Annotated in this window: 209 protein-coding genes, 1 pseudogene and 1 riboswitch (2 of these 211 only partly in view); of the genes and pseudogenes, 131 read left to right on the top strand and 79 right to left on the bottom strand. The window is 73.1% G+C overall.

Going from position 1 to position 227,032, the window contains the following annotated elements; translation table 11 throughout:
* From PUR71_RS40665 to PUR71_RS40655, 3 genes are all read left to right on the top strand, one after another.
* Positions 1-429, top strand: the 3' end of a protein-coding gene (locus PUR71_RS40665) for an SCO6880 family protein (protein WP_329932337.1). It extends 1,146 nt beyond the left edge of the window; the window shows 429 of its 1,575 coding nt (coding positions 1,147-1,575); its start codon lies beyond the left edge, outside the window; its stop codon occupies positions 427-429.
* 71 nt (positions 430-500) lie between these two features.
* A complete protein-coding gene (locus PUR71_RS40660) occupies positions 501-1,850 on the top strand; it encodes an ATP-binding protein (protein WP_329932336.1) in 1,350 nt (449 codons plus the stop codon).
* Between the two features lie 187 nt (positions 1,851-2,037).
* Positions 2,038-3,837 carry a bifunctional metallophosphatase/5'-nucleotidase gene (locus tag PUR71_RS40655; RefSeq protein ID WP_329932335.1) on the top strand — a complete coding sequence of 600 codons (1,800 nt, stop codon included), beginning with the start codon at positions 2,038-2,040 and terminating at the stop codon, positions 3,835-3,837.
* 68 nt (positions 3,838-3,905) lie between these two features.
* Here the strand turns inward: PUR71_RS40655 and PUR71_RS40650 are convergent, their stop codons facing one another.
* From PUR71_RS40650 to PUR71_RS40630, 5 genes are all read right to left on the bottom strand, one after another.
* A complete protein-coding gene (locus PUR71_RS40650) occupies positions 3,906-5,333 on the bottom strand; it encodes a sensor histidine kinase (RefSeq protein WP_329932334.1) in 1,428 nt (475 codons plus the stop codon).
* A gap of 56 nt (positions 5,334-5,389) precedes the next feature.
* The gene (locus PUR71_RS40645; RefSeq protein ID WP_329932333.1) at positions 5,390-6,160 is read right to left on the bottom strand and encodes a response regulator transcription factor; all 771 of its coding nucleotides are present in this window, start codon (positions 6,158-6,160) and stop codon (positions 5,390-5,392) included.
* A 54-nt stretch (positions 6,161-6,214) separates the two neighbouring features.
* Entirely contained in the window at positions 6,215-7,438 is a 1,224-nt protein-coding gene (locus PUR71_RS40640) for a S1C family serine protease (protein ID WP_329932332.1), read from the bottom strand.
* A gap of 125 nt (positions 7,439-7,563) precedes the next feature.
* Complete coding sequence (locus PUR71_RS40635) at positions 7,564-8,643, bottom strand: LacI family DNA-binding transcriptional regulator (RefSeq protein WP_329932331.1); 1,080 nt, start codon at positions 8,641-8,643, stop codon at positions 7,564-7,566.
* Positions 8,644-8,766: 123 nt separating this feature from the next.
* Complete coding sequence (locus tag PUR71_RS40630; RefSeq protein ID WP_329932330.1) at positions 8,767-9,498, bottom strand: response regulator transcription factor; 732 nt, start codon at positions 9,496-9,498, stop codon at positions 8,767-8,769.
* Positions 9,499-10,181: 683 nt separating this feature from the next.
* On the opposite strand from PUR71_RS40630, the gene PUR71_RS40625 reads away from it, so the two are divergent.
* The 7 genes from PUR71_RS40625 (at position 10,182) to PUR71_RS40600 (ending at position 14,714) form a co-directional block, all read left to right on the top strand.
* On the top strand, positions 10,182-10,475 hold the full coding sequence (locus PUR71_RS40625) for a MoaD/ThiS family protein (protein WP_329932329.1): 294 nt from the start codon (positions 10,182-10,184) through the stop codon (positions 10,473-10,475).
* Between the two features lie 5 nt (positions 10,476-10,480).
* Positions 10,481-11,782, top strand: a complete 1,302-nt coding sequence (locus PUR71_RS40620; protein WP_329932328.1) for a hypothetical protein — start codon at positions 10,481-10,483, stop codon at positions 11,780-11,782.
* A 138-nt stretch (positions 11,783-11,920) separates the two neighbouring features.
* On the top strand, positions 11,921-12,646 hold the full coding sequence (locus PUR71_RS40615) for an LmeA family phospholipid-binding protein (protein WP_329932327.1): 726 nt from the start codon (positions 11,921-11,923) through the stop codon (positions 12,644-12,646).
* Between the two features lie 228 nt (positions 12,647-12,874).
* The gene (locus tag PUR71_RS41440) at positions 12,875-12,955 is read left to right on the top strand and encodes an Ms5788A family Cys-rich leader peptide (RefSeq protein WP_350517234.1); all 81 of its coding nucleotides are present in this window, start codon (positions 12,875-12,877) and stop codon (positions 12,953-12,955) included.
* 233 nt (positions 12,956-13,188) lie between these two features.
* The gene (locus PUR71_RS40610) at positions 13,189-14,025 is read left to right on the top strand and encodes a sulfurtransferase (protein WP_329932326.1); all 837 of its coding nucleotides are present in this window, start codon (positions 13,189-13,191) and stop codon (positions 14,023-14,025) included.
* Between the two features lie 37 nt (positions 14,026-14,062).
* Positions 14,063-14,353, top strand: a complete 291-nt coding sequence (locus PUR71_RS40605; RefSeq protein ID WP_329932325.1) for a DUF1416 domain-containing protein — start codon at positions 14,063-14,065, stop codon at positions 14,351-14,353.
* 82 nt (positions 14,354-14,435) lie between these two features.
* Complete coding sequence (locus PUR71_RS40600) at positions 14,436-14,714, top strand: DUF3099 domain-containing protein (protein ID WP_329932324.1); 279 nt, start codon at positions 14,436-14,438, stop codon at positions 14,712-14,714.
* 46 nt (positions 14,715-14,760) lie between these two features.
* Here PUR71_RS40600 and PUR71_RS40595 read toward each other — a convergent pair whose 3' ends face one another.
* A complete protein-coding gene (locus tag PUR71_RS40595) occupies positions 14,761-15,123 on the bottom strand; it encodes a DsrE family protein (protein WP_329932323.1) in 363 nt (120 codons plus the stop codon).
* 336 nt (positions 15,124-15,459) lie between these two features.
* Here PUR71_RS40595 and PUR71_RS40590 point away from each other — a divergent pair, with 336 nt between their 5' ends.
* The 3 genes from PUR71_RS40590 to ygfZ all read left to right on the top strand — a co-directional run bounded on the left by PUR71_RS40590 (position 15,460) and on the right by ygfZ (position 17,631).
* The gene (locus PUR71_RS40590; protein WP_329932322.1) at positions 15,460-16,044 is read left to right on the top strand and encodes an FABP family protein; all 585 of its coding nucleotides are present in this window, start codon (positions 15,460-15,462) and stop codon (positions 16,042-16,044) included.
* A gap of 140 nt (positions 16,045-16,184) precedes the next feature.
* Positions 16,185-16,649 carry a Fur family transcriptional regulator gene (locus PUR71_RS40585; RefSeq protein WP_329932321.1) on the top strand — a complete coding sequence of 155 codons (465 nt, stop codon included), beginning with the start codon at positions 16,185-16,187 and terminating at the stop codon, positions 16,647-16,649.
* 19 nt (positions 16,650-16,668) lie between these two features.
* Positions 16,669-17,631, top strand: a complete 963-nt coding sequence (gene ygfZ / locus PUR71_RS40580) for a CAF17-like 4Fe-4S cluster assembly/insertion protein YgfZ (protein WP_443077763.1) — start codon at positions 16,669-16,671, stop codon at positions 17,629-17,631.
* 15 nt (positions 17,632-17,646) lie between these two features.
* Here ygfZ and dtd read toward each other — a convergent pair whose 3' ends face one another.
* A complete protein-coding gene (gene dtd, locus PUR71_RS40575) occupies positions 17,647-18,087 on the bottom strand; it encodes a D-aminoacyl-tRNA deacylase (RefSeq protein WP_329932319.1) in 441 nt (146 codons plus the stop codon).
* Positions 18,088-18,566: 479 nt separating this feature from the next.
* Between dtd and PUR71_RS40570 the strand changes: the two genes are divergently transcribed.
* The 3 genes from PUR71_RS40570 (at position 18,567) to PUR71_RS40560 (ending at position 20,503) form a co-directional block, all read left to right on the top strand.
* A complete protein-coding gene (locus tag PUR71_RS40570) occupies positions 18,567-19,151 on the top strand; it encodes an RsiG family protein (protein WP_329932318.1) in 585 nt (194 codons plus the stop codon).
* A gap of 71 nt (positions 19,152-19,222) precedes the next feature.
* On the top strand, positions 19,223-20,182 hold the full coding sequence (locus tag PUR71_RS40565; protein ID WP_329932317.1) for an asparaginase: 960 nt from the start codon (positions 19,223-19,225) through the stop codon (positions 20,180-20,182).
* A 111-nt stretch (positions 20,183-20,293) separates the two neighbouring features.
* Positions 20,294-20,503 (top strand): dodecin, encoded by a 210-nt coding sequence (locus PUR71_RS40560; RefSeq protein ID WP_329932316.1) that lies wholly within the window; start codon positions 20,294-20,296, stop codon positions 20,501-20,503.
* 3 nt (positions 20,504-20,506) lie between these two features.
* Here the strand turns inward: PUR71_RS40560 and PUR71_RS40555 are convergent, their stop codons facing one another.
* Genes PUR71_RS40555 through PUR71_RS40545 form a run of 3 tightly spaced genes read right to left on the bottom strand, consistent with a single transcriptional unit; the run spans position 20,507 to position 23,420 of the window.
* Entirely contained in the window at positions 20,507-21,322 is an 816-nt protein-coding gene (locus tag PUR71_RS40555; protein WP_329932315.1) for a heme ABC transporter ATP-binding protein, read from the bottom strand.
* Positions 21,319-22,404 carry a FecCD family ABC transporter permease gene (locus tag PUR71_RS40550; RefSeq protein WP_329932314.1) on the bottom strand — a complete coding sequence of 362 codons (1,086 nt, stop codon included), beginning with the start codon at positions 22,402-22,404 and terminating at the stop codon, positions 21,319-21,321. The genes PUR71_RS40555 and PUR71_RS40550 overlap by 4 nt, the downstream gene beginning before the upstream one ends.
* A complete protein-coding gene (locus PUR71_RS40545) occupies positions 22,401-23,420 on the bottom strand; it encodes a heme/hemin ABC transporter substrate-binding protein (RefSeq protein WP_443077756.1) in 1,020 nt (339 codons plus the stop codon). The genes PUR71_RS40550 and PUR71_RS40545 overlap by 4 nt, the downstream gene beginning before the upstream one ends.
* A 181-nt stretch (positions 23,421-23,601) precedes the next feature.
* On the opposite strand from PUR71_RS40545, the gene PUR71_RS40540 reads away from it, so the two are divergent.
* On the top strand, positions 23,602-25,056 hold the full coding sequence (locus tag PUR71_RS40540) for an HtaA domain-containing protein (RefSeq protein WP_329932313.1): 1,455 nt from the start codon (positions 23,602-23,604) through the stop codon (positions 25,054-25,056).
* 56 nt (positions 25,057-25,112) lie between these two features.
* Positions 25,113-26,729 carry an HtaA domain-containing protein gene (locus tag PUR71_RS40535; RefSeq protein WP_329932312.1) on the top strand — a complete coding sequence of 539 codons (1,617 nt, stop codon included), beginning with the start codon at positions 25,113-25,115 and terminating at the stop codon, positions 26,727-26,729.
* Positions 26,730-26,801: 72 nt separating this feature from the next.
* Here PUR71_RS40535 and PUR71_RS40530 read toward each other — a convergent pair whose 3' ends face one another.
* Together PUR71_RS40530 and PUR71_RS40525 are read right to left on the bottom strand one after the other, a co-directional pair.
* Positions 26,802-27,470: a biliverdin-producing heme oxygenase gene (locus tag PUR71_RS40530; RefSeq protein WP_329932311.1), complete on the bottom strand. Its 669-nt coding sequence runs from the start codon at positions 27,468-27,470 to the stop codon at positions 26,802-26,804.
* A gap of 226 nt (positions 27,471-27,696) precedes the next feature.
* Positions 27,697-28,188 carry an inorganic diphosphatase gene (locus PUR71_RS40525; protein ID WP_329932372.1) on the bottom strand — a complete coding sequence of 164 codons (492 nt, stop codon included), beginning with the start codon at positions 28,186-28,188 and terminating at the stop codon, positions 27,697-27,699.
* A 136-nt stretch (positions 28,189-28,324) separates the two neighbouring features.
* Here PUR71_RS40525 and dacB point away from each other — a divergent pair, with 136 nt between their 5' ends.
* The 6 genes from dacB (at position 28,325) to folE (ending at position 36,600) form a co-directional block, all read left to right on the top strand.
* Positions 28,325-29,917 (top strand): D-alanyl-D-alanine carboxypeptidase/D-alanyl-D-alanine endopeptidase, encoded by a 1,593-nt coding sequence (dacB, locus tag PUR71_RS40520; RefSeq protein WP_329932310.1) that lies wholly within the window; start codon positions 28,325-28,327, stop codon positions 29,915-29,917.
* A gap of 474 nt (positions 29,918-30,391) precedes the next feature.
* Positions 30,392-31,570, top strand: a complete 1,179-nt coding sequence (locus PUR71_RS40515) for a zinc-dependent metalloprotease (protein ID WP_329932309.1) — start codon at positions 30,392-30,394, stop codon at positions 31,568-31,570.
* Positions 31,571-31,838: 268 nt separating this feature from the next.
* Complete coding sequence (gene tilS, locus PUR71_RS40510) at positions 31,839-32,966, top strand: tRNA lysidine(34) synthetase TilS (RefSeq protein WP_329932308.1); 1,128 nt, start codon at positions 31,839-31,841, stop codon at positions 32,964-32,966.
* A gap of 70 nt (positions 32,967-33,036) precedes the next feature.
* On the top strand, positions 33,037-33,591 hold the full coding sequence (gene hpt / locus PUR71_RS40505) for a hypoxanthine phosphoribosyltransferase (RefSeq protein WP_030059589.1): 555 nt from the start codon (positions 33,037-33,039) through the stop codon (positions 33,589-33,591).
* A gap of 227 nt (positions 33,592-33,818) precedes the next feature.
* Positions 33,819-35,876 carry an ATP-dependent zinc metalloprotease FtsH gene (ftsH, locus tag PUR71_RS40500; protein ID WP_329932307.1) on the top strand — a complete coding sequence of 686 codons (2,058 nt, stop codon included), beginning with the start codon at positions 33,819-33,821 and terminating at the stop codon, positions 35,874-35,876.
* A 118-nt stretch (positions 35,877-35,994) separates the two neighbouring features.
* Positions 35,995-36,600, top strand: coding sequence for a GTP cyclohydrolase I FolE (gene folE, locus PUR71_RS40495; protein ID WP_329932306.1), 606 nt, complete (start codon positions 35,995-35,997; stop codon positions 36,598-36,600).
* Between the two features lie 46 nt (positions 36,601-36,646).
* Here folE and PUR71_RS40490 read toward each other — a convergent pair whose 3' ends face one another.
* Positions 36,647-37,435, bottom strand: a complete 789-nt coding sequence (locus PUR71_RS40490; protein ID WP_329932305.1) for a ferritin-like domain-containing protein — start codon at positions 37,433-37,435, stop codon at positions 36,647-36,649.
* 115 nt (positions 37,436-37,550) lie between these two features.
* Positions 37,551-38,705, bottom strand: a complete 1,155-nt coding sequence (locus PUR71_RS40485; RefSeq protein ID WP_329932304.1) for an alpha/beta hydrolase — start codon at positions 38,703-38,705, stop codon at positions 37,551-37,553.
* A 375-nt stretch (positions 38,706-39,080) separates the two neighbouring features.
* Here PUR71_RS40485 and PUR71_RS40480 point away from each other — a divergent pair, with 375 nt between their 5' ends.
* The 7 genes from PUR71_RS40480 (at position 39,081) to PUR71_RS40450 (ending at position 45,642) form a co-directional block, all read left to right on the top strand.
* Positions 39,081-40,919 carry a phosphatidylglycerol lysyltransferase domain-containing protein gene (locus tag PUR71_RS40480; RefSeq protein WP_329932303.1) on the top strand — a complete coding sequence of 613 codons (1,839 nt, stop codon included), beginning with the start codon at positions 39,081-39,083 and terminating at the stop codon, positions 40,917-40,919.
* 68 nt (positions 40,920-40,987) lie between these two features.
* On the top strand, positions 40,988-41,860 hold the full coding sequence (folP, locus tag PUR71_RS40475) for a dihydropteroate synthase (protein WP_329932302.1): 873 nt from the start codon (positions 40,988-40,990) through the stop codon (positions 41,858-41,860).
* 70 nt (positions 41,861-41,930) lie between these two features.
* Positions 41,931-42,371 (top strand): nuclear transport factor 2 family protein, encoded by a 441-nt coding sequence (locus PUR71_RS40470; RefSeq protein WP_329932301.1) that lies wholly within the window; start codon positions 41,931-41,933, stop codon positions 42,369-42,371.
* A 248-nt stretch (positions 42,372-42,619) separates the two neighbouring features.
* On the top strand, positions 42,620-42,979 hold the full coding sequence (gene folB, locus PUR71_RS40465; RefSeq protein ID WP_329932371.1) for a dihydroneopterin aldolase: 360 nt from the start codon (positions 42,620-42,622) through the stop codon (positions 42,977-42,979).
* A gap of 118 nt (positions 42,980-43,097) precedes the next feature.
* Positions 43,098-43,697 (top strand): 2-amino-4-hydroxy-6-hydroxymethyldihydropteridine diphosphokinase, encoded by a 600-nt coding sequence (gene folK / locus PUR71_RS40460; RefSeq protein ID WP_329932300.1) that lies wholly within the window; start codon positions 43,098-43,100, stop codon positions 43,695-43,697.
* Positions 43,698-43,867: 170 nt separating this feature from the next.
* Entirely contained in the window at positions 43,868-44,356 is a 489-nt protein-coding gene (locus PUR71_RS40455; RefSeq protein WP_329932299.1) for a DUF3180 domain-containing protein, read from the top strand.
* Between the two features lie 122 nt (positions 44,357-44,478).
* Positions 44,479-45,642: a hypothetical protein gene (locus tag PUR71_RS40450; protein WP_329932298.1), complete on the top strand. Its 1,164-nt coding sequence runs from the start codon at positions 44,479-44,481 to the stop codon at positions 45,640-45,642.
* A 96-nt stretch (positions 45,643-45,738) separates the two neighbouring features.
* Here PUR71_RS40450 and PUR71_RS40445 read toward each other — a convergent pair whose 3' ends face one another.
* Both PUR71_RS40445 and PUR71_RS40440 read right to left on the bottom strand, forming a co-directional pair.
* Positions 45,739-46,314, bottom strand: coding sequence for a TerD family protein (locus tag PUR71_RS40445; RefSeq protein WP_329932297.1), 576 nt, complete (start codon positions 46,312-46,314; stop codon positions 45,739-45,741).
* A 123-nt stretch (positions 46,315-46,437) separates the two neighbouring features.
* Complete coding sequence (locus tag PUR71_RS40440) at positions 46,438-46,926, bottom strand: hypothetical protein (protein WP_329932296.1); 489 nt, start codon at positions 46,924-46,926, stop codon at positions 46,438-46,440.
* A 76-nt stretch (positions 46,927-47,002) separates the two neighbouring features.
* Here PUR71_RS40440 and arfB point away from each other — a divergent pair, with 76 nt between their 5' ends.
* Positions 47,003-47,434 (top strand): alternative ribosome rescue aminoacyl-tRNA hydrolase ArfB, encoded by a 432-nt coding sequence (arfB, locus tag PUR71_RS40435; RefSeq protein WP_329932295.1) that lies wholly within the window; start codon positions 47,003-47,005, stop codon positions 47,432-47,434.
* Between the two features lie 46 nt (positions 47,435-47,480).
* Here arfB and PUR71_RS40430 read toward each other — a convergent pair whose 3' ends face one another.
* The gene (locus PUR71_RS40430) at positions 47,481-48,017 is read right to left on the bottom strand and encodes a flavin reductase family protein (RefSeq protein ID WP_443077753.1); all 537 of its coding nucleotides are present in this window, start codon (positions 48,015-48,017) and stop codon (positions 47,481-47,483) included.
* 363 nt (positions 48,018-48,380) lie between these two features.
* On the opposite strand from PUR71_RS40430, the gene PUR71_RS40425 reads away from it, so the two are divergent.
* Both PUR71_RS40425 and PUR71_RS40420 read left to right on the top strand, forming a co-directional pair.
* Entirely contained in the window at positions 48,381-50,363 is a 1,983-nt protein-coding gene (locus PUR71_RS40425; protein WP_329932293.1) for a diguanylate cyclase domain-containing protein, read from the top strand.
* A gap of 148 nt (positions 50,364-50,511) precedes the next feature.
* Positions 50,512-51,522 (top strand): hypothetical protein, encoded by a 1,011-nt coding sequence (locus PUR71_RS40420; RefSeq protein WP_329932292.1) that lies wholly within the window; start codon positions 50,512-50,514, stop codon positions 51,520-51,522.
* A 97-nt stretch (positions 51,523-51,619) separates the two neighbouring features.
* On the opposite strand, the gene nagA is transcribed toward PUR71_RS40420, so the two are convergent.
* Together nagA and PUR71_RS40410 are read right to left on the bottom strand one after the other, a co-directional pair.
* A complete protein-coding gene (gene nagA, locus PUR71_RS40415; RefSeq protein WP_329932291.1) occupies positions 51,620-52,816 on the bottom strand; it encodes an N-acetylglucosamine-6-phosphate deacetylase in 1,197 nt (398 codons plus the stop codon).
* 211 nt (positions 52,817-53,027) lie between these two features.
* Entirely contained in the window at positions 53,028-54,023 is a 996-nt protein-coding gene (locus PUR71_RS40410; RefSeq protein WP_329932290.1) for an ROK family protein, read from the bottom strand.
* Between the two features lie 314 nt (positions 54,024-54,337).
* Between PUR71_RS40410 and PUR71_RS40405 the strand changes: the two genes are divergently transcribed.
* Positions 54,338-55,618 (top strand): extracellular solute-binding protein, encoded by a 1,281-nt coding sequence (locus tag PUR71_RS40405; protein WP_329932289.1) that lies wholly within the window; start codon positions 54,338-54,340, stop codon positions 55,616-55,618.
* A 19-nt stretch (positions 55,619-55,637) separates the two neighbouring features.
* On the opposite strand, the gene PUR71_RS40400 is transcribed toward PUR71_RS40405, so the two are convergent.
* Entirely contained in the window at positions 55,638-55,988 is a 351-nt protein-coding gene (locus PUR71_RS40400; protein WP_329932288.1) for a cupin domain-containing protein, read from the bottom strand.
* A 99-nt stretch (positions 55,989-56,087) separates the two neighbouring features.
* Between PUR71_RS40400 and PUR71_RS40395 the strand changes: the two genes are divergently transcribed.
* Positions 56,088-56,315, top strand: coding sequence for a DUF3263 domain-containing protein (locus PUR71_RS40395; protein WP_329932287.1), 228 nt, complete (start codon positions 56,088-56,090; stop codon positions 56,313-56,315).
* A 52-nt stretch (positions 56,316-56,367) separates the two neighbouring features.
* Positions 56,368-57,207 carry a trehalose-phosphatase gene (gene otsB, locus PUR71_RS40390; RefSeq protein ID WP_329932286.1) on the top strand — a complete coding sequence of 280 codons (840 nt, stop codon included), beginning with the start codon at positions 56,368-56,370 and terminating at the stop codon, positions 57,205-57,207.
* Here the strand turns inward: otsB and PUR71_RS40385 are convergent.
* Positions 57,194-58,675, bottom strand: coding sequence for an alpha,alpha-trehalose-phosphate synthase (UDP-forming) (locus PUR71_RS40385; protein ID WP_329932285.1), 1,482 nt, complete (start codon positions 58,673-58,675; stop codon positions 57,194-57,196). The two genes, otsB and PUR71_RS40385, sit on opposite strands and share 14 nt — an antisense overlap.
* 38 nt (positions 58,676-58,713) lie before the next feature.
* Positions 58,714-59,733: a glucosyl-3-phosphoglycerate synthase gene (locus PUR71_RS40380; protein ID WP_329932284.1), complete on the bottom strand. Its 1,020-nt coding sequence runs from the start codon at positions 59,731-59,733 to the stop codon at positions 58,714-58,716.
* Positions 59,734-59,875: 142 nt separating this feature from the next.
* A riboswitch (SAM riboswitch) is annotated at positions 59,876-60,009 on the top strand.
* A gap of 17 nt (positions 60,010-60,026) precedes the next feature.
* Here PUR71_RS40380 and thrC point away from each other — a divergent pair.
* The 5 genes from thrC to PUR71_RS40355 all read left to right on the top strand — a co-directional run bounded on the left by thrC (position 60,027) and on the right by PUR71_RS40355 (position 64,741).
* Positions 60,027-61,322, top strand: a complete 1,296-nt coding sequence (gene thrC, locus PUR71_RS40375) for a threonine synthase (RefSeq protein WP_329932283.1) — start codon at positions 60,027-60,029, stop codon at positions 61,320-61,322.
* A gap of 24 nt (positions 61,323-61,346) precedes the next feature.
* Positions 61,347-61,625: a ubiquitin-like small modifier protein 1 gene (locus PUR71_RS40370; protein ID WP_329932282.1), complete on the top strand. Its 279-nt coding sequence runs from the start codon at positions 61,347-61,349 to the stop codon at positions 61,623-61,625.
* Positions 61,626-62,168: 543 nt separating this feature from the next.
* Positions 62,169-62,369, top strand: coding sequence for a cold-shock protein (locus PUR71_RS40365; RefSeq protein ID WP_153461112.1), 201 nt, complete (start codon positions 62,169-62,171; stop codon positions 62,367-62,369).
* 310 nt (positions 62,370-62,679) lie between these two features.
* Positions 62,680-64,299 (top strand): chaperonin GroEL, encoded by a 1,620-nt coding sequence (gene groL, locus PUR71_RS40360; protein WP_329932281.1) that lies wholly within the window; start codon positions 62,680-62,682, stop codon positions 64,297-64,299.
* 91 nt (positions 64,300-64,390) lie between these two features.
* A complete protein-coding gene (locus tag PUR71_RS40355) occupies positions 64,391-64,741 on the top strand; it encodes a hypothetical protein (RefSeq protein WP_329932280.1) in 351 nt (116 codons plus the stop codon).
* Here the strand turns inward: PUR71_RS40355 and PUR71_RS40350 are convergent.
* Positions 64,738-65,373, bottom strand: a complete 636-nt coding sequence (locus tag PUR71_RS40350) for an HD domain-containing protein (RefSeq protein ID WP_329932279.1) — start codon at positions 65,371-65,373, stop codon at positions 64,738-64,740. The genes PUR71_RS40355 and PUR71_RS40350 overlap by 4 nt on opposite strands.
* Before the next feature lie 88 nt (positions 65,374-65,461).
* On the opposite strand from PUR71_RS40350, the gene PUR71_RS40345 reads away from it, so the two are divergent.
* The 3 genes from PUR71_RS40345 to PUR71_RS40335 all read left to right on the top strand — a co-directional run bounded on the left by PUR71_RS40345 (position 65,462) and on the right by PUR71_RS40335 (position 67,580).
* Positions 65,462-65,845, top strand: a complete 384-nt coding sequence (locus tag PUR71_RS40345; protein WP_329932278.1) for a PadR family transcriptional regulator — start codon at positions 65,462-65,464, stop codon at positions 65,843-65,845.
* Positions 65,842-66,816 (top strand): hypothetical protein, encoded by a 975-nt coding sequence (locus tag PUR71_RS40340; RefSeq protein WP_329932277.1) that lies wholly within the window; start codon positions 65,842-65,844, stop codon positions 66,814-66,816. The genes PUR71_RS40345 and PUR71_RS40340 overlap by 4 nt, the downstream gene beginning before the upstream one ends.
* Before the next feature lie 77 nt (positions 66,817-66,893).
* Entirely contained in the window at positions 66,894-67,580 is a 687-nt protein-coding gene (locus tag PUR71_RS40335) for a copper homeostasis protein CutC (RefSeq protein ID WP_329932276.1), read from the top strand.
* Between the two features lie 80 nt (positions 67,581-67,660).
* Here PUR71_RS40335 and PUR71_RS40330 read toward each other — a convergent pair whose 3' ends face one another.
* On the bottom strand, positions 67,661-69,799 hold the full coding sequence (locus PUR71_RS40330) for a HelD family protein (RefSeq protein ID WP_443077762.1): 2,139 nt from the start codon (positions 69,797-69,799) through the stop codon (positions 67,661-67,663).
* Between the two features lie 254 nt (positions 69,800-70,053).
* On the opposite strand from PUR71_RS40330, the gene PUR71_RS40325 reads away from it, so the two are divergent.
* Positions 70,054-70,209: a hypothetical protein gene (locus PUR71_RS40325; protein WP_329932275.1), complete on the top strand. Its 156-nt coding sequence runs from the start codon at positions 70,054-70,056 to the stop codon at positions 70,207-70,209.
* Positions 70,210-70,233: 24 nt separating this feature from the next.
* Here PUR71_RS40325 and PUR71_RS40320 read toward each other — a convergent pair whose 3' ends face one another.
* Positions 70,234-71,871, bottom strand: a complete 1,638-nt coding sequence (locus PUR71_RS40320) for a DNA repair helicase XPB (protein ID WP_329932274.1) — start codon at positions 71,869-71,871, stop codon at positions 70,234-70,236.
* Positions 71,872-71,989: 118 nt separating this feature from the next.
* Positions 71,990-72,391, bottom strand: coding sequence for a hypothetical protein (locus tag PUR71_RS40315; RefSeq protein ID WP_329932273.1), 402 nt, complete (start codon positions 72,389-72,391; stop codon positions 71,990-71,992).
* 118 nt (positions 72,392-72,509) lie between these two features.
* Here PUR71_RS40315 and PUR71_RS40310 point away from each other — a divergent pair, with 118 nt between their 5' ends.
* The gene (locus PUR71_RS40310) at positions 72,510-72,761 is read left to right on the top strand and encodes a hypothetical protein (RefSeq protein WP_329932272.1); all 252 of its coding nucleotides are present in this window, start codon (positions 72,510-72,512) and stop codon (positions 72,759-72,761) included.
* Between the two features lie 9 nt (positions 72,762-72,770).
* Here the strand turns inward: PUR71_RS40310 and PUR71_RS40305 are convergent, their stop codons facing one another.
* Positions 72,771-75,272 (bottom strand): helicase C-terminal domain-containing protein, encoded by a 2,502-nt coding sequence (locus tag PUR71_RS40305; protein WP_329932271.1) that lies wholly within the window; start codon positions 75,270-75,272, stop codon positions 72,771-72,773.
* 162 nt (positions 75,273-75,434) lie between these two features.
* On the opposite strand from PUR71_RS40305, the gene PUR71_RS40300 reads away from it, so the two are divergent.
* Positions 75,435-76,250 carry a hypothetical protein gene (locus PUR71_RS40300; RefSeq protein ID WP_329932270.1) on the top strand — a complete coding sequence of 272 codons (816 nt, stop codon included), beginning with the start codon at positions 75,435-75,437 and terminating at the stop codon, positions 76,248-76,250.
* A gap of 61 nt (positions 76,251-76,311) precedes the next feature.
* Here the strand turns inward: PUR71_RS40300 and PUR71_RS40295 are convergent, their stop codons facing one another.
* Positions 76,312-78,747, bottom strand: a complete 2,436-nt coding sequence (locus PUR71_RS40295) for a PKD domain-containing protein (protein WP_329932269.1) — start codon at positions 78,745-78,747, stop codon at positions 76,312-76,314.
* 334 nt (positions 78,748-79,081) lie between these two features.
* Here PUR71_RS40295 and PUR71_RS40290 point away from each other — a divergent pair, with 334 nt between their 5' ends.
* The 5 genes from PUR71_RS40290 (at position 79,082) to PUR71_RS40270 (ending at position 82,700) form a co-directional block, all read left to right on the top strand.
* Positions 79,082-79,909 carry a hypothetical protein gene (locus PUR71_RS40290; RefSeq protein WP_329932268.1) on the top strand — a complete coding sequence of 276 codons (828 nt, stop codon included), beginning with the start codon at positions 79,082-79,084 and terminating at the stop codon, positions 79,907-79,909.
* On the top strand, positions 79,906-80,133 hold the full coding sequence (locus PUR71_RS40285; protein ID WP_329932267.1) for a hypothetical protein: 228 nt from the start codon (positions 79,906-79,908) through the stop codon (positions 80,131-80,133). Before PUR71_RS40290 ends, PUR71_RS40285 begins: the two co-directional genes overlap by 4 nt.
* A gap of 94 nt (positions 80,134-80,227) precedes the next feature.
* Entirely contained in the window at positions 80,228-81,286 is a 1,059-nt protein-coding gene (locus tag PUR71_RS40280; RefSeq protein WP_443077750.1) for a fatty acid desaturase family protein, read from the top strand.
* 70 nt (positions 81,287-81,356) lie between these two features.
* The gene (locus PUR71_RS40275; RefSeq protein WP_329932266.1) at positions 81,357-81,827 is read left to right on the top strand and encodes a hypothetical protein; all 471 of its coding nucleotides are present in this window, start codon (positions 81,357-81,359) and stop codon (positions 81,825-81,827) included.
* 261 nt (positions 81,828-82,088) lie between these two features.
* Positions 82,089-82,700 carry a TetR/AcrR family transcriptional regulator gene (locus tag PUR71_RS40270; RefSeq protein WP_329932265.1) on the top strand — a complete coding sequence of 204 codons (612 nt, stop codon included), beginning with the start codon at positions 82,089-82,091 and terminating at the stop codon, positions 82,698-82,700.
* A 39-nt stretch (positions 82,701-82,739) separates the two neighbouring features.
* Here PUR71_RS40270 and PUR71_RS40265 read toward each other — a convergent pair whose 3' ends face one another.
* On the bottom strand, positions 82,740-83,102 hold the full coding sequence (locus PUR71_RS40265; RefSeq protein ID WP_329932264.1) for a nuclear transport factor 2 family protein: 363 nt from the start codon (positions 83,100-83,102) through the stop codon (positions 82,740-82,742).
* Positions 83,103-83,173: 71 nt separating this feature from the next.
* Between PUR71_RS40265 and PUR71_RS40260 the strand changes: the two genes are divergently transcribed.
* The gene (locus PUR71_RS40260; RefSeq protein ID WP_329932263.1) at positions 83,174-84,067 is read left to right on the top strand and encodes a LysR family transcriptional regulator; all 894 of its coding nucleotides are present in this window, start codon (positions 83,174-83,176) and stop codon (positions 84,065-84,067) included.
* A gap of 3 nt (positions 84,068-84,070) precedes the next feature.
* Here PUR71_RS40260 and PUR71_RS40255 read toward each other — a convergent pair whose 3' ends face one another.
* The 4 genes from PUR71_RS40255 to PUR71_RS40240 all read right to left on the bottom strand — a co-directional run bounded on the left by PUR71_RS40255 (position 84,071) and on the right by PUR71_RS40240 (position 88,033).
* Positions 84,071-85,042, bottom strand: coding sequence for an iron-siderophore ABC transporter substrate-binding protein (locus tag PUR71_RS40255; protein WP_329932262.1), 972 nt, complete (start codon positions 85,040-85,042; stop codon positions 84,071-84,073).
* 122 nt (positions 85,043-85,164) lie between these two features.
* Positions 85,165-85,956 (bottom strand): ABC transporter ATP-binding protein, encoded by a 792-nt coding sequence (locus tag PUR71_RS40250; RefSeq protein ID WP_329932261.1) that lies wholly within the window; start codon positions 85,954-85,956, stop codon positions 85,165-85,167.
* Positions 85,956-87,005, bottom strand: coding sequence for a FecCD family ABC transporter permease (locus PUR71_RS40245; RefSeq protein WP_329932260.1), 1,050 nt, complete (start codon positions 87,003-87,005; stop codon positions 85,956-85,958). Before PUR71_RS40245 ends, PUR71_RS40250 begins: the two co-directional genes overlap by 1 nt.
* Positions 87,002-88,033, bottom strand: coding sequence for a FecCD family ABC transporter permease (locus PUR71_RS40240; protein WP_329932259.1), 1,032 nt, complete (start codon positions 88,031-88,033; stop codon positions 87,002-87,004). The genes PUR71_RS40245 and PUR71_RS40240 overlap by 4 nt, the downstream gene beginning before the upstream one ends.
* Before the next feature lie 99 nt (positions 88,034-88,132).
* On the opposite strand from PUR71_RS40240, the gene PUR71_RS40235 reads away from it, so the two are divergent.
* Complete coding sequence (locus PUR71_RS40235) at positions 88,133-88,759, top strand: HAD family hydrolase (protein WP_329932258.1); 627 nt, start codon at positions 88,133-88,135, stop codon at positions 88,757-88,759.
* Positions 88,760-88,780: 21 nt separating this feature from the next.
* Here the strand turns inward: PUR71_RS40235 and PUR71_RS40230 are convergent, their stop codons facing one another.
* On the bottom strand, positions 88,781-89,017 hold the full coding sequence (locus PUR71_RS40230; protein WP_329932257.1) for a hypothetical protein: 237 nt from the start codon (positions 89,015-89,017) through the stop codon (positions 88,781-88,783).
* 568 nt (positions 89,018-89,585) lie between these two features.
* Here PUR71_RS40230 and PUR71_RS40225 point away from each other — a divergent pair.
* Positions 89,586-89,969, top strand: a complete 384-nt coding sequence (locus PUR71_RS40225; protein ID WP_329932256.1) for a cold-shock protein — start codon at positions 89,586-89,588, stop codon at positions 89,967-89,969.
* An 18-nt stretch (positions 89,970-89,987) separates the two neighbouring features.
* Here the strand turns inward: PUR71_RS40225 and PUR71_RS40220 are convergent, their stop codons facing one another.
* From PUR71_RS40220 to PUR71_RS40205, 4 genes are all read right to left on the bottom strand, one after another.
* Positions 89,988-90,839: a 1,4-dihydroxy-6-naphthoate synthase gene (locus tag PUR71_RS40220; RefSeq protein ID WP_329932255.1), complete on the bottom strand. Its 852-nt coding sequence runs from the start codon at positions 90,837-90,839 to the stop codon at positions 89,988-89,990.
* A complete protein-coding gene (locus PUR71_RS40215) occupies positions 90,832-91,593 on the bottom strand; it encodes a futalosine hydrolase (protein ID WP_329932254.1) in 762 nt (253 codons plus the stop codon). The genes PUR71_RS40220 and PUR71_RS40215 overlap by 8 nt, the downstream gene beginning before the upstream one ends.
* A gap of 10 nt (positions 91,594-91,603) precedes the next feature.
* A complete protein-coding gene (locus PUR71_RS40210) occupies positions 91,604-92,134 on the bottom strand; it encodes a hypothetical protein (RefSeq protein ID WP_329932253.1) in 531 nt (176 codons plus the stop codon).
* Between the two features lie 72 nt (positions 92,135-92,206).
* Positions 92,207-93,799 carry an MFS transporter gene (locus PUR71_RS40205; RefSeq protein ID WP_443077747.1) on the bottom strand — a complete coding sequence of 531 codons (1,593 nt, stop codon included), beginning with the start codon at positions 93,797-93,799 and terminating at the stop codon, positions 92,207-92,209.
* Between the two features lie 296 nt (positions 93,800-94,095).
* Here PUR71_RS40205 and PUR71_RS40200 point away from each other — a divergent pair, with 296 nt between their 5' ends.
* On the top strand, positions 94,096-94,977 hold the full coding sequence (locus PUR71_RS40200; protein ID WP_329932252.1) for a DUF3027 domain-containing protein: 882 nt from the start codon (positions 94,096-94,098) through the stop codon (positions 94,975-94,977).
* Positions 94,978-95,214: 237 nt separating this feature from the next.
* The gene (locus tag PUR71_RS40195; protein ID WP_329932251.1) at positions 95,215-98,517 is read left to right on the top strand and encodes a sacsin N-terminal ATP-binding-like domain-containing protein; all 3,303 of its coding nucleotides are present in this window, start codon (positions 95,215-95,217) and stop codon (positions 98,515-98,517) included.
* Between the two features lie 54 nt (positions 98,518-98,571).
* Here the strand turns inward: PUR71_RS40195 and PUR71_RS40190 are convergent, their stop codons facing one another.
* From PUR71_RS40190 to PUR71_RS40180, 3 genes are all read right to left on the bottom strand, one after another.
* Entirely contained in the window at positions 98,572-98,796 is a 225-nt protein-coding gene (locus tag PUR71_RS40190) for a hypothetical protein (RefSeq protein WP_329932250.1), read from the bottom strand.
* A gap of 208 nt (positions 98,797-99,004) precedes the next feature.
* Positions 99,005-101,473: an HAD-IC family P-type ATPase gene (locus tag PUR71_RS40185; protein WP_329932249.1), complete on the bottom strand. Its 2,469-nt coding sequence runs from the start codon at positions 101,471-101,473 to the stop codon at positions 99,005-99,007.
* A gap of 76 nt (positions 101,474-101,549) precedes the next feature.
* Positions 101,550-101,852 carry a DUF2530 domain-containing protein gene (locus PUR71_RS40180; RefSeq protein WP_329932248.1) on the bottom strand — a complete coding sequence of 101 codons (303 nt, stop codon included), beginning with the start codon at positions 101,850-101,852 and terminating at the stop codon, positions 101,550-101,552.
* Between the two features lie 184 nt (positions 101,853-102,036).
* On the opposite strand from PUR71_RS40180, the gene PUR71_RS40175 reads away from it, so the two are divergent.
* Positions 102,037-103,497, top strand: coding sequence for an NCS2 family permease (locus tag PUR71_RS40175; RefSeq protein WP_329932247.1), 1,461 nt, complete (start codon positions 102,037-102,039; stop codon positions 103,495-103,497).
* A 67-nt stretch (positions 103,498-103,564) separates the two neighbouring features.
* Here PUR71_RS40175 and PUR71_RS40170 read toward each other — a convergent pair whose 3' ends face one another.
* A complete protein-coding gene (locus PUR71_RS40170) occupies positions 103,565-104,014 on the bottom strand; it encodes a VOC family protein (protein ID WP_329932246.1) in 450 nt (149 codons plus the stop codon).
* Positions 104,015-104,147: 133 nt separating this feature from the next.
* Here PUR71_RS40170 and PUR71_RS40165 point away from each other — a divergent pair, with 133 nt between their 5' ends.
* Both PUR71_RS40165 and PUR71_RS40160 read left to right on the top strand, forming a co-directional pair.
* On the top strand, positions 104,148-105,071 hold the full coding sequence (locus tag PUR71_RS40165; protein WP_329932245.1) for a DUF4231 domain-containing protein: 924 nt from the start codon (positions 104,148-104,150) through the stop codon (positions 105,069-105,071).
* A gap of 195 nt (positions 105,072-105,266) precedes the next feature.
* Complete coding sequence (locus tag PUR71_RS40160; protein ID WP_329932244.1) at positions 105,267-106,979, top strand: hydrogenase maturation protein; 1,713 nt, start codon at positions 105,267-105,269, stop codon at positions 106,977-106,979.
* A gap of 79 nt (positions 106,980-107,058) precedes the next feature.
* Here the strand turns inward: PUR71_RS40160 and PUR71_RS40155 are convergent, their stop codons facing one another.
* Together PUR71_RS40155 and PUR71_RS40150 are read right to left on the bottom strand one after the other, a co-directional pair.
* Positions 107,059-107,835 (bottom strand): MHYT domain-containing protein, encoded by a 777-nt coding sequence (locus tag PUR71_RS40155; protein ID WP_329932243.1) that lies wholly within the window; start codon positions 107,833-107,835, stop codon positions 107,059-107,061.
* 311 nt (positions 107,836-108,146) lie between these two features.
* The gene (locus PUR71_RS40150; protein ID WP_329932242.1) at positions 108,147-108,551 is read right to left on the bottom strand and encodes a VOC family protein; all 405 of its coding nucleotides are present in this window, start codon (positions 108,549-108,551) and stop codon (positions 108,147-108,149) included.
* A 206-nt stretch (positions 108,552-108,757) separates the two neighbouring features.
* On the opposite strand from PUR71_RS40150, the gene PUR71_RS40145 reads away from it, so the two are divergent.
* Both PUR71_RS40145 and PUR71_RS40140 read left to right on the top strand, forming a co-directional pair.
* Positions 108,758-109,192, top strand: coding sequence for a MarR family winged helix-turn-helix transcriptional regulator (locus PUR71_RS40145; protein ID WP_329932241.1), 435 nt, complete (start codon positions 108,758-108,760; stop codon positions 109,190-109,192).
* A gap of 122 nt (positions 109,193-109,314) precedes the next feature.
* Entirely contained in the window at positions 109,315-110,832 is a 1,518-nt protein-coding gene (locus PUR71_RS40140) for an MFS transporter (RefSeq protein ID WP_443077745.1), read from the top strand.
* A 62-nt stretch (positions 110,833-110,894) separates the two neighbouring features.
* On the opposite strand, the gene PUR71_RS40135 is transcribed toward PUR71_RS40140, so the two are convergent.
* Positions 110,895-111,413 (bottom strand): GNAT family N-acetyltransferase, encoded by a 519-nt coding sequence (locus PUR71_RS40135; protein ID WP_329932240.1) that lies wholly within the window; start codon positions 111,411-111,413, stop codon positions 110,895-110,897.
* Between the two features lie 76 nt (positions 111,414-111,489).
* Between PUR71_RS40135 and thpR the strand changes: the two genes are divergently transcribed.
* Positions 111,490-112,083, top strand: coding sequence for an RNA 2',3'-cyclic phosphodiesterase (gene thpR, locus PUR71_RS40130; RefSeq protein ID WP_329932239.1), 594 nt, complete (start codon positions 111,490-111,492; stop codon positions 112,081-112,083).
* Between the two features lie 356 nt (positions 112,084-112,439).
* Here the strand turns inward: thpR and serC are convergent, their stop codons facing one another.
* The gene (gene serC, locus PUR71_RS40125) at positions 112,440-113,558 is read right to left on the bottom strand and encodes a phosphoserine transaminase (RefSeq protein WP_329932238.1); all 1,119 of its coding nucleotides are present in this window, start codon (positions 113,556-113,558) and stop codon (positions 112,440-112,442) included.
* A 162-nt stretch (positions 113,559-113,720) separates the two neighbouring features.
* A complete protein-coding gene (locus tag PUR71_RS40120; protein WP_329932237.1) occupies positions 113,721-114,821 on the bottom strand; it encodes a citrate synthase 2 in 1,101 nt (366 codons plus the stop codon).
* Positions 114,822-115,237: 416 nt separating this feature from the next.
* Here PUR71_RS40120 and pdxH point away from each other — a divergent pair, with 416 nt between their 5' ends.
* The 9 genes from pdxH to PUR71_RS40075 all read left to right on the top strand — a co-directional run bounded on the left by pdxH (position 115,238) and on the right by PUR71_RS40075 (position 128,185).
* Entirely contained in the window at positions 115,238-115,870 is a 633-nt protein-coding gene (pdxH, locus tag PUR71_RS40115; RefSeq protein WP_329932366.1) for a pyridoxamine 5'-phosphate oxidase, read from the top strand.
* 144 nt (positions 115,871-116,014) lie between these two features.
* Entirely contained in the window at positions 116,015-116,206 is a 192-nt protein-coding gene (fxsA, locus tag PUR71_RS40110) for an FxSxx-COOH cyclophane-containing RiPP peptide (protein WP_329932236.1), read from the top strand.
* A 160-nt stretch (positions 116,207-116,366) separates the two neighbouring features.
* Positions 116,367-117,749: a TIR-like protein FxsC gene (locus PUR71_RS40105; protein WP_329932235.1), complete on the top strand. Its 1,383-nt coding sequence runs from the start codon at positions 116,367-116,369 to the stop codon at positions 117,747-117,749.
* Positions 117,739-121,752: an FxSxx-COOH system tetratricopeptide repeat protein gene (gene fxsT, locus PUR71_RS40100; RefSeq protein ID WP_329932234.1), complete on the top strand. Its 4,014-nt coding sequence runs from the start codon at positions 117,739-117,741 to the stop codon at positions 121,750-121,752. The genes PUR71_RS40105 and fxsT (PUR71_RS40100) overlap by 11 nt, the downstream gene beginning before the upstream one ends.
* Positions 121,753-121,795: 43 nt before the next feature.
* Complete coding sequence (locus tag PUR71_RS40095) at positions 121,796-123,097, top strand: FxsB family cyclophane-forming radical SAM/SPASM peptide maturase (protein WP_329932233.1); 1,302 nt, start codon at positions 121,796-121,798, stop codon at positions 123,095-123,097.
* A gap of 490 nt (positions 123,098-123,587) precedes the next feature.
* A complete protein-coding gene (locus tag PUR71_RS40090; RefSeq protein ID WP_329932232.1) occupies positions 123,588-124,493 on the top strand; it encodes an aKG-HExxH-type peptide beta-hydroxylase in 906 nt (301 codons plus the stop codon).
* Positions 124,494-124,719: 226 nt separating this feature from the next.
* On the top strand, positions 124,720-124,905 hold the full coding sequence (gene fxsA, locus PUR71_RS40085) for an FxSxx-COOH cyclophane-containing RiPP peptide (protein ID WP_329932231.1): 186 nt from the start codon (positions 124,720-124,722) through the stop codon (positions 124,903-124,905).
* Positions 124,906-124,939: 34 nt separating this feature from the next.
* On the top strand, positions 124,940-127,318 hold the full coding sequence (locus PUR71_RS40080) for an FxsB family cyclophane-forming radical SAM/SPASM peptide maturase (RefSeq protein WP_329932230.1): 2,379 nt from the start codon (positions 124,940-124,942) through the stop codon (positions 127,316-127,318).
* A 150-nt stretch (positions 127,319-127,468) separates the two neighbouring features.
* Entirely contained in the window at positions 127,469-128,185 is a 717-nt protein-coding gene (locus tag PUR71_RS40075) for an aminoglycoside N(3)-acetyltransferase (protein ID WP_329932229.1), read from the top strand.
* An 84-nt stretch (positions 128,186-128,269) separates the two neighbouring features.
* Here PUR71_RS40075 and PUR71_RS40070 read toward each other — a convergent pair whose 3' ends face one another.
* Together PUR71_RS40070 and PUR71_RS40065 are read right to left on the bottom strand one after the other, a co-directional pair.
* Positions 128,270-128,464 (bottom strand): DUF397 domain-containing protein, encoded by a 195-nt coding sequence (locus tag PUR71_RS40070; protein WP_329932228.1) that lies wholly within the window; start codon positions 128,462-128,464, stop codon positions 128,270-128,272.
* Positions 128,465-128,466: 2 nt separating this feature from the next.
* Positions 128,467-129,336, bottom strand: coding sequence for a helix-turn-helix domain-containing protein (locus PUR71_RS40065; RefSeq protein ID WP_329932227.1), 870 nt, complete (start codon positions 129,334-129,336; stop codon positions 128,467-128,469).
* Between the two features lie 251 nt (positions 129,337-129,587).
* Between PUR71_RS40065 and PUR71_RS40060 the strand changes: the two genes are divergently transcribed.
* From PUR71_RS40060 to PUR71_RS40035, 6 genes are all read left to right on the top strand, one after another.
* A complete protein-coding gene (locus tag PUR71_RS40060; protein ID WP_329932226.1) occupies positions 129,588-129,956 on the top strand; it encodes an ATP-binding protein in 369 nt (122 codons plus the stop codon).
* Entirely contained in the window at positions 129,953-130,198 is a 246-nt protein-coding gene (locus tag PUR71_RS40055; protein WP_329932225.1) for a hypothetical protein, read from the top strand. Before PUR71_RS40060 ends, PUR71_RS40055 begins: the two co-directional genes overlap by 4 nt.
* A 90-nt stretch (positions 130,199-130,288) precedes the next feature.
* Positions 130,289-131,047 (top strand): hypothetical protein, encoded by a 759-nt coding sequence (locus PUR71_RS40050; RefSeq protein WP_329932224.1) that lies wholly within the window; start codon positions 130,289-130,291, stop codon positions 131,045-131,047.
* Positions 131,048-131,185: 138 nt separating this feature from the next.
* A complete protein-coding gene (locus tag PUR71_RS40045; protein WP_329932223.1) occupies positions 131,186-132,526 on the top strand; it encodes a TIR-like protein FxsC in 1,341 nt (446 codons plus the stop codon).
* Positions 132,523-136,530 carry an FxSxx-COOH system tetratricopeptide repeat protein gene (fxsT, locus tag PUR71_RS40040; RefSeq protein WP_443077744.1) on the top strand — a complete coding sequence of 1,336 codons (4,008 nt, stop codon included), beginning with the start codon at positions 132,523-132,525 and terminating at the stop codon, positions 136,528-136,530. The genes PUR71_RS40045 and fxsT (PUR71_RS40040) overlap by 4 nt, the downstream gene beginning before the upstream one ends.
* Before the next feature lie 67 nt (positions 136,531-136,597).
* Complete coding sequence (locus PUR71_RS40035; RefSeq protein ID WP_329932222.1) at positions 136,598-137,563, top strand: 2-hydroxyacid dehydrogenase; 966 nt, start codon at positions 136,598-136,600, stop codon at positions 137,561-137,563.
* Positions 137,564-137,567: 4 nt separating this feature from the next.
* Here the strand turns inward: PUR71_RS40035 and PUR71_RS40030 are convergent, their stop codons facing one another.
* From PUR71_RS40030 to PUR71_RS40020, 3 genes are all read right to left on the bottom strand, one after another.
* On the bottom strand, positions 137,568-138,422 hold the full coding sequence (locus PUR71_RS40030) for an alpha/beta fold hydrolase (protein WP_329932364.1): 855 nt from the start codon (positions 138,420-138,422) through the stop codon (positions 137,568-137,570).
* 44 nt (positions 138,423-138,466) lie between these two features.
* Entirely contained in the window at positions 138,467-139,411 is a 945-nt protein-coding gene (locus tag PUR71_RS40025) for a DUF4231 domain-containing protein (RefSeq protein WP_329932221.1), read from the bottom strand.
* A 132-nt stretch (positions 139,412-139,543) separates the two neighbouring features.
* A complete protein-coding gene (locus PUR71_RS40020; protein WP_329932220.1) occupies positions 139,544-140,308 on the bottom strand; it encodes a sugar isomerase domain-containing protein in 765 nt (254 codons plus the stop codon).
* Between the two features lie 222 nt (positions 140,309-140,530).
* Here PUR71_RS40020 and PUR71_RS40015 point away from each other — a divergent pair, with 222 nt between their 5' ends.
* Positions 140,531-141,223, top strand: coding sequence for a metal-dependent transcriptional regulator (locus PUR71_RS40015; protein WP_329932219.1), 693 nt, complete (start codon positions 140,531-140,533; stop codon positions 141,221-141,223).
* Between the two features lie 566 nt (positions 141,224-141,789).
* Here the strand turns inward: PUR71_RS40015 and PUR71_RS40010 are convergent.
* The gene (locus PUR71_RS40010; RefSeq protein ID WP_443077743.1) at positions 141,790-142,497 is read right to left on the bottom strand and encodes a bifunctional DNA primase/polymerase; all 708 of its coding nucleotides are present in this window, start codon (positions 142,495-142,497) and stop codon (positions 141,790-141,792) included.
* A 306-nt stretch (positions 142,498-142,803) separates the two neighbouring features.
* On the opposite strand from PUR71_RS40010, the gene PUR71_RS40005 reads away from it, so the two are divergent.
* Entirely contained in the window at positions 142,804-144,180 is a 1,377-nt protein-coding gene (locus PUR71_RS40005) for a transcriptional regulator (protein ID WP_329932218.1), read from the top strand.
* A 168-nt stretch (positions 144,181-144,348) separates the two neighbouring features.
* Positions 144,349-145,494, top strand: coding sequence for a hypothetical protein (locus PUR71_RS40000; protein WP_329932217.1), 1,146 nt, complete (start codon positions 144,349-144,351; stop codon positions 145,492-145,494).
* A gap of 54 nt (positions 145,495-145,548) precedes the next feature.
* Here the strand turns inward: PUR71_RS40000 and PUR71_RS39995 are convergent, their stop codons facing one another.
* On the bottom strand, positions 145,549-146,838 hold the full coding sequence (locus PUR71_RS39995) for an ABC transporter substrate-binding protein (protein ID WP_329932216.1): 1,290 nt from the start codon (positions 146,836-146,838) through the stop codon (positions 145,549-145,551).
* Positions 146,839-147,095: 257 nt separating this feature from the next.
* Between PUR71_RS39995 and PUR71_RS39990 the strand changes: the two genes are divergently transcribed.
* Together PUR71_RS39990 and purU are read left to right on the top strand one after the other, a co-directional pair.
* Positions 147,096-147,530 (top strand): SCO4402 family protein, encoded by a 435-nt coding sequence (locus PUR71_RS39990; protein WP_443077742.1) that lies wholly within the window; start codon positions 147,096-147,098, stop codon positions 147,528-147,530.
* A 137-nt stretch (positions 147,531-147,667) separates the two neighbouring features.
* Entirely contained in the window at positions 147,668-148,534 is an 867-nt protein-coding gene (purU, locus tag PUR71_RS39985) for a formyltetrahydrofolate deformylase (protein WP_329932214.1), read from the top strand.
* Positions 148,535-148,546: 12 nt separating this feature from the next.
* Here purU and PUR71_RS39980 read toward each other — a convergent pair whose 3' ends face one another.
* Complete coding sequence (locus PUR71_RS39980) at positions 148,547-149,752, bottom strand: zf-HC2 domain-containing protein (protein ID WP_329932213.1); 1,206 nt, start codon at positions 149,750-149,752, stop codon at positions 148,547-148,549.
* Positions 149,749-150,399: a sigma-70 family RNA polymerase sigma factor gene (locus tag PUR71_RS39975; protein WP_329932212.1), complete on the bottom strand. Its 651-nt coding sequence runs from the start codon at positions 150,397-150,399 to the stop codon at positions 149,749-149,751. The genes PUR71_RS39980 and PUR71_RS39975 overlap by 4 nt, the downstream gene beginning before the upstream one ends.
* Before the next feature lie 497 nt (positions 150,400-150,896).
* Here PUR71_RS39975 and PUR71_RS39970 point away from each other — a divergent pair, with 497 nt between their 5' ends.
* Positions 150,897-151,376 carry an ATP-binding protein gene (locus PUR71_RS39970; RefSeq protein ID WP_329932211.1) on the top strand — a complete coding sequence of 160 codons (480 nt, stop codon included), beginning with the start codon at positions 150,897-150,899 and terminating at the stop codon, positions 151,374-151,376.
* Positions 151,377-151,763: 387 nt separating this feature from the next.
* Here the strand turns inward: PUR71_RS39970 and PUR71_RS39965 are convergent, their stop codons facing one another.
* A complete protein-coding gene (locus PUR71_RS39965) occupies positions 151,764-152,732 on the bottom strand; it encodes a GlxA family transcriptional regulator (RefSeq protein ID WP_329932210.1) in 969 nt (322 codons plus the stop codon).
* Between the two features lie 153 nt (positions 152,733-152,885).
* On the opposite strand from PUR71_RS39965, the gene PUR71_RS39960 reads away from it, so the two are divergent.
* From PUR71_RS39960 to PUR71_RS39945, 4 genes are all read left to right on the top strand, one after another.
* The gene (locus PUR71_RS39960) at positions 152,886-154,211 is read left to right on the top strand and encodes an MFS transporter (protein ID WP_329932209.1); all 1,326 of its coding nucleotides are present in this window, start codon (positions 152,886-152,888) and stop codon (positions 154,209-154,211) included.
* Positions 154,212-154,230: 19 nt separating this feature from the next.
* Positions 154,231-154,758, top strand: coding sequence for a GNAT family N-acetyltransferase (locus PUR71_RS39955; RefSeq protein ID WP_329932208.1), 528 nt, complete (start codon positions 154,231-154,233; stop codon positions 154,756-154,758).
* A 129-nt stretch (positions 154,759-154,887) separates the two neighbouring features.
* Positions 154,888-155,229 (top strand): DUF4229 domain-containing protein, encoded by a 342-nt coding sequence (locus tag PUR71_RS39950; RefSeq protein ID WP_329932207.1) that lies wholly within the window; start codon positions 154,888-154,890, stop codon positions 155,227-155,229.
* A gap of 31 nt (positions 155,230-155,260) precedes the next feature.
* On the top strand, positions 155,261-156,328 hold the full coding sequence (locus PUR71_RS39945; protein WP_329932206.1) for a LacI family DNA-binding transcriptional regulator: 1,068 nt from the start codon (positions 155,261-155,263) through the stop codon (positions 156,326-156,328).
* Positions 156,329-156,457: 129 nt separating this feature from the next.
* Here the strand turns inward: PUR71_RS39945 and PUR71_RS39940 are convergent, their stop codons facing one another.
* Positions 156,458-157,666, bottom strand: a complete 1,209-nt coding sequence (locus PUR71_RS39940) for an MFS transporter (RefSeq protein ID WP_329932205.1) — start codon at positions 157,664-157,666, stop codon at positions 156,458-156,460.
* Between the two features lie 448 nt (positions 157,667-158,114).
* Between PUR71_RS39940 and PUR71_RS39935 the strand changes: the two genes are divergently transcribed.
* Positions 158,115-159,443 carry a dicarboxylate/amino acid:cation symporter gene (locus tag PUR71_RS39935; protein ID WP_329932204.1) on the top strand — a complete coding sequence of 443 codons (1,329 nt, stop codon included), beginning with the start codon at positions 158,115-158,117 and terminating at the stop codon, positions 159,441-159,443.
* Between the two features lie 228 nt (positions 159,444-159,671).
* Here PUR71_RS39935 and PUR71_RS39930 read toward each other — a convergent pair whose 3' ends face one another.
* Positions 159,672-159,875 (bottom strand): cold-shock protein, encoded by a 204-nt coding sequence (locus tag PUR71_RS39930; RefSeq protein WP_030060085.1) that lies wholly within the window; start codon positions 159,873-159,875, stop codon positions 159,672-159,674.
* Between the two features lie 321 nt (positions 159,876-160,196).
* On the opposite strand from PUR71_RS39930, the gene PUR71_RS39925 reads away from it, so the two are divergent.
* The 9 genes from PUR71_RS39925 (at position 160,197) to PUR71_RS39885 (ending at position 169,766) form a co-directional block, all read left to right on the top strand.
* On the top strand, positions 160,197-161,093 hold the full coding sequence (locus tag PUR71_RS39925) for a menaquinone biosynthetic enzyme MqnA/MqnD family protein (RefSeq protein ID WP_329932203.1): 897 nt from the start codon (positions 160,197-160,199) through the stop codon (positions 161,091-161,093).
* 134 nt (positions 161,094-161,227) lie between these two features.
* On the top strand, positions 161,228-162,949 hold the full coding sequence (locus PUR71_RS39920) for a serine/threonine-protein kinase (RefSeq protein ID WP_329932202.1): 1,722 nt from the start codon (positions 161,228-161,230) through the stop codon (positions 162,947-162,949).
* Positions 162,950-163,154: 205 nt separating this feature from the next.
* Positions 163,155-164,375 carry a cyclic dehypoxanthinyl futalosine synthase gene (gene mqnC, locus PUR71_RS39915; RefSeq protein WP_329932201.1) on the top strand — a complete coding sequence of 407 codons (1,221 nt, stop codon included), beginning with the start codon at positions 163,155-163,157 and terminating at the stop codon, positions 164,373-164,375.
* A 58-nt stretch (positions 164,376-164,433) separates the two neighbouring features.
* Positions 164,434-165,066, top strand: a complete 633-nt coding sequence (locus PUR71_RS39910; protein ID WP_329932200.1) for an imidazolonepropionase-like domain-containing protein — start codon at positions 164,434-164,436, stop codon at positions 165,064-165,066.
* Between the two features lie 259 nt (positions 165,067-165,325).
* Positions 165,326-165,913, top strand: a complete 588-nt coding sequence (locus PUR71_RS39905; RefSeq protein ID WP_329932199.1) for a hypothetical protein — start codon at positions 165,326-165,328, stop codon at positions 165,911-165,913.
* Positions 165,914-166,100: 187 nt separating this feature from the next.
* On the top strand, positions 166,101-166,802 hold the full coding sequence (locus PUR71_RS39900) for a demethylmenaquinone methyltransferase (protein WP_329932198.1): 702 nt from the start codon (positions 166,101-166,103) through the stop codon (positions 166,800-166,802).
* Positions 166,803-166,907: 105 nt separating this feature from the next.
* Positions 166,908-168,218, top strand: a complete 1,311-nt coding sequence (locus PUR71_RS39895; protein WP_329932197.1) for a geranylgeranyl reductase family protein — start codon at positions 166,908-166,910, stop codon at positions 168,216-168,218.
* A gap of 111 nt (positions 168,219-168,329) precedes the next feature.
* Complete coding sequence (locus PUR71_RS39890; RefSeq protein WP_329932196.1) at positions 168,330-169,166, top strand: LLM class flavin-dependent oxidoreductase; 837 nt, start codon at positions 168,330-168,332, stop codon at positions 169,164-169,166.
* 54 nt (positions 169,167-169,220) lie between these two features.
* The gene (locus PUR71_RS39885; RefSeq protein ID WP_443077738.1) at positions 169,221-169,766 is read left to right on the top strand and encodes a nucleoside deaminase; all 546 of its coding nucleotides are present in this window, start codon (positions 169,221-169,223) and stop codon (positions 169,764-169,766) included.
* Positions 169,767-169,908: 142 nt separating this feature from the next.
* Here the strand turns inward: PUR71_RS39885 and PUR71_RS39880 are convergent, their stop codons facing one another.
* From PUR71_RS39880 to PUR71_RS39830, 11 genes and pseudogenes are all read right to left on the bottom strand, one after another.
* Positions 169,909-170,364 carry a cupin domain-containing protein gene (locus tag PUR71_RS39880; RefSeq protein WP_329932195.1) on the bottom strand — a complete coding sequence of 152 codons (456 nt, stop codon included), beginning with the start codon at positions 170,362-170,364 and terminating at the stop codon, positions 169,909-169,911.
* Positions 170,365-170,455: 91 nt separating this feature from the next.
* Positions 170,456-171,724 carry an MFS transporter gene (locus tag PUR71_RS39875; RefSeq protein WP_329932194.1) on the bottom strand — a complete coding sequence of 423 codons (1,269 nt, stop codon included), beginning with the start codon at positions 171,722-171,724 and terminating at the stop codon, positions 170,456-170,458.
* Positions 171,725-171,732: 8 nt separating this feature from the next.
* A complete protein-coding gene (locus PUR71_RS39870; protein ID WP_329932193.1) occupies positions 171,733-172,989 on the bottom strand; it encodes an ATP-grasp domain-containing protein in 1,257 nt (418 codons plus the stop codon).
* A gap of 64 nt (positions 172,990-173,053) precedes the next feature.
* Complete coding sequence (locus tag PUR71_RS39865; RefSeq protein ID WP_329932192.1) at positions 173,054-174,361, bottom strand: ATP-grasp domain-containing protein; 1,308 nt, start codon at positions 174,359-174,361, stop codon at positions 173,054-173,056.
* Positions 174,362-174,366: 5 nt separating this feature from the next.
* Positions 174,367-175,374 (bottom strand): PLP-dependent cysteine synthase family protein, encoded by a 1,008-nt coding sequence (locus PUR71_RS39860; RefSeq protein ID WP_329932361.1) that lies wholly within the window; start codon positions 175,372-175,374, stop codon positions 174,367-174,369.
* Positions 175,372-176,250, bottom strand: a pseudogene (locus tag PUR71_RS39855) (ATP-grasp domain-containing protein); the annotation flags it as partial. The pseudogene PUR71_RS39855 and the gene PUR71_RS39860, both read right to left, overlap by 3 nt.
* Positions 176,251-176,776: 526 nt before the next feature.
* Positions 176,777-177,376: a serine O-acetyltransferase EpsC gene (epsC, locus tag PUR71_RS39850; protein ID WP_329932191.1), complete on the bottom strand. Its 600-nt coding sequence runs from the start codon at positions 177,374-177,376 to the stop codon at positions 176,777-176,779.
* Positions 177,377-177,435: 59 nt separating this feature from the next.
* Complete coding sequence (locus tag PUR71_RS39845; RefSeq protein ID WP_329932190.1) at positions 177,436-181,470, bottom strand: amino acid adenylation domain-containing protein; 4,035 nt, start codon at positions 181,468-181,470, stop codon at positions 177,436-177,438.
* A gap of 2,034 nt (positions 181,471-183,504) precedes the next feature.
* Positions 183,505-183,843 (bottom strand): MazG-like family protein, encoded by a 339-nt coding sequence (locus PUR71_RS39840; protein ID WP_329932189.1) that lies wholly within the window; start codon positions 183,841-183,843, stop codon positions 183,505-183,507.
* An 86-nt stretch (positions 183,844-183,929) separates the two neighbouring features.
* Positions 183,930-184,634, bottom strand: a complete 705-nt coding sequence (locus tag PUR71_RS39835) for a peptidylprolyl isomerase (protein WP_329932188.1) — start codon at positions 184,632-184,634, stop codon at positions 183,930-183,932.
* 96 nt (positions 184,635-184,730) lie between these two features.
* Positions 184,731-185,513, bottom strand: a complete 783-nt coding sequence (locus PUR71_RS39830) for a TetR/AcrR family transcriptional regulator (protein WP_329932187.1) — start codon at positions 185,511-185,513, stop codon at positions 184,731-184,733.
* Positions 185,514-185,607: 94 nt separating this feature from the next.
* Here PUR71_RS39830 and PUR71_RS39825 point away from each other — a divergent pair, with 94 nt between their 5' ends.
* Entirely contained in the window at positions 185,608-186,273 is a 666-nt protein-coding gene (locus PUR71_RS39825) for a CatB-related O-acetyltransferase (protein ID WP_329932186.1), read from the top strand.
* Positions 186,274-186,458: 185 nt separating this feature from the next.
* Positions 186,459-187,430, top strand: coding sequence for a DMT family transporter (locus tag PUR71_RS39820; protein WP_329932185.1), 972 nt, complete (start codon positions 186,459-186,461; stop codon positions 187,428-187,430).
* 13 nt (positions 187,431-187,443) lie between these two features.
* Here PUR71_RS39820 and PUR71_RS39815 read toward each other — a convergent pair whose 3' ends face one another.
* Entirely contained in the window at positions 187,444-188,043 is a 600-nt protein-coding gene (locus PUR71_RS39815; RefSeq protein WP_329932184.1) for a hypothetical protein, read from the bottom strand.
* 284 nt (positions 188,044-188,327) lie between these two features.
* Here PUR71_RS39815 and PUR71_RS39810 point away from each other — a divergent pair, with 284 nt between their 5' ends.
* The 20 genes from PUR71_RS39810 (at position 188,328) to PUR71_RS39715 (ending at position 212,379) form a co-directional block, all read left to right on the top strand.
* Positions 188,328-189,320, top strand: a complete 993-nt coding sequence (locus PUR71_RS39810) for a sensor histidine kinase (protein ID WP_329932183.1) — start codon at positions 188,328-188,330, stop codon at positions 189,318-189,320.
* A 41-nt stretch (positions 189,321-189,361) separates the two neighbouring features.
* Positions 189,362-190,057, top strand: a complete 696-nt coding sequence (locus PUR71_RS39805) for a response regulator transcription factor (protein WP_329932360.1) — start codon at positions 189,362-189,364, stop codon at positions 190,055-190,057.
* Between the two features lie 685 nt (positions 190,058-190,742).
* Positions 190,743-191,102 (top strand): NADH-quinone oxidoreductase subunit A, encoded by a 360-nt coding sequence (locus tag PUR71_RS39800; RefSeq protein WP_030060100.1) that lies wholly within the window; start codon positions 190,743-190,745, stop codon positions 191,100-191,102.
* A 170-nt stretch (positions 191,103-191,272) separates the two neighbouring features.
* Positions 191,273-191,824 (top strand): NuoB/complex I 20 kDa subunit family protein, encoded by a 552-nt coding sequence (locus tag PUR71_RS39795; RefSeq protein WP_329932182.1) that lies wholly within the window; start codon positions 191,273-191,275, stop codon positions 191,822-191,824.
* A complete protein-coding gene (locus PUR71_RS39790) occupies positions 191,824-192,537 on the top strand; it encodes an NADH-quinone oxidoreductase subunit C (protein ID WP_329932181.1) in 714 nt (237 codons plus the stop codon). Before PUR71_RS39795 ends, PUR71_RS39790 begins: the two co-directional genes overlap by 1 nt.
* Positions 192,537-193,958, top strand: coding sequence for an NADH-quinone oxidoreductase subunit D (locus PUR71_RS39785; RefSeq protein WP_329932180.1), 1,422 nt, complete (start codon positions 192,537-192,539; stop codon positions 193,956-193,958). Before PUR71_RS39790 ends, PUR71_RS39785 begins: the two co-directional genes overlap by 1 nt.
* Positions 193,955-194,815, top strand: a complete 861-nt coding sequence (gene nuoE, locus PUR71_RS39780) for an NADH-quinone oxidoreductase subunit NuoE (protein WP_329932179.1) — start codon at positions 193,955-193,957, stop codon at positions 194,813-194,815. The genes PUR71_RS39785 and nuoE overlap by 4 nt, the downstream gene beginning before the upstream one ends.
* Complete coding sequence (gene nuoF, locus PUR71_RS39775; protein WP_329932178.1) at positions 194,815-196,176, top strand: NADH-quinone oxidoreductase subunit NuoF; 1,362 nt, start codon at positions 194,815-194,817, stop codon at positions 196,174-196,176. Before nuoE ends, nuoF begins: the two co-directional genes overlap by 1 nt.
* Positions 196,173-198,665 (top strand): NADH-quinone oxidoreductase subunit G, encoded by a 2,493-nt coding sequence (locus PUR71_RS39770; protein ID WP_329932177.1) that lies wholly within the window; start codon positions 196,173-196,175, stop codon positions 198,663-198,665. The genes nuoF and PUR71_RS39770 overlap by 4 nt, the downstream gene beginning before the upstream one ends.
* Positions 198,662-199,993 carry an NADH-quinone oxidoreductase subunit NuoH gene (gene nuoH / locus PUR71_RS39765; RefSeq protein ID WP_329932176.1) on the top strand — a complete coding sequence of 444 codons (1,332 nt, stop codon included), beginning with the start codon at positions 198,662-198,664 and terminating at the stop codon, positions 199,991-199,993. Before PUR71_RS39770 ends, nuoH begins: the two co-directional genes overlap by 4 nt.
* A gap of 6 nt (positions 199,994-199,999) precedes the next feature.
* A complete protein-coding gene (gene nuoI, locus PUR71_RS39760; protein WP_329932175.1) occupies positions 200,000-200,602 on the top strand; it encodes an NADH-quinone oxidoreductase subunit NuoI in 603 nt (200 codons plus the stop codon).
* Positions 200,599-201,495 (top strand): NADH-quinone oxidoreductase subunit J, encoded by an 897-nt coding sequence (locus PUR71_RS39755; protein ID WP_329932174.1) that lies wholly within the window; start codon positions 200,599-200,601, stop codon positions 201,493-201,495. Before nuoI ends, PUR71_RS39755 begins: the two co-directional genes overlap by 4 nt.
* Positions 201,492-201,791, top strand: a complete 300-nt coding sequence (gene nuoK / locus PUR71_RS39750) for an NADH-quinone oxidoreductase subunit NuoK (RefSeq protein ID WP_195911268.1) — start codon at positions 201,492-201,494, stop codon at positions 201,789-201,791. Before PUR71_RS39755 ends, nuoK begins: the two co-directional genes overlap by 4 nt.
* A 13-nt stretch (positions 201,792-201,804) precedes the next feature.
* Complete coding sequence (gene nuoL / locus PUR71_RS39745; RefSeq protein ID WP_329932173.1) at positions 201,805-203,724, top strand: NADH-quinone oxidoreductase subunit L; 1,920 nt, start codon at positions 201,805-201,807, stop codon at positions 203,722-203,724.
* 37 nt (positions 203,725-203,761) lie between these two features.
* Complete coding sequence (locus tag PUR71_RS39740; protein WP_329932172.1) at positions 203,762-205,381, top strand: NADH-quinone oxidoreductase subunit M; 1,620 nt, start codon at positions 203,762-203,764, stop codon at positions 205,379-205,381.
* A gap of 11 nt (positions 205,382-205,392) precedes the next feature.
* The gene (nuoN, locus tag PUR71_RS39735) at positions 205,393-207,015 is read left to right on the top strand and encodes an NADH-quinone oxidoreductase subunit NuoN (RefSeq protein ID WP_329932359.1); all 1,623 of its coding nucleotides are present in this window, start codon (positions 205,393-205,395) and stop codon (positions 207,013-207,015) included.
* Between the two features lie 287 nt (positions 207,016-207,302).
* A complete protein-coding gene (locus PUR71_RS39730; RefSeq protein ID WP_329932171.1) occupies positions 207,303-208,313 on the top strand; it encodes a polyprenyl synthetase family protein in 1,011 nt (336 codons plus the stop codon).
* 101 nt (positions 208,314-208,414) lie between these two features.
* Complete coding sequence (locus PUR71_RS39725) at positions 208,415-209,077, top strand: response regulator transcription factor (protein WP_329932170.1); 663 nt, start codon at positions 208,415-208,417, stop codon at positions 209,075-209,077.
* 193 nt (positions 209,078-209,270) lie between these two features.
* Positions 209,271-211,250, top strand: a complete 1,980-nt coding sequence (locus PUR71_RS39720; RefSeq protein WP_329932169.1) for a 2-oxoacid:acceptor oxidoreductase subunit alpha — start codon at positions 209,271-209,273, stop codon at positions 211,248-211,250.
* A 73-nt stretch (positions 211,251-211,323) separates the two neighbouring features.
* Entirely contained in the window at positions 211,324-212,379 is a 1,056-nt protein-coding gene (locus PUR71_RS39715) for a 2-oxoacid:ferredoxin oxidoreductase subunit beta (protein WP_329932168.1), read from the top strand.
* Between the two features lie 77 nt (positions 212,380-212,456).
* Here PUR71_RS39715 and PUR71_RS39710 read toward each other — a convergent pair whose 3' ends face one another.
* The 3 genes from PUR71_RS39710 to PUR71_RS39700 all read right to left on the bottom strand — a co-directional run bounded on the left by PUR71_RS39710 (position 212,457) and on the right by PUR71_RS39700 (position 215,026).
* Complete coding sequence (locus PUR71_RS39710) at positions 212,457-212,837, bottom strand: VOC family protein (protein WP_329932167.1); 381 nt, start codon at positions 212,835-212,837, stop codon at positions 212,457-212,459.
* A gap of 166 nt (positions 212,838-213,003) precedes the next feature.
* Entirely contained in the window at positions 213,004-214,680 is a 1,677-nt protein-coding gene (locus tag PUR71_RS39705) for an LCP family protein (RefSeq protein WP_329932166.1), read from the bottom strand.
* Positions 214,673-215,026 (bottom strand): DUF6542 domain-containing protein, encoded by a 354-nt coding sequence (locus PUR71_RS39700; RefSeq protein ID WP_329932165.1) that lies wholly within the window; start codon positions 215,024-215,026, stop codon positions 214,673-214,675. The genes PUR71_RS39705 and PUR71_RS39700 overlap by 8 nt, the downstream gene beginning before the upstream one ends.
* A gap of 649 nt (positions 215,027-215,675) precedes the next feature.
* Here PUR71_RS39700 and PUR71_RS39695 point away from each other — a divergent pair.
* The 4 genes from PUR71_RS39695 (at position 215,676) to PUR71_RS39680 (ending at position 219,030) form a co-directional block, all read left to right on the top strand.
* Positions 215,676-217,016 carry a ferredoxin reductase family protein gene (locus PUR71_RS39695; RefSeq protein WP_329932164.1) on the top strand — a complete coding sequence of 447 codons (1,341 nt, stop codon included), beginning with the start codon at positions 215,676-215,678 and terminating at the stop codon, positions 217,014-217,016.
* A 49-nt stretch (positions 217,017-217,065) separates the two neighbouring features.
* The gene (locus PUR71_RS39690; protein ID WP_329932163.1) at positions 217,066-217,524 is read left to right on the top strand and encodes an FMN-binding protein; all 459 of its coding nucleotides are present in this window, start codon (positions 217,066-217,068) and stop codon (positions 217,522-217,524) included.
* Complete coding sequence (locus tag PUR71_RS39685) at positions 217,521-218,282, top strand: FAD:protein FMN transferase (RefSeq protein ID WP_329932162.1); 762 nt, start codon at positions 217,521-217,523, stop codon at positions 218,280-218,282. Before PUR71_RS39690 ends, PUR71_RS39685 begins: the two co-directional genes overlap by 4 nt.
* Positions 218,283-218,397: 115 nt before the next feature.
* Positions 218,398-219,030 (top strand): TetR/AcrR family transcriptional regulator, encoded by a 633-nt coding sequence (locus tag PUR71_RS39680; RefSeq protein ID WP_329932161.1) that lies wholly within the window; start codon positions 218,398-218,400, stop codon positions 219,028-219,030.
* 27 nt (positions 219,031-219,057) lie between these two features.
* Here PUR71_RS39680 and PUR71_RS39675 read toward each other — a convergent pair whose 3' ends face one another.
* Complete coding sequence (locus PUR71_RS39675; protein WP_329932160.1) at positions 219,058-219,762, bottom strand: hypothetical protein; 705 nt, start codon at positions 219,760-219,762, stop codon at positions 219,058-219,060.
* Between the two features lie 482 nt (positions 219,763-220,244).
* On the opposite strand from PUR71_RS39675, the gene PUR71_RS39670 reads away from it, so the two are divergent.
* From PUR71_RS39670 to PUR71_RS39660, 3 genes are all read left to right on the top strand, one after another.
* Complete coding sequence (locus PUR71_RS39670; protein ID WP_329932159.1) at positions 220,245-221,015, top strand: GNAT family N-acetyltransferase; 771 nt, start codon at positions 220,245-220,247, stop codon at positions 221,013-221,015.
* 77 nt (positions 221,016-221,092) lie between these two features.
* A complete protein-coding gene (locus PUR71_RS39665) occupies positions 221,093-221,878 on the top strand; it encodes a thioesterase family protein (RefSeq protein ID WP_329932158.1) in 786 nt (261 codons plus the stop codon).
* Positions 221,879-221,925: 47 nt separating this feature from the next.
* Positions 221,926-222,804, top strand: a complete 879-nt coding sequence (locus PUR71_RS39660) for a S41 family peptidase (RefSeq protein WP_329932157.1) — start codon at positions 221,926-221,928, stop codon at positions 222,802-222,804.
* A gap of 13 nt (positions 222,805-222,817) precedes the next feature.
* Here PUR71_RS39660 and PUR71_RS39655 read toward each other — a convergent pair whose 3' ends face one another.
* From PUR71_RS39655 to PUR71_RS39645, 3 genes are all read right to left on the bottom strand, one after another.
* Positions 222,818-223,333, bottom strand: coding sequence for a hypothetical protein (locus PUR71_RS39655; RefSeq protein WP_329932156.1), 516 nt, complete (start codon positions 223,331-223,333; stop codon positions 222,818-222,820).
* A 398-nt stretch (positions 223,334-223,731) separates the two neighbouring features.
* Positions 223,732-224,373 carry a class I SAM-dependent methyltransferase gene (locus PUR71_RS39650; RefSeq protein ID WP_329932155.1) on the bottom strand — a complete coding sequence of 214 codons (642 nt, stop codon included), beginning with the start codon at positions 224,371-224,373 and terminating at the stop codon, positions 223,732-223,734.
* 50 nt (positions 224,374-224,423) lie between these two features.
* Entirely contained in the window at positions 224,424-224,618 is a 195-nt protein-coding gene (locus PUR71_RS39645; RefSeq protein WP_329932154.1) for a DUF6011 domain-containing protein, read from the bottom strand.
* Positions 224,619-224,660: 42 nt separating this feature from the next.
* Here PUR71_RS39645 and PUR71_RS39640 point away from each other — a divergent pair, with 42 nt between their 5' ends.
* Positions 224,661-225,428 carry a TetR/AcrR family transcriptional regulator C-terminal domain-containing protein gene (locus PUR71_RS39640; protein WP_329932153.1) on the top strand — a complete coding sequence of 256 codons (768 nt, stop codon included), beginning with the start codon at positions 224,661-224,663 and terminating at the stop codon, positions 225,426-225,428.
* On the opposite strand, the gene PUR71_RS39635 is transcribed toward PUR71_RS39640, so the two are convergent.
* Positions 225,415-225,756, bottom strand: coding sequence for a winged helix-turn-helix transcriptional regulator (locus PUR71_RS39635; RefSeq protein ID WP_329932358.1), 342 nt, complete (start codon positions 225,754-225,756; stop codon positions 225,415-225,417). The genes PUR71_RS39640 and PUR71_RS39635 overlap by 14 nt on opposite strands.
* Before the next feature lie 141 nt (positions 225,757-225,897).
* Here PUR71_RS39635 and PUR71_RS39630 point away from each other — a divergent pair, with 141 nt between their 5' ends.
* Positions 225,898-226,746 (top strand): SDR family oxidoreductase, encoded by an 849-nt coding sequence (locus tag PUR71_RS39630; protein ID WP_329932152.1) that lies wholly within the window; start codon positions 225,898-225,900, stop codon positions 226,744-226,746.
* A gap of 134 nt (positions 226,747-226,880) precedes the next feature.
* Positions 226,881-227,032, top strand: partial view of an EamA family transporter RarD gene (rarD, locus tag PUR71_RS39625; protein WP_329932151.1) — the start only. Its footprint extends 820 nt past the window's final position; only the first 152 of its 972 coding nucleotides appear in the window; it begins with the start codon at positions 226,881-226,883; its stop codon lies off the right edge, out of view.

Raw genomic sequence — 227,032 nt, 5'->3', positions numbered from 1 at the left:
CTCACCCCGGTGGGCGTCAACTTCCTCGCGCCGCTGCTGGTGCACACCCCGGACGTGATCCGGACGGTCGCCGTGACGATGGACCTGGAGCCGACGGACGTCGCGATCGAGCGGATGCTGACGGAGAAGACCAACGACGAGGCGGAGGCGAGCCGCGCGGCCAAGATGAACCGCACGGTCGACCCGCGCGACCTGGCCCACACCGGCCGGGTGGACCAGCGCGGCGACGACCTGGCCTCCGGCGCGGCCGGGGTCAACCTGGTCGGGTACATCACGGTGTCCTCGCGCAGCCCGGAGGCGCTGGCCCGCGACAAGCGGACCATCCGGGCGTCGGCCGGCAAGAGCTACCTCAAGCTGGAGTGGTGCGACCGCGAGCACCACCGCGCGTTCGTCAACACGCTGCCGTTCGCCACCGGCATCCGCCGCTGAGCCGCCCGCGCCCGTCCGTCCACCGCGGCCCGTCCACCCACTGAGCCGTTCCACCCACCAGGAGGCCGCCCATGGCGCTCGGTAACCTCACCGACGCGTTCACCAGCCTGATGTTCGGCAAGGTGGAGACCACCCGGCTGCCCGTGCGTACCTCGACCGGTCAGGCGCAGGCGGTCTACCTGCCCACCGCGGCGCCGGGGCTGGGCGATTCCGGCGTGATCATCGGGCGGGAGGTGTACAGCGGCAAGGGCTACGTCTACGACCCCTTCCAGCTGTACGGGCAGCAGCTGCCGGCGCCGCACTGGCTGGTGCTGGGGGAGTCGGGCAACGGCAAGTCGGCGCTGGAGAAGACGTACGTCCTGCGGCAGCTGAGGTTCCGTGACCGGCAGATCGTGGTGCTGGACGCGCAGGGCGAGGACGGCGTCGGCGAGTGGAACCTGATCGCCGAGGCGCTCGGCATAAAGTCGATCCGTCTGGACCCGATGGCGGCCCGGGACGGCGGGGTGAAGCTCAACCCGCTGGACCCGGCGATCACCCAGACGGGCCAGCTGTCGCTGCTGCGCACCATCATCGAGGTGGCGATGGGGCGCGGCCTGGAGGAGCGGGCGGGCTTCGCCCTGAAGGCCGCGCACGCCCACGTGGTGGCCTCGGTCAAGGACCGCCAGCCGGTGCTGGACGACATCATCGACACGCTGCGCAGCCCGGAGCTGTCGTCGCTGGAGTCGCTGGGCGTCGCGGTGGACGAGGTGCAGCGCTGGGGCCTGGACGTGGCGCTGGTGCTGGACCGGCTGGTCGACGGTGACCTGCGCGGCATGTTCGACGGCCCGACCACCGACGGCATCGACCTGGACGCGCCGCTGATCGTCTTCGACCTCTCGCACATCGACCGCAACTCGATCGCGATGCCGATCCTGATGGCGATCGTCGGCGTGTGGCTGGAGCACACCTGGATCAGGCCGGACCGGAGGAAGCGCATCTTCCTGGTCGAGGAGGCCTGGCACATCATCAACAGCCCGTTCGTGGCGCAGCTGTTCCAGCGCCTGCTGAAGTTCGGCCGCCGGCTCGGCCTGTCCTTCGTCGCGGTGGTGCACCACCTGTCGGACGTGGTGGACGGCGCGGCGGCGAAGGAGGCCTCGGCGATCCTGAAGATGGCCTCCACCAGGACGATCTACATGCAGAAGGCCGAGGAGGCGCGGGCCACCGGCCGGGTGCTGGGGCTGCCGCGCTGGGCGGTGGAGATCATCCCGACGCTGTCGCCGGGCATCGCGGTCTGGGACGTCAACGGGAACGTCCAGGTGGTCAAGCACATCATCACCGACACAGAGCGGCCGCTGGTCTACACCGACCGCGCGATGACGGAGGACGCGGTGGCCGAACGCGAGCGCGCCGAGCGGCAGTTGGCGGCCGAGCCCGGGGTGTGAGCCGTGGCCCGGGTGGGGCCGGCACGGATCCGTTCACGACGGTTCGTCGACGAGTAACCCGGTCGTTACGTCAGAAAACCTGACAGCTACGCGCGTTGATCATAGGCTGCAGGTCGCGCACACCCACATCCATGCGCGCCCGCGCCGGTTCAGCGGCCGGGCGCTCCTACGCGCAGGGGACCTCCTCATGCTCACCCTCAGATCGCGACGCGCGGCGCTCGCCGTGGTCGCCGCCGCCGGGCTGCTCGGCTCGGTGGCCGTGCCCGCGGCCGCCCAGGCCGCCGACGCCAACTCCCGGCGGCACAAGACCGTCAACCTCCAGCTGCTGGCGATCAACGACTTCCACGGCAATCTGGAGCCTCCGGCGGGCTCGGCCGGCACGATCCGGGAGATGGACCCGGCGACCGGCCAGCAGGTCAGCACCCCGGCCGGCGGCGTCGAGTACCTGGCCACGGCGCTGCGCCAGGCGCGCGAGGCGGCGGACGACTCGATCACGGTCGCGGCCGGCGACATCGTCGGGGCCAGCCCGCTCACCTCGGCGCTGTTCCACGACGAGCCGACCATCGAGGCGATGGACAAGCTCGGCCTGGACGTCACGTCGGTCGGCAACCACGAGTTCGACCACGGCGCGCAGGAGCTGCTGCGGCTGCAGAACGGCGGCTGCCACCCGGTCGACGGCTGCTACGAGAAGGGCCGCAAGTTCCGCGGCGCCAACTTCAACTACCTGTCCGCCAACGTCACCGACGAGAACACCGGCGAGCCGCTGCTGCCGCCGTACTGGGTGACGAAGTCGCAGGGCGTGAAGATCGGGTTCATCGGCGTCACCCTGGAGGGCACGCCGAACATCGTGACGGCGGCGGGCGTCAAGGGCCTGAAGTTCGGCAACGAGGTCACCACGATCAACAAGTACGCCGCCGAGCTCAAGGCCCAGGGCGTCAACTCGATCGTCGCGCTGATCCACGAGGGCGGCTACCCGGCCAGCAGCGTGTACAACTACGACTGCGGCGCGGCCGGGGAGGGCGTCTCCGGCCCGATCGTCGACATCGCGCGGAACATCGACCCCTCGGTCGGCGCCATCGTCACCGGCCACACCCACAACGCGTACGCGTGCATGATCCCGGACCCGAACGGCGTGCCGCGTTCGGTGACCAGCGCCGCCTCGTTCGGCCGGCTCTTCACCGAGATCGACCTGAAGCTCGACAAGACCACCGGCACCATCGTGCGTCCGTCGGTCAAGGCCGAGAACCACGTCGTGCGGCGCACGCTGCCCAAGGCCGAGGACATGAGCGAGCTGATCGCCCGCTACTCCAAGCTGGCCGCGCCGATCGCCAACCGCCCGGTCGGCTACATCGCCTCGGACATCAACGGTCGCGGCAGCGGCGACCTGGAGAAGCCGCTCGGCGACCTGATCGCGGACGCGCAGCTGGAGGGCCTGGCGCCGGCGGACAAGGGCGGGGCGCAGGTGGCGTTCATGAACCCCGGCGGCATCCGCTCCGACCTGGTCTACAAGGCGGCCGGCAGCGAGGGAGACGGCGTGGTGACGTACGGCAAGGCGTTCACCGTCCAGCCGTTCACCAACATGATGCAGGTCAAGACGCTGACGGGGGCCCAGCTGGTGCAGCTGCTCCAGCAGCAGGTCAGCGGGAGCAACGCCGCCGCGCCGAAGATCCTGCAGGTGTCCAAGAGCCTGAGCTACACCCTGGACATGCGCAGGACCGGGGCCGACCGGGTCGTCGTCGACTCCGTCCGGCTCAACGGCGCGCCGATCGACCCGGCCGCCAAGTACCGGGTCGCGGCGAACGAGTTCCTGGCGGCGGGCGGCGACGGCTTCCCGGCACTGGGCGCGGGCACGGACAAGCTCGTCGGCGCCTCGGACCTGGACGTCTTCGTGGCCTACCTGAGCGCCCACAGCTCGGCGTCCGCGCCGCTGAAGGCGCCGGCGCAGGACCGGATCAAGGTCATCGGCCCGGGCGTCGACGTCGACTGACCGTGAGCCGGACGGGGACGGGCGGGGCGCTGTCGGGGCGCCCCGCCCGTCCTCCTTCGTTTCCGGGGCTACTCGGCGGTGGGACCGCCGGGCAGGCGGACGGTGGCCAGCGCGCCCGGCCCGCCGTCCCCGGCCGGGCCGAGCGAGACCTCGCCGCCGGCGTCCCGGACGCTCTGCGCGACGATCGACAGCCCGAGGCCGGAGCCCGGGAGCTGGCGCGAGGAGGGGGAGCGCCAGAAGCGGTCGAAGACGTACTGCAGCTCATCGGCCGGGATGCCGGGGCCGTGGTCGCGGACGGTCAGCACGCCCTGCCGGAGCCGGACCTCGATCGTGCCGCCGGGCGGGCTGTACTTGACCGCGTTGTCCAGCAGGTTGATCACGGCCCGTTCGAGGGCGAAGGCGTCGCCGTGGACGAACCAGGGCTCGGTCGAGGTGTCGAAGACCAGCCCGGGGCCGCGCAACTCGGCCCGCTCGACGGCTCGTCGGGCGATCTCGTGCAGGGCGACCACGGCGAGGTTCGGTCCGGGCTTCGGCGAGTCGGGGCGGGAGAGCTGGAGCAGGTCCTGGATGAGGACGGTCAGCTCCTGCATCTGCGCCTTCAAGTTGCCCAGCAGCTTGCTCTTGGTGGCGGGCGGGAGCGGGCGGCCGGTCTCGTCGCTGCGGATCAGCAGGTCGACGTTGGTGCGCAGCGACGTGAGGGGCGTGCGCAGCTCGTGCCCGGCGTCCGCTATCAGCCGGGTCTGCCGCTCGCGGGAGTTGGCGAGGGCGGTGCTCATGGAGTTGAAGGAGGTGGAGAGGCGGGCGATCTCGTCGTCGCCGTGGACCGGGATGGTGGTTCCGACCTCCTCGGTGCGGGCGATGTGCTCGACGGCGTGGGTGAGTCGGTGGACCGGCTTGAGCGAGGAGCGGGCGACGAGCCGGCCGGCGACGGCGGCGAGGAGGATGCCGCCGACGGAGACGGCGCCGAGCAGGAAGGCGAGGCCCTGGAGGGAGTCCTCGACGGACTGGGTGGGGCTGGCGACCATCAGCAGGGCGGGCTGCGGCCCGAAGTGGGTCAGCGAGACGCGGACGAGCGCGGGGGTGCCGTCGGTGAAGTGGCCGTCCCGGATGACCGACTGGCCGGGCCTCAGCTGGAAGACGGCGGAGTCGCTCGGCCTGAGGAGGATGGCCTTGGTCGCGGCCGGGGGCAGGCAGACCGCCGTCGGGTCCTTGACGACGTACTGGGTGTCCCGGGCGACGGAGGTGCCGTTCTCCGGCGCGATGCTCCGCGGCTGCGCCTGCAGGGCCGCCTGCGGGGTCTCGTAGCAGGGCAGGCTCTGCCCCCGGGGCGGCAGCGGGAGCGGCGCGCTCGCGAGGTCCGCCCGCACCTGGTCGTAGAGCTGCTTCTCGACGATGAACCAGCACGCGAGCGCCGACAGCGCGATGGCCACCGCCACCGCGGCCGCGCTCAGGAAGGTGAGGCGGCTGCGCAGCGAGCGGGAGCGGAACCAGTGCACCAGGCGCTGGATCCGGGACGGGCGCGGTGGCGCCAGGGGCGGGGGAGGAACGGCGCTCACGCGCTGGTGCCGGCCGCGGGGCGCAGGGCGTAGCCGACGCCGCGTACGGTCTGGATGATCCTCGGCATGCCGCCCTGTTCGGTCTTGCGGCGCAGGTACATGACGTAGACGTCCAGGGAGTTGGAGGAGGGCTCGAAGTCGAAGCCCCAGACCGCCTTGAGGATCTGCTCGCGGGTGAGGACCTGCCGGGGGTGGGACAGGAACATCTCCAGGAGCATGAACTCGGTGCGGGTCAGTTCCACGGACCGGCCGGCCCGGGTGACCTCGCGGGTGGCGGTGTTCATCCGCAGGTCGCCGAAGGCCAGCACCTCGCTCTCGTCCTCGGCCGCCGCGCGGGCCGCGGCCTCGGTGGCGAGGGCGTTGCGGCGCAGCAGGGCGCGGACGCGGGCGAGGAGCTCGTCGAGCTCGAAGGGCTTGGCGAGGTAGTCGTCGGCGCCGACGTCCAGGCCGGTGACGCGGTCGCCGACGGCGTCCCTGGCGGTGAGCATCAGCACCGGGACGGTGTCGCCGCGCGAGCGCATCCGGCGGACGGCGGTGAGGCCGTCCATCCGGGGCATCATGATGTCCAGCAGGACGAGGTCGGGCCGGTCGCGTTCGACGGATTCGAGGGCCTCGTAGCCGTCGGTGGCGGTGGCGACCTCGTATCCCTCGAAGGCGAGGCTGCTCTCCAGGGCGTCCCGGAGCGCGGGTTCGTCGTCGACCACGAGGAGCCTGGCCGAGGTGGGGCCGGACTCGGCGGAGGTGCGGTCGTCGGCGGACGGGGTCATGGGCCGTTGCCCTTTCTCGTCGTGTGGGGGACCTGCTCGGAGCAATTGTCCGTCTTACACGTTCTGGCCCGCCTGCAGTTTCGGCAGGACCTGCTTGATGTCGTTGATCGGGATGGCGAAGCCGAGGCCCACGCTGCCGGCCGAGTTGCTGCCGCCGCCCGCGGTGGAGCCGGTGCCACTGGGCGAGTACATGGCCGAGTTGATGCCGATGACCTGGCCGTTCGCGTTGATCAGCGGGCCGCCGGAGTTGCCGGGGTTGAGGGCGGCGTCGGTCTGGAAGGCCTTGTAGGTGGTGGTGCCGCCGCTGGGCTGCTGCTGCTGCGAGCCGCGCAGGCCGGGCAGGAACGGGAAGCCGTAGCCGCCGTTGCCGCCGGTGGAGCCTTCGTCGACCTGGACGGTGACCTCGCGGTTCTCGGCGCTGATGATGCCGGAGGTGACGGTGCCGGTGAGGCCGTCCGGGTTGCCGATGGCGACGACCGGGTCCCCGACGGCGACGGTGGAGGAGTCGCCGAGGGTGGCCGGGGTGAGGTTCCTGACGCCGCTCGCGGTGATCACCGCGACGTCCAGGGACTTGTCGGTGCCGGTGACGGAGGCTTTCGTGGTCGAGCCGTCCTTGAAGGTGACCGTGATCTGGCCGCCGCTGTCCACCGCGCCGGAGATCACGTGGAAGTTGGTGAGGATCTGCCCGCTCTTGTCGAGCACCACGCCGGTGCCGGTGGCGGTGCCGCCCGGCGCCTTGACGGCGATCTGGACGACGCTCGGCGAGACGGCGGCCGCGATGGCGGCGACATCGGCGCTGCCGCCGGAGCGAGCGGAGACCGGGCTGGCGATGGTGGTGCTGCGCGTGTCGGAGGTGCGCTCCTGGGAGGCGATGACCCCGCCGGTGACCCCGCCGAGGACGGCGGCGATCGCGGCGACGGCGGTGACCAGGACCAGCCGGCCGCGCAGCATCCCGCGCCGGGCCCGGCCGCCGTGGCCGTGCGGCCCTTCCGGCCCCTCGAGGCCGGCGGACGGCGGGGTGGGGGGCATGGGCGGCGGCGGGAGCGGGCTGTCGAAGCCGCCGCCGGAGTGGTCCTCGCGGTAGCCGTACCCGGGGACGTCGGTGCCCGTGCCGGCGGTGCCGTCGGTGGTGCTGCCGAGGACGGTGCCCTCGATGACGCGGTGCTCGTGCGGCGCGGTCGGGTGCGCGGACGGCTGCTCGCCGTGCTGCGTGCCGTGCTGCTCGCCGTACTGTCCGGTCCACCCGTACTGCTGCTCGCTGCGCTGCTGATCGCTCATGCCGAACAACGTCCGCCCCGCGGATGAGGATCGGATGAGAGCGGGCTCAGAAGGGGCCGAGAAGCCCGTTGACTTCTCATAAAGCCTGGTCAGGCGATGCCTGGCGGCAGCCGGGGCGGATTCGGCTATTCCGTTTCACCGGGGGCGGTCGGGGCGGTGGAGGCGCCCGGGGCCGCTCCGGCGCAGCCGCAGGAGCGCCGGACGACCAGACGGGACGGGAACTTGCGGACCCGCTCGGTGTCCGAGCCGGGCACCATCAGGGAGTCGTCCAGGACCAGGTCGACGGCGGCGCGCGCCATCGCGTCCCGGTCGGAGGCGACGGTGGTCAGCGGCGGGTCGGCGAGGGCGGCCTCGGGGACGTCGTCGAAGCCGGCCACCGCGAGGTCCTGCGGGACCCTCAGGCCGACCTCGCGGGCGGCCCGCAGGACGCCGATCGCCTGGTCGTCGGTGGAGCAGAAGATCGCCGGTGGACGGTCGGCCGAGCGCAGCACGTCGAGCGCGACCTCGTACGCGCCGTAGCGGTGGAACGGCGCGTCGATCAGGTGCGGCTCGGTGGGCAGGCCGTGCGCGTCCATGGCCCGCTGCCAGCCCTCGACGTGGTCGATGACCGGGTCGCCGGGGGCGGGGGAGTCGACCGGACCGCCGAAGCAGGCCACGTACGGGTGCCCGTGCACCTCCAGCAGGTGGCGCACGACGGCCTCGGCGCCGCCCACGTCGTCGGTGACCACCGCGACGTCGTCGATCGCCTCGGGGCGGCGGTGCAGCAGCACCACCTTCGCGCCCTCCATCGCGGCGAACTCCTCGGCGGCGCGCTGCGACGGGCCCTGGCTGACCAGGATCAGCCCGGAGACGCGCATGCCGAGGAAGGCGCGGACGTAGTGCACCTCGCGGTCGTCCACGTAGTCGGAGTTGCCGATCAGCACGAGCTTGCCGCGCTCGGAGGCAGCCCGTTCCACGGCGTGCGCCATCTCGGCGAAGAACGGCTGGCGGGCGTCCGGGACGACCATGCCGATCAGGTTGGTGCGGCGGGAGGCCATCGCCTGGGCGACGCTGTTCGGCCGGTAGCCGAGCTGCTCGATCGCCGCGAGGACCTTCTCCTTGGTGGCGGGCGCGACCGGGCGCGGCCCGTTGTTGATCACGTAGCTGACGACTGCGGTCGAGGTACCGGCCAGTCGGGCTACATCGTCGCGCGTCACTTTGGCCACGGGTGGAGTCTACGCGTGTGGCGCCGGTGTCGGCAGTGGGACCTGGGCCGTCCGGCAGGTGGACGCGGGGCTGCGCGGGGGCGAACCGGACAAGCCGGGCGGGATCGCCCCGCCCGGCGCGCGTCACGCCTCCAGTGGTGCCGAGGGGCGCTGGGCGAGCTCCGGGCGCTCCCCCTTCTCGGGCTTCTCCGGGACGACGAAGCGGTAGCCGACGTTGCGCACGGTGCCGATCAGCTGCTCGTGCTCGACGCCGAGCTTGGCGCGCAGGCGCCGGACGTGCACGTCCACCGTCCGGGTGCCGCCGAAGTAGTCGTAGCCCCAGACCTCCTGCAGCAGCTGCGCCCGGGTGAAGACCCGGCCGGGGTGCTGGGCGAGGTACTTGAGCAGCTCGAACTCCTTGAAGGTGAGGTCGAGCGCCCGGCCCTTGAGCTTCGCGGAGTAGGTGGCCTCGTCGACCGAGAGGTCGCCGTTGCGGATCTCCATCGGGCTGTCGTCGGCGACCACCTGGAGGCGGCCGAGCGCGAGCCGCAGCCGGGCCTCGACCTCGGCCGGGCCGGCGGTGTCCAGCAGGACGTCGTCGACGCCCCACTCGGCGGTCACGGCGGCCAGGCCGCCCTCGGTGACCACGAGGATCAGCGGACAGCCGATGCCGGTGGAGCGCAACAGCTGGCACAGGCTGCGGATCTGCGGCAGGTCCCGCCGGCCGTCGACCAGGATCACGTCGGCGCTGGGGGTGTCCACCAGGGCGGAGCCCTCGGCGGGCGCCACCCGGACGCTGTGGAGCAGCAGGCCGAGCGCCGGCAGCACCTCCGCGGAGGGCTGTAGTGCGTTGGTGAGGAGGAGGAGAGAACTCATACCCGGTGGTCCCCTTTCCGGGTCGTCGCGGTCGCTTCACGGCTGCCGCCACAGCCGGATGGCGCACGTGCTGAGGGTTGGGGGAAGATCCCGGACGCCCGGAGCGCACCGGAGGACAGGCCGGCGCGCACGGCACGACGGCGCACTGACCGGGGGTCCCGCAACCCCTGGCGCACCGTTTCTGCCCTGCTCATCCCGCGAACCCTCCGGTCGTGGTTCCGGGCCGGGCGGCGGCCCGGAACCGGGGTGGCATCACCCGGCCGGACGGGGCACGTCGTCGTGCCGCGAGAGGCGGGGCGGTTCCCGCGCACCGCCGGGGGTGGATCCGACGATTCGCAAGAACGTCCGTACTGGCGTCCTGAAAGCACAAAAGGACCCGGGGGCGACTCTGCCCGGATCCCTCTTGGACGTCGAGAATAGCCGACCTGCCCGCGCGCCGGGAGGGCTCGAATCCGGCGGTTCGCCCAATCCGGGCGCGCGCCGGGTGAGCCTGGACACAGCTTCGAGTGGTGGTCCGGGTCCGTCCGGCCAGGGCGATTGCCGGTCGCGGCGGCAAACACGCCATCATGGGACGCACATCGGCGGCACCGTGCGCGTCCCCCTTTCGGGTGGTCGGGCGGCCGCCCCGGTGGCGAGCCGGACCGGGGCACCGGGCCGGGCGAGGACGACGAGAAGGGGTTGCCATGGGCGCGACCACCGAGCCCGCTAGCGGCGCCCGGGTGCGCGGGACGATCCGCTACTGGGCGGCCGCGAAGTCCGAGGCCGGACTGGCCGAGGAGCCGTACGAGGCGGAGACCCTGGCCGAGGCGCTGGCGGCCGCCAAGGAGCGGCACACCGACCGGCCGAAGCTCGTGCTGCTCCTCGGGCACTGCTCCTACCTGGTGGACGGCGCCCAGGTGGGCGGCCGGGACCACACGACGGTCGAGCTCACCGAGGGCGGAACGGTCGAGGTCCTGCCGCCGTTCGCGGGAGGCTGAGCGGCGTGACGGATACGAACGACGCGAACGACGGCGGCGGCTACCGGGGCTGGCAGCAGCCCCACCAGCCGCACCAGGGCCACCCGCAGCAGCCGCATCCCCAGCAGCCGCACCCGCAGCACGACTACCGGCAGCAGTACGGGCACCCGGGGTACGGGCAGCCGGTGCCGCCGCCGACGGACGACGCGGCGATGGCACTGCTGCCGCCCGTCCCCGCGATGGATGACGCGGCAACGACGCTGCTGCCCCCGGTACCGCCCCTGGACGACGCCGCGGCCACGACGTTGCTGCCGCCGGTGGTCGTCTCCGGCGCCATGCCCGTCGCGCCGCCGCCGCAGCCCCAGCCCATGGCGCAGCCGTACGGCCAGCCGCAGGCCCGGCCCCGGCACGCTGCGCCCGCCCCGGCTCCCGCACCCCGGGCGCAGGCCCCGGCCTACGCGCCCGGCCTGGACCAGCCGACCATGACGCTCAAGCGGCCCGCGGCCCCCGGCACGGCCCCGTACCCGGCCGTCCCGCCGCAGCCCGGGATGCCCGCGATGCCCGGAATGCCGGCGGCGCCCGCCGTCACGCCGACCGCGCCCGCCGCGCCGAGCGCCCACCGCACCGGCTCGCCGATCATCGAGCCGGGCATCCAGCCCGCGCTGATCACTGCGGCCGTCGCCGCCCTGCTGGCCGGTGGCGCCGCGCTCGGCCAGGTGGCGCTGGCCCTCGTGGTCGCGCTGCTCCAGGTGCTGACGGCGGCCGGCTGGTTCCGCCTGAACGGGATGTGGCCGGCACGGCAGGGCATCGCCCTGGCCGCGCTGGCGGGCTTCACCGCGGACGTGGCGGTGCTGCTGGCGAGCCGGGACGGCGGCATCGCGGCCGTCGTCGGCACCCTCGGCGGCTTCTTCCTGCTGGTCCTGGTGCTGCAGACGTTCCGCCCGTCGGACCCGAAGGAGCGGTTCTACGCCCTGACCGTGCTCGGCTCGGCCACCGTGGTGACGGCGCTCTGCACGGCGCTGCTGGTGGCCGACTGGGTCCCGGCGGGGGTGGGCGCGGTCGCGCTGGCGACCCTGCTGGCCGCGGCGCCGCTGCCCGGGCCGAAGGTGCTGGGCCCGGTGCTGGGTCTGGTGGCCGCGGTGCTGCTGGGCCTCCTGGTGGGCGCGCCGCTCGCGCTCGGCGCCCTGGCGGGCGTGGGGGCGTTGGTGGGCCGCCGGGTCGCGTCGTACGACTGGCCGTCCCGGTTCGTGCACATGACGGCGGGCGTGGCGCTGCCGCTGGCCGTGGCCGCGCCGCTGATCTGGCTGGCGACCGGGCTCCTGGCCTGACCCCGCCCGCTCCCGTACGACGTCCGGCCCCGGAACCGGGTTCCGGGGCCGGACGTCGTACGGTCGTGCGGCGGCCCCGGTGCGGGCCGCCGCCGCGAGGCGGCGAACGACGGCGACCGGCGACGACGGGGGAGTGCGATGCGCGGATGGCTGAAGGCGACGATAGGCCTGGTGGTGCTCTCCGGGCTGCTGCTGGGCGCCGACCGGATCGCGGTCGGCGTGGCCGAGGACGAGGCCGCGGACCGGATGGTGAGCAGCGGCCGGATGAGCCAGCGTCCGGACGTCTCGATCGGGGGCTTCCCGTTCCTCACCCAGGTGCTGTCCAAGGACCTGGACGACGTCAGCATCTCGGCGGACAACCTGATGATCAACGACGGCGGCCACCAGGTGGCGCTGCACGGCTTCAAGGCCCGGCTGTCGGGCGTCCGGGTGAGTGACAGCCTGAACTCCGCGACCGTGGACAGCGGCACCGGCAGCGGCCTGATCACCTATGCGGACCTCGCCCAGCTGCTGCCGCCGGCCGCGCAGCTGATGCCGGGCGGCGGCAAGCTCCCGGTGGGCTCCAACACCCGGCTGAGCCTGTCCTACGGCGGCCCCGGCAAGGTGAAGGCCTCGCTGGGCCCGCTGCCGGTGGGCACCGGCTCGGTGCACAGCGAGGGGAACACCGTCACCGCGGACGGCTTCCAGCTCAGCGGGCTGGCCGGGATGTTCGCCGGGGTGACCGGCCAGAAGATCGATCCGGTGAGCTTCACCCTCGACTCACTGCCGGCCGGGCTGAAGCTGGCCGACAAGGACGGCGTGACGCCGACCGAGGACGGCCTGCAGCTGAACTTCGACGGGAAGGGCGTCAAGCTCCTCGGGTGACCGCTCACTGGATCGGGTGAGCCCGATCGACGTCGTTCCGCTCCGCGAGACGCGCTGTCCAGCGCCGACCGCGGGGCGGTGTCGTTTCCGGCCCCCGGACGGTCGCCGTGGGCCGTAGCTCACGGGCCGGGGAGCTCGAAAGGGTCAAATCTCGCCATCCGGTCGATCCGGTCTCGATATTCGATACGCTGATGACAGCGGGCCGTCGGTGTCCCTAGCATCGTCGACATGAAGCGACAGACGGATCTCACGAAGCGGCGGGCGGTCGACCTGTGCCGCGTGGCCGCCTGTCTGTGTCGAATGCGCTAACTCGGCATCCTGGCAGGGCAGTTGTCGCCCGCCGCCGATCCTCCGGCGATCTCGTCCGGCCGCCTCGGCCGACCTCCGCCGACGCACTACGCGATTCACCGCCCGGCCGTCCCGGACATCCTCCTCCGTCCCATCATCCGGACGGACTTTCGGACCGGAGCAGGCTGAGCGTCCCCGCAGCACCCCGCTGAGCAGCACCTTCCGCCAACCGCCCCCGGATGGAGAACACCACCATGAGCCGCAGCGACGTCCTGGTCGACGCCGACTGGGTCCAGGCCCACCTGGACGACCCGAAGGTCGTCATCGTCGAGGTCGACGAGGACACCTCCGCGTACGACAAGAACCACATCCGCAACGCCGTCCGGATCGACTGGAAGAAGGACCTCCAGGACCCGGTCCGCCGCGACTTCATCGACCGGGCCGGCTTCGAGGCGCTGCTCAGCGCCAAGGGCATCGCCAACGACGACACCGTCGTCCTGTACGGCGGCAACAACAACTGGTTCGCCTCGTACGCCTACTGGTACTTCAAGCTGTACGGCCACGGTGACGTCCGCCTGCTGGACGGCGGCCGCAAGAAGTGGGAGCTGGACTCCCGCGACCTCGTCTCCGAGGTGCCGGCCCGCGCCGCGACCGAGTACACGGCGCAGGCCGCCGACTCGTCGATCCGCGCCTTCCGCGACGACGTGATCGCCGCCATCGGCACCCTGAACCTGGTCGACGTGCGCTCGCCCGACGAGTTCTCCGGCAAGCTGCTCGCCCCGGCCCACCTCCCGCAGGAGCAGTCGCAGCGCCCCGGCCACGTGCCGAGCGCCCGCAACATCCCGTGGGCCAAGAACGCCAACGACGACGGCACCTTCAAGAGCGACGACGAGCTCAAGGCCCTGTACGAGGCCGAGGGCATCGACCTGGCGAAGGACACCATCGCCTACTGCCGCATCGGCGAGCGCTCCGCGCTCACCTGGTTCGTCCTGCACGAGCTGCTCGGCCAGGAGAACGTGAAGAACTACGACGGTTCGTGGACCGAGTACGGCAGCCTCGTCGGCGTGCCGATCGAGCTCGGCAGCAACTGAGCCCCCGGCTCGACCCGTAAGTCAGAAGGAGACAGACATGTGCGGTGCGAAGGCCGGCGGCCCGGACCTGGCAGGAGTTGACGTGGCGAACGAGACGATCATCCAGGGTTCGGTGACCCGCGACGGTGAGCCGGTCAACGGCTACGTCCGGCTGCTGGACGAGGGCGGAGAGTTCACGGCCGAGGTGCCCACCTCGGCGACCGGCCAGTTCCGGTTCTTCGCCCGCCCGGGCACGTGGACCCTGCGCGCGCTGGTGCCGGGGCAGACCGTGGACCGTCAGGTGGTGGCCTCCCAGGGCACCGCCGTCGAGGTCGCGATCGCGGTCTGATCCCCCGCCCTCCGCGCCAGGCGGCGGACGACGGACGACGAGGGCCCTGCCACGGCGGGGCCCTCGGTCGTACCGTGGAGAGGTGCAGGCAAGCCGGCGGCGCCGCTACTACTTCGCCATGATGGGCGGCTGCCTCGGCATGTTCGTCCTCGCCTGGGGCGTGGTGCGGTTCTTCTCGGTGCCCGCCGCGATCGCGCTGTGCGTGGTCGCGATGGTCATCCCGCCGGCCGCGGCGGTGTTCGCCAACAAGCGCGACCCCGACGACGACTGGTGGAACGACCCCCGCTGGGACGACCCGCACTGGGACGAGCCCGGCCACGACCGGGACCACCCCGACCACGAACGGCGGGACACCCCTTGACGGGACACCCCTTGACGGGACACCCCGGAGGGCGCCCCGGGCGCGGCTAGTACACGAGCGCCTGGACGCCGTCGCTCATGATCTCGCTGACGAAGACCTGCGCGCCCGCGATCCGGACGCCGTCGACGGTGTCCTTCTGCTCGATCCCGCGCCGCACCGCGCACTGGGTGCACAGCGTCACCGTGCCGCCCGCCATGATCGACTCCAGCAGGTCGGGCAGCGGCGCCGAGTGCGGCAGCTCGAACTCCGCCGCCCGCCCCGGCAGGGCGAACCAGGAGGACTCCCCGGTCAGCCAGAGCGAGACCTCGATGCCGCTGGCGACGGCCACGGCCGCCACCGTGAACGCCTGCGAGCACCGCTCCGGGGCGTCGGAGCCGGCGGTGACCTTGATGACGAGCTTCTTCGACATGGCGCCACCTTAGAGCGCCCGGAACGTCCGGTTCCCGGAATCCCCGGATCACGCGGGGAAACCTTCGGCGGCTCCCGGAACCCGCGACGTGGTGGGGCTCACCGCGACCGGCCGATGCCCGGCGGATAGAGTGAGCGCCAGCAAAATCCACCACACTGTCGCCGCCTGGGAGCCCCCCGTGTCCGGTCTGGAAATGTTCTTCGACGGTCTGCTGGCCCTCATGGCCGTGCTGATCACCTGGTTCGCCATCTTCTCGGTGATGAAGCTGTACCAGGGCCAGCGCTGAGCCTGCCGTACGGTTGAAGCAGCCCCACACCGACGACAGCGACCAGGAACATGATCGAGATCCCCTCTGACCTCCACAAGGACGTCGTCCCGCTCGCCTTCCTCCTCGGCACCTGGGAGGGCGCGGGCGTGTACGACTTCCCGGGCACGGAGAAGTGCAACTTCGGCCAGGAGATCGTGATCCGGCACGACGGCCGCCCCTTCCTGGAGTTCCGCTCCCGCACCTGGGTGCTGAACGAGGAGGGCGAGAAGGTCCGCCCGCTGGAGAACGAGCACGCGTTCTGGCGCATCACCAGCAACCACGACGGCACCTCCGGTGCGCGCGGGATCGAGATCTCCTCCGTCCGCGACGACGGCACCGTGGAGATCTGGTACGGCGAGCTGGCCGACGGCAAGCCGCAGGTCGACGTCTCGACCGACGCGGTCGCCCGGATCGAGGGCTCCCCGGAGTACTCGGGCGGCAAGCGGCTCTACGGCTTCGTGAACGGTGAGCTGCTCTGGGTCGGCGAGAAGGCAGCCCCGAACGTGCCGCTGCGGCCGTACATGTCCGCGCAGCTCAAGAAGGTGCTCAGCCCGGCTCAGCTGATCAAGGACATCAACGACCTGCCGGACGACGGCATCGCCTTCTTCAAGTAGGCCTCCAGCAAGTAGGCCTCCAGCAGGGTTCTGCGGCAGGCACCGCGCGGATGGTCACCGCCCGCGCTGGACGTAGGGACCGGCCCCCGGCCGGTCCCTACACTTGTTCCAAGGACCCCGACCGTGGCAGGGACAGCATCGTGGCGGACAGCGGCACCACCGACTACCAGCTCTCCGGAGACTGGAAGGCCGACCTGCGGGAACGCGGCTACCGGCTGACGCCCCAGCGCCAGCTCGTCCTGGAGGCCGTCGACTCGCTCGACCACGCCACCCCGGACGAGATCCTGAACCACGTGCGGCAGACTGCCAGCGGCATCAACATCTCCACCATCTACCGCACGCTGGAGCTGCTGGAGGAGCTCGGCCTGGTCTCGCACGCGCACCTGGGCCACGGCGCCCCGACGTACCACCTGGCCGGACGCCACCACCACCTGCACCTGGTCTGCCGGGACTGCGACCAGGTCACCGAGACGGACACCGAGATCGCCGAGCCGCTCATCGAGAGCCTGCGCGCGCGCCACGGGTTCGACACCGACCTCAAGCACTTCGCCATCTTCGGGCGCTGCGCCGACTGCACCGCCAAGCTCGCGGACGCCCAGTCGTAAGCTGACCGGTATGACCGGTGTGAAGAGCCCGCTGCTTGCCCTGCCCGGAGCCGTCCCCGCCGAGGGGGCCGACGAGGGCGTCGCCGCCCACTACGGCGACATCTTCCGGGAGCAACGCCACCTCGCGCGGGGCGACGGCTTCGTGGACCTCTCGCACCGCGGCGTGATCACCGTCACCGGCGCCGACCGGCTGTCCTGGCTGCACCTCCTGCTCACCCAGCACGTCAGCGCGCTGCCGCCGCAGGAGGCCACCGAGGCGCTGGTGCTCTCCCCGAACGGGCACGTCGAGCACGCGCTCTACCTCGTCGACGACGGCACCACCACGTGGGCCCACGTCGAGCCGGGCACCCAGGGCGCGCTGGTCGCCTACCTGGAGAGCATGAAGTTCTTCTACCGGGTCGAGGTCGCCGACGCGACCGCCGACTACGCCGTCGTGCACCTGCCCGCGGGCTCCGCCGGCTCCGTGGAGGGCGTCGCCGCCGTGCGCGAACTGCCTTACGGGCGCGACCTGTTCGTGCCGCGCGCCGAGCTGGAGAAGCTCACCGCCGGGTACGGTCCCGCGGCCGGCGTGTGGGCGTACGAGGCGCTGCGGATCGAGGGCCACCGGCCGCGGCTCGGCTTCGAGACCGACCACCGGACCATCCCGCACGAGGTGGACTGGCTGCGCAGCGCCGTCCACCTGCAGAAGGGCTGCTACCGCGGGCAGGAGACCGTCGCCCGGGTGCACAACCTGGGCCGCCCGCCCCGCCGGCTGGTCTTCCTGCACCTGGACGGCACCGAGGAGACGCTGCCCCCGCACGGCACCGAGGTGCGGCTCGCGTCCGACCCGGACGGGCGGGCGCTCGGCTTCGTCACGTCCTCGGCGCGCCACCACGAACTGGGGCCGATCGCGCTGGCGATCGTCAAGCGGAACGTGCCGGTGGACGCGGTGCTGCTGGCCGGGACGGTGCCGGGCACGCAGGACGTGATCGTCCCGCAGTGACGGCGCCCGGCGGGCTCAGACCTCGACGACGACGGTGAACGGGCCGTCGTTCACCAGCGCCACCCGCATGTCGGCGCCGAACCGGCCCGTCTCGACCTTGGCGCCGAGCGCGCGCAGCCGGGCGACGACCTCGTCCACCAGCGGCTCGGCGACCGGGCCGGGGGCGGCGGCGTTCCAGGTGGGGCGGCGGCCCTTGCGGGCGTCGCCGTAGAGGGTGAACTGGCTGATCACCAGGAGCGGGGCGGCGAGGTCGGAGCAGGACTGCTCGACGCCGTCCGCGTCGGCCGGCAGCAGGCGCAGCGTCCACAGCTTGCGCGCCAGCTGGGCGGCCTTGGCGGGCGTGTCGTCGTGGGTGACGCCCACCAGGACGCAGAGCCCGGGCCCCTCGATCGCGCCGACGGTCTCGCCGGCCACCGTCACCCTGGCTTCGCTCACCCGTTGCACCACTGCTCGCATGCGGCCATTGTGCCGGAGCCCCGGGGTCACCCAGGAGGGGGATCGGCGGGCACCGGCAGGGCGCGTACCTGGGTGGCGCGCGCTGGGTTGCGCACGCCTGCGCTGGGTCGGGCGCCGTTCTCCCTGCGGAAAGGCCTCGTCGTATCAGCCACCCTCGTTCGCCAGGGGGCCGTTCGGGTGCACGGGCGGTGCGCCCGCGCCGGGCGGGGTGGCACGCTGGGGCACCGTACATACGGCCCGGGGCGTCAGGAGGTCCGCCGCACCGGGCCCGGGTTCGGCCGGGCGGTCGAGCCGGTAGGTCAGGCGTTCTGGCGGTGTCGCCCCGGCGGGTGGTGTCCGCCGGGGACCGGAACCCTTCGGGGGTGTCCGGGCGTGCCAACGGACGTGACGCGCACGGTCCGTCGGGGGACGGGCCGGACGGGCGGCAGGGACGGGGTGCCGCGAGCGGGCGGGAACGGACGACGGCAGGTGGTTGGGTGATGGACGCGAGCAGCGCGGCGCAGGACCGGTCCGGGCGGGTGGCCGGGGACGACGAGCCCGACCTGGAGCGGCTGGGCCTGAACCAGCTGCGGATCCTGCGCCGGGAGACCCTGGAACAGGAGGCCGACCTCTCCTACCTGCGGCGGCTGCTGCACGGTCGGATGGACATCCTGCGCGCCGAGCTGGACCGCCGCCCCGGCGGCCGGTCGCGCGCGGCGGGGGCGGGCGCCGCCGCCGACGGGCCGCCGGGCGACTTGCTGGACCGGCTGCCGGCCATCCTCACCGATGCGCCCTCCACGGTGCGGCGCTCGGCCCGGCACGTCACGCTCGGGCCGCCGCGGGGGTACGAGTCGCAGCTGGAGGCGGACGCGCTGATGGGCGACGTCCAGCTCGCCGACCTCGCCGCGCACCCGGCCGAGGACCTGCTCGCGGCGCTGGAGCGGCTGCGGGCGCACGAGCAGGAGGTCTCCGGGCGGCGGCAGCGGCTGCTGCGCACCGCGGACGGTTGCAACGCCGAGATCACCCGCAGGTACCGTGACGGGGAAGCACGGGTCGACGACCTGCTCGCGGGCGGCTCCCTCTGACCGGGTGAGGCACCATGGGCGGGTGGGGCGCGGCTCGCCCCCGGTCCATCCCTGCCCCGGAAGGCTCCGTCATGTCCCAGTCCGCCACCCCGACCGTTCTCGCCGAGGTCATACGCTCGGGCTTCACCGAGGGGCGGCACCACGGCTCGCTGGTGCTGCTCGCCGCCGACGGCTCGGTCGAGTTCGCGCTCGGCGACCCGGGCGCACCGGTGTTCCCCCGGTCGACCGCCAAGCCGTTCCAGGCGGTGGCCACGCTGCGGGCCGGGCTGGGGATCGAGGGCGAACTGCTGGCGCTGGCCGCCTCCAGCCACTCCGCAGAAACGTTTCACCGTGCGGGCGTGCGGACGATCCTGGCCTCCGCCGGACTGGACGAGTCCGCCCTGCGTACCCCGGCCGACCTGCCCCTCGACGAGACCGAGGCCGAGTTGCTGCTGCGCTCCGGCGGCGAGCGCGCCCCGATCCTGATGGACTGCTCCGGCAAGCACGCCGGCTGGCTGGCCGCGTGCGTCGCCAACGGCTGGGACACCGAGGGTTACCTCGACCCGGCCCACCCCATCCAGCTACTGGCCCGCGAGGCCCTGGAGGAGGCCACCGGCGAGGGCGTCGTCCACGCGGGCGTGGACGGCTGCGGGGCGCCCCTGCTGGCCGTCTCGCTGACCGGCCTGGCCCGCGGCTACCGGGCGCTCGTGCTCGCCGCCGAGGGCACCCCGCAGCGCCGCGTCGCCGACGCGATGCGCGCCCACCCCGAGTACGTGGCCGGCACCCGCCGGGCCGACACCTGGCTGATGCGGGCCGTCCCGGGCGCGCTGTCCAAGATGGGCGCCGAATCCGTCCAGGTGGTGGCACTGCCGGACGGGCGGGCCCTCGCCTTCAAGATCGACGACGGCGCCGAGCGGGCCCGCGGGCCGGTCCTGGCGGCGGCGCTGCGCCGGCTGGGGGTGACGGGCGCGGACGAGACCGTCGAGCGCATCGGCGCCGCCCCGCTGCTGGGCGGTGGCGTGCCCGTCGGACAGGTGCGGGCGGCGTTCTAGGGCGTGCCTCAGGAGCGTGCCCTGACGCTCGCGGCGGCGGTCGGCGTGCGGGCCGGGCGGGGGCGGTGCACGGTGGACCGGGGGCCGTCGCACAGCTGAGGGAGCCGAGCCATGAGCGAACACGTGTACCGGGTGACCGAGATCGTCGGGTCCTCGACCGAGAGCGTCGACGCCGCCATCCGCAACGGCGTGGAGCGGGCCTCCCGGACGCTGCGCAACCTCGACTGGTTCGAGGTGACGCAGGTCCGGGGGCACCTGGAGGACGGGCAGGTCAAGCACTTCCAGGTCGGGATGAAGATCGGCTTCCGCCTGGAGGACTGACCGCTACCGCTCGGGCAGCACCAGCGGCACGCCCGTGCGCGGGTGCGCCAGCACCTCGACGGGGTGCCCGTACACCTCGCTGAGCAGCGGGGCGCGCAGCACCTCGCCGACGGGCCCGTCGGCCACCGTCGCGCCGCCGGTCAGCAGCACCACGCGGTCCGCGTAGGCCGCCGCCAGCGAGAGGTCGTGCAGGACGACGACCACGCCGTCCCCGGCGGCGGCGCGGGCCCGGGCGACCCGCAGCACGAGTTCCTGGTGGCGCAGGTCGAGGGCGGCCGTCGGCTCGTCCAGGAGCAGCACCGGCGTGCGCTGGGCGAGCACCCGGGCGAGCGCCACCCGGGCCCGTTCGCCGCCGGAGAGGACGGTGAACGGGCGCTCGGCGAACGCGCTGGACTCGGTGGCCGCCATGGCCTCGGCGACCACCGCCCCGTCCTCGGCGGCGGCCGCCGTCCCGGCCCACGGCGCGCGGCCCATCCGGACCACCTCGCCGGACCGGAACGGGAAGGACAGCGCCGCCGCCTGGGGCAGCAGCGCGCGGTGCCGGGCGAGTTCGGCGGCGCCGTAGCCGCCGAGGGCGCGGCCGTGGAGGAGGACCTCGCCGGCGTCCGGAGCGACGTCCCCGGCGAGGACGGACAGCAGCGTGGACTTGCCGGCGCCGTTCGGGCCGAGCAGCGCGACCACCTCGCCGGCGGCCACCCGGACCGACGCGCCGGCCAGCACCTCGCGCCCGCCGACGGCCAGTCGGACGTCCTCGGCCGCCAGCAGCTCGGTGCCGGGCCGCGGTCGTGCCGGCACTTCGCGGTTCGTCCGCAGCCTCATGCCCAGCCTCCCTGCTTGGTGCGGGTCCGGCGCAGCAGCCAGAAGAAGAACGGACTGCCGATCAGCGCGGTGAGCACGCCGAGCGGCAGTTCGGCCGGCTCGGCGAGGGTGCGCGCCGCGAGGTCGGCGACGACCAGCACCAGCGCGCCGCCGAGTGCGGAGGCGGGCAGCAGGAACCGGTGGCCGGGCCCGGCGACCATCCGCAGCAGGTGCGGGACGACCAGCCCGACGAAGCCGATGATGCCGCTGACCGCGACCGCCGCGGCCGTGAGCAGTGCGACGACGGTGATCAGCACGAGCCGCATCCGTTCGACGTCCACCCCGAGGTGCCGGGCCGGGCGCTCGCCGAGGGCGAGCAGGTCCAGCCGGCGCGCGTACAGCGGGGCGACGGCCAGGCCGACGACGGCGAACGGCAGGACGGCGAGGACCTTGCCCCACGTGGCCTGCGAGAGCGAGCCGAGCTGCCAGAAGGTGACCTGGCTGATCGCGGCGGAGTCGGCGGTGAACAGGAACAGTCCGATCAGCGCGCCGCAGAAGGCGTTCACCGCGACGCCGGTGAGGATCAGCGTGACCACTTCGGTGCGCCCGCCGCTGCGGGCCAGCGCGTACACCGCGAGGACCGTCAGCAGGCCGCTGGCGAAGGCGAACGCGGTGACCGTCCAGGTGCCGAGGACGTCCAGGCCGAGCACGATGCAGGCCACCGCGCCGACCGCGCCGCCGGAGGAGACGCCGATGACGGCGGGCTCGGCGAGCGGGTTGCCGAACACGCCCTGCATCAGCGCGCCCGCGCAGCCCAGCGAGCCGCCGACCAGCAGGGCGAGCACGACGCGGGGCAGCCGGACGTTCCACAGCACCGACTCGGGGACGCGGTCGAGGGCGTGGCCGCCGAGGCCGGTCCGGTGGGCGGCGGAGGCGAGGATGTCGCCCAGCGGGATGCGGTAGGCACCGGTCCCGGCCGCGAGCAGGGCGCACAGCACGAGGGCGGCGGCGAGCGCCGCGGTGACGAGCGCGGTGCGGCTGCGCGGGCGGGGGAGCGCGGCGGGCGTCCCCGGGGCGCCCTTCTCCCGTACGGCGGTGCTCACTCGGCGCCCGCCGGGTAGAGCTGGGCGGCGATCTCGCGCAGCACCTGCGGCGTGCGCGGGCCGTAGCTGAGTAGCTGTCCGTCCTCGACGGAGACGACCCGGCGGTCGAGTCCGGCCGGGGTCTGCGCGACGCCGGGCAGCTTGAGCAGGCCGTCGACGCCGCCGACGGAGTCCAGGCCCTTGCTCATCACCAGGATCGCGTCCGGCGCGGCCTTGACCAGGGCCTCGCTGGTGAGCGGGGTGAAGTCGCCGGTGAGTCCGGCGGCCTTGCCCGCGTCCTCGCCGCCGACCGCCTCGATCAGCGAGGTGGCACCGGAGGCGGGGCCGCCGAGCAGGTAGACGGAGGCGCTGCCGCGCAGGTAGAGGAAGGCGACCCTGGGGTGCCGGTGGGTGGCCGGCAGCGCGGCCCTGGCCTCGCCGGTCCGCTGCTCGGTGCGCTCCTTCAACTGCCGTCCGGCGTCCGGGATCCCGAGCGCGGCGGCGACGGTGTCGATGCGCGGTCCGACGTCGGCGAGCTGCTTGGCGTCGTCCAGGACGACCAGCGGGACGCCGGCCGCGCGGATCTGGGCGACGGCCTCGGCCGGGCCGGTCGAGCGGTCGGCGAGGACGACGGTGGGGTGTAGCGACAGCACGCCCTCGGCGGAGACGTCGTGGGCCTGGGTGATCACCGGCAGCTCGGCGGCCTGCCGGAACGTCGTGGAGACGTCCCGGGCGACGACCCTGGGCCCGAGGCCGAGGCTGAAGACGAGCTCGGCGAGGCTGCCGTTGAGCGGGATGATCCGGTCGGCGCTGGTCACGGTGACCTGGTGGCCGTCGGCGGACGCCACGGTGGCCGGGAGCTGCGGGGCGGGTGCGCCGGGCAGCGGTTCGACGGCGTCGGGGGTGCGGGTGGCGGCGCTGCCGGCCGGGCCCGCGCCGGGGCCGCAGGCGGTGGGCGCGAGCAGCAGGCCGAGGAGGAGCAGCAGGAGGGCGGGCCTCCGGGCGGGCCGGGATCGGATCGTACTGCTGCTCAACATGCTTCCTTCCGCTGGGAGTTGCCGCCCGCGCCGGTCCGGCGGGGAGCGGCGGGCGGCGGGACTCTTGACTCTTATATTAGGTTAGCCTTACCTCAGTTTCGCAAGAGGGTCGGCGCCGTGCCGCACCCTCCGCTCGCCGTGTCCCCGTCCGTTTCCGCTGTCGCGCCAGGAGTGATCCGCCGTGCCTGTCTCCCGCCGGCTCCGTCGTCCGACCGTCGCCCTGTCGGCCGTCCTCGCCGCCCTGGCGGCAGGGGGCCTGTCGCCGGGGTCGGCGGCGGCCGCGGAGGGCCCGGTCTCCGGCGGGCGGCTCGACTGGGGCATCAAACAGTCCTTCCTGGCGTACGTCACCGGGCCCATCGCCAAGGGGAGTTGGGCGCTGACGGGTGGCGCGGCCACGGTCGGCGGCAGCGGCTTCCGGTTCCACTCCGCGAACGGCACGTACGACCCCGCGACCGGCGCGCTGACCGCGGCATTCTCCGGCGGCGTCCGGTTCACCGGGCACCGGGAGAACGGCGCCGACACGCTCGACCTGAGCCTCGGGCGGGTCACCTTCCGGGCCGTCCAGGGCGGCGCGGCCGGGCTCTACGCCGACGTCAGCAGCAAGTCCCGGGAGACCGGCGAGGTGAGCAGCGCCAGCCAGGCCAGGGTCGCCGACCTGTCGCTGGCCGGCGTCGACCTGCGCGGCGCGGCCGGGACCCTGACGCTCGGCAACGTGCCGGCGACCCTGACCGACGCCGGGGCGAAGGCCTTCGCCGGCTTCTACGCCGCCGGGACGGCCCTCGATCCCGTCACCCTGTCGGTCACCCTCCCGGCCGCGCGGGCGACGTCCGCGGCGCCCTCGCCGAGCGGCGCGCCGACGCCGGTGCCGACCGCCGGGCCCACGGCCGCGCCGACAGCCACCGCGCAGGTGCCCGCCCGCACCGAGTTCGCCGACGGCGCCCTCGACTGGGGCGTGCGCCGCACCTTCCGCGACTACGTCACCGGCGCCATCGCCCAGGGCCGTTGGGAGCTCGGTGCCGGCGCCGCCGACGGCGGGGCGTTCTACCGCTGGAGCCCGGCCAAGGGCGCGTACGACCCCGCCACCGGCGCGCTCACCGCCTCCTTCACCGGCACGGTCCGCTTCACCGGCCTGCGGGCGGGCGGGACCGACGGCCTCGACCTCACGCTCGCCAACCCCGGCGTCACCGTGGCCGACGGCCGCGGCCACCTCCTCGCCGACGTGTCCGGCCGCACGCCGGACGGCGCCCGCCAGCAGCTCACCGGCGCCGAACTGGCCGTTTTCGACCCGACCGGCCTCAAGCCCGAGGGCGGTCTGCTGAAGGCCGTCGAACTGCCGCTCAAGCTCACGGAGACGGGCGCCAAGGCCTTCGGCGGCCTCTACCCGGCCGGCACCGAGATGGACCCGCTGAGCTTCGCCGTCGCCCTCGACCCGGCCGCCGCGCTGCCCCCGCTGCCGGATCTCGGCAGTGCCCCGGTCGCTGCACCGAGCGCCTCCGCGACCCCGTCCGCCGCGCCCGTCGCCGCGTCGTCCTCCTCTGACGGCGTGCCGGTGGCCGCGGTGGCCGGCGGTGCGGTGCTGGTGGCCGCGCTCGCGGCGACCGGCGGGGTGCTCCTGCGGCGCCGCCGGGCCGCCTGACACCCCACCCTCCTGGCCTCTCCCGTCCACCGTCCCCCCGAACGGAGTTCACCACCATGTCCTGCAACCGCACCCGGCTGGCGGCCCTGGCCGCCGTCACCACCGGCCTCGGCCTGACCGCCCTCGGCGCCCCCGCGCTCGCCTTCGGCGCGGGCGGCCCCGGCAGCGTCACGTACGACTCCGGCGCGCTGGACTGGGGCGTGAAGAGCAGCTTCCGCGCCTACGTCACCGGCCCGGCCTCCCAGGGCGGCGCGATCGAGCTGACCGGCGGGGCGACCGCCAACGCCGACGGGAGCTTCCACTTCGGCTTCGGCGGCGCCGCGTACGACCTGACGACGCACTCGCTGAGCTCGTCCTTCACCGGTGGCGTGCGCTTCACCGCGCACCACGGCGCGTTGGACGTCGCGCTCAGCGACCTGCGGATCACCACCTCGGGGACGACGGGCACGCTCACCGCCGACACCGCCTCCAAGGAGTCGATGGGCGCCACCGAGATCACCCGGCGGGAGGACGTGCCGCTGGTGACGTTCACCGTCGGGCGGGACACCACCGACGGCTCCCCGGCCGCGGCCAAGCTGACCGAGCAGGGCGCCGAGGCGTTCGCCGGCTTCTACCGGGCGGGGACGGAGATGGACCCGCTGTCGCTGCTGCTGAAGCAGGCCCCGGCCAAGCCGTCCCCGACCGCCACGGGCACGTCCTCCGCGACCGCCCCGCCCACCGGGCAGCCCACCGCCCCGCCGTCGCCCACCGCCCCGCCGACCGCGACTGCCTCCCCGACCGTCACCGGCTCCCCGTCCGCGACGCAGTCGCCCAGCGCCACCGGCTCCCCGGCCCCCACCGCCACGACGGCCCCCACCGCCACGACGGCCGCAACCGCCACGCCGACCGGCACCGCCGCGCCCGCCGGGCGGCTCCCGGTCGTGAACGGGACCCTGGACTGGTCGGTCAAGGACAGCTTCCGCACGTACCTCGCGAGCCCGATGGCGGCCGGCAAGGTCGAGTTCGGCGGCGGCGCCGCGGGCTACCGCTTCGGCGGCGCGACCGGCGGCTACGACACGGCCGACCACACGCTCTCGGCGGGCTTCGCCGGCTCCGTCCGCTTCCTCGCCCACCCCGGCAAGGACGGCTACGCCCTCGACACCACACTGTCCAAGCTCGGCCTGACGATCGACCGCGACGGCGCCTTCCTGACCGCCGACGTGAACGGCAGGTCCCAGGACGGCAAGGCGACTTCGCTGACCGGCGCCCGGATCGCCAGGCTCGACGTGCCCGAGTCCGCCCTGACGCCGGTCAACGGCGTGGTGACGCTCTCCGCCGTGCCGGCGACGCTCACCGCCGAGGGCGTGCCGGTGTTCGGCACCTACCCGGAGGGGACGGCCCTGGACCCGGTCGGCGCCACGCTGGCCTTCGACAAGAACGCCCGGATCCCCGCCGCGACTCCGGCCGGTATGAGCTCCGGCGGCGCCGACTCCGCCGCCGGCGGCCAGGCTTCGGGCTCGGGCGTCGGCGCCTCGCTGACGACCTCCGGCCTCGGCGGCCCGGCCGGCGGCGTGCTCGCCGCGACCGGCTCCGGCGCCCCGGTGGCCCCGCTGCTGGCCACCGCCGCCGGTCTCCTGCTCGTCGGCGGCGGCGCCACCGCCTTCGTCCGCGCCCGGCGGACCGCGCGGTCCTGACGCACCCCGGGATGCGCGACGGCCCCGGTGGGTAACTTCCCACCGAGGCCGTCGGGTTGAGCACGAGTCCGGTTACGAGGCGAGCGGGTAGCGCGCGTCCAGGTCGTGGAAGATCGCGCCGTTGAGGACGAAGGCGCGCTTGCACTCCTCGACCACCCGTCGACGCTCCATCTCGTCCATCGCCAGCCCGGCCGCGTCCAGCTTGGCCCGGTACTCGCGCTTGAAGGCCGCCGGGTTCTCGACCTCCTCGAACACGTAGAACCGGACGCCGTCACCCTTGCGCTCGAAGCCCCAGGTCCTCTCCGCCACGCCGCGGATGATCTGACCGCCCGAGAGGTCGCCCAGATAGCGGGTGTAGTGGTGGGCGAGGTACCCGGCCGGCCACTCGGCGGCCAGCTCGTCCACCCGCGCCACGTACGCGGCGGTGGCCGGCAGCGGCTCCAGCCCGTCCTGCCAGTGCGGTCCGCGCAGGTGCGCCAGGTCGCGCTCGATGGCGGCGGTGCGCAGCAGCGCCCGGTCGATGAACGGCCCGGCCAGCGGGTGCTCCGCGAGTTGCTCCGCGCGGCCCTCCAGCGCCCGGTAGACGAACCAGAGCTGGCCGGTGAGGTCCGCGTAGGCCTCGACCCCGAGCCGCCCGCCGAGCAGGTGGCTCATGAACGAGGACTGCTCCGCGGCCTCGTGCTCCTCGCTGCTGGCGGTGCGGAGCACGGTGGAGAACGGGACGGGCTCGGGCGTGGGCATGCGGCCTCCAGGGATCGGATTCGGGCCCGGCAGTTATGGTTAGCCTAACCTAAGTCGCCATCTTGCCGACAGGCCGTCGGTAAACCACGATGCGTCAGGGCCCCGGACACGGCAAGGGCCGGGGCCCGCGGATGACTCCGCGAACCCCGGCCCCGGGCTGTCCCGACCCACCTCGACCTATCTCGAACTACCTCGAACCGGTCTCGATCGAGATCGGAACGACGGCTCAGTGGCCGCCCTGGTCCGCCAGACGCTTGATCGAAGCGGTGACCTCGGCCTCGGCCTCGGCGCGGCCGACCCAGTTGGCGCCCTCGACGGACTTGCCGGGCTCCAGGTCCTTGTAGACCTCGAAGAAGTGCTGGATCTCCAGGCGGTCGAACTCCGACACGTGGTGGATGTCCCGCAGGTGCTCCCAGCGCGGGTCGGTCGCCGGGACGCACAGCAGCTTGTCGTCGCCGCCGGCCTCGTCGGTCATCTGGAACATGCCGATCGCGCGGCACTTGATCAGGCAGCCGGGGAAGGTCGGCTCGTCCAGGATCACCAGCGCGTCCAGCGGGTCGCCGTCCTCGCCGAGCGTGCCCTCGACGTAGCCGTAGTCGGCCGGGTAGCGGGTCGAGGTGAAGAGCATCCGGTCGAGCCGCAGACGGCCGGTCTCGTGGTCGACCTCGTACTTGTTACGAGAGCCCTTCGGGATTTCGATAAGGACGTCGAACTCCAACGGTTCCTCCAAGGTAGGGACTGACAGAATCCAAGTGTCTCCTACGGGAGAGAGTGCTCGGGAAAGGGGCCGGTCGGTGGGAGCAGGGGTCGGGGCGGGGCGCCGCCGCAGGGGGACGGCCGCGGGACGGTTCGGGGTGGCGCTGCTCGTCACCGGGACGGTGCTGGCGTCGGGCGGGGGCGCGTACGCGCAGCCGTCGCCGACGCCGGGCGGGCACAGTGCCGGGCACGGGGACGGCGGCCGCGGCCAGGGCGGACAAGGGGGCCAGGGCGACCAGGGCGGTCAGGGCAACCAGGGCGACCAGGGGCAGGGCGACCAGGGCAAGAACGGCCACGGCAAGGGCAAGCGCTCCGGCGACCCGGGCAGCCAGGGCACAGCCGAGCCGACCGGCAAGGGCGGCGCCCCCGCTCCCGGTGGCAGCGCGTCCCCGCTCGCCCGCCCGGCCCCGGCGCCGGGCGCCGTCCTGGCCGCCGTCGAGCCCGGCCGGGACAAGACCTCGCCGCCCACCGCGCAGGGCCTCCAGCAGGCGCTCGCCGCCGCCCTCGCGGACCGCGGCCTCGGCACGGTCACCGTCGCCGTCGGGGACGCCGCCGACGGCCGCCTGCTCTACGGCTCCGGCGAGAACACCCCGGCCACACCGGCCTCCACCACCAAGCTCGCCACCACGGTCGCGGCCCTCTCGCTGATCCCCGGCGACACCCGGCTCACCACCCGGGTGGTCAAGGGCGCCGACCCCGGCGCGATCACCCTCGTGGGCGGCGGCGACCCGACGCTCACCGCGCTGCCCGCCGACCAGGTGCAGATCGCCGGCCGGCCCGCGGACGCCGACACCGCCCCCGCCTCGCTCGACGCGCTGGCCCGGCAGACCGCCGCCGCCCTGAAGGAGACCGGCACGACGACGGTCCGGCTGGACTACGACCTGTCGATGTACGCGGGCAGCACGCGGCACGACAACTACGACGCGGAGAACATCCCGCTCGTCGTCCCGCTGATGGTCGACGAGGGCAAGGCCGACCCGAAGAGCCGCGAGGACGCGCCGGCGCGCGTCGCCGACCCGGCCGGCGCGGCCGCCGACGCCTTCGCGGCCCTGCTCAAGGCCCAGGGCATCACCGTCGAGGGCAAGGCCAAGCCCGCCCCCACCCCGGCCGCGGCCACCGCCCCCGTCCTCGGCCGGGTCGACTCGCCGACGATCGCCCGGCTCGTCGAACGGCTCCTCACCACCTCGGACAACACCATCGCCGAGGCGATCGCCCGCCAGGTGGCCATCGCCGCCCACCAGCCCGCCAGCTTCGAGGGCGCCGCGACCGCGGTGAAGCAGGAGCTCGGCCGGCTCGGCGTGACGACGACGAACGTGACCCTCAACGACGGCAGCGGCCTGCACCGCGGCAACGCGATCCCGCCGGCCGTCCTGGTCCAGCTCCTCACCCTGGCCGCCTCCGACCAGCACCCCGGCCTGCGCCCGGTCATCACCGGCCTCCCGATCGCCGGCTTCAGCGGCACCCTCGGCAAGCGCTACGGCTCCGGTTCGGGCGCCGCCGACGCGGCCGGCCTGGTCCACGCCAAGACCGGCACCCTGAGCGGCGTCAACACCCTCGCCGGGACGGTCGTCGACGCGGACGGCCGCCTCCTCGCCTTCGCCGTCATGGCCCGCACCGACGCCGACGCGGACGCCGCCCGCGCCGCCCTGGACCGCGTCGCGGCCCGCCTCGCCACCTGCGGCTGCCACTGACCGCCCCGCGGGCACGGTCCCGCAGGCCGCGCGGGAGGGGGAAACGGGGGGCGGCACCACAGCGTCGACGGTGCCGCGAGCCTGGGTCGGCAGCCGCTGCCTCAAGGCCGCGCGCCCGTCAGCCCGTGCCCGCCCACGGGCACGAGCCCCAGCCGCCCCAAGGCGTCCTCCTGGCCACCGAGTGGGGCCTGCGGTGACGCGACGCTGTTTGCCCTACGGGCCTCGACCGGCTCCCCTGCCGGCCCGAGGGCGCCGTCGTGCCCGCTGACCGGCGGGCGGTCCGCCGTGTCCAGGGCGACTGCGTGCTCTCTCCGCCGGCCCTGCCTCGGCCACGCCCTCCAGCCGTTGTGCGCCCGGCCGTTGGGGTTCTCCGCAGGGGCCGGGGCGGATGTGGTTGGGGGGTGGCGGGATGGGGCAGGGCGTGGGTGGGGCCGGTGGCTGCCCCGGGCGGGGCGGAGCACGTACGGTGAGGGCATGACGAGCGCGAGCGGCGGTTCTGACATGGTCGACTGGAATCTCGCGGTCGCCACCGCGACCCGGCTGGTGCGGCCGGGGCCGGAGGTGAGCCGGGCGGAGGCGGCGGCCGTGGTGGCCGAGCTGCGCCGGCACGCCCTGGCGGCCGAGGAGCACGTGCGGGCGTTCACCGGGATGCGTTCGACGAGCCTGGCGGACGCCGTCGCGACGCCCGTGCTCGTGGTGGACCGCCCCGGGTGGGTGCGGGCCAACGTGGCGGGGTTCCGGACGGTGGTCCGGCCGCTGGTGGAGAAGCTCCAGGCCCGCCGGGCGAACGGCCCGGCCGCGGGTGTGCTCGGGTCGGTGGGGGAGAAGGCCACCGGCATCGAGGTCGGCGCGCTGCTGGCGTTCCTGGCGACCAGGGTGCTCGGCCAGTACGAGACCTTCGCCCCCGCGGAGCCCTCGCTGGAGGCGCCGGACAGCCCGGCCGCCCTGTTCGACAAGCCGCGCCTCGGCCCGGACGGGCCCGGCCCGGGCCGGCTGCTGCTGGTCGCGCCGAACATCGTGCACGTCGAGCGGGAGCTGGACGTCGACCCGTCCGACTTCCGGCTCTGGGTGTGCCTGCACGAGGAGACCCACCGCACGCAGTTCACGGCGGTGCCCTGGCTGCGCGACCACATCCAGTCCGAGGTGCAGTCCTTCCTGACCGAGACGGACGTCGACCCGGGCGCTCTGCTGGACCGCCTGCGCGACGCGGCCGGCGCGCTGGGCGGCGGCCTGCCGGGGGTCGGCGGCCGCGAGCCCGCCGGGGCGTCCACCGGGCTGCTCGAGGTCGTCCAGACGCCCGCGCAGCGCGAGATCCTGGGCCGGCTGACGGCGGTCATGTCGCTGCTGGAGGGCCACGCGGACGTGGTGATGGACGGGGTCGGCCCCTCGGTGGTGCCGACGGTCGCGGAGATCCGGGAGAAGTTCCAGCAGCGCCGGGACCGCGGCGCGAACCGGCTGGACCTGCTCCTGCGCCGGCTGCTCGGGATGGACGCCAAGCTGCGCCAGTACCAGGACGGCGCGGTGTTCGTCCGGGGCGTGGTGGAGCGGGTCGGGATGGAGGGGTTCAACCGGGTCTGGACGTCCCCGAACACCCTCCCGACCAAGGAGGAGATCCACGACCCGGCCGCCTGGGTCGCCCGCGTCGCCCGCTGACGGGGCAGCGGCGGACCGCCGCCGGTCGGCGGTCGACCGGGTCCCGAGCCCGTTCGTACGAGTGGTCCAATCGGGCAGACCGACGGAGAAGATACGTTTCTCCATTCACCCGAACGTGGGACGGTGGTCGTACCGGTGGCGCGGGTGGCGTAGCGGGTCGCTCCTTTCTGCCACCATCTGTGAGCGCCCGGTAACAGGGTGCTCACATGTGCGCGGTTCCTGCCGCGCCCGCCGCCGTCCTGTCCCCTCCGTCGAGGAGTCGTCCGCCGTGGGCCCTCACCCCGCCGTCGCCGCGATACGCCTGGCCGTCCGCCGCACGCTCACCGACCTCGCAGCCGAGGCCGGTTCCACCTTCACCGCGCCCGCCCGCGAGGCCCGCGAGCGCGCGGCCGACGCGCCGCTGGTCGGTGCCGCCGTCGGCACCACGCTGATCGGCAACGCCGCCCGCCACCCCTCCGGGCTGCCCCGCACCCCCGCCGCCCCCGGCTCGCCGCTCGTCCTGGTCGCCGTCAGCGGAGGCGCGGACTCCATGGCGCTGGCCATCGCCGCCGCCTTCGAGGCCCCCAAGATCGGATTGAGGGTCGGTGCCGTCACCGTCGACCACGGCCTCCAGGAGGGCTCCGGCGAGCGCGCCGCCCAGGTGGCCGAGCGGCTGCGCTCGCTGGGCCTGGACCCGGTCGAGGCGATCCCGGTCCGGGTGGGCCGCGGCGGCGGCCCCGAGGCGGCCGCCCGGGACGCCCGCTACGCCGCCCTGGACGAGGCCGCCGAGCGCCACGGCGCCATCGCGGTGCTGCTCGGCCACACCCGCGACGACCAGGCCGAGACCGTCCTGCTGGGCCTGGCCCGCGGCTCCGGCGCCCGCTCGCTGGCCGGGATGCCCGCCCAGAAGGGCCGCTACCGCCGCCCGCTGCTGGAGCTGGACCGGGCCGCCACCCGGCAGGCCTGCTCCGCCCAGGCGATCCCGGTCTGGGACGACCCGCACAACTGCGACCCCGCCTACACCCGCTCCCGGGTGCGCCACGAGGTGCTGCCGGTGCTGGAGAAGCACCTGGGCGGCGGCGTGGTCGAGGCGCTGGCCCGCACCGCCCGGCTGTTCCGCGACGACGCGGACGCGCTCGACCAGTGGGCGGCCCTGGCCGAGCGGGACCTCCGGACGGGCGAAGGCACCCTGGACGCCGCGAAACTGGCCGAGCTGCCGTCCGCCGTCCGCCGCCGGGTGCTGCGCCGGGCGGCGCTGCGGGCGGGCTGTCCGGCCGGCGACCTGTTCGCCCGTCACCTGGAAACCGTCGACCTGCTGGTCACCGGATGGCGGGGTCAGGGGCCGCTGCACCTACCCGGGGGCGTCGAGGCCACCCGCAGGTGTGGCACGCTGGTCTTTCGGCGGCAGGGCGACTGACGGGCGGGCATGCCCCGGGGGAGCCGGCCGCCGGCCACACAGACCCCGAACGTTTGAGGACGTATCCCCGGTGGACCAGAACGACATGGGCGCTGACCTCGCGAAGGTGCTCATCAGCAAGGACGAGATCGACGCCAAGCTCCTCGAGCTGGCGGAGCGCATCGACCGGGACTACGCAGGCAAGGACCTGCTGATCGTCGGCGTCCTCAAGGGGGCCGTGATGGTCATGGCCGACCTCGCCCGGGCCCTCCACTCGCAGGTCACCATGGACTGGATGGCCGTGTCGTCCTACGGCATGGGCACCAAGTCCTCCGGCGTGGTGCGCATCCTCAAGGACCTCGACACCGACATCGCCGGCCGGGACGTCCTCATCGTCGAGGACATCATCGACTCCGGTCTGACGCTGTCCTGGCTGCTGGGCAACCTGGGCTCGCGCGGCCCGGCCTCGCTGGAGGTCTGCACCCTGCTGCGCAAGCCGGACGCGGCCAAGGTCGAGATCGACGTCAAGTACGTCGGCTTCGACATCCCCAACGAGTTCGTGGTCGGCTACGGCCTGGACTACGCGGAGAAGCTGCGCAACCTGCCGTTCATCGGCACCCTCGCCCCGCACGTCTACGGCGGCTGAGGACCCCGTTCGGGTTACGGGCGGGAACAGGAGGTTGTTCCCGCCCGTTGACCGGGGGGACAAAGAACCACAGCCGTGTCGCCGTGCTCCCGCCACCGGCGGGTCCGACTGCGGTACGGTCCAATAAACCGCTCTTCACATGAGCACCGATTCCGGATGCGCCGCGGCCCACAGCCCCCCGGCGCCGCTGAGTGGCAGGAGGGACGGGGCGGCAACGCCCCGCATGGATGGACGTCAAGCGATACTTCCGTGCGCCGATCATGTGGATCGTGCTGGCCGTCCTCGCCGTCATCGTTTTGATGCAGGTCGTTTCGGACTCGAACGGCTACAAGACGGTGGACACCGGTCAGGTCGTCGCAGCGATCGACGCGAAGCAGGTCAAGTCGGCGCAGATCACCACCGGTGACTCGAACACGATCAAGATCCAGCTGAAGGACGGCGCCACGCTGTCCAACGCCGGTACGGGCAAGACCCCGTCCGGCAGCAAGTTCCAGGCCTCGTACATCGGCGACCAGGGTGTTGCGATCGCCGACAAGCTCCAGGCCCAGATCAACGACAACGACTCGAACACGCTCGCCGAGGGCTACACCATCAGCCCGGAGAAGCAGAGCACCTTCGTCAGCCTGCTGCTGTCGATGCTGCCGATCGTGATCATCGTCCTGGTCTTCCTGTTCCTGATGAACCAGATGCAGGGCGGCGGTTCCCGGGTCATGCAGTTCGGCAAGTCCAAGGCCAAGCTGCTCACCAAGGACACCCCCAAGACCACCTTCTCCGACGTCGCCGGCGCGGACGAGGCGGTCGAGGAGCTCCACGAGATCAAGGAGTTCCTGCAGGAGCCGGCCAAGTTCCAGGCCGTCGGCGCCAAGATCCCCAAGGGCGTGCTGCTCTACGGCCCGCCCGGGACCGGCAAGACCCTGCTGGCGCGCGCCGTCGCGGGCGAGGCCGGGGTGCCGTTCTACTCCATCTCCGGTTCGGACTTCGTCGAGATGTTCGTCGGTGTCGGCGCCAGCCGCGTCCGCGACCTCTTCGAGCAGGCCAAGGCCAACGCCCCGGCGATCGTGTTCGTCGACGAGATCGACGCCGTCGGCCGGCACCGCGGCGCGGGCCTCGGCGGCGGTCACGACGAGCGCGAGCAGACCCTCAACCAGCTGCTGGTCGAGATGGACGGCTTCGACGTCAAGGGCGGCGTGATCCTGATCGCCGCGACCAACCGCCCCGACATCCTGGACCCGGCGCTGCTGCGCCCGGGCCGCTTCGACCGCCAGATCGCGGTGGAGCGCCCCGACCTCCAGGGCCGTCTGGACATCCTCAAGGTGCACCAGAAGGGCAAGCCGATCGCGCCCGACGTCGACCTGTCGGCCGTCGCCAAGCGCACCCCCGGCTTCACCGGCGCGGACCTGTCGAACGTCCTCAACGAGGCCGCTCTGCTGACCGCCCGCTCGGACAAGAAGCTGATCGACAACGGCATCCTGGACGAGGCGATCGACCGCGTCGTGGCCGGTCCGCAGAAGCGCACGCGGATCATGTCCGACAAGGAGAAGAAGATCACCGCGTACCACGAGGGCGGTCACGCCCTGGTCGCGGCGGCCTGCCAGTACAGCGACCCGGTGCACAAGATCACCATCCTGTCCCGCGGCCGGGCCCTCGGCTACACCATGGTGCTGCCGGACGAGGACAAGTACTCCACCACCCGCAACGAGATGCTCGACCAGCTGGCCTACATGCTGGGCGGCCGCGCGGCGGAGGAGCTGGTCTTCCACGACCCGACCACCGGCGCCTCGAACGACATCGAGAAGGCCACCGCGACGGCCCGGGCCATGGTCACCCAGTACGGCATGACCGAGCGCCTCGGCGCGATCAAGTTCGGCAGCGACAACTCGGAGCCCTTCCTGGGCCGCGAGATGGGCCACCAGCGCGACTACTCGGAAGAGGTCGCCGGGCTGGTCGACGAAGAGGTCAAGAAGCTCATCGAGACCGCGCACAACGAGGCCTGGGAGATCCTGGTCGAGAACCGCGACGTGCTCGACAACCTGGTCCTGGAGCTCCTGGAGAAGGAGACCCTGAACAAGGAGCAGATCGCCGAGATCTTCGCCCCGATCGTCAAGCGCCCGGCCCGGCCGGCCTGGACGGGCTCCGCCCGCCGCACGCCGTCCACCCGGCCGCCGGTGCAGTCGCCCAAGGAGCTGGCGCTCACCAACGGCGCCGCCGCCACGGCCGACACCGCTCCGGTCGACATCGTGAAGCTCCCGCCGCTGCCGACCGCCGAGCCGCCCACGGAGGGCTGATCCGGCGCTCCTCGCGGAGCCGGGACGGAATGGATGCCGCGTCACCAGGGTTTGTACCCTGGAGGCGCGGCATCCGTGCTGTTCGCCCCGACGTTCCCCCTGAGTAAGCGAGGCCCGCATGATCGACCCGGTGACTCTCGACGGCCCGTCCGCCGTCGGGACCTTCGACCAGAAGCGGGCCGAGAACGCCGTGCGCGAGCTCCTGCTCGCCGTGGGGGAGGACCCGGACCGCGAGGGCCTGCTGGAGACACCGGCCCGCGTCGCGCGCGCGTACAAGGAGATATTCGCGGGCCTGTGGCAGGAGCCCGAGGACGTCCTGACGACGACCTTCGACCTCGGCCACGACGAGATGGTGCTCGTGAAGGACATCGAGCTGACGTCCGTCTGCGAGCACCACCTGGTGCCGTTCCGCGGGGTGGCGCACGTCGGGTACATCCCGTCCGCCAGCGGCAAGATCACCGGCCTGTCCAAGCTGGCCCGGCTGGTCGACGTCTACGCGCGCCGTCCGCAGGTGCAGGAGCGGCTGACCAGTCAGGTCGCCGACGCGCTGATGCGGATCCTGGAGCCCCGCGGCGCCATCGTCGTCGTCGAGTGCGAGCACATGTGCATGTCGATGCGCGGCATCCGCAAGCCGGGCGCCAAGACCATCACGTCCTGCGTCCGCGGGCAGCTGCGCGATCCGGCCACCCGGGCCGAGGCGATGAGCCTGATCATCGGGCGCTGAGGGCCGTCAGGGCTCTCACGGGGGCCCGCCGGGTCCTCGGAAGCGCTCAGATCGTCTCGTGCTCGGCGTGCGGGGGCGCCGGGGTGCCCAGCGCGTTGCGGCGCTCGGGCATCCGCAGCCGCACCATCCGCCGCCAGCCGACCGCGCGGTCGTACAGGTAGAGGGCGTGCACCCCGAGGGTGACGACCGCCAGCTGCCAGCGCGGCCAGTGCAGGATCCGGGCCATCCGGGAGGTCACGGCGAGGCCGACGTCCCGGTGGGTGCGGATCTCGCCGCGGGCGCAGGTCTCCAGGACGTGCCGGATGTACGGGCCGTGGCCCTCGGCCCGCAGCCGCAGCAGCTCCTCGTGGCAGTACGCGAGGTGGTTGTCCTCGTCGGCGGAGATCATCCGCATCGCGCGCCCGAGGTCGGGGTCGTCCCCGTACACCTTGACCAGCTGGCGCATCTGCTCGGCCGCGCGCTGCTCGGTGACCCGGCTGTGGGCGAGGTAGGTGATGATCTCGCGGTCGGACAGCGGGACGTCGCTGTTCAGCCGTTCGTGGGACAGGCCGACGCCCTTGGCCTCCAGCAGCATGCAGTAGTCGGCGTCGGCGGGGACGGCGACCTTGGGCAGGCCGCGCTTGTTCAGCAGCTGGGTGAAGATCCGGCCGTGCTTGCGCTCGTCGGCGCCGTGCCGGGCGACCTTCGGGGCGAGGACCGGGTCCCGGGTGAGCGCGGTGATCCGTTCGTTCTCCCAGCCGCCCTGGTCCTCCCCGCCGGCCGCGATGCTGCAGAACAGCTGGTAGGCCTCGTCGTTGCGGTAGATCTCGTTGAAGAGCGAGCGAGTGCTCAGCACGGCGCCTCCTGTGCGGATCCGTCCGGCGCCCTCCGGGGCCGGACGGGCGGTCGCGATACGTTCCCCCGAGCCCGCCGGCCGGACGGACCGACCGGTGGGTAATCACCCGCCCGTGTCAGCCGAGGTGCGAGCCCATCCACTCCAGCGAGGCCGGAAGTTCCCGGATCCAGCTGTCCCAGTTGTGGCCGCCGTCGTCCAGGTATAGCGACTCCACCTTGAACCGCGGGTTGCTCGCGGCCGTCTGCTGGGCCTGCTCGACGAACTGGACGGTCTGCGCGTAGTCGGCCTCCTTGCGGGTGGAGACCACCAGGAGGTTGAGGGCCGGGGCCGGGAGGTTCTGCAGCCGCCAGCCGAGGTCGCTCTGCTGGGCGAGGTTCCTGTCGCCGTTGAAGAGGTTGCCGCCGGTGAACTGGTCCTCGCGCACGGTGAAGTCGCCGTGCAGGCCGACAGCGCTGCCGTAGACGTTGGGGAAGCGCATCGCCAGCCGCATCGCGCAGCTGCCGCCGGTCGAGTAGCCGAAGACCCCCCAGGAGCCGGCCGAGCGGCCGATCCGGTAGGTGGAGCCCAGCGCCTCCGGGAGGTCCTTGACGAACCAGGTCTCGGCGCGGGGGCCGCCGGGGACGTCCACGCACTCGGTGTCCCGCGGCGGGGCGACCGTCGGGCGGGCCAGGACGACGATGGTCGGCGGCATCTTGCCGTTCTTCTGGAGGTCCACCGCGGTCTGGACGACCGGCAGCTCCTTCAGCATGTTCAGCGTGGTGCCGGGGAAACCGGCGATGCCCACCATCACCGGGAAGCGGACCAGCGCGAACTTCGGGTCGAAGTACTCGGGGGGCAGGTAGACGAACATCTGGTCGGAGTAGCCGGTCTCCTTGCCGCTGACCCGGACCGACTCGATCTTGCCGACCTCCTCGGGGGCGCCCTTGGGCAGGTTCGGGACCGTCTCCAGGCCGCCCTCGGTGGTGGGCTGCACCAGCGCGTCCGAGACCGGGGTGCTGCCCTTGTGGTTCTCGTTGCTGGTGAGGACGAGCTTGGTGCCGCCGGGGCTGAGCAGGTCGTCCCAGGACGTGTAGAACCCGAAGGAGTTGTTCACCGACAGCGCCAGCACGGCCAGCACCGAGGCCTGGGTGACCGTCAGCAGGCCGATCCGGCCGAGGACCGGCAGCGGGCGCTGCCGGGCGAGCCGGGGCCAGAGCCAGAGCGTGGCGATGAGAGCCGCAGCGCCGAGTGCGAGCAGCGAGTCCACCAGCGCGTCGCTGGTCAGTTCCATGCCGTCGGCCTTCCGATGGGACCCTGTCGGTGCACGCTTCATCGTCTGGCGGCCCGTCAGCCGCGGCCACCGCGACTAGGCTGTCCGGACGCCGGGGCCGTCCGGGAGGCCGGGGACGAGCGGGGGGCAACCGGCGCCCTAGAATGCGGCGTCCACCGTACGTAACGCGTCCGGGTGGCCCTCGTCGCACTGCACAACGGTGGCCACCGGCTCCCACCCCCGGCTCGGTCGCAGCGCGCCTCGGCACCGGTTTACCAACCGTTTCCGGTTCCTTTGTGTGCGTATGGCCTGATGAAGGAAAAGGCATGAAGGTCCATCACACGTGCTCCCCCGGAGTGACGGGACAGCCCCACGCAGCCTCTACGCTGAGCTCCCATGAGTGTTCCCGTGTCCGATGAGCCGAGCCCCGAGCAGCCGCGCCGCCGTCGCGGTCTGCAGACGCTGCGCAACCAGGCCGCTGCCGTCCCGAGGGCCTGGCTGCCCGGAGCGGTCGGCTACGCCTGTCTGCTGATCGGACTGGTGGACATCGCCAGTGCGGTGTTCCCCAAGCTCCGGCACACCAAGATGCACACCGTCGCCGGCCAGCTGCCGGGCGGGACCACCTCCCTGGCCGCGGTGGGCACGCTGATGATCGGCCTCCTGCTGGTGCTGCTCGCGCACGCGCTGCGCCGGCGCAAGCGCCGGGCCTGGCGCGCGGTCTGCGTCCTGCTGCCGGTCGGCGCCGCGCTGCACATCGTGCGCTGGCACCAGATCGGCCCGGCCGTCGTCTCCCTCGTCGTCCTCGCCGTGATGCTCGTGCACCGCCGCGAGTTCTACGCCAAGGCCGATCCGCGCACCCGGTGGCGCGCGCTGGTCAACCTGATCGTCATGGGCGCCGTCAGCGTCCTGCTCGGCCTCATGATCGTCAGCGTCCGGACCCGCTACGAGGTCGGCCACCCCGGCCTGTACGAGCGGCTCGAACACGTCGCCTACGGCCTCTTCGGCTTCGAGGGCCCGATCCGCTACAACAACGAGCGGATGTCCGACCTGGTCGCCTACCTGCTCGGCGGGCTCGGCCTGCTGACCGCCTTCACCACCGCCTACCTGGCGCTGCGCCCGGGCAAGCCCAAGCCCGAGCTCACCCCGCAGGACGAGGAGAAGGTCCGCGGCCTGCTCGAGCGGCACGGCGAGCGCGACTCGCTCGGCTACTTCGCGCTGCGCCGCGACAAGAGCGTGCTGTTCTCGCCCACCGGCAAGGCCGCGATCTCCTACCGGGTGGTCTCCGGCGTGATGCTCGCCTCCGGCGACCCGGTCGGCGACGTCGAGGCCTGGCCCGGCGCGATCAAGGTCTTCATGGCCGAGGCCCGCGAGCACGCCTGGGTGCCGGCCGTCATGGGCTGCAGCGAGGTCGGCGGCGAGGTCTGGACCCGCGAGGCGGGCCTGGACGCGCTGGAGCTCGGCGACGAGGCGATCGTCGACACCGCCGCGTTCTCGCTCTCCGGCCGCGCGATGCGCAACGTCCGCCAGATGGTCAAGCGGATCGAGCGCAACGGCTACTCCTGCAAGGTGCGCCGCGTCCGCGACCTCACCCTCGACGAGAAGTACCGGATCGCCGACGCTGCCGCCCGCTGGCGCGGCACCGACACCGAGCGCGGGTTCTCCATGGCCCTCGGCCGCTTCGGCGACCCGCTCGACGACGACTGCGTCGTGGTCACCGCCCACAAGGCGCCCGAGGAGGGCGAGACCGGCGACGACCTCAAGGCCGTGCTGCACTTCGTGCCCTGGGGCCCGGACGGCATCTCGCTGGAGCTGATGCGCCGCGACCGCGCCGCCGACCCCGGCCTGAACGAGCTGCTGATCGTCGCCGCCCTGCAGGCCGTGCCCGACCTGGGCGTGCGCCGGGTGTCGCTGAACTTCGCGATGTTCCGCTCGGCGCTGGCCCGCGGCGAGCGGATCGGCGCCGGACCGGTGCTGCGGGCCTGGCGCGGCCTGCTGGTCTTCCTGTCGCGCTGGTTCCAGATCGAGTCGCTGTACAAGTTCAACGCCAAGTTCCAGCCCGAGTGGGAGCCGCGCTTCCTGGTCTTCCCGAGCACCCGGGACCTGCCGCGGATCGGCTTCGCCGCGATGCAGGCCGAGGCCTTCATCACCCTCGGCATGCCGCGCTTCGGCCGCAAGCGCCAGCGCGAGGGCCTGATGCCGGCCCCCGCCGCCGGCGAGGTCACCGAGGCCGCCTGAGGCAGCGCAGGACCCAGCGGGGCCCCCGCCGAGAATCCTCGGCGGGGGCCCCGTTCGATAATGAGGGCATGAGCGATACGCCGTCCTTCTCCGTTCCGGCCGGACTGCCGCGGCTCGGCCGCTGCGCCGTGATGGGCGTGGTCAACGTCACGCCCGACTCCTTCTCGGACGGCGGGCTGTGGCACGACCCGGCCCGCGCGATCGCGCACGGGCTCGCACTCCGGGCCCGCGGCGCGGACCTGGTGGACGTCGGCGGCGAGTCCACCCGGCCCGGCTCCCAGCGGGTGACCGAGGAGGAGGAGCTCGCCCGGGTGCTGCCCGTCGTGCGCGAGTTGGCCGACGCCGGGGTCGTGGTCTCCATCGACACCATGCGCGCCTCCGTCGCGGAGCGGGCCGTGGCGGCCGGTGCCGCGATCGTCAACGACGTCTCCGGCGGACTGGCCGACCCGGCCATGGCGCACGTCGTCGCCGAGACCGGCGTGCCGTTCGTGGTGATGCACTGGCGCGGGCAGTCCGCCGACATGGACCGGCTGGCCGTCTACGGCGACGTCGTCGGGGACGTCGTCGCCGAGCTGACCGCGCGGGTGGACGCACTGGTGGCGGCCGGCGTCAAGGAGGAGCAGCTGATCCTCGACCCGGGGCTGGGCTTCGCCAAGACCCCCGAGCACAACTGGGCGCTGCTCGGGCGGCTGGACGCGCTCACCGCGCTCGGCCGTCCCGTCCTCGTCGCCGCATCGCGCAAGCGGTTCCTGGGTACGCTGCTCGCCGACCCGGAAACCGGGGAGCTGCGCCCGGCCAGGGAGCGCGACGACGCGACCGCTGCGGTGTCGGTGCTCTCGGCCCGGGCCGGGGCCTGGGCGGTGCGGGTGCACGACGTGTCCGGCACGGCGGATGCCGTCCGGGTGGTCGCGGCCTGGCAGCGCGCGGCCCGGTTGGGGTAGGACGGGAGGGTCTGTGGCAGGTGACGGCAGGTTGAGCGGGGCCGCGGCGGGACGGGCGCGCGAGGCGGACGTGGAGGCCGTGCTCGCGGCGAACCGGGCGCTCTACGAGGCGCTGGAGCGCGGGGACCTGGAAGCGGTCGAGGACGCCTGGCTGGGCGCGGCGGACGCCGATGACAAGGGCGGCGTGGTGTGCGTGCACCCGGGCTGGCCGGTGCTGCGCGGCCGGGCCCAGGTGACCCGGTCGTACATGCTGATCATGATGAACACCGAGTACATCCAGTTCTTCCTGACCGATGTCGAGGCCGAGGTGCACGGTGATGTGGCCCTTGTCACGTGCACCGAGAACATCCTGTCCGGTGGTGAGGCCGAGGAGGAGGGAGAACTCGGTCCGCTGGTCGGCGGAAAGGTCGTCTCGACGAATCTCTTCCGGCGAACCCCGGCCGGGTGGAAACTCTGGTCGCACCACGGTTCGCCCGTGCTGACCAGCGGAGACGAGGACGACGAGGACTGAACCGGCGGACCGCGGGAAATCGCCGCCGGAGCGTCGCCCGGGAATTTCGAAGTGGTCACCGAACGTTCACGTCAATCGCCGAATCGGCGTGCGTGGCGACGGTTCGTGCCGGGTAGGACGGTCAGACGTTGTCTGTGCCCGCAGGTAGATTCGAAACGGAGTGGCGGGCCGGCCGCCCGCCTTCGCCCTGCTCGTCCGTGCCTCTTCCTCGGGCGGGGCCCGTCCGACTGGGAGCAGTGATTCGTTTGCTGGACCGCGTCACCCTGCGGGGTCTGCGAGCCCGGGGCCACCACGGCGTCTTCGAGCGAGAGCGCGTCGAGGGCCAGACCTTCGTGGTCGACCTCGTGCTGTACCTGGACACCCGCCCCGCCGCGTCCGGCGACGACCTGACCCGCACGGCGCACTACGGGATCGTGGCCGAGGAGGTCACCGCGATCATCGCCGGGGAGCCGGTCGACCTGATCGAGACCCTGGCGCAGCGCATCGCCGACCAGTGCCTCAAGCACGACGCGGTGGAGGAGGTCGAGGTGACCGTCCACAAGCCGGACGCCCCGATCACCGTGCCGTTCGACGACGTGACCGTGACCATCCACCGGACGCGCGCATGACCACAGCCGTGCGCCCGGTATCCGATGCAGAGGAAGTTCACATGAGCGAGCCAAGCGAGCGAATCATGGAAAGGCGCGCGTGGGCGAGTGCTCCTGCCGGGCGAAGCGGGGCGGGCGCATGAGCACCAGCGACCCGACCGCCTCGCCGAGCACGTTCGACCTGGAGAGCCGGGTGGACTCGGCCGACACGACCCTGCACAGCCAGCGCTGCGCGGTGGTCGCCCTCGGCAGCAACCTGGGCAACCGGCTGGACACCCTGCAGGGTGCCGTGGACGCCCTCGCCGACACCCCCGGGCTGCGGATCAAGGCCGTCTCCGCGGTCTACGAGACCGAGGCCGTCGGCGGGCCGGACGAGCAGCCCACCTACTACAACGCGGTCGTCGTGCTGCGGACCTCGCTGCCGCCGCGCGACCTGCTGGAGCGCGGCAACGCGATCGAGGACGCCTTCGGGCGCGTGCGGACCGTCCGCTGGGGCCCGCGCACCCTGGACGTCGACATCCTGGCGTACGAGGGCGTCGTCAGCGACGACCCGCAGCTGCTGCTGCCGCACCCGCGCTCGCACGAGCGGGCCTTCGTGCTGGCGCCGTGGCTGGACGCCCAGCCCGACGCCGAGGTGCCCGGGTACGGGCAGGTCTCCGTCCTGCTGGAGAAGCTCGGCGGCCCGGACGCGCAGGGCGTGCGCCGGCGGGACGACATCCGCCTGACGCTGCCGGAGTAGCGGTTCGGGGGCCCGGTGGCCGGGGAACTCGGGTGCGGGCCCGGCCGTCCGAGTAGGTGTCCGCCGTCCGTGCGGGTGTCCGCCCGGCCGGGCCCGGTACGGTGGCCTGGCGCCGCCGCACCGGGCTCCCGGGCGGCCGTCTCTGGTACCCCGGGAAGGACCTCCTCCGCGTGAAGCTGCTTCGCCTCCGCCTGCTGATCGGCATCACCGCCGCAACGACGGCGCTGTCCTGGGCCGGCGCCAAGCTGTGGGCCTCCCTGGACACCCTGCCGGCCGTGCCGGCGGCGGCGCCGGTGGTGCTGGCCGCGGTGGCGGTGATCCTCCTGGCGACCACGATCTCGCTGCGGGGCCGGCTGAAGGCGGTGCGGGAGCGGCACCCCGGCGCGAAGCGGGTCGATCCGCTGCTCGCCGCCCGGGCCGTGGTGCTCGGGCAGGCCAGCGCGCTCGTGTCGGCCGTGGTCACCGGCATCTACGCGGGGGCGGGCATCTACCTGCTCGGCGAGCTGGACGTGTCGGCGCGCAAGGACCAGGCCGTGACGGCCGGCCTCGCGGTGCTCGCGGGCGCCGCGGTGATCGCGACGGCGCTCTGGCTCCAGCACGTGTGCAAGCTGCCGGAGAACCACGACGACCCGGGGGGTCCGGCGGCCTCGCACCACTGAGCTGCGCAGGTGTCGTGATCTTGAGTGAAGTGCCGGGCACGTGCGGTAAATCTTGCACAGTGTCAAGGGTCAAAGCGGACCCTGGGCTGACACGGCCCCAATTCGCACGCTAGTTTCTTGGCATGTCTCGCGGACGCCACCGTCATTCCTCCGTCCTCGGCCGGGTCTTTCCCCCCACCGCTGCCGGCGTGCTCCTCGTCGCCGCTCTGGCCGCTCTGCTCTTCAGTCAGGACACCATCCTGGTCCGCTCGGTGGGTGTCGCGGCGGTCTCCGCGACGCTCGGTTTCGCGGTCCTGCTGAAGCAGCGCGACAAGGCGGCCCGGGCCGCGGCCGAGACGTCCGTCGCGCAGCGGCTGCGGGCCGAGGAGCGCTTCGAGGAGCAGCTCGCCGAGGCCGAGTACGCGGCCGAGGTCGCGGAGGAGCGGGCCACCCGGTTCGGGCGGCGGCTGACCGCGGAGAAGTCGCGCCTGGCGAAGGCCGAGACCGAGATCGCCCGCCTGCTGCGCGAGCGGGCCGTGATGGTCGCCGAGCAGGCGCTCAAGGAGGCCGAGGCGGCCCAGCGGGCGCTGGCCGCGAGCCGTCCGAAGTACCCGGCCAGCCCGGCCGCGTTCGTCCGCGCAGCCGCCGTGCTGCGGCTGCTGGAGCGGCGCGCGCGGGCCCAGGAGGAGCAGCGCGAGCGCTCGGCGGGCGCGGAGGTCGCGCTGCGGGCGCGGACGGCTCCGGTCGCCTCGACGCGGGTCACGCAGGCCCCGGCGCCCGCGAATCAGGTTTCCGCCGTGCCCGTCCCCGCGGTGCCGGCCCCGGTGGCCCCGTCCGTCCCGACCCCGGCTCAGGCGCCGCAGCAGGCTCCGGCGGCGACCCCGGTGAAGGCGGCTCCGGTGCGGCCCGTGCTCACCGCCACGGTGGGCCAGCTGGGCGGTGCGCCGGCCGCGCCCGCGGTGCCGGCCGAGCGGCAGCGTCCCCGCCCGGGGCAGTCCGGGCAGGCGCGCGGACAGGGCTTCAGCTTCTTCGGCCGCAGCCCGGGTGCCGCGGTGCGGGCGGCGGCCCCGGCGCCGTCGGTCGGCAGCGTCGCCGAGCTGAACGAGCGGACGGACCTGGCGGACGTGGTGGGCGACGAGGCGGTGGCCGAGAAGGCGCTGGCCGAGGCCCAGGAGGCGCAGGAGGCCCGTGGGGCCCGCGACGCCGCGGGCGCCGCGCCGGAGCAGGCCGAGCCGACCGTCGTCGACCTGACGCCGGAGGAGGAGACGGAGCTGATCCAGCTCCCGGAGCTGCGCGCCTCGCGCTGACGCCCCGCGCTCACGCCCCTCGAACGCGACCGCGGCGCGGAACACCGGACCGACCGGTGTTCCGCGCCGCGGCGTTTCGGGGCCCCGGCCCCGGCGTCAGATCTGGACGCCGAAGTCCTGGGCGATGCCGGCCAGGCCCGAGGCGTAGCCCTGGCCGACGGCGCGGAACTTCCACTCGCCGTTGTTGCGGTAGAGCTCGCCGAAGATCATCGCGGTCTCGGTCGCGGCGTCCTCGGAGAGGTCGTAGCGGGCGAGCTCGGCGCCGCCGGCCGCGTTCACCACGCGGATGTAGGCGTTGCGGACCTGGCCGAAGTTCTGGCCGCGGGCGACGCCGTCGTAGATGGTGACCGGGAAGGTGATCCGCGCGGCGTCGGCGGGCAGGGCGGCCAGGTTGACGTTGATCGACTCGTCGTCGCCCGCGCCCTCGCCGGTGCGGTTGTCACCGGTGTGCACGACGGAGTTGTCCGGCGTGCTGGTGTTGTTGAAGAAGACGAAGTGGCCGTTGGACAGCACCTTGCCGTCCGCGTTCAGGACGATGGCGCTGGCGTCGAGGTCGAATTCGGCGCCGGTGGTGGTGCGGACGTCCCAGCCCAGGCCGACGGAGACCGCGGACAGGCCGGGGGCCTCCTTGGTCAGCGAGACGTTGCCGCCCTTGGAGAGGCTCACTGGCATGGTGATTGCTGTCCCTTCGTTCGCTTTTCCCGGGACAACGCGAACGTCCGGCGGATTGGTTCCATGGCGTCCGCTCATTCCGCGAGCATGTCAAATTCGGGCAAAGCGCGGGCAATGCCGGAATCAGATCCGCCGGAATCGGCCCTGGAGCGACCAGATGGTGGGGTTGTCGGCCAGGTCGGGGTGCATGTCGAACAGGTCGGCGAGGGTGTCCTGGAGGAAGTCCCGCGCCTCGCGGCGCAGGTCGCCGTGGCGCACCACCGCGGGCGGCTCGTCGGGCAGCCAGGTGGCGCTGACCTCGACCCAGTTGAAGCGGCGGGCGAAGCGCAGCAGCTCGGTGTTCTGGGTGAAGTCGAGGTCGGCGCTCTGGACGCGGGCGGCCCGGCCGCCGGCCGGGTCGCGGTCCAGCTCCTCGGCGATGTCGCACAGCGCCCACGCGAAGTCGAGCACGGGGACCCAGCCCCAGGCGGTCGAGAGCTCCGCGCCCTCGGCGTCCAGGTAGACGTCGCCGCAGAAGAGGTCGTACCGCAGGGCGTGCACGGAGGCGGTGCGGTAGTCGGTCTGCGGGGGGTCGGGGAAGCGGTTGGAGAGGGAGTAGCCGAGCTCGATCACACCGCCATTGTCGTGGCTCGGGAGGCGTGCCGGATAACCGGGTGACCGGGCGGGCCGGGCGCGGGATGATGGGCGCATGCCCGAGCCCATCCGCGTACGGGGGTCGGTGGTCGTCCCCGACGCCGAGCTCGTCTGGCGCTTCTCCCGTTCCTCCGGCCCCGGTGGCCAGCACGTGAACACCTCCGACAGCAAGGTCGAGCTGCGCTACGACGTGGCCGCGTCGAAGGCGCTTCCCGAGGTGTGGCGCGAGCGCGCCCTGGAGCGGCTGGCGGGCCGGCTGGTGGACGGCCGGGTGCTGGTGGTCCAGGCCTCTGAGTTCCGCTCGCAGTGGCGCAACCGGGAGGCGGCCGCGGCCCGGCTGGCCGCGGTGCTGACCGAGGCCTGTGCGCCGCCGCCGAAGACCCGCCGGGCGACGAGGCCCAGCCGCGGGATGGTCGAGCGGCGGCTGTACAGCAAGCGGCACCGCTCCGAGCTGAAGGAGGGGCGGCGCTCGCCGCGCTCGGAGTAGTCGCCTTCGGGGGTGGCCGTCCCCCGGGGGGCGTCGCCGCGCTGGCTCAGCCGAGCGTGCGGTAGCCGCCGCGGAAGTAGAGCAGGGGCCGGCCGCCGGGGTCGGGGACGACGGCCTCCAGGACGCGGCCGATCAGCAGTGTGTGGTCGCCCGCGGGTATCCGCTGTTCGGTGCGGCACTCGACGGTGGCCAGCGCGCCCTCGATCAGCGGGGCACCGGTGACCGGGCCGCGGTGGTGCGGGGTGTCGGCGAACAGCAGCCGGTCGCTGAGCCGGCCCTTCATGGCGAAGCGCGAGCCGGTCGTCTTCTGGTCCTCGGTCAGCACCGAGACCGCCCAGGTGTCCACGCGGGCGAGGACCTCGTCCATCCGGGAGTCCTCGCGGACCGAGATCAGCACCAGCGGCGGCTCCAGCGACACGGACAGGAAGGACGTGGCGGTCATGCCGATGTCCTCGCCGTCCTCGGGGTCGTGGACGGTCACCAGGCTCACCCCGGCGGCGAGCTGGGAGAGTGCGGCCCGGAACTCGTCGGGCGTGGCGTGGGCGGCAGCTTCGGGCTGCGGGGACGGGTACACGTACCGCACGGTAGCTGGCGGCCGCGGGTCGCGACATCGGGCCGTGGTCGTAGGACCACCGGCGCAGGGTGAGGGCCGGGACCGGCGTCCGCACTCACCCCCAGGGGTGAAGCAAAGGGCCTGCCGGGCGAGAGGCGGCTTCAGCGCGCGGGCAATGCGGTCGACCACGATAAATGTTCCGATAGCGCTTTATGTCCCGCTATGGGACGGATGAGCTGATTAAGGGCGCATTAGTGTCGTGTGATTTAAGTCACAAGTGGCGGCCTATTGCTGACCGAGCGTGCCGAACGCTGTGCTCCCTGTGATTCAGTTCTTCTGGCAATCGGACGATAACCAATCAAGAACTATCCGAAGCAGCCGGGGAGCCCCCGCATGGAAGCCGAGTCGGAGCCGTACGTCCGTCTCGCGACCCTCCGCACCTTGCACCGGGTCGTGGCGGACCTCAACGCTGCCCGCAGCCTGGCGGGCACGCTGCAGGCCGTCGTCGAGGGTGCGGTCCACGGGCTCGGATTCGACGCCGCCGCGGTGAGCCTGGTGCGGCCCGACGGCGACCTCGTGGTGGCGGCCGTCTGGGAGCTGGAGGAGAGCGCCATGGGCGGCCCCTCCGTGCTGCTCGGCCAGGTCGGCTCCCGCGAGTCCTGGGACCGGCTGCTCGGCGTCAGCGACCACTGGGGCACGCTGCGCTTCCTGCCGTACGACCGCGGCTGGGCCGTCGCCAGCGACATCCCGCGCTGGATCGGGGACGGCCCGATGCCCGTCTACGCCAACGACTGGCACCCGGCCGACGGACTGCTCGCCCCCATGTACAGCGCCGGCGGCGACCTGCTCGGCGTCCTGTCCGTGGACCGCCCGCGCAGCGGCAAACGGCCCGGCGCCTGGACCCGCGAGGCGCTGGAGATGTTCTCGCTCCAGGCCTCGATCGCGATCGGCAACGCCCGCCTGCGGGCCGAGATGCAGCGCGCGCTGGCCCGCCTGGAGAAGGAGCAGCAGGCCCTGCGGGCGAGCGAGGAAAGCTTCCGCCAGGCCTTCGAGTACGCACCGAGCGGCATGGCCATCACGGAACTGTGCGGCCCCGGGCGCGGCCAGCTGACCAGGGTCAACGACGCGCTCTGCCGTCTGCTCGGCCGACCACGCGCGGTGCTGCGCCAGCAGAGCTTCGTCGATCTCGTCCACCCCGACGACCGCGCCCTGCTGGAGCGCACCAGCGCGGAGAGCGGGCGGGCCGAGCTCCGGCTCTCCCGGCGGGACGGCGGCTACCAGTGGGTGTGCCTGCGCAACTCGGTCGTGGCGGACGCCGCCGAGGGCCCCAGCTTCCTGCTCACCCACGTCGAGGACATCGAGGACCGCAAGCGCCACGAGCTCCAGCTCGCCCACCGGGCCAGCCACGACGCGCTCACCGGCCTGCCCAACGGCGCCGAGCTGAAGGCCCGGCTGGCCCGCCGACTGTGCGCCGAGCCGCAGACCGTCGGCGCGGTCGCGGGCCCCGCGGAGGCGGCCTTCCCACAGCCGTACGGCGGCTACCAGGCCGACTCCTACAGCGCGCACACCGCGTACGACGGGCTGGAGGGGGCCGAGCCGTACGCCGGGGCGGTGCACACCTACGGCGCGCCGGACGAGAGCCTGCCGGCGGGGCTCGGGGCGGCGGGGGTCGGTGCGGCCGGGCTCGGGGCCACGGGGGTCGGTTCCGCGGGACTCGGGACGACGGGGTTCGGGACGGCGGGCTTCGGGACGGCGGACGGGGCTCTGCCGGTCGGGTACGAGACCACGGGGTACGACGTCGCGGGGTACGAGGCGGCGGGCTACGGGGCCGCCGGGTTCGGTACCGGCTACCCGGAGCACGTGCACGCGGTGGTCCCGGCCGAGTACGGACCGGGCACGGAGGCGTGGTCCGGCGCGTTGCGCCCCGGCGCGGGCGGCGGCGCGGTGGTGGACAAGGGGCTCGCGGTGCTCTTCTGCGATCTCGACGGTTTCAAGTCCATCAACGACCGGTTCGGCCACAACGCGGGCGACGCCGTCCTGGTCGAGGTCGCGCGGCGGCTGAGCCAGGCGGTGCGGGACGGCGACACGGTGGCCCGGCTCGGCGGCGACGAGTTCGTGGTGCTGGCCGACGGCATCGGCCGCGAGGAGGCCAAGGACCTCGCCCACCGGCTGCGCAACGCCATCATCCCGCCGATGCGGATCGACGGACGGGCGATGCGGGTGGGCGTGAGCCTCGGAATCGGCTGGGCCGGCTGCGGGATGAGCATCGAGGAAGTCCTGCACACGGCGGACGAGCGGATGTACGACGAGAAGCGGGCCAGGGGCGGCGCCGTGCGCGGGGCCAGGGGCGAGCGCTCGCACCGCAGGGCGGGCTGAACCCGGCCCGCAGCGGCCCAGGTCACCGGCGGGTTGTCAAGCCCTCGTTCCGGGCGGCCGCGTCGGGCAGGTAGGGTTCCCCGGTGACGAGAGCGTCCATGACCTGCGCCGGGGGCCCTCCAGCCCGGTGGCGCGAACGATGGGGGAGTTGACCACCGTGACGACCGCCGGCAACAACGGAGCGCCCGAGGGCCCGGGGGGCGGTGCCCCACAGGAAGACGACCCCTTCGGCTACCTCTACCGCCCGGCCGACGGTTCCTCCGGGCAGTCGGCCGAGCCGCAGCAGGGCGTGCCGCGCACGCCGTACAGCCGCCCGATGGAGGTCGGCCGCGCCCAGTACGGGCAGCAGCAGCCCTACCCTCCGCGCGCGCCGCAGCAGCCGCAGTACTTCCAGCAGGGAGGGGCCCAGCACCAGGCCCCCGGCCAGCCGTACCCGCAGCAGTACGGGCAGCAGCCCGACTACGGCAGCGTGCCCACCCAGCAGACCCGCTACGCCGAGCACTCCCGCCCGCAGCCCGGTGACGACCGCCAGGGCAGCAGCGGCCGGAGCAAGGGAGCGGTGATCGGTGCGGTCGCGGTGGTCGCGGCGATCGCGATCGGCGCCGGGATCGCGCTGTCCACCGGCGACCCGGGCGACGACAAGAAGACCGCCAAGGGCGGCCAGCAGGTCACCGCCTCGGCGGCGCCCAGCACGACCGGCTCCGGCACCCCGTCCGGGAGCTCCTCCGCCTCGGCCTCCCCGAGCGCCTCCGCCGCCGGCGGCCCGGTGACGGTGGACGCGGGTCAGCTCCAGGCCCAGAACGCGCCCTCCGGAAACGCCGTCAAGGGCGCCAAGTCCGCGGACGGCGGCTACCTGACGCTCCAGCCGGGCGGTTCGGTGAGCTGGACCGGTGAGGTGGCCGCGGCCGGCACCTACAAGCTGACCGTGCACTTCAACAACGCCGGCGGTGACGTGCGGGGTGCGGCCTCGGTCAACGGCAAGGACTGGCCGAGCGGACTGGCCTTCAAGAACTACTCGCCCGGCAAGGACCCGGCGTCCTCGTGGTACTCCACCTGGATACTGCCGCAGCTCCAGGCCGGTGCGAACACCATCACGATGACCGTGCCGTCCGGCGGGCCGATCCTGGTCGACCAGATCACGGTGGAGCCGAGCAGCTGACCGGCTGACGACGCTCTGGTCCGTGCCCGTACGCGAGCGGCCGCCCGTCCCCGGTGTCGGGGAGGGCGGCCGTCGGCGTTCCGTCAGGCGGGTCCGGTCAGGCCGGCTTGACGGTGGTGAACCGGTCACCGCCGACGACCCACTCGCCGCGGCGCATGACCGCGACGAGGTCGTGGGTGGCGGAGTCGAGCACGACCAGGTCGGCGTACTTGCCGGTTTCGAGCGAGCCGACCGAGTCCGAGAGACCGAGCAGCCGGGCCGGCGTCGTGCACAGCGACTGGACGGCCTGGCCGAGCGTCAGGCCGTTGACGGTGACCGAGCGCTTGAACGCGACGTCCAGGGTGAGCGTCGAGCCGGCGATCGAACCGCCCTCGACCAGCCGGGCCACGCCGTCCGTGACCTCGACCTGGAGCGGGCCGAGGGGGTAGAGGCCGTCGCCCATGCCGGCGGCGCCCATGGCGTCGGTGATCAGGGCGACGCGTTCGGCGCCGGCGGTGCCGTAGGCGAGGTCGAGGACGGACGGGTGCAGGTGGACGCCGTCGTTGATGAGTTCGACGGTGACGCGTTCGTCTTCCAGCAGGGCGACGATGGGGCCGGGGGCGCGGTGGGCGATCGCCGGCATCGCGTTGAACAGGTGGGTGGCGACGCTCGCGCCGGCCTCGATGGCTTCGAGCGTGGTGGGGTAGTCGGAGTCGGTGTGGCCGACGGCGGCGATGATGCCGAGGTCGGCGAGCATCCGTACGGAGTCGAGGCCGCCGGGGAGTTCGGGGGCGAGGGTGACCATCCTGGCGTGGCCGCGGGCGGCGTCGACGAGTTTGCGCACCAGCGCCGGGTCCGGGTCGCGCAGCAGGTCGGGGCGGTGGGCGCCGCAGCGGTTGCGGGAGATGAAGGGGCCCTCGAAGTGGATGCCGGCGAGCACGCCGTCCTCGACGAGTTCGGAGAGGACGGCCGCCTGACGGGCGACCTCGTCGATCTCGCCGGTGACGGTCGAGGCGATCGTGGTCGTGGTGCCGTGTTCGAGGTGGGTGCGGGCGGCGAGCAGGGCCTCTTCGGCGATGCCGGAGGCGTAGGAGGCTCCGCCGCCGCCGTGGACGTGCAGGTCGACGAAGCCCGGGACCACGGTGTGCCCGGTCAGGTCGAGGTCACCCGGCTCGGCCCCGCCGCCACCCGCCCCACCCGTGATGGCGGCGATCCTCGCGCCCTCGACGGCGATCCGATCGCCCTCGACCACCCCGCCGGGCAGGACCAGCCGGGCGCCGGCCAGTGCGGTACGGTCACGCTCCGCGGCAGTCACGCGGTCACCTCCATCTGTCGGGACGGGCGTCCCGGGTTCTCGAATGCGCTGGGCGCGGGCAGGCCGCTGTGGTCGGTGACCCGGCCCCGGGCGGCGGTCGGCGTCCGGGGGCCGTGAGGGCGCGGGGGCCTCGCCGGCCTGTGCGTGCGGGCCGGTCCGGGTGCTCCCGCTTGCCGAGCATGAGGCCTCGGGGACCGGGTGGGGAGCCCCCTCACGGGCGCGGGGGGTGGGTTTCGGCGAGCAGGTCCCAGGCGAGGAGACCGGCTCCCAGCGACGCCGCGGTGTCCTTCAGCATCGCCGGGACGACCTCCGGGGGCATCTGGAAGGTCAGGCGCTCGGTGATGGCCGCCCGCAGCGGGGTGAAGAGCGTGTCGCCGGCCTCGGCCAGCCCGCCGCCGACGATCACCGTGGAGGGGTCGAGCAGGCTCTGGGCGAGCACGATGCCGTCCGCCAGGGCGTCGACGGCGCCCTGCCAGAGCGCGAGCGCGCGGTCGTCCCCGGCGTCCACCGCGGCGGCGCAGGATGCCGCGTCGGCGTCGGGGTCGCCGCTGGCCGCGGCCCAGGCCCGGGAGACGGCGGAGGCCGAGGCCAGCGTCTCCAGGCAGCCGCGGGCGCCGCAGCCGCACTGCGGGCCGCCCGGGCGCACCACGACGTGGCCGATCTCGCCGCCGTAGCCGTGGGCTCCGGCCTCGATCCGGCCGTCGATGCCGATGGCCCCGGCGATGCCCGTGCCCAGCGCGATGAACAGGAAGCGGTCGACGCCCCGGCCGGCGCCGATCCGGCCCTCGGCGAGGCCGCCGGAGCGCACGTCGTGGCCGAGGGCGACGGGGATCGGGGCGCTGTCGGTGCCGCCTGCGCGGCCTGCGCTGCCGCCGGGTGCGGGCGCCGGGGTCGCGAGGCGCTCGCCGAGGAGCTTGCGCAGCGGCAGGTCGCGCCAGCCGAGGTTGGCGGAGTAGACCGCGATGCCGTTCTTCTCGTCGATCGTGCCGGGCACGGCCACGCCGGCCGCGAGCGGAGCGACGCCGAAGCGGTCGCGGCCGACGGTTGCCAGGTCGGCGGCGAAGTCGAGGATGGCGGCGACGACGGCGTCCGTGCCGTGCTCCCGCCCGGTCGGTCGGCGTGCCTCGAACAGCACGGAGCCGTCCTGGGCGAGCAGCGCGGCCTTCATGCCGGTGCCGCCTACATCGAGTGCGATGACGTGCTTCACGGGGGACAGTTTCCCTTGGCCGGGTCGAAGAGGTCTAGTCCAGTTGTCGGATTGGTCTGGTCCATGTGGGGTGAGCTTTGTCGCAGAAGCAGGCGGTGTGCGGGGCTTTGTGGGGACGGACGGGTGGGATCCGGACAGCGGTGGGCAGGTGGATTCGTTGCGCATCGTGCAATGACGTCCGCACTTCGATAACTACTTGCCGGACACAGGGCAGAGGTATGGACCACTGTGGGGTCGGTTTGGCAGTGTTGCGCCTCCCCCCTGCCGGAATTACCCCTCCGGTCGCATTTCTCCCCCCGAAGGCGGTACCCGCGTTGAACAGGCGCGCCCACGTTCCCACCCGTGTGCTCGGCACCGCACTGGCCGGAGCCCTGGTGCTCTCCGCGGTCAGCGCCTGCGGCGGGCAGGGCGACGGGCCCGTCACCATCCGGCTGGTCGCCGCAGACTACGGCGAGAACGCCGACACCGGCTCCAAGCTGTACTGGGACGAGGTCGTGCGCGGCTTCGAGGCGCAGAACCCCGGCATCAAGGTCGACGTCGACGTCGAGAGCTGGACCGACATCGGCAGGAAGGTCGACGACCTGATCTCGTCCGGCAAGTCGCCCGACCTCCTGCAGACCGGCGGCTTCGCCGACCAGGTCGCGGCGGGCCGACTGTACCCGGCGGCGGACGTGCTCTCGCTGGACACCCAGTCCAAGTTCATGGACTCCTTCGCCCACGCCGGGCAGGTGCTCGGCACGCAGTACGGGATTCCCTTCGTCTCCTCCTCGCGCGTGCTCTTCTACAACAAGGCGCTCTTCAAGCAGGCCGGAATCAGCCAGCCGCCGGCCACCTGGAGCGAACTGCGGCAGGACGCCGAGAAGATCAAGGCCAAGGCGCCCGGCGTCACCCCGTACGGCCTCCCGCTCGGGCCCGAGGAGGCACCGGCCGAGTCCATGCTGTGGACGCTGAGCGGCGGCGGCCTGCTCTCCGACGACGTCGGCAACTACACGATCGACAGCGCCCAGAACCAGGCCACCTTCAGCTGGCTCAAGAGCAACCTCGTGAGCACCGGGCTGACCTACCCCGAGCCGGGCAAGATGAACCGCACCCCGGTGTTCCAGGACTTCGCGTCCGGGAAGGTCGCCATGCTCAACGGCCACCCGACGCTGCTGCGGATGGCCACCGCCGGGAACGTCGACTTCGGGACGGCCCCGATCCCCAGGAAGGACGGCCTCGGCAAGACCGGAAGCCTCGGCGTCGCGGACTGGATGATGGCCTTCAAGGCCAACGGGCACAAGGACCAGATCAAGAAGTTCCTGTCCTTCGTCTTCATGCGGGAGAACCAGCTCAAGTTCGACGAGCGGTACAACCTCCTGCCGGTGACCCAGGACGCCTTCGGCCAGATGTCCTCGGACCCGAAGCACGCGGACCTCAGGCAGTTCGCCACCGGGCTGACCAACGCCAGCTTCTACCCGTTCGGCGACCCGGCCTGGGCGGACGTGAGCAACCGGATCAAGGCCGGGATCGGCGACGCCGTCACCGGCGACCCGAAGCAGGTGCTCACCGGGCTGCAGGACGCCGCGGTCAAGGAAGCGGCCCGGCTTCGGAAGTGAGGCCGGGCCGGGGCCGTCTTCAGGGGAGCGTGATCGCGTACGCCTTCCTGAGGGTCTCGTGGACGGTCCAGGTGGTGCGGTCCCCGGATCGGAGGACGGCGCAGTCGCCCGGGCCGACGTGCAGCGTCGGGCCGCCGTCGATCTCGATGGTGGCCCGGCCGCTCAGCACCACGAACATCTCGTCGGCCTCGGTGTCCGTGACCACCCCCGGAGTGATCTGCCAGATGCCGCGCAGCTGCCGGCCGTCGGCGGACTCGTGCAGGACCCTTCCGGTGACCACCGGGGTGCCCTCGACGATCTGCGCGGGGTCCAGGGCCTCGGGGGCCAGGTCGGCGTCGGGGACGTGGACGGTGAAGCTCGACTCGATCATGACGAGGACGTTAGTCGGGGCGCTCGGGCGGGGGAGGGCGCAGAGTGTGTCCTGAGGGCGTCCGACAATGACACGTCGTAGGTCGTGGGAGGTGTCATCGTGGGTGAGCTGAGCGAGCGGGACCGGGCGGTGCTGGAGCTCGAAGGGCGTCAGTGGCGTACGGCGGGGGCCAAGGAGCGGGCGATCCGGGAGGAGCTGGGGATCTCCAGCACCCGGTACTACCAGGTGCTGAACGCGCTGCTGGACCGGCCGGAGGCTTTGGCGCACGCGCCGGTGCTGGTGAACCGGTTGCGGCGGGTGAGGGATGCGCGGCGCGCGGCTCGGTGAGGGTCGGCTCCGGGGTGGGTGGGTCCGTGCGGGTTGGGGGTAGGGGGACGGCATGGGCTTTGATGAGAAGTGGGTGCCGGTGACCGAGGCCGGGCGGGACGGGGTTCGGGGGATCCTCGCCGCGCCCGGTGACGCTGTGGTCGCTCTGGACTTCGACGGGACTCTCGCGCCGATCGTCTCGGATCCCTCGCGGGCTCGGGCGCATCCGGGGGTGCGGGGGGCGCTGGAGGCTCTGGCGGCGCGGGTGAAGGCCGTTGTCGTCGTCACCGGGCGGCCGGCTGCTCTCGCTGTCGAGTACGGGGGGTTGGCCGGTCTTCCCGGTGTCGTGGTGCTCGGGCATTACGGGGCCGAGCGTTGGGAGGCGGGTGAGCTCTCGGCGCCCGACGTGCATCCGGGGGTGGCCGCGGTGCGGGAGGCCCTGCCCGGGGTGTTGGCCTCGGTGGGGGCGCCCGAGGGGACGTGGGTCGAGGACAAGGGGCGCTCGCTGGCCGTGCACACGCGGCGTACGGAGGTGCCGCAGGAGGCGCTGGAGTCGCTCCGCGGGCCGGTCGCCGGTCTGGCGGCGGAGCACGGGCTGGTGGTGGAGCCCGGGCGGCTGGTTTTCGAGCTCCGGCCTCCGGGCGTGGACAAGGGCGCCGCGTTGACCGGGTTCCTGAGGGAGGTCGGAGCTCGGGTCGTGCTCTATGCGGGGGATGATTTGGGGGACATCGCGGCCTTCGCCGCCGTCGAGAAGCTGCGCGGGGAGGGCCTCGCGGGTCTTCTCGTGTGCAGCGGCGCCGTGGGGGACGAGCCGGTGCGGGAGCTCGCCGACCGGGCTGACCTGGTGGTGCCCGGGCCGGCGGGCGTGGTGGAACTGCTGACGGATCTGGGCGGGGCGATCAGAGCGCGTTGAGCTGGTCCAGGAACCACTGCTGGGGCGGGAGCGCGGTGGCCGCCGCGGCCAGGCGCTTGGTGCGGTCGGCGCGCTCCTCGTCGGGCATGGTGAGACCCGCGTGGAGGGCGTCGGCCGTCTCGATGACGTCGTACGGGTTCACGCTGATCGCGTCCTCGGCCAGTTCGCTGTGGGCGCCGGCCTCGCGGGACAGGACGAGCGCGCAGCCGTTGTCGGAGACCACCGGGACTTCCTTGGCCACCAGGTTCATGCCGTCCCGGATGGGGTTCACCAGGGCGACGTCGGCCAGCCGGTAGGCGGCGAGCGAGCGCGGGAAGTCGTCGTCGACGTGCAGGATCAGCGGCTGCCAGGTGGGGGTGGCGAATTCGGTGCCGATCGCTTCGGCGAGCTCCTGGACCTGGGCGGTGTAGTTCCGGTATTCGGCCAGGTCGGTCCGGGACGGGTAGGCGAAGGCGATGTGCACCACGCGGTCGTGCCACTCCGGGCGCGTGCGCAGGAGGTGGCGGTAGGCGAGCAGGCCCCGGACGATGTTCTTGCTCAGTTCGGTGCGGTCGACCCGGACGATCGTGCGTCGGTCGCCCACGGCCTCGCGCAGGGCGGCGAGGCGCTCGTCGACGTCGGGGCGGTGGGCGCGCTCTCGCAGGAAGTCGGCGTCGGCGCCCAGGGCGTGAACGCCCAGCTGGGTCGTGTGGTCGATGGGGGTGCCCCCGGCCGACGGCTGGGGGAAGGTGACGGTGAGGGCGTCGTGGTCGACGGTCGCGTGCAGGATCTCCTCGCAGCAGGCGGCGAAGGCCCGGGCCCAGCGTTCGGTGAGGAAGCCCGCCCGGTCGGCGCCGAGGATGCCGATGAGGACGGCCCTGGCCACGTCGTCCGGGAGGAGGCGGAAGTACTCGGGCGGGGCCCACGGGGTGTGGGAGAAGTGGCCGATGCGCAGGTCGGGGCGGGCCGCGCGGAGCAGGGCCGGGGTGAGGGACAGGTGGTAGTCCTGCACCAGGACGGCGGCGTTCGGGGCGGCCTCGGCCGCGAGGGCGTCCGCGAAGGCGCGGTTGTACGTCTCGTAGGCGGCCCACTCGGTGCGGAAGCCGGCGTCGAAGACGGGGGCGGTGGGCGTGGCGTAGAGCAGGTGGTTGACGAACCAGAGGGTCGAGTTGGCGACGCCGTTGTAGGCGCGGGCGAAGGTCTCCGGGTCGATGTCCAGCATCCGGACGGCCTGTCCGCCGACGTCGTGGCCGGCCAGGTCGAGGCGCCCGTACGGGGCTTCCCGGGCGGCCCGGCGGTCCGCGTCGCCCAGGGCGGCGCACACCCAGACGGCGTTCGGGTCGTCGATCGCGGAGAGGCCGGAGACCAGGCCCCCACCGCCGCGTTTGAGGGTCAGCGTGCCGTCGTCCGCGGTGCCGAAGGAGACCGGTCCGCGGTTGGAAGCCACCAGCACGGTCGCGCTCGAACGTTCGGTCGTGAGATCGCCCATGGTTGGTACGTTGCCGGGGGTCCGGGTCGGCAAACGTTTCAGTGGCGGGTCGCGTACTCGGGGACGGTGTGCATCGGGGGGCGTTCCAGGGCCGTCACGGGGTGGGTGTGGCCGGTGAACGCGCGGGTCTCCGGGTCGCGGGTGAACTGGGTGAGCAGCGGGTGGACGAGGTCGGCCGAGGCCTTGAGCCGGTGGGCGCGGTCGAGGCGTTCGAGCGCGGTGCGGTAGATGGTGGCGGCCATCCGGCCGAGGGCCTGGCCGTCCTGGTGGCGGTGGTGGCGGACGCCGACGTCCACCTGGGCCAGGGCGTCGAGCCCGACCAGGTCCAGCGCGTCGACCAGGAGGCCGAGCTCGACGCCGTAGCCGGTGGGGAACGGGAGCCGTTCGAGCAGTGCGCGGCGGGCCGCGTACTCGCCGCCCAGCGGCTGGACGAAACCGGCGAGTTCCGGCCAGTGCAGGTTGAGGAGGGGACGGGCGACGAGCTCGGTCACCCGGCCGCCGCCGGCCGGGAAGACGGCGTCCGGGTCGCCGGCGGAGCCCCTGACTTCGAGCGGGCGGTCGTACATGGCCTTGACCAGCTGGATGTCCGGCTCGGTGAGCAGCGGGCCGACGGTGCCGGAGACGAAGGCGGGGTCGAACTCGCGCAGGTCCGCGTCGACGAAGCAGACGATGTCGCCCCGGGTGACCAGCAGCGAGCGCCACAGCACCTCGCCCTTGCCGGGCACGGCGGGCAGCCGGGGCAGGATCTCGTCGCGCGGCACGACCCGGGCGCCGGCCGCGGCGGCCACGGCGGCGGTGTCGTCGGCCGACCCCGAGTCGACGACGACGAGTTCGTCGACCAGGGGGAGGCGCTCCATCAGCTCGCGCCGGATCGTGCGGACGATGTCGCCGACGGTGGCCGCCTCGTCGAGGGCGGGCAGGACGACGCTGACGGTGTGGCCGGTGCGGCGCTTGGCCGCGAGGAGGGTGTCGACCGGCCGGTCGGCCGCGCTCCACGAGCGGCGGCCCAGCCAGGAGGCCGCCTGCGGGAGGAGTGCGGGGATCGGTTCGGCGGGCACGGGACTCTCCTCGGCGGATCGGGGTGGAACGGGCCATCTCGCGTGGCGGACGGCCCCTTTCGGGCCCGGCGCCTTCGGATACAGTCTTCGTACAGCGGTCGGACCTTCGCACGCCGGGGTCGCCGCTGACGACAACTTCACATGCTCATCCAGAGGGACTGAGGGAACGGCCCGTTGACGTCCCGGCAACCTTCTCGCGCGGCCGGCCACCAGGCCCCGGCGGGACAGGTGCCAATTCCGGCCCGTGGTGCGCCCGCACCCCGGGGAAGATGAGGAGAGAGGCCTCCGCCATCATGGCTATCACCGCGACATCCGCGTTCGACGCCGCACCCGCATCCGTGGATCTCGGCCCCGCCACCGCCCTGTCCTGTCGGGAGTGCGGCACCCGCTTCCCGCTCGGTCCGAGCTTCGCCTGCCTGGAGTGCTTCGGGCCGCTGGAGATCGCGTACGAGTTCGGTGGTGAGGCCGCCGAGGAGCTGCGCAAGCGGATCGAGGCCGGGCCCGCGTCGATCTGGCGTTACGCGCCGCTGCTGCCGGTGCCCGCCGACGTCGCCTCCAAGCCGAACCTGAACCCGGGCTGGACCCCGCTGGTCAAGGCGGACAACCTCGGGCGGGAGCTGGGCTTCACGGCCCCGCTGCACGTGAAGGACGACTCGGGCAACCCCACGCACTCGTTCAAGGACCGCGTGGTGGCCTGCGCCATCGAGGCCGCGCGCGCCTTCGGCTACACCACGCTGTCCTGCTCGTCGACCGGCAACCTGGCCGGCGCGGTCGGCGCCGCGGCGGCCAGGGCCGGGTTCCGCTCGTGCGTGTTCATCCCGCACGACCTGGAGCAGGGCAAGGTCGTCATGGCCGGGGTGTACGGCGGCGAACTGGTCGGCATCGAGGGCAACTACGACGACGTGAACCGCTTCTGCTCGGAGCTGATCGGCGACCCGGCTGGCGAGGGCTGGGGCTTCGTCAACGTCAACCTCCGCCCGTACTACGGCGAGGGCTCCAAGACGCTCGCGTACGAGATCTGCGAGCAGCTCGGCTGGCGGCTGCCGGAGCAGATCGTCATCCCGATCGCCTCGGGCTCGCAGCTCACGAAGATCGACAAGGGCCTGCAGGAGCTGATCAGGCTCGGACTGGTCGAGGACCGGCCGTACAAGGTCTTCGGCGCCCAGGCCGCGGGCTGCTCGCCGGTCTCCGCGGCCTTCAAGGCCGGCCGGGACGTGATCAAGCCGGTGAAGCCGGACACCATCGCCAAGTCGCTGGCGATCGGCAACCCGGCGGACGGCCCGTACGTGCTGGACATCGCGCGGCGCACCGGCGGCGCGGTCGAGGACGTCACCGACGCCGAGGTGGTGGCCGCCATCCGGCTGCTGGCCCGCACCGAGGGCATCTTCGCCGAGACCGCGGGCGGGGTGACCGTCGGCGTGCTCAAGAAGCTGGTCGAGACCGGGCAGCTGGATCCGGCCAAGGAGACCGTCGCGATCAACACCGGTGACGGCCTCAAGACCCTGGACGCCGTCGCCGATGCGGGGATGACCGCGGTCATCCGCCCGACGCTGGAGTCCTTCCGCAGCGCCGGCCTCGCGTCCGCCTGATTCCCCCCACGAGGAGAGCCACCCATGAGCGCCACCGTCCGCATCCCCACCATCCTGCGCACCTACACCGGCGGGGCCGCCGAGGTCACCGCCGACGGCGGGACCCTGGGCGATGTCATCGCCGACCTGGAGAAGAACCACGCGGGCATCTCCGCGCGCATCCTGGACGACACCGGCAAGCTGCGCCGTTTCGTGAACGTGTACGTGAACGACGACGACGTGCGATTCGCCGAGGGCCTCGCGACCGAGATCAAGGACGGCGCCAGCGTCTCGATCATTCCGGCGGTGGCCGGCGGCTGCTGAGCCGCGCCCCGCGCCGACCGGCCGCCCCCGCGCACGGAATTCCGCATTCCGTGCGCGGGGGCGGCCGCTCGCATTTCGGCGGGAATGTTTCCCGGTCGAGTGGGAGTAGAGTGTCGCTCGGCCGGGAACAGGGGTCCCCCTCCCCCTCCCCGTGCGAACCGCCGCTCCGCCGTCCGTCCGTTGAGACCGCCCGGGGACCGGGCCGGGAAACGTGTCACGCGGATGTCAGAATTCACCAGGGGATTTGCGCATTCCGTCCGCTATGTCCGGCGCGAATTGCGGAGTTCCTTCCGATTCGGCCCGGCCTGTCCCTTGACGCGGACCCGGAATTCACCGCGGAGGACCCTGTTGCAGAGGGCGTCGATCCGGATACATTCAGCCGCGGTCGACGCAATCACCCGCCCACCGGATGTCGTTCGGGGCGGTTGGTCGCGGCGTGCACGGCTGCGCCCAGGGGGGGTTCCCCGGGCCGGCCTTCAAACCAACCCGGGCCCGCGACCTGCGGGACCGTGAAGGGTCAGCACAGCACTAGGGGAGTTCGGAATGGCTCAGGGCACCGTCAAGTGGTTCAACGCGGAGAAGGGCTACGGCTTCATCGCGGTCGACGGTGGTGCGGACGTCTTCGTCCACTACAGCGCGATCCAGATGGACGGCTACCGCACCCTCGAGGAGGGCCAGCGGGTCGAGTTCGAGATCTCCCAGGGACAGAAGGGCCCGCAGGCGGACATGGTCCGCGCGGTCTGACCCCTTCCGGCTCCAGGAGCTCGGCGCGGCCCACGGCTGACGACCACTCGCTTCTCGACGGGCCCGTGCGACACGCGTCGCACGGGCCCGTCGGCGTTCCCGCGGCGGCCCCCGGCTTGGCGATTGGGCTTGCACTCGACCACCCGGAGTGCTAATCATTGGCGTTAGCACTCAAAGCTTGAGAGTGACAGCGGACCGGGTCGGTGAGGCCCTGGGAGCGGTAGGGGAATAGACCCCCGCACACCTTGGCCGTCCGTCGCGGGCACCCCTTGGTCCGAGCAGTCGACCGTGTCCCGGAGGACCACTTCAGATGGCCAAGATCATCGCCTTTGATGAGGAAGCTCGCCGCGGCCTTGAGCGTGGCATGAACCAGCTCGCCGACGCAGTGAAGGTCACGCTCGGCCCCAAGGGTCGCAACGTCGTGCTGGAGAAGAAGTGGGGCGCCCCCACGATCACCAACGACGGTGTCTCCATCGCCAAGGAGATCGAGCTCGAGGACCCGTACGAGAAGATCGGCGCGGAGCTCGTCAAGGAGGTCGCCAAGAAGACGGACGACGTCGCGGGTGACGGCACCACCACCGCCACCGTGCTCGCCCAGGCCCTGGTTCGCGAGGGTCTGCGCAACGTCGCCGCCGGCGCCAACCCGATGGCCCTGAAGCGCGGCATCGAGAAGGCCGTCGCCGCCGTCTCGGACCAGCTCCTGGCCCAGGCCACCGACGTGGAGACCAAGGAGCAGATCGCCTCCACCGCCTCCATCTCGGCCGCTGACACCCAGATCGGCGAGCTCATCGCCGAGGCCATGGACAAGGTCGGCAAGGAAGGCGTCATCACCGTCGAGGAGAGCAACACCTTCGGCCTGGAGCTCGAGCTCACCGAGGGCATGCGCTTCGACAAGGGCTACATCTCCGCCTACTTCGCCACCGACCTGGAGCGCATGGAGGCGACCTTCGAGGACCCGTACATCCTCATCGCCAACTCCAAGATCGGCGGCATCAAGGACCTGCTCCCGCTGCTGGAGAAGGTCATGCAGAGCGGCAAGCCGCTCGTCATCATCGCCGAGGACGTCGAGGGCGAGGCCCTCTCGACCCTGATCGTCAACAAGATCAAGGGCGTCTTCAAGTCCGTCGCCGTCAAGGCCCCGGGCTTCGGTGACCGCCGCAAGGCCATGCTCCAGGACATCGCCACCCTCACCGGCGGCACCGTGATCTCCGAGGAGGTCGGCCTGAAGCTGGAGAACGCCGGTCTGGACCTCCTGGGCGGCGCCCGCAAGGTCGTCATCACCAAGGACGAGACCACGATCGTCGACGGTGCCGGCGACAGCGAGATGGTCGCGGGCCGCGTGAACCAGATCCGCGCCGAGATCGAGAACAGCGACTCGGACTACGACCGCGAGAAGCTCCAGGAGCGCCTCGCCAAGCTGGCCGGCGGCGTGGCCGTCATCAAGGCCGGCGCGGCCACCGAGGTGGAGCTCAAGGAGCGCAAGCACCGCATCGAGGACGCCGTCCGCAACGCCAAGGCCGCCGTCGAGGAGGGCATCGTCGCCGGTGGTGGCGTCGCCCTGCTGCAGGCCGGTGTCGCGTTCGACAAGCTGGAGCTGGACGGCGACGAGGCCACCGGTGCCAACATCGTCCGCGTGGCGCTGGAGGCCCCGATCAAGCAGATCGCGACCAACGCCGGCCTCGAGGGCGGCGTCGTGGTGGAGAAGGTGCGCAACCTCCCCGCCGGTCACGGCCTGAACGCCGCCACCAACGAGTACGTCGACCTGATCGCCGCCGGCATCATCGACCCGGCCAAGGTGACGCGCTCGGCGCTGCAGAACGCCGCCTCGATCGCGGCTCTGTTCCTCACCACCGAGGCCGTCATCGCCGACAAGCCGGAGAAGGCCGCGGCCCCGGCCGGCGGCATGCCGGGCGGTGACATGGACTTCTGATCCTGGTCGCACGACCGGATCGGTGTTCCGATCGCGTGGGCGGTTCCCTCCGGGGAGCCGCCCACGCGGCGTTGTTTGGGAGAATCGACGGATGGCTGACATCGAGACCGCCCTGCACGAGGCCCGTGCGCAGATCCTCGCCGACCTCACCGCGCGGGACGTGGCGGACGCCGCCGTCGTCTCGCTCGTGGAGCAGGCCGTGACCCACCGGCGGTGGTGGCTGGAGCAGTGGCCGGACGGCACCGAGTACGTGCTCGGGCTGGTCGCCCAGGACGTCCAGGACGCGCTGCTGGAGGCGTACGGGCGCTGGCCGCTGTGCACCGCCTGCGCGGCCGACGGGGACCCGCACGCGCTGAGCGTGGAGCCGGAGCTGGGGCCGGAGCCGCACTGGGTGTGCGGCAAGCAGGGCGCCGTCGTCGCGCCGGTGGGGAAGCTGGACTAGTTTTCGAGCGCTCCGAGTTCGGCCGCCAGGTTCGAGCGTGCGGCCGCGGTGAAGCGCTCGCGGGCGGTGGGGGTGCGGTAGAGCGCGGGCAGGGCGAGGAGCCGGCGCAGCACGGCCGCGCGACCCGCCCGGAAGTCCGGCTCGGGCACGAAGCCGTACTCCTCGCGGACGGCGGCCGCGTACGCCGCGTACGCCTCGGGGGCGCCGCCGAGCACGGCGAGGTCCGCGTCGCACAGCACCTCGCCGTCGCGGTCGCCCGGGGCGGGGTCGTGGGTGACGGTGAGCAGGACGAGGCGTTCGACCTCGGCCGTCCGGTCGGCGGGCAGGCCCGCGGCGGTCAGGGCCCGGACGGCGAGCGCGGCGCTGCGCTCCTCGTTCTCGGTGCGGTCGGGCCGGTAGACGGCGTCGTGGAACCAGGCGGCGAGGCGGACGGCGTCCGGGTCCGCGGCGTGCGCGGCGAGGGCGTCGACGTGCCGCAGGACCGCGCCCAGGTGGTCGGCGGTGTGGTACCGCCGCTGCGGCTCGGCCCAGCGGCGCAGCAGCTCCCGCCCGTACGGCTCGGGGTCGGCGGTGGTGTCGCAGCGGTGCAGCAGGGCGGTCCAGTCGGCGAGCAGGTCCTCGGTGTTCGGCATGGGCGCCATTGTGCTGGTCGTGTAACGGACGCGTCTTCGGTGGGACCGGTGCTGGACCTATATGCCGGTTGACGATATATGTAGACGCATGACAGAACGCTCGATGCAGGAGCCGACGCTGCTGCTGCTCACCGCACTGGCCGACGCGCCCAGGCACGGTTACGCGCTCATCCAGGAGATCTCCGAGATCTCCGACGGCCGGGTGAAGATGCGCACCGGCACCCTCTACGGCGCCCTCGACCGCCTGCTCCAGCAGGGCCTGATCGAGGTCGCCGCCGAGGAGATCGTGGACGGCCGGGCCCGCCGCACGTACGCGCTGACCGGCTCCGGCCGCACGGCGCTCGCCACCGAGGCCGAGCGGCTGCGGACGGTCGCGGCCGAGGCGGAGCGCCGGCTGGCGACCGTCCGCTCGGCGCTGAAGGGGAAGCCCGGGCCCGAGGGGCGGGCGCTGATGAGGGGGATCTTCGCATGACCACACCGACGATCGGGGCGCCCGCGGGCGTGCTGCGGGCCGCTCTCCAGCTGTACCCGTCCCGCTACCGCCGGGAGCGCGGCGACGAGATGACCGCGGTCTTCGCCGACGCCACGGCCGAGGCCGACCGCGCGGCCGTCGCCCGGGAGGTCTTCGACCTCGCCGCGTACGGGCTCCGCCTGCGGCTCGGGCTGACCGGCTCCGGGATGCTCGGACGGGTGCTCGCGCTCGCCGCACCGATGGTGGCCGGCGCGCTGGCCGGCTCCGGGCTGGTGCCGTGGGTCACCGACCCGGACGGCGCCTCCTTCCGGCTCACCTGGGACCACTCGTACACCACGTGGGCCACGACGCTCGCGCCGCCGGTGACCGCGCTGCTGCTCGCGATCGCATCGGTGCTCGGGCGGTGGACGGCCGTGCGCGTCATCGCCTCGGTCCAGGCGGTGCTCGGACTGGGCGTCCTGGCGCAGGCGTTCACCGGACCGTCGTTCATCGACCTGTGGTGGGCCGGGTACGTCGGCATGGCGACCATGCCGGCCGCGCTGGCGGCGGCATTGCTGCTCGCGGCGCCCACGGAACTGCTGCCGAGGGCGAACTGGCGCACCCGCGGCATGGTGCTGGCCTCGATCGCCGGGGGTGCGGGCCTGGTGTGGCTCCAGCGCTGGGACGACACGACCTTCCCGCTGGACGCCCAGTGGTTCGCGCTGCTGCTGATCGTGCCGGTGCTGCTGACCTTCACCGCGCTGCGCGGCAAGGAACTGCCGGCCGCCCTCGGTGTCGCGGTGCTGTCGCTGACGACGTTCGCGAGCCTGTTCAACATCTGGCGCGAGGCTCATGGGATCTCCCAGCTGCTGCCGGTCGCGGTGCCGGCGATCGGGCTGATGGTCATCGTCGCGGTGGCGATGCACAGGATCGGGCGGGGCGGCACGGGCGGCCCCGGCGGCGATGCCGAGGAGGAGCGCGCCGTGGCGTGAGCCCGGAGTCGGTCGCCGGGGGCCGGAAGCGGGTGGCGGTCTCGTCGGGGGTGGGCGGATGTGGCAGGCTATCGGATATGTCTAGACCAATTTTCGAAGTCATCGCGCTGACGCCCCAGGACGCCCAGGCCGCCGAGTCGGGCGGCGCCGACCGGCTCGAACTGGTCACGGACATGGCCGCCGACGGACTCTCCCCGTCCGTCGAGGACTTCGCCCGGATCCGGGCCGCCGTCGAGCTGCCGCTGCGCGTCATGCTCCGCCTCCGGGACGGCTTCGCACCGGGCGACCTGGACGCGCTGCGCGTCCGGGCCGCCGGGCTCCGCGCCGAGGGGGCCGAGGAGTTCGTCCTCGGCTTCCTCGACGCGGACGGCGCCGTCGACCTCGCCGCCACCGCGGCCGTCGCGGACGCGGTGGCCGGCTGCCGCTGGACCTTCCACCGGGCGATCGACCACAGCGCCGACCGGGCCGCCGTCCGCGCGGCCGTCGGCGCACTGCCCGGCCTGGACACCTTCCTCACCTCGGGCGCGCCCGGCGGCGTGGCCGCCGGGCGCGAGGTGCTCCTCGCGGAACTGGCCAGGAAGGGCGAGGCCGGCTACGGCCAGCGGATCCTGATCGGCGGCGGCCTGCGGGCCGAGCACGTGCCGGGGCTGCGGGCCGCCGGGTTCGACGCCTTCCACGTCGGCGGCGCGGTCCGCGCCGACGGGTGGCACACCCCGGTCGACGCGGCGAAGGTCGCCGAGTGGCGGGCCCTGATCGACGGCTGAGCGTGGAAGCGCCGACAGCGGCCGACCGGTGTCCGTCGCGCGGGAGGGGCCGGTCCGGATGCGGGCCGGCCCCTGCACCGTCAGCCCAACTGCTCCGGCAGGGGCTCCGCGTGCAGGACCGTCAGGCCCGAGACGGCGCGGGTGAGCGCCACGTACAGGCGACGCAGGCCGGTGCGCTCGTCCGGTTCGCCGGCGATGACGGCGGCCGGCTCGTCCAGCACCACGTAGTCGTACTCCAGACCCTTGGCCAGTGAGGCCGGGACGAGCGTCAGCCGGGCCTCGGCGCTGGTCTCGGTGCCGGGGGACAGGTGCGGCAGGCCGGCCGCGGCCAGCGCCTCGGCGAACAGCGGGACGCGTGCGTCGGCGGCGATCAGGCCGGTCGAGCCCTCGTGCTCCAGCGCCCGCCGGCAGGCCTCGACCACGGCCCGCGTCAGCTCCCCGTCCGCGACCCGGCGGATCGCCAGCGCGCCCGGGGTGTCGCGCACCGAGGTCGCCGGGGCCAGGCCGGGGGCGATCGCGGGCAGCAGTCGGGAGGCGTAGGCGATGACCTCCTCCGGTACCCGGAAGCCCTTGGTGAGCTCCTCGACGTGGGCGCCCGGCTTGCCCAGGTGGTGCAGGGCGTCCGGCCAGCTCGCGGTGGCCCACGGGGTGGTGCCCTGGGCGAGGTCGCCGAGGACGGTCGCCGAGCCGGTGGTGCAGCGGCGGCCCACCGCCCGGTACTGCATCGGGGAGAGGTCCTGGGCCTCGTCCAGCACCACGTGCCCGAGCGAGGGCGTGCGCCGCACGAGGTCTCCGGCCTCGTCGACCAGGACGGCGTCCGCCGCCGTCCAGCGGGCCGTCTTCACCGAGCGGCCGGCCTTGGGCCACAGCACCGCCCGCTGCTCCTCGGCGGTGAGCACGCCCTCGGCGCACACGGCCAGGAACTCCGGGTCGGAGAGCAGCCGCAGCACCAGCTTGGCCGGGTCGACCGGTGGCCAGCACTGCTTGACGACGGCCTTGACCGCGGAGTTGCGGGCCACCGCGTCCTGCACGCGGTCGTCCGGGGCCTCGCCGGACTGCTCCATCTTCAGCAGCACGGCGTGTGCGATGCGCTGCGGCAGGGCCTCGCCGGCTGCACCGTAGCGGGTGTCGCGGCCCTTCAACTCCTCGATGATCTCCGTCAGTTCGTGGACGGAGACGCGCCAGCGGCGGGAGCCGCGGACCACCACGCAGGGCTCGGTGGGAAGCGTGATGCCCGAGCGGACGGCCCGGCGCAGCACCTCGGCCATCCGGGCGTCGCCCTTCAGCCGGGCCGACTCGGGAGTGTCCTCGCCCCTGACCTCCACGTGCCCGACCAGCTGCTGCACGGTGGCCTGGGCGACGTCGAGCTCGCCGAGGGCGGGCAGGACCTGCTCGATGTACGAGAGGAACGCGTTGTTCGGGCCGATCACCAGCGTGCCGGTGCGGGCGAGGCGCTCGCGGTGCGCGTACAGCAGGTACGCGACGCGGTGCAGGCCGACGGCGGTCTTCCCGGTGCCGGGGGCGCCCTGGACGCAGATGGTGCCCGTGACGTCGGAGCGGACGATCTCGTCCTGCTCGGGCTGGATGGTGGCGACGATGTCGCGCATCGGGCCGACGCGGGGCTTCTCGATCTCGGCGGCGAGGAGCGCGGAGGCGGTGTCCGTCTCCTCGGGGTCGGTGAGGTGCTCGTCCTCGTACGCGGTGAGCTCGCCCCCGGTGTAGCCGAAGCGGCGGCGGCGCTCGACGTCCATCGGCTCGGCGCGGCTGGCGCGGTAGAACGGCTGGGAGACCGGGGCGCGCCAGTCGATCACCATCGGGTCGCCGTCGGCGTCGTGCACGTGGCGGCGGCCGATGTAGAAGTGCTCCCCGCCTCCCGCCCGTCGCCCGTCACCACCCCTGCTCGGCGCGCTCGGTGCGGCACCCGTCGCTTCGCCGAGGCCCTCGCTGATCGCGTGCAGGTAGTCGAGGCGGCCGAAGAACAGCGGGGTGTCGGCGAGGTCGGCCAGGGCGGCGATCCTGGCCTCGATCTGGTTCTGGAGGACGGCGGCGGACACCCAGGTGCCGGTCACGTCGCGCAGGTCCAGCGACTGGACGTCCTCGCGCATCGCTCGCAGCGCGGACCGGGACGCGGCCAGGTGGTCGCGTTCGCGCTGGAGGGGGTCGGTGGTGGGGGTGGCGGGCACGGCGAACCTTCCCGGCTGCCCCGGTGGCGGGCGCAGCGGATCGATGGAGCTCACGGTGGGTACGGCCGGCCGGTTGCCGTGCGGTCGGCGCCTCCCCCGGCTGCCTGCGGGACTACAGCAGGTACCACGGTTCGGGAGGGGGCAGACGGACGATCTTAGACCCCTCCGTCTCGGGGTTCCAGCCCCGCAGCTCTCAGGGGTACGCCTACACCCGCAGGACGAGGTCCGGCCCGGTGGATGCGGCCTTTGGAGTGATGCCCGCGGCCGGTCGGGTGCCTACCGTTGAAGACATGAGCACACACAACCCCACCACCGCCCCGGCCGGTGCCACCGCTCTCCCCGGCCGCCACCGCAACCCGATCGCCGCCGCCGTCCGCAACCTCGGGATCGTCCTGGACACCGCCGCGCGCGTGATCTTCCTCGGGCGCGACGGTGTCCGGTACTGACGCCCCGGCTACGGACGCCGCGGCCTACAGCACGTCGTCCGCGTCGATGATGCGGTAGGCGTAGCCCTGCTCGGCCAGGAAGCGCTGCCGGTGCGCGGCGAAGTCCTGGTCCACGGTGTCCCGGGCGACCACCGAGTAGAAGTGCGCCGCGTGGCCGTCCGCCTTCGGGCGCAGGACGCGGCCGAGGCGCTGGGCCTCCTCCTGGCGGGAGCCGAAGGTCCCGGAGACCTGGATCGCCACCGTGGCCTCGGGCAGGTCGATCGAGAAGTTCGCGACCTTGGAGACCACGAGGACGCCGATCTCCTTGTTGCGGAACGCGTCGAAGAGCTTCTCGCGCTGCGCGTTGCTGGTCTCGCCCTTGATCACCGGCGCGTCGAGCGCCTCCCCGAGCTCGTCCAGTTGGTCGATGTACTGGCCGATGATCAGCGTCTGGTCCTTCTCGTGCTTCCTGACCAGCGCCTCCACCACCCGTCGCTTGGTCGCCGTCGTGGCGCAGAAGCGGTAGCGCTCCTCCGGCTCGGCCGTCGCGTACGCGAGGCGCTCGGAGTCGGTCAGGGTGACCCGCACCTCGCAGCAGTCGGCGGGCGCGATGTAGCCCTGCGCCTCGATCTCCTTCCACGGCGCGTCGAAGCGCTTGGGGCCGATGAGGCTGAACACGTCGCCCTCGCGGCCGTCCTCGCGGACGAGCGTCGCGGTCAGGCCCAGGCGCCGGCGGGCCTGGAGGTCGGCGGTGAACTTGAACACCGGAGCGGGCAGCAGGTGGACCTCGTCGTAGACGACCAGGCCCCAGTTGCGGGCGTCGAACAGCTCCAGGTGCGCGTACACGCCCTTCCGCTTCGTCGTCATCACCTGGTAGGTGGCGATGGTGACCGGGCGGATCTCCTTCTTCGTGCCGCTGTACTCGCCGATCTCGTCCTCGGTGAGCGAGGTGCGCTTGACCAGCTCGTGCTTCCACTGCCGGGCCGAGACGGTGTTGGTGACCAGGATCAGCGTGGTCGACTTCGCCTCCGCCATCGCGGCGGCGCCCACCAGCGTCTTGCCGGCGCCGCAGGGCAGCACGACGACGCCGGAGCCGCCGTGCCAGAAGCCCTCGACGGCCTGCGCCTGGTACGGGCGCAGCTGCCAGCCGTCCTGCCGCAGGTCGATGGGGTGCGCCTCGCCGTCCACGTACCCGGCGAAGTCCTCGGCGGGCCAGCCGAGTTTGAGCAGCACCTGCTTGATCTGGCCGCGCTCGGAGGGGTGCACGACCACGCTGTCGGGGTCCACCCGGGCGCCGACCAGCGGGACGATCTTCCTGGAGCGCAGCACCTCCTCCAGCACCGGCCGGTCGGTGGTGGTCAGCACGAGCCCGTGGACGGGGTGCTTGGTGAGCTGGAGCCGTCCGTAACGGGCCATGGTGTCGGCCACGTCCACCAGCAGCGCGTGCGGCACCGGGTAGCGCGAGTACGTCACGAGGGCGTCGACCACCTGCTCCGCGTCGTGGCCGGCGGCCCGCGCGTTCCACAGCCCGAGCGGTGTCACCCGGTACGTGTGCACGTGCTCGGGCGCCCGCTCCAACTCGGCGAACGGCGCGATGGCGCGGCGGCACTCGGCGGCCTTGGGGTGGTCGATCTCCAGGAGAAGAGTTTTGTCGCTCTGGACGATGAGCGGTCCGTCGTTCACGCGGGGGAGCCCTCCACTGGCTGACAGGGTGGATTGACGCAGACCCTCCAGTGTCGCGCATTCCGCGGTGAACCGGGACGGGGTGCCCCTGCGGTGGACGGGGACGGGCGTGCGGCGGCTACTTCCACTCGTAGAGGACGGACTTGCCGTTGCCCTCGGGGTCGTTGTCGAACTCGAAGAGGGCGACCACGTCGTTGAGGCGCAGGAAGGCGTCCGCGGTGCTCTCGAAGTAGATGCTGCCGCGCCAGCTGACGGCGCCACCGTGGGTGAAGCGGCCGATGCCGCTGCCGTGCCAGCTGTACGTCTCGCCCTTCTCCGTCATGCCGACGCCCTGGCCCTCGCCGAACAGCGAGCCGTCGGGGCGGAGCTCGGACTCGTAGGAGACGAACTCCCGGACGGGGTGGCCGAGGAGCTGTCCGACACCGGTCATCGAGACCTCCAGGGCGGGGCCGCCGACCGTGGGGAGGACCCGTCGGCCGCTCTCCGTGGTGGTCAGTTCCGCGATCCGATCGCCGAGCATGATGACTCCTTCCGCAACCCCCTGGACCTCGTCCTCCCCTGCCTCCGGACTACGCCCGGTGCGGTCGGGCCGCAACCGCGTGGGGTGACCAGGGCGCGCGTCGCTCGTTGGGCCGGGCATGAACAAGTCGAAGCGTGTTCTCACCGCCCTCGCCCTCATGGGGACGGCCTTCGCCGCCACCGCCTCCTCCGCCGGCTCGGCGCACGCCGTCGCGGGCATCGGCGAGGGCCCCGGCGGGCTGCTCGCCGCGCCCGGGTTCCTGCTGGCGGACACCGTCACCGGGGGCGAACTTCCGGTCGGGCAGGGGCAGATCGGCACCCTGGCGGACCAGGCGGTCAAGGAGAAGATGAAGGAGTCGCAGGGGCACTGACCCCCTTTCTCACCCCTCCAGTTCGGCCACGCCCGTGATGCGGTGCAGGGCGAACGTGCGGAGCTCGTCGGCGTGGTGGTCGAAGGCGGTGACGAAGCCGCCCTCGACCTTGACCGGGTCGATGATCCGCTGGCTCGCGATGCCCTCGGCGTTGAGGTAGCCGATCCACATCCGCTCGCCGAGCAGGACGGCGGTCTGCAGGCTGGCCAGCGTCTCCGCGGCGGCCGTGCGCGGCAGCTTGCGCGGGTCCGGGACGGGCTCGCGGCGGGTGGCCGTCGCGGCGCGGTCGCCCGCCCGGATGGCCTTGATGGCGGCGGCGAGCAGGGTGTCGTCGGGGCTCGGCGGGCCGTCCGGGACGGGCGTCGGCGCGGTGCGCGGCGGGGTGCGGTGGCTGTCCGGCCGGGTGATCAGCACGTCGCCCTCGGCGGACTCGGCGGCCGGGGCGTAGCCCATCGTGCGCAGCGTCGCGAGCAGGACGTCCGGGGCGGCCTGGGAGGCGAGGACGGTGGGCGCGAGCAGCCGCAGCCGCAGGTCGGCGCAGCGGCGGTCGGCGAGGACCTCGCCGAGCAGCGAGGTGTCGTCGCAGCGCAGGTACGAGGACGCGGCGCCGACCCGCAGGACGCCGTGCCGCCGGGCGACGTCGTCGATCAGGTAGGTGAGCGGCTGCGGGACGGGCGTGCGCGAGTGCTGCTCCAGGAAGGTCCGCAGGTCGGCTGCGGTGCGTCCGGCGTCCAGGGCGCGGCGCACGGACACCGGGGTGAACCGGTAGACGGTGGCGCCGCCCTTGGACTCGATGTCGGCGCAGAGCGCGAGCGCCTGGGCGAGCGGGGTGAGCAGCGGGCCCGGGGCGATCGCGGTGAGGTCGGGCTGAAGGATGACGTGGTCGAGCGGCCGGGGCAGCAGCGGGGCCAGCACCTCGGCCGGGTCGGCCTCGGCGGTGAGCAGCGCGCGGGCGGGGGCGGCGAGGGCGCCGCGGCCGGTGACGCCGAGGAGTTCGGCCTCGGCCAGGGCCCAGCCGGCGAGGTCGTCGCGCAGTTCGTGGCCGTCCGGGCCGGTCGGGCCGCCACGCAGCGGGCGCTGCCAGCGCAGCGTGGGCAGCAGTTCGGCGGCGGTGGCGGGGGTGCCGGGCGGGAGTTCGGCGAGCAGCGCGAGGGCGGCGCGACGGACGGACGGGGCGAGCGTGCGGTCGAGTTCGGGGCCGAGGGCGGCGCGCGGCTTGCCCTTGCCGTCCGGGGTGCCGGTGAGGCCGGGCACGCGGGTGGCGGCGAGCCAGGCGGTGGCGAGGACGGACCAGCGCTCGGCGGTGTCCTGCTGGAGCCAGGTGTCGTACGCGGGGGTCGGGGCCCAGCACTCGTCGGCCTCGCCGTCGGGGGCCAGCAGGCCTGCGCTGTAGGCGAGTTCGAGCCAGAAGGCGGCCTGCTGCTCGGTGGTCTCCAGGGCCTGGGCGGCGCGCTTGAGGTCGCGCACGCCGAGGCCGCCCGCGCGCAGGGTGGGCGGCGGGGTGAGGCCCCACAGGTCGAGCAGTTCCTCGACGGTCTTGACGGCGGTGTGGGCCTGTCCGGCGGCGGCGCTGTCCACAGCCTGTGGATCGCGCGGTGGGGCGGCGGGCCGGGGCTCGGGCTGGACGGGCTCGACCGTGCGGTGGGTGCGCCCGCCGCGCAGGTGCAGGGCGAGTTCGCGCGGCAGGACGACGCTGCCGGGGCCGCTCGGCAGCAGCAGGCCGCGTGCGAGCAGCCACTCGACGGGGCTCTGCGCGTCCTCGGCGGTGACCGGGCGGGCCGCGTCCGGGACGGTGCCGGTGGGCGGGCCCCAGACGAGGCGCTCCAGCAGTCGCAGGGCGGGTTCGGGAGCGGTGGCGAGCAGGGCGTCGCAGCGGGCTCGGTCGGTGAGCAGCGCGGTGAGCGCGGCGACGGCGGTGACCGGGTCGGGCGTCGCGGGCTGGCCGGCGGAGGCGAGCAACTGCTGCAGCCGGGCCGGGGACATGCCCATGGTGGCGTCCGCGAGCGTCGGGCCGAGACCGGTGCGGCCGGGGTTGGCGGCGGTCGGCGCGAGCGCCTCGCGGACGGCGAGGACCAGGCGCAGCCCGTTGTCCGGACCCCACAGCAGGGCGCGGTCGCGCAGGGTGGCGATCGCCCGGGGCAGCGCGGCGGCGACGGCGGACCGGTCGGCCGGGGTGAGCGGGGTGGCGCCCGGGTGCGGCTTGACCTTCGCCGGGCCGGTCAGCAGCGTGCGGACGGTGGTGAGCGTGGTCCCGTCCGGGGCGGTGGCCAGGGCCTCGGCGACCTGAAGGGTGAACCGGTCGAGCCGCTCCAGGGCGCGCAGCGCGGAGGCACGCGACGACAGCCGGGCGGACAGCTGGGTGAGGTCGCCGGGCACCGGGTTGAGCAGGTCCGGGCGGGCGCGGAGCAGGGCGGCGAGACCGTCGTCCGGGCGGGCGCGCAGCTCCTCGGCGAGCGTGCGGGGGCCGGCGGCGGACCTGCCGGAGCGTTGGGGGCCCTGCTGTGTGGTCATTCGACCTAGGTTAGTCGGGTGGGGCGTCCGTGGGCCTGGGGTCCGTGCGGGGGTCGGGACTCGCGTGGGTGGGGGAGTGGTGGGTAGCGTCACGCCGAGGGCGGTTCGGTGGGCCGGACTTCGGTGGGCCGACCAGGGTACGGGCGAGGCGGGGTGTCGGGGATGACGGACGGCGAGTGGTGGCGCAAGAGCGGACCGTGGAGCTCGCGGCCGGGCGGTGAGCCCGCCGAGGCCCGCGACGGTGGCCACGACGCCTCCGACGACAGCGTGTACGACACCGCCACGGCGCCCGGCGTCCCGGGCATGTCCGCCGTGCCGCTCGACCCGCCGCGCGAAGCCGCCGCCGAGGCCGACCCGGACGCCGTACCGCCGCCGCAGGTGATCCACTCCGGCGGGGGCGGCTGGGACCTGGTGATGCTCAACTTCTCCGATGCGCCGGCGGCCCCGCCGAAGCAGATCCCCGACCAGCGCGCGGGGGAGGGCAGCGAGCCGCCCGCGCAGCCGGAGGCGCCGGAGGCGGCGGCCGTCGCGAATCCGAGGAAGGAGAAGAAGGCCGCGAGAGCCGCCGGCGCCGCCGGGGCCGCCGGTTCGGCGAAGTCCCCGAAGAAGAGCGCCCTCGCCGGCCGCCGTCCGTCCCCGCTGCTCCTGCTCGCCGCCGCCCTCCTCGCGGGCGGCGCCTGGACCGGCTTCTTCCCGGCCATGCTGGCGGGCTGGGGTCTCGGCTACCTCTCCAGCCAACTCAAGGACCTCACCCGCAAGTTCGCGATCTTCGGCATCCCGCTGATCACGATGAGCGCGACCACCCTCTACCAGATGCGCCAGACCCAGCACGGCCAGGCGGGAGCCGGCCCCGGCTCGCAGCTCGGCCAGATGACCTGGGCCTCCGCCCCGGGCGTCCTGCGCCTCTCGGCGGCCCTGACGGCGGCGTTCCTGCTGCTCATGGCCCTGCGCCGGAGGCCGCAACAGCAGCAGGGCTGACGGCTCTCGACGCAACGGCCCCGCACCCGGGGAGGGGTGCGGGGCTGCTCTGCTGTTCTGGTCAGTAGACCTGGCCGGCGTAGCCGTAGACGCCTGCGTAGGCGCCGCTGAGGGCGTAGGAGGGGTCGGTGGGGCGGAAGATGCCGTAGGTCGTGCGCCCCTTGCCGTACCAGTCGCCGACGACGGGCTGGTCGCCGGGGTTGCCCCAGGCTGCGGTGGAGACGGTGCCGTCGTCGTGGCGCAGGGCGAAGGTGCCGCTCCGGTAGATGCCGAGCTGGAAGTGGCCGGTGGCGTCCCAGTCGCCGGCGACGGGGATGTCTCCTGCCTGGCCGAACGCGGCGGTGGTGATGGTGCCGTCGTCGTGGCGGACGATGAAGGTGGCGATGCTGGGGCGGTAGAGGCCGAGTTGGGCGTGGCCGTTGCCGTCCCAGTAGCCGGGGACGGGGATGTCGCCGGTGTCGCCGAAGGGGATGGCGGAGACGGTGCCGTCGTCGTGGCGCAGGGCGAAGGTGCCGCCCCGGTAGATGCCGAGCTGGTCGTGGCCGAGGCCGTCCCAGTCGGCGGTGGCGGGCAGGTCGCCGGCCTGGCCGAAGGAGGCCTGGGTGATGGTGGCCCTGCAGCAGTCGCCGGTGGAGCGCAGCGCCCACGTGCCGTTGTTGAACAGGCCGTTGGCGGCGGGCATGCCGGTCGTCCAGCGGCCGGCGATCGCGCGGTCACCGGGGTCGGGGACGTTGATGTGGGCGAAGCCGGCGGCCGTGGCGGAGCGGCCGTGGTCGTCCGATACGGTCAGCCGTACGGTGTAGCGGCCGGGTTTGGCGTAGTCGTGCGGGACCGGAGCTGCGGGCAGCGACTGCTTCCAGTAACCCTGACCCTGGTTGTCGCCGAAGTCGATCTGGTATTGCTCCACGGGCCACGGGCTGTTGTAGGTCCCGGCGACCGAGACGCTCTTGGGGGTCAGCGGCGATTGCTGGACCTGAACGGCTGCCGTGATCGGCCCGCTGGCCACGTCGGCGTTCGTGGTGGCCTTCTTGACGGTGCCGGTGCTGTCGGTCGCGGTCAGCGTGGCGATGTACCGTCCTGCGGCGGGGTAGGTGTGGGTCAGCGGGAAGGTCGGCGCGGTCGCGACCGGGCTGCCGTCACCGAAGTCCAGGGTCGTGGTGGTCGTGTACCAGGGTGAGGTCGTCCCGCCGTAGAACGTGACAGCCATCGGCTGGTCGGGCATGTACGTCCCGGGGTACAGCGAGACGGCGAACGGGTTCTCGACCTCGGCCGCGCCGCGGTCGTGGTAGCCCACGCCGGTACCGGTGTCGGGCACGAGCGGGTCGTCGGCGCGCGGGTTCCCGTAGACGTCGGTGTCCAGCCGGCCGGGCGCGGTGGCGTCGGCGGAGTCGATCGCCGGCGAGTCGGCGCCGGGGGTCACGTCCTCGTTGACCGCGTTGTGGACGGACAGTTTCGGGTCCGCCGCCAGGTCGTGCCGGCCCTGGCCGGTGGCGGCCGCGAGGTCGGCTGGCGCCCGGTAGAGCGTGCCGTTCCAGTAGTAGGCGTGGGCGTCCGGGCTGTCGCTGTACAGCACGTTGTAGTCGGACCTGGTGCCGGGGACGGAGCCGGGCGCCACCATCACGCCGACGCCGACGTTCACGTCGCAGTTCCTGTGGACCTGGACGATGTTGTTCACCACGGTCGAACCGGTGGAGCCGCCGTTGAGGACGATGCCGGTGCCGCAGGTGCCGCCGATCGTGTTGCTGTTCACCACGGTGCCCGGCGCGCTGTCGGCGACGATGACGTTCGAGGCGCGGAAGTCGTAGATCCCGGTGAAGGAGTTGGTGGTGATGACCGTCCCGGTCACGCCGGGCTCGACGGCGACGCCGGCCCGGCCGCTGTTGCCGATCTGGTTGCGGCTGATCGTGACGTCGCTGGTCTTCCCGGTGAGGCGGATGGCCGACGCGTTGTTGTCAAAGTTCTTCGGTGGCGGCGTCGTGGCCTGATATCCCGCGCTGTCGACCTGGTTGGCGTCGAGCGTGATGCGCTGGGAGTCGGCGATGAGCACCGCCTCCTGCGGGGAGTCGGTGATCCAGAGGTTCTCGATCGTGATGTCGTGCACCCCGGATGCCACGAAGGCGTGCTGCGAGTTCGTGGTCGACGGGTACCCGCCGGGCTTGAACTCGATGCCCGACCGGTGACCTGGGATGGTGGTCTCGCCCCGGAAGGTGATCGGGTGCCCCGGAGTGCCGGACTGCTTCAGCGTGACCTGTTCCGTGTACTCGAAACCGCCGATGCGGACGGTCTGGCCGGGCTGTGCCGCGTCGGCGGCGGCCTGGATGCTGCAGAACGGGTGGTGCATGTCGGTGCCCGGGCCGTCGTCTGAACAGGCCTTGGCGGCGTTGTCCACGTACAGGAACTCAGCGTCGGCGTGCGCGACCACGGCGGGCAGCGCGGTGACGATGACGGTCGAGCTCACGAGTGCGGCGGCGAGGCCGACGCGACGTCTGCTGGGCACTGCTTGGTCCCCCATCGGATGTGCGGAGCGCGGCGGTCCGCTTGGTGTTCGCGTGTGGAACATTCGGCCGACGCGTGCGCGAACTGTATCCAAGGGGGCGGACAGTGCTCGGCGGGGGGCTTGACTTCGATACGCCTGCGCGCCAACCGGGCCCGCGTGTAGGCTGGTTGTGTTGATGCGGCGACGCGCTCACGCACTCGGTCACCGGCGGCCGGGGTGGGCGAAGGGCTCTGGAGAGTCGCCCGCGGGCATGTGTGACCTTCCTTGGTTCGCAGGACAGTCGACCTGTCTCTCCAGCCGCCGCCGGACGGCTCCGTGGGGGGAATGGAGTCGCATGTCCGCGTCGGACAACGTCACCCGCCTGGCCAGGCGCATCCAGAAGCTGACCGGCCTCCAGTACTGCCGGTCCCGTGAACTCGCCGAGCAGGTGCGGGTATTCGTCAAGCACCCGGTTCCCGATGCGGAGACCGCCGCTCAGGTGCACCTCGAAGCGGTGGTGGTCTATGCCTTCGCCACTGCGCTGAGCAGCCGCAATGTCACCTTCGCCGTGTTCGGAGTCGTCGCGTCCAGCATCGCGGAGGACGGACTGACCTTGCGCCTGGATCCCTCGGTGGGGACCGATCTGGTGACTCGACTGCTGCTGTACCGGGATGTCGGAGAGTTCGCTGTTCGGGCATCACCCGTGCACGGCGGGATCACCATGTGCGGTCGATCGGGCCCGGAGCGGATCACGTTCGTCAACGACGACGGGACTCCGCTCGTGTTCGATCCCGAGCGCCTGCTGCCGAGCGAGACGGCTCGGGTCCATGACTACCCGGGCGGGCCCGGCCCGCATGAGCTGCTACTGAGCAGGATCCTGCGACGACCCGCCCTGCTGAATCAGACGGCGGCCCTGCACGGAACCGTCCGCTGCCACGCGAGGAGCACGGCCGCCCTGGTGATCGAGTGGTGCTGCGGCGACACCTTCGAGGCTCTCTTCGCCACCTTGCTCGCCCACGGCGTGGCCGACGGTCTGCCTTCCGGCAGGCCGGCCGAGTTCTTCGGAGCGGAAGGTGTCGCGTTCCTCGGCGACCGAATGCTCGAACTGAAGCGCCACGTCCATTCCGTCTTCTCGTGCGATTGGTACGCCGCGCCCCGACCCCGAGCGGAGGTCCTCCGATGAGCCCGACCACCGTCCTGGCCGCCGTCCTCGCGTGTGGGGTCGTGAGCGGGGCGATCCGCGCGTGGCGGGACGTCCTCGTCCTGCGGCGCCTGGAGCGTCTCATGGCGGGCTGCACCGCCCGCCAGCGGGCCGAGGTCGCTCGGGCCATCGCCGCTACCCTCCGCCGCCGCGAGCCCTCCGATCGGCCGCGGCTGCGCGAGCCGGAGGAGACGGAGGAGGGGTGAGGTTGCCCCCGGGGTGGGCAGGGGGGTTAACACCCGTACGGGACGGGTGATTTCCCCGTTCTCCGGGGGTGCCCCGCCGAACCAGACTCGGGGCATGCCCACACAGCCCGCGACGATGACGGTCGCGCCCGAGGCCCCCGCCCCGCAGCCGGATACCGGCGGGAGCGACTTCGCCCAGTTGAGCCGCCGGATCGCCGCCGAGGGCCTGTTGGCCAGGCGGCACGGCTACTACGCCGCCCGTGCCGCACTGGTGCTCGCCGCGTTCGTCGGCGGTTGGTGCGCCCTGTTCGCACTGGGCGACACCTGGTGGCAGCTCGGTCTGGCGGCGGCGATGTCCGTCGTGTTCGCCCAGATCGGCCTGCTCGCCCACGACCTGGCGCACCGGCAGGTGTTCTCCCGGCGCGCACCGAGCGAGCTCGGCGGCCGGATCGCCGCGAACCTGCTGATGGGGATGAGCTACGGCTGGTGGATGAGCAAGCACACCCGCCACCACGCCAACCCCAACCACGAGGAGCGTGACCCGGACGTCGCGCCCGATCTCGTCGTGTGGTCCCAGCGGCAGGCCCGGCAGGCGAGCGGACTGGCCCGGTTCATCGGGCGCCGGCAGGCGTTCCTGTTCTTCCCGCTGCTCCTGCTGGAGGGCCTCAACCTCAGCTTCAACAGCTTCCGTGCCCTGCGGGGGCCGGCGGTCAAGCGCCCCTGGCTGGAGGGTGCGCTGCTGGTGGCCCACTTCGCCGGCTACGTCGGGCTCGTCTTCGCCGCGCTCCCGGCCGGCAAGGCGGTGGCGTTCCTCGCCGTCCACCAGGCGCTGTTCGGCGTCTACCTGGGCTGCGTGTTCGCCCCGAACCACAAGGGCATGCTGATGGTCACACCGGAGATGCGGCTCGACTTCCTGCGCCGCCAGGTGCTCACCTCGCGCAACGTCCGCGGCGGCCTCGCCGTCGACGCCGTGATGGGCGGCCTCAACTACCAGGTGGAGCACCACCTCTTCCCCAGCATGCCGACGCCCGCGCTCGGCCGGGCGGCGCGGATCACCCGTGCGTTCTGCGCGGAGAAGGGCATCCCGTACTACGAGGTGGGCGTGGTCCGCTCGTACCGCGAGATCCTCACCCACCTGCACCGGACGGGGGAGCCGATCCGCTCCGGCGGGTGAGCCCGGGGAAGGAAGGATGGTGACGCTTCCTCAGGTGCGGCCAAGCTGCCAAGATCCGCAGGTGCAACACATGACGTACCGTCTTTCCCCGGCGCAGGTCCGCCGCCAGTGGCTCTTCTCGACGCTGTTCCTGGCCGGTGGGGGCTACATCCTGTACCTCGGTTCGCGGACCCCGCTGACCGCCCGGACCTCCATCGGCATGGCACTCGCCCTCCTCCTCGTCGTCGGCGGAATCGCCCAGGTCGGCGCCGTCTTCACCAGCGTGAGCTTCGACGAGCGCGAGATCTGGTGGACCGGCCCCTTCGGCCTCCGCAAGCGCTTCGCCTGGGCGGACGTCACCAACGTCGCGGTGGTGAAGAAGAGCGACCGCGCCAACTCCGGGGACATCGTGCGGGTCACCCACCGCCTCCGCGGAGACCTCACCCTCCCGGTGCTGTTCGGCCTCCCGGGCGCCTGGCGCGACCCGGCCTTCGAGGCCAAGGCGGCCCATCTCGTCGCCACCTGGCGCGCCGCGACGGCGACACCGGAGCCCGTGGCCTAGCCGGGGAACGGCCCCCCGCTCACGAACACGAGCGAGGGGCCGCACCGTTTTCGGGCGTCGGGCGTCGGGCCTCGGCCGTCGGGCGTCGGGGCGTCGGGTGCGGCCTTCGGGCCGGGCCGCAGGGGGGGCGGACGTTCGCTCGCACGCGGGACGGAATCGGGCTACGGCCTGGGTGTTCCCGAACTCACCGATTCGCCTGGTACACATGTATCACGGCCATGATGCGGGTGTACCGGCATGTGTGGAGAGGAAGTTCGCGGGATGGCGGAGAAGGCCGATCACGAGGGGCGGCGCCGGCAGATCGCCGAGGCCCTGCTACGCATCGCCGAAACCCAGGGCCTGCAAGCGGCGAGCATGCGGGCGGTCGCGGCGGAGGCGGGGGTGTCGCTGCGACTGGTGCAGTACTACTTCACGACGAAGGACGGCTTGCTGCTGGACGCCCTGGCGCGGCTCGGGACCCAGCTGCAGGCGCGGATGGAGCGGTGGATCAAGGAGGCGGGGGTGCCGCCCACACCGCGGAGCATCGTGACGGCGATCCTGTCGTGCATCCTGCCGACGGACGCCGAGAGCCGGCGCATCACGCGGACGTACGCGGCGTACTACACGCTCGTGCTGAGCGATCCGGGGGCGATGGAGAAGAAGGGGCCGCTACAGCCTGATCTGCTGGAGGGGTTCCTCGCGAAGCAGATCCGGGCGGCACAGGAGGCGGGGGAGATCGCGGAGGGGAAGGACGCCGCGGTGACTGCGGCCGGGCTGTTGGCGATGGTCAACGGGCTGGGGTCGAGCGTGTTGGGCGGTCAGCGCAGCGGGGAGGAGGCGGTGGCGATCCTGGAGTACCACCTGGGGGAGCTGTTCGGCGCGGGAAGTCGGTGAGGCCGACTCCCCGCGCGAGGGTGGGTGGCTGACGCCCCTCTACTTCCCGAAGCCCTCCAGCAGTCCGCGCGGGTCGAACGTCACCCGGATCCGCGCGATCTTGCCGTTCTCCATGTGCATCCAGTTCACCGTGGGCGCGGCGGGCGCGATGCTCGTGTGCAGGTCGTACCAGGTGATCACGTCGTCGCCCTCCGCGACCCGCACCTGGACGTCGATCTTCTCCAGCACCCGGCCGAGCCCCTTCAGTCCGCCCAGGGCCTCTTCGATCCCCGACGCGGTGCCGAGCGCGCCCACGAAGTCCACGTCCTGCGCCAGCAGTTCCCGGATGGCCTCGAAGTCGCCCGCCTCCCAGGCGGTGAAGTAGGTCTCGGCGATCTCGCGTGCACTGTTCGTCGTCGTCATGCCTCCATGGTCCGTCCGCACCACCCCATCCGTCCAACAGATGGATCCGATGCCAGCTATCATCATCAGTTATGGAGATGCACCAACTGCGCTACTTCGCCGCCGTCGTCGACGAGGGCTCCTTCACCGCCGCCGCCGCTCGCCTGCACGTGAGCCAGTCCGGCATCAGTACCCAAGTGGGCAAGCTGGAGCGTGAGTTGGGCCAGCAGCTGCTCGAACGCGCCAGCCGGGGCGGCATCCGACTCACCCCCGCCGGGGAGGCGATCCTCCCGCTCGCCAAGAACGCCCTCGCCACGCTCGACGACATCCAGCACACCGCGGCCGAGTTCGCGCAGGCCGTGCGCGGGCGCGTGCGCCTGGGCATGATCACGGGCTGCTCGATCCCGCCGTTCCTCGACGTCGTCGCCGATCTGGGCCGCACTCACCCCGGGATCGAACTCAGCCTGCACGAGGACGACTCCGAGCTCCTCCAGTCCCACGTCCTCGCCCGCACCCTCGACCTCGCGCTGATCGGGTTCGCGGGCGAGGCCGACCCCGAACTCGACGCGAGCGTCCTCGTCGACGAGCCGATCGCCGCCGTCGTGCCGATCGGGCACCCGCTCGACCGCAAGACCGTCCGCCTCGCCGACCTGGTCGGTCTCCGCGCGCCCGAGAAGGTCCTCGGCCTGACCCCGGGCACGGGCATCCGCGCCGCGTACGACCGCTCGTGCCGCCGACTCGGCTCCGAGCCGCGGGTGGACATCGAGGCCAGCTCACCGACGACGCTCCTGCGCCTCGCCGAACGCGGCGCCGGCGTGGCCGTCCTGAGCCCGTCCTCCGCCGTCGGCGTGCCGACGCTGCGCGCGATCCCCGTCAAGGACGCGGCCGTCCACGCCCGACTCGGCCTCGTCGCCCGCCGCGACCAGCACTCGCCGGCCGTCCGCCTGCTGCGCGCCAAGCTCCGTGCGGCACTCGGAGGAACCTGACGTTCACGCCCCCAGGAAGCGCTGCAGCTCGTCCAGCACGTAGTTGGCGCCCGTGTACCCGATGCCCTCGAACCACAGCTGGTCGTCGACGGGGAACGCCCGGTGCGCCTTCACGGCGCCCAGCGCCTGCCAACCGGAGCTCGCCAGGACGGTGTTGGCGCCGGACCGGTCCGGATCGCCGTACGTCCCGTAGAGCAGCAGGTCGCCGTCGGCCCTGGCGATCTGGTCGAGCGGGATCTCGAAGTCGGACTGGTCGACGTTCTGCGCGTCCGGCCGCCCGACACCCGCGTCCGACAGCACCACCCCGGGGAAGCTCTGCTTCCCGTACAGCCGGATCCCGCCGCCCTCGACGAACCGGACGAGGCTCACCTTCCGCCCGGCCACCTTGGCGTCCGAGAGCGCGGCCGTCACCTGGGAGACGTGCCGCTGGTAGGAGCCGACGAAGGCCGCGGCGGCCGCCTGCCGGCTCAACGCCTGGGCGTGCAGCTGGAAGTTGGCCTTCCAGGGGGCGCCGGTGGTCTGCGTGAGCACGGTCGGCGCCAGCTCGCGCAGGGCGTCGTAGCGGTCGCCGTCCCGCATCTGGTTGGAGAGGATCAGGTCCGGCCGCAACGAACGGATCGTCGCGAGGTCGGGCGCCCCGGCCGGGCCGACGTACGCGATCGCGGCCGTCCGGGACTGCGGCCAGTACTCCGGGTAGTGCGCGTCCAGCGCGGGCCGCGCGGCTCCGACCGGCGCGATCCCGAGCGTGAGCGCCGAGTCGAACACGTCCGTGTCGAGCGCGATGACCCGCAATGGCGCGCCCGGCACCACGACCGGCCCGAGCGCGGTGTTCACCGTCACCGGAGGCAGCGCCACACCCGACCCGCCCGCCACCGCCCCGTCCGTCCCCGAGCCCCCCGCCCGATTCGTCGTACACCCGGCGAGGGCGACCCCACCCAGCCCGACCAGCAGCGCGCGACGGGTGATCCGGTGCATCGGCACTCCTCGGACGGTCGGACGACGGGGGAGACGGGCCCTGCCGATTATGTCCGAATTGACCGCCGATGCCCGAGCGCTCCGCTCTGCTCCCACGATGTGTGGCGTGGACCCGCGCGTCGTCAGGCCGCCGTCCACGGGGCTCCGGGGACGACCAGGGGGGTGCCGGTGACCGGGTCGGGGACGACGACCGCGGCGAGGCCGAAGACCTCGTGGACCAGGTCGGCGGTCACCACCTCGGCCGGGGGCCCCTGGGCGACGATGCGGCCCCCGCGCATCGCGATCAGGTGGTCGGCGTAGCGGGCGGCCTGGTTGAGGTCGTGGAGGACGGCGACGACCGTGCGGGCGCGTTCGGCGTTGAGGCGGCGGACCAGGTCCAGGACCTCGACCTGGTGGGCGATGTCGAGGTAGGTGGTCGGCTCGTCGAGGAGCAGGACGTCGGTGCCCTGGGCGAGGGCCATCGCGATCCAGGCGCGCTGGCGCTGGCCGCCGGAGAGTTCGTCCACGCTGCGCTCGGCGAGGTCGGCCGTGGAGGTGCGGTCGAGGGCCTCGGCGACGGCGGCCTCGTCCTGCGGGGACCACTGCTGCCACCAGCTCTGGTGCGGCTGGCGGCCGCGGGCGACGAGGTCGGCGACCGAGATGCCCTCGGGGGCGGTCGGGGACTGCGGGAGCAGGCCGAGGCGCCGGGCGACGCGCTTGGTCGGGATGCGCGCCAGCTCCTCGCCGTCGAGCAGGACCGCGCCGCGGGTGGGCTTCAGGAGGCGGCCGAGGGCGCGCAGCAGCGTGGACTTGCCGCACGCGTTGGGGCCGACGATCACCGTGACCCGGCCCTCCGGCACCGTGACCTCCAGGCCCTCGACGACCGTGCGCGCCTCGTAGGCCAGGGTCAGGTCACGGGCTTCCAGTACGGCCATCAGGCACCTCCACGGCGGGAACGGATGAGCAGCCACATCAGGTAGGGCGCGCCGACCAAGCCGGTCACGACGCCCACCGGCAGCTCGGTCGGGGCGAGCAGGCGGCGGGCGATCAGGTCGGCCAGGACGACGACCAGGGCGCCGGTCAGCGCCGAGCAGAGCAGCGGGATCTGCGCGGAACGGGCGAGCCGCAAAGCGATCTGCGGGGCCATCAGGGCGACGAAGTCCACCGGGCCGGCCGCGCCCGCCGCGCACGAGGCGAGGACGATGCCGAGCAGCGCCATGCCGAGTCGGATCCGGTCCAGCCGCAGGCCGAGGCCGACGGCGGTGGCGTCGTCGAAGGAGATCGAGCGCTGCGCCCGCGCCGCCCACAGGGCGACGGGCACGGCGGCGAGCAGCACCCGGGCGAGTCGGCCGGCCTGGTCGTAGCCGGAGCCGTTGAGGCTGCCCGTCATCCACACCTCGGCGGCCTGCGCCTGGAAGCCGTCGCCCTTGGTGAGGAAGACGGAGGTCAGCGAGGACAGCGCGACGCTGATCCCGATGCCGACGAGGACGAAGCGCTGCGCGTGCAGCCCACGCCGCCAGGCGAGGGCGTGGACGAGCAGCCCGGCGACCAGCCCGCCGAGGACGGCCGCGTACGGGGCCTGGCCGGTGGAGCCGACGACGCCGTACGCCGTGAGGCCGACGACGGTCGCGGTGGCGCCCCACGTGACGCCGACGACGTCGGGGCTGGCGAGCGGGTTGCGGGCGACGGTCTGGACGAGCGCCCCGGCCAAGCCGAGCGCGATGCCGACCAGCAGGCCGACCACGATGCGGGGCAGCCGGAACTCGCCGACCACCAGCTCGTTCGGGTTCGGTCTCCCGAGCACGACCTCGACGACGTCGGCCGGCGACACGGTGGACTCGCCGAGACAGAGCGAGGCGATCGCCGTGCCGGCCAGCGCGGCCAGCAGCCCGAGCGCGACGAAGGCCGAGCGCCGGTGCAGCAGGAACGACGCCCGCCCGGCCCGCACGACGGTGTAGCCCCGTGGGGACACGGAGCCCGTCACGCCGCCACCACCCTCCGCCGCCGTACCAGCGCGACCAGCACCGGGACGCCCACCAGCGCCGTCATCACCCCGGCCGGCACCTCCGACGGCGGGAACAGCACCCGCCCGAGGGTGTCCGCGAGGAGCAGCAGCGCCGGGCCGAGGACGGCGGAGAACGCGAGCACCCACCGGTTGTCCGCCCCCGCGACGGCCCGCGCCGCGTGCGGGACGGCCAGGCCCACGAACGCGACCGGGCCCGCCGCCGCGACCGCGGAGCCGGTCAGCACGGTGGCCCCGAGGGCGCCCACCGCCCGGACGAGGCCGGTCTTCGCGCCGAGCCCCTTCGCGGTGTCGTCGCCGAGCGCGAGCGCGTCCAGTCCGCGCGCCACCGCGACCACGAGCACCGCCCCGACCAGCAGGAACGGCAGCAGCTGCCAGGCCACGTCGGAGGTCCGCCCGGACAGCGAGCCGACGTGCCAGAACCGGAACCGGTCCATCGTCGCCGCGTCCGTCGTGAGCACCAGCGTGTTCAGCGACGCGATGAACGCGGACATCGCCGCACCGGCCAGCGCCAGCTTGATCGGCGTCGCGCCGCCGCGCCCGCGCCCGGCCAGGCCGTACACGAGCACGGTGGCGATCACCGCGCCCGCGAAGCCGAACCAGACGTACCCGGTCAGCGTCGAGATCCCGAAGCCGGAGATCGCGACGACCACGCCGGCCGCCGCGCCCTGGGAGACGCCGAGGATGCCCGGGTCGGCGATCGGGTTGCGGGTGAGGCCCTGCATGACGGCCCCGGCGAGGCCGAGCGCCGCGCCGACGGCGACGCCGACGACCGTGCGCGGCACCCGCAGCTCGCGGACGACGACGGCGTCGGCGGTGTCGCCGCCGTGCAGCAGGGCGTCGAGCGTCTCGGAGAAGGGGATCGTGCGGCTGCCGACCGACAGGCTCAGCAGCACCGCGCCGACCAGGACGGCCAGCGCGGCGGCGAGCCACGGTATCCGGCGGCGGGAGGTCCGGCGCCGGCCGGGCGGCGGGGAGGTGTCGGTCATGAGCCCCCTTCCGAAGACAACTCGGGTAAACCTGAGCTCCGTCGCGGAGCCCGGGCTGATCGCCTCCTTCCCGCACCGGCCGTTGGATAGCCTGGCGCCATGCCCGCGACTTCCGCCACCCCGCTCACCGTCGGCTTCGACCTCGACATGACGCTGCTGGACACCCGGCCGGGGATCCGCGCCACGTACCTGGCGCTGTCGGCCGAGACCGGCACCCCCATCGACGCCGACCTCGCCGTCACCCGGCTCGGCCCGCCGCTGGTGCACGAGATCCGCAACTGGTTCCCCGAGGACGAGGTCGAGCGCGCCGCCGCCCGCTACCGCGAGCTCTACCGGGACCACGCCTTCGCCCCGACCGTCGCCCTGCCCGGCGCGCACGCGGCCGTCGAGGCCGTCCGCGCGCACGGCGGCCGGGTCGCCGTGATCACCGGCAAGTACGAGCCGAACGCCCGCCTCCACCTGGAGCACGCCGGGCTGCACGCGGACGCGCTGGTCGGCGACCTCTGGGCGGAGACCAAGGGCGACGCGCTGCGCGAGCACGGCGCGACGGTCTACGTCGGCGACCACCTCGGGGACATCGTCGGGGCGCGCCGCGCGGACGCCGTCGCGGTGGGCGTGGCCACCGGGCCGTACGGCGTGGACGAGCTGCGGGCGGCCGGCGCGGACGTGGTGCTCGCCGACCTCACCGGGTTCCCGGCCTGGCTCGCCGGGCACCTGGGCGCGTAGGCCCCGCCGGTTCGGGCGGCGTCACGCCCGTGGGGCCGCGCGGCGCTTCTGGGCGCGGGCGTTCACGAACAGCCCGACCAGCGCGAGCAGGAAGCCCGCCGGCATCAGCATGCTCAGCCAGTACGCGGCCGTCGGCAGCGGCGTGAGGTGCAGGAACAGCGGGACGAAGGTGACCAGGGTGGCGAGCGCGCCCACGCCGAAGACGATCGCTCCGGCCCGGACGTAGGCGTCGCCGCGGTCGGCGCTCTGGCTGCTCACTTCTGCTCGCTCCTCGGGAGGTGCTCGGGGGTGCTCGGGGGTGCCTTCGGGTGCGCCCCGGGTGTCCGGCGGCGTTCCGGGCGCGGGGGGACGCGCCGGGGCACTCCAGTCTGGCAGAGCCGGCCGGGGTGCTCCCGGCCCGCCTCCCGCCGCACCGCTTCGGAGGCGAGCGCTTCGGTCACGTTGCGCAGTTTCCCGGGAGCTGGGAGTTTCGATCCCTGCTGAGCGGGGGTATGCACGGGTTGCCCAGGGGCGCGAGTGGCGCGCCCCGACTCTCCCGGAGCCGGAGGTGTGAGCCGCATGGACAGCGCTGAGCCGCGCCCAGGGCGCACCAGTACCGGCTCTCCCGTGATCGCGAGAGCCCCGCGGGCCCGGGTGCCCCAGCGCCGGACCGCGGAACGTCCGCGGAACGCGGATGAGGCAGTGACGGACCGTTAGTCTGCTCCTGGCAGTGTGCTGACCAATGAGCGCCCACGGGCGCCGAGCCCAGGTCGGCCCGCGCTTTCCACCACCCAGTGATCCCCGGCCAGGGCCGGGATCCCTCACACCCATTCGAGGACTGTTCGAGATGCCCACCGGTCAGGTCAAGTGGTTCAACGAGACGAAGGGCTTCGGCTTCCTGTCGCGCGACGACGGCGGCGACGTCTTCGTCCACACCAAGGCGCTGCCCACCGGTGTCACGAGTCTGAAGCCGGGCCAGCGGGTCGAGTTCGGCGTGGTCGCGGGCCACCGCGGCGACCAGGCGATGGCCGTCCAGCTGCTGGAGGCGCTGCCCTCGGTGGCCGCCGCCCAGCGCCGCAGCGCCGACGACATGGCGCCCATCGTCCAGGACCTGATCACCACGCTGGACGCGGTGCTCCCGGGCCTCCAGCACGGCCGTTACCCGGCGAAGCCGACCGGCCAGAAGCTGGCCGCCCTGCTGCGCGCGGTGGCCGACCAGTTCGACCTCTGAGCAGGCCCCCGAGGGGCGTCAGAACGCGAGCGCACCCGGGTCGAGCGGGGGCACCAGCCCCTCCGCGGCGGCCCGGGTGAGCAGCGCGCGGACGGCCGCGTAGCCCTCCTCGCCGAGGTCCGCGGTGAACTCGTTCACGTACAGCCCGATGTGCTGGTCGGCGACGGCCGGGTCCATCTCCTGGGCGTGCGCGAGCACGTACTCCCGGCTGGCCGCCGGGTCCGCCCAGGCCTGCCGGACGGACGCGCGGATCGCGTCGGTGAGCGTGCGAAGCCGCTCGGCGCCCAGCGAGCGCTTGGCGACGATCGCGCCGAGCGGGATCGGCAGGCCGGTCTCCCGCTCCCAGGCCTCGCCCATGTCGGCGAGGCTGTGCAGCCCGTACCGCTGGTAGGTGAACCGCGCCTCGTGGATCACGAGGCCGGCGTCCACCCGGCCGTCCCGGACGGCGGGCATGATCTCGTGGAACGGCAGGACGACGATCTCGCCGAAGCCCCCCGGCACGGCCTTCGCGGCCCAGAGCCGGAACAGCAGGTAGGCGGTGGACCGCTCGGACGGCACCGCCACGGTCTTCCCGGTGAGGTCCCCGGGGGCCGACACGCCCGGCCGGGTGAGCACCAGCGGCCCGCAGCCGCGGCCGAGCGCGCCGCCGCAGGGCAGCAGCGTGTACTCGTCGAGGACCCACGGCAGGGCGCCGTAGCTGATCTTCAGGACGTCCAGTTCGCCGCGCTCGGCCAGCCCGTTCGTGATGTCGATGTCCGCGAACGTCACCTCGGGGGCGTCCGCGCCGGCCACCAGGCCGTGCGCCCAGGCGTGGAAGACGAAGGTGTCGTTCGGGCAGGGCGAGTACGCGATGCTGAGCCGTTCAGCCACGGCCGGCCTCCTCGGCGAGGGTCTCGATGAGTGCGGGGACGGGCAGCGCGGCGAAGGCCCGCTCCAGGGCGGCCAGGGCGTCGCCGATGCGCCAGGCGGAACGGTCGCGCGGGCCCACCGGGTTGGAGACCGTCCGAAGCTCGAAGGCCGGCACGCCGAACCGGGCGGCGGCCTCGGCCACGCCGAAGCCCTCCATCGCCTCGGCCGCGGCGCCCGGGTGGCGGGCGGTCAGGGCGGCGGCCCGCCCGGCGCTGCCGGTGACGGTGGAGACGGTCAGGACGGGCCCGGTGACGGCCCCCAGGGCCCGCGCGGCGAGCGCGACGGCGGCGGGGGGAGGCGTGTGCCGGACGGTGCCGAAGCCGAGCTCGGTGACGTCGGCGAAGCCCTCGGGGGTCTCGGCGCCGAGGTCGGCGGCGACGATCGCGTCGGCCACCACGGTCGCGCCCACCGGGGCGTGCGGGGCGAACCCGCCCGCGATGCCGGCCGACGCGACCAGCCCGTAACGGGCCGCGCAGAGCGCCGAAGCGGCACCGGCCGCAGCGGCGGCCGGACCGACCCCGCCCGCCAGGACGTCCACGGCCCCGGCGCGGTGCAGTTCCCCGCCTGGCAGCGGCAGCCGCAGTGCGTGCTCCCCGCCCGGCAGGCCGCGCAGGACCGCCTCGGCCTCGACGGGCACCGCGACGACGACGAGCAGCCGGGCCCGCCCGGGGCCCGACCGCTCGTTCCGCCCGTCGGCGACGGCGTGCGCGGTCATCGCAGGACCGTCAGTTGTCCTGGGTGTTCAGCTGGAAGTACCAGACGGCGGTCGGGTTGTCCGAGTTCTTGTCGCCCTCGACCACGGTCACCAGCGTCTTGCCCGAGGCGTTCAGCAGCGTGCTCGCCGACTGCGAGCCCGAGTAGGTCGCGTTCTTGGCGTAGGAGAACAGGCTGAAGCGCCCGCCCTGGGCCTGCGAACCGCCGTTGGTGAAGGCCCACCAGCCCCGGTCGGCCACGTTCGGCGACACGCCGACGCCGACCTTGTCGCTGACGACGACGTCCGAGGTCGGGAGGGTGCCGTCCTTGAGGGCCTGGGTGGCCGTCTCCTGGCACTTCTGCTGGTCGTCCTCGGTCAGCGGGTTGCCGTCGTTCCAGCACAGCGGGTCCGCGGCGATCGAGGAGTCGCCCACGGTCAGGGTGGCGCGGTGGCTGTTGTGCGCGGTCTGGCCGGACGCGTAGGCGATGGACCCGCCGACCGTGCCGGCGCCGATCACGACGACGGCGCCGAGGGCGGCGATGACACGGGTATCGAGGCTCATGGGTCAGAATCTACCGGGCTTCGCCGATCACGCTACGCGGGGGTCGGCAACCGCGTGTTGCCGCCTCCCCGGTCAGGCGACCCGGGGCGCCGTCGGGTGCCGGCGCAGGCCCACCCGGAACAGCGAACGGATCGTCCACAGCAGCACCAGGCCGACCACCGCGGCGGCCACCGAGAGCCCCAGCTCGCCGTTGAGCGGCAGCAGGATGCCGACCGCGCCGCCGGCCACCCAGGACAGCTGCATCAGCGTCTCCGAACGGGCGAACGCCGAGGTCCGGACCGCCTCCGGGACGTCCCGCTGGATCAGCGCGTCCAGCGCCAGCTTGCCGAGCGAGGCAGCCAGACCGGCCGTCCCGGCGATCATGATCACCGTCACGGCGCCGTACCAGAGGGCCGAGGCCGCCGTCGCGCAGGTCGCGAGCAGCAGCATCGCGGTGACCGTCGCCTCCGGGCCGCGCGTGCGCAGCCACGACCCCAGGACGGAACCGAGCGCGTTGCCCGTGCCCGCCGCCAGGGCGACCAGCCCCAGCGCCAGCGTCGGCTGCAGGCCGCCGATCGGCTCTTCGCGCAGCAGGAACGCCAGGAACATCACCAGGAAGCCGACCAGCCACTTCATCGCCGCCATCGCCCGCAGCGCCAGCACCACCGACGGGCCGACCGTGCGCAGCGAGGTCTTGACCGGCGGCTTGTGGTGGATCAGGTGCGAGCCCTCGGTGTGCACCTCGGCGTGCAGCACGGCCCGCTGCTCGCCCTTCGCCGAGTCGACCGTGTGCGGCAGGTGGAAGGCCATCAGGGTGCCGATCACGAACACCAGGAACGCCCCGCGCAGCGGCCAGCCGGGCCCGATCAGGTGCAGCAGCCCGCCCACCGCGGCGGCCACGCCGGTGGCCAGCAGGCCGGCCAGGGTGACCCGGGAGTTCGCCTTCACCAGGGACAGCCGGTGCGGCAGCAGCCGGGGCACCACGACGCTGCGCACCACGCCGTACGCCTTGGACGCCACCAGCACGCCGAGCGCCTCCGGGTACAGCGCGATGCCGCCGCCCGCGATCACCCCGGCCATCGTCCAGGCGAGGACGGCGCGCGCCAGCATCGACATCGCCATGGCGGCGCGGCGGCCGTGCGGCAGGCGGTCCAGCAGCGGGCCGATCACGGGGGCCAGCACGGCGAACGGGGCCATCGTGATCAGCAGGTAGAGCGCCACCCGGCCGCGGGCCTCGCCGGTCGGGACGGAGAAGAAGATCGTCGAGGCCAGGGCGATGGTGATCAGCATGTCGCCGAAGGAGTTCAGCGCGTGCAGCTCGATCAGCTTCGCGAGGCCCGACTCGCCCGCGCCCTCGGCCGATGTGGCCCGGCGGATCCGGCGGCCGGTGCCGTGCACGACCTTGCCGGTGCGGACACCGGCGGCGGAGGCGGTGCGGAGGAGGAAGTTGCGGTGGGGGCCGGGGAACTCCTCGTCGGGGTTCTCTTCCGGATGTCCCGTGACCGGGGCGCCGTCCTGCTTCGTGAGGTCGACCCGCACGGGTGCGGACGTCCCGGAGCCGTCCGCCGGCTGCGGTTCGCCCGCAGGGTGGACCGGGGGCTGCTGTCGCGGCACCGCGTTCGCCTCGTCCGGGCCGCCGGCCTGCGAGGCGCGCAGTGCGTGCTGCGACGGGTTCTCGTCCGCCACAAGGCCATCCTGCCCCAGATTCGCTGATGCGACGCGGGATCCCGCGTCGCTCGGCGCGGCCCCCGGCGGTCCGTCGGAGCCCCGGACTGTGCCGGGGCGCCGACCGACGGGTAGCCTGCCCAGGGTCCGCCCGCCCAAGCTCCACGGCGCCGGCAGGCCCGGACGAGCGGCGCGGTCGGTACCCGCGGCGGCCCCTGGTCGCGCAGAATGGATGAGGTACACCGAGCCGCGACGAACAGGCAACACGCCGTGGGCGACAGATGAACTGGGAGAGAATCGACGCCGTGAGTGCTGCGATGCGAAGCCGTACCCCCGATCGGCTGTGTGCCGAGGCCGTCGAACTCGCCCGCCAGGCCGCCGAGGAGGCGGTCGGAGCGGAGACCGTGGGGACGCACCTCGGAGTCCAGGCGGACGCCGAACGTGTCGTGACCCACAGCTTCGAGTGCCTCGACGCGGCCTACCGCGGCTGGCACTGGGCGGTCACGGTCGCCCGCGCCCCGCGCGCCAAGAACGTCACCCTGGACGAGGTCGTCCTGCTGCCCGGCCCCGACGCCGTCCTCGCCCCCCAATGGGTGCCGTGGAGCCAGCGCCTGCGCCCCGGCGACATGGGCCCCGGCGACCTGCTGCCCACCGACGCCGACGACCTGCGCCTGGAGCCCGGCTGGACCGGCGAGGACGAACCCGCGCCGAACTCCGCGGTGGCCCAGGCCGCCGAGGAGGACGTCGTGCTCAGCGACAACGGCGTCCAGCCCGCCCCGGCCCGCGCGCAGATCAACGCCGTCGCCGCGGAACTCGGCATGGGCCGCAGCCGCGTGCTCTCGCGGCTCGGCCTGCACCTGGCCGCCGACCGCTGGGAGAAGGCCCACGGCCCGCAGACGCCGATGGCGCAGGCCGCGCCCGCGTCGTGCAACAGCTGCGGCTTCCTGATCCCGATCGGCGGCTCGCTCGGGCAGGCCTTCGGCGTGTGCGGCAACGAGTTCGGACCGGCCGACGGGCAGATCGTCTCCTTCGCGTACGGCTGCGGCGGGCACTCCGAGGCGGCCGTGATCCCGGCTCCGCCGGCGCCGTCCGAGCTGATCCTGGACGAGTTGGTGGTCGAGCCGCTGCAGCTCCACCCGGACCGCTCCTCCGGCTCCGTCGAGCCGGACGCCCCGGCCGAGGAGCTCGGCCACTCCTGACGCGTTCGGCCCCGGCCCGTCCCGCCACACCGGTGGGGCGGGCCAGGGTGTTTTCGGGGCGGGTTCCGGGGCCGGCGATCGGGGCGTCCGCGGGGTTGGGCGGGAGGTCGGGACCGGCGGCGCCCGGCCGAGTCCCGCGTCCGTCGGCGGGGGCGGCGCGGGCCGTGGTCGGGAGCAGTCGGTGGGGCAGGGAAGAATGCCCTACGACGTACAGGGCGGCGGAAGGCGGCAGGTCCAGTGGAACCTCGGATCATCGGCAGCGGCACGGACGAGCACCTCGCGGACCCCTTCGGGAGCGCTGTGCTGCGCCGGCGCGTGCTGGAGGCCTGGGCCGCCTCGCCGGCCCGGTTCCGGGAGGACGCCAACGCCGAGGAGGAGCTCGCCCTCGGCGGCTACCGCGACCGGCTGGTCGTCGAGTTGGCGCAGAACGCGGCCGACGCCGCCGTCCGCGCCGGGCGCGGGCCCGGCCGGCTGCGGCTGACCCTCGCCGACGGCGTCCTCGCCGCCGCCAACACCGGTGCCCCGCTCGACGCCGCCGCCGTCGAGTCGCTGTCCACCCTGCGCGCCTCCTCCAAGCGCGGCGAGGCGCCCAGCGTCGGCCGGTTCGGCGTCGGCTTCGCCGCCGTCCTCGCCGTCACCGACGAGCCCGCCGTGCTCGGCGCCGCTGGCGGGGTGCGCTGGTCGCTCGGCGAGGCCCGCGCGCTCGCCGAGGCGCAGCCCTCGCTGGCCGACGAGCTGCGCCGCCGCGACGGCCACGTGCCGCTGCTGCGGCTGCCGTTCGCGGCCGAGGGCCCGGCGCCCGAGGGCTACGACACGGTGGTCGTGCTGCCGCTGCGCGACGCCGCCGCCGAGGACCTGACGCGCCGCCTGCTGCTCGCCGTCGACGACGCGCTGCTGCTCACCCTCCCCGGCCTCGCCGAGATCGTCGTGGAGTCCCCGGACGGCACCCGCACGCTCACCCGCACGGCCTCCGAGCAGCGCCCCGACGGCGTCACCGAGGTGATCGTCACGGACGACGAGGGCGGCCGCCCCCGGCAGACGCTGTGGCAGACCGTCGGCGCCTCCGGCCGCCTCGACCCCGAACTGCTCGTCGACCGGCCCACCGAGGAGCGCGCCCGCCCGTACTGGACGGTCACCTGGGCCGTCCCGGTGGCCGAGGACGGCACGCCGCAGCTGCCCGGCGTCCTGCCCGTCCTGCACGCGCCGACGCCGAGCGACGAGCCGGTCGGCCTGCCCGCGCTGCTGATCGCCTCGTACCCGCTGGACTCCACCCGCCGGCACGTCGCCCCGGGCCCGCTCGCCGCGTTCCTGACCGAGCGCGCCGCCGACAGCTACGCCGACCTCCTGCGCGCCCGCGGCGGCGACCTCGGCTCGCTCGGCCTGGTGCCCGGCCCGCTCGGCGACGGCGCGCTGGACAACGAACTGCGCGCGGCGATCCTCCAGCGGCTGCCCGGCACGCCGTTCCTGCCGCACCCGGCGCCGGTCGAGGAGGGCACGCCCGCGCTGCGGCCCCGGGACGCGACGCTGCTGGAGGGCGCGGACGGCTCGGTGGTCGAGGCGCTGGCGCCGATCTTCCCCGGGTTGCTGCCGGCCGGCCTGGAGCGCCGCAGCGAGCTGCGCGTGCTGAACGTGCGCCGGGTGCCGCTGGCCGACGTGGTCGACCAGCTCGGCGGCCTGGACCGCGAGCCGGCCTGGTGGCGCAACCTGTACGCGGCGCTCGGCGCGGCCGACCCGGAGGCGCTCGGTGCGCTGCCCGTCCCGCTCGCCGACGGCCGGACGGTCACCGGGCCGCGGCGCGTCCTGCTGCCCTCCGACGCCGCCGACTGGGCGGCCTTCCCCGGCTATCCCGAGTCGTTGGCCGGGGCGCTCGCCGCGCTCGACCTGCGGCTCGCCCACCCGGAGGCGTCGCACCCGCTGCTGGCCAAGCTGGGCGCGGGCACCGCGACGCCGGCCGGCGTGCTCGACACGCCCGAGGTGCGGGCCGCTGTCGCCCGCTCCTTCGAGGTGGCCGAGGACGACCTCGACGCCGCCCTCGAACTGGCCGACGCCGTCCTCGCGCTGGTCCGGGCCGCCGCCCCGGCCGTCGGCGAGCACCCGTGGCTGGCCCGGCTGGCGCTGCTCGACGACGAGGGCGAGCCCGCTCGGGCCGGCGAACTCGTGCTGCCCGGCAGCCCGTTCGCGGCGCTCGCGCGCGAGGAGGACGCCGGCTGGGTGGACGACGACCTGCTGGAGCGCTGGGGCCCCGAGGTGCTCGGCGCGGTCGGCGTGCTGGCCGACTTCGTCCTCGTCCGGGCCGAGGACGTCGTGCTCGACCCGGACGACCTGGAGCGCCTCGACCCGACCGCCCCCGCCGACCGCGCGGCCGGCGGCCACCCCACCGGCCTGCTCGACGAGGCGCCGGACGGCCTCGCCGACTGGGCCGAGGACGCGCTCGACGCCCTGCACGCCGACGACGGCGACACCGTGGGCGTGCCCCCGGTGGCCGCCGAGCTGCTGGCCGTCCGCGACCTCGACCTGATCGACGACGACGCCTGGCCCGAGGCACTCGCCGCGCTCGCCCGCCCGCCGTACCGGGACGCCGTCGTCAACCCCGTCCGCACCCTGCTGCCGGACGGCTCCTACGCCGACCTGCCGCCGTACACCGCGTGGTGGCTGCGTGACCACCCCGTGCTGGACGGCCGCGAGCCCGCCGGCCTGCGCGCCGCCGGGGCGGACCCTCTGCTGCGCGGCCTGTACGACGAGGCCCGCACCACGCTGGACGAGCAGTTCCTGCACGCCCTGGGCGTGCGGACGACGCTCGCCGCGCTGCTCGCCGAGCCGCACGGGCCGGACGAGGTCCTGGACCGGCTCACCGACCCGGAGGCCGAGGTGGGCCACCGCCAGCTGCACGGCATCCACAGCGCGCTGGCGCGGGTCGACGCCGAGCGGATCGAAGCCCTGGACGTCGTACGGGCGTTGCCGCCGCTGGACCCGGAGACCGGCCGCCGTCCGGCGCACACGGTGGTCGTCGACGCGACCGAGGCGGTCGTCGCGGACGCCCCCGACCTCGTCCAGCTGCTGCACTCCCACCCGCTGCTGCCGGTCGCCCCGGCGCTCGCCGCGGACCTCGCCGAGCGCCTGCACGTGTCGCTGGCCAGCGAGGTGGCGGGCGGGCGCGTGCTCTCCGAGGGCGTGCTGCACCGGGTGCCGGCCGTGGTGCGGGAACTGCTGCCCGGCTGCCCGGTGGTGTACGAGGAGCACGAGGAGCTGCTCGTCGTCGGCCCGGACGGCCACGAGGCCGCGGTGGACTGGCGCCTCGACCGCGAGGCGGACGCGCCCGAGCCGCCGTACGATCCGGACGCGGCCGAAGCCGCCGACGAGGACGACGAGTTCGAGGTGCCGCCGGTGCCGGGCCTGCTGCACGCGGCCACCCCCGAGGGGCTGGCGGCCGGACTGGCCTGGTCGGTCGGGCAGTGGCACCGGCGGTTCGAGGTGCTGGCCGCGCTCAGCGAGCCGGACCGGGCCTACGAGCTCTCCGCGGCACGGGACTTCGAGGGCTGAGCAGGGCTGAGCGAGGCTGAGCAGGGCTGAGCCGGCTGGGTGCGTCGCCCGGGGTCAGCGGGTCCGTCCGCCGGGGCGGGCCCGCAGCCGCAGGTAGAGGGTGACGGTGACGGTCAGCCAGATCACACCGAGCGTCAGCATCCCGGCGGCCCGCAGTGACGGCTCGGACCTCGGCAGCGCGTGCAGGACCGTCAACGCCACGGCCGGCGGCGTGACCGCCAGCAGCCCGCCCAGGAAGGCGATGAACGCCTCCAACTCCCCACCCCTGCGCGCCAACACGGCACCCCCTCTCGAGGGCATCATCGCGTGTCGGGGCCGTGGTCTGCCAGTGGGGCGCGCTGGAGAGGGGGTAGGGGGCGGTGGGGCGGAGGCGGGGGCGCATCGCGTGTCGGGGCCGTGCTCTGCCAGTGGGGCGCGCCGGCGAGGGGTGGGCACGTGGGGCGAAGAGCGGAGGCAGGGGCCTGTCGGGCCGGGTGCGGCCGTCGCGTCACTCGTAGCCGCGGCGCTTCATGAAGCGCCAGGTGAGCTCCAGGACCACGCAGCAGATCACCGCGATGCCGACGCCCGTCCACGGGTCGCGGATGCCCACCAGGCGGAGCTGGAAGAAGTCGGACAGCCACGGCACCAGCAGGACCAGCGAGAACGCGCCGCCCATCGTGCCGATCAGCAGCAGGCGCCACCAGTTGTACGGGCGGGCGACGATGGCGAGCACCCAGATGGCGATCAGGAACAGCGTCAGCGTGGCCACGCTGGTGTCGGCCTTGAGGTCCGTCGCGTGGTTCGCCCTGGCCAGCGCATAGGACACGAACGTCCCGGTGCCCGCGATGACGCCGGCCGGGATCGCCAGCCGCAGCACGCGTTTGACGAAGCCGGTGCGGGCGCGCTCGTTGTTGGGGGCGAGCGCGAGGAAGAAGGCCGGCACGCCGATGGTGAGCGTGGACAGCACGGTCGAGTGCCGCGGCAGGAACGGGTACGGCGAGTGGGTGAAGATCACCAGCAGGGCCAGGAGGACCGAGTAGACGGTCTTGACCAGGAACAGACCGGCGACGCGCTCGATGTTGCCGATCACCCGGCGGCCCTCGGCCACCACCGAGGGGAGCGTCGCGAAGGAGTCGTTCAGCAGCACGATCTGGGCGACCGCCTTGGTCGCGTCGCTGCCGGTGCCCATCGCCACGCCGATGTCCGCGTCCTTGAGCGCGAGCACGTCGTTGACGCCGTCGCCCGTCATCGCCACGGTGTGCCCGCGCGACTGCAGCGCGCCGACCAGCTCGCGCTTCTGCTGCGGGGTGACGCGGCCGAACACGCTCGTCCGCTCGGCGGCGTCCGCGAGGGGCCCCGGCTCGGTCGGCAGCGTGCGGGCGTCCAGCGGGTGGTCCGCGCCCGGAAGGCCGAGGTGGGCGGCGACCGCGCCGACCGAGACCGCCGCGTCGCCGGAGATCACCTTCGCCCGGACCTCCTGGCCCTCGAAGTACCGCAGCGTGGCCGCCGCGTCGTCGCGCAGCCGCTGTTGCAGCACCACCAGGGCGAGCGGTGTGAGGCCCTCGGCGGGGTCGGGGGAGTCCAGCGGCACCGGATTGCGGCCGATCAGCAGCACCCGCAGGCCCTTGGCGCCCAGCTCGTCCACCTCGGCGAGCGCCGGGTGGCCGGCGGGCAGCAGGACGTCGGGGGCGCCGAGCAGCCAGGTGGCCTCGCCGCCCTGCGGCTCCAGCAACTGCACGCCGCTCCACTTGCGGGCGGAGGAGAACGGCATGGCCTCGATCACGCGCCAGCCGTTCGCGCCGGCGGCGCTTCCCGTTCCGGCCCGGGAGCCGTCCCCGTAGGCCGCGATGACGGCCTGCATGGACGGGTTCGGCCGGGCGTCGGCCCCGGCCATCACGCCGAGCGCGTGCTCGATCGTCCGTGGCCCGACCGCGCCGGGCACGCCGTCGCAGATCACGCGCAGGTCGATGACGTCCATGCCGCCCTCGGTGAGCGTGCCGGTCTTGTCCAGGCACACCGTGTCGACCCGGGCCAGCCCCTCGATCGCCGGTAGCTCCTGCACCAGGCACTGCTTGCGCCCGAGCCGGATCACGCCGATCGCGAAGGCGACCGAGGTGAGCAGCACCAGCCCCTCCGGGACCATCGGCACGATGCCGGCCACCATGCGGCGCACCGCCTCGCGCCAGTCCCGGCCCTCGACGGCCAGCTGGCTGATGACCAGGCCGATCGCGGTCGGGATCAGCAGGTAGGTGATGAACCGCAGGATGCTGTCGATGCCGGTGCGCAGCTCCGACTTCACCAGGGTGAACCGGCTGGCCTCCTCGGCCAGTTGCGCGGCGTAGGCCTCGCGCCCGACCTTCGTCGCGGTGAACGCGCCCGCGCCGGCCACCACGAAGCTGCCGGACATCACCTGGTCGCCGGGCTGCTTGAGGACGGGGTCGGGCTCGCCGGTGAGCAGCGACTCGTCGATCTCCAGGCCGTCCGCCTCGGTGACCTCGCCGTCGACGATCACCTTGTCGCCGATGCCGAGTAGCACGGTGTCGTCGAGCACGATCTCGCCGACGCCGATCTGCTGGACGGTGCCGTCCCGGCGCACCTGCGGGCGGGCCTCGCCGATCAGGGCCAGGCTGTCCAGGGTCTTCTTGGCGCGCAGCTCCTGGATGATGCCGATCGCCGTGTTGGCGACGATGACCAGGCCGAACAACCCGTCCTGGATCGGGCCGACGACCAGGATGATCCCGAACATCACGCCGATGATCGCGTTGAACCGGGTGAAGACGTTGGCCCGGACGATCTCCTTCGCGGAGCGGCTGGAGCGCACCGGGACGTCGTTGACCTGTCCGCGCGCGACCCGCTCGGCCACCTCCGCGCCGCTCAGCCCGCCGCGCCGGCCGGGCAACAGGCCGAGGGGGTGCGAACCGTCGCGGCGGTCGCCGTCGCCGGGCTGCTCTTCCGCGGGGTGGGCAGGCTGCGTCATGGCACCGACTCTACGGGCGCCTCATGTCCGATGCGTGCTACTAAAGGCCTATTCGGTCCGACCGGGTGGCCGGGGTCTACGGGGCCCCGTCCGGGCCCGCCCCTTCGGCGTCGGCGGCGGCGTCGGCCGAGGCGTCGGCGGCGCGGCTGCGGGCGATCGCGTCCCGACGGGCGCGGCAGTACCAGAGGCCGATCAGGCCGAGCAGTCCGCCGGACAGGCAGACCCAGGGCCAGGTGCCGTGGCCGTGGTCGGAGAGCGTGCCCTGGAAGGGGAGCAGCACCAGGAAGGCGACGAACCACAGCACCGTGCCGCCGCCGACGATCGCGACGTCGTTGGCCTCCAGCGGCGGAGGGGAGGGGTGCAGCGGGGTCTTGGGCATGGGGCCTAGAGTACGGGGCGTGGGCCCGCGGGGGATCATCCGGCGTCCACTCGGGGCGACTCGGCGCTCTACGCGCGAAGATAGCGCGGGTGCGATCCGGAAACCATACTTTTAGTTCTGCGCCCGGCCACCGTCGACCAGGGCGTCCGCCCCCTCTCCTCCGCCCCCCACAGAGGACGCACGCATGCCTGTGGTCCAGCCGACCACCGAGTCGCCCGAGCCCGCCGACGCCGCGCCCGAACCGCCCTCCGGCGCCCTCGACCGCTTCTTCCGGATCAGCGAGCGCGGATCCACCCTGCCGCGCGAGATCCGCGGCGGCGTGGCCACCTTCTTCACCATGGCCTACATCCTGGTGCTCAACCCGATCATCCTGGCCAGCGCCACGGACCTGAACGGGACCCACCTGGACAGCGCCCAGCTGGTCACCGCGACCGCCCTCACCGCGGGCCTCACCACCCTGCTGATGGGCGTCATCGGCAACGTGCCGATCGGCCTGGCCGCCGGCCTCGGCGTCAACACGATCGTGGCGCTCCAGCTCGCACCCAGGATGACCTGGCCGGACGCGATGGGCATGGTCGTCCTGGCCGGCTTCGCGATCATGCTGCTGGTCGCCACCGGGCTGCGCGAGCGGGTCATGAACGCCGTGCCGCTCGGCCTGCGCAAGGCCATCGCGATCGGGATCGGCCTGTTCATCAGCCTCGTCGGGCTGGTCGACTCCGGCTTCGTCAGCCGTGTCCCGGACGCCGCCCACACCACCGTGCCGCTCCAGCTCGGCGGCAACGGGCACCTGCTCGGCTGGCCGGTCCTGGTCTTCGTCGTCGGCCTGCTGCTGACCCTCGTCCTGGTGATCCGCAAGGTGCCCGGCGCGATCCTCATCAGCATCGCGGTCAGCACCGCCCTCGCCGTGGTGATCGACAAGTTCGCCGACATCCCGGCCCTCAAGTGGGGCCTCACCGTCCCCGCGTGGCCCGGCAACCCGGTCGCCGCCCCGGACTTCGGGCTGGTCGGCAAGGTCAGCCTGTTCGGCGGCTTCGAGAAGGTCGGCGTGCTGACCGGCGTGCTGTTCGTCTTCACGGTCCTCATGTCGTGCTTCTTCGACGCGATGGGCACCATCCTCGGCGTCGCCGACGAGGCCCACCTGCTCGACGAGAAGGGCGACCTGCCGGGCATCAACCGGATCCTCATGGTCGACGGCATCGCCACGGCGGCCGGCGGCGCCACCTCCGCGTCCGCGAACACCTGCTTCGTCGAGTCCACGGCCGGCGTCGGCGAGGGCGCCAGGACCGGCTTCGCCTCGATCGTCACGGGCCTGCTCTTCGTGGTGGCGCTCTTCCTCACCCCGCTCGCCACCATGGTCCCCGCCCAGGCCGCCACCCCGGCCCTGGTCACCGTCGGCTTCCTGATCCTGGCCAACTCGATCAAGGAGATCGACTGGGCCGACTACACCCTCTCGATCCCGGCGTTCCTGACGATCGTGATGATGCCGTTCACGTACTCGATCACCAACGGCTTGGGCATCGGGTTCATCACCTTCTGCGTCCTCCGCGTTGCCGCCGGTCGGGGACGTGAGGTGCCGGTCGCGATGTACGCGGTGGCCGGAGTCTTCACCTTCTACTACCTGCTGCCGGCCCTCGGGCTGCTCTGACGGCGCACGGCACCCGCGGCCCTGGCCTCCCCCGTGGCGGGCGGGGCCGCGGCGTTTTTCGGCCGCGCTACTGGACGCAGAACTCGTTGCCCTCGGGGTCGGCCATCACCGTCCACTCGCCGCCGTTCTCCTTCACCTGGCGCAGGACGGTGGCGCCGAGGGAGCACAGGCGGGCGACGGTGGCCTCGCGGGCCTCGGGGCCGGGGTGGAGGTCGAGGTGGAGGCGGTTCTTCGCCTCCTTGGGCTCGGGCACGGCCTGGAAGAGGATGCGACGGCCCAGGCCGGTGCCGGTCGCCGGGTCGAACGGGTCGTCCGGGTGGCGGACGGCGAGAAGGGCGCGGAAGGCGGCGCGGCCCTCGAACTCGGTCACGGCCTCCGGGGGGAGGGCGCCGGCCGCGAGGAGGCGGGTGACCAGGGCGCTGTTGTCCTCGACGGCGTAGTCGAGGGCGGCGGCCCAGAAGGCGGCCTGGCGCAGCGGATCGGCGCAGTCGATGACGAGCTTCCAGTGCAGGGGCATGCAACGGGTTCTACCGGCTACCGGTCCGGAGGGGCAATCGGACGCGGGAGAAAGGTGTCAAAAAGGTGACTGTGTAGCGGAGTTGGCCAGGGGCATACTGCCTGGACGGGGCGACGGGGAGGGGACGCGACCGATGGTGCAAGAGGATCCGCCCGGGGGAGACGAGGCCAAGCTGCTGCCGGACCTCTTCTGGACGGCGGACAGGGCCTCGCTGGACGGACAGCGCGAGACGCTCCGGTGGTACCGCGGGCTGATCGTGATGCTGGTGATCGCCGCCGTGATCGGCTCGTTCCCGGGGCCGGACAAGGCGGGCGACGGCGACATCGCGCCACTCTTCTCGGTGGTGGCCTTCCTGATCGCCGGCTACTTCTGGTCCCGGCTGCGCCGCAGCAACCCGCAGGGCCGCTGGTACGAGGCCAGGGCGGCGGCCGAGTCGGTGAAGACGCTCGCCTGGAAGTACTCGGTGCGCGCGCGCCCGTTCGACGGCGAGGCGGACTCGCCCGACGTGGACCGCGGCTACCTGCTGCAGCTCGAAGACGTGATGCGGGCCTTCGAGGACCAGGAGATCGTGCCGCCCGGCACCGTCCCCGAGATCACCCCCGAGATGCGGCTGGCCAGGGCCGGCTCGCTCACCGCCCGCCGGACGCTCTACCTCCGCACCCGGGTCGAGAGCCAGCGCACCTGGTACCGCTCCCGGGCCGAGGCGTGCGAGTCGCAGGCGGTGTCGTGGGGGCTCGGCATCGCGGCGCTGATCATCATCGGCGCGGCGGCGGCCATCGCGCAGGCGACCGGCGCGCTGCAGGTGCACGTCTTCGGCGCCAGCTCGGCCGCCGCGGCGTCGATCATCGCCTGGACGCAGCTCAAGCAGCTCCGCCCGCTGGCCGCCGCCTACCAGCTGGCCGCCCGCGAGCTGGAGAACGTCGGCAACCAGCTCTCCGACCTCGACCTCCGGGCGCCCGACGCGGAGGTCCGCTGGGCCCGCCTGGCCGCCGAGGCCGAGGACGCGGTCTCCCGCGAGCACACCACCTGGCGGGCCCGCCGGGCCTTCCCCCGATAACCCCGTTCCGGGGAACGGGGGAAGTCAACTCCGGGGAGGGGCTGGGGAGATCCCGCGAAGCGTGTGCCGTGCGGGGGCACAGGTGTGCAGGGTGCGTGAGGGTCGGGCGGGGGCGGGCCGACCGTAATCATTACGTGTCCATGTCCTGGTTTCATCGCCTCCGCGCGCGACCCCCAGTCCCCGTCGGAGGCCCCCTTGCGCATTCTCCTGATCGCCAGTGCGTTCAACAGCCTGACCCAGCGCGTCCACGCCGAACTGCGCGGGCGCGGCCACCAGGTCGCCGTCCAGCTCGCCCTCGGGGACGAGCAGGTGCGGACCGCGGTGGACCGCATCGACCCCGAGCTGATCGTCTGCCCGATGCTCACCCGGGCCGTCCCGGAGGACGTCTGGAGCGCCCGGACCGTCCTCATCGTGCACCCGGGCCCCAAGGGCGACCGGGGCCCGTCCTCGCTGGACTGGGCGATCACCGAGGGTGCCGAGCGCTGGGGCGTCACCGTCCTGCAGGCCGTCGGGGAGATGGACGCGGGCGACATCTGGGCGTCGGTCGACTTCGACGTCCCGGCCTGCGGCAAGAGCGAGCTGTACCGCAACGAGGTGGCCGACGCCGCCGTCGAGGCCGTCCTGCTGGCCGTCCAGCGCTTCGAGGGCGGGCTGTTCACCCCCGAGCCGCTCGACTACGACCGGCCCGACGTCCGCGGCCGGCTGCGCCCGTTCCTGCGGCAGGACGCGCGCCGGATCGACTGGTCCGCCGACGACACCGCCACCGTGCTCCGCAAGCTCCGCGCCGCCGACTCCCAGCCCGGCGTGCTCGACGAGCTGTACGGCCGCGAGTTCTTCCTGCACGGCGGCCACGCCGAGGACCAGCTGCGCGGCCCGGTGCCGGGCGCGGTGCTGGCGACCCGCGACGGCGCGATCTGCCGGGCCACCGTGGACGGCGCCGTGTGGATCCCGCAGCTGCGCCCGCGCCGCACCCCGGGCGGACCCGCCACCTTCAAGCTGCCCGCCGCGACCGTGCTCGCCGACGAGCTCCACCGCGTCCGCGAGGTGCCGGTGACCCCGGCCGAGGCGGCCCGCCGGGACACCTGGTCGGAGCTGCGCTACCACGAGGACGGCGACGTCGGCTTCCTCGAGTTCTCCCACACCGGCGGGGCGATGAGCACCGAGCAGTGCCGCCGCCTGCTCGCCGCCTACCGCGCGGCCGCCGACCGGCCCACCTCGGTGCTGGTGCTCGGCGCTGCCCGGGACTTCTACTCCAACGGCATCCACCTCAACGTCATCGAGGGCGCGTCCTTCCCGGCGCTGGAGTCGTGGGAGAACATCAACGCGATGGACGACCTGGTCGAGGCGATCCTCACCACGACCGACAAGCTGACCGTCTCCGCCCTCGCCGGGAACGCCGCCGCGGGCGGGCTGATGCTGGCGCTCGCCGCCGACGAGGTCTGGTGCCGCGAGTCGGCGGTGCTCAACCCGCACTACCGGCTGATGGGCCTGTACGGCTCCGAGTACTGGACGTACACCCTGCCGCGCCGGGTCGGCGACGAGTGGGCGCGGCGGCTGACCACCGAGGCGCTGCCGGTCGGGGCCGAACAGGCCCGCGGAATCGGCCTGGTGGACCGCACGGAGGGTGGGGACGCGGCCGGCTTCCGCCGCTGGGTGGCCCGGGAGGCGGCCCGCCTCGCCGCCTCGCCGGAGCTCACCGCGCGGCTGGTCGACAAGAAACGCCGGCTGGCCGCGGACGAGGACGAGCGCCCGCTCGCCGACCACCGCGCGGAGGAACTGCGGCACATGCACGCCAACTTCTACCGCGCGGGCGAGCCGTACCACGGGCTGCGGCGGGACTTCGTCCGCAAGGCGTGCCCGGTGGCCACGCCGGAGCACCTGACCGGGCTGCTCGGCCGGCCCGAGTAGCGGGACGCGCGGACGGAGGCCGGGCCCGGTGACTGCGGGCCCGGCCTCCGCCGTGCGTGCGCTGAGTGTCGGCGAGCACTCAGCGCCGGCGTGCGGCCAGTGGTGCGGCGTGGCCGACGACGACCGGTTGGGTGACGCTCTTGCTCGGCGACACCGCGAAGGCGAGCGCGCCGAAGAACACGTAGCAGCCGAGGCCGACCCCGAGCGGGAAGATGAACTCCAGCGCCATCACGCCGCCCTGGGTGTTCTGCGAGAAGTCGAGGTCGACGGAGAGCGCCGACATGCCCGTGTAGTGCATCGCGCACACGGCGACGCCCATCACCGGCGCCGCCGCCAGGACGGCCAGCGTGCCGCGGATGTTCAGCGCGGCCCACAGCGCGGCCGTCGCCGCGAAGACGGCGATGCCGACGGACAGCCCGACCGTCGTCCGGTCGTAGTGCACGTGTCCGGGCAGGACCATCGCGGCCATGCCGAGGTAGTGCATCGCCGCGACCCCGAGGCCCGTGGTCAGGCCGCCGGCGAGCAGCGACAGCACCGGGCGCCTGCTGTACCCGACGGTGAACAGGCCGACGCCCACGACGGCGATCGCGACCACCAGGCTGAGCACCGTCAGTCCGGGCCGGTAGGTGATGTCGACGCCGCTGACGGAGAAGCCGAGCATCGCGATGAAGTGCATGGACCAGATTCCGGCGCCGAGCGAAGTGGCCGCGAAGAGCAACCAGTTGGCCCGGGTGCGGCCCTGTGAGACGAGCGCCCAGCGGGCGCTGCGCAGGGCGACGAAGGCGCCGAGGCAGGCGACGAAGTACGAGACCGCCGGTGTTATCCAGCCGTGGTCGGCATGGTGGATCTCACCCAATGACAGCTCCCTGGACGGATGAGGGGGAAGAGGGCGCCAGGGCTCGGGCGGACGCGGGACGGCCGGGAGGAACGGTACGGCCGGTGGAACGCGTGCGGAGGCGTGCGGAGGGGGCACGGACGGGGGTCCGCCGAGGGGAGACCTGGCGTGTGGTGCCCCTGACAACGGGCACAGTAGCCACTGCCCGGTATCGGCACAATGTTCGGGGTTTTCGTGAAGTCCCAGGTCAGCGTGGATCTTTACGGGGTCTGCATGATCTTGGCACCAATCCCTGACACCCTCTGCGCAGGTCCGTCGGGGCCGTTCGTGGCTTACTCCAGGGGAGCTAGTCCGAACGGGTGGCCGGCTGGGTCGATCAGCACCTTGAGCGTCCGGCCGTGCTGGTACGTCGGCTCGGTGGCCCCGAGTTCCAGGGCGCGCCCGATGGCCTCGTCGAGGTCGTCGACGTAGAAGTCGAGGTGGAAGTGCTTGCCGCCGTCCGGCTCCGTCCAGGGCTCCGGCCGGTAGCCGGTGACCCGCCCGAAGGCCAGCGGGCTGCCGCCCTCGGGGTTGTCGAGGATGGCGAAGTGCTCGTCCGCGTGGCGGGTCTCCCAGCCGAGCAGTTCGCCGTAGAACCCGGCCAGCGCGACCGGATCGGCGCAGTCGATGGTGACCAGGGCGAGCCGGGCGAAGCCGGTGGCGTTCGGGGCGGCCTGGTCGGCGGCGAGGTCGGACATGTCTGGTCGGCCCTTCTGGGAGTCGAGACCTATGTCCAATATGGCACCGGGGCGATCTTCCGGCGCGGCGGTGGCCGTCGGGTGGCCGTGGGATGGCCGTCGGGTGGCCGCCGGTGGCCGCCGGTGGCCGTCGGTGGCCGGAGGGGAGGGTGGGGAGCGCGGGAACCGATTTTCGTTAGCGAGAGTAATGACGTAAGCTAAAGACCATGCCCGAGATGTCCGAGCAGGACCTCGTAGCGGTCAACCAGCTGCGATCGTCCACGATGCGCCTCTCCCGCCGGCTCAAGCACCAGCGGGTCGAGGAGTCGCTGAGCCCTACCGAGATGGGGGTGCTGGGCACCCTCGCCCGGTGCGGGAAGGCCACGCCGGGTGAGCTCGCCCGGAAGGAGCACGTGCAGCCGCCTTCGATGACCAGGATCGTCGCGATGCTGGAGGAGAAGGGGCTCGTGCGGCGCGAGCCGCACCCCGAGGACCGCCGCCAGGTGGTCGTCAGCAGCACCGAGCAGGCCGAGGCGATCCTGGCGGAGAGCCGCCGGCGTCGCAACGCCTGGCTCGCCGAGCTCGCCGAGGGGCTCGACGAGGAGGAATGGGCCGTCCTCCGGGAGGCCGCGCCCGTGCTCTACAAGCTCGCACACCTCTAGGCACACCCAGTCCGGCCGGCCGGCCGGGGAAGAAGGAGCACCGCATCACCGCAGGACCGACCACGAACACCAGGAGCGCGACGGCCGTTGTACGGGCCGTCGCGCCGCGAGGGGAGAACACCGTGACACCGCCGGCCGCAGCCGCCGCCGCCATCCGTACCGACGAGCCGACCACCGACCCCGCCGCGGCCAGCGCCGCGACCGCCGACAGCCAGGCACCCGCCCCCACGGGGCTGCCGGGCAACGGCGACGACGACCCCGACGAACGCACCGCGGCGGACTCCGCCGCTCCCGGCCGAAGCCACTCGGCCACGTCCCCCACAGGCGCCGACTTCACCCGGCCCCGGGGGATGTTCTCCTCACTGCGCGTTCGCAATTACCGCTACTACTTCGCCGGCCAGGTGGTCTCCAACACCGGTACCTGGATGCAGCGGATCGCCCAGGACTGGCTGGTGCTCAGCCTCACCGGCAGCCCGCTCGCCGTCGGCATCACCACCGCGATGCAGTTCCTGCCGATGCTGCTGCTCGGCCTGTTCGGCGGCGTGCTCGCCGACCGGATGCCCAAGCGCCGGCTGCTGATCTACACCCAGGGCGCCATGGGCCTGCTCGCCGCGGGCCTCGCCGTCATGACGATCGGCGGCGTCGTGACGCCGTACCACGTGTACGCCTTCGCCCTGCTGCTCGGCCTGGTCACCGTGGTGGACAACCCGACCCGGCAGGCCTTCGTGTCCGAGATGGTCGGCCCGAAGGACCTCGCCAACGCGGTCAGCCTGAACGCCGCCAACTTCCAGACCGCGCGCCTGGTCGGCCCCGCCGTCGCGGGCCTGCTGATCGCCGCGGTCGGCAGCGGCTGGGCGTTCGCCGTCAACGCGCTGTCCTTCGCCGCCGTGATCGGCGGACTGCTCGCGATGCGGGAGAGCGAGCTGCGCCCCACCGAGCCGATCGCCCGCGAGAAGGGGCAGCTGCGCGAGGGGCTGCGGTACGTGAAGGAGCGGCCCGAGCTGCTCTGGCCGATGGTGCTCGCCGGGTTCATCGGCACCTTCGGCTTCAACTTCCCGACGCTGCTGTCCGGCTTCGCGCACGACACCTTCAAGGTGGGCGCCGGGCAGTACGGCCTGCTGAACACCGCGATGGCGGTCGGTTCGCTGGCCGGCGCGCTGCTCGCGGCCCGCCGGGGCGCGCCGCGCCTGCGCGGACTGGTCGCGGCGGCGCTGGGCTTCGGCGCGCTGGAGGTCGTGGCCGCGTTCGCGCCGGACTACTGGACCTTCGCGGCGCTGCTGACGCTGATCGGGGTGTTCGGGCTGAGCTTCAACACCTCGGTCAACTCGATGCTGCAGCTGGCCACCGACCCCGAGATGCGGGGTCGGGTGATGGGCCTGCTGGTGCTGGTCTTCACCGGCGGCACGCCGATCGGCGCGCCGATCGTGGGCTGGGTCACCGCCTCGTACGGTCCCCGGCTCGGGCTGCTGGCCTGCGGGCTGGTGTCCGCGCTGGCGGCCGGCGCGGTGGGCCTGGTGCTCGCCCGCAGCGCGGACCTGAAGGTGCGCTTCGACCTGCACCCGGGCCGCGGCGGCCGGGTGGTGGCCGTCGTGCCGCGGACCCGGACCACGTCCAAGTCCCAGCTGGCGGCCGCCTGCTGATGGATCGTCAGGCCTCGGGTGCGGCAACGCCCCCGAGGCCTGTGGGGTACCCGGGGTGCCCCCTAGAGCCGGATCTCCAGGACCTGGCCGACCCACACGCCGTTCGGCTGCTCGACCTCGAAGGACTCGGTCTCGGTGAAGCCGAGGGCCCGGTACCGGCCGACCAGCTTGCGGTCGTCGCCGCCGTAGCAGTCCACCCGGAGCAGGCCGATGCCGCGTCGGCGGGCCTCGTCGAGCGCGTCGGCGATCAGCGCGGCGCCGATGCCCGAGCCCTTGCGGGTGCGGTCGGTCACCAGGTTGCGGACGTACAGCTCGCGCTCGTCCACGGCGGGGATGTGCTGCCCGCGCTCCTCGGACAGGACGCACGCGCCGACGGTGCGGCCCTCGTCGTCCACGGCGAGGCGCATCAGGAAGGGCTCGCGGCCGTACTTCTCGACGTGCGCCACCCGGGCCGGGACGGTGGAGAAGGGCCGGTCGCCCCACTGGCCGGTGCGGCCCTGACCGGCCAGCCAGGCCACGGCGCCGTCGAGCAGGGCGAGCAGGTCGGGCACGTCTTCGGGGCCCCCGTTGCGGATCTTCATGCAGAGAGTTCTAGTGCAGACGACGGCTCCGCGGAAGATGCCCCGGGTGCCTCGCATCGGAAGGAAGATTGGCTGTATGAGATTGTTCGTGGCGGTGCTCCCGCCGGTCGAGGCGTTGCAGGGGCTCTCCGACGCGGTGGCGCCGGTGCGCGGACTGCCCGGGGCGGACCGGCTGCGGTGGACCACGGTCGAGGGCTGGCACCTGACGCTGGCCTTCCTCGGGCAGGTGCCGGAGGACCGCCTGCCGGAGTTGGAGACGGCCCTGGCCGCCGTCGCCGAGGCCCACCCGGCGCACGAACTGCGGCTGGCCGGGGCCGGCCGGTTCGGTGACCGCGTGCTCTGGGTCGGGGTCGAGGGGCAGGCCTGGGCGCTGCGCCGGCTCGCCGAGGCCGTGAACGAGGCCACCGCGGACATCACCGGCGAGGTGGACGCGTTCGCCTTCCACCCGCACCTCACGCTCGCCCGGGCCGGGTCGTCGCGCGGGCACCGGAGGGCCGTCCAGCGGGTCGCGGCGGCTGAGCTGGAGGGGTTGGTGGCCGCGCTGGCCGACTACCGGGGGCCGCGGTGGGAGGCCGCCGAGCTGCACCTGATGAAGAGCGATCTGGACGGCGGCTTCGCGCACTACGAGACCGTCCGCGCCTGGCCGTTGGCGCGCTGGGCCGCCTCCTAGGGGTGCCCCGCAGGCCTACGGCCAGGCGCGCACCGCGGCGGCCGCGACCTGCTCCAGCTCCGCCCTCCCGGCCTCCGCCGACTCCCGGTGGATCACCGGCCAGAACATCGACGCCACCGGCGGGGCCGGACTCGGCGTCTAGCCAGGGGTGAGCCGGAGGTACGCTCGTTGACCGTGGATCCCAAGACTCGTATGCGCATCGTGACCGGCACCCTGGTGCTCCTGCTGGTCGTCGTCCTGGTCGGCTCGCTGGTCAACCGGTAGCGGCGGCACCCCGGCGAGCAGAACCCGGCGGCAAGGACGAGAGGGCCACCGCACGCGCGCGGTGGCCCTCTCGTCGTCGGGTCGGCCGGGTGTCAGAGCGCCTCGACCACGTAGTCGATGCACTGCGTGAGCGCCTCGACGTCCGCCGGGTCGATCGCCGGGAACATCGCGATGCGCAGCTGGTTGCGGCCGAGCTTGCGGTACGGCTCCGTGTCCACGATGCCGTTGGCACGCAGTGCCTTCGCGACCGCGGCGGCGTCCACCGACTCGTCGAAGTCGATCGTGCCGACCACCTGCGAGCGCTCGGCCGGGTTGGCGACGAACGGGGTCGCGTAGGAGGACTTCTCGGCCCAGCCGTACAGGCGGGAGGAGGAATCAGCCGTACGGGCGACGGCCCAGTCGAGCCCGCCGTTGCCGTTCAGCCACTCCAGCTGGTCGGCCAGCAGGAACAGCGTGGAGAGCGACGGGGTGTTGTACGTCTGGTCCTTCGACGAGTTGTCGATGGCCGTCGGCAGCGAGAAGAACGGCGGGACGTAGCGGCCGGAGGCGGCGATCTCGGCGGCGCGCTCCAGGGCGGCCGGGGAGAAGGTGGCCAGCCACAGGCCGCCCTCGGAGGCGAAGGACTTCTGCGGGGCGAAGTAGTAGACGTCGGTCTCGGTGATGTCGACCGGCAGGCCGCCGGCGCCCGAGGTGGCGTCCACCAGCACCAGCGAGCCCTCGTCCGCGCCCGCGGGGCGCTTGATCGGCATCGCGACGCCGGTCGAGGTCTCGTTGTGGGTGAGGCCGTAGACGTCCACACCGGCCTCGGCGACCGGCAGCGGGTGGGTGCCCGGAGCGGTCTTGATCACGCTCGGCTCGGCCAGCCACGGCGCGGCCCTGACCGAGGAGGCGAACTTCGAGGAGAACTCGCCGAAGTCCAGGTGCTGGGACTTCTCCCGCACCAGGCCGAAGGCGGCGATGTCCCAGAAGGCGGTGGAGCCGCCGTTGCCGAGCACCACCTCGTAGCCCTCGGGCAGCGAGAACAGCCTGCTCACGCCCTCGCGCACGCGCTTGACCAGGTTCTTCACCGGGGCCTGGCGGTGGGAGGTGCCGAGCAGGGAGGTCTGGGTGGCGGCGAGGGCACTCAGGGCCTCGGGGCGCACCTTGGACGGTCCGCAGCCGAAACGGCCGTCTGCGGGCTTGATGTCAGCGGGGATCTGGATCTGAGCCACGCGCCGCAGCCTACCGGCCGGGCCGCCGACGGGGATACGGTCGTCCGGGTCCTGAGACTGTGATCTCGACTGCTCCCGGACACGCCGCAGCGGGCCCGGCCGGAGCCGGACCCGCTGGTCAGGGGCGGTGCGTCAGGGCGGCGCAGCCGGCGACCCGAGTGCTCAGTGCGCGATGGCGTCCCAGCCCTCGATCTCCTCGGGGCGACGCGCGCCGGGGCCGATGTAGCGCGCGGAGGGGCGCACGAGCCGGCCCGTGCGCTTCTGCTCCAGGATGTGCGCCGACCACCCCGCCGTGCGCGCGCACGTGAACATCGAGGTGAACATGTGCGCGGGGACCTCGGCGAAGTCCAGCATGATGGCGGCCCAGAACTCGACGTTGGTGGCGAGGACGCGGTCCGGGCGGCGGTTGTGCAGCTCCTCCAGCGCGGCCTTCTCCAGCGCCTCGGCGACCTCGAAGCGCGGTGCGCCGAGCTCCTTGGCGGTGCGGCGCAGCACGCGGGCGCGCGGGTCCTCGGCGCGGTAGACGCGGTGGCCGAAGCCCATCAGGCGCTCGCCCTTGTCCAGCGCGTTCTTGACCCACTTGACGGCGTCGCCGGTGCGCTCGATCTCCTCGATCATGCCGAGCACGCGGGACGGCGCGCCGCCGTGCAGCGGGCCGGACATCGCGCCGACCGCGCCGGACAGCGCGGCGGCGACGTCGGCGCCGGTGGAGGCGATGACGCGGGCGGTGAAGGTCGAGGCGTTCATGCCGTGCTCGGCGGCGGAGGTCCAGTACGCGTCGACGGCCTTGACGTGCTTGGGGTCCGGCTCGCCGCGCCAGCGGATCATGAACCGCTCGACGACCGTCTCGGCCTTGTCGATCTCGCTCTGCGGGACCATCGGCAGGCCCTGGCCGCGGGCGGACTGGGCGACGTAGGACAGCGCCATGACGGCCGCGCGGGCGAGGTCGTCGCGGGCCTGCTCGGCGGAGATGTCGAGCAGCGGCTTGAGGCCCCAGACCGGGGCGAGCATGGCGAGCGCGGACTGGACGTCGACCCGGATGTCACCGGAGTGCACCGGGATCGGGAAGGGCTCGGCGGCCGGCAGGCCGGGGTTGAACTTGCCGTCCACCAGCAGGCCCCAGACGTGGCCGAAGGAGACCTTGCCGACCAGGTCGTCGATGTCGACACCGCGGTAGCGCAGGGCGCCGCCCTCGCGGTCGGGCTCCGCGATCTCGCTCTCGAACGCGACGACTCCCTCAAGCCCGGGTACGAAGTCGGACATGCGACGGCTCCTTCAGTTCTGCGATCGGCGCTCCGCCGTGGTGGGGCGGCACGCCAGTGACCGATTGGTGGTTGGCACTCGGTGCCAGAGTGGCAGGCACGGGGTGCATTGCGCCATACACCACCGTGGTGATGTTTCCCGCGGGCCCGCTTGACTTTTCCGTCGAGGGCCGGTCGTGCCCGGGAATCTCCGGAACCGAAAGCCGCGTTCCGGACGAATCACCGTACGACGGGCGGCCAAGCGGTGGCGAGCCACCTTATCTCCCACCGGGGTTTGTCTCGAGGTAGCGGTGCCGGTTGCTTGTCGTACGGGATGATGTTGGCGTGCAGACCCCGGAACGCGCCCAGTCGACGCCCCTGAGCCCCGCCACCCGGAACCCGGCCGAGGAGGCCCGGCCGGGCCCGGACCTCACGGTGATGCGCAAGCACTACACCCACGAGGGCCTGGTCGAGGAGTGGCTCGCGCCCGACCCGATCGGCCAGTTCACCCGCTGGTTCCACGAGGCGGCCGACGCCGGCGTGGTCGAGCCCAACGCCATGGTGCTCTCCACCGCGGACGCCCAGGGGCGGCCCAACTCGCGCACCGTCCTGCTCAAGGGCTACGACGCGCGCGGCTTCGTCTTCTTCACCAACTACGGCTCCACCAAGGGCGCGGAGCTCTCGGCCAACCCGCACGCGGCCCTGCTCTTCCCCTGGATCGCGCTGGCCCGCCAGGTCATCGTCCAGGGCCGGGTGGAGAAGGTCGGCCGGGACGAGACCGCCGCCTACTTCCGCACCCGCCCGCACGGCTCCCAGCTCGGCGCCTGGGCCAGTGAGCAGTCCAGTCCGGTCGCCGGCCGCGAGGTCCTCGAACGGCGCTACGCCGAACTCGAACGCCGCTACCCCGAGGGCGAGGGCGTGCCCGTCCCGCCGTTCTGGGGCGGCTACCGGGTGGTCCCCGAGAGCGTCGAGTTCTGGCAGGGCCGCGAGAACCGCCTCCACGACCGCCTCCGCTACCTCGCCGACCCCGCCGCCCCCACCGGCTGGCGCGTCGAACGCCTCTGCCCGTGAGGGCGGGGCGGGCGCGGCCGCGCAGTCGTCCTGACGGTCCGTCATGATCAAGGTGCGGCGTAGTAGCATTCTGCCCGCGCGGACCTGGGTCGGATCCCACCGGGGCACCAGCCCGCCGTGCCGACACGATCGAGTGAGGGACTGATGGGCGTCACCGGTGCGGAAACCGCCGCTGGACTCGGCTCTGACCTGGTCGACGTCACCGCCCTGCCGCTCGACGAACTCGACGCGCTGCCCGACACCGTCCTCGGCGACCTGCTGCGCCGGGTGGTCGCGGACGCGCTGACCCCCGGCGCGGAACCGCTCGCGGCGTTCCAGTCGGCGCTCGGCCGGTAGCGAGGGCGGTAGCGGGACCGGCCGGGGCGTGCGCCCCACCACCCGTTAAACCCCCCGGAGCCTCCGAGTTCGCCAACTTCCCCGCGCGACCGGTGGAGTTCACGACATGCTGGGTATGAAACCAGCGCCGTCGCGACACCGTAGGGCCTCGGGGGACAGAGTGCTTCAGCCTTACTTCTTCTTCAGCTACGCCCGTGTGGACTTCGAGGCGGAGGACGCCTTCGTCGACCAGTTCTTCAACGACCTGAGGGACGAGCTCGGCCGCATCGAACCCGCGGCCCGCGCCGATGAACTGGCGTACCGCGACACCGAGCAGCTGCGCGTCGGCGACGACTGGGCCGAGCAGCTCGCCACCATGCTGGGCCGCAGCCGCACGATGGTCGCGCTCTACTCGCCCGCCTACTTCGCCAGCCTCTACTGCGGCAAGGAGTGGACCGCCTTCCGCGGCCGCGTCCGGCGTCACCACGAGGACACCGGCGAGCTCATCCCGGCGCTGGTCCCGGTGCTCTGGGAGCCCGTCGTCCCGGGCGAGTTGGCCGCCGAGGTCACCAAGATCCAGTGGGCCCAGCCGGACATGGGCGAGGCCTACGCGCGGTACGGCCTGCGCGCGCTGCTGCGCACCGGGCCGCAGGGCGACGCCTACCGGCAGGTCGTCAAGGTCGTCGCCGAGCGCGTCCGCGACGCGGCCGCCCGCCGCCTCACCGAGCTCGCCGACTTCGACCTCGGCGCCGTGCGCGGCTACTTCCCCGGCCCGCAGCCGGTGGAGGCCACGGCCGGCGCGGGCATGGTCCGGCTGTTCATCGCGGCCGGCCGGGCCTCGGAGGCCGCCGCCGAGGGCGGCTCCTACGCCGGCGGCTGGTACGGGGCCAAGCCCTGGCACTGGGCGCCCTACCACCCGCCCAGAACGCCCTCCCTCGCGGTGCGCGCCCAGCAGGTGATCACCGCCGCCGGGCACACCACCACCCTGGAGGAGATCGGCACGGGCCTCGGCGAGAAGCTCGACCAGGCCCGCGAGGACAGCCAGGTCAGCGTCCTGCTGGTGGACCCCTGGGTGGCCGGGCACGTCCGCTACCGCGCCGCGCTGCGCGAGTACGACGACCAGAACCACCCCGTCACCGGCGTGATGGTCCCGATGGGCAGCGGCGACCCGGAGCGGGAGCGCGACGCGCTCTGGGCCGGCGTGCGCGGCGTGTTCCGCCGCAACTGGCTGCGCCGGAGCGACCCGGAGCACCTCTTCCGGGTCAAGGTGAACCGGGAGAACTTCGACTCCGACCTCACCATCATGGTGACGGTCGCCCAGAACAAGCTCATGGACGACAACCTGGACTGGGGGGACGATGACGGCGGCGCATTCGGCTTCGGCCCCGGCGGCACCGGCGAACGGGCGATCCCCGGGCTGGCCATCCCGTCCGGTCCGCAGCCGGCCCCGCGGACCCCGCCACGGGAACCGGGGCGCGGGCCCAACCCGCCCGACGTGCCGCACCCGCGCGACCACCACGACGACGCAGCGCCCCTGAGGGGAGACCAGGACGATGATCACTGAGTCCGGAACAGAGCCGGCCCGCGGCGGACCGGGATCGGTCGTCACGTTCTACTCCTTCAAGGGCGGCACCGGCCGCACCATGGCCCTCGCCAACGTCGGCTGGATCCTCGCCAGTCGTGGCCTGCGCGTCCTCGTCGTCGACTGGGACCTGGAGGCGCCCGGTCTCCACCGCTACTACCACCCGCTGCTGGTCGACCCCGAACTCCACTCCACCGAGGGCCTGATCGACCTCCTGCGCTCCTACGTCAAGCAGGCGCTGCCCTCCGCCGTCGGACCGAGCGGCCTGCCCCCGGCCGCCTGGCTCGACGAGCCGGGCCGGCTGGACGCCTACGTCTGCGGCCTCGCCCTCGACCTTCCGGCCGGCGGGCGCCTCGACTTCCTCCCGGCCGGCCGGCAGAACGCCGCCTACGCCGCCGCCGTCACCAGCTTCAACTGGCGCAGCTTCTACCACGGGCGGGACATCCGCGGCGGCGAGTTCCTGCGCGAACTGCGCGAACGCTGGTCCCGTGCGTACGACTACGTGCTCATCGACAGCCGCACCGGCGTCAGCGACACCTCCGGCATCTGCACCGTCCTGATGCCCGACGCCGTCGTCGACTGCTTCACCTTCAGCGCCCAGAACATCCGCGGCGGCGTCGACGCCGCCCGGGCCATCGCCGAGGCCGAGGAACGGGCCATCCGCGTCCTGCCGGTGCCGATGCGGGTCGAGGACGCCGAGCAGGAGCGCCTCGAAGCCGGCCGCGACTACGCCCGGGAGGCCTTCGCGCCCTACCTGGGCCGCTGGCTGCCCGCCGAACGCCGGGCCGGCTACTGGGCCGACGTCGAGGTGCCGTACAAGCCGTTCTACGCCTACGAGGAGGTGCCCGCCACCGTCGCCGACCGGCCCCAGGAGGCCCGCAGCCTGCTCAACGCCTTCGAGCGGCTGGCCGGCTGGATCACCGACGGCAGGGTCCGCACCCTGCGTCCGCTCAGCTCCGAGACCCGCCGCCGCCTCTACGGCGCCTACCTGCGCTCCGCCCGCGCCGTGCCCCGACAGGTCTTCGTCAGCTACGCGCCCGAGGACCGGATGTGGGCCGAGTGGGCCGCCGGCACCCTCACCCGCTTCGGCTACCAGGCCTCCCTGCACAACGCCGCCGAGCCGTACACCGGCGGCCGCCCGCCCGAGGTCGCCGGGCCGCTCGACGGCCAGGGCCGGCTGCTCGCCCTGCTCTCGCCCGAGTACACCGCGCTGCCCCGCGCCGCCGAGGTCTGGCAACTGCTCCAGGGCCGCGAACTCGCCTCCGGCTCCCCGGCCCTCGTCGCCCTGCGGCTGCAGGACTCGGACGAGCCGGTGCCCCGCCCGTTCATCGGCCAGGCCGCGCCCGACCTCGTCCGCTCCTCCGCCGTGGCCGCCGAGTCCCAGCTCTACGGCGAGCTCGGCCCGCCGCCCGGCAGCGCCCGCCAGTCCGACTCCGACAGCGGCGAGTTCCTCGCCCCCGCCCGCTTCCCCGGCACCGCCCCGCAGGTCCAGGAGGCGCCCTCGCGCAACGCCTCCTTCATCGGCCGCGGCAAGCTCCTCGAACTGCTCCGCAACCGCTTCACCGGCGGCCCGGGCGCCGTGCTCAGCCAGGTCCTGTACGGCTTCGGCGGCGCCGGCAAGTCGCAGATCGCCGCCGAGTACGCACACCGCTTCAAGGCCGCCTACGACGTCGTCTGGTGGGTGCCCGCCGAGGAGCCCGCCAACATCCCGCAGAAGCTCGCCGAACTCGCCCCGCGGCTCGGCGTGCCCACCAGCGACGACGTCGCGCACACCGCCGCCGCCGTCCTCGACGCGCTGCGCCGCGGCCAGCCCTACCGCCGCTGGCTGCTCGTCTTCGACAACGCCGGCACCCCCGAGGAACTCGCCCCCTGGCAGCCGGTCGGCTCCTCCGGCGGGCACGTCCTGATCACCTCCCGCAACCAGGGCTGGGCCCGGCACGCCGGGCTCGTCGAGGTCGACGTCTTCCTCCGCGAGGAGAGCATCCGGCTGCTGCGCCGCTTCAACAGCGGCCTCTCCCTGGAGGACGCCGACCAGGTCGCCCACCGCCTCGGCGACCTGCCCCTCGCCGTCGGCCAGGCGGCCGTCTGGCTGCAGGAGACGTCCATGCCGATCGCCACCTACCTCGAACTGCTCGACGAAGAGCTCACCGAGATGCTGGAGCGCACCGCGCTGCGCACCGCCGACTACCCGCACTCCGCCGCGGCCACCTGGCGCATCTCGGTCGAGGAACTGCGCCGGATGAACGCCCCGGCCGCCCAGATCCTGGAGATCTGCGCCTTCTTCGGCCCCGACGCCATCCCCATGCGGCTGCTCTACAGCCGCGCCGTCACCCGGGCCCTGCGGCTGCCCCCGCGCGCGCCCCGCGACAAGCTCGCGATCGGCGAATTCCTGCGCGCCATCAACCGGTTCGGGCTCGCCCGCACCGACCAGGGCAGCGAGACCATCACCGTCCACCGGCTCGTCCAGGCCGTGCTCCGGGACCAGGTCGAGGAGGAGCGGCGGGCCGAACTGCGCGGCGTCGTCCACGCGGCGCTCGCCACCGCCAACCCCGGCGACCCCGACGTCCCCGCCAACTGGGCCGAGTACGCGGAACTCCTGCCCCACCTGTGGCCCTCCGGCGCCGTCGACAGCGCCGACGAGGACGTCCGGCAGTGGATCATCGACTCCGTCCGCTACCAGTGGAAGCGCAGCCTGCACGAGTCGGGCCGGGAACTCGCCGAGCGGACGCTCGACCACTGGGGGCGGGACGGTTACGGCGGACCCGGCTTCGACGTCGACAACGACGCCCAGACGCTCATGCTGCGCACCCAGCTCAGCAACATCCGGCGGTCCCAGGGCGCCCTCCAGGAGGCGTACGAGATGGACCGCGACATCCTGGACCGGTTCACCGCGACCCTCGGCCCCGAGCACTCGCACACCCTCGCCGTCGCCAACAGCCTCGGCGCCGACCTGCGCTTCCTCGGCCGCTACGACGAGGCCAGGGCGCTGGACCGCCGCACCCTGGACGCGGCCCGTCGCACCCTGGGGCCCGACCACCCGCGAACGCTCATGATCACCAACAACCTGGCCGTCTCCGACTACCTCGCGGGGGACCGCCGGGCGGCGCTGGAGCGCCACCGCAGCAACTACCTCCAGCAGCGCGACGCCCTCGGCGCGCACAGCCTCTACGCGCTGTCGTCCGCCTCCAACTACGCGCGCGACCTGCGTGAGACCGGCCGCCTGCGGGAGGCCCTGGACCTGCTGGAGGAGACCGTCCGGATCTACCAGCAGACCATCGGCGACGGCCACACCGACACCCTCCGCGCCCGCAAGAACCTCGCCGTGGCCCTGCGGCGGGCCGGCCGCTACAACGAGGCCCTGGAGATAGACGAGGACATCTACCAGCGCTACCTGGACATCAACGGCCCCGAGCACCCCGACACCCTCGCCGCCGCCACCAACCTGGCCAGCGACCTCAACGCCCTCGGCCTCACCGAGCGGGCCATCCCGCTCGCCGAGCGGGCCCTCGCGCGGTACCGGGACTACCTGGGCGAGAACCACCCGGTGACGCTCGCGGGCGCCAACAACCTCTCGGTGTACCTGCGGTTGGCGGGCCGGGGCGAGGAGGCGAAGGCGCTGTCCGGGCGGACCCTGGCACAGTTCCGGACGGTCCTCGGGGATCACCACCTGTACATCCCGATCGCGATGATGAACCACGCGAACGACCTGGCCCTGGCCGGGGAGACGCAGGAGGCGCTGGCCCTCGAACTGGAGGCGGCGCCCCTCATGACCGCGACGCTGGGGCCGGACCACTACGACTCGATCGGGATCAACTCCAACCTCTCGCTGTCGCTCGCCACGGCGGGCCAGACCGAGCGGGCGGCCGAGCTGCGGGCGGACTGCATCCGCCGGGCCAGGGCGACGCTGGGGGAGGAGCACCCGACGACCGTGGCGGTGAAGGCGGGGCTTCGGCTCGACTCGGACGTGGAGCCGCCGCACGTGTGACGTCCCGTCAAGGGCGCCGCCGGTCTGCCGTTAGGCTCGCTGCATGGTGCCGTTCCGGCAGTTCCTGCTGAAGATCCACAGTCGGTGCAACCTGGCCTGCGACTACTGCTACGTCTACGAGGCCGCGGACCGGAGCTGGCGGGACCGGCCCCGGCGGATGGAGCTGCCGGTGGTCCGGCGCACCGCGCGGCGGATCGCCGAGCACGCGGCCGAGCACGGGCTCGACGAGGTCGCCGTGGTGCTGCACGGCGGGGAGCCGCTGCTCGTCGGGGCTGGTCATCTCGACGCCCTGTTGGGAGAGTTGGCGGACTTGGGAGGGGTGGCGGGGGCCGGGCCGCGGGTGCGGTTCAGCCTGCAGACCAACGGGCTGCGGCTGCTCGACGAGCCGGCGCTCCTGGACGTCCTGCACCGGTACCAGGTCGGTGTCGGGGTCTCGCTGGACGGCACGCGCGCCGACCACGACCGGCACCGTCTGCTGCCCTCCGGCGCGGGCAGCTGGGAGCGGACCGCCGAGGCGGTGCGGTTGCTCGGCTCGCCCGAACACCGCTCGCTGTTCGCCGGGCTGCTGTGCGTCGTCGATCTTTCGGCGGATCCGGTGGCCACGTACGAGGCTCTGTTGGAGTTCGCTCCGCCGCGGCTCGATCTGCTGCTGCCCCATGCGACGTGGCAGGAGCAGCCGGCGGGCGTGCGGCGCGCCCTGCCGTCGGCGCCGCCTGGTGGCGGGGAGGACGCGCCGTACGGGGAGTGGCTGATCGCCGCGTTCGACCGTTGGTTCGACGCGCCCCGGCGGGAGACCGGGGTGCGGCTCTTCGAGGAGCTCGCCGTGCTGGTGCTCGGTGGGCGTGCAGCCAGTGAGGCGGTCGGGTTGGCGCCGGTGGACCTCGTGGTGATCGAGGCGGACGGGGCGATCGAGCAGGCGGACAGTCTGAAGGTGGCGTTCGACGGGGCTGCGGCGACGGGGCTGGACGTGTGGCGGCACGGGTTCGCGGATGCTGCGGCGCATCCTGCGTTCCTGGCGCGCCAGCGTGGGGTGGACGGGCTCGGGGCGGTTTGTGGGGGGTGTCCGGTGGTCCGGGTGTGTGGGGGCGGGCTCTATGCGCATCGGTATGCGGGGGGTGGGGGTGCGGGTGGGCATGGGCATGGGCATGGGCATGGGGGTGAGGCTGGGCGTGGGTTTGGGCATCCTTCGGTGTACTGCGTGGATTTGGATCGGTTGATTCGGCATGTGGTGGGGCGGTTGAGGGGGGCGGTGGGGGCCGCTGCGCGGGGCTTGTCCGTGGGGGTGGGCTCTCGGGTGGGTGGGTGCGGGGCGGTTCCGGGGGTGGCCGCTCCGGGGGCTGGATGATTTTCCGACTGCCGACTCTGTGGGTGGGGTCGTCTCGCCGTCGGCAGTCTGAAAATCACCCGTCACGCCCCTCTCCGCAGCCACCCCCTCCACCGCCCCTCCCGCAGCACACCCTCTCGCGGGGGTTGGAGGGGAGGGGGTGGGTTGAGGTCGGTGGGGTCGTGTGGGGGCGTGAGGGGGTGAGGGGGCGAGAGATGGGGTGAGGGGGTGCGGGGGTGGGGTGGTGCGGGGGAGGTGGGGTCGGCCGTTCGGGTTACTCCTCGCTGTTGGCGGCGTTTCCTGTCGGCCTAGGGGGTGACACTGCGGGCTGGCGTCGGACTGGGAGGACGGAACGGTGACGGGTGCGGGTGAGGCTGTGGTGGCGGTCGGGGTGCCGGGGGCGCGGGGGGCGGATGGGGTGCCCCGGCACGGGGTGGACCGGGGGACGTTTCTTTCGATCGCGGGTGGGCGGGGTGGGGCGGGGGCCGTTCGTGTGGTGCGGGCGGGGCAGTTGAGCAAGCGGGCCCTGCTGCTGGTGGCGCTGCGTCGGGTGGCTCCGGAGGGCGACGGGTACCACGCGGCGTACGCCGAGGTGCGGGCCTTGCAGCGGGCGGACCGGGCGCGGTGGGAAGAGGTGTTGCTGCGACCGGAGTTGGACGCCTGGGCCGCCGACTGCCTCCGGGGCCTGGCCCTTGGTGAGGATGTGCGGCTGGGCGGGCTGGGTGAGTTCGTGCGGTCCGGTGCCGGGTGTCCGCTGGTGCTGGAGTGTGACGGACTGCGCTGGGCTCCGGTGATCGACCACGTCGGGCCGTGGCGGGTGGACTACGGACGTCCGCCGGCCGGGCCGCTGACGTCGGCCGAGCTGGGTGAGTGGCGGGCGCGGTTGGCGGCTGCCTGGGCTGTGCTCGTGCGGCGGCACCGGCTGCACGCGGAAGCTGTGGCCGCCTGTGTCACCACGATCGTCCCGCTCCGGGCGGCCCCCGGCGGGGAGGCGGTGAGCGCTGCCGCCCGGCGGGCGTACGGTGCGGTGGCGGCTTCGCTGCCGGACGATCCGGTGCTGCTGGCGCTGGCCCTGGTGCACGAGTTCCTGCACGTCCAACTCGGTGCCCTGCTCGACCTCGTGCCGCTCCACCGGCCCAACGGCGCCGCCGTCTACCACGCGCCCTGGCGGCCCGACCTGCGCCCGGTCGGCGCGCTGCTTCAGGGGACGTACGCCCACCTGGGGGTCGCCGACTTCTGGCGGGCCGAGGCCCTCGCGGGGGTCGGCCGGGAGCGTGCGGAGCGCGAGTACGAGCGCTGGCGGGCGCACACGCTCTCGGCGGGTGAGACGCTTCTGGCGAGCGGCGAACTCACCGACTACGGTCTGGAGTTCACCGCGGAGGTGGTGCGGTCCGTCCACGGGCAGGGTGGGGAGTGACCGGCCGGTCCGGAAATCGCGCTTCGGCGCGCGCCACGGCGAAGTGCGCGACCGCCGAACGGGTGAATTCTCGGGGCCCTACGCGCCGCCGCACGGCGTCGGACCGTTGCGGAGACCAACTCGAAACCGCAAGGTGCCGCGTTGGCGCCTCGCGGGCACTACATTGGTCGCAACCGGGTGGCTTACCCACCCTCGGCAGGTCGTAACCGCGCCTAAGGAAACGAATATGACACCGGTAACCAGCATGAGGCCGGCCGGCAACCTGACTGACCCTCAGGAGACGCCGGAGCGCCCCTCCCTCGCCGATCTGGCCGCACTGGGCGCGGAGGAGCTCGCCGAGAGCCTGCGGCGCGCACTCCCCGGCGCGGAATCCGGTCTCGTGCCGGTCGCGGCCTTCAACTCCTCGATCTGACCGGCGGGCCGAGACCGACCCTTCGAGTCAGACCATGACGACGCGAATTCCCCTGACGCAATTCGTGGTCAAGATGCACAGCCGGTGTGATCTCGCCTGCGACCACTGCTACGTCTACGAGCACGCCGACAGCAGCTGGCGCACCCGGCCGAAGAACGTCGGTGACGAGATCCTGGCCAAGGCCGCCGAACGCATCGGCGAGCACGCGGCCGCCCACCGGCTGCCCGTCGTCCGGGTCGTCCTGCACGGGGGAGAACCCCTGCTCGCCGGCCCGGACCGGCTGCGCCGCGCCGCCGAGGCGCTCCGGGCGGCTCTCCCGCCCGGCTGCGCCCTCGACCTGCGCATCCACACGAACGGCGTGCTGCTGAGCCGCGCCTTCTGCGACCTGTTCGCCGAACTGGGCGTCCGCGTCGGCGTCTCGCTCGACGGCGACCGGGCCGCCAACGACCGGCACCGGCGCTTCGCCGACGGGCGCAGCAGCCACCCGCAGGTCCTGCGGGCCGTCGCGCTGCTGCGCGAGCCCGCGTACCGGCACCTGTTCGCCGGACTGCTGTGCACGATCGACGTCGAGAACGATCCGGTCGCCGTCTACCGGGCCCTGGTCGAACTCCGCCCCCCCGCGGTCGACTTCCTGCTGCCGCACGCGACCTGGGACGATCCGCCGAAACGTCCCTCCACGCTCGGGCCGACCCCGTACGCCGACTGGCTGCTCGCCGTCCACGAGCGGTGGGAGGCGGACCGGCGGCCCTTCGCGGTGCGGACCTTCGAGTCCGTCCACCGGACGCGGCGCGGCTTCTCCAGCCTCACCGAGTCGCTCGGCCTGGAGCCCTCCGACCTCGCGGTGCTGGAGACGGACGGGACCTTCGAGCAGGCCGACAGCCTGAAGACCGCGTACGACGGCGCCCCCGCCACCGGGCTGAACGTCTTCGACCACAGCCTCGACGACCTCGCCGGGCACCCCGGCATCGTGGCCCGCCAGTCCGGTCTCGCCGGCCTCTCCGGCACCTGCCGCGCCTGCCCCGTCGTGCGGAGTTGCGGAGGCGGTCTGTACGCCCACCGCTATCGGAGCGACGATGGGGGAGGCGGCTTCGACAATCCCTCCGTCTACTGCGGGGACCTCATGGCGCTCATCAACGGCGTGGCGGCGTACGGCGGCACGGTGGCCGTCCCCGCCCGGAGCGCCGCGCCGGTCGTGCCGGCGGCGCTCGCCGACCACCAGCTCGACGAGCTCGCCCGCGGCTACGGGAGCGCGGACACCGTCCGCGCCCTCGGCCGCTCCCAACTCGCCCTCACCCGGGCGATGCTGGCCGCCGCCTGGGACGCCTCCGGACAGGGGCGGCCCGAGGCGTGGTCCCTGCTCGCCGCGCTGGACGTGGCCGCCCCCGCGGCCGTCGACGCCGTCCTCGCCCATCCGTACGCGCGCGCCTGGGCCGCCCGGCGCCTCGCCGGGGACCTCGGCACCGGGCTCGGGCCGCTGGCCGCGCTCGCCGCGGCCGCCGCGGTGCGGGCCGGCCGGGGCGACGCGGTGGCCGTGCCGGTGCGCGGCGGGTGGCTGCACCTGCCGACGCTCGGGCGCCTCGCCCTCCCGGACGGCGAGGCCGTCGTGACGGGTACGGCGGACGGTTTCACGGTTCGCGCGTCGGACGGGTCCGTCCTCTCGTCGCTGGACGAGCCGCTGCGGCTCGTCCGGCTGGCGGGCGGCTGGGAGGTCGCGCTGGAGGATGTCGACCCGCTGCGCGACAGCCACGCCCACGCGGTGTCGGAGCGGCTTTCGAACGGCGAACTCCTCGACTGGACGGGCGCGTTGCGCGAGGCCTGGGAGCTGCTCGGGCGGGACCTGCCCGGGTACGCGGAGGGCATCCGGGCCGGCCTCACGACGGTGACCCCGTTGCGGCCGGGCCCCGCGGGCCGGGACATCAGCTCGGCGGCGCGGCAGGCCTTCGGCGCGGTGGGCATCGCCCGCCCGGCGACGGCGCCGACGCTCGCCCTCCTGCTGGCCCACGAGTTCCAGCACGTGAAGTTGGGCGCGGTGCTCGACCTCACGGACCTGTACGACCGAGGCGACGACACGCTGTACTTCGCGCCCTGGCGGCCCGACCCCCGGCCGCTGGAGGGCCTGCTCCAGGGAACGTACGCCCACCTGGCGGTCACGGAGTACTGGGGCACCCGCACGCTCGCGTACGACGGGCTGCCGGGCGAGGCCGCGGACCGGGCCCGGCGCGAGTTCGCGCTGTGGCGGCGGTACACCGCGGAAGCCGTCGAGCGGCTGGCCGGTTCGGGCGCGCTGACGCCGCTCGGCTCGCGCTTCGCCGACGGCATGCGTGCCACCGTGGCCCCCTGGCTGGCCGTGCCGCTGCCCGCGGCGGCCGAACGGGCGGCCGATCGGACCCGGCGGGAACGCGCCGCGGTCTGACCACCATCCACCCGCCCCGGGGCTCCCTCACCCCGGGGCCCTCGACCCCGGGGAAGCGTCATCCTCACCGAATTCCGCGCGGGCAGCGCCGCCGCCGCCCCGCTCGCCCTGCTCGCCCGTGAGTTCACCGAACTCGGCGTCCGCCCGGGCATGGTGCTCCACGCCCAGGCGTCCCTGCGCGCACTCGGCCCGGTGCCCGGCGGCGCGACGACCGTGGTGGACGCCCTGCTCGACGCGCTGGGGCACGAGGGCACGCTCGTCGCCTACACGGCGACCCCGGAGAACTCGGCCACCTCGCGCATCCACCGGGCCGAGACCGCCGGCCTCTCCCCGGAGGGCGTGGACGACTACCTCTCCCGGATGCCGCGGTTCGACCCGGCCACCACCCCGGCGTCCCCCACGATGGGCACCCTCTCGGAGGCGATCCGCACGCATCCGGACGCCCTGCGCAGCGCGCACCCCCAGACGTCATGGGCGGCCATCGGCCCGCACGCCCTGGCGATCACGTCGAGTCACCCGCTGAACTGCCACCTCGGCCCCGAATCCCCGCTCGGCCGCCTCTACGACCTCGACGCCCGGGTCCTGACCATCGGCGTCCCGATCGCCCGCTTCACCGGTTTCCACCTCGCCGACCTGCGGATGCCCGACGTCCCGCAGCGCGAGTACCGCTGTGTCGGCGCGGAGGGCTGGACGACGTTCAAGGCCCCGGACCTCGACGACCTCCACTTCGCCACCCTGGGCGCCCAGGTGCTCGCGGCGGCCACCACCGTCACCACCCGCCCCATCGGCAGCGCCACCTGCCGCCTGATCCCCCTGCGAGAGGCCGTGGACCTCGCCGAACACTTCCTCCGCCTCGCCCGCTCCTGACGTCCCGCGCCGCAGCCGTCCGACACGTCCGGACGGTGTCCGAAGGGCCCCCGGCGCCGCCGCCGGGGCCCTTCGGGGCGGCGGTCAGGCGGTGAAGTGGTCGAACTCGCCGGCCTTGGCGCCCTGGAGCCAGGCGTGGAGCTTGGCGCGGGTGGTGGTGATGATGACGGTGGGGTCGTCGGATTCGCGGATGTGGACCAGCTCACCTGAAGAAGCGATCTCGACGCAGTTGGCCTGGTCGCCGCTGAAGCTGGACTTCTGCCAGTTGAGCTGGTGCATGGCTATCTTCCCTGGACCTTGTAGCGGACGTGCTGGATCAAGCCCAACGAATCGCGACGGGCTGTTGATGACGAGGGTGTGGCGACGGACAGGGGAGGAAGGGCCAGGCTCCTCAGCCGATCGAACTTCCGGTCAAATGTCGCCACGGCCTCAGGATCTCCTATGAAGGCCGAGCCATGCGGGTGTTCGAGCAGAACTGTGCCAAGTCGGGCGTGAGGACCGCTGATCAGCATGAACGGTGTCTCGCTCGACGCGTATGTGGTGCAGTCGAACGGGAGGATCTGGATCGTCACGTTCGGCTGCTTGCTCATTTCGATCAGGTGGTCCAACTGCTCGCGCATGACGGTCGGCCCTCCGAACATCATGTGGAGAGCCGCTTCGTGGATCACTGCGCGGAGCGGGGGCGGGTTCACGCCCGACAGTAGCTCCTGGCGTCGGAGGCGGAACTCGACCTTCCTCTCGCTGTATCCGAGGATGACTTCGCTGTAGCCCTTGGTCTGGAGCAGCCCCGGGATCATGAGGGTCTCGTAGGTGTCCAGGCTGGTGGCGTTCGACTCGAATTCGGCGAGGTCGAGCGCGGATGGCACGACGTGGTGTCGGTAGCCGTTCCACCAACCCTTGCCGCTGCTCCGGCTCAGGACCGTGAGGCCGGCTCGGTAGGCGGGGTCCGTGACGTTGCAGAGGTCGAGCCAGATGTTCAGCCGGTCAATATTTAGGCCCATCCTGCCAGCCTCGATGTGGCTGACAGCTGGACCCTTGACGCCGATCGCGCGTCCGATCTCCAAAGCGGGAAGGCCTGCGGCATCGCGTGCGCGGCGAAGTTCCTCGCCAAGCCGACGCTGTCGTTCGCTGATCCCAGAACTGAAGCCCATGGAACGTGCCTTCCTCGCGACTGCGATCCTTGCGGAAAGTGTAGGGGCATGTGCAGAGCGTGTTGCCAACTTCACTTTCCTGGCCCTAAAGTCTTAGTGAACCGCGCACCGGACGGGTAGTCAGTAACGTCCGCAATCAGGGCAGTTGGTACCGTCTGTCCGGGCTCCGCAGAGCACTCGCATCGCGAACTGGCTCACGGCGACCCACTCAACGGGTGCGCCCCCTCCACTGCACCGCTGGGAGATTCCCCATGTGTAACCCCATGCTCAACTCCCCCTCCCTCACCGTCTCCCGCGAGGCGTTGCGCGACGCGATGGCGCGCGCCGGGTACGGCCCCTCCGTCATCGCGGACGCCGAGCTGGCGCTCGTCGAGCTGGTCGTGAACGCGTGGCGGCACGGGCGGACCGCCACGCCCGTCGTGCTCGTCGTCATCGTCGGCGGGACCCTCCGGGTGACCGTCGCCGACCGCAGTTCCGCCCTCCCCGAACAGCGCGAGCCCGTCGGCCTCGCCGAGAACGGGAGAGGGCTCCAGCTGGTCGAAGGGCTCACGCACCGGTGGGGTGCGGAGCCGCAGGGGCTCGGCAAGCGCGTCTGGTTCGAGCTGGACGGTGTCGCGTGAACGCCCTCCACCCGCTCCACCCCTCCGACCCGGCGATCAAGCACCTCACCAGTCGGCAGATCACCGAGCTGATCGTCGAACTCCGCACCGAGGGAAGGCGGTACGGGATCCTCTGGCCCTCCGCCCGGCCCGGGGAGAGCGTCATCGACGGTCGGGTCCTCGTCCACCTGGGGAACGTTCCGGCCAGCACCGTGATCAACCTCCTCGCGCTCCTCCGCGCGTACCGGCGTGACCGGGGATAGGTGTCGTCCATCGCACACGGCCCGTCCGGCCGCGCGGGCGGGCTCGGCGCATAGGATCCGCACGGGTGTTCGTCGTGTGAAGGGTTGATCGTGATCTTCAAGCGGGCTGCTGTCGGCGCTGGGGTCCTCGCGGCCCTGGTCGCGCTCGCCGGGTGTGGGGACGGCGGGAAGACGGGCGGCGCTGCCGGTTCGAGTCCTTCCGCCACCGCCGAGCGGCTGGAGTCGGCGACCGGGGGGACGATCCTGGCGGAGGGGCACAAGGTGTTCTCGAAGGCGGCCTCGGTGAAGATCACCGGGAGTGAGGTCGAGTCGGGGGACAGGACGGCGTTCGTGCTGTCGGTGGCCGAGAACGGTGACTGTGCCGGGACGTTCGACTTCGGGGACTCGGGCAGGCTCGAGGTGCTGCTCGGCCACGGGCAGACGCTGTTCAAGGAGGACGACCGGCTGCTTTCCAAGGCCGGCGGGGACAAGGCCGTCGCGTTGGGCAGGGGGCGGTGGCTGCGCGTGAAGCCGGGGGACGCGCAGGAGAAGGTGACGTCGTTCTGCGACCTCAAGAGCACGCCCGTCTTCGGGGACGGCGACTGGTACCGGCAGGTCCTCTCCGAGGGCACCACCACGGTGAACGGGCGGAAGGTGGTGTCCATCATGTCGATCAGCCAGGCCAACGGCAGCTTCGACGGTTACGTCGCCACCGACGGCCCGGCGCACCCCGTCCGGGTCGAGACGTCGCGGATCGACGGGACCACGGACGGCTTGACCATGGACTTCTCCGACTACGACGCTCCGGTCACCGTCAGCCTCCCGGCTGCCGATCAGATCATCGACCTGGACTCCCTCAGGCAGGGCTGACCAGCACGTCGTTTCGGTCATGTCAATTCGTGCGAGTCGTTGTGCTATTCCATTGGGGCCTCAGTCGTTCCTACACTGAAGCCCCCGCGCACGGGGGCTGCGGGAAACAGGTTGCCGGCGGGCCCGGGGGAGGCGCGTGTGAACGACCGGGGCTGGGACGAGGACGACACCCGACCGTACTTCTTCCTCTCCTACGCCCACACCCCGAGGTCGGGCGCGCGCGGTGCCGGGGACCCGAACCACTGGGTGCGCCAGCTGTACCGCGACCTGTGCGAGGCGGTGCTCCAACTGACCGCCGCGCCCGCCGGGGTGCCGGTGGGGTTCATGGACGAGTCCATGCACCAGGGCGAGTTGTGGGCGGAGCGGCTGTCGGAGGAGCTGGCCAACTGCCGGGTGTTCGTGCCGCTGTACTCGCCGCGGTACTTCAACAGCGTTCCGTGCGGCCAGGAGTGGCACGCCTTCACCCGCCGCCCCGTCTACCCGGCGAACCTCGACTCCGAGCGCACCAGCGGGATCGTGCCGGTCCTGTGGGCGCCGATGAGCCGCTACCGGCTGCCCAAGGTGGCCAGCGACCTCCAGTTCAACCACACGAGCTTCGGGCCGGACTACGCCACCGAGGGCCTGTACGCGCTGATGAAGCTCACCTACTTCCGCTCCGCCTACGAGCTGGCCGTGCACCGGCTGGCGGCCCGGATCGTGCAGGTCGCCGAGGAGACGGTGATCCCGGTCGGGCGGCGGCTGGACTTCAACGCCCTGCCCAGCGCGTTCAACGTCACCGCACCGACCAAGCAGCTCCGGATCTCCGTCCTCTCCTACCACCAGGGCGAGTTGCCCGAGGACCGCAGCCCCGACTACTACGGCGCCAAGCGCACCGACTGGCACCCCTACCGCCCCGCCGGCTCCCCGATCGCCCAGCACGCGGTGCGCCTCGCCCGGCAGTTGGGCTTCCAGCCGACCGTGCACGAGTTCGACGACGAGGCCGAGGCGATCATCGGCGGCGAGGCCGCCGCGCCCGGCCTGCTCCTGCTGGACCGGTGGGCGCTGTGCGACGAGCGCCGCCGCGAACTGGTCCGGCGCTTCGACCGCTCGGACGCCACCTGGGTGAGCGTCCTGGAGCCGTGGAACACGGACGACCCGGAGTGCCGGGAACGCGAGGGCGAAATCGGCGAGTTGAGCGACAGTACGCTGCGGATCACGCGCCGGGCCAGCCGCCCGAGCTTCCTCGGCGCGACCGGCACCCCCGGGCTCACCACCCTCGACGACTTCGACGACGCGCTGCCCCGGGCCGCGATGAAGGCCAAGTACGCCTTCGAGAGCCGCACCCGGGCCGAGCCGGACGACCCCCCGGCGCCGCGGCCCAGCCTGCGGGACGCGTTCCGGCGCGAACCCGACCCCTTCGACCACGACCACCGTCCAGACCGTGACGACCCCGATGACGACCCCGGCTACGGGATGGCGCCCGTGGGAGGACCCAGATGAGTGACAACACCACCAGGAACCTCCGACTCGGGGGGCTCACCGCCGCCGACCTGGCCGCGCGGCACGATGCCCGCGGCCGCGCGGAGGAGCAGGACCGGGGCGGGCGGATCGTCACGTTCTACTCCTACAAGGGCGGCACAGGCCGCACCATGGCGCTCGCCAACACGGCCTGGATCCTGGCCGCCAACGGCTACCGGGTGCTCACCGTCGACTGGGACCTGGAGGCGCCCGGCCTGGCCAAGTTCTTCCACCCCTTCCTCGACCCCGCCTCCCTCGCCGGCACCACCGGCATGATGGACCTGATCGCCGAGTACCGGGAGGAGGCGCTGCGCCCGGTCGAGCACGCCGAGGGCTGGCACCTGGACTTCGCCCGCGTCCACCCGCACGCCCTGTCGCTGTCCTGGCCCCTGTTCCCGCGCGGCGGCAGCCTCGACTTCCTCTCCGCCGGCCAGTTCAACCGGGACTACTCGGAGGCCGTCACCCACCTGGACTGGGACATCTTCTACGACCGGTTCGACGGCGGGCAGTTCTTCGACGCCCTCAAGGCCGACATGGCCAAGCGCTACGACTACGTCCTGATCGACTCCCGCACCGGCCTGTCCGACATCGCCGAGATCTGCACCGTGCAGATGCCCGACGACCTCGTCGTCTGCTTCACCCTCAGCGACCAGTCGATCGACGGCGCGGCCCGGATCGCCCAGCACATCCACGACCGCTACCGCGAGCGCGGCATCCGCATCCTGCCCGTCCCGATGCGCATCGACGAGGGCGAGAAGGAGAAGGCGGACGCCGGCCGCGCCCTCGCCCGGGTGCGCTTCGACGGACTGCCGGCCGGCCTGGGCAGCGAGGAACTCGCCCAGTACTGGGGCTCGGTGGAGATCCCGTACCGGCCGTTCTACGCCTACGAGGAGATCCTCGCGACCTTCGGCGACCAGCCCGGCACGCCCACCTCGATGCTCGCCGCCTGCGAGCGCCTGACCTCCGTCATCACCGAGGGCCGGGTCACCAACCTGCCGGCGGTGGACGAGGAGGTGCGGCTGCGCTACGTCGACGCGTTCACCCGCCGCCGCCCCTCGGTGCCCGCCGACCTCTACCTGTCGTACGTGCCCGAGGACCGGATGTGGGCGGACTGGATCGAGTCCGTCCTCACCCGGGCCGGCTTCCGGGTGCTCCCTCGGGACCTCAGCGCCGGCACCGACCCGCGCGAGGAGACCGAACGCGGCATCGACGCCGCCTACCGGACGGTCGCCGTGCTCTCGCCCGCCTACCAGCGCTCCCCGCAGGCCCGGGCGCTGTGGGAGTCCGTGGTCAGCTCCGACCCGTCCGGCACGCGCCGCCAGCTCGTGCCCGTCCGGGTCGGCGACGTCCGGCTCACCGCGCCGTTCAGCAACCGCAACCCGGTCGACCTGGTCGGCCGCGACGAGGCCCAGTCCGTCCAGACGCTGCTGCGCGCGCTCGGCCGCGGCGAAGCCGTCCTGCCGGAGACCAACGGCAGCGGACCGCGCTTCCCCGGCAGCAAGCCCGCCGTGTGGGACGTCCCGCCGCGCAACCCCTCCTTCACCGGCCGCGCCGCCGTCCTGGAGCAGCTGCGCAACCAGCTGCGCGGCGGCATGGCGGCCGTCCTGCCCACCCCGCAGACGCTGTACGGGCTCGGCGGCGTCGGAAAGACCCAGGTCGCCCTGGAGTACGCCCACCGCTTCATGTCCGACTACGACCTGGTGTGGTGGATCGACGCCGAGCAGACCGAGCTCGTCGCCCCCGCCCTCGCCGACCTCGCCCGGCGCCTGGGCCTGCGCGTCGGCGACTCCGTCACCGAAGCCGCCGAGGCCGCCCGCGAGGCGCTGCGCCGCGGCGTGCCCACCCCGCGCTGGCTGCTGATCTTCGACAACGCCGACGAGCCGTCCGAGATCCGCCGCTTCTTCCCCGGCGGCTCAGGCCACATCCTGGTCACCTCCCGCAACCAGGCCTGGACCGGGCACGCCGAGGCCCTGGAGGTCGACGTCTTCACCCGCGGCGAGAGCGTGGAGCACCTGTGCCGGCGCGCCCGCGGCCTGTCCCGGGCGGACGCCGACCGGGTCGCCGAAGCCGTCGGCGACCTGCCGCTCGCCGTCGAGGTCGCCGCCGCGTGGCTGGACACCACCGGCACCCCGGTCGAGACGTACGTCACCCAGCTGCACGCCGAGGCCGCCCGCGCGCTGGCCGTCGCCCGGCCCGCCGACTACCCGACCCCGGTCGGCGCCACCTGGAACGTCTCCATCGGCCGGCTGCGCCAGCAGTCCCCGGCCGCCGTGCGGCTGCTCCAGCTGTGCGCGTTCTTCGCGCCCGAGCCGATCTCGATGAACCTCTTCTACAGCGACCAGATGATCCGGGCGCTGGTGAAGTACGACGCCGACCTCAGCGACAAGTTCATGCTGGGCAAGGTCATCCAGGCCATCGGCCGCTACGCGCTCGCCAAGGTGGACGCCGGCAGCAACAGCTTCCAGGTGCACCGGCTCGTCCAGGCGGTGATCCGGGCCGAGATGACCGACGAGGAGCAGGAGGTCGCCGTCCACGAGGTGCACCGCATCCTCACCGGCGCCCGGCCCGTCCTCGGCGACACCGACGACCCCGCCAACTGGCCCGCCTTCGACGAGATCTGGCCCCACCTGTCGCCCTCCAAGGCGCACAACTGCGACGAGGCCGACACCCGCCAGCTGCTCATCGACCGCGTCCGCTACCTGTGGAAGCGCGGCGAGCTCGACCGCGCCCGCGACCTCGGCCACGCCCTCGACACCGAGTGGACCCGCAAGCTCGGCGAGGGCGACCGGCAGACCCTCCTGCTGCGCTTCCAGCTCGCCAACGTCCTGCGCTCCCAGGGCAACTACGCCGAGGCCCTGGCCCTGGACGAGGACACCCTGGAGCGCCAGCGCGGCCTGCTCGGCGAGCACCACGCCTACACCCTGATGACGGCCGGCTCGCTCGGCGCCGACCGCCGGGCCCTCGGCCGCTTCCAGGCCGCCCTGGAACTCGACCGCGAGATCCTCTCCCAGTTCCGCGAGCTGTTCGGCGACGACCACCCGCGCACCCTCGCCATGGCCAACAACCTGGCGATCGACTACCGGCTCGTCGGCGAGAGCGAACTCGCCCGTGAACTCGATCAGGAGACCCTCGACCGGCGCACCGCCGTCCTCGGGCCCAAACACCCGTACACCCTGTCCACCAAGTCCAACCTCGCCCGCGACCTGCGCGAACTCGGCGACTACCAGGGCTCGGTGGAGCTCCTCCAGGAAGTCACCGCCGACCTCGGCGACGTCCTCGACCCCGACCTGCCGGAGAACCTGCGCAACGCCAAGTCGCTGGCCGTCTCGCTGCGCCGGATCGGCCAGCTCGCCGAGGCCCGCCGGATCACCAAGGAGACCTACGAGCGCTACCTGGAGCGCTACGGCGCCGACGCGCCCGACGCGCTCGCCTGCGCGCTCAACCTGGCGGCCGACCACAGCGCCTCCGGCGACAAGGAGACCGCCCGGGACCTGTGCGCCACCGTGTTCGAGGGTCACCGGCGGCTGTTCGGCGACGAGCACCCGTTCACCCTGGCCTGTGCCAACAACCTCGGCATCTACCTGCGCGGCAGCGGCGACGTCCCGGGCGCCATCGAGCGCGGCCGGGCCACCGTCGACGGGCTCACCCGGTCGGTCGGGCCGGACCACCCGTACACCCTCAACGCGATGATCAACCTGGCCAACGCCTACGGCGACGACGGGCAGATCCAGCGCGCCGAGGAGCTGGGCCGCGCCGCCTACGAGGGCCTGTGCGCCCGCTACACCCCCCGGCACCCGGACGCCGTCGCCTGCGAGGCCAACCTGGCGATCACCGTGCGGGCGGCCGGCCGGCACGGCCAGGCGGCCGAACTGCGGGCCCGCTCGATCGCCGAGCTGATCCGGCAGTTCGGCGAGGAGCACCCCAACACGGTGTCGGCGCGGGGCTGGAAGCGGATCAACCGGGACCTGGAGCCGCAGCCGGTGTGAGGCGTTCGGGGACGCTCAGGGGGCTGTTCACAGGGCTGTTCAGGGGCCGGGGGTACGCTGCGGGACCATGAGTGAGCTCCCGCCCCCGGTCCTGGTCACCCGCCGCCTCGCGCCCGGCGTGATCGAACGGCTCACCGCGCACCACGTCGTCACCTGCCACGACCGGGACCGGTCGATGCCCCGGGCGGAGCTGCTGGCCGCCCTGCCCGGCCGCCGGGCCGTCCTCACCACCCTGGACGACCGGGTGGACGTCGAGTTCCTGGACGCCGCCGGGCCGCGGCTGCGGATCGTCGCCAACCACGCCGTCGGCTACCACAACGTCGACGTGGCGGCCTGCGCGGAACGAGGGGTGCTGGTCACCAACACCCCCGGCGTGCTCACCACCGCCACCGCCGACATGGCCTGGGCGCTGCTGCTCGCCGCCACCCGCCGGCTCGGCGAGGGCGAACGGCTGCTGCGCTCCGGGCAGCCGTGGGTGTGGGCGCCGAACTTCCTGCTCGGCATGGAGCTGTCCGGCACCCCGCTCGGCATCCTCGGCATGGGCCGGATCGGGCAGGCCGTCGCCCGGCGGGCGCGCGGCTTCGACATGCCCGTGAGCTACCACAACCGGAGCGAACTGCCGCCGGAGCGGGCCGAGGGCGCGGACTGGAAGCCGCTGGACGAGCTGCTCGCGACGTCCACGGTGCTGGTCGTCACCTGCCCGCTCAGCGCGGCCACCCGGCACCTGCTGGACGCCCGGCGGCTCGCGCAACTGCCCCGCGGGGCCGTCGTGGTGAGCATGACGGCGGGCGTGGTCGACGAGGAGGCACTGGCGGCCGCCCTGGAGACCGGCGCGCTGTTCGCCGCCGCCGTCGACAACTTCGAGCACGAGCCCGCGGTGCCGTCCGCCCTGCTCGCCCAGGAGCGCGCCGTGCTGGCCCCGCATCTCGGCAGCGCGACCGTCCGCACCCGGCAGGCGATGGGCGGGCTGGCGGTCGACAACATCCTCGCCGTGCTGGCCGGGGGCGAGCCCCTGACGCCGGTGAAGGACTGAGGCCCTAGCCGGCCGCCCAGGCCAGGGCGGTGGTCAGCACCCGGAAGGCGCCGAAGTGCGCGGCGCCGGGCTCGAGGAAGAGCTCGGCGCCCGGAATGTGGTCGGCCAGCCAGCGGGAGTGCTCGACCGGCGAGAACTGGTCGTCCGCGCCGTGCCACAGCCAGGTCGGCACCGCGATGTCCTCGCACTTGAAGCCCCAGTCGGCGGTGAACGCGAGCACGTCGTCGATCCAGCCGTCCGCGCCGTGCCGGAACGCCTCCCGGTAGTTGCTCTGCAGCATCCGGCGCAGCCCGCTGTCGGCCACCACCATCCGGTCGGCGGGCGACAGTTCGGGCCGCAGGCCGTTCAGCAGCCGCACCGGGTCGTCCTTGATCTGGCGGGAGCGGAACTCCATCGTGTCCGCGATCCGGTCGTGGCCGCGCTCGGCCTCCCGGTAGGCGCGGACGTTCGAGGGGGTCATCCCCGCGTACCAGTCCAGGCCGGTCGCGTTGCGCGGCGCGAGGCCCACCAGCACCGCCACCCGGCTCACCCGCTCCGGCAGCAGCGCCGCGCAGGCCAGCGCGTGCGGGCCGCCGCCGGAGCGGCCCAGCACCGCGAAGCCCTCCAGACCGAGGTCGTCCGCGATGGTCCGCACGTCGGCCGCGGCCGCGCTCACCCGCCGCCCGACCTGCCGGGTCGAATCGCCGTACCCGGGCCGGTCGTAGGAGATCAGCCGCACCCCCAGCCGGTACAGCACGGTGCTGCGCGGGTGCGGGCCGACCCGGCTGCCGGGCATGCCGTGCAGCAGGAACACCGGACGGCCGCGCGGATCGCCCAGGGACTCCACGGCGAGCGCGCGTCCGCCCGGGGCCTTGACCATTCGTAACGCCACGCGCCTGCCTCCTGAGTGTCCCCGGCTGACGGTCACCGGTCGGTGGTGGTGCGGATCTCCCGGCGGGCCTGCCAGGTGGTGTGCTCCCGGGACACCGCGTCCTCGGCGTCCCGGGCCAGCCGGGCCCAGATCTCCTCGGCGTCCGCCGACTCCAGGTCCAGCGCCGTCAGTTGGCGCCGGATCTGGTCGAGCTCGTCGGCCGCGAGGCCGTACGCCGCGGCCAGCGGCCGGTACTGGCGCAGCTGCGCCCACGCGGCGACGGACGCGGCCACCGCCGAGACCGTGCCGAGCGCGTCGTAGCTGAACGCGCCGAGCGCCCGCAGCACCGCGAGCACCAGCCCGAGCGCGGGCAGCACCACGCCGAGCACGCCGGTCCAGAAGCCGGCCCGGGCGCAGTACCGGGACTTCGAGCGGTACCACGCGTACTGCACCTCGATCCGCTCGCGCAGGTACACCTCGCGGCGCACGGCCAGCGGCTGCGCGCGCAGGTCGCGCATCGCGTCGGTGATCCCGCCGGGCTCCGGGCCGGTGCCCGCGCCCGGCCGCGGCGCGACCGCCGGGCCGCCGCGGAAGGCGCCCAGCACCCGGCCGAGCTGGAAGCGGTACAGGCCCTCGGCGTCCGGCAGGGCGCGCGGCGGCGGCTGGTAGGCGTCGGCCCGGACGGCGAACTTCCAGGCGAGCGTCTTCACCGACTCGGCGGCGGCCCGGCCCTCGTACCAGAGGCCCTGCGGGTTCTGCCGGCCGATCACCACGGCGAAGCCGATAGCGCCGAGGTAGGCGACGGCGGCCGGCCAGGCCCACGCCTCGCCGTCGGCGGAGCCGGTCGCGGCGGCGACGAGCAGGAGGACCAGCTCCCACGCGGAGAGCACCACCGAGCGGTGCTGGCCGCGCAGCGAGGCGGAGTCGGCGGCCCAGAAGAGGTCGGGCAGGAGGTCGCGCTCCCGCACCCACCCGGTACGCCCCGCACCAGACGCCATGTTCGGCCCCCACCCGTCGCTCCGGTCGCACCGCTTCCCTGCCCCGGCGGGCTCCCCGGTACGCCTGCCGCCCGGCCGCCCGGCCCGCAATGGCCGGGAACCCCCCGGTGGTTGTCCGGCGGGCGGCCGGGCTCAGTAGGTGTAGAAGATCCGCTCCGCGTTGTCGCTCATCTGCCGGTCGTTCCACTCCGTCCCGCCCGGCACGTTGCCCGAGCGGAACAGCGGCGGCGCCTGCGCCTCGCCGGCCTCCGCCGCCTGCGCCAGGCGGCCCACCGCGGAGGCGACCACGGCCTGCATCAGGGCGCTGGTGACGATCGTGGAGACCGGGCCGAACGTCGTCCGGGCGCCGGGGTGGGTCAGCTCGCCGTCTCCGACCGCGATCTTGCTGTCCAGCACGACGTCGCAGTTGTCCTTCAGGTACGTCCCCGACGGGTGCGCCGAGGGCACCTCGCCCGGGTACGCGAGCGAGGTGACCCCGATCACCTTCAGCCCGCGGTCGCGCGCGTACCGGGCCAGCTCGACCGGCATCACCTGGCGCCCGGACAGCGAGATCACGAAGAGCACGTCGCCCGCCGTCGCCGGGGTGAGGTCCAGGCTCGTCGTGGCCAGCCCGGACACCCGCTCCAGGGCGCTGGCCAGCGGCGCGGGCATCACCGTCACCCCGGCCATCCCGGGCACGTTCAGCAGGTTGACCGGCACCAGGCCGCCGGCCCGGTAGACCACGTCCTGCGCCGGCAGCGAGGAGTGCCCGGCACCGAAGGTGAAGACCCGGCGGCCCTCGGCGACCGCCTCGGCGAGCAGCGTGGCGGCGGCCTCGATCGGCTCGGCCTCCTCCTCGCGGACCCGCTGGAGATGGGCGATCGCGGCGTCGAAGTACCGGCCGACCAGGTCGTTCATCTGGTGCCTCCGCTCTCTGCCGGTGAGGGAGCCGGCCCGGGTGGGGCGGCCGGGGTGCCCCGGGCCGCCAGTGGAGAAAGCTACGGCGAGCACGGTGGTGCCTCGGCCGCACCGCTGTCAACAGGAACGAAAACCGGTACCGGAAGCCCCTGGGCGGGCCCGGTTGTCGGCCCGGTACGTCAGAATTGGCGGTGAGGACACCGAAGAACGGAGCCAGCGGCGATGTCTGGGCTGATCGACACCACTGAGATGTACCTTCGCACCATCCTGGAGCTGGAGGAGGAAGGCATCGTCCCGATGCGCGCCCGGATCGCCGAGCGTCTGGAGCAGAGCGGCCCCACCGTCAGCCAGACGGTCGGCCGGATGGAGCGCGACGGGCTCCTCCAGGTCGCCGGCGACCGCCACCTGGAGCTCACCGAGGAGGGCCGCCGGCTCGCGGTGCGCGTCATGCGCAAGCACCGCATCGCCGAGTGCCTGCTGGTCGACGTGATCGGCCTGGAGTGGGAGCAGGTGCACGAGGAGGCGTGCCGCTGGGAGCACGTCATGAGCGAGACGGTCGAGCGCAAGGTGCTCGCCATGCTCGGCCACCCGACCCAGTCCCCGTACGGCAACCCGATCCCGGGCCTCGACGAGCTCGGCGACGCCAAGGCCGAGGGCGAGGGCTTCGACGCCGCGCTGGTCCAGCTCGACTCGGTCAAGCCGGGCGAGGAGGGCGTCAGCGTGGTGGTCCGCCGGATCGGCGAGCCGATCCAGACCGACGAGGGCCTGATGCGCACGCTGCGCCGGGCGGGCGTCCGGCCGGGCTCGACGGTCATGGTGAGCCCCGGCGTCGGCGGCGTCCTGGTGGGCACCGGCGAGGACGCCGCGGAACTGGGCAAGGACATCGCCCAGCACGTGTTCGTCGCCCAGGCCTGAGCCGCCGGACCGGGGCTGCCCGCCCCCCCGGTCGCGGGCGGCGCACGACGGCGCACGCGAGGGCACACGGCGGCACACCGCGGCACGGGTCCGTCCGAGGTCATGAAGAGGTCGCACACGACGAAGAGGGCCCGCTGCTCCCCGTGCAGCGGGCCCTTCCGTCCTCCCCGGTCCCCCTCTTCCCTCCCGTCCCCTCCGTCCCTCCCGTTTCCCCTCCGTACCGCCCCGCCCGGCTTCCCCGTCCGAGCGTCCCTTTCGGCGTCCCCTCGCACCGGATTTCTCCCCTCGGCCGATCATGGCAATCCTTGAGCGCTGTCACTCGTACGAGGGGCTTGTCCGGTTGACCAGCGGGTAGACCGGAGTCTTATCCGCACATGCGTATGACGGGCCCCGTCTCCGGTGGGAGACAAGGCCCGTCACGAGCGCGCGTTGTGTCGCGCGGCGCACGCCCTCACCCGATAGGCGCAGGGCGGCTGTCCGGGGGAGGGTGAATCCGGCTCGGCCGGACGGCCCGGCCGGACGTCCCTCCGGCGCACGACGGCGGGCGGGGGTCCGACGACGGGCCCTCAGTGCACCGCCGCCGGCTGGGCGTGCTGCGGGCGGGCCGAGGGGGCCTCGCGCCCGCACGCGTACGCCAGCGGGCTGATCAGCTCCGCGGCGTCCGGGAGCCAGCGGTTGAGCGCCGAGGGGGAGCGGGCCCACTGGGCGTACCCGGTGCTGCCGACCCGGGACGGCGGGGCGACCGTCCAGTCCCCCTCGCCGCGGGCGACCAGGTCGAGCCGGCCGGGCGGCCAGCCGAGCTTGCGGAGCATCTCCGGGAGCTTGGCCGCGACCCCGGGCAGCACCAGGAAGTGCAGCCGGCGCCCGATCCGGCCCGGGGAGGCGGGGACGGCCACGACCGGGCCGAGCTGGAGGTCCTGCCGCTCCATCCGGGCCAGCGCCAGGCAGCCGGCCACCTCCGGGACGTCCAGGACGTCGAACGAACGGCCGGTGGGCAGCAGGATGGAGGCCTGCGGCCGTTCGGTCCACCAGCGCCGCACCGCCCCGGGGCCGGCGCTCGCCTTGCGGGCCCAGTCCGCGTCGAGCGGATGGGCGCCGGGCAGCGGGCAGCGCGGGTCACCGCAGGAGCAGAGGGCGGGCCCGTCGCCGTCGATCAGCCAGGCGCCCGGGGCGACCTCCCAGTGGCGGTTCTCGGCGTAGCTGACGGCTTCGATGAGCAGCGGGGGCAGTCCGGCGTTCTTGCCCTGGTCGGGGGAGTCGGCGATGTCTTCCACGCGCTGCTCAACTACCGTGTGTGAGCCTGGTTACGGCCCCGCCTTGCCCGGATGGGCGCATGATGGCAATGTCACCCGAACCGGTGACTCAAGCGAGTTGGGGCGGGCGGGGGTGGGCGCAGAGGGGGCGCACGGGAGCATTCCCCAGGGCGCGTGGGGGGTGCGGTTCGTCACCGTGGGTATCCCGCTGGCGTTGCTGATCGCTAACCTGGTGTCAGATTCCTTGGACGGTCGGACAGTCGGCAACAGATCAGCAGAATCGTCGCCCGCCGGCCGGGACCGGAGGGTGTGGGGAGGCGAAGCCCAATGGCCGCGAGACCACTCGTCGCACGACAGCCCAACGAGCGTCTGCAGCAACTGATCCAGGAGGCCAGCTGCTCCAACGCCGGCCTGGCCCGGAGGGTCAACCTCTGCGGCGCCGAGCACGGACTGGACCTGCGCTACGACAAGACCTCCGTCGCCCGGTGGCTGCGCGGTCAACAGCCGCGCGGGCAGGCGCCGGCGGTGATCGCCGAGGCCCTGGGCCGCAAGCTCGGCCGCAGCGTGTCGGTCGAGGAGATCGGCATGGCGGACGGCAAGAACCTCAGCTCCGGCATCGGGCTGCAGTTCGCGCCCACCCTGGGCGCGGCGCTGGAGCAGGTCTGCGAGCTCTGGCGCAGCGACGTCGGCCGGCGGGACTTCCTGACCGGGGCGACGGTCGCCGCCTCCGCGCTGGTGGAGCCCAGCCGGGACTGGCTGATCACCCCGCCGGACCCGGTCGTGGCGCGCACCGGCGGCCCGCGGGTCGGCCCGACGGACGTCGCCGCGATCAGGGCGACCACGACGATGCTGGTGGACCTGGACCACCGCTTCGGCAGCGGGCACGTGCGCCCGGTCGTCGTCCACTACCTCAACTCGGTGGTCTCCGGCCTGCTCGGCGGCGCCTACCGCGAGGAGACCGGGCGCCAACTCTTCGCCGCCGTGGCGAGGTTGACCGAACTGGCCGGCTACATGGCGGTGGACACCGGACAGCCCGGACTCGCCCAGCGCTACTACATCCAGGCGCTGCGCCTCGCGCAGGCGGCGGACGACCGCGGTTACGGCGGCTACGTCCTCGCGGCCTCGATGAGCCACCTCGCGGCGACGCTCGGCAACCCGCGCGAGATCGCCCAACTCGCCCGCGCCGCGCAGGAGGGCGCGCGGACGGTGGCCACCCCGACGGCGATGGCGATGTTCTACGCCGCCGAGGCCCGCGGCCACGCGCTGCTCGGGGACGCCCGCTCGTGCGAGGCGGTCGCGGCCAAGGCGCTGGAGATGATGGAGAAGCGCCGCCCGGAGGACGACCCGGACTGGATCGTCCACTTCGACGACGCCTACCTCGCCGACGAGCTGGCCCACTGCCACCGGGACCTGGAACAGGCCGGCCAGGCCGAGCACTACGCCCGCCGGGCGCTCGACCTGCACCCGCCCACGCGCGTGCGCCGCCGCGCGGTGGACCTCGTCCTGCTGGCCACGGCGCAGCTGCAGCAGCGGGACCTCGAGCGCGCCTGCGAGACGGGCGCGCAGGCGGTCCGGCTGCTGAGCGGGCTGCGGTCCAACCGGGGCGTGGAGTACCTGGACGAGTTCCGGCGCCGGCTGGAGCCCTACCGGGAGCAGCGGGTGGTCCGCGAGTTCCACGCCAGGGCGGACGCGGAGGCCGCCTGAGCGGATCGGCCCCCGCGGGGGAGCAGATCGTGATGTCCCGCCCACGTGGTCACCCGGTGAGGCGAACCGGTAGCGTGGGCGCGACGTCCAAGGAACTGTGATGCTCCCAAGAACCGACGAGATGTGGTCCGCCGTCAGCGCGCGGTCGTGCACAGGTGAGGAATCGCGTTGAGCCAGCGCCGCTCGTACCCCAACTCGGGTGACTTCAACCTGGACGACCTGTTCCGCCCGGAGCCCGGCCAGCAGCAGGGCGGCCAGCCCGGCCAGCCACAGGGCGCCCCGGGCCAGCAGATGCCACCGGTGGGGCAGCCGTCCGGGCAGCCGGAGTACCTGGGCGAGGGCGGGCACGCGCTGCCGACGCAGGCCGTGCCGGCCCAGGGCGCGCCGTGGGGCGGCGCACCCGCCCCCGGCGTCCAGGGCTACCAGCAGGGTGCCCCGGCGCCCGAGACCCAGCACCTCCCGCCGTACCCGGCCGTGGACCCGCACGCCGGCGGCTACCCGGCCGCCCCCGGCTACCCGCAGCAGGCGCCCGGATACGCACCGCAGCCGGACCAGGGCTACGGCCACCAGGGCCCCCCGCCGGCCGCCCACCCGCAGCCGGTCCAGCCCGGCTACGGCGGCGCCGAGTACCAGACCACCGCCGTGCCGGTCCGCGAGGAGCGCGGTGGCGCACGCCCGTCCTCGAAGCTGATCATCGGTGGCGTGGTGGCCGGCTGCGCCGCGGCCGGGATCCTCGTCGCGGTGCTGATGAGCGGCGGTGACGACAACACGAGCGGCGACAAGAAGAAGACCCCGCCGGCGGCCTCGGCGGGCAGCGCCTCGAGCGGTTCGGCGAGCGCGAGCGGCTCGGCGGCCCCCGTCGACCCGGAGGCCAAGGCGCAGGCGCAGCCGCTGTCGGACCTGCTGGGCACGGCGAGCGACAGCCGCTCGGCGGTGGTGAACGCCGTGGGCGCCGTGCAGAAGTGCAACCAGCTGCCGGAGTCGCAGCAGGCGCTGACCGCCGCGGCCGGCAAGCGGCGCGAGCTGCAGACCAAGCTCGGCCAGCTGAAGACCGACAAGCTGCCCGGCGGTGCGGCGCTGGTCGAGCAGCTCAACGCGGCCTGGACGGCCTCCGCGCAGGCGGACGACGAGTACGCGGCCTGGGCCTCGGACTCGCAGGCCCCGGGCGCGTGCGGCAAGACGGACAACCAGCACTACAAGAACGCGGTCACGGCCAGCGGCACGGCGACGAACGCCAAGAAGCAGGCCTCCACGCTCTGGAACGCGATAGCGACGCAGACCGGCCTGCCGAGCCGCAGCGACGGCGACCTGTAGGAGGGCGCCGCAGGGGCGGGCCGCCCACGTTCCACGAGGGCGGCCCGCACGCCGTCACGCCGGGGGCTTGCTGCCCGTGAGCACCCAGCGGACATCGACGAAGCCCGGCTGCTGCAGGGTCATCCGGCCGCCCTTCACCACCTGGTAGGTCACCCAGGTGTTCACCAGCCGCGGGGACTCGGTGCTGGGCAGCATGTTGGTGGTGCCCCAGCTGAGCGGCGGGGTGAGGCCGACGTCGATGCCCTCGCCGCTGTCCAGCAGGGCGGTGATCGTCTTCGCGTCGACCGTCTTGCCGGCCGAGGTCAGCTTGTCGGAGAGGACGCGGAACACCTCGTAGGCGACCCAGGTGGTCTCCACGCCGGGGTCGGACACGTCGATGGTCCGGCCGCCGCTGGGGTCGGCGCGCACGACGTCGCGCAGCCCGTCCCACACCTTGGCCGATTCCGGCGGGTACCAGCTGGTGACGAACGCGCCGCCGAGCGGGCCGTTGTCGCCGCCGGTGGAGTCGACCACCGACTGCTGCACGCTGCCGATCACCGAGGCGATCCTGGTGTTCTTCGGGCCCTGCCGCCGGTAGGCGTCCAGCAGGTTGCCGGTCGGCTCGGCGCCGAGCGCGATGGTGATGCAGTTCCCGGGCTCGTCCTTGCCGATCGCCTTGCGCACCACCGGCGTGTAGTCGTTGGACTTCTCGGGTGCCTTGACGTCGAGCAGCTTGAGCCCGGCCGGCTTGAGCGCGTTGGCCAGGTAGCCGAGCAGGTTGTCGCCGGCCGGGGTGTCCGGGCGGACCAGCGAAACGTTCTTGCAGCCGGCGTCGACCAGCTGGCGGCCGCTGCCGCCGATCAGCGCGGGCATGCCGCCGTCCACCGGGTAGGACAGCGGGCTGCTGAACTCCGGCTGGGAGAGGCCGTAGCCGCCGATCAGCGGGATCCCGGCCCGCTCCAGGACGGGCATGAAGGCGTCGCCCCACTGGCTGGAGGAGCCGATGACGGCGACCGCCTTGTTGTCCACCGCCTGCTGCGCGCACGCCTTGGCGCCGGCGGCGTCGTTGTGCTCGTTGCAGGTGAGCACCCGCAGCCGTCGTCCGTTTAACCCGCCCTTGTTGTTCACGTCGCGTCCGATGGCCTCGGCGAGCGCCGTCATGCCGGGCCGGTCGGCCGAGCCGGTGCCGGCCGGCGCCCAGGTCATGACGGTGAGGTCGGAGCCGGTCGTGGCATCGGCCGGTCCGCCGCACGCGGAGGTCGTGAAGAGGGTGGGGAGCAGGGCCGCGGCGGTCGCGGCGGCGGCGATCGGGCGGCGTCGCGCGATCTGGTTCCGGGCCTGGGAGGCTTCCCTACGGCGGGTCATCGGTCTTCCCTCTCTGGGGCGCCCTCCGGCGCACCGGAGCAAGCCAAGCCCCGGTGCCACAAGCCGAGAGAGCCGAAGTGTGAACAACCGGAAAACGGATGTCGAACTCCCGACGGGAACGCGTGTAGATCCCGCGAGTGGAGCACGAACAGCACGGGAACGTACGATCCTTCCCCATGTCCGCCAGCACAGATTCTTCGCACCGGTCCGCCCGAAACCCTTCTCGTCCGGGCCACCGCTCCAGCACGATGGACGGCATGCCGCTCAACGACCTGCCCTGGTGGCGCTGGCGAGCCCGACTGCGCTCGGCCCTGCACATGCTGTCCGACCCCGCCTTCCAGCAGGAGGCCTGGCTGACCGGCCGGGAGGGGTACGGGGACGTGACCGACGCCGTCTACCGCCTGGTGGAGGACACCTGGCTGGACCGCTGGTCCGCCGAGAAGTACGTCGGCGCGATCTTCCGCGACGCGGCCGAGGCCGCCCTGGTGGACGTCGCCGTGCTGCGGGTGGTCAGCCTGCTGCACGAGGTCGGCGCGGACGCCCCGGCCACCGCCTACGTCGGCCACCCCGGCTGGCCCGAGGCCGTCCGGGCCGCACGCGAGGCACACGTGCTGCTGGCGGTCAACGACGGGGACGACCCGGACGCGGCGCCCAAGTCGCTGGACGTGCTGCGGATCCTGACCTCGGTCTGAGCCCGGGAGCACCACGGGCCCGTCCTGCGGGGCGGGCGGTGCCGTCCCGCAGTACGGGCACCGGGACGGGCGCTGTCCAGGATGTGACACGCTGGACCATTCAGGAAACGCACGACCTTAGGACGGGATACCCCCACGTGGAACAGCAGCCGGCCAGTGCCCAGTACGTCCTCACGCTGTCCTGCCCCGACAAGCAGGGCATCGTCCACGCGGTCTCCAGCTACCTCTTCATGACCGGCTGCAACATCATCGACAGCCAGCAGTTCGGGGACGGGGAGAGCGGCCTGTTCTTCATGCGGGTGCACTTCTCGGCCGCCGAGCCGGTCACCGCGGACAAGCTGCGGGCCAGCTTCGCCGCGATCGGCGCCTCGTTCGGGATGGAGTGGCAGATCCACCCGACCGAGGAGCGGATGCGGATCGTCCTCATGGTCAGCAAGTTCGGGCACTGCCTCAACGACCTGCTGTTCCGCAGCCGGATCGGCGCGCTGCCGGTGGAGATCGCCGCGGTGGTCTCCAACCACACCGACTTCCGCGACCTCACCGAGGGATTCGGCATCCCCTTCCACCACATCCCCGTCACCCGGGACACCAAGGCCGACGCCGAGCGGCAGCTGCTCGACCTGGTGGAGCGCGAGAACGTCGAACTCGTCGTGCTGGCGCGCTACATGCAGGTGCTCTCGGACGACCTGTGCAAGGCGCTGTCCGGCCGGGTGATCAACATCCACCACTCGTTCCTGCCGAGCTTCAAGGGCGCCAAGCCCTACCACCAGGCGCACGCCCGCGGCGTGAAGCTGATCGGCGCCACCGCGCACTACGTCACCGCCGACCTGGACGAGGGCCCGATCATCGAGCAGGAGGTCGCCCGGGTGACCCACGACATCACCCCGGACCAGCTGGTCGCGCTCGGCCGGGACGTCGAGTGCCAGGCGCTGGCCCGCGCGGTCAAGTGGCACAGCGAGCACCGCGTGCTGCTCAACGGCAGCCGGACGGTCGTCTTCGCGTAGCGCCGTACGGTGTCAGGGCCGCGACAGCAGCGGCACCGCGTGCAGCACCTCGCGGATCGCGGCGCGGTCGCCGTGCTCGCCGACCGGCACCCGCTCCGGATCGCGGTGCGCGGCGGCCAGCTGGCAGAACTCCAGCCCGTCCAGCACCATCGACGCCACCGGCGCCCCGCCCGGCTCGCCGCCCCGCGGGGCGTGCGCCCGGCCGTCGCCCGGGCCGTCCAGCGGGATCAGCCACTCGCCGGCCGCCGGACCGTCGATCACCAGCCGCAGCCGCCGCCCGCCCCGCCCGTCCGCTGCCGGCGCCGGTGCCCCGGCCGGCTGGGCGGCCCGCAGCCCGGCCAGCGCGTGCGGGACCATCCGGACCGCCAGCTCCACCATCTGCCGCAGGTGCTGCGGCGCGGGCGGGTCGTACGGGTAGGCCACCGCGCGGGCCACGTCCTCGCCGTGCACGAAGCACTCGAAGGCGCGGTCCACGAACGCGTCGCGCAGCGGGACGGCGGCGAAGCCGAAGTCCACCGGGGTGTTGCCCTGCGGGGTGAGGGCGGCGGTGCGCACCAGGTCGTGGGTCTGCTGGCGCCAGCGGGCCCGCACCGACTGCGGCGGAGCGCCGGCCGCCCCGGCGAGCAGCCGCGCGGTGCGCGCGGTGATCCCGGCGTACCGGCCGCCCTGCGGTGCCACCCTGGGCGGCCGCGGCCCGGCGTCCGGCTCCTGCGGCGGCACCCGGCGCTCGACCGGCGCGGCGGCGGTGCCCGGCGGGGCCGGCACCGGGTCCGGCAGGCCGAGGGCGAGCGCCACGTAGCCGTCCACGGCGGTCAGGTGGCACAGCACCTCGGCCGGGCGCAGGTACTCGGTGCCGCCGTGCCACGGGAGTTCGGCGACCTCCTGCCACTCCTCCGGGCCGAGGTCGCGCAGCAGCGCGTCGAGCTTCGCGGTCTCCGCCGCGTACGGAACTCCCCAGGCGGGGACGGGCAGTTCGGCCGGACGGCGGGCCAGGCACCAGTCGATCACCTGCTGGCGCAGCGGGCCCGGCTGGTCGAGCGGCTCGTCCACGGCGAGCCAGCCGGCCGCCTCGCGCAGCCGCGCGGCCTCCTCGGCGCACTCCGGGCAGGCGCGCAGGTGGAGTTCGAGTCCGGCGGCCTCGGCGGGCGGGCAGGCGCCGAGGGCCCAGGCGCCGAGCAGCGAGCGCAGGGCGTCGTGCTGCTCCCCGGTGGTCGTCACGTGCCCCCGTCCCCGTCCTGTGCGCTCCGGCCGCAGGCCCCGTCCACCGCGCCCGCGCGGCAGTGGCGGGCGCGCTCCTCGGCCAGTTCGGTGGCGAGCAGCTCCAGGCCGAGCCGCATCCGCTGCTTGGCGGCCTGCTCGCTGATGCCGAGTCGGCGGGCCGTCTCCTGGTAGGTGCGGCCGTCGTAGTAGGTCACGGCGATGGTCTCACGCAGGCTGTGGGGGAGGGAGTCGACCACGTACTGCATGCGCGCGGCGGTGGCGACCTCGCGGATCTCGTCCTCGGCGGACCCGGCGCCGGCGCCCGGTTCGGCGGCCCGGCGCAGGCGCAGCCGGTCGACGGCGCGGCGGTGGGTGAGGGCGCCGAGCCAGGAGCGCAGCGAGCCCTGGGCGGGGTCGAAGGCCTCGGGGTGCTCCCACACGTGGGCGAAGACCTCGCGGGTGAGCTGGGCGGCGGCCGCCTGGTCGGCCAGTATCCGTCCGGCGAGCCCGTGCACCATCGGGGCGAGCCGGTCGTAGAGTTCGCCGAGCGCGGTCTCCTCGCCGCGGGCGAGGCGCCGCTGGAGCTGCTCGTCCCAGCGGGGGACGGCGTCCGGGGCCGTCGCGGCGCCGCGGTCCGGGGTGGCCATCGGGCCGTGGGCGGCCATCGCACACCACCCTCCTGACCGGGGTCCGCTGGCTTACTCAACGGTATCTTGCGGCCGTCGGGCGGCGGGAGGAATCCCGGAACAAGGGAGCGCCGAGTTTCGGATCGTCACATGGTGGGACGTTCGGTTCGTGCAACCGTCCGCCGATGCCGCTGTTCGAGAGTGGTCGGACATATGTCGCACGGGTGGTTCGCGAGTGGCGGGCCGGGTGTCGGGGGTGCGCGGCGGTAGGTTCGCCACTGCCGGTCCGGCGTGGTCGGCCGCGGTCCGGCCGAGCGTCGGTGCGAGGTTCGCCAGAGTGAACGGGACAGTATGCACTGCCCTGTCCCCCGATCGCTGGAATATGCCCGAAGCGCTTGCTGCGGTCCGTCCGCCCGCTCATCCTGAGGCGTATTCGTGTCGCGGCCAGCACCGGGTGGGACGTGCGAGGGCCCTGCCGGCCGGCCGAACCGGCCCGACGGGACGATGGCCGAACTGCGAGTGCGGGTGGTGGAGCGGTGCAGGTTCTTCAGGTACAGCTGGCGGTGCAGGCGGATCCCGCCGAGGTGGGCCGGGCCCGCAGGTGGGTGCGCTCGCGGCTGTTGAACCACGGGGTCGACCCGGACGCGCCGATGGCCGAGACGGTGGTGCTGGTGGTCTCCGAGCTGGTGACCAACGCCGTGGTGCACACCGGCTGTCCGGCGGTCCTGCGGCTGTGCCTGCCGGTGGACTGCGCCGCCCCGGCGGGCGCCCCGGCGCCGGCCGTCCCGCTGCGGGTGGAGGTCGCGGACGCCAGCCAGGTGGCGCCCGCCCCCCGGCACGCGGGCGCGGACGCCGACGCCACCAACGGGCGCGGCCTGGAGCTGGTCGAGCTGCTCTGCGAGCGCTGGGGCTGGTACCCGGACGGCTCGGGCAAGCGGGTGTGGTGCGAGATCGGGGCGGACGCCCGGCCTGCGGACCCGTTCGCGGGCGTGGACTGGGCGGCGCTCGCGCAGTAGGTGCGGCGCGCGATCAGCGGGCCGACCAGGGGCGCGGCCGCCGCAACGATCACCGGCCGAAACCTGACGCAACCATTCCGAATTTCCGACAACCCATTGACGTGACGTATCCGACTGATCACGCTTGGGTGCAGCTCTCCGTCGCGAGGGGACGCCGAGGGGACACCCGTACGGCCGTCGTGGTGCTGCTGTCCAGGGGGATCGTGCCAGCAGGGGGGATCACGGCCGGCCGGAGGTGCGACCTCCTCGGCGAGTGCGGAGCGCCGTGCGCGGCTTCAGGGCCCGTGCGTTGCGATCGGATGGCGGCCCGCCGTGCCGCGCTCGGGGTGTGCGCGGCGGGTCGCCGTCCGATTCGTCTGTCATCCGCCCGTGGGATCGCCGTCGAGTTCAGGACACGGCCCGGAACGTCCTGCGGTAGGCGCTCGGCGCGACGTCGAGGCGGCCGCGCAGCTGGAGCCGCAGCGAGGTCGCGGTGCCGAAGCCGGACTCCCGGGCCACCTGGTCGATCGTCAGGTCGGTGCGCTCCAGCAACTGCCGCGCCCGCTCGGTGCGCTGGACGGTGAGCCACTGGCCCGGACTGCTGCCGGTCTCCTCGCGGAAGCGCCGGGTGAACGTCCGCACGCTCATCCCCGCGCGGTCGGCGAGCTGGCGCAGGGCGAGCGGCTCGTCCAGGTGCTCCAGCGCCCACGCGCGCACCGCCGCCGTGCCGGTGCCGCCGTGCTCCATTGGGCTCGGGGCCTCCACGTACTGCTTCTGACCGCCCTCGCGCCACGGCGGGACGAGGCAGTTGCGGGCCACCGCGTTGGCGACGGCGCTGCCGTGGTCGCGCCGCACCACGTGCAGGCACAGGTCCACCCCGGCGGCCACCCCGCCGGAGGTGAGGACGTCGCCGTCGTCGGTGTAGAGCACGTCCGGGTCCAGCCGCACCTGCGGGTACAGCTCGGCGAAGCGCTCGGTGTAGCGCCAGTGCGTGGTGGCCGGGCGGCCGTCCAGCAGGCCGGCGGCGGCCAGCAGGAAGGAACCGGTGCAGATCGACAGCAGCCGGGTGCCGGGCCGGATCCGGGCGAACGCGGCGGCCAGTTCGGGGGTGTAGGCGGCGTCGGCGGTGGTCGGACCGGCGTCGGCGGAGGCCGGGATCACCACCGTGTCGGCCCGCTCCAGGAGTTCGGGCCCGTGGTCGACGGCCACGCGGAAGTCGGCGCTCGTGGCGACCGGCCGGCCGTCCAGCGTGCAGGTCGCCACCTCGTACAGCGGCTCGCCGCCGGGCCCCTTCGCCCCGCCGAAGATCCTTGCGGGGATGCCGAGTTCGAAGGCGATGACCCCGTCCAGGGCCAGGACCGCCACCAGGTGCGCCATCTCGTTCGTTCCCTCCGCCGTGACCCGTCTGACCCGCGTGGCCCGCACGCCCGCGGCCCGGCGCCAGCCTAGGCCAGTCCGTGGCCCGATTCTTTCGAAAGCTGGCATTCAGGCCACTCGTCGTCGTCCGGGCGCCCCGGGAGACTCGTCCGCGTGACCGAACGCAACGTCCTCGCCCCCACCCCCGCCCCCTCCGCGCAGACGCCCGCCCGCCCCGCCCGGCGCGTGCACTACGCCTGGGTGGTCGCCGGCGTCTCCCTGCTGGTGCTGCTCGGCTCGGCCGGCTTCCGCTCCACGCCCGGCCTCATGATGGACGCCCTGCACAACGAGTTCGGCTGGTCGCTCGGGACCATCTCCAGCGCCACCTCCGTCAACCTCGCCCTCTACGGCCTCACCGCCCCCTTCGCCGCCGCCCTGATGGACCGTTTCGGTGTGCGCCTGGTCGTCGTCTGCGCGCTGCTCACCATCTCGGTCGGCTCCGGGCTCACCATGTTGATGCGCGAGCCGTGGCAACTGGTGCTCTGCTGGGGCGTGCTGGTCGGCCTCGGCAGCGGCTCGATGGCCGGCGCGTTCGCCACCACCATCACCGGCCGCTGGTTCCGCGCCCGCCAGGGCCTGGTCACCGGCGTGCTGACGGCCGCCGGAGCCGCGGGCAACCTGATCTTCCTGCCGGTCGGCGCCTGGCTGGTCGAGCACCACGGCTGGCGCTCGGCGGTGGTCGTCGTCTCGCTCGCGGCCAGCGCGGTCGCCGTCCCGGTCCTGTTCCTGATGCGCGAGCGGCCCGCCGACATCGGCCTCCTGCCGTACGGCGCCACCGAGGCCCCGCCCGCCCCCGCCGCCGACGGCCGGGCGCTGGTCCGGACCCTGCGCGTGCTGCGTGTCGCCGCCCGCACCAAGGCGTTCTGGCTGCTCGCCGGCTCCTTCGCGATCTGCGGCGCCACCACGGCCGGCCTGGTCGGCACCCATTTCATCCCGGCCGCCCACGACCACGGCATGCCCGTCACGACGGCCGCGAGCCTGCTCGCCATGATCGGCCTGTTCGACGTGGTCGGCACCATCGCCAGCGGCTGGTTCACGGACCGCGTCGACTCCCGTCTCCTGCTGGTCGTCTATTACGGGCTGCGCGGGATCTCCCTGCTCCTCCTGCCGCAACTGCTGGCCGGCTCGCTCCAGCCGCCGATCCTCGCCTTCGTGATCTTCTACGGCCTGGACTGGGTGGCCACCGTGCCGCCGACCGTCGCCCTGTGCCGCCGGCACTTCGGCGAGGACGCGCCGATCGTCTTCGGCTGGGTGCTCGCCGGCCACCAGATCGGCGCGGCCGTGGTGGCCGGGCTGGCCGGCTTCGCCCGGGACGCGCTCGGCGACTACGACGCCACCTGGTACGGCGCCGGCGCCCTGTGCGCGATCGCCGTCGGCCTCTGCCTCGCGCTCCGCGGCACCGGCGGCAAGGCCTCGTCCGCCGTCGCCCTGTCGTCATGACCCACTAGGCTCCGCACTCATGACGCTCACCTTCACCCTCGACCCGAAGCCCGACCCCGACCTGCGGGCCGCGATCGTCGGCCTGTGGGCCGACGTCACCAACGCCGGCGGGGCCGTCGGCTTCGTGGCACCGGTCACGGAGGACGACGTCTGGGACACCGCCGACCACCACTTCGCCGGGCTGTCCCCCGAGGGGCCGGACCGCCTGCTGGTCGCCCACGAGACGGAGACCGGCCGGCTGGTCGGGGTGCTGTTCTTCGAGTCGATGCGCTTCAACCTCATGGAGCACTGGCGGATGCTCAAGCGCGTCATGGTCCACCCCGACACCCAGGGCCGCGGCTACGGCCTCCGGTTGATGGCGGAGGCCGAGCGGGTCGCCCGGGAGTGGGGGCTGGACGGCCTGCGGCTGACGGCGCGCGGCGGCCAGGGCCTGGAGCGGTTCTACGCCCGCTGCGGCTACCGCGAGGTCGGCCGGGTCCCGGGCGCGATCCGGGTCGCGCCGGGGGACGACCGCGACGACATCACCTTCTGGCTCGACCTGCGCTGACGGCCGCGCCGGCCGCCGTGGCGAAGGGACCGGAGCGGGGGACGGGCGACCCGTCCCCCGCTGCGCCCGTCGGGCATGCTTCACTGGGAGACCGGCCCCGACCCCCAGCGCAGTGAAGGACGTGCCCCAGTGAGCAGCAGCAACGGCCCCGCCAAGTCGCACGCCACGCTCCGCTACACCTCCCTGCGGGTCAGCATCTTCCTCGGCTGCCTGCTGGTGGCCCTCCTGCTCGGCCACTTCGGGGTCATCCCGGTCAGCGGCCAGACCGGCGTGATCTTCCTCTTCCTGCTGGCCGCGATCGCCTCCGCGCCGCTCAGCTACGTGCTGCTGAGCCGCCAGCGCGACGACATGTCGGCCCAGATCACCACCAAGGTCTCCGGGATGCGCAGCCGCACCGCCGAGCGGATCGCCGCGCAGAACGCCGAGGAGGACGCGGCCGACGAGGCCGCCCGCGCCGCCGCGCGGAACTGAGGCCGGACCGCCCGGACCCGCTCCCGCCGCCGTGCCCGCCTCCGCCGAGCTCCCGCAGGCCCCCGAGCCGCCCGCCGACGCCGCCTCCGGCACCTGGCCCGCCCCCGCGAGGCGGCCCACCGGCCGGGACGTCGCCCGGCTCGCCGGGGTCTCGCAGGCCACCGTCTCGCTCGTGTTCTCCGGCTCCGAGGCCGGCTCCCGCGTCTCCGACGCCACCCGCGAACGCGTCCGCGAAGCCGCCCGCAGCCTCGGCTACCGCCCGCAGGCGGCCGGCCGCCAGCTGCGCCTGGGCCGCAGCGGGATGATCCTGCTGGCCGTCCCCAACCTCCTCGGCCCGTTCTTCGGGCGGGTGCTGGAGGGCGTCCACGAGGAGGCCGGGCGGCACGGCCTGGCCGTCGTGGTCAGCTCCGGCTGGGGCAGCGCCACCCTCGCCGAGGCCGCCACCACCAGCCGCTTCGACGGCCTGCTGATCTGCTCGCCGGACGACAGCCAGCTCGGCGACCTGCCCGCCGACACCCCCGCCGTCTTCCTCGACGCCGACCCCGGCACCGACCGCGCCCGGCCCACCATCGAGCTCGACGTCGCGGGCGGCATGCGGGCCGCGGTCGAGCACCTCGCCGCGCTCGGCCACCGCCGGATCGGTCGGCTGCGCTCGATCCACTCCGCCTACACCTTCCGGGCGCGGCAGGCCGCCTTCGAGCAAGCCGTGGCCGAACTCGGCCTGGACATCGTCGAGTTGGGAGTGCGCCTGAACGAAGGGCACCCGGCCGCCCGGAGCGTCGCCCGCGGGATGCTGGAGCGCCCGGACGCGCCGCGCGCGGTGATCTGCGACGACGACGTGGTGGCGTCGGGGGTCTACCAGGCCGCCGCCGAACTGGGCGTGCGGGTGCCGGACGACCTGTCCGTGGTCGGCATGGACAACGTCGCGGTCGCCGCCCTGCTCGCCCCGCCGCTGACCACGGTCGACCTGCCCGGCGAGGAACTCGGCCGGGCGGGCACCGCCGCCCTGGCCGGCCTGCTGCGCGGCGAGCGGGTGGTCCCGCCGCCACCGCTCGCGACCTCGCTCGTGCTGCGCTCGTCCACCGCCGGGGCCCGCTGACCCGTCCGCACCGTCAGGCGCGCATGACTGTGCCCCGCCGGTCCAGACCTCCGGCGGGGCACAGTCGTCCAGGGGCGTGTCCTTCGGCTCAGGCCGGTGCCGCCACGCCAGGGCACGCCCGCGGGCTGGTCAGCCCACGGGCACCGGCTGCGGCACCGGCGCGAGCGGCACCGCCCGGAACCACCGGCGCGCGCCGAACAGCAGCAGCCCGCCCAGCCCGATCCCGCCCGCCGCGCACAGCGCCACCGGCCGCAGCGAGCCCTCGGCGAGGTTGCCGGACACCGCGTAGCCCAGCGAGTTGCCGGTCGCGAACAGCGTCACCAGCCAGGCGAACGCCTCCGTCACCGTCCCGGTCGGCGCCAGCTCCGCGACCAGCACGAACGCCGCCGCCAGCAGCGGGGCCAGCACGATTCCGGACACGAACGCCAGCACGGCCATCGGGTACGGGCCGGGCAGCACCACCAGCGGCAGGTAGGACGCGGCCATCACCAGCGCCATCACCCACGTCCGGGTGCCCGTGCCGCTGCGCCACCTGACCGCCCCGTACGCGAGCGCGCCCAGCAGTCCGCCGAGCGCCGCCAGCGCCAGCAGGGTGCCGGCGCCGCCGGGCAGGGCACCCGCGTGGTGCTCGGCGTAGGCGATGAACAGCACGTTCTGCGCGCCGACCGCCCAGCCGGCGCCGGCCAGCCCGACCAGCAGCAGCACCAGGCCGGGGGAGCGCAGCGGGCCCAGCAGCCCGGCCGAGTGCTCGCGGGCCGGGGCCCGCCACGCCCGCGCCGGCGCGGCGGTGGCGACGACGAGCGCGCCCGCGAGGCCCAGTCCGGCCGCCACCCACAGGGCCGCGACGGGACTGAAGAAGCCCGCGATCCCGGCCACGGCCAGCGGCCCGGCGACGTAGAGGATCTGCTGCGAGGCGGAGTCGAAGGCGTAGGCGGTGTCCAACTGCTCCTCGTCGACCACGGCCGGCCACAGCGAGCGCAGGCAGGGTTCGAGCGGGGGCATCGCGAGTCCGGCGATCGCGGCGCCGACCGGTGCGGCGAGCACCGAGCCGGGGGCGAGGGCGAGCAGCGCGTACCCGCCACCAGCGAGGACCGCGGAGGCGATCAGCACGCGCGGTTGCCCGGTGAGGTCGACGATCCGGCCGAGCACGGGCCCGCCGACGGCGGCCGCCAGGGCGTACACGGCGGTGGCCAGGCCGATCCGGCCGTAGGGCGCGCCGGCCTCGCGCAGGGCGAGGGCGATGACCAGGGCGGTCATGCCGGCGGGCAGGCGGCCGAGCAGGGTGCCGAAGAGGAGGCGGCTGACGTGGGGGGCGCGGAGCAGGGCGAGGTAGCCCATCGGCGGATCTCCGGTGGGGGAGTCTGGGGGCGGGTGGGGGTGGGGCCTTGATGGCGATGTCAAAGTTATACGTATAACTGCGGGCGGTCAATCGAGCCGGAGCGGCCGCCTGATGGCACGTCAGGCTCGTTCGTGTCCGGATCTCGCTCTTGTGCCGCCCTGATCTCAAACAAGTACTTTGAACATCTCAAACCTTTACTGCTAACGTGTCGCCCATGACCCCCTCGGACGCACCCCGGATGCACGGCCTGGGCACCCCGCCCACCGCCGCCCGCGCGCGCCGTCTGCCGGGAGCCGTGGACAGCCCGCGCCGTTGTCGCGCCGCCCGCTGTATTCCGGCGGCACGCCCCTGACCGGGGCCGGGCCCTCACCGCCCGGCCCGCGCGCCGTGCCGCCGTCCCCGCCGCACCCCACCGTCAGCACCGCCCTCCCCCGGAGTCGCACCCCCATGTCCACAGCGCCCGAGGCGACCTCGTCGCCGTCCGTGCTCGCCCGCATCCGCAAGACGCCGTTCTGGGTGCAGATCGTCGCCGGCCTCGTGCTCGGCGTCGGCCTCGGCTACGTCGCCCGCGCCGCCGACGTCTCCTGGCTGGCCACCACCCTGGAGACCATCGGCAAGACCTTCGTCCAGCTGCTCAAGCTGGCCGTCCCGCCGCTGGTGTTCACCGCGATCGTGGTGAGCGTCGCCAACCTGCGGGGCGTCACCAACGCGGCCCGCCTGGCCGTCCGCACCCTGCTCTGGTTCCTGATCACCTCGCTGATCGCCGTCGCCATCGGCCTCGGCCTCGGCCTGCTCACCGACCCGGGCAAGGGCACCAACCTCAGCACCGAGGGCCTCAAGGCGCCCAAGGGCGGCGGCACCTGGGTCGACTTCCTGACCGGCATCTTCCCGACCAACATCGTCACCGCGTTCACCGAGGTGAACGTGCTTCAGATCGTCTTCATGGCGGTCGTCGTCGGCGCCGCGGTCATCAAGCTCGGCGCCAAGGCCGAGCCCGTCCTCAAGCTCAGCGAATCGGTCCTGGAGCTGACCCAGACCGCCCTGTGGTGGGTCATCCGGCTCTCCCCGCTCGGCACCCTCGGCCTGATCGGCAAGTCCGTCGCCAAGTACGGCTGGGACCTGCTCAAGCCCTTCGCGACGCTCACCCTCGACATCTACGTCGGCTGCGCGCTGGTGCTGTTCGTGGTCTACTCGCTGCTGCTGAAGTTCGCCGGCGGCCTCAACCCGCTCAACTTCTACCGGGGCGCCTGGCCCGCCATCCAGCTGGCCTTCGTCTCCCGCTCCTCGGTCGGCACCCTGCCGGTCACCCGCCGCGTCACCGAGCGCCTCGGTGTCCCGAGCGAGTACGCGTCCTTCGCCGTCCCGTTCGGCGCCACCACCAAGATGGACGGTTGCGCGGCGATCTACCCGTCGATCGCCGCGATCTTCGTCGCGCAGGTCTACAACATCGACCTGGGCGTCAAGGACTACATCCTGATCGCCTTCGTCTCGGTCATCGGCTCGGCGGCCACCGCGGGCCTCACCGGCGCGATCGTCATGCTGACCCTGACCCTCTCCACCCTGGGCCTGCCCCTGGAGGGCGTCGGCCTGCTGCTCGCCATCGACCCGATCCTGGACATGATGCGCACCGCGACGAACGTCGCCGGTCAAGTTGTAACGCCGATCATCGTGGCTGCTCGCGAAGGCATCCTCGACCGCACGGCCTACAACAAGCCGCACGGTGATCTGCTGGACGAGCCGGCCGCCGTCCCGGCGGAGGCCGCTGCCGCGGTCTGAGGCCGCGGGCGGAGGCCCGCCCCCGTGCCCGACCGGCGCGGGGGCGGGCCTCCGCGCGTCCGGGGTGGGGGTGACGGCGTGACGGGTGACGGCATGACGGGGAAAGAGGCAGGGGGCCCGCCGTGTGGTGGGCCCCCTTGGGTGTTGCTCTTGTGCTCATCGTGGCGGCTGTCGGGAGCCGCCTGCGGACCCGTGGGGGTCCCGAGCGATCAGATCATCAGAGGATGGTCAGATAGCGGTGACGTTCTCCGCCTGCGGGCCCTTCGGGCCCTGGGTGACGTCAAAGCTGACCGCCTGATTCTCCTCCAGCGAGCGGAAGCCGCTCGCGTTGATGGCGGAGTAGTGGACGAAGACGTCGGGGCCGCCGCCCTCCTGGGCGATGAAGCCGAAGCCCTTCTCAGCGTTGAACCACTTGACGGTTCCCGTGGCCATGCCGTTCTCCTTGCGAGGCGTGTCGGGGGCCACACCGTGTGGCTCCCGGTCCGCTGCGCTGATCGCCCTGCCTCCGGACGAGTCCGAAGTTTTTCGATATTGCTGAAAAACTACAAAAAGCCTGCGGTTACATGCTCCGCAGGCTTCAAGTACTGCAAGGGGAATCAAACTGCAACTGAGGGCAACGCTAGCATGCGGTTGCGGTGACGACCAGGGGTGAACTGCGGTGCGCACGGCGCGTGTCGGGAGGGCGGGTGCGAGCCGTTCACGACACCGGGCATACGCTGCGGGGAGGCGCACGAAGAGCAAGGGAGCGGCGCAGTGGAGCACACCCCGGAGGAACGCACCCCGGTCAGGCCGAGGGTCGGACACATTCAGTTCCTGAACTGCGTACCCCTCTACTGGGGACTCGCCAGGACCGGAAATCTGCTCGACCTCGACCTCACCAAGGACACCCCCGAGAAGCTCAGCGACCAGCTGGTCGACGGCACGCTCGACATCGGCCCGATCACCTGCGTGGAATACCTGCGGCACGCCGACGAACTGCTCGTCCTGCCCGACATCGCGGTCGGCAGCGACGGCCCCGTGATGTCCTGCGTGATCGTCAGCAAGGTGCCGCTCGCCGACCTCGACGGCCGCCGGGTCGCCCTCGGCTCCACCAGCCGCACCTCCGTCCGGCTCGCCCGCCTGCTCCTGGAGGAGCGCGAGGGCGTCCGCCCCGCGTACTTCAGCTGCCCGCCCGACCTCGCCCACATGCTCGCCGAGGCCGACGCCGCCGTCCTCATCGGCGACCCCGCGCTCCGCGCGTACCTCGGCCAGGCCGCCGACCTCGGGCTCACCGTCCACGACCTCGGTGCGATGTGGAAGGAGTGGACCGGCCTGCCCTTCGTCTTCGCGGTCTGGGCGGTGCGCCGCGACTTCGCCGCGCGCCGGCCCGAACTGACCGCCGCCGTCCACCGGGCCTTCCTGGAGTCCCGCGACCTGTCGCTGGTCGAGGCGGCCAAGGTCGCCGAGCAGGCCGCCCGCTGGGAGGCCTTCGGCGCCGACGTGCTGGAGCGTTACTTCAGCGAGGCGCTCGACTTCTCGCTCGGCGAGCGGCAGTTGGCCGGCGTCGCCGAGTTCGCCCGCCGGGTGGCGCACGACAGCGGCTTCGCGCCGGACGTCGCCGTGCGGCTGCTGGAGCCGGTGGCGGGCCTGGAGCCCGCGGTGGTCGGCTGAGGTTCCCCCGGTCCGGCCCCGCGGACCCCATCGGTCGGCCGGTGCCGGTACGGTCTGCTCCCGGGCCCGCGGTGCGGGCCTCCGGGAGCGGCCCGGTCGAAGAGCCGCCCGTCGGCGAGGGGAGCGTGCGGGGGATGCAGGCACTGGGGTCGGACGACCCGCGCCAGGTGGGCGCCTACCGGCTGCTGCGCCGGCTCGGCGCCGGCGGCATGGGCCGGGTCTACCTCGGCCGGACGGCGGGCGGGCGCACCGTCGCCGTCAAGCTCGTGCGCGGCGAACTCGCCGACGACGCCGAGTTCCGCGCCCGCTTCCGCCAGGAGGTCGCCGCCGCGCGCCGGGTCGGCGGCGCCTGGACGGCGCCCGTCCTGGACGCCGACACCGAGGGCGAACAGCCCTGGGTCGCCACCGGCTACGTCGCCGGGCCCCCGCTCGGCACCGCCGTCCACGACGGCGGGCCGCTGCCCGAGGCCGCCGTGCGCGCCCTCGGCGTCGGGCTCGCCGAGGCCCTCGCCCACGTCCACGGCCTCGGCCTGGTGCACCGCGACGTCAAGCCGTCCAACGTGCTGCTGACCCTGGACGGCCCGCGGCTGATCGACTTCGGCATCGCCCGCGCCCTGGACGCCGCCAGCGGATTCACCCAGTCGGGTTACGTCGTCGGCTCACCCGGCTTCATGTCGCCCGAACAGGCGAACGGGCAGGCCGTCGGACCGGCCGGCGACGTCTTCTCCCTCGGCGCGGTGCTCGCCTTCGCGGCCACCGGCGTCCACCCCTTCGGCGAGGGCGTCAGCGCGGCCGTCCTCCTCTACCGCGTGCTGCACGAGCAGCCGGACGTCCCCGGGCTGAGCGGGCCGCTGCGCTCGATCGTCCTCGACTGCCTCGCCAAGGAGCCGGCCGACCGGCCCACCCCGCAGCAACTGCGCGCCCGGCTGGACCCGGAGGGGGAAGCCGCCCTGCGGCTGCGACAGGGCGGCTGGCTGCCGCCCGCGCTCGCGGCGGGGGTGGGGCGCAGCGCGATCGAACTGCTGGACCTGGAGGGGGAGTCGGAGAGCGTGTCGGCGGACGTGCCGCCGGCGGCCCGGGGGCCGGTGTCCGGGTCGGCTGCCGGCGCGGTTGCAGGACCGGCCGGCGGAACGGACTCCGGTCCGGTCTCCGGGGCGTTTCCCGGGGCGTTTCCAGGAGTCGAGCGGACGCCGACCTACGTGCCGCCGGCCGCCGGGGCCGGCGCCCGGCCGCGCCGCACCGTGCCGGCCGCGGCGCTGGCGGCCGCGCTCGTGGTGCTCGTGGGCGGCGCGTACGGGACGTACCGGTGGCTCAATCCGGCGGCTCCGGTGGTGACGGCCACGGGCAGCGGCTCGCCCGCCGCCCCGTCCGGGAGCGGCAGCGCCGCACCGGAGCCCGCGCCGGCGTCGGACGGGCCGACCGAGGCGGCGAGCACCTCGGGCACGCCGGGCACCTCGGGCGGGCCGAACGCGGTGCCGGCCGCGTTCCTCGGCACCTGGACCGGGGACATGGTCACCGACAAGGGCCTGCCCGCGGGCACCACCCGGCTCACCGTCGGGCCGGCCGCGATCGGGCAGGAGAACACCACCAGCCAGAACGGCATGTCCGGCATCATCTCGATCAGCTGCGAGGGCGTCTGGAAGCTGCGGGAGGCGGGCCCGAAGAAGCTCGTGTTCCAGTCCCGGCTGGTCCGCTCCAGCCTGCCCGGCGCGTGCTCCGGCGGCGCGTACACCGAGACGCTCACCCTGCAGGACGACGGGACGGTCCGCTTCACCTCCGCCGACCCGGTGGCGGGCAACCCGGCCGGGACGATGCACCGCACGGGCGCGGCCCCGTCCGACGGTTCGCCGCGCTAGTGGCGTGCTCCCGGTCGCCGGGTACACAGGGGGACCGGATACATAGGGGGACAGGAGACGGGAACGGGCCGGGCGGCGGGCTGGCGCAGGGGCCGGAATCAGCTGGCGTAGGCTGGTTCGGCCGTACCCGGAAGCACCCGTGACCGGGGCCGACGCGCAGAGAACAGCAGTACCCGAGCAGTCCCGAGAGAGAGAAGGCCGCCAGGTGTCCGAGCTCGCAGCGACCACCCTCGATGCGCCCAGCACCGACCTGCAGGCCGTGCTCGACCGCGCCGCCGCCGGCGGCCGGATCACCCCCGAGGAGGCGCTGGAGCTCTACCGCTCCGCGCCCCTGCACGCCCTCGGCTCGGCGGCCGACGCGGTGCGCCGCCGCCGCTACGCCGGCACCGAGCACATCGCGACCTACATCATCGAGCGCAACATCAACTACACGAACGTCTGCGTGACGGCGTGCAAGTTCTGCGCCTTCTACGTGCCGCCGAAGAGCGACAAGGGCTGGTCGCGCGAGCTCGACGAGATCCTGCGCCGCTGCGCGGAGACGGTCGAGCTGGGCGGCACCCAGATCATGTTCCAGGGCGGCCACCACCCGGACTACGGCGTCGAGTACTACGAGCGGGCGTTCTCGGCGATCAAGGCGGACTTCCCGCAGCTGGTGATCCACTCGCTGGGTGCCTCCGAGGTCGAGCACATGTCACGGATCTCGGGCGTCTCCGTCGAGGAGGCCATCACCCGCATCCACCGGGCGGGCCTGGACTCCTTCGCCGGCGCCGGCGCCGAGCTGCTGCCGGAGCGCCCGCGCAAGGCGATCGCCCCGCTGAAGGAGTCCGGCGAGCGCTGGCTGGAGATCATGGAGGCCGCGCACGGCCTCGGCGTGGAGTCCACCTCCACGATGCTGATGGGCACCGGTGAGACCAACGCCGAGCGGATCGAGCACCTGCGGATGATCCGCGACGTGCAGGACCGCACGGGCGGCTTCCGCGCGTTCATCCCGTACACCTACCAGCCGCAGAACAACCACCTGAAGGGCTCGACGCAGGCGACCGTCTTCGAGTACCTGCGGATGATCGCGATCGCGCGCCTCTTCCTCGACAACGTCGCCCACATCCAGGGCTCCTGGCTCACCACCGGCAAGGAGGCGGGCCAGCTGTCGCTGCACTACGGCGCGGACGACCTCGGCTCCGTGATGCTGGAGGAGAACGTCGTCTCGGCGGCCGGTGCCAAGCACCGCTCCAACCTGACCGAGCTGATCCACCTCATCCGGGCCGCCGACCGCGTCCCGGCGCAGCGCTCGACCACGTACGAGCACCTGCGGGTGCTGGACGACCCGGCGAACGACCCGGTCGACCCGCGCGTCGCCTCGCACATCGCCTCGACGGCGATCGAGGGCGGCACCGCCCACCCCGAGCTGAAGATCCTGGACAACTGAGCGCCCCCGCAGCGGCGGCCGTGACCCCCGCCCCCGTGCCGGGAGCGGGGGCGGCGCCGTGCTGACCCTGCACCGGGCGGGCTTCGTGCTGCCCGATCCGGGCAGGGCCGGCACCGTGCTCGCCGACGGCGCGGTGCTGGTGCGCGGCGAACTCGTCGAGGCGGTCGGCCCGTTCGGCGAACTCGCGGCGGCGCACCCGGGCGCCCGGGTGCGGGACTGGGGTGCGGCCGTGCTCGCGCCCGGGCTGCGCAACCCGTACGGCGCCTGGCTGCTGGAGCGCGCCTACCACCCGGACCCGCGCGAGGAGATCGGCGTCGAGCCGGTGCCGGGCGGGCTGGACGCGGAGACCGACGACGTGCGGTGCGGGGCGAGCGCCCGGCGCGGCCTGCAGCGGCTGCTGGGCTTTGGGGTGACGGCCGTGGCCGGGTCCTTCGCGCGGGCGTCGGTGCGGACGGCGGTCGCGCGCTCCGGGCTGGCCGCGCTCGCTCCCGCGGGCGGCACGGACGCCGCCGAGGGCCCGTTGGACCCGCTCGCCGTGCTGCCGCTCGCGCAGGCCGCGCACGGGCCGGTCGCGGCGGGGGGACGGGCGGACTTCGCGGTCTTCGCGTGCGACGGGGACGCTCCCGTGCCGCTGCCGGGAGGCTGTCTGGCGACCGTGCTGGGCGGTCGGTTGGTGTACCGACGGCGCTGACGGCGCGGCCGGGTCGGACCCCTGATCTGTCGTCGACCCGTCCGCGGTCCGACTTCCTTGCCGCGCAAGGGACTTCCTTCGTGTGCGGCCGAACTCCGGGCCGCGCGGCGCCGGGTGATCGCCCCTTCGCCGTGACCTGAGGGCCCGCCAGCGGATACGATCCCGGACAGCTCACTCCGTACCCCCACCACACCACCGCCCGTGCCCGCGGGAGGCGGGGCCGCGTCCCCGGCCCCGACGCAAGCCAGGACAAGGAACCATGCGACCCGCGACCGTCCCCCCGCCGCGCACCCCGCGGTTGGGCCGTGGCTGGTACCTCGCCGCCGTGCTCAGCGCCGTGCTCGCCGTGGGCATGTGCCTGCTCGGCTGGCGCCAGGCCGACCAGGCCGACCGGATCGAGGCCCACCCGGTGCGGGTCGAGGGCGTCGTCACCCAGCTCCCGAGCGGCGGCGGCTCCTACAGCGCCGTCAGCTACCGGGTCGGCGGCCAGGCGCACACCGCCGCCGCCCTGCCGCTCGCGGACGGCACCAAGGTCGGCGACACGATCTGCCTGGAGCACGCCGCCGACGACGCGGGCGCGGTGCGGATCTGCGGCGACACCTACCCGCAGCCGGTGGGCGTCGGGCTGGCCCGGTTCAGCGTGCCGGTGGCGGTCGTGCTCTTCCTGGTCTGCGTGTGGCGGATCCGGCAGCACCGGCGGGCGGTCGCCGTCCGCATCCGGCAGGGGCGGCTCGCGACCACCGTCGCCCTCGCGACCGGGGCTCTGGCCGACGGGATGCCGGCGATAACGGACGGCAAGCGCTCGCGCCGCAAGCGGCGTGCGGGCGGGCGGCGCGCACTGCACTGACGGGCGTGTCGAGAAGAACACCCGGGAGTGCCCGGCGAGGTGCCCCCGAAAGGGTGCCCGGCGAGGCGCGTCGGGCGGCCTACCAGGGGCGCGCGGAGGGGCGCTGGTGAGCTGCGAGGGGCGTGGGCCGCGGGCACTGCGCCGCCCCGTTGCTCCGGGCGCGGGCGCCAGGGTGAAGAATGGGGGCGTGACCCGAGCCTCTCTGGACAAGCAGCCGCACGAAGTCGCCGCCATGTTCGACGACGTCGCGGCCAGGTACGACCGCACCAACGACGTGCTCTCCCTCGGCCAGGCCCGCGCCTGGCGCCGGGCGGTGGCCGAGGCGGTGGCCGCCGGGCCCGGGGACCTCGTGCTCGACCTCGGGGCCGGCACCGGCACCTCCTCGCTGCCCTTCGCCGAGGCCGGCGCCCGGGTCGTCCCGTGCGACTTCTCCGTCGGCATGCTCGCCGAGGGCAAGCAGCGCCACCCCGAGCTGCCGCTCACCGCCGGCGACGCGACCCGTCTGCCGTTCGCGGACGACACCTTCGACTCGGTGACGATCTCCTTCGCGCTGCGCAACGTCCACGACACCGACGCGGCGCTGCGCGAGATGCACCGGGTCACCAAGCCCGGTGGCAAGCTCGTGCTGTGCGAGTTCTCCACGCCGACCTGGACGCCGTTGCGCACGGTCTACACCGAGTACCTGATGCGCGCCCTGCCGCCGGTCGCCACCGCGGTCAGCAGCAACCCCGACGCCTACGTCTACCTCGCCGAGTCGATCCGGGCCTGGCCGGACCAGCCGGCGATGGCGGCCCGGCTGCAGGAGGCCGGCTGGTCGAAGGTGGCCTGGCGGAACCTGACCGGCGGGATCGTCGCGCTGCACCGCGCGTACAAGACCGCCGCCGCGTAGCCGTCGTCCGCTTCCGCCCCGTAAGCGCACCTAGACTGCCCGGGGCGGCAGCCGCCGTTCACCCGTCGTCGTAGTCCCAGCCGTCGTTCCAGGAGAGTGCCCACCGTGTCCGAGACCGCAGCCGACCCGACGAAGCCGGGCAGCACCGTCGAGAGCGCGGCGGACGTCATCGTCGTCGGCGCGGGTCCGGCCGGTGCCACCACCGCGTACTACCTCGCGCAGGCCGGCCTGGACGTGCTGCTGCTGGAGAAGACCTCCTTCCCCCGCGAGAAGGTGTGCGGCGACGGCCTCACCCCGCGCGCCACCAAGCAGCTCGTGGACATGGGCATCGACGTCTCCACCGAGAACGGCTGGCTGCACAACAAGGGCCTGCGCATCGTCGGCGGCGGCGTGCGGCTGCAGCTCGACTGGCCCGAGCTGTCCTCCTTCCCCGACTACGGCCTGGTCCGCAAGCGCGCCGACTTCGACGAGCTGCTGGCCCGTCAGGCCGAGAAGGCCGGCGCCCGCCTCTACGAGCGCTGCAACGTCAGCGGCCCCGTGCTGGACGACCGCACCGGGCGCATCGTCGGCGTCACCGCCAAGCTCGGCGAGGAGAAGCGGGAGGTGACCTTCCGCGCGCCGCTCGTCGTCGCCGCCGACGGCAACTCCACCCGGCTCTCCCTCGCCATGGGCCTGCACCGGCGCGAGGACCGGCCGATGGGCGTCGCCTACCGGACGTACTTCACCTCGCCGCGCCACGACGACGACTACCTGGAGTCCTGGCTGGAGCTGTGGGACACCCGCGGCGGCCAGCGCCGCCTGCTGCCCGGCTACGGCTGGATCTTCGGCATGGGCGACGGCACCTCCAACGTCGGCCTCGGCATCCTCAACTCCTCGCCCGCGTTCGGCGAGCTGGACTGGCGTGAGGTCCTCAAGGCCTGGTGCGCCGGCATGCCCGAGGAGTGGGGCTACACCCCCGAGAACATGACCGACCCGATCCGTGGCGCCGCGCTGCCGATGGCCTTCAACCGCCAGCCGCACTACACCCGCGGACTGCTGCTCGTCGGCGACGCCGGCGGCATGGTCAACCCGTTCAACGGCGAGGGCATCGCCTACGCGATGGAATCCGGCAAGATCGCCGCCGGCGTCATCGTCCAGGCCGGCGCCCGTGTCACCGACGGCGGCCGCGAGCGCGCGCTGCAGGCCTACCCGCGCATCCTCAAGGACGTCTACGGCGGCTACTACACGCTCGGCCGCGCCTTCGTGAAGCTCATCGGCAATCCGCAGGTCATGCAGATCGCCACCCAGCGCGGGCTCACCCACCCGATGCTGATGCGCTTCGTCCTCAAGCTGCTCGCGAACCTCACCGACCCCCAGGGCGGCGACGCCATGGACCGCGTCATCAACGGCCTCGCCAGGGTCGCCCCGAACGCCTGACGGACGGCACCGTGGGCGGACGGCACCCCACCGTCCGCCCGCAGCAACAAATTTGATCAAGCATCGCCAAGAACCGCACACGGGCGAAGGCCAGTTGCTAGCCTGACAGCCATGCGGATAGGCGTGAACGTCCCCAACTTCGGTCCCGGAACGCACCCGGAGCACCTCGCCCGATGGGCCAAGACCGTCGAGGGCCTGGGGTTCGACCTCCTGATGGTCTCCGACCACGTCGCGATCACCCCGGACGTCGCCAAACAGTATCCGGCGCCGTTCTTCGAGCCCTTCACCACGCTCTCCTGGCTCGCGGGCATCACCACCCGCGTCCAGCTGGGCACCACCGTCCTCATCGTGCCCTACCGCCACCCCCTGCTGATGGCCCGGATGGCCGCCAACCTGCAGCAACTCAGCGGCGGACGGCTGATCCTCGGCGTCGGCGTGGGCTGGGCCAAGGAGGAGTTCGCGGCGCTCGGAGTGCCCTTCGAACGGCGCGGCAAGCTGACCGACGAGTACCTGGACACCATGCGGACCGCCTGGGACGACGAGGCCGACTACGGCAGCGGACGGATCCCGGTCTGGGTCGGCGGCAACAGCGACGCCGCCCTGCGCCGGGCGGTGCGCCTCGGCGCGCCCTGGCACCCGCTGCGGTTCACCATGCCGTGGTTCACGGAGGCGGTGGGCCGTCTGAAGGTCATCGCCGACGAGGCGCGGCGGCCGGTGCCCGAGCTGGCGCCGCGCATCCTCCTGAAGCTGACCGACCGGCCCGTCGACGGGCCGGACCGCAAGGCCGGCGAAGGCACCATCGAGCAGATCCTCGGCGACATCGAGCGGTTGCGTCTGACCGGCGCCGAGACCGTGCTGCTCGACCCCTACCTCGGCGACCCGGACGAGACCCTGCGGCCCGAGGCGGCGTGGCAGGCCCTGGCCACCGTCGCGGCGCACCGGTCGTAGGCGTCCGTCCGTAGCCGTTCGTTCGTATCACCGCCCCCGAGAGACGGAGTACCCGTGGCCAGCAACGCCCACGACCTGCACGAGAGCGATGTCGCCGGCGCCGCCGCCGTGACCGAGTCCGACCTGCCCTACCTGCGCCGCTGCGTGGAGCTGGCGACCGAGGCCGTGGAGGCCGGCGACTTCCCGTTCGGCTCCGTGCTCGTCTCGGCGGACGGCAAGGTCCTCGCGGAGGACCGCAACCGCGAGTCCAGCACCGGGGACCCGACCCGTCACCCGGAGTTCGAGCTGGCCCGCTGGGGCGCGGTCAACCTGAGCCCCGAGGAGCGGGCGAAGGCGACCGTCTACACCTCCGGCGAGCACTGCCCGATGTGCGCGGCCGCGCACGGCTGGGCGGGCCTCGGCCGGATCGTCTACGTCAGCTCGACGCGGCAGTACCGCGGCTGGCTGGCCGAGTGGGGCGTGGCGATCACCTCGCCGCTGAACCCGCTGTCGGTGCGGGAGGTCGTCCCCGGGCTGGAGGTGGCCGGGCCGTCGCTCGAACTGGCCGCTGAGGTGCGCGAGTTGCAGCGCCGCTTCCGCGGCATCGACGCTGCGCTCTGAGCCTTCGCCGTTCCACGCCATCCGCCGCCACCGGCCCCGGTGGCGGCGGATCGCGTGGTGATGACTGCGGAGCGAACGGAACCGGGCCCGACAGCGATCCGCTGTCGGGCCCGGTTCACGTGCTCCGGCCGGCCGCCGGTGATCAGACCATCCGCTGGTCGTACTTGGCCATGTGCTCCTGCAGCTCCTCCAGGCTGGGGTTGCGGCCGTTGGCCGTGAGGCGCTCCAGGCCGCGGAAGTAGTCCTCCCGGTTGAAGATCGGGTAGAACATGATCAGCAGGGTGGCGTCCTCCTTGCCCCGGTTGGTGAAGCCGTGCGGCGCACCCTTGGGGACGTAGGCGAAGGCACCGGGCTCACCGACGACCTTCTCGTCGCCGATGGTGAACTCGATCTCACCCTTGACGACGTAGAACATCTCGGTGGACTGGTCGTGGATGTGCGGGGCGGCGCCGTTGGCCTCCGGGGCCATGTGGTGCTCGAAGAAGCCGAACTCCCCGTTGGACTGCTCGGTGGTGAGCTTGAAGTAGGTCTTCTTGCGGCCGTCGCGGATGCTCGCGAACTCGCCGCCACCGGCCGGAACATACAGGGGGATGGACATGTCTCTCCTCAGTGTGTTTCACAAGGGCCGACCCGTCGGACGGGCCGGGTCTTTCGGTGGTCGGTTGCTTCGGTGGTCGGGGCGCCGGTGATCAGGTGGCCTCGGCCAGGGCGGTCTCCTCCTGCGGTGCCCGGGCGTCGGCCTGGGCCTGCGCCCACCGGCCGATCGCCGGCGCGGCGAGGCCGCAGGCGGCGAACAGGGCGGCGAGCACGACCCAGCCGGCGGCCCCGGTCGTGACGACCAGGCTGACCAGGATCGGTGCGGCGATCTGCTGGACGGCCAGGCCGAGCCAGAAGACCGAGAGGTAGACGCCCTCCTGGCCGGGCACCGCGAGCAGGTAGGAGGCGCCCCACCCGCCGGCGGACTGCCACAGCTCCCCGCCGGTCAGCGCGACCATGGCCAGGAGCAGGACGCCGACCGCCAGCACGACCGGCAGCTCGGGCGCCGCGGTCAGCAGCAGGCAGCAGATGGCCAGTGAGAACCCGGCCCGGACCAGGGCCTTGGCGGCCCCGGCGATGGTGTCGGTCCCGCGGCTCGCCCGCACCTGGAGGGCGACGGCGAGGACGGTGTTGACCGCCACCAGCGGGGAGATCAGCGCGGACGACACGTGGGTGTGGCCGGTGATCCACATCGGGATGCCGATGCTCAGCAGGGTCATGTGCATCGTCAGCACCGCGTTGATCCCGGTGAACGACAGGAACGACCCGTCCCGCAGCACGCTCATCGAGAACCGGCGCCGCAGGCTCGTCGCCGGCGCGTTCAGCACCGGGAGCTGCGAGGCCAGCAGGGCCAGCACCGCGAGCGTCGTGGCGTTCAGCAGCAGGATTCCAGTATACCCCGCCCGGGTATTGATCAACAGTCCGATCCCACCGGCGAGGGCGCCGACGGTGAAGCCGACGTTGCGGATCGAGCGCAGGATCGCGATCATCTTGATCCGCTCGTCGCTCGACACCGCCTGCCCCACCAGCGCCTGCTCCATCGGGGCGGCGGCCTTGTCGACCAGCCCCAGAACGCAGACCACGGCCAGGAATTCCCACAGGTTCCGGACGAACGGGTACACGACGAAGCAGACGCTGCGCCACAGGCTGACCCCGACCAGGACCTTCTTCGGACCGATCCGGTCGGCGAGGACGCCGATCGGGATCGCCGTGCCCAGGGCGATGGTCGCGGACAGGGTCAGGCCGAGGCCGAGGTCTCCCTCGGACAGGCCCACCGATCTGGTGATGAAGGGCACCGACACGGACAGGAAGGCGCCCGTGCCGACCGCGTTGATCGTCGCCATGACGGCCAGACGCCAGCCGACCGAGCCGCCCGGCATGGACCCGTGCAGGCCGCGGACGCGCTGCCACAGAACAGACATGTCGTTCCTCAGTCCGTTGCGATGCGGATGGCGGCGTCCGCGTCCAGCACGCGCCGGAGCGTGCCGGCCGCGTCCGGCCCGGTGGCGATGACGTGCCCGGCGCGGTCCCAGGACGACGCCCACGGGCGGACCTCCTGGCCGACCACGACGTCCACCTCGGCGTCGTGCACGCCGGGCAGCCCCTTGGCGGTCTCCAGGCCGGAGACCTCCGTGACGGTGCCCGGCTCGGCGGCCAGGAACCTGATCGCCGAGGTGCGCCGCGCGGCGCTGGGCAGGCTGACCGGCCGGCCCGCGAGCAGGTCGATCAGCGTCAGCCGGATCTTCGTGTCGTAGGCCAGGTCGACCAGGTCGATCAGGTAGTCGCCCGGGCAGCGGCCCGCGCACTCCACCAGCGTCGGGCCCTCCTCGGTGAGGATCCACTCGGCGTGCAGGATGCCGGTGCGAAAGCCCGTGGCCGCCACCAGCCGGCGGATCGCCGTGGCGAACGCCGCCTGCGTGTCGTCGTCGAGCGGGGCGGGCAGCAGGTGGCCGAGCTCGACCGGGTGCGGACCCTCGATCACGGACTTGGCGGTGACGTTCTCGAAGACGACCTCACCGTCTCGCACCAGCGCTTCGATGCTGAACTCCGGCCCCTGAAGGCGCTCTTCGGCCAGGAAGCGCCAGCGAAGCTCACGGTCGGGCACCTGCTCGTACTCCGAGGCGGACGATGTCCGCTCCCAGGCCAGCGCCGCGCCTTCGGCGTCGACCGAGTCGAGCAGCTGCACGCCCACGCTCGCCTGCCGGTTCGCCGGCTTGACGACCACCGGGCCGTCACCGGCGAACTCCAGGATGTCCTCGGGGCCGAAGACCTCCCGCCAACGCGGGTTGCGCACGCCGCCGGCGGCGGAGACCTCGCGCAGCCGGGCCTTGTCGCGCAGCGCCTGCGCGGCCTCCTCGGTGGCGCCGGGCAGCCCGAGCTTCTCTGCCAGGGCGGCCGCCGCCGGGACGGCGTACTCCAGGCCCGGCACGACGGCGGCGACCGGACGCTCGGCGGCCAGCCCGGCCGCCAGGTCCAGGGCCTCGCTCGACTGCTGGTAGCCGGCCGCGACGATGCGCTCCAGGCAGTCGAAGCGCGACGCCGCGTCCTGCAGCTCCCGCTTGCGGATGATGTCGGGTTCCTCGATCACCACGACGGACCCGCTCGGGACCTTCCCGTCGATGGCGCGCAGGTACGCCGCGTTGTAGCCGACGAACACCACCTGAGCGTTCGGGTCGGGGGCGGTCATGCCAACCTCCTGGTTGCTGGTACGGAGCACTGACTGAACACGGCGGGATCCGTGCCGGGGCGGCTCATGCGCAGGCCCCGGCCGCGCGCGACGGCACGCCGTCGACGACGACCTCGACGGTGGCGAGCACCTCGGCGAGCCGGGCCCGCGCCTCCTCGGGGGAGGCGCCGGACACCACCACGTGCCCGTGCCGGCTCTTGGAGTCGCGGACCTGCGGGGCGGTGTCCCCGGGCCGCAGGCGGATGCTCAGCTCGTCGACGAAGCCGAGCCGCCGGGCCTCCTCCACGCCGCGGACCTCGTCGACCCGGCCGGACGGGAAGGTGAAGAAGTGGACCAGTGCCGTCGCCGTCGGGGCCGGCACCTGCGTCGGCGTGCCCGCCATGCTCGCGAAGATCGCCCGCTCCACGTCCAGGCCGGTGGCCAGTTCGACGAGCCGCGGGATGCGGTCGCCGCCCAGGCGGGCCTGGGACTCGACGATGCGCGGACCGCGTCCGGTGAGGATCACCTCGGTGTGCGCGGGGCCGAACCGGTAGCCGCAGGCCGTGAGGAAGTCCGTGGTCAGCCGCTCGATCGCCGCGCGGTCGCCGTCGGACAGCGGCGCCGGGTGGACGTGCCCGGCCTCCACGAACAGCGGAGGCGGGCCGAGCACCTTCGCGGTGATCCCGACGACCCGGTGACGGCCGTCCTCGCTCAGCGTCTCGACGCTGAACTCGGGGCCGCGCAGGTACTCCTCGACCAGGAACGGGCCGTCGTAGCCGTACTCGTCGACCAGCGCGGTCCACACGGCCAGGTCCTCCGGGTCCTGCCACAGGAACACGCCGCGGCTGCCGGCGAGCGCGGAGGGCTTGACCACGACCGGCAGGCCGATCCGCTCGACCGCGCCCGGCACGTCCCGGCGGGTCGGCGCGGCCTCGAAGGCCACGGGGGACAGGTCGCGCCCGGCCAGCAGGTCGCGCATCGCGTGCTTGTCGGCCAGGTAGCGCACCGCCGACGCCGGGTTGAGCTCCGCCCCCAGCTCCTCGGCCGCCTCGTACGCGGTGACCATCGTCTCCTCGCGGCCGATGTGGTACACCACCGAGGCGCCCTGTTCCTTCGCCACCTCGCGGATGGTGCGGGCGAGTTGCCCGTGGTCCTCGAAGTCGGCCAGGACGAAGAAGTCCGCGAGCTCGCGCACGTCGTCCAGGTACTGCGGGGACTCCAGGCGGGCGTCCCAGATCGCGCCGACCCAGTAACCCTCGGCCTGCGCCTTCCGGACGAACTGGCGGTAGGGCATCACCATCAGCAGTCGCGGCCGGGTGTCGGCTCGGTCGGTGCCGTCGGCCTCCACGTTCGGCACGGCGGTCCCGTCGGTCCCGTCGGTCCCGTCGGTCACGGAGCTCAACGGGCACCGTCCCCGGCGGCGTTCGGGGCGGGCGCCGGTGCGGCGTCGCGGTTGAGCAGGCTCAGGTAGCGCTCGCCGGTGTCGGGCAGCAGGGTGACGATCCGCTTGCCCCGGTACTCCGGGCGGCTCGCGACGACGCCGCTCGCGTGCACGACCGCACCCGCCGACACGCCGACCATGAGGCCCGCCCGCAGGGCGAGTTCGCGGGTGGTGCGCAGTGCGTCGGCGTCCGCGACCGGGATCACCTCGTCGATGAGGTCGCGGTCCGTCGTCGGCGCGATGAACCCGCCGTTGAAGCCGGGGATGCAGTGCGTGCCCGGCTCGCCGCCCGACAGCAGCGGCGAACCCGCCGGCTCCACCGCCACGATCCGCACCGCGGGGTTCTTCTCCCGCAGGTACGCGCCGGTGCCGCTCAGCGTGCCGCCGGTGCCGACGCCGCAGACGAACACGTCGACCCGGCCCTCGGTGTCGGCCCAGATCTCCGGACCGGTGGACTCGTAGTGCGCCCGGACGTTGTCCGCGTTGTCGTGCTGGCAGCAGAACCACGAGCCCGGCGTCTGCTCGTGCAGTTCCTGGGCCTTGTCGACCGCCGCCTGGTAGCCGCCGGTGTGCGGGGTGCGCACCACCTCGGCGCCCAGCGACTGCAGCATCGTCACGCGCTCCTGCGTGGCGTTGTCCGGCAGCACGATGACGCAGCGGTAGCCGCGGGCCGCCGCCAGCGCCGCCAGCGAGATGCCGGTGTTGCCCGACGTCGCCTCGATCACGGTGCCGGTGCCCGGCGTCAGCTCCCCGCGCTCCTCGGCGGCCGTGAGCATCGACAGCGCGGCGCGGTCCTTGCTGCTGGACCACGGGTTGAACAGCTCCAGCTTGGCGAGCACCGTCGCCCCGGCCGGCGCGTCGTCCGCGATCCCGTCCAGCGGCAGCTCCAGCAGCGGCGTGCGGCCGATCAGGTCGACCAGCGACCGCGCGACCGGACGGGCCTCCACCGGCTCGGTGCGGATGATGATCTCCCTGGCGGCGGCCTCGGCGGTGCGCGCCGCGAGCTGCGCGCTCTCGGCGATGACCAGGACGTGGCCGGCGCGGTCGCCGTTGCGGCGCACCTCGTGCAGGACGTCGCCGGGCTTCGGCTTGACGACGACCTCCTCCACGCCGGGCTGCGCGGCGGCGCGGTCCTGGCCGCCGACGGACACCACCCGGCCGGCCGGGGCGGTCAGGTAGCGGATCGCGGCGCCGCCGACCGGCTCCGCGGGCACGACCTCGGCCGGCAGCGGCTCGCCCAGGTACTGGCGCGACACCAGCTCCAGCGAGCGGATGCCGAGGGCGCGGTCGACCAGGTAGGTGATCTTCCCGCCGGCGGGCCGGGGGTTGATCTCCACGAGCTTCGGCCCGTTCGGCGTCACCTTGATCTCGACGTGCGCCATGCCGAGGTCGAAGCCGACCGCGCGCAGGGACTGCACCGCGAGGTCGCCGATCGCCCGGACCGTCGCCTCCGGCAGGCTCGACGGGAAGCTGTGGCCCAGCTCGACGAAGTAGCCCTGGCCCGTGACCGACTTGTCGGTCACACCGAGCACCTCGAAGCGCTCGCCCTCGGCCAGCACCTCGACGCTGACCTCGGGGCCGGTGATGAACTCCTCGACCATCAGCTCGTGGTAGCGGCTCTGGCCGCGGGTGTTCTCGACTCGGGAGCGGATCAGCGCCACGTGCTCGGCCGCCTGCTCGGGCGTCTCCACCAGCTTCACGTCGGCGCTGCTGGTCTCGTCGGCGGGCTTCACCACGCACGGCAGGCCGAGCTCGGCGGCCGCCGCGGCTGCCTCCTCCGGGGTCCGCACGGTACGGAACGCGGGCATCGCCACGCCGAGTTCGGCGCAGCGCCGGCGCATCAGCGCCTTGTTGCGGGCCGTCGCGACGCCGTCCACGCTCACCGTCGGCAGTCCGAGCAGGACCGCCACCTCGGCGGCCACGACCACGTCGTACTCGGCCAGCGTCAGGAACGCGTTGAACGGGTGCTCGGCCGAGGCCGCCCGGACATGGGGCATCAGCTCGTCGAGGACGTTCGTCTCGCAGTGGACGATCTCGTCGACGTACTTGTCGAAGTAGGCGGGGCCGCCCGGAACTTCGAGGTAGCGCTCCAGGTCGCGGGTGAAGAAGGTGACACGGCAGTCGAGTTCCTTGAGGATCTGCAGACCCTCGAAGCCGGAACCGGAGAGGTTGCTCTCCAGGACACCTACATGGATCACGTATGCCTCCGTTGGCATGCCGACCTGCGGTCGGGCGGTGGGGCTGACTTGCTGACTCGCTGACTTGCTGACTTGCTGACTTGCTGGCTCGTGGGCGAGCCGACGTGCGATGAATGGGGGGAGGAGCGGGCCGGCGGTCGGTGGGGAGCGGACCGGACGGCCGGGCGGGTCACCAGTAGCCGGACGTCGCCAGGGTGCGCAGCAGCTGCGAGGTCTCCTCGGTGGGCGGCCGCTGCGAGACCTTCGCCGTCGGCGCCATCACCCGGGAACCGGCCGGCACGTCGGCCAGCACGAGGGCACCGGCGCCGATCAGCGCGTCGTCCCCGATCGTGACCGGGCCGAGCACGATCGCGTTGGTGCCGATCACCACCCGGTCGCCGACCACCGGGTGGCGGCGGGCGCCGGGCTTGCGCCAGGAGTCCCGCCAGAACCCGACCGCGCCGAGCGTCACCTGGTGGAAGATCGTCACGTCGTCGCCGATCACGGCGGTCTCGCCGATCACCACGGCCGCGCCGTGGTCGATGAACACCCGCCGGCCCAGCCGGGCCCCCGGGTGGATCTCGATGCCGCCGGTCACCGCGCGCGCCACGTACGCCAGCACGCGCGCCGCCTGCCGGTGCCCCCCGGTGTGGAGGACGTGGGCCACCCGGTGGGCCCACAACGCCGGCAGGGCCGGGTGCAGGAGCGCCTCCCTCCGGGTGCGGATCGAAGGGTCCCGCTCGACGATCACGGCGAGGTCCTCCCTCGCCCTGGCGATCGTCCTACGCATGCCGTCCTCCGTCTGTCATGGCCTGTTCCCCGCTGCTCCGTCGGATGTGGTGGACGGGCTCAGTAGTTCGGGACCTTGACCAGCATTCCGGTGCCCTCGACGATCTCCGGCAGGTAGACCCGCTCGTTCCAGGCCTCCTGCTCGACCGGCTCCAGGGCGATCGACACGGCGCCCTCGTCGACCGAGAACGCGGTCTTCACGGCGCTGGTGATCGCCTCGACCAGGTCGGAGATCTGCTGCGCGTCGAGATCGTTCGGGAAGTGCTTGATGTTGACGTGGGGCACGCCGGTGACCTTCCTCATGAGCCGTGCGGACTTGATGGCGGAGGTGAGTTCGTCGATTCCGCCGGAGCGGATCAGGCCGTAGTGGTCGGCCTTGAGCTGGGTGATCGTGGGGGCCTGCGCGGTCAGCGCGTAGCCGGAGTCGATGAACGAGGGCTGGTCCGCGTCCGCCCGCAGCACCGTGACCGGCGCCGAGACCGTGCGCTCGGCCAGTTCCTCGGGGGCGTACTCGAACAGGAAGGTCCGCCACACCACGTCGGTGATCCGGCGCACCAGGTCGCGCTCCAGGTGCTCGAAGCGGCCGCAGACGAAGTCGACGAAACTCGCCCCGTCGTGCGTCGCCGCCACGCACTCCTCGACCGCCGACCGCTCCAGGTTCCCGGAGAAGACGGAGTAGAGGATCGCGACGAACGTCGGGTCGGTGAAGCTGGCCGCCGCGTCGGCGGGCGCCTCCAGGTGTGCCTCCACCGGGGGCTTGCCCGGCGCCAGGAGGATCACCTCGTCGACCTGCTCGCCGGCGCGCTCCAGCTGGTAGGCGACCTCGAACGCGACCCGGGCGCCGAAGGAGTAGCCCCACAGCGTGTACGGGCCCTGCGGCTGGACCCCGCGGATCAGTTCGATGTCCCGGGCGACCATCTCGTCGAAGGTCGGGTAGGCGGTCTCGCCGGCGTTGATGCCGTAGGCCTGCACGCCCAGGAACGGCGACGGCAGGTCGAGCCGGCTGGCCAGCAGCCGCAGGCTCATCGGGTAGCCGCCGAGCCCGGGCCAGCAGAACACCGGCCGGCGGCCCTCCTCGCCGGCCCGCAGGCGCACCAGGCGCGACGACGTGGTCGACGGCTCGCGGTCCACCCGCCGGGCCAGCTCGGCGATGGTCGGCGCCTCGAACAGCACCTGCAGCGGCAGGCCCGCGCCGAGCTCCTTGTTGATCCGGCTGATCAGGTTGACCGCGGTCAGCGAGTGCCCGCCGGAGCCGAAGAAGTCGTCGCGGATCGAGACCCGGTCCTGCTTCAGCACCGTCCGCCACAGGGCGGCGATCGCCTCCTCGGTGGGCGTGCGCGGCAGGACCACCGGCGTCTCGGTGTCGTCCACCGCCGCCTTGTCCAGCTCGCGCAGCGCCTGGTGGTCGACCTTGCCGTTCGGCGTGAGCGGGAAGGCGTTCAGCACGGTGACCCGGTTCGGGACCATGTACGGCGGCATCGCGTCGGCCAGGTTGTCCTTGATGATCTCGGCCGGCCCGCGCATGTGGACCGAGTCCTCCTTCATGCCCTCGCTGAGCCGCTGCTCCTCGCTGATGCGGCCGCCGACGGCGAAGTAGGAGGCGGTCTCCGGGCCGAGCCCGACGATCTCCGCGATGCGGCGGGCGGCCGACAGCGGGTTGCCGGTCTCCGAGCTGTAGCCGGAGGACATCAGACCGAGGCCCAGGTCGTTCAGCTGCAGGCGCTGCAGTTCGCGGCCGAGGTCGGTGTAGCGCTGCCAGGGCTCGTCCGCGCGGCCGAGGATGCTGACCCCGAAGGCGGCGCGCTGGTACACCTCCTGGTTGATCGCGATGACGTGCTGCTTGCGCACCAGCTCGTCGGACACCTTGACCAGCTCGCCGTCCGCGTAGCGGTACTGGCCGGCGGGCAGGTCGGCGATCCGGCCGGGGTGGGCCTGGACGAGGAGCTCGACCGGGTCGGCGACGGCCGGGGCCGCGGCGCTCTCCACCTCGTAGGTGGCCAGGTAGTGGTCCTCGTCGGGGCAGCGCAGGAGGTCCTTGACGGCGGGCTCGCCGGGCCGGGCGGTGATGCGCAGGCCGTAGCCGGGCAGCACGTGGTCGAACAGGCCCACCATGTGACCGGCCTCGAACTGCAGGACCTCCTGGACGTTGTTGAGGTAGACCGCCTCGATGGCCGACCGCCGCCCCACGAAGTGGGCCTTCAGTCGCGGCTCGCCGGCGGGGGCCGGGGCGATCATCACGAGGCTGTGGTCAACCGGGTGGAAGTAGTAGTAGCCGGGGTCGAGGCCCGCGACGCCCGACAGCTCGAGGTAGAGCTGGGTGGCGTACAGCGAACCCGGGGAGGCGTAGCCGTACTTGGGCAGCAGGCGTTCGGTGCTGGTGAACTGGCCGAAGTTGCGCAGCAACGCGCCGAGTTCGGCGGGGGTGAGGGTGTCGGGGGTGCGGGGCGCGGCCGTCGCCGCCGCCGCGGCCGGCCGGGCCAGCAGGTTCAGGATGTCGTCCCGGGTGACCTCGCCGCCCTCGTAGAAGCGGTACGTCTTGCGGGCGAACGCGGTGCGCCGCTGCTCGGGCGTCTCCTGCCGGCCCTCCAGCGCGACGGCCGGCAGACCTGGCTCGTCGCGCACGCCGAGGCCGGCGAGCTGCGCCTTGAGCTGCAGCTTGCTCTTCTTCGACTGGTGGTGGGCGCCGTGGTTGCCCTGGTCCATCAGCGAGGCCTGATTGGGGTCCAGCTCGATGAACGCGATGAGGTTGGCGCCGGTGCGCTGGTCGTTGCGGACCAGGACGGCGGCCCGCTTCACCCAGTCGTGGGACTCGATGGACACCTTGATCTCGTCCAGCTCGACCCGGAACCCGCGCAGCTTGACCTGGCTGTCGGTGCGGCCGAGGAACTGCACGGTGCCGTCGTCGTTCCAGCGGGTGAGGTCGCCGGTGCGGTACAGGCGGTCGTGGGCGGGGTCGTCGGAGAACGGGTTCGGGAGGAAGCGCTCGGCCGTCAGGTCGTCGCGGTTCAGGTAGCCGCGGGCCACCTGGACGCCGGAGATGTACAGCTCGCCCGACTCGCCGGGCGCGACCGGCTTCCTGTCGTGGTCGAGGATGTGGAAGTCGAGGCCTCGCACCGGGTGGCCGATCGCGATGTGGTCCGGGCCCTGGCGCACCGTCTCCCGGTCGACCTTGAGCGCGGAGGAGTTGATGGTGCACTCGCTCGGGCCGTACAGGTTGATCAGGTCGCAGTTCGGCAGTGCGTCGAGGACCTCGACCGCCAGGCTCTTGGTGAGGGCCTCGCCGCCGCTGAAGATCTGCCTCAGGGACGTGCAGTCCGGCAACCGGCCGCTGTCCACCAGGGCCTGAATGAGCGTCGGAACACCCTGAAGCGTCGTCACCTCGTGCGCGGTGATCAGGTCGAGCAGTCCGTTGGGGTCCGCGTAGACCCCGCGCTCGCTCATCACCACGCTCGCGCCGCAGGCGGGCGCGAGGATCTCCCACTGGGCCGCGTCGAAGCTCAGCGGCGTCTTCTGCAGCACCGTCCGGGTCCGGTCGAGGCCCTGCTCGTCGGCCATCCAGTGCATCTGGGCGACGATGCTGTGCTGCTCGACGCCGATGCCCTTCGGGTTGCCCGTGCTCCCGGAGGTGTAGATGACGTACGCGAGGTCGTCGCTCCGCGTGGGGCGGGGGATTTCCGCGGTCTTCCCGGCGGGGCCGGTCGCGCCGGCGGCGGCCTCGGCGAGGGTGATGATCCTCGTTTCCGGCGGTGCCATGGCGGCGAGTCTGGATGTCAGCGCCTCGTCGGCCAGGATGACCTTCGTGCGTGAGTCCACGACCATGTACCGGACGCGTTCGTCCGGATACTCGGGGGACAGCGGCAAATACGCGGCGCCGGCGTGCAACACGCCCCACACGCTGGCCATCAGATCGACCGACGGTTCCATGTAGATGCCGACCGGCTCGTCCGGCTGTACGCCGAGTTGTCGCAGGTGGTCGGCGATGTGCTCGCTACGGTCGCTGAGCTGCTGGAAGGTCAGCCGTTCGGTGCCGCAGGAAACGGCGGTCCGGTCGGGCTGGACGAGCGCGGCCGCGCGCAGCATGTTCGAAAGAGTCAATTCCTCGGACCCCGTGGATATCGCCATCATTCCTCGAATTCGTCATTCTTCGAGCACAAAGCCGACAAGGGTGCATGCCGAATAAGGCCGACGTCAGAAAATGCAGGCGCGGCCGACCGCCTGTCACCGCGACGCGACGCACTCGGTGAAGAGGGCATGCGAAAGCGCGTTGACAGGATGCCAAAAAAAGATTACGTGGGCATGACACTAGCTCGAACAGTCGCGGTCTCTAGGGCAGTTGCCGCGACCACGCGGCGTTCAGCTGCTGCTCAGACTGAAACGGATCGTGCACAACAGAGGCTCGGACGCTCCCCTGCGCCCACCTGAAGACACAACACTACGCCTCCCCCTCGGTTGTTGGTGGCCGGCAGGTGAATAGTCGAAGCCGTGGTGTGCATCCGCTATCCGGGCCGGTCAAACGCTCCCCCGTCGGCCGTGACTATAAAACCGGAAGACTTGTGTTGTAAATCCCCGGAGACGCTCCGTGGTCGACCTCGTCGGATCGCTCGCGAGCCACTCGCGCCCAGGGGGCCGCGCGGATGCCGCGCCTGCGGGTGCCTGCGGTGGGTGTGCGCGGGGTGACCGTCCGGAGCCGTTTGCCGTGGTCACAGGGGATGGCCGTGGGCTTCCGGGCATGTTCAGGGGTGGCCCTGGGGTGGCGTCGGCGCGCCTCTCGTGCCCTGGGAGCCCTCTTACGCGCAGTTGTAGCGCGATGACGTTACGTCAGGATTTCGGCGGTTCAGGGCCCGGGTGTGACCGTCACCACATTTGTTGAATGGCGGTCGATCGATCCGGGTGCCCCGCATTGCGTTGGCGGTTTCTTGATGGCCGTGATGATTACGTCATGTCGATTGCCGTGGAGGCGAGCGGCTTCGGTCGGGGTGGGCCGGCTATCCCACGAGCCGGATTGACTGGCCGTCAGATTGTGGACATGTACATGCTTGATTCTCGGCCGGCGGTGAGGGATTCATCCAATGTTGGTTTGGCGCAACAGTCTTGAAACGCCGTCTGGCAAGGGCGAGGGCAAGGGCGGGGGCGGGGGCGGGGGCGGGGGCTGGGGTGTCGGGGCGTCGGAGTGGCGGCGCATCGGGCGGTGGGGTGGCGGTGGCCGTTGCGGGCGTCGTGGGCGCGGGGGCGGCCGCCCGGGGAAGGTGGGTGGCGGCGCGCGCCGGCTCGAATGCCGGAGGTTGCTGAGCTTTGGTCATCACATCCCTCCTCGCTCTTATGGACGACTCGCTACTGCAACTTACTGGCAATAGCGATAGATGAGCAATCACTGGCCCTGGGGGAGGGCGGCGATGCAGGGCGTGCTCGACCCGCGCCGTACCCGGTGTGTGCGACGGGGCTGTGGTGTCGTGCTCCCGTGCGTCGTGGTCCCGTGCGTTCTGAGGGTGTGCAGCGGTGCCGTGCGGCGATGCGGCGATGCGGTGCGTGCCTCGTGGTGCGTGCCCTCGTGGTGCGGTGCCTCGTGGTGCGTGCCCTCGTGGTGCGGTGGTCTGGTGGTGCTTGCGGCGCGCTGGGCGCGGGGGCGAGGCGGCCGGCCGGTCTACCGGGAGCGGCGGTGCTCGGCGCGGATGCGGCCCGTGTCGGCGGCCGGCGCGATGGGGTGTGGCGGCGCGAAGGGCGGAGGCGCGGCGCCGCGACGGTGTGGTGAGGCGGCGTTCAGTGGTGCGGCCTGGAGCGGTGCCTGCCAATGGGGGTGTCGCCCGCTGCGGGTGTGGCCCGTGCGAGGCCGACGTACGGCGGCGGGAGTGGTGGTCCGGGCCGGTTCGCGGGTACGCCTTCACCTGCGGGATGGCAGGACGCGGCGGCGCGGGCGCGGTGAGCGCCGGAGGGGCCGCAGGGGCGGGGCGGGTTCAACGGAGTGGAACCGATGCCTCCACCGATGGCGCGGGATAGGCGCATTCTCGGCGAACGAGGGCGCGACCCCTCGCCGGTGAGGTGATGGGGTCGGGTCGTCGGCTCAGGCTAGGGTTCGGCGGTCCGGCCGTCAACGGAACGGGCGGAAATGCGGCACAGAAATGTGATGCGGCATCAACCTGCCTCGGGGATTGCGCGACTGGCGGCCGAGCGCTGCTCGACGTAGGCGAGCCGGTCGGCGAACACCCTTGCCGCGTCCGGGGTGAGTGTCCGCAGGGCGACCAGCGCGGCGAACACGACGTCGCAGAGCTCGTGCTGGACGTCCTCCCAGCTGTGGGTGATGCCCTTGCGCGGGTTCTGGCCGGTGGCGCCGATCACCGCGGCCCCGACCTCGCCCACCTCCTCGGAGAGCTTGAGGATCCGCAGCAGGCGCTCCTCCTGGGGCGATTGCGTGCCCTCCGCGTCGAGCCAGGCGACGAGGTGGTCCACGCTCTCCCAGATCCTGCTGTCCATGCGGTGCTGCTCCTGTCGCTCCCGTGCGGTGCCTTTGGTGCTGCCACCGTACGGGAGCGACGGAGCGCCATCCGGAGTGCGGGCCGTCAGTGGTCGCTGATCTTCACGTGACGGATGTTGACCGGCAGGGTGGGGTAGCCGTCGCCGGGGCCGTTCTGGTCGTCCTCGCCGCCCGCGGCGATCTTCTGCAGGACGTCCAGTCCCGCGGTGACCCGGCCGAACGGGGTGTAGGCGGGGGAGAGCTTGGTGTCCTTCCAGACGAAGAAGAACTGGCTGCCGTTGGTGTTCGGACCGGCGTTGGCCATGGCCACGGTGCCGGCCGGGTAGGTGGCGCCGGTCAGGTTCTCGTCGGGGAAGGAGTAGCCGGGGCCGCCGCTGCCCGTTCCGGTCGGGTCGCCGCACTGGAGGACGTAGATCCGCTGGGTGGTGAGGCGGTGGCAGTGGGTGCCGTCGAAGTAGTCGTTCTCGGCCAGGAAGCGGAACGAGAACGTGGTGCAGGGGGCCTTGTCGGTCAGCGCCTCGAAGGTGATCCGGCCCTGGTCGGTCCGTAGGGTCGCGCGGTAGGGCTCGGCGGCCTCCTCGGGGTCGAAGACCGGGATGCCCTTGAAGTTGTCGGCCGGGACGGCCGGGGTGTAGGTGCAGGCGGCGCTCGGGGCCGGCGCGGGAGTGTCCGCGACGGCGGTGCCGGTGCTCGCGACGAGCGGGAGGACGGTGGCGGCGGCGACCAGTGCCCACTGCTTGCGCTTCACGTGACGGGCCTTCCGGGGGGTGGTGGACGGCGGGATTGTCATGGAGGCATCATCCACGGGCCGGTGGGGTTCCGGTAGGGGGCGGTGTGGCTCCGGTTCCGGTGGTGGCTGTGGCGCCGTGGTGATGGCGGTGGAGCGTCAGTTCACCTCCGTGGACGGATGGTTGGTCTCCGCCTGATCGTCGGGTGCGGTGGCGGGGCGGTGGCCGGGCGAGGTGGCGGGGGTGGGTGTGAACAGTCCGGCGCGCGCGGCCAGGGCGGCGGCGTCCGCGGCCCGCTGGGCGGCGAGGGCGTCGAGCGGCTCGCCGGTGACGAACAGGCGGTAGTAGAGCGGGGCGGTCGCGGCCCGGACCACCTCGGCGCCGTCCGTGCCGGCGGGCAACTCCCCCCGCACGACGGCTCGTTCGGCCACCTCGGCGGCCTGTTCGTGGCGGGCCGCGAAGAAGGCGCGCAGGGCGGCGGCGCCGGTGTCGGAGCGCTGGGCGGCCGCGATCAGCGCCGTGGGGGTCGGGCCGAGCTCGGGATCGGTGAAGACGGCGAACACCTCGTGGGTGATCCGGCGGAGGTCCTCGCCGAGGTCCCCGCTGTCCGGCAGGGGCCAGGGCTGGTCGGCGGAGGCGGTCAGGGCGTCCGCGACCAGTCCGTCCACTCCGCTCCAGCGCCGGTAGAGGGTCGCCTTGTGGACGCCGGAGCGGGCCGCGACCGCCTCGACGGTGAGGCCGTCGTACCCCTTCTCGGTGACCTCGGCCAGCGTGGCGGCGACCACGTCGGCCCGGACCCGGGCGCTCCGGCCGCCGGGTCGGGCGGTCGGCGTGCGCCGGGTCGCGGTGTCCGGGGTTGGGTGCGGAATTGCGGTCGGGGTCGGGGTCGGCGTTGGGGCCAGGGTCGGGGCCTGGGGCGGGCTCTCGGGATTCTCGCTCAAAGTCGACTCCAGTCGCGTTAAGGCTTGCCGTGTCAGGGTGGCCATGCGATGCTCATCGTAATGCGACGCCAGTCGCATTACGAGAGGAGTCCTCATGCCCGCCGCGACCGCCCCCGACCCGAACGCCCTCCACCCCCTTCCCGGTCACGACCGCGTCGTCCTGCTGCGCCCCCTCGTCACGGACCCGAGGATCCAGGTCGGCGAGTACACCTACTTCGACGACCCCGACGGAGCCACCCACTTCGAGGAGCGCAACGTCCTCTACGCCTACGGACCCGAACGCCTGGTGATCGGCAAGTACTGCGCCCTCGCCACCGGCACCCGCTTCCTCATGGCCGGCGCCGCCCATCCGGCCGTCGGCGTCTCCACCTTCCCCTTCACGATGTTCGGCGGCAGCTGGGCCGAGCAGACCCTCGACATCGTCACCGCCCTCCCCAGCCGGGGCGACACCGTCGTCGGCAACGACGTCTGGTTCGGCTACGGCGCCACCGTCCTGCCCGGCGTGCGCATCGGCGACGGGGCGATCATCGCCGCCGGAGCCGTCGTCACCTCCGACGTCGACCCCTACACCGTCGTCGGCGGCAACCCCGCCCGCCCGATCCGCCGCCGCTTCCCCGACGCCGACATCGAGCTCCTCCTGCGCGCGGCCTGGTGGGATTGGCCCACCGACCTCGTCACCGCACACGTCCGCGCCATCATGTCCGGCACCCCGGCCGAGATCGCCGCGATCGCCGAGGCTCACGACCTGCTCGCCGCCTGACCCGCGGCCCGGAGTTCCGGATCCCGGACGAACCGTTGATCACGAGCGGAGCCTTGCGCGAGGATGGCCGTCCGCTCCACGCCCCGCCCCGTCCAACGCTGCGCCCGCCCGCCCAGCTCCGGGAGCCGTCCGACGCCGTACGGTACTCGCCCCGCCGGTTCCGTACGCTCGGAGGGAACTGTCCCATGCCTGCCTCCTCGTCCACATCCGTCTCCTCTTCTGTTCTGCGCGACCTGCCCGTGCTGCTCGTCGCCGTGGTGTGGGGGTCGAGCTTCCTCGCGGTGCAACGCGTCGCCGGGCCCGGGACGGTGGTGCCGATGCTCGTCCTGCGGTTCGGCCTGGTGCTGCCCCTTCTCGGAGCGGCCGCGTGGCCCGCCCTCCGACGGCTCACCCGCGCCGAATGGCTGGGCGGTGCCGTGCTCGGGCTGGTGCTCAGCGGGATCTTCCTGCTGGAGACGTACGGCGCCGTGCACACCTCCGCCACCAACGCCGGACTGATCATCAGCCTCGCCATGGTGCTCACCCCGCTCGGCGAGAGCGCCCTCGGCCGGACGGCGCCCCCGCGCGCCTTCCTCGCCGCGGCCGGCCTCGCCGTCCTCGGCGTCGCCCTGCTCACCGGCGACGGCGGACTCCGCCCACCCGCCCTCGGCGACTTCCTGGTGCTCGGCGCCGCCGTCGTCCGCTCCGCGTACGTGCTGGCCATGGCTCGCTCCCGGGCCGTCCGGAACACCGCCGCGCTGGCCGTGACCTGGGTGCAACTCGCCACCGCCACGGCCGTGTTCACCGTGGTCGCGCTGTCATTCGGCCCCGCGCCGTGGACCGTCGCCGCCTCGTACGGGCCGGTCCAGTGGGCCTGGCTGCTGCACCTGTCCGTGTTCTGCACGCTGTTCGCCTTCTTCGTCCAGATGTGGGCCGTGCGGGCCACGTCGCCGTCCCGGGTGAGCCTGCTGCTCGGCACCGAACCGCTCTGGGCCGCCGTGTTCGGCATCACCATCGCCGGGAACCGGATGGGGCCGCTCGCGCTGCTCGGCGGAGCCTTGGTGCTCGTCGCGACCGAGTGGGGCCGACGCACCGCCCCCGGCCCGCGCCCGGCCACGGGGGAGGGCGGGGGAGCGCACGACGCGGTCGCGCCGAGCCCGGAACCGGCCCAGGCCTGACCCGCTGCCCGCCTCAGCTGCTCCACCGCAGCGTCCGGCGGGCGTAGTCGATGGCGACCGCGCCGAGCAGCGGGCCCCACGCGACCAGGGGCAGGTAGGCGAGCGTCATCACGACGCCGGCGAAGCCCTGCGGCGAATCCGGCTCGGCCAGGTTCCGCGCCCACCCGCCGAACAGCGCTGCCGCACCCAGGTTGGTGAGTATCGCCGAACCCAGCAGGGCCGGTCCGATCGCGGCGAGCGGCCGGACCCGGCGGCCGCCCAGCAACGGCACCCACCGGGGCACCACCAGCCCCCAGGGCCGGACCAGGCCCAGGGTCAGGAAGGCCAGCGCCTCGGCCAGCAGGCTCAGCACCACGCAGTAGACCGTGCCCCAGCCCGGCTGGTGCGCGCCGTACGCCGCAGCCGTCGCGCCGCTGAATCCGACCGGGACGCCGCAACCGAAGGCGATCCGCCACAGCCCGGAGGGTACGGCGCTGAGGGCGGCGCTCCTGGCGGCGATCCGGGCCCAGCGCGGGGCCGGCGGGACGACCGGGGCGGTGACCGGGGCGGTGGCCGGGGCGGTGGCCGGGGCCCGGCGGGCGGTGCCGCGGGCGTTGATCACGAGCTTCGACATGTGGGTGTCCTCCCTTCGGCTCCGACCCCCATGGCCGGTGCGACGACTCAAGCCTGGAGGCCCGCAAGGGGTCCGCAACAGCTGCCGATCGGCAGGTTCTCCCTGCTCAACCGGCCTGTGAAATATGCCGATCGGCACAGGCACACCACCTCGGCGCCGTCGTAATGTGACGGCAGTCGAAGAGCCGAGGAGAGGTGATGACGATGACTCAGATCGTGTGCGGGGTAGTCCCGGTTCTGGCGCTGCCGGCCTGGAGGGCACGGGCGCGGTGCGGAGCCGCAGCCGTGACGGCGGCACTCGGAGCCGCGTCGCTCGTGGTCACGATCGCCGTCTGGCTCCTCGGCCGGTGGGCGGAGGGCGACCGCTGGGCCGGGCTCGCGGGGCTGGTCGAACTGGCCGTCCTGCTCCTGGCGGTCGTCGTCGGCCTGCGGACCGAGAACGGCCCGCGCTGCGCGGTCGCGGCCTGGACGGCGTGCGGAGCCGTCGCCCTCTGGCTGACCCGCTTCGCCTTCGTCGAAGGACCGGCGGACGCGCTCACCGTGTTCGGCTTCGGCTCGATGCTCTCGCTGCCGGCCGTCCTGATCGGCCTCTACCTGCGGGGCCTGGACGAGGGACGCGCCAGCGCGGTGGTCGAGGCCAGGCGTGCCCAGCGGCTCGAACTGGCCCACGACCTCCACGACTTCGTTGCGCACGACGTCAGCGGCATGGTCGCCCAGGCCCAGGCGGGGGCGTACCTGGCCGGGGTCGATCCGGCCCGCGCGGCCGAGATGTTCCAGCGAATAGAGCAGGCCGGGCAGCGGGCGCTGGCTTCGCTGGACCGGACGGTGCAGCTGCTGCGCAGTGAGGAGGGCGGCGACCGGGCCCCGCAGCCCGGACTCGTCGAACTCGTCGAGGTGGTCGAGCGCTTCACCGCGATGGGCGGCGCCGAGGTCGCGCTGGAACTGCCGGAGGAGCCGGTGCCGCGCGAGGTGGAGGGCACTGTCCACCGGATCGTGGTCGAGTCCCTGACCAACGTCCGACGGCACGCCCCGGCCGCGCGGGCGGTCGAGGTACGGGCCAGCCGCTCCGACGGACGGCTGGAGCTGACGGTGACCAACGACGGCCGCAGCCCGGGCCAGGCCGGTCGGCCGCGCCGCGGCGGGGGCAGCGGACTGCCGGGGCTGGCGGCCCGGGTGGAGGCCCTCGGCGGCTCGCTCGAAGCGGGCCCGCACCACGGGGAGACCTGGCGGGTGACGGCGGTGCTGCCGCTGGAGGAAGCCGGCACGGGGCCGGCGTGATCGTCGAGGCCGACGCGGGTCGGCGACGGGGAGGTGCGGGAATGGGCAGTAGCGCGGGGCCGGTTCGGATCCTGATCGCGGACGACCAGGCGGATGTCCGGAGCGCGTTCCGGATGATCCTGGACGTCCAGCCGGACATGGCGGTGGTGGCCGAAGCGGCGGACGGCGTCGCGGCGGTGGCGGAGGCACGGAGGTTGCGGCCGGACGTGGTGCTCGCGGACATCCGGATGCCGAGGCTCGACGGGCTGGAGGTGACCAGACAGCTCGCCGACGAGTGCAAGGTGATCGTGGTGACCACCTTCGATCTGGACGACTACGTGCACACGGCACTTCGGTACGGGGCGGCCGGGTTCCTGCTGAAGCGCTCGGGGCCGGTGCTGCTGATCGAGGCGGTGCGGGCCGCGATGGCCGGCGACGCGTTGATCAGCCCGCAGATCACCGTCCGGCTCCTGAAGCACATGGCGCTGCCGGGTGCGGAGCCCAAACCGGGTCCGGGTGCCGCGGTCGCCGCGGCGGTACTGACGGCGGCCGGCCCGGCCGAGGAACTGACCACAAGGGAAAAGGAGATCGCGGAACTGGTGGCGGACGGCGCGACGAATGCCGAGATCGGAGCAGGGCTGTTCATCTCACCGGGCACGGTGAAGAACCACCTCGCCAACATCCAGCGCAAGCTCGGTGCCCGTAACCGGGTGGGCATCGCGGCCTGGGTCTGGGAACAGGCAGCCGGCATCCGGTAGCCGGGGCCAGGGGCAGACGCAGAGGCAGGGGCGAGCGCAGAGGCGAGGGCGCGAGAGCGGGCAGGGCACGGAGCCCGGGACACGGGACGCGGACCCAAGGCAGAGGGAGCGCGCGGAGAGCGGGGTGCCGCGCGCTGGGCCAGGCACGGCCCAGCGCGAACACGGACGAGGGTTGGGCGGGCGGCGGGCGGCGGGCGGCGGGCGGCGGGCGGCGGGCGGGGCGGGGGAGGGGGAGGGGGAGGCCCCAAGACGGCATCGCGCGCTTGTGAACGAAGGGTCAAGCAAGCGTTCACCCCCCGGCCACCCCTGAGGGTGAGCCGCTATAACACGTCAACATGACGCCCGGAAATTTGCTCTCACTGGAGCATAGTTGATATAGGAGCGAGGCTCTGACCAGCCGCTTCACAAGTAAATGCGACTGGTTGTGACCATTTGACTGCTTTACGTTGACAAAACCGGGCATGTTCGCATTCACTCCCATTCCAGGGGTGTCGTAGATCACAAAGATCCCGGCGAACTGCGTGTCGCAGATCACAAGCCGACAGGCATAGGATGCGCTCGTTCCAGGCTTTGTGAACTGCCTCACATGAGGTGGATCTCGGGAACTGGAGCGCGGGTTCACCTCAGTGTGACCCGCCGGTTCCGATCTGCAGTCAAGGACGACTGGACGGAGGGAGCGGGGGCTATGAATGCCTACGCGCCGATCCTCGTACTCGGTGCCATCGCGGCGGCGTTCGCGGTCGGCTCCGTCGTGATGGCCTCACTCACCGGCCCCAAGCGCTACAACCGGGCCAAGTTGGAGGCGTACGAGTGCGGCATCGAGCCGACCCCGCAGCCCGTGGGCGGCGGTCGGTTCCCGATCAAGTACTACCTGACGGCGATGCTCTTCATCGTCTTCGACATCGAGATCGTCTTCCTCTACCCGTGGGCGGTGACGTTCGACGCCCTCGGGATCTTCGGGCTGGTCGAGATGCTCCTGTTCATCGCCACCGTCTTCGTCGCCTACGCCTACGTGTGGCGGCGCGGCGGCCTGGAGTGGGACTGAGCGCGTGGCCCGCCCGCCGGTGGGGCCGCAGGGTGTCCACGCGACCCCTTGTGAACGAGCGAACGAGCCCCACCGAACGAACGAGCCCGACCGAACGAACGAGCCCGACCGAGCGGACGAGCCGTAACCGGCCGATGAACCACCGGACTTGAGGCATTGAGAGGGATCTGATGGGAATCGAGGAGAAGCTGCCGAGCGGCTTTCTGCTCACGACCGTGGAGGCGGCCGCGGGCTGGGTGCGCAAGGCGTCACTGTTCCCCGCCACGTTCGGCCTGGCCTGCTGCGCGATCGAGATGATGACCACCGGCGCCGGCCGCTACGACCTGGCCCGGTTCGGCATGGAGGTCTTCCGTGGCTCCCCGCGGCAGGCCGATCTGATGATCGTCGCAGGTCGGGTGAGCCAGAAGATGGCCCCGGTGCTGCGCCAGGTGTACGACCAGATGCCCAACCCGAAGTGGGTCATCTCGATGGGTGTCTGCGCCTCCTCCGGCGGGATGTTCAACAACTACGCGATCGTGCAGGGCGTCGACCACATCGTCCCGGTGGACATCTACCTGCCCGGTTGTCCGCCCCGCCCGGAGATGCTGTTGGACGCCATCCTGAAGCTGCACGACAAGATCCAGCACGAGCCGCTGGGCGTGAACCGGCGCCGGGCCGAGGAGCTCGGCGAGGCGCTCGCCCTGCAGGCCACCCCCGTCAGCGAGATGGGGGGGCAGCTGTGATGAACGACCAGGTACCCGAGACCCGCCGCGAGCAGCCGGTGCGCGAGATCCCGGTCGAGGTGGTCGGGCGCCGCCAGGGCATGTTCGGCGCCCAGGGCAGCGGAGACACGTCCGGATTCGGCGGCCTCGTCGCGCCGGTGGTGCTGCCCGGTCCGAGCGAACGCCCGTACGGGGGCTGGTTCGACGAGGTCGCCGACGAGCTGGAGGGCGCCCTGGAGGAGCAGGGCCTGGACCCGGCCGACGTGATCGGGAAGACGGTCGTCGACCGCGGCGAGCTGACCTTCCACGTGGAGCGCGAGCACCTCCTGTGCACGGTCCGCGTCCTGCGCGACGACCCGGCGCTGCGCTTCGAGCTGTGCCTCGGCGTGAGCGGCGTGCACTACCCCGGCGACAAGGGCCGCGAGCTGCACGCGGTCTACCACCTGCGCTCGATCACCCACGGCCGGCTGATCCGGCTGGAGGTCACCGCGCCGGACGCCGACCCACGCATCCCGTCGGTGGTGAGCGTCTACCCGACGAACGACTGGCACGAGCGCGAGGCCTACGACTTCTTCGGCCTGGTCTTCGAGGGCCACCCCGCGCTGACCCGGATCATGATGCCCGACGACTGGCTGGGGCACCCGCAGCGCAAGGACTACCCGCTCGGCGGCATCCCCGTCGAGTACAAGGGCGCCCAGATCCCGGCGCCCGACCAGCGGAGGTCGTACAGCTGATGAGCACTCAGCACTACGAAGAGGCTTACGACGAGGCCCGCGACGAGGCCCGCGAACAGGCCCGCGAGGAGGCCCGGCGCGGCGCCGGGAGCGACGCCCGCGAGGAGACCCGCGCCGGGGTCCGCGAGACCACCGAGGGCCGTGTCTTCACCGTGACCGGCGGCGACTGGGGCGAGGTCGTCGAGGCGGTCGGCCGGGCCGACGACGAGCGCATCATCGTCAACATGGGCCCCCAGCACCCGTCCACGCACGGCGTGCTGCGGCTGATCCTGGAGATCGACGGCGAGACGGTGACGGAGGCCCGCTGCGGCATCGGCTACCTCCACACCGGCATCGAGAAGAACATGGAGTTCCGCAGCTGGGTCCAGGGCACCACCTTCGTGACCCGGATGGACTACCTGACGCCGCTGTTCAACGAGACCGCCTACTGCCTGGCGGTCGAGAAGCTGCTCGGCATCACCGCGGACGTCCCGGACCGGGCGAACGTCATCCGCGTGATGATGATGGAGCTGAACCGGATCTCCTCGCACCTGGTGTGCCTGGCCACCGGCGGCATGGAGATCGGCTCCACCACCCTGATGATCTACGGCTTCCGGGACCGCGAGCTGATCCTGGACGTCTTCGAGCTGGTCACCGGCCTGCGCATGAACCACGCGTACGTGCGCCCCGGCGGCCTCGCCCAGGACCTGCCGCCCGGCGCCGTCGACCAGATCCGCGAGGCGGTCAAGCTGCTGCGCTCCCGGATGCACGAGTACGACAAACTCGCCACCGGCAACCCGGTCTTCAAGGCGCGCCTGGTGGACGTCGGCTTCCTGGACCTGCCCGGCTGCCTGGCCCTCGGCGCCACCGGCCCGATCCTGCGGGCCACCGGCCTGCCGCACGACCTGCGCAAGACCGACCCCTACTGCGGCTACGAGGACTACGACTTCGAGGTCGCGGTCGCGGACACCGCCGACTCCTTCGGCCGCTTCCTGATCCGCCTGGAGGAGATGCGCCAGTCGCTGCGGATCGTCGAGCAGTGCCTGGAGCGGCTGCGCCCGGGCCCGGTGATGGTGGCCGACAAGAAGATCGCCTGGCCCGCCCAACTGGCGGTCGGGCCGGACGGGATGGGCAACTCGCTCGACCACATCCGCACGATCATGGGCACCTCGATGGAGGCCCTGATCCACCACTTCAAGCTGGTCACCGAGGGCTTCCGGGTCCCGGTCGGCCAGGCTTTCGCGGCGGTCGAGTCGCCCAAGGGCGAGCTGGGCGTGCACGTGGTCAGCGACGGCGGGACGCGCCCGTACCGGGTCCACTTCCGGGATCCGTCGTTCACCAATCTGCAGTCGATGGCGGCGATGTGCGAGGGCGGCCAGGTCGCCGACGTGATCGTCGCGGTGGCCGGGATCGACCCGGTGATGGGAGGCGTGGACCGGTGACCAATGTCGAGCTCGGACTGCCGGCGCTGCCGGCGAAGCCGTACCCCGAGGAGGTGCGCGCCCGGCTGGCCGCGGACGCCGCGGAGCTGATCGGCCGCTACCCGGTGGCCCGTTCGGCGCTGCTGCCGCTGCTGCACCTGGTGCAGGCCGAGGAGGGCTTCGTCAGCCCGACCGGCATCCGGTTCTGCGCGGAGCAGCTGGACCTGACGACCGCCGAGGTCACCGCGGTCGCCACGTTCTACACGATGTACCGGCGGCGTCCGGCCGGGAAGTACCACGTCGGGGTGTGCACCAACACGCTGTGCGCGGTGCTCGGCGGCGACCAGATCTTCGACGAGCTCCAGGAGCACCTGGGCATCCGCAACAACGAGACGACCGCGGACGGCGAGGTCTCGATCGAGCACATCGAGTGCAACGCGGCCTGCGACTACGCCCCCGTGGTGATGGTCAACTGGGAGTTCTTCGACAACCAGACCCCGGAGAGTGCCCGGCGGCTGGTGGACGACCTGCGCGCCGGCCGCGAGGTCCGGCCCACCCGCGGCGCGCGGCTGTGCGGCTTCAAGGAGACGGCCCGCATCCTGGCGGGCTTCCCCGACGAGCGCCCGGGCGCCAACGACGAGTCCGGGGCCGGTGGGGCGCCGTCGCTCGTGGGCCTGCGCCTGGCGAGGGGCGAGGCCCTGCCCGGCGCCGGCGCCACCAAGGTCGTCTCCCCGCGCCACGAAGAGCCGGACCACCAGGACCCCGACCACCAGCACCCCGACCACCAGGACCGCGACCGCACCGACTCCGGTCGCCAGGACCCCGACCGCGACGATCCCGACCACACCGACCCCGGCCAGGAAGGGACCGAAGCGTGATGACCTCCGCCGAGCCGGCCGAGAAGCTGCTCACCCCCGTCCTGTCGGCGTCCTGGGACGACAGCCGCCCGTGGACGCTCGCCACCTACCGCCGCCACCACGGCTACGAGGGCCTGAAGGCCGCCCTCGCGATGCCGCCGGACGACGTGATCGCCCTGGTCAAGGACGCCGGCCTGCGCGGCCGCGGCGGCGCCGGCTTCCCGACCGGCATGAAGTGGCAGTTCATCCCGCAGAACGACGGCAAGCCGCACTACCTCGTGGTGAACGCGGACGAGTCGGAGCCGGGCACCTGCAAGGACATCCCGCTGCTGTTCGCGAACCCGCACTCGCTCATCGAGGGCATGATCATCGCGTCCTACGCGATCCGCTGCGACCACGCCTTCGTCTACCTGCGGGGCGAGGTCGTCCCGGTGCTGCGGCGCCTGCACGCCGCGGTGGCCGAGGCGTACGAGGCGGGCCTGCTCGGCCGCGACATCATGGGCTCCGGCGTGGACCTCGACATCACCGTGCACGCGGGCGCCGGCGCCTACATCTGCGGCGAGGAGACGGCCCTGCTCGACTCGTTGGAGGGCCGCCGCGGCCAGCCGCGCCTGCGTCCGCCCTTCCCGGCGATCGCGGGCCTGTACGCGTGCCCGACGGTGGTCAACAACGTGGAGTCGATCGCCTCGGTGCCGCCGATCCTGGCCCGGGGCAAGGAGTGGTTCAAGGGCCTGGGCACCGAGAGGTCCCCGGGCTTCACGCTCTACTCGCTGTCCGGCCACGTGACCAACCCGGGCCAGTACGAGGCACCGCTGGGCGTCACGCTTCGCCAGCTGCTGGACCTGAGCGGCGGCATCCGCGCGGGCCACCGGCTGAAGTTCTGGACGCCGGGCGGTTCGTCGACCCCGATGTTCACCGACGAGCACCTGGACGTCCCGCTGGACTACGAGGGCGTCGGCGCGGCCGGGTCGATGCTCGGCACGAAGGCGCTGCAGGTGTTCGACGAGACGACCTGCGTGGTGCGGGCCGTCACCCGCTGGACCGAGTTCTACGCGCACGAGTCGTGCGGCAAGTGCACGCCGTGCCGCGAGGGCACCTACTGGCTGGTCCAGCTGCTCAAGCGGATCGAGGCCGGCGAGGGCGTCGAGGGGGACCTGGAGAAGCTCCTCGACATCGCCGACAACATCAACGGCAAGTCGTTCTGCGCCCTGGGCGACGGCGCGGCGAGCCCGATCGTGTCCTCGCTCCAGCACTTCCGGGCCGAGTACGAGCGGCACCTGGCCGAGCGCCGCTGCCCGTTCGACCCGGCCGCGTCCACCGTCTGGGCCGACGGGTCCCGCCCCGGCCACCAGTCCGCCACCGAGAGGGAGGTGCACGCGTGACGATCACAGAGCCAAACGCCTCCGGGACCGCGGTCGAACTGGTCACGCTCACCATCGACGGCGTCGAAGTGCAGGTCCCCAAGGGGACGTTGGTGATCCGGGCGGCCGAGGCGATCGGCACCCAGATCCCGCGCTTCTGCGACCATCCGCTGCTGGACCCGGCCGGCGCGTGCCGGCAGTGCATCGTGGAGATCGAGGGCCAGCGCAAGCCGGTGGCGTCCTGCACGATCCCGGTGGCCGAGGGCATGGTGGTGCGCACGCAGCTGAGTTCGCCGGTGGCCGAGAAGGCGCAGCGCGGCGTGATGGAGCTGTTGCTGATCAACCACCCGCTGGACTGTCCGGTGTGCGACAAGGGCGGCGAGTGCCCGTTGCAGAACCAGGCGATGTCGACGGGGGCGGCGGACTCGCGCTTCGAGGGGATGAAGCGGACGTACGAGAAGCCGGTGCCGGTGAGCAGTCAGGTGTTGTTGGACCGGGAGCGCTGCGTCCTCTGCGCGCGGTGTACGCGTTTCTCGCAGCAGATCGCGGGTGATCCGTTCATCGATCTGGTGGAGCGCGGTGCGCTGCAGCAGGTGGGGACGGGGCAGGGGGACGACTTCGAGTCGTACTTCTCGGGGAACACGATCCAGATCTGCCCCGTGGGGGCGCTGACGTCGGCGGCTTATCGTTTCCGCTCGCGTCCGTTCGACCTGGTGTCGTCGCCGAGTGTGTGCGAGCACTGTTCGGCGGGTTGCGCGCAGCGCACCGATCACCGGCGGGGCAAGGTGTTGCGCCGGCTGGCGGGCGAGGACCCGGCGGTGAACGAGGAGTGGAACTGCGACAAGGGCCGGTTCGCGTTCCGGTACGCGCAGCAGCGGGACCGCTTGACGACGCCGTTGGTGCGGGTGGACGGCGAGTTGGTGGCGGCGTCCTGGCCGGAGGCGCTGGCGCGGGCGGCCGAGGGTCTGCGCGGTGCGCGGGCGGGTGTGCTGGCCGGTGGCCGGGTGACGGTCGAGGACGCGTACGGCTACGCGAAGTTCGCGCGCGTGGTGCTGGGCACGAACGACGTGGACTTCCGGGTGCGTGCGCACAGCGGTGAGGAGGCGGACTTCCTGGCCGCGGCGGTCGCGGGGCGCGGTGTGGACGTGGACGGCGGGGGCGTCACCTACGAGCAGCTGGAGCAGGCGCCGGCGGTGCTGTTGGCGGGTCTGGAGCCGGAGGAGGAGTCGCCGATCGTCTTCCTGCGGTTGCGGAAGGCGAACCGCAGCAGGGGCCTGAAGGTGTACTCGGTGGCGGCGTTCGCGTCGCGGGGTCTGGCGAAGCTGCGCGGTGTGCTGCTGCCGGCGGCGCCGGGGACGGAGCCGGAGTGGTTCGGGGCGCTGGCGGCGGACGAGCCGTTGAGCGACGAGGCGGGGCAGGTGGCCGAGTCGCTGCGCCGGCCGGGTGCGGTGGTCCTGGTGGGTGAGCGGCTGGCCGCGATCCCGGGGGCGCTGACGGCGGTGCTGCGGTTGTCGCACGCGACCGGGGCGCGGATCGCCTGGGTGCCGCGCCGGGCCGGTGAGCGGGGTGCGGTGGAGGCGGGTGCGCTGCCGGGGCTGCTGCCCGGTGGGCGTCCGGTGGCCGCTCCGGCGGCGCGGGCGCAGGCGGCGGCGTTGTGGGGCGTGGCGGAGCTGCCGTCGCGGCTGGGCCGGGACACGGACCAGATGCTGGCGGCGGCCGCGCGCGGCGAGTTGGACGCGTTGCTGGTCGGCGGGGTGGATCCGGGCGACCTGCCGGATCCGGCGTTGGCGGACGAGGCGTTGGCGGCGGTGCCGTTCGTGGTGTCGCTGGAGCTGCGGCCGTCGGCGGTGACGGCGCGCGCGGACGTGGTGCTGCCGGTGGCGGCGGTGGCGGAGAAGGCGGGCACGTTCCTGGACTGGGAGGGCCGGGTGCGGATGTTCGAGCCGGCACTGCAGGCCGATCAGTTGATGAGCCGTCATCTCCATTCGGACGTGCGGGTGTTGACCATGCTGGCGGACGCGCTGGGGCACCGGCTCGGCCTGCCGGACGTGCGGGCCGCGCGCCTGGAGCTGGACGGGTTCGCGCCCTGGGCCGGGGACCGGGCGGCCGATCCGGTCGCGCACCCGGGTCTGCTGCCGCGTCCGGCGACGGGTCAGGCGGTGCTGGCGGGCTGGCGCCAGCTGCTGGACAACGGGACGCTCCAGGAGGGTGATCCGCACCTGGCGGGCACCCGGCACCGGGCGGTGGCCCGGGTGTCGCCGGTGACGGCGCGGGAGGTCGGCGCGCGGCAGGGCGGTGCACTGCGCCTGACCGGCCCGGCGGGTTCGCTGACGTTGCCGCTGGAGGTCACCGAGTCGCTGCCGGACCGCACGGTGTGGATCCCGCTCAACTCGACCCCGGGCGGCGCGCACCGCGCGCTCGGGACCACCGTCGGCCATCTGGTCACGATCGCCGCCACCGACGCCGTTGCCGCCGGGGCCGGCGCCGACGCCGAAGGGGAGGACCGATGAACAATCCGCAGCCGTACGAGATGCTCCGGTTCTTCGGTCACGACCCGTGGTGGCTGGTGCTGCTGAAGGCGGTGTTCTGCTTCGCCTTCCTGGTGCTCACGGTGCTGATCGCCATCGTGTGGGAGCGCAAGGTGGTGGCCTGGATGCAGTTGCGCATCGGGCCGAACCGGCACGGGCCGTGGGGCCTGCTGCAGTCCCTGGCGGACGGCGTGAAGCTGGCGCTGAAGGAAGACCTGGTGGTCAAGGGGTCGGACAAGGTGGTCTACGTCCTTGCCCCGATCGTGTGCGCGATCCCGGCGTTCATGGCGTTCGCGGTGATCCCGTTCGGGCCGGCCGACAACGAGGTGTCGATCTTCGGGACCCGGACGGCGATGCAGCTGACGGACTTCCCGGTGGCGCTGCTGTACATCCTGGCGACGGCGTCGGTGGGCATCTACGGGATCGTGCTGGCGGGCTGGTCCTCCGGTTCGACCTACCCGCTGCTGGGCGGGCTGCGCTCGTCGGCGCAGATGATCAGCTACGAGATCGCGATGGGCCTGTCGTTCGCGGCGGTGTTCATCTACTCGGGGTCGATGTCGACGTCGGAGATCGTGGCGCAGCAGCACTCGACGTGGTTCGCGGCGCTGCTGCCGGTGTCGTTCATCGTGTACATCGTCGCGATGGTGGGCGAGACGAACCGGGCGCCGTTCGACCTGCCGGAGGCCGAGGGCGAGCTGGTGGGCGGGTTCAACACCGAGTACTCGTCGCTGAAGTTCGCGATGTTCATGCTGGCCGAGTACGTGAACATGGTGACGGTGTCGGCGGTGGCGTCGACGCTGTTCCTGGGCGGCTGGCGGGCGCCGTGGCCGGTGTCGGCGTTCTGGGCGGGGGCGAACCACGGCTGGTGGCCGATGCTGTGGATCACGCTGAAGATCCAGTTGCTGCTGTTCTTCTTCATCTGGCTGCGCGGCACGCTGCCGCGTTTGCGCTACGACCAGTTCATGAAGCTGGGCTGGAAGGTGCTGATCCCGGTCTCGCTGGTGTGGCTGGTGCTGATCGCGAGCGTGCGGGCGCTGCGCAACGACGGGTACGGCTTCGGCGAGGTGGTCCTGTACGTGGGCGCGCCGGTGGCCGTGGTCCTGCTGCTGGCGCTGCTGCGGGACTTCGTGCGCAAGCAGCCGGAGGAAGCGGCGCCGCAGCCCGCCGGTGAGTTCGACCCGATGGCGGGCGGGTACCCGGTGCCGCCGTTGCCGGGCCAGGTGCTGGCGCCCGTTCCGCGTCGGCGCAGCCGGGCGCCGAAGCAACTCCAGGACGCCCTGAACGGGTCCGACCATTCCGAGGGGAGCTGATCCGCGATGTCGTCCGACCACACGGACCGTCCGGAGAGGACCGACCGGCCGTCGGTCCTGGGTCCGGCCGCCGGTTTCGGCGTGACGTTCCGGGCCATGTTCAAGAAGCGGCTGACGGAGCAGTATCCGGAGGAGAAGAAGCCGACGGCGCCGCGCTTCCACGGCCGTCACCAGTTGAACCGTCATCCGGACGGGCTGGAGAAGTGCGTGGGCTGCGAGCTGTGCGCGTGGGCGTGCCCGGCCGACGCGATCTACGTCGAGGGCGCGGACAACCGGGACGACGAGCGGTACTCGCCCGGTGAGCGCTACGGCGCGGTGTACCAGATCAATTACGCGCGCTGCATCCTGTGCGGGCTGTGCATCGAGGCGTGCCCGACGCGGGCGCTGACGATGACGAACGAGTACGAGCTGGCGGACTCCTCGCGCAAGGACCTGATCTTCACCAAGGAGCAGCTGCTGGTGGGGCTGTCCGAGGGCATGGTCGATTCGCCGCACGCGATCTTCCCGGGCGCCGACGAGGGCGCGTACTACCGGGGCGAGATCACGGCGGCGGCGCCGGGGACGGTCCAGCAGGAGCGCACCGACCGGGAGAAGGAGGTGCGGCCGTGACGACGGTTCTGGCGGACGCGGCCGGGACGACCTCGACGGGTGAGGCCGTCCAGTTCTGGGTGCTGGCGGTGGTGGCGGTCGGTGGTGCGCTCGGCATGCTGCTGATGCGCAAGGCGGTGCACAGCGCGCTGTGCCTGGCGGCGACGATGCTGGCGTTGGCGGTCTGTTACATGGCGCAGGGCGCGGTGTTCCTGGGCGTGGTGCAGATCGTCGTCTACACCGGCGCGATCATGATGTTGTTCCTGTTCGTGGTGATGCTGGTCGGCGTCACGAGCGAGGACTCGCTGAAGGAGCAGCTCAAGGGCCAGCGGTTCGCGGCGGTGGTGTGCGGGCTGGGCTTCGGGGTGCTGCTGGTCGCGGGGATCGCGAACGCGAGGCTGGACCACTTCACGGGTCTGCGGGGTGCGAACGCCGAGGGCAACGTGCAGGGTCTGGCGCGGCTGATCTTCACCAGGTACGTGTGGGCCTTCGAGGTCACCGGCGCGCTGCTGATCACGGCGGCGATCGGTGCGATGGTGCTGACGCACCGCGAGCACGTGAAGGCGCCGAAGACGCAGCGCGAGCTGGCGGCGCAGCGGGTGAAGGACAACATCCAGGTGCCGCCGCTGCCGGCGCCGGGGGTGTACGCGCGGCACAACGCGGTGGACGTGCCGGCGCTGCTGCCGGACGGCTCGGTCGCCGAGGACTCGGTGATGGGGACGCTGCGTGAGCGGGGCCAGGTGCGGGACGTGAGCCAGGAGATGATGCGCCGGATGGCGGAGCTGGAGAACGCGACCGCGGACTGGCTGGGCCGTCCGTCGTCGCAGCGGCCGGCGGTGGCCGGTCCGCGCAAGTCCCTGGAGCCGGCGAACGCCACCAAGGCGGACCCGTCCGGCGAGGAGGGCGCGGAGTGAATCCGGTCAACTACCTGTACCTGTCGGCGCTGTTGTTCACCATCGGCGCGGCCGGGGTGCTGATCCGGCGCAACGCGATCGTGCTGTTCATGTGCGTGGAGCTGATGCTGAACGCCTCGAACCTGGCGCTGGTGACGTTCTCGCGGCTGCACGGCACGCTGGACGGTCAGATCATCGCGTTCTTCACGATGGTGGTCGCGGCGGCCGAGGTCGTGGTCGGTCTCGCGATCATCGTCTCCATCTTCCGGACCAGGCACTCCGCTTCGGTCGACGACAGCAACCTGATGAAGCTGTAGGCGGAGGACCTCGGTGAACTCTCTCATTCCGCTGCTGGTGGGTGCCCCGCTGGCCGGTGCCGCCCTGCTGCTGCTCGGCGGGCGGGCGCTGGACCGGTTCGGCCACTGGCTGGCCACGGCGCTCGCCGCGCTCTCGTTCGGCTTCGGCCTGGCGCTGTTCTCGGACATGCTCGGCCGTGACGCCGAGCACCGGGCGATGACGAAGTACCTGTTCAGCTGGGTGTCGGTGAACGGCTTCCAGGCGGACGTCTCGTTCCGGCTGGACCAGCTGTCGATGACGTTCGTGCTGCTGATCACGGGTGTCGGCACGCTCATCCACCTCTACTCGGTCGGCTACATGGCGCACGACGAGCGCCGCCGCCGCTTCTTCGCGTACCTGAACCTGTTCCTGGCCGCCATGCTGCTGCTGGTGATCGCGGACAACTACCTGCTGCTGTACTTCGGTTGGGAGGGTGTGGGCCTCGCGTCCTACCTGCTGATCGGGTTCTGGCAGCACAAGCCGAGTGCGGCGACGGCGGCCAAGAAGGCGTTCATCGTCAACCGCGTCGGCGACATGGGCCTGTCGATCGCGATCATGCTGATGTTCGTCGAGTTCGGCTCCTTCGCCTTCGAGCCGGTCTTCGGCGGGGCGAGCCAGGCGAGTGAGGGCAAGCTGACGGCGATCGGCCTGATGCTGCTGCTGGCGGCCTGCGGCAAGTCGGCGCAGGTGCCGCTGCAGTCCTGGCTCGGCGACGCGATGGAGGGCCCGACCCCGGTGTCGGCGCTCATCCACGCGGCGACGATGGTCACGGCCGGCGTCTACCTGATCACCCGCTCCGCGGCGATCTTCAACCTGGCGCCGGACGCCCAGACCGCCGTGGTGGTGGTCGGCGCGGTCACGCTGCTGTTCGGTGCGGTGGTCGGGTGCGCGAAGGACGACATCAAGAAGGCGCTGGCCGGGTCGACGATGTCGCAGATCGGCTACATGATCCTCGCGGCCGGCCTCGGCCCGATCGGCTACGCCTTCGCGATCATGCACCTGGTGACGCACGGCTTCTTCAAGGCCGGGCTGTTCCTCGGCGCCGGATCGGTCATGCACGGCATGAACGACGAGGTGAACATGCGTCACTACGGTGGCCTGCGCAGGTACATGCCGGTCACCTTCGTCACCTTCGGTCTGGGCTACCTCGCGATCATCGGTTTCCCCGGCCTGTCCGGCTTCTTCTCCAAGGACAAGATCATCGAAGCGGCGTTCGCCAAGGGCGGCACCGAGGGCTGGATCCTCGGCCTGTGCGCGCTGACCGGCGCGGCCGTCACCGCGTTCTACATGACGCGCGTGATGCTGCTGACGTTCTTCGGCGAGAAGCGCTGGCAGCCGACTGGTGACACCAGCGGCTCCGCCGCGGGGGACGGCGACATGCCGCACCCGCACGAGTCCCCGAAGACGATGACCGTCCCGATGGTGCTGCTGGCCTTCGGCTCGGTGTTCGCGGGCGGGCTGTTCGTCCTGAACGACTCGTTCCTCAGGTGGCTGGAACCGGTCACCGGTTACGCCGAGGGCGACTCGCCGCTCACACCGCTGGCCGTCACGCTGCTGACCACCGCGTGCATGCTGGCCGGCGTCGGCCTCGCGTACGCGATGTACGGGCGCGGCTCCGTGCCCGTGGTGGCGCCGGTCGGCTCCCCGCTCACCCGGGCCGCCCGCCGCGACCTGCTCCAGGACGACTTCAACCACGCCGTCCTGGTGCGGCCGGGCTCGGCGCTCGCCGCGATGCTCGTCTACTTCGACAGCCGCGGCCTGGACGGCTTCGTCAACGGCCTGGCCGCCACGATCGGCGGGATCTCCGGGCGGCTGCGGCGGGTCCAGAACGGCTTCGTCCGCTCCTACGCGCTCTCCATGTTCGGCGGCACGCTGGTGCTGGTCGCCACGACTCTCCTGATGAGGTCCGTGTGATGGACAGGATTCCCACAACGCGCGGGGGAGGGAAGGCATGAGCGTCCTCCTGACCGCCACGTGCGCGGTCCCGGCGGCCGGTGCGGTGCTGACCGCCGCCATGCCCGCCGGGTCCACCGAGGCGCGGCGCACCACGACCAAGGCCGTCGCGCTCGGCGCCTCGGGCGTCGCGCTGGCCCTGGCCGCCCTGGTGGCCGTGCGGTTCGACCCGCACGGCGACCGCTACCAGCTGACGGAGTCCCACAGCTGGATCCGCTCCTTCGGCATCACCTTCTCGCTCGGCGTGGACGGCATCGGCGCGGTGCTGGCCCTGCTGACCGCCGTGCTCGTGCCGATCGTGATGCTCGCCTCCTGGCACGACGCGGACCCCGCGCCCGCCGCGCCCGGCGGCACCTTCGAGAACAGGCGCCGCACCCAGGGCTTCTTCGCCCTGATCCTGGCCGTGGAGGCGATGGTCCTCGTCTCCTTCTACGCCACCGACGTGTTCGTGTTCTACGTGTTCTTCGAAGCCATGCTGATCCCGATGTACTTCCTGATCGGCGGCTTCGGCGACCGGGCGGGCGGCCCCGACGCGGCGCGCCAGCGCTCCTACGCGGCCGTCAAGTTCCTGCTGTACAACCTGCTCGGCGGCCTGGTGATGCTCGCCGCCGTGATCGGCCTGTACGTGATCGCGCAGGACCAGGGCCTCGCGACGTTCGACCTGCCGACCCTCGCCTCGGCCGTCGCCGACGGCAAGCTGCAGTTCAGCGGCACCGCCTCCAAGGCGCTCTTCCTCGGCTTCTTCTTCGCCTTCGCGGTGAAGGCCCCGCTGTGGCCGCTGCACACCTGGCTGCCGAACGCGATGGGCGAGGCCACCGCCGGCACCGCGGTGCTGATCACCGCCGTGGTCGACAAGGTCGGCACCTTCGCGATGCTGCGCTTCTGCCTCGGCCTGTTCCCCGACGCCTCGAAGACCTTCGCGCCGGCGATCCTCGTGCTGTCGGTGATCGGGATCATCTACGGGGCGCTGCTCGCGGTCGGCCAGAAGGACATCAAGCGCCTGGTCGCGTACGCCTCGATCTCGCACTTCGGCTTCATCATCATGGGCATCTTCGCGCTGACCAGCCAGGGCCAGAGCGGCGCCACCCTGTACATGGTGAACCACGGCATCTCCACCGCCGCGTGGATGCTGGTGGCGGGCTTCCTGATCTCGCGCCGCGGTTCGCGCCTGATCGCCGACTACGGCGGCGTGCAGAAGGTCGCCCCGGTGCTCGCCGGGACGTTCCTGCTCGGCGGCCTCGCCACCCTGTCGCTGCCCGGACTCGCGCCGTTCGTCAGCGAGTTCCTCGTCCTGGTCGGCACCTTCAGCCGCTACCCGGCGATCGGCGTCGTCGCGACCTTCGGCATCGTGCTGGCCGCGCTGTACGCGCTGCTGCTCTACCAGCGCACGATGACCGGCCCGGTGAAGGCGGAGGTCACCGGCATGCCGGACCTCAAGGTCCGCGAACTGGCCGTCGTCGCCCCGCTGGTGGCGCTGACGATCCTGCTCGGCGTCTACCCCAAGCCGCTGACCGACATCGTCAACCCGGCGGTGAACGCGACGCTCTCGCAGGTCCACGAGACCGACCCGGCGCCGGCCCACCCGGTCGCCGCCACCTCAGGAGGTGAGCAGAAGTGAGCACCACCGGCATGCTCGCCGCCGCGGGCGGCTCCACCCCGAGCATCCCCGCGCCGCACCTCGAGTACGGCCAACTCTCCCCGATGCTGGTGGTGTTCGGCGCCGCCGTGGCCGGCGTCCTGGTCGAGGCCTTCGTGCCGCGCCGCTACCGGCACTGGACGCAGGTCGTCCTCGCGCTCACCGGCCTGGCCGGGGCGTTCACCGCGATCGTGGTGCTCGCCGCCCAGGGCCACGGCACCACCAGGATGGACCTGCTCGCCATGGAGTCGGTGGCGATGGACGGCCCGGCGCTGTTCCTCCAGGGCGTGATCGTCCTGGTCGCCGCCGTCGCCGTGCTGACGTACGCAGAGCGGCGTCTGGAGCCCAGGGCCGGTGGGCTGCCCGCCGACGCGTTCGCCGCGCAGGCCGCCGCCACCCCCGGCGGCGAGCAGGAGCGGGCCGCCGTCCGGGCCGGCTTCGCCACCAGCGAGGTGTTCCCGCTGACCCTGTTCGCCGTCGGAGGCATGCTGCTCTTCCCGGCCGCGAACGACCTGCTGACGATGTTCGTCGCGCTGGAGGTCTTCTCGCTGCCGCTGTACCTGCTGTGCGCGCTGGCCCGGCGCCGCCGGCTGCTCTCCCAGGAGGCGGCCGTCAAGTACTTCTTGCTCGGCGCCTTCGCCTCGGCGTTCTTCCTGTTCGGCACCGCCTTGCTGTACGGCTACGCGGGCAGCGTGAAGCTCGGCGACATCGCCGACGTCATCTCCGGCAAGGCCATGACCGACCCGGCGCTGCTCAGCAGCACCCGCACCGACACGCTGCTGCTGATCGGCCTCGCGATGCTCGCCGTCGGCCTGCTCTTCAAGGTCGGCGCCGTGCCGTTCCACGCCTGGACCCCGGACGTGTACCAGGGCGCGCCGACCCCCGTCACCGGGTTCATGGCGGCGGCCACGAAGGTCGCGGCCTTCGGCGCGTTCCTGCGCCTGTTCTACGTCGCCTTTCCCGGGCTGCGGCTGGACTGGCGGCCGGTGCTGTGGGGCGTGGCGATCCTGACCATGGTGGTCGGCGCGGTGCTCGCGGTGACGCAGCAGGACGTCAAGCGCCTGCTCGCCTACTCCTCGATCGCGCACGCCGGGTTCATCCTCACCGGCGTGATCGCCACCAACAAGCAGGGCCTCGGCTCGGTGCTGTTCTACCTGCTCGCGTACTCCTTCGTGACGCTCGGCGCCTTCGCCGTCGTCACCCTCGTGCGCGACTCCAAGGGCGAGGCGACCCACCTGTCCAGCTGGGCCGGCCTCGGCCGGCGCTCCCCGCTGGTCGCGGCGGTGTTCGCGCTGTTCCTGCTGGCCTTCGCCGGCATCCCGCTGACCTCCGGGTTCACCGGGAAGTTCGCGGTGTTCCAGGCGGCGGCGGCCGGCGGCGCGACGCCGCTGGTCATCGTGGGTGTGCTGAGCTCGGCGGTGGCCGCGTTCTTCTACATCCGGGTCATCGTCCTGATGTTCTTCTCCGACCCGCAGCCCGGCGGCCCGACGGTCGCGATCCCGAGCGCCTTCACGGCGACCGCGATCAGCGTCGGGGTGCTCGTCACCCTCGTCCTCGGGGTGCTGCCGCAGTACTTCCTGGACCTCGCCTCGAAGGCCGCGCTCTTCGTCCGCTGAGGCCGGGAGGACACCCGCGGCGTCCGGGCCGCCCCCGCGGGGCGCGGCCCGGACGCCGTTTTCCGCCGCCGCGCCGAAACGTGCGGCGGCCCTGATATCCAGCCGCATTCGCATCCGGCGCCCGAGCGCTCCCGCAGTCGCCCTGACCTGGGACTCCGGCCCGATCATGACAGGACCCGCACGCCCGTGCAGTGATCCACTCGTGACCGGATACCCTGCCTGTATGGCCAGCGGCGGCACTCAGGGACCAGGCCGCTAGATCGACCAGGGACAGAGGAGTGGTCTTCGTGACCGTCGTGGGACCCTTCGGGCTCAGCGTGCAGGACCGCGACCTGACCCGGGACGTCCAGGCCGGACTGGACGCGGTGGAGACGGCACTGGCCGAGGCGGTCAAGAGCGACGTCCCGTTCATCACCGTCACCGCCAGCCACCTGATCGAGGCCGGCGGCAAGCGCTTCCGCCCGCTGCTCCTCCTGCTGTCCGCCCAGTTCGGCGACCCCGGCGCGCCCGGCGTCGTGCCGGCCGCGGTCGTCGTCGAGCTCACCCACCTGGCCACGCTCTACCACGACGACGTCATGGACGAGGCCCCGGTGCGCCGTGGCGCCCCCAGCGCCAACTCCCGCTGGGACAACTCGGTCGCCATCCTCACCGGCGACTTCCTCTTCTCCCGTGCCTCCCAGGTGCTCGCCGACCTCGGCCCCGAGGCCGTCCGGCTGCAGGCCGACGCCTTCGAGCGCCTGGTCACCGGCCAGATCCTGGAGACCCGCGGCCCCGGCCCGGACGGCGACCAGCTCGCCCACTACCTGGCCGTGCTCGCCGGCAAGACCGGATCGCTGATCGCCGCCTCCTGCAAGATAGGAGCACTGATGGCCGGCGCCGAGGCGCGCGTGGTGGAGACCCTCAGCGAGTTCGGCGAGCGCATCGGCATCGCCTTCCAGCTCGCCGACGACGTCCTCGACATCGCCAGCGACGGCCACGAGTCCGGCAAGACCCCCGGCACCGACCTGCGCGAGGGCGTGCCGACCCTGCCCACCCTGCTCCTCCAGGGCATGCCCGCCGACCCGGCCGACCCCGAGGACACCCGGCTGCGCGAGCTGCTCGCCCAGGACCTCGCCGACGACGACCTGCACGCCGAGGCGCTGCGCCTGCTGCGCCGTCACCCGGCGCTGGAGCTCGCCCGCCGCGAGACCCTGCGCCAGGCCGAGGACGCCCGCGCCCTGCTCGCCCCGCTGCCGGACTGCGCGGCCAAGGCCGCCCTCGAAGCCCTCTGCGACTCGGTGGCCATCCGCACCATGTGACCCCCGGGGGGGCAACGTCCGGGCCGGGGCAACCCCCGGCGCGCCGCGGCCCCGATAGGGAAGACTGGGCCCGTCAGCTCACCCCTGCCGGGAAGGTCGCCATGCGTCGCGTCGTCATCGCCGAGGACTCCGTACTGCTGCGGGAGGGCCTGACCCGGCTGCTCACCGACCGCGGCCTGGAGGTCGTGGCGGGGGTCGGGGACGGCGACGCCCTGCTCAAGACCGTCCACGACCTGGCCGCCGCCGACGCCCTGCCCGACGTCGTCGTCTCCGACGTGCGGATGCCCCCCTCGCACACCGACGAGGGCCTGCGGGCCTGCGTCGAGCTGCGCGGCCGCTACCCGCGGCTGGGCGTGCTGGTGCTGTCGCAGTTCGTGGAGGAGCGCTACGCCTCCGAACTCCTGGCCGGATCCACCCGGGGCGTCGGCTACCTGCTGAAGGACCGGGTCGCCGAGGTCCGCGAGTTCGCCGACGCGGTGCTGCGGGTCGCCGAGGGCGGCACCGCGCTCGACCCGGAGGTCGTGCAGCAGCTGCTCAGCCGCAGCCGCAAGGGCGACGTCCTGGCCAATCTGACCCCGCGCGAGCGCGAGGTGCTCGGCCTCATGGCCGAGGGCCGCACCAACGCGGCGGTCGCCCGCCAGCTCGTGGTGTCCGACGGCGCGGTCGAGAAGCACGTCAGCAACATCTTCCTCAAGCTCGGCCTGGCCCAGAGCCCGGAGGACCACCGCCGGGTGCTGGCCGTCCTCACCTACATCAACTCCTAGGGCCGCCTGCGCCGCGGAATGATCTCCGCGCGACCCACGTTGAAGTGCTGTGGGCGCGTACCGGTCATTTCCCGCCGCACGCGGGAGTTCCGGCCCCGGCAGGTCCGACCCGCATAGGATGCGAGAGGTGCACCAGGCGGACGGGGCACAGGGTCACGCCCGCGGTGGCGTGCCCACGAGGAGGTCCGCGGCAGTGACCAGTCAGGTCGATCAGTCAGAGGCAGTGGACGGCTCGGACGGCGACGAGAACCGTTCGGATCCCGGTGACGGCCGCACCGGCGCGGCCGTGCCGGCCGGTGCGCGGCCCAGACACGCCAAGCCGGTGCGCCGCCTGGACCGGGTGATCATCCGGTTCGCGGGCGACTCCGGCGACGGGATGCAGCTGACCGGTGACCGGTTCACCTCCGAGACGGCGTCCTTCGGCAACGACCTCTCCACCCTGCCGAACTTCCCCGCCGAGATCCGGGCCCCCGCCGGCACCCTTCCGGGCGTCTCCTCCTTCCAGCTGCACTTCGCCGACCACGACATCCTGACCCCCGGCGACGCCCCGAACGTCCTGGTCGCGATGAACCCGGCCGCCCTCAAGGCCAACCTGGCGGACCTGCCGCGCGGCGCCGAGATCATCGTCAACACCGACGAGTTCACCAAGCGGGCCCTCGCCAAGGTCGGCTACGCCGCGGACCCCCTCGACGACGGCTCGTTGGAGGCCTACCACCTGCACAAGGTGCCGCTGACGACGCTGACGCTGGAGGCACTCAAGGACAGCGGCCTGGCCCGCAAGGACGCCGAGCGGGCGAAGAACATGTTCGCCCTCGGCCTGCTGTCCTGGATGTACCACCGGCCCACCGGCGGCACCGAGAGCTTCCTGCGCGGCAAGTTCGCGAAGAAGCCGCAGATCGCCGAGGCCAACATCAGCGCGTTCCGGGCGGGTTGGAACTTCGGCGAGACGACGGAGACCTTCGCCGTCTCCTACGAGGTCGCGCCGGCGAAGCTGCCGGCCGGCCGCTACCGCAACATCTCCGGGAACCTCGCGCTGTCCTACGGCCTGATCGCCGCGGCCCAGCGCTCCGGGCTGCCGCTGTACCTCGGCTCGTACCCGATCACCCCGGCCTCGGACATCCTGCACGAGCTGAGCAAGCACAAGGACTTCGGCGTGCGGACGTTCCAGGCCGAGGACGAGATCGCCGGCATCGGCGCGGCGCTCGGCGCGGCCTTCGGCGGCGCACTCGGCGTGACGACGACCTCGGGGCCGGGCGTGGCGCTCAAGAGCGAGACGATCGGCCTGGCCGTCTCGCTCGAACTTCCGCTGCTGGTCGTGGACATCCAGCGCGGCGGCCCGTCCACCGGCCTGCCGACCAAGACCGAGCAGGCGGACCTCCTCCAGGCGATGTTCGGGCGCAACGGCGAGGCCCCGGTGCCGATCGTCGCCCCGGCCACGCCCGCCGAGTGCTTCTCCGCGGCGCTGGAGGCGGCCCGGATCGCGGTCACCTACCGCACCCCGGTGTTCCTGCTCTCGGACGGCTACCTGGCCAACGGCTCGGAGCCGTGGCGCATCCCCGAGGTCGACGAACTCCCGGCGATCGAGCCGGACTTCGCGACCGGCCCGAACCGCGAGGACGGCGCCTTCCGGCCCTACCAGCGGGATCCGAAGACGCTCGCCCGCCCGTGGGCGCTGCCCGGCACCCCCGGCCTGGAGCACCGCATCGGCGGCATCGAGAAGCAGGACGGCACCGGCAACATCTCCTACGACCCGGCCAACCACGACTTCATGGTCCGCACCCGGCAGGCCAAGGTGGACGGCATCGCGGTGCCGCCGGTCGAGGTGGACGACCCGAGCGGAGCGGCCCGGGTGCTGGTCCTCGGCTGGGGCTCGACGTACGGGCCGATCACCGCGGCCGTGCGCCGGGTGCGGGCCGACGGCGGCGAGATCGCCCAGGCGCACCTGCGCCACCTCAACCCCTTCCCTGCCAACCTCGGCACGGTACTGCGCAGCTACGAGAAGGTGATCGTCCCCGAGATGAACCTCGGCCAGCTGGCGCTGCTGCTGCGCGCCAAGTACCTGGTGGACGCGGAGTCCTACAACCAGGTGCGCGGGCTGCCGTTCAAGGCGGCGCAGCTGGCGGACGTGCTGTGGGCGGCGATCGGCACCCTGGACGAGGAGGACCACCGGTGAGTGAGCGCAGCGAGCGAACGATCAAGAGGTGCGTGTTCCGCGAAGCGACCGCCGAGCGCAGCGAGGTGGGCGCATGAGCCAGAAGGAGTTCCCCTCGTTGCGGCTGGTGCCGAAGAGCGAGGAGCGGCAGAGCGCCAAGGACTTCAAGACGGACCAGGAGGTGCGCTGGTGCCCGGGCTGCGGGGACTACGCGATCCTGGCGGCGGTGCAGTCGTTCATGCCGGAGCTGGGGATCAGACGGGAGAACACCGTCTTCGTCTCCGGCATCGGCTGTTCGTCGCGCTTCCCGTACTACATGAACACCTACGGCGTGCACTCGATCCACGGGCGGGCGCCGGCGATCGCGACGGGGCTGGCGTCGTCGCGGCGGGACTTGAGCGTGTGGGTGGTGACGGGTGACGGCGACGCGCTGTCGATCGGCGGCAACCACCTGATCCACGCGCTGCGCCGGAACGTCAATCTGAAGATCCTGCTGTTCAACAACCGGATCTACGGCCTGACCAAGGGCCAGTACTCGCCGACCAGCGAGCTCGGAAAGATCACCAAGTCGACGCCGATGGGTTCGCTGGACGCCCCGTTCAACCCGCTGTCGCTGGCGATCGGCGCGGAGGCCTCGTTCGTCGCGCGGACGATCGACTCCGACCGCCAGCACCTGCAGTCGGTGCTGCGGGCGGCGGCGCTGCACGAGGGCACGGCGCTGGTGGAGATCTACCAGAACTGCAACATCTTCAACGACGGCGCGTTCGAGGTGCTCAAGGAGCCGGGCACCCGGGACGAGGCGCTGATCCGGCTGGAGCACGGCGCGCCGGTGCGCTTCGGTGCGGACGGCGGCCAGGGCGTGTTCCGCGGGCCGGACGGCGAGCTGTTCACGGCGGCGGTGACGCCGGAGAACGAGGCCGCGCTGGTGGTGCACGACGCGCACGCGCAGAGCCCGACGGCGGCGTTCGCGCTGTCGCGCATCGCTGACGCGGACACCCTGCACCACACCCCGATCGGGGTGCTGCGGGACGTGCGGCGCCCGGTGTACGACGAGCTGATGGCGAACCAGCTGGCGACGGCGGTGGCGCACCGGGGCCCGGGTGACCTGGCGACGCTGCTGGCGGGCAACGACACGTGGACGGTCGACTGACGCTCCCGCACGGACGACGGCGCCCCCTCGGCCAGGCCGGTCGAGGGGGCGCCGTCGTCGGGTGTGCCCGCCGCCCGCTACTGCCGGGCCCACTCCACTACCTCGATCACGACCCCGTTCGGGTCGGCGACCTGGAACAGCTTCTCGCCCCACGGCTCCTGGCGCAGTTCCATGGTGATCTCCACGCCCTCGCCGCGGAGACGCTCCTGTTCGGCGGTGGCGTCGGCGACGGTGAAGGCGAGGATCACGCCGGCCGCGGTGTCGTCGCGGTAGCTCTCCGGCAGGACCTCGATGCCGCGCCGGAGGTAGACCACGTTGACGCCGCCGCCGGGATGGCCGAGCGAGACGAATCCGTCCGCGGACATCAGCTCGGTGTAGGCGAAGTGCTGCTGGAGGAAGGCGGCGGACGCGGACACGTCCGGGACGGTCAGGGAGACGACGGAGTCGGTGATCTGCACGGCGGTGGACCTCTCCTCGGAACGGGGTGCGGGAACGGGGCGCACGATATCCCGTACGCAGTACACTATACATAGTACGGAGAAAAGGTCGAGAGGTCGGCCGCAAACGCCCGAAGGCGGGGCTCCCGGGTGGGGCCCCGCCTTCGGCGCGGTGGGTGGGGGTGCGTCAGTAGACGCAGGGGATACCGCCGTCGGACTGGGCGTCGACGCCCGGGCCCTGCATCGGCAGGTTGGCCGGCGGGTCGGCCGGGGCCTGCGGGGCGCCGGCGGCCGGGGCGGCGGGCTTGTCGCCGGCCACGCCGGTGAACGAGGTGCCGAGGACGACGGCCACGCGGTCGGCGCCGGTGGCGCTCGACTCGGTGGCGGTCACGCCGTAGCGGGCGGCGATCTGCTCGCCCGCGTCCTTGGCGCCCTTGCCGTAGGTCACCGCGGTGGCCTTCGGCTTCGAGGCCGCCGCGCCGGACTTGCCCTCCTTGAAGCCCATCGCGGTGAGCGCCTTGGACTCCGTGGCGGCGGCGCTGTCGACCTTGGAGGCGTTGTAGACGTCCACGGTGACGGGTGAGGCCGCCTTGGCGGCGGCCGTCGTCGGCTCCGGGGCGGACGCCGGCCGGCTCGGGGCGGCGGTGTCGGTGGCCGCGTCGCCCGCGGCGGGCGCGGAGGCGTCGGCGTAACCGAACACCTGCTTGACCACCTTCTGGATCTTGGACGGGGTGACGAGGTTGACGTCCTCGCCGTTCCTGCGGCCGAAGCCGTCGAAGGTGAGGGTGTTGAACTCGACGTTGCCGCCGGTCAGGGCCGGCGCCTGCTGGGCGAAATCGAGGACGTTCCACTGGTTGTCGATGACCAGGTCCTTCTGCACGACGCCGAAGAGGTCCTTGAGCTTGGCCAGGTCGCTGATGATCCCGTCCTGCTTGAGCTTGTGGGTGACGGAGGAGATGAAGGCCTGCTGGCGGTGGGTGCGGGCGAAGTCGCCGGAGTTTCCGTCCGGGCCGTCCAGGTTGTGGCGCTGGCGGACGAAGGACAGCGCCTGCGAGGCGTTGAGGTGGTTGATGCCCTTGTGGAAGTCGGCGCCGGAGCCCTGGCCCTCGATCGCCGGGTCCTTGGTGTCGTGGGTGAGGCACACGTCGATCGGCTGCACCGCCTTGGCGATGTCGTAGAAGCCCATCAGGTTGACCTCGGCCACGTGGTCGATCGGCTGGTCCAGGAAGGTCTGGACGGTGCGGATGGTCGCCGCGCGCCCGGCGTCGCGGCCGGCCTTCTCCAGGTCCGCGCCCTTGAGGCCCTTGGCCTGGAGGGCGGGCGTGGCCTTGTCCTTGGCGTTGCCGTAGGCCTCCTTGATCTTGGCCATGCCCATCTGGGTGCCGTCGCCCTTGAACGTCATGACGTAGTCGTCACGCGGGATGGAGACGGCCTGCACCTTGCCGCCGCCCGCGGGTATGTGCAGCAGGATCAGGGAGTTGGTGTTGTAGCCGCCGATGTCGGAGCTGTGGCCGGCGTGCAGCTCGTCCTGGACGAACTCCGGGGGCAGGTCGGTGCCGTCCATGTTCTTGCGGCTGTCGAGGCCGATCAGCAGCAGGTTGACCGAGTTGTCCAGGTGCTTGGGAGCGTCCTTCTTCGTCTCGGCGATGGCGTTGGACGTCGTCATGCCGTCGGTGAGGGACGTGTACTCGTACCAGACCACCCCGCTGGACACGAACACCGCGAGCGCCGTCGACACGGCCGCGGTGCGGCCGGCGACGAGCAGCGGCGAGCGGCGCGCTGCCGGGGCCTGCTGGCTCCGAGGGATCTGCGCGGTGCGGCGCGCGGAGGTGCGGTCCTCGCCGCCGGCGGGGTTCTCAGCCACGGTGCTTCCTCCCGTCCAGGATCACCCGGACCACGATCACCAGCGCGGCGGCCCCAGCGGCCGCGGCCATCACGGGAAAGCCGTGGACGACCCACTTCGCGGAGCCGGTCGCCAGCGCCTTGCCCCGGTACGCGTCGCCGTTGGCCGCCAGTTCGGCGGCGGCCGTGACGCCGAGGACGACCGGCGGCGAGGCGCACAGCACCCACCACCAGCCGTTGCGGGTGCTCAGCGCCGCCGCGAGGGCCGTCCCGAGGACGGCGCCGGCCGCGAACGCGAAGCCCATGCCGGGGCCGGAGAGCTCGTCGAAGGCCGCGCCGAGCGCGGGCAGGAGGAGGGCCGGCGCCACGGTCAGCAGGGTGCGGGCGGGGCCGCGCCGCGCGGGTGCGGCGCTCCGTCCCGCCGCGGCGGACGGCCCGGGGGCCGTGCTCCGCCCGGGGGCTTCGGCCGGCCCGGGGGTCTCGGACCCGCTCGACCGCCGTTCCGGTTCCCGGGTGGAGGACGTCCGTCCTCGTCTTCCGGCCACGCACTCACCCCCCGGTGTCTGCCGCGCCCGTGCGCCACGGCGGCGGCCTCACCCGGTCCCTCGGCGGGACGGGGTCGTGGTCGCTGTCGATGACTGGACGTCGGCGTTCGGCCGGCCGGTTCCCGCTGTCGGTCGGGGGCAGGCTCGCGTACAGGTTCCCTCTACACAGCTGTAGAGATCGAGCGCAGCATATAGCACCCCAGTTCGGCGCGGGTTTCGGCCCGGAGGCGCCCCGCGCTGTCCCGGCGACTTGCTCCCCCGGGCCCGCCGGACGTGCCGCCGATTGTCGCGGATGAGAAGGCGGTGAGAAAGGCGCTTCCCGAAAGAGCACCCTGACCTGCGGATATGCCGGACTTTCCGGGTCGTTCGGGGGCGTTCGCGGATCCGGCGGACCACGGGCTCAGGCCTCGTTGAATTCCGGACAGCACAATGGCGCTCCCGATGGCAGCAGAGGCGAGAGGAGGGGCGCGCAATGGCCGCCAGCGTCACACAGCCGCCGCCCGCGGCGGTCCGGCACCAGGCTCCGGAGGGGCTCGTGCCCGGAGCGGTGCTCGCCGCCGTCGCCCTCGGCGCGCTCGGCGTGCTCGCCCTGTGGTGGCGCGACACGGCGTTCGTGTCCGGCGCCGCGGGCTGGCTGAGCGGGGCCGGCCGGATCTCCGGCCTGCTCGCCGGGTACGCCGCTCCCGTCCTGCTGCTGCTCATGGCCCGGATCCCGCTGCTGGAGCGGGAGGTGGGCGCCGACCGGCTCGCCCGCTGGCACGCCTTCGGCGGCCGGTACCTCGTCGGCCTGGTCACCCTGCACGTCCTCACGATCGTGTGGGGCTACGCGCTGACCGACGGGCGCGGGGTGGTGGGGGAGGGCGTGGACATCGTCCTCCACTACCCCGACATGCTCAAGGCCACCGCCGGGACGCTGCTGCTGTTCGCCACCGGCACGCTCTGCGCCCGGATCGCCCGCCGCCGCCTCGGCTACGACGCCTGGTACTACCTGCACCTGGCCACCTACCTCGCCGTCGCGCTCGCCTTCGGCCACCAGCTCAGCACCGGCGCCGACCTCGGCGACGGCCCCGCCCGCCCCGCCTGGTACGCCCTCTACCTGGGCACCCTCGCTGTGCTCGGCTGGTACCGGCTGGCCCTGCCCTACCTGCGCGACCGGCGGCACCGGCTGAGGGTGGCCGAAGTGCGGCCGGAGGGCCCCGGCGTCGTGTCGGTGTTCCTGGTCGGCGAGCAGGTGGAGCGGCTGCGGGCCGAACCCGGGCAGTTCTTCCGCCTGGAGTTCAAGGCGCCCGGCCTGCGCTGGGCCGCCAACCCGTACTCGCTTTCCGCGCCGGTGCGCCCGCCGTTCCTGCGCTTCACCGTCAAGGACCTCGGCGAGCACAGCGCCGCCGTCGCGAAGCTGCGGCCCGGTACCCCGGTGCGGGCCGAGGGACCGTACGGGGCGTTCACCGGGCGGCGGCAGCGGCGGCGCAAGGTGCTGCTGCTGGCGGCCGGCGTCGGCATCACACCGCTGCGAGCGCTGTTCGAGACGCTGCCCGGCGAGCTGACCCTGATCCAACGCGCCCGCCGCCCCGAGGACTTGCTGTTCCAGGACGAGCTCGCCGCGATCGCCGCCCGCCGCGGCGCCGCCGTCCACCCGGTCGTCGGCACCCGTGCCGAGGTCGGCGACCTCGGGGCCGTGCTGCGCCGACTCGTCCCGGACCTCGCCCGGCATGAGGTGTTCCTCTGCGGCCCGGAGGAGTTCTCCGCGGACGCCGTCCGGGCCCTGCACGCGGCCGGCGTGCGCCGGATCCACCACGAGGCCTTCGGCTTCTGAGCCGGCCCCCGTCCACCGACCGTTCCCGACGAGCCAGGGAGTACCCACCGTGCGCAGAGCCGTCGTCGTCGGCAGCGCCACCGCCGCGGGCGTGATCCTGCTGCTGTCGCTCAAGCCGCATCAGGGCGCCCAGAGCGCCGCCGCCCCGATCAGCTCCGGCGGCTCGGGGGGCTCCGGCGGCACGCCCGGCCCCTCCTCTGCGCCGCCCGCACAAGCCTCGGACACCTCGGGCACCCGCGCGATCACCGGGGACTCCGTCGACACCCGGTACGGGCCCGTCCAGGTGAAGGTGACCCTCGCGGGCAAGAAGATCACCAGGATCGACGTGGTCGAGTACCCGACCGGGAGCGGGCGGGACAGGTCCATCAACAGCTACGCCCTGCCGGTGCTCAACCGGGAGGCCATCTCGGCCCAGAGCGCCGCGATCGACGTCGTCTCCGGCGCCACCTACACCAGCGACGGCTACACCCGTTCGCTCCAGAGCGCCCTCGACAAGGCGGGTTCGTGACGACCGGGGTGCGCAGGCACGCCGAGCACGTGATGGGGACGGTCTTCTCCTTCGCCGTCCACGGCGGCGGCCGGGACCTGGAGGACCTGCTCGCCCGGATCGTCGTGCGGCTGCACCGGATCGACGAGGTCTTCTCCCCCTACCGGGAGGACAGCGACATCAACCGGTTCGCGCGCGGGGAGATCGACCTCGGCGCGTGCGACCCCGAGGTCGCGCAGGTGCTGGCGCGCTGCCGCGAGGTGGCGGCGCAGACGGACGGCTTCTTCACCATGCGGCCCGGCGGGGTGCTCGACCCGAGCGGCTGGGTCAAGGGCTGGGCGGTCGAGGAGGCCTCGCGGGAGCTGCGCGAGGCCGGCTACGGGCGGCACTGCGTGAGCGGCGGCGGCGACGTCCAGACGGCGGGCGGGCCCTGGCGGGTCGGCATCGCGGACCCGCTGCGGCCGGGCGAGGTGGTCGCCGTGGTCACCGGGAACGACCTCGCGGTGGCGACCTCGGGCACCGCCGAGCGCGGCGCCCACATCGTCGACCCGTACCGGGGGCGGCCGGCCGAGGGGCTCGCCTCGCTGACCCTGGTCGGGGAACGGCTGGCCCGCGTGGACGCGTGGACGACGGCGGCCTTCGCGATGGGCCCCGACCGTGGCCTCGCCTGGGCGGCCGCGCAGCCGGGGATAGAGGCGCTCGCCGTCCTGCCGACCGGTGCCACCCGCTGGACCCCGGGCTTCCCGGCCCGCACGGACGCGGCGAGGGCGCTCGGATGACCCAGGAGGAGCCGCCCGGGCCCGCCGCCGCGTGCGCGCCTGCCGCGTGGGCCCGTGCCCCCGTCGACTGCTATACACTGCACCGGCTAGTTTCCCACTCAGGACAGGAGTCGCCGTGACGGTGACGAGCGGCGCGGGGCGCCCGGAGAAGCGCGTGGCCATCACGCGGGCCGCGACGGCCGTGTTCGGGCGCGAGGGGTACGTCCGGGCGAGCATGGACGCGATCGCGGCGGAGGCCGGCGTCTCGAAGCGCACGGTGTACAACCACTTCGCCGACAAGGAGACGCTCTTCCTGTCGGTCGCGCTGGCGAGCTCGGCCGAACTGACCGCCACCATCCGCGAGCTGGTCGACCGCCACCTCGGCAAGATCGTCGACCTGCGCCAGGACCTCACCGACTTCGCCGTCGACCGCGCGCACGCCGTCCTGTCCGCGGGTGACCACGGCGCGCTCGGCCGGGCCATCCGCGCCGAGGTGGCCAACATCCCGGCGGACGTCCTGGAGGCCTGGCTGGAGGCGGGCCCGATCGCCTCGCTGCGCGACATCGCCGAGAAGTTCGCGGCCCTGGCCGGCCGTGGCCTGCTGGCGGTGGACGATCCGGCCCTGGCCGCCGAGCAGTTCACGCTGCTGACCTTCCACGGCGTGGCCGACCGCTCCTTCTGGGGCGCGCTGCCGGTGCCGGATCAGGAGGTCGAACGGATCGCCGCCGTCGGCGTCGACGCGTTCCTGAAGGTGTACGGGGTGTCCTGAGCACTCAGGACACCCCGTCGGCGCCCGTCACTTCCAGACGACGCCCTTGCCGAGGGTGTACGGCTCGGACCAGTACTCGGCGCCCGCGACCTTGGACGCCGCCGGGGCGAGCGACACGGTGCAGCCCTCGGCGGACTGGCCGTTGGTGAAGCCGGCCGGCAGCGACTTGCCCGAGCACTTCGGGAACGACCCGAAGAGCGCCACGTCCTGCGCCCCGGAGCCGTCCGGCAGGAGCCCGCGGATCTTGGTGAGGCTGGAGTAGGACAGGTCGGTGGCGCCGACGTTGGTGAACTTGTAGTGGATGTAGTACGGCATCAGGCCCTTGGCCTTGTCCCCGAGCTTGAGCGAGTCGAGGTCGGCCTGGGTGCCCGCCTCGATCGAGGTGACGGTCAGGGTGATGGTGCCCTTGGTGCTGCCGGAGCTGAACGGCACCTGGAGGGTGTCGCCGATCTTGGCGGCGGTCCCGGCCGCGGCGTCCGTGCCGGGCGCGCCGCCCGCCGCCGGGGCGGAGGCGGTGGGTGCGGCGGCCGGGGTGCTGGGCGCGGCGGTGGTCGGGGCGGCGGCCGGGGTGGTCGGGGCGGCGCTGGTCGGGGCCGGTGCGGCGGCCGTCGGCGCGGCGCTCTTCGTGGCGTCGGACGACGCGTTGTCGTTGCACGCGGTGAGCGTCAGCGCACCCACGACGGCGAGGCCGGCGAGCGCGCGCATGCTCGTTCTGGAGGCGGAGCTGTTCACGTGTCGTTCCCCCGTGCTCGTGGACCGCCGGACGGCGGTCCTCTCGGTGAACGTTGATAGCGCACACCGGCACACCGGCACACCGGCTTTGACGGCCTTTTGACCGCACCGTGACAGCCTGGCGACCAGTCCGGTACCCAGGCCGGCGTCCGGAGCGGTGCGCTGAACACCCGACCCCGGCCGCCCTGTCGGATCGCCGCGGCAGCGCGGCGGGTCGGCCGCCCGCCCGCCGACGTGGACGGCGGCGGGCCGGTGCGGGAACAGTCGAAACAGGTCCCGCGCCCGGCTGGCAGCGCCGGTGACCTGCCGCGGACGACGAGGAGCCGTGCGACGAGCCGCTCTGCCGGGTGTCCGAATGCGCCGCCGGCCACACCCACCTGCCGTCCGGCGAGGTCCACCGGGCCTCGGGAGCCGGGCGCGCGCTTCCTCCCGGCGCGAGGCGGTCGACCCCGTTCGTACCCGCCGGTCCGTATCCTCGCCGAGTGCCCCTCATCAGCCTGCACGACCGGTCCGCGCTCGCCGCCCGCTTCCTGGCCGACCCGGCGCTCCACCTCTTCGAACTCGGCGACCTCGACGACACGTTGTGGCCCAACACCACCTGGTACACGACCGGCGGCCCGGTGGCCCTGCTCTACACGGGCGGGGACGTCCCGGTGCTCCTCGCCTTCGCCCGGCCGGCCGGCGTCCCCGCGCTCGAAGCGCTCCTGGCCGAGCTGCGCCCGTTCCTCCCGCGCCGCTTCACGGCGATGCTGCCGGTGGGGACCCACCGTGCCCTGGAGCCGGACTACGGTGTCGAGCACCGTTCGACGCTGCTGCGCATGATGCTCCCGGCCGAGCCCGTGCTGCCCGAAGTCACCGGCGAGCCGGTGCCGTTGACCGGCGAAGACGTCCCGGATCTCCGCGCGCTCCTGGCCGAGGCCTACCCCGGGTCGTGGTTCGACGAGCGGCTCGTCCCCGGTGGCTACGTCGGCCTCCGCGGCGCGGACGGCCGGCTGCTGGCCACCGCCGGCGTGCACGTCCGCTCCGCCGCGTACGGCGTCGCCGTCCTCGGCAACGTGACCACCCGCCCGGACGCCCGGGGGCGGGGCCTGGCCCGCGCCTGCGTCACCGCGCTGTGCCACCGGCTCGCGGAGACGACCGCCCACATCGGCCTGAACGTGCGGACGGACAACGCCCCGGCGATCCACCTCTACGAGCGGCTGGGATTCACGTCGGTCGCCACGTTCGAGGAACTGGTGATCGCGGGGCGGTGAGGCGGGGGTGCGGGAGACGGGGGTGTGGGCATCGTCACCGTTCCGACCGGGACGTTCGGGCGCCTACGATCGCGGGCGTGAACGACAGCTACTTCCAGCGCACCGGTGAGCGTCGCTTCAAGCCCACCGTCCACGCGGGCGGCGCCTGGAACGCCGACGAACTGCACTTCAGCCCGGTGGGCGGCCTCGTGGTCCACGCGATCGAACGCCACCGCGCGGAGACCGGCGCGGCGGGCGGACTGGCGCTGTCCCGCATCGGCTTCGACATCCTGGGCCGGATCCCGGTCGACGAGTGCGAGATCACCGTCGAGACCGTCCGCCCAGGCCGGACGGTCGAACTGGTGGAGGCGGTCCTGGTCATAGGGGGCCGGGCGGTGATCCGAGCCCGCGCCTGGTACCTGGCGACGCTCGACACGTCGGCCGTGGCCGGGAGCCCGCTGGAAACCATGGCCGGGCCCGAGGAGTTCGAGCCGTGGCCGATGAGCGAGCTGTGGGGCGGTGGCTACATCGCCTCGATCGACGTCCGGCGGCGGAAGTCGGCCCCGGCGGGCCGGGCGGCCGCATGGATCCACAGCGACGTGGGGCTGGTGGCGGGCGAGGAGATCAGCCCGCTGGCCTCCTTCGTGGCGCTGGTCGACACGGCCAACGGCGTCGCGGTGCGCAAGCCGCCCACGGAGTGGATGTATCCGAACGTCGACCTCACCATCCACCTGCACCGCCGGCCCGAGGGCCCGTGGACGGGGATGGACACGACGGTGACGTTCGGCCCGACCGGCCAGGGCCTCACCAGCACCGTCCTGCACGACGTCGACGGCCCGGTCGGCACCGCGCAGCAGATCCTGACGGTGCGTCCACTGACCTAGAGGAAAACCGCTGGGCAGACGTTCGGTACCGCCCTAGCATCGCGCGAATGACCACTCATGAAGCGATACTCGACGCCGCCCTCGACCGGATCACCGCCGGCTACGTGTTCCCGGACCGGACGGCCGCGATCGAGGCGACGATCCGCGGCCGACAGGCCGAAGGCGCGTACGAGGGCCTGGAAGAGCGGGAGCTGTGCGAGCGCGTCACGGCGGACCTGCAGTCGGCCTGTCCGGACAAGCACCTGCGGCTGCTGTGGAGCGAGGAGCCGCAGCCGATGGACGAGGAGCCGGAGGAGGTCGCCCGGGAGCGCTTCGAGCGCTACGCGCGGGAGAACAACTACGGCGTGCGGCGCGTCGAGCAGCTGGACGGCAACATCGGCTACCTCGACCTGCGGATGATCGCCCCCGCCGAGCCGGGCGGCCCGGCGTTCGCGGCGGCCATGCAACTGCTGGCGCCCACCGACGCGTTGATCGTCGACCTGCGCCAGTGCTCGGGCGGTGCGCCGGAGGGCGTGCAGCTGTGGTGCAGCTACTTCTTCGCGGGCGACGAGGTGCACCTCAACGACATCTACGAGCGGAAGACGGGCGTCACCCGCCAGTACTGGACGCTGGGCCACCTCGCCGCACCGCGCTACCTGGACCGTCGGGTGGTGGTGCTGACCAGCGGCTTCACGTTCTCGGGCGGCGAGGAACTGGCCTACAACCTCAAGGCGTTGAAGCGCGCCACCCTGGTGGGCGAGACGACCAGGGGAGGCGCCCACCCCACGGCCCGCGTCCCGGTGGCCCCCCACGTGATGGTGACGGTGCCGACCGCCCGCTCGATCAACCCGGTGACCGGCACGAACTGGGAGGGCGTGGGCGTCGTGCCCGAGGTGGAGGTCCCGGCCGAGGACGCGCTGGAGACGGCCCTGAACCTCCTGCGCTGACAGGCGCCCTGCGCTAGGCGGTGGTGCGGCCCGACCACCAGACCGAGCCGAACAGGCACAGGCCGGGAAGGATGCCGGCGACGGTGGAGACGGCGGCTGCGGGGGCACCGAGGAAGGCGAGGGCCGTACCGAGGGCACCGCAGGCCGCCATCGAAGCGCCGAGGACGCGGAGTTGGGGGCGCTGCCAGGCGGTCGCGAGGCCGAAGAAGTGCACGCCGACGACGAAGGCGATCCAGCCGACGGTGGCGGCGGGGGTGTGGAGGGCCTTGTTGATGACCACGAGTCCGGCGGCTATGCCGACGACTTCGGCGACGACGACGAGCCAGTAACGCCCACCGAAGCGGGGGGCGGCGGGGGAGGAGGCCTCGGGGGCGGGGCGGCGGTTGAAGACGCCGAGGTAGAGGAAGGCCGCGACCGCGAGCACTCGGAGAGGGACGGCGACGGCGTCGGGGAGGGCGGTGGTGTTGGCCTCGACGAAGACGAGCCCGAAGCTCGACCCGATGAGCCTGGTGGCTCGGACTCTGTTCATGATCGGACGATACTCCCCGGCGGTGGGCCGGGAGCTGGGCGGATGCGGGAGCCGGTGGGATTCGAACCCACGGGCGGGAGCCGAGCAGGGCCGCTCCTCCTCCGCCGATCGACGCACGGGGGTCCTCCGGTGCGTCGATTGCAATGGGCCGCTCTGCCACGGGCCGCATCCTGCGGGATTGCGCGGTCCCGCTGTCCGCGATCCTACGAAGTGACGCACCGGCCGCGCGACCGGTTTGCCCCTGGCCCCGCACGTCGCGGGCCGTCGTGTCCCGCGCCTCCCAGGTTCCAGGTGATGACCCGTCGGGGAGGCGCCCGGACGATGTCCGGGCCGAAGACGTCGGGGACCACCGGCGGGGGCGCTCGCCAAACCTCCGACTCCCGTGTCGGACCGGTCCGTTACCGGGCGCGCAGCAGCAGGTGGCCGCGCCGGAAGCGCTCGTTCTCGCCGGGCTGCCGCAGCATCCGGCCGACCTCCGCGAACCCCGCCCCGCCGGCGAGGCGCGCGAGCTCGTCGACCGGCCACCGGTAGGCCGTCGTCACCTTGTGGTCGAACGGCGCGACCGGCCCGCCCTCGGCCTCGAAGAAGCCGATCAGGAGGTGTCCGCCGACGGCGACCACCCGCCGGAACTCGCCCAGGTACGAGGGGACGTCCGCCGGCGGCGTGTGGATCAGCGAGTACCAGGAGACGGCTCCGGCCAGCGACCCGTCCGCCGCGTCCAGCGCGTCCATCGACCCGACGTCGAACCGGACGCCCGGGTACGTCTGGCGGGCGATCCCGACGAGCGCGGGCGACAGGTCGACGCCGAAGGCGTCCACGCCGAGCCCGCGCAGGAACGCGGACACGTACCCCGGCCCGCAACCGAGGTCCGCGACCGGGCCCGGCACGCCGCTGGACCGCACGACGTCCGCGAAGGCGGTGACGAACGAGCGGTCCAGCGGGAGGGGCGAGAGCCCGTCGCGGACGAGGTCGGCGTAGCGGACGGCGACGGCGTCGTAGGCGTCGGCCGTGGAGCGGTGATGTGACGAGAGTTCAGGCACGGCCGACGACCTTAGACCCCCGGCGACCCCCGGGTGAACCCGCACGTGAACTAGACCCCCGGCAGCGGATCCTGGTCGACGTCGTGCCGCGGGACGCGCTCGGCGGGGTCGCGGCACTCCGGGCCGAGCCGCAGGATGCGCGACTCGGGGTCGTGCAGCGGCCGGTGGCAGCGGCGGCAGGTGACGCGGTGGCGGACGGCCTCCGGGGTGTCCGTCCCGGGCAGCGGGTCAGGGGAGCTGGTCATGGTGAGACCGTAACGAAGCGGGCGCCGTGAAAGGATCCCCCCATGGCCACCGACCGCACCAGCGCAGGAGACCCGGCGCGCACCCTCGCCATCCTCTGGGGCCTGACCGCCGAGGAGAAGCCGGGCCGCCGCGGCCCCCGGCAGGCCCGCTCGACCGGCGAGATCGCGGCGGCGGCCATCGCGCTCGCCGATGCCGAGGGCGTCGACGCGGTCACCATGCGGCGCATGGCGCAGGAGCTCGGCCTGTCCCCGATGGCGCTCTACACGTACGTGCCCGGCAAGGCCGAACTGCTCGACCTGATGCTCGACACCGTCTACGCGACCATGCCCCGCACCGCCCCCGCCGACGACGGCTGGCGCGCCCGCGTGACGGCCGTCGCCGACGACAACCGGGCCCTGTACCGGGCCCACCCGTGGATCGCGGCCGTGTCCACCAGCCGGCCGCCGCTCGGTCCGGGCCTGATGGCCAAGTACGAGTACGAGCTGCGCGCCTTCGAGGGCACCGGCCTGCCGGACGTCGACCTGGACGCGGCGCTCACCCACGTGCTGGGCTTCGTCCAGACCTGCGCCCGGATGGCCTCCGACGAGCGGGCCGCGCAGCAGGACAGCGCGATGACGGACGAGCAGTGGTGGGCCGCCAACGCGGGCCTGCTGGCCCGGGTGTTCGACGCCGAGCGCTACCCGGTGGCGGCCCGCGTCGGAGCCGCGGCGGGCGCGGCGCACGGCGGTGCCTACGACCCGGACCACGCCTACGCGTTCGGCCTCGCACGCGTGCTGGACGGCCTGGCGGCCCTGATCACGGAGCGGTAGGCCGCCCGTCGTACTCCTCGCGGGCGGCCAGCACGTCGGGCACCCGCCGCTGCGACCACAGCGCGAGCGCCGCGACCAGCTCGGCGGCCTCGTGCCCGAGCGGCGTGAGGCTGTAGTCGACCCGGGGCGGGATCACCGGGTGGGCCTCGCGGAGCACGAAGCCGTCGCGCTCCAGCGTTTGGAGGGTCTGGGCGAGCATCTTCTCGCTGACCCCGACGACCCGGCGGCGCAGCTCGCTGAAGCGGTAGCCGCGCTCGCGCAGCGCCCACAGGACGAGCACGCCCCAGCGGCTGGTGACGTGCTCGAGCACGCCCCGGGACGGGCACATGCGGTCGAAGACGTCGGCCGCGGGGAGCTTCTCGATTACCTTCACGTCAGTACCCTACTTTGAAGTGCGTACTTTCGAAAGGTTAGTGCCATCCCTAGGGTGAGTTCCGAGGTCAACACCACGAATCCGAGGAGCACGCCCATGTACGTCGTCACCGGTGCCACCGGCCAGCTCGGCCGCCTCGTCGTCGAGGGCCTGCTGGCCGCCGTCCCCGCGGGTGAGGTCGCGGTCGCCGTCCGCTCCGCCGGGAAGGCGGCCGACCTGGCCGCCCGCGGCGTGGCGGTCCGCGTGGTCGACTACGACGAGCCCGAGACGCTGGCCGGCGCGTTCGCGGCCGGCGACCGGGTGCTGCTGATCTCGGGCAGCGAGGTCGGCCGCCGCGTCCCGCAGCACCGCGCCGTGATCGACGCCGCGAAGGCGGCCGGGGTCGCGCTGTTCGCCTACACGAGCGCGCCGGGCGCGGCCACGTTCCGGCTGGCCGACGAGCACCGGGCCACGGAGGAGCTGATCGCGGAGTCCGGGCTGCCGTCCGTCCTGCTGCGCAACGGCTGGTACACCGAGAACTACCTCGGCGACGCGGCCGGCACGGTGGCCCGCGGCGTGGTGCTCGGCAGCGCGGGCGAGGGCCGGGCGGCCACCGCCCCGCGCAAGGACTACGCGGACGCGGCGGTCGCGGTCCTGCTCGGCGAGGGCCACGAGGGCCGGGTGTACGAGCTGAGCGGCGACAGCGCGTGGAGCCTGCCGGAGCTGGCCGCCGAGCTGGCCGCGGCCTCGGGCGCACCGGTCGTGCACCGCGACGTGACCCCGGCCGAGCACCGCGAGGTGCTGGTCGGCGCGGGACTGCCGGAGGGCTTCGCCGAGGTCCTGGTGGACGTCGACGCGGGCATCGCGCGCGGCGAGCTGGCCGGCACCCCGGGCGACCTCGCCCGCCTGATCGGCCGTCCGACCGTCCCGCTCGCCGAGTCCGTCCGCGCGGCCCTCGCGGTGTGACGCGCACCCGCCCTGAGCTCGGCGTTCTCGCCCCTTGGGCAATGTCATGACCAAAATCCGGAAACGGAGATGACAGCCTGCCCTCCCGCCCGCTACCGTCGCCTCGACATACGCGCGCGGAGGGCAGGCGGCAGATGCCGGACACAACGAAGCAGGAGAGCGGCAACGGCATCTGGTACGGCGCCGCCGCCTACGGCATGTGGGGGCTCTTCCCGCTGTACTGGCCGCTGCTGGAGCCCGCCGCCGCCGACGAGATCCTCGCCAACCGCATGGTCTGGTCGCTCGT

Origin of the sequence: Streptomyces sp. SP17BM10 (genome assembly GCF_036322405.1) — a bacterium.
Taxonomy (GTDB): domain Bacteria; phylum Actinomycetota; class Actinomycetes; order Streptomycetales; family Streptomycetaceae; genus Kitasatospora.
The sequence above is the reverse complement of the archived record's forward strand: the minus strand, read 5'-3'. Positions and strand labels throughout refer to the sequence as shown.

What these genes read in the sequence shown, in the direction of transcription:
- PUR71_RS40065 (WP_329932227.1), bottom strand. Translation starts at nt 129,336, where the DNA reads ATGGGCTTCAGTTCTGGGATCAGCGAACGACAGCGTCGGCTTGGCGAG.
- PUR71_RS40345 (WP_329932278.1), top strand. Translation starts at nt 65,462, where the DNA reads ATGACAGAACGCTCGATGCAGGAGCCGACGCTGCTGCTGCTCACCGCA.
- PUR71_RS39655 (WP_329932156.1), bottom strand. Translation starts at nt 223,333, where the DNA reads ATGAACAGAGTCCGAGCCACCAGGCTCATCGGGTCGAGCTTCGGGCTC.
- pdxH (WP_329932366.1), top strand. Translation starts at nt 115,238, where the DNA reads ATGCGCAAGCACTACACCCACGAGGGCCTGGTCGAGGAGTGGCTCGCG.
- PUR71_RS40120 (WP_329932237.1), bottom strand. Translation starts at nt 114,821, where the DNA reads ATGTCCGACTTCGTACCCGGGCTTGAGGGAGTCGTCGCGTTCGAGAGC.
- PUR71_RS39630 (WP_329932152.1), top strand. Translation starts at nt 225,898, where the DNA reads ATGTACGTCGTCACCGGTGCCACCGGCCAGCTCGGCCGCCTCGTCGTC.
- PUR71_RS40530 (WP_329932311.1), bottom strand. Translation starts at nt 27,470, where the DNA reads ATGCCCACGCCCGAGCCCGTCCCGTTCTCCACCGTGCTCCGCACCGCC.
- PUR71_RS40035 (WP_329932222.1), top strand. Translation starts at nt 136,598, where the DNA reads ATGAGTGAGCTCCCGCCCCCGGTCCTGGTCACCCGCCGCCTCGCGCCC.
- PUR71_RS40175 (WP_329932247.1), top strand. Translation starts at nt 102,037, where the DNA reads ATGCCTGTGGTCCAGCCGACCACCGAGTCGCCCGAGCCCGCCGACGCC.
- PUR71_RS39635 (WP_329932358.1), bottom strand. Translation starts at nt 225,756, where the DNA reads ATGTGCCCGTCCCGGGGCGTGCTCGAGCACGTCACCAGCCGCTGGGGC.
- PUR71_RS40210 (WP_329932253.1), bottom strand. Translation starts at nt 92,134, where the DNA reads ATGAGCCTCGATACCCGTGTCATCGCCGCCCTCGGCGCCGTCGTCGTG.
- PUR71_RS40555 (WP_329932315.1), bottom strand. Translation starts at nt 21,322, where the DNA reads ATGAGGCTGCGGACGAACCGCGAAGTGCCGGCACGACCGCGGCCCGGC.
- epsC (WP_329932191.1), bottom strand. Translation starts at nt 177,376, where the DNA reads ATGCGTAGGACGATCGCCAGGGCGAGGGAGGACCTCGCCGTGATCGTC.
- PUR71_RS40450 (WP_329932298.1), top strand. Translation starts at nt 44,479, where the DNA reads ATGTCTCGCGGACGCCACCGTCATTCCTCCGTCCTCGGCCGGGTCTTT.
- PUR71_RS40015 (WP_329932219.1), top strand. Translation starts at nt 140,531, where the DNA reads ATGTCTGGGCTGATCGACACCACTGAGATGTACCTTCGCACCATCCTG.
- PUR71_RS40485 (WP_329932304.1), bottom strand. Translation starts at nt 38,705, where the DNA reads ATGGAACTGACCAGCGACGCGCTGGTGGACTCGCTGCTCGCACTCGGC.
- fxsA (WP_329932236.1), top strand. Translation starts at nt 116,015, where the DNA reads ATGGGCGTCACCGGTGCGGAAACCGCCGCTGGACTCGGCTCTGACCTG.
- PUR71_RS39965 (WP_329932210.1), bottom strand. Translation starts at nt 152,732, where the DNA reads ATGGCGCACCTGGTGGCGGTCCTGGCCCTGGACGGGGTCATCGCCTTC.
- nuoI (WP_329932175.1), top strand. Translation starts at nt 200,000, where the DNA reads ATGTCGTCCGACCACACGGACCGTCCGGAGAGGACCGACCGGCCGTCG.
- PUR71_RS39875 (WP_329932194.1), bottom strand. Translation starts at nt 171,724, where the DNA reads ATGTCTGTTCTGTGGCAGCGCGTCCGCGGCCTGCACGGGTCCATGCCG.
- PUR71_RS39800 (WP_030060100.1), top strand. Translation starts at nt 190,743, where the DNA reads ATGAATGCCTACGCGCCGATCCTCGTACTCGGTGCCATCGCGGCGGCG.
- PUR71_RS39645 (WP_329932154.1), bottom strand. Translation starts at nt 224,618, where the DNA reads ATGACCAGCTCCCCTGACCCGCTGCCCGGGACGGACACCCCGGAGGCC.
- PUR71_RS40270 (WP_329932265.1), top strand. Translation starts at nt 82,089, where the DNA reads ATGGCGGAGAAGGCCGATCACGAGGGGCGGCGCCGGCAGATCGCCGAG.
- PUR71_RS40200 (WP_329932252.1), top strand. Translation starts at nt 94,096, where the DNA reads ATGCGAAGCCGTACCCCCGATCGGCTGTGTGCCGAGGCCGTCGAACTC.
- PUR71_RS40260 (WP_329932263.1), top strand. Translation starts at nt 83,174, where the DNA reads ATGGAGATGCACCAACTGCGCTACTTCGCCGCCGTCGTCGACGAGGGC.
- PUR71_RS39935 (WP_329932204.1), top strand. Translation starts at nt 158,115, where the DNA reads ATGTCCACAGCGCCCGAGGCGACCTCGTCGCCGTCCGTGCTCGCCCGC.
- PUR71_RS40350 (WP_329932279.1), bottom strand. Translation starts at nt 65,373, where the DNA reads ATGCCGAACACCGAGGACCTGCTCGCCGACTGGACCGCCCTGCTGCAC.
- PUR71_RS39740 (WP_329932172.1), top strand. Translation starts at nt 203,762, where the DNA reads ATGAGCGTCCTCCTGACCGCCACGTGCGCGGTCCCGGCGGCCGGTGCG.
- folE (WP_329932306.1), top strand. Translation starts at nt 35,995, where the DNA reads ATGATCGACCCGGTGACTCTCGACGGCCCGTCCGCCGTCGGGACCTTC.
- PUR71_RS40225 (WP_329932256.1), top strand. Translation starts at nt 89,586, where the DNA reads ATGCCCACCGGTCAGGTCAAGTGGTTCAACGAGACGAAGGGCTTCGGC.
- PUR71_RS40165 (WP_329932245.1), top strand. Translation starts at nt 104,148, where the DNA reads ATGGTGCAAGAGGATCCGCCCGGGGGAGACGAGGCCAAGCTGCTGCCG.
- PUR71_RS40425 (WP_329932293.1), top strand. Translation starts at nt 48,381, where the DNA reads ATGGAAGCCGAGTCGGAGCCGTACGTCCGTCTCGCGACCCTCCGCACC.
- PUR71_RS40565 (WP_329932317.1), top strand. Translation starts at nt 19,223, where the DNA reads ATGTCCCAGTCCGCCACCCCGACCGTTCTCGCCGAGGTCATACGCTCG.
- PUR71_RS40240 (WP_329932259.1), bottom strand. Translation starts at nt 88,033, where the DNA reads ATGACCGACACCTCCCCGCCGCCCGGCCGGCGCCGGACCTCCCGCCGC.
- otsB (WP_329932286.1), top strand. Translation starts at nt 56,368, where the DNA reads ATGGGCTTTGATGAGAAGTGGGTGCCGGTGACCGAGGCCGGGCGGGAC.
- PUR71_RS39905 (WP_329932199.1), top strand. Translation starts at nt 165,326, where the DNA reads ATGCGACCCGCGACCGTCCCCCCGCCGCGCACCCCGCGGTTGGGCCGT.
- PUR71_RS40480 (WP_329932303.1), top strand. Translation starts at nt 39,081, where the DNA reads ATGAGTGTTCCCGTGTCCGATGAGCCGAGCCCCGAGCAGCCGCGCCGC.
- PUR71_RS40610 (WP_329932326.1), top strand. Translation starts at nt 13,189, where the DNA reads ATGAGCCGCAGCGACGTCCTGGTCGACGCCGACTGGGTCCAGGCCCAC.
- PUR71_RS40605 (WP_329932325.1), top strand. Translation starts at nt 14,063, where the DNA reads ATGTGCGGTGCGAAGGCCGGCGGCCCGGACCTGGCAGGAGTTGACGTG.
- PUR71_RS40265 (WP_329932264.1), bottom strand. Translation starts at nt 83,102, where the DNA reads ATGACGACGACGAACAGTGCACGCGAGATCGCCGAGACCTACTTCACC.
- ftsH (WP_329932307.1), top strand. Translation starts at nt 33,819, where the DNA reads ATGGACGTCAAGCGATACTTCCGTGCGCCGATCATGTGGATCGTGCTG.
- PUR71_RS39795 (WP_329932182.1), top strand. Translation starts at nt 191,273, where the DNA reads ATGGGAATCGAGGAGAAGCTGCCGAGCGGCTTTCTGCTCACGACCGTG.
- PUR71_RS40215 (WP_329932254.1), bottom strand. Translation starts at nt 91,593, where the DNA reads ATGACCGCGCACGCCGTCGCCGACGGGCGGAACGAGCGGTCGGGCCCC.
- PUR71_RS39880 (WP_329932195.1), bottom strand. Translation starts at nt 170,364, where the DNA reads ATGTCCATCCCCCTGTATGTTCCGGCCGGTGGCGGCGAGTTCGCGAGC.
- PUR71_RS40400 (WP_329932288.1), bottom strand. Translation starts at nt 55,988, where the DNA reads ATGATCGAGTCGAGCTTCACCGTCCACGTCCCCGACGCCGACCTGGCC.
- fxsT (WP_329932234.1), top strand. Translation starts at nt 117,739, where the DNA reads ATGATCACTGAGTCCGGAACAGAGCCGGCCCGCGGCGGACCGGGATCG.
- PUR71_RS39805 (WP_329932360.1), top strand. Translation starts at nt 189,362, where the DNA reads ATGGGCAGTAGCGCGGGGCCGGTTCGGATCCTGATCGCGGACGACCAG.
- PUR71_RS40545 (WP_443077756.1), bottom strand. Translation starts at nt 23,420, where the DNA reads ATGTTGAGCAGCAGTACGATCCGATCCCGGCCCGCCCGGAGGCCCGCC.
- PUR71_RS39995 (WP_329932216.1), bottom strand. Translation starts at nt 146,838, where the DNA reads ATGACCCGCCGTAGGGAAGCCTCCCAGGCCCGGAACCAGATCGCGCGA.
- PUR71_RS39825 (WP_329932186.1), top strand. Translation starts at nt 185,608, where the DNA reads ATGCCCGCCGCGACCGCCCCCGACCCGAACGCCCTCCACCCCCTTCCC.
- PUR71_RS40625 (WP_329932329.1), top strand. Translation starts at nt 10,182, where the DNA reads ATGGGCGCGACCACCGAGCCCGCTAGCGGCGCCCGGGTGCGCGGGACG.
- PUR71_RS40370 (WP_329932282.1), top strand. Translation starts at nt 61,347, where the DNA reads ATGAGCGCCACCGTCCGCATCCCCACCATCCTGCGCACCTACACCGGC.
- PUR71_RS40615 (WP_329932327.1), top strand. Translation starts at nt 11,921, where the DNA reads ATGCGCGGATGGCTGAAGGCGACGATAGGCCTGGTGGTGCTCTCCGGG.
- PUR71_RS40590 (WP_329932322.1), top strand. Translation starts at nt 15,460, where the DNA reads ATGATCGAGATCCCCTCTGACCTCCACAAGGACGTCGTCCCGCTCGCC.
- PUR71_RS40535 (WP_329932312.1), top strand. Translation starts at nt 25,113, where the DNA reads ATGTCCTGCAACCGCACCCGGCTGGCGGCCCTGGCCGCCGTCACCACC.
- PUR71_RS40355 (WP_329932280.1), top strand. Translation starts at nt 64,391, where the DNA reads ATGGCTGACATCGAGACCGCCCTGCACGAGGCCCGTGCGCAGATCCTC.
- PUR71_RS40655 (WP_329932335.1), top strand. Translation starts at nt 2,038, where the DNA reads ATGCTCACCCTCAGATCGCGACGCGCGGCGCTCGCCGTGGTCGCCGCC.
- fxsA (WP_329932231.1), top strand. Translation starts at nt 124,720, where the DNA reads ATGACACCGGTAACCAGCATGAGGCCGGCCGGCAACCTGACTGACCCT.
- PUR71_RS40255 (WP_329932262.1), bottom strand. Translation starts at nt 85,042, where the DNA reads ATGCACCGGATCACCCGTCGCGCGCTGCTGGTCGGGCTGGGTGGGGTC.
- PUR71_RS40135 (WP_329932240.1), bottom strand. Translation starts at nt 111,413, where the DNA reads ATGAAGATCCGCAACGGGGGCCCCGAAGACGTGCCCGACCTGCTCGCC.
- PUR71_RS40280 (WP_443077750.1), top strand. Translation starts at nt 80,228, where the DNA reads ATGCCCACACAGCCCGCGACGATGACGGTCGCGCCCGAGGCCCCCGCC.
- PUR71_RS39835 (WP_329932188.1), bottom strand. Translation starts at nt 184,634, where the DNA reads ATGACAATCCCGCCGTCCACCACCCCCCGGAAGGCCCGTCACGTGAAG.
- dtd (WP_329932319.1), bottom strand. Translation starts at nt 18,087, where the DNA reads ATGCGAGCAGTGGTGCAACGGGTGAGCGAAGCCAGGGTGACGGTGGCC.
- nuoN (WP_329932359.1), top strand. Translation starts at nt 205,393, where the DNA reads ATGCTCGCCGCCGCGGGCGGCTCCACCCCGAGCATCCCCGCGCCGCAC.
- PUR71_RS40305 (WP_329932271.1), bottom strand. Translation starts at nt 75,272, where the DNA reads ATGACCACACAGCAGGGCCCCCAACGCTCCGGCAGGTCCGCCGCCGGC.
- PUR71_RS40335 (WP_329932276.1), top strand. Translation starts at nt 66,894, where the DNA reads ATGTCTAGACCAATTTTCGAAGTCATCGCGCTGACGCCCCAGGACGCC.
- PUR71_RS40560 (WP_329932316.1), top strand. Translation starts at nt 20,294, where the DNA reads ATGAGCGAACACGTGTACCGGGTGACCGAGATCGTCGGGTCCTCGACC.
- PUR71_RS40365 (WP_153461112.1), top strand. Translation starts at nt 62,169, where the DNA reads ATGGCTCAGGGCACCGTCAAGTGGTTCAACGCGGAGAAGGGCTACGGC.
- PUR71_RS40570 (WP_329932318.1), top strand. Translation starts at nt 18,567, where the DNA reads ATGGACGCGAGCAGCGCGGCGCAGGACCGGTCCGGGCGGGTGGCCGGG.
- PUR71_RS40595 (WP_329932323.1), bottom strand. Translation starts at nt 15,123, where the DNA reads ATGTCGAAGAAGCTCGTCATCAAGGTCACCGCCGGCTCCGACGCCCCG.
- nuoH (WP_329932176.1), top strand. Translation starts at nt 198,662, where the DNA reads ATGAACAATCCGCAGCCGTACGAGATGCTCCGGTTCTTCGGTCACGAC.
- PUR71_RS39715 (WP_329932168.1), top strand. Translation starts at nt 211,324, where the DNA reads ATGAGCCAGAAGGAGTTCCCCTCGTTGCGGCTGGTGCCGAAGAGCGAG.
- PUR71_RS40275 (WP_329932266.1), top strand. Translation starts at nt 81,357, where the DNA reads ATGACGTACCGTCTTTCCCCGGCGCAGGTCCGCCGCCAGTGGCTCTTC.
- arfB (WP_329932295.1), top strand. Translation starts at nt 47,003, where the DNA reads ATGCCCGAGCCCATCCGCGTACGGGGGTCGGTGGTCGTCCCCGACGCC.
- PUR71_RS39920 (WP_329932202.1), top strand. Translation starts at nt 161,228, where the DNA reads ATGCAGGCACTGGGGTCGGACGACCCGCGCCAGGTGGGCGCCTACCGG.
- fxsT (WP_443077744.1), top strand. Translation starts at nt 132,523, where the DNA reads ATGAGTGACAACACCACCAGGAACCTCCGACTCGGGGGGCTCACCGCC.
- thpR (WP_329932239.1), top strand. Translation starts at nt 111,490, where the DNA reads ATGAGATTGTTCGTGGCGGTGCTCCCGCCGGTCGAGGCGTTGCAGGGG.
- PUR71_RS39790 (WP_329932181.1), top strand. Translation starts at nt 191,824, where the DNA reads ATGAACGACCAGGTACCCGAGACCCGCCGCGAGCAGCCGGTGCGCGAG.
- PUR71_RS39975 (WP_329932212.1), bottom strand. Translation starts at nt 150,399, where the DNA reads ATGGCCGCCCACGGCCCGATGGCCACCCCGGACCGCGGCGCCGCGACG.
- PUR71_RS40070 (WP_329932228.1), bottom strand. Translation starts at nt 128,464, where the DNA reads ATGCACCAGCTCAACTGGCAGAAGTCCAGCTTCAGCGGCGACCAGGCC.
- PUR71_RS40080 (WP_329932230.1), top strand. Translation starts at nt 124,940, where the DNA reads ATGACGACGCGAATTCCCCTGACGCAATTCGTGGTCAAGATGCACAGC.
- PUR71_RS40340 (WP_329932277.1), top strand. Translation starts at nt 65,842, where the DNA reads ATGACCACACCGACGATCGGGGCGCCCGCGGGCGTGCTGCGGGCCGCT.
- PUR71_RS40660 (WP_329932336.1), top strand. Translation starts at nt 501, where the DNA reads ATGGCGCTCGGTAACCTCACCGACGCGTTCACCAGCCTGATGTTCGGC.
- PUR71_RS39870 (WP_329932193.1), bottom strand. Translation starts at nt 172,989, where the DNA reads ATGACCGCCCCCGACCCGAACGCTCAGGTGGTGTTCGTCGGCTACAAC.
- PUR71_RS40235 (WP_329932258.1), top strand. Translation starts at nt 88,133, where the DNA reads ATGCCCGCGACTTCCGCCACCCCGCTCACCGTCGGCTTCGACCTCGAC.
- PUR71_RS39815 (WP_329932184.1), bottom strand. Translation starts at nt 188,043, where the DNA reads ATGTCGAAGCTCGTGATCAACGCCCGCGGCACCGCCCGCCGGGCCCCG.
- PUR71_RS40310 (WP_329932272.1), top strand. Translation starts at nt 72,510, where the DNA reads ATGAACAAGTCGAAGCGTGTTCTCACCGCCCTCGCCCTCATGGGGACG.
- thrC (WP_329932283.1), top strand. Translation starts at nt 60,027, where the DNA reads ATGGCTATCACCGCGACATCCGCGTTCGACGCCGCACCCGCATCCGTG.
- PUR71_RS40020 (WP_329932220.1), bottom strand. Translation starts at nt 140,308, where the DNA reads ATGAACGACCTGGTCGGCCGGTACTTCGACGCCGCGATCGCCCATCTC.
- PUR71_RS40645 (WP_329932333.1), bottom strand. Translation starts at nt 6,160, where the DNA reads ATGACCCCGTCCGCCGACGACCGCACCTCCGCCGAGTCCGGCCCCACC.
- PUR71_RS39640 (WP_329932153.1), top strand. Translation starts at nt 224,661, where the DNA reads ATGGCCACCGACCGCACCAGCGCAGGAGACCCGGCGCGCACCCTCGCC.
- PUR71_RS39955 (WP_329932208.1), top strand. Translation starts at nt 154,231, where the DNA reads ATGACGCTCACCTTCACCCTCGACCCGAAGCCCGACCCCGACCTGCGG.
- PUR71_RS40285 (WP_329932267.1), top strand. Translation starts at nt 79,906, where the DNA reads ATGAGCCCGACCACCGTCCTGGCCGCCGTCCTCGCGTGTGGGGTCGTG.
- PUR71_RS40515 (WP_329932309.1), top strand. Translation starts at nt 30,392, where the DNA reads ATGACGAGCGCGAGCGGCGGTTCTGACATGGTCGACTGGAATCTCGCG.
- PUR71_RS40095 (WP_329932233.1), top strand. Translation starts at nt 121,796, where the DNA reads ATGGTGCCGTTCCGGCAGTTCCTGCTGAAGATCCACAGTCGGTGCAAC.
- PUR71_RS40170 (WP_329932246.1), bottom strand. Translation starts at nt 104,014, where the DNA reads ATGCCCCTGCACTGGAAGCTCGTCATCGACTGCGCCGATCCGCTGCGC.
- PUR71_RS39840 (WP_329932189.1), bottom strand. Translation starts at nt 183,843, where the DNA reads ATGGACAGCAGGATCTGGGAGAGCGTGGACCACCTCGTCGCCTGGCTC.
- PUR71_RS40185 (WP_329932249.1), bottom strand. Translation starts at nt 101,473, where the DNA reads ATGACGCAGCCTGCCCACCCCGCGGAAGAGCAGCCCGGCGACGGCGAC.
- PUR71_RS40290 (WP_329932268.1), top strand. Translation starts at nt 79,082, where the DNA reads ATGTCCGCGTCGGACAACGTCACCCGCCTGGCCAGGCGCATCCAGAAG.
- PUR71_RS40630 (WP_329932330.1), bottom strand. Translation starts at nt 9,498, where the DNA reads ATGAGTTCTCTCCTCCTCCTCACCAACGCACTACAGCCCTCCGCGGAG.
- PUR71_RS40145 (WP_329932241.1), top strand. Translation starts at nt 108,758, where the DNA reads ATGCCCGAGATGTCCGAGCAGGACCTCGTAGCGGTCAACCAGCTGCGA.
- PUR71_RS40300 (WP_329932270.1), top strand. Translation starts at nt 75,435, where the DNA reads ATGACGGACGGCGAGTGGTGGCGCAAGAGCGGACCGTGGAGCTCGCGG.
- folK (WP_329932300.1), top strand. Translation starts at nt 43,098, where the DNA reads ATGAGCACCAGCGACCCGACCGCCTCGCCGAGCACGTTCGACCTGGAG.
- PUR71_RS40150 (WP_329932242.1), bottom strand. Translation starts at nt 108,551, where the DNA reads ATGTCCGACCTCGCCGCCGACCAGGCCGCCCCGAACGCCACCGGCTTC.
- PUR71_RS40315 (WP_329932273.1), bottom strand. Translation starts at nt 72,391, where the DNA reads ATGCTCGGCGATCGGATCGCGGAACTGACCACCACGGAGAGCGGCCGA.
- PUR71_RS39940 (WP_329932205.1), bottom strand. Translation starts at nt 157,666, where the DNA reads ATGGGCTACCTCGCCCTGCTCCGCGCCCCCCACGTCAGCCGCCTCCTC.
- nuoF (WP_329932178.1), top strand. Translation starts at nt 194,815, where the DNA reads ATGACCTCCGCCGAGCCGGCCGAGAAGCTGCTCACCCCCGTCCTGTCG.
- PUR71_RS40005 (WP_329932218.1), top strand. Translation starts at nt 142,804, where the DNA reads ATGGCCGCGAGACCACTCGTCGCACGACAGCCCAACGAGCGTCTGCAG.
- PUR71_RS40025 (WP_329932221.1), bottom strand. Translation starts at nt 139,411, where the DNA reads ATGGCGTCTGGTGCGGGGCGTACCGGGTGGGTGCGGGAGCGCGACCTC.
- PUR71_RS40445 (WP_329932297.1), bottom strand. Translation starts at nt 46,314, where the DNA reads ATGCCAGTGAGCCTCTCCAAGGGCGGCAACGTCTCGCTGACCAAGGAG.
- PUR71_RS39930 (WP_030060085.1), bottom strand. Translation starts at nt 159,875, where the DNA reads ATGGCCACGGGAACCGTCAAGTGGTTCAACGCTGAGAAGGGCTTCGGC.
- PUR71_RS39890 (WP_329932196.1), top strand. Translation starts at nt 168,330, where the DNA reads ATGCGGATAGGCGTGAACGTCCCCAACTTCGGTCCCGGAACGCACCCG.
- PUR71_RS39990 (WP_443077742.1), top strand. Translation starts at nt 147,096, where the DNA reads ATGCCGCTCAACGACCTGCCCTGGTGGCGCTGGCGAGCCCGACTGCGC.
- PUR71_RS39820 (WP_329932185.1), top strand. Translation starts at nt 186,459, where the DNA reads ATGCCTGCCTCCTCGTCCACATCCGTCTCCTCTTCTGTTCTGCGCGAC.
- PUR71_RS39725 (WP_329932170.1), top strand. Translation starts at nt 208,415, where the DNA reads ATGCGTCGCGTCGTCATCGCCGAGGACTCCGTACTGCTGCGGGAGGGC.
- PUR71_RS41440 (WP_350517234.1), top strand. Translation starts at nt 12,875, where the DNA reads ATGAAGCGACAGACGGATCTCACGAAGCGGCGGGCGGTCGACCTGTGC.
- PUR71_RS40180 (WP_329932248.1), bottom strand. Translation starts at nt 101,852, where the DNA reads ATGCCCAAGACCCCGCTGCACCCCTCCCCTCCGCCGCTGGAGGCCAAC.
- PUR71_RS39785 (WP_329932180.1), top strand. Translation starts at nt 192,537, where the DNA reads ATGAGCACTCAGCACTACGAAGAGGCTTACGACGAGGCCCGCGACGAG.
- PUR71_RS40250 (WP_329932261.1), bottom strand. Translation starts at nt 85,956, where the DNA reads ATGGCCGTACTGGAAGCCCGTGACCTGACCCTGGCCTACGAGGCGCGC.
- PUR71_RS39695 (WP_329932164.1), top strand. Translation starts at nt 215,676, where the DNA reads ATGGCCGCCAGCGTCACACAGCCGCCGCCCGCGGCGGTCCGGCACCAG.
- PUR71_RS39660 (WP_329932157.1), top strand. Translation starts at nt 221,926, where the DNA reads ATGACCACTCATGAAGCGATACTCGACGCCGCCCTCGACCGGATCACC.
- PUR71_RS40030 (WP_329932364.1), bottom strand. Translation starts at nt 138,422, where the DNA reads ATGGTCAAGGCCCCGGGCGGACGCGCGCTCGCCGTGGAGTCCCTGGGC.
- PUR71_RS40640 (WP_329932332.1), bottom strand. Translation starts at nt 7,438, where the DNA reads ATGAGCGATCAGCAGCGCAGCGAGCAGCAGTACGGGTGGACCGGACAG.
- folP (WP_329932302.1), top strand. Translation starts at nt 40,988, where the DNA reads ATGAGCGATACGCCGTCCTTCTCCGTTCCGGCCGGACTGCCGCGGCTC.
- PUR71_RS40075 (WP_329932229.1), top strand. Translation starts at nt 127,469, where the DNA reads ATGGTGCTCCACGCCCAGGCGTCCCTGCGCGCACTCGGCCCGGTGCCC.
- PUR71_RS40060 (WP_329932226.1), top strand. Translation starts at nt 129,588, where the DNA reads ATGTGTAACCCCATGCTCAACTCCCCCTCCCTCACCGTCTCCCGCGAG.
- groL (WP_329932281.1), top strand. Translation starts at nt 62,680, where the DNA reads ATGGCCAAGATCATCGCCTTTGATGAGGAAGCTCGCCGCGGCCTTGAG.
- PUR71_RS40325 (WP_329932275.1), top strand. Translation starts at nt 70,054, where the DNA reads ATGAGCACACACAACCCCACCACCGCCCCGGCCGGTGCCACCGCTCTC.
- PUR71_RS40385 (WP_329932285.1), bottom strand. Translation starts at nt 58,675, where the DNA reads ATGGGCGATCTCACGACCGAACGTTCGAGCGCGACCGTGCTGGTGGCT.